At 39.9% G+C, this 230,686-nt stretch carries 188 protein-coding genes, 4 tRNA genes, 1 other RNA gene and 2 riboswitches (2 of these 195 cut by a window edge); of the genes, 93 read left to right on the forward strand and 100 right to left on the reverse strand.

The genetic code is table 11. The features are described from left to right. Positions 1-132: the 3' portion of a lipocalin family protein gene (locus tag JKG61_RS10685; RefSeq protein ID WP_202102970.1), read on the forward strand. 426 nt of this gene lie to the left of the window's left edge; the window shows 132 of its 558 coding nt (coding positions 427-558); the start codon falls outside the window, past its left edge; its stop codon occupies positions 130-132. Here JKG61_RS10685 and JKG61_RS10690 read toward each other — a convergent pair. After that, on the reverse strand, positions 124-426 hold the full coding sequence (locus JKG61_RS10690) for a hypothetical protein (protein WP_202102971.1): 303 nt from the start codon (positions 424-426) through the stop codon (positions 124-126). The genes JKG61_RS10685 and JKG61_RS10690 overlap by 9 nt on opposite strands. Positions 427-542: 116 nt before the next feature. Beyond that, the gene (locus tag JKG61_RS10695) at positions 543-1,820 is read right to left on the reverse strand and encodes an OmpA family protein (RefSeq protein ID WP_202102972.1); all 1,278 of its coding nucleotides are present in this window, start codon (positions 1,818-1,820) and stop codon (positions 543-545) included. A 132-nt stretch (positions 1,821-1,952) separates the two neighbouring features. On the opposite strand from JKG61_RS10695, the gene JKG61_RS10700 reads away from it, so the two are divergent. Continuing rightward, entirely contained in the window at positions 1,953-3,362 is a 1,410-nt protein-coding gene (locus JKG61_RS10700; RefSeq protein ID WP_202102973.1) for an alkaline phosphatase, read from the forward strand. 91 nt (positions 3,363-3,453) lie between these two features. On the opposite strand, the gene JKG61_RS10705 is transcribed toward JKG61_RS10700, so the two are convergent. Beyond that, complete coding sequence (locus JKG61_RS10705; RefSeq protein WP_202102974.1) at positions 3,454-3,834, reverse strand: single-stranded DNA-binding protein; 381 nt, start codon at positions 3,832-3,834, stop codon at positions 3,454-3,456. Positions 3,835-4,013: 179 nt separating this feature from the next. Here JKG61_RS10705 and JKG61_RS10710 point away from each other — a divergent pair, with 179 nt between their 5' ends. Continuing rightward, positions 4,014-4,388, forward strand: coding sequence for a hypothetical protein (locus JKG61_RS10710; protein WP_202102975.1), 375 nt, complete (start codon positions 4,014-4,016; stop codon positions 4,386-4,388). Between the two features lie 35 nt (positions 4,389-4,423). On the opposite strand, the gene JKG61_RS10715 is transcribed toward JKG61_RS10710, so the two are convergent. The 3 genes from JKG61_RS10715 to JKG61_RS10725 all read right to left on the reverse strand — a co-directional run bounded on the left by JKG61_RS10715 (position 4,424) and on the right by JKG61_RS10725 (position 7,735). Beyond that, positions 4,424-6,340, reverse strand: a complete 1,917-nt coding sequence (locus JKG61_RS10715; protein WP_202102976.1) for a sensor histidine kinase — start codon at positions 6,338-6,340, stop codon at positions 4,424-4,426. Continuing rightward, positions 6,337-7,083: a LytR/AlgR family response regulator transcription factor gene (locus tag JKG61_RS10720; protein WP_202102977.1), complete on the reverse strand. Its 747-nt coding sequence runs from the start codon at positions 7,081-7,083 to the stop codon at positions 6,337-6,339. The genes JKG61_RS10715 and JKG61_RS10720 overlap by 4 nt, the downstream gene beginning before the upstream one ends. Before the next feature lie 151 nt (positions 7,084-7,234). Further along, positions 7,235-7,735, reverse strand: a complete 501-nt coding sequence (locus tag JKG61_RS10725; protein WP_202102978.1) for a hypothetical protein — start codon at positions 7,733-7,735, stop codon at positions 7,235-7,237. A gap of 330 nt (positions 7,736-8,065) precedes the next feature. On the opposite strand from JKG61_RS10725, the gene JKG61_RS10730 reads away from it, so the two are divergent. Continuing rightward, the gene (locus JKG61_RS10730; protein ID WP_202102979.1) at positions 8,066-8,863 is read left to right on the forward strand and encodes a hypothetical protein; all 798 of its coding nucleotides are present in this window, start codon (positions 8,066-8,068) and stop codon (positions 8,861-8,863) included. 7 nt (positions 8,864-8,870) lie between these two features. Next, a complete protein-coding gene (locus tag JKG61_RS10735) occupies positions 8,871-10,376 on the forward strand; it encodes a DKNYY domain-containing protein (protein WP_202102980.1) in 1,506 nt (501 codons plus the stop codon). 102 nt (positions 10,377-10,478) lie between these two features. Here the strand turns inward: JKG61_RS10735 and JKG61_RS10740 are convergent. Next, positions 10,479-10,555: transfer RNA gene (locus tag JKG61_RS10740), tRNA-Pro, on the reverse strand. Between the two features lie 341 nt (positions 10,556-10,896). Between JKG61_RS10740 and JKG61_RS10745 the strand changes: the two genes are divergently transcribed. Further along, positions 10,897-11,895: a beta-ketoacyl-ACP synthase III gene (locus JKG61_RS10745; RefSeq protein ID WP_202102981.1), complete on the forward strand. Its 999-nt coding sequence runs from the start codon at positions 10,897-10,899 to the stop codon at positions 11,893-11,895. Between the two features lie 4 nt (positions 11,896-11,899). Here JKG61_RS10745 and JKG61_RS10750 read toward each other — a convergent pair whose 3' ends face one another. Continuing rightward, positions 11,900-13,390 carry a hypothetical protein gene (locus JKG61_RS10750; RefSeq protein ID WP_202102982.1) on the reverse strand — a complete coding sequence of 497 codons (1,491 nt, stop codon included), beginning with the start codon at positions 13,388-13,390 and terminating at the stop codon, positions 11,900-11,902. Positions 13,391-14,063: 673 nt separating this feature from the next. On the opposite strand from JKG61_RS10750, the gene JKG61_RS10755 reads away from it, so the two are divergent. Then, entirely contained in the window at positions 14,064-14,510 is a 447-nt protein-coding gene (locus JKG61_RS10755; protein ID WP_202102983.1) for a MauE/DoxX family redox-associated membrane protein, read from the forward strand. A gap of 406 nt (positions 14,511-14,916) precedes the next feature. Here the strand turns inward: JKG61_RS10755 and JKG61_RS10760 are convergent, their stop codons facing one another. Next, complete coding sequence (locus tag JKG61_RS10760; protein WP_202102984.1) at positions 14,917-16,551, reverse strand: TonB-dependent receptor plug domain-containing protein; 1,635 nt, start codon at positions 16,549-16,551, stop codon at positions 14,917-14,919. Positions 16,552-16,778: 227 nt separating this feature from the next. Continuing rightward, positions 16,779-17,228 carry a hypothetical protein gene (locus tag JKG61_RS10765; RefSeq protein WP_202102985.1) on the reverse strand — a complete coding sequence of 150 codons (450 nt, stop codon included), beginning with the start codon at positions 17,226-17,228 and terminating at the stop codon, positions 16,779-16,781. Positions 17,229-17,872: 644 nt separating this feature from the next. Here JKG61_RS10765 and JKG61_RS10770 point away from each other — a divergent pair. The 5 genes from JKG61_RS10770 to JKG61_RS10790 all read left to right on the forward strand — a co-directional run bounded on the left by JKG61_RS10770 (position 17,873) and on the right by JKG61_RS10790 (position 21,783). After that, positions 17,873-18,415 (forward strand): hypothetical protein, encoded by a 543-nt coding sequence (locus tag JKG61_RS10770; RefSeq protein ID WP_202102986.1) that lies wholly within the window; start codon positions 17,873-17,875, stop codon positions 18,413-18,415. A gap of 42 nt (positions 18,416-18,457) precedes the next feature. Further along, positions 18,458-19,012: an ADP-ribosyltransferase gene (locus tag JKG61_RS10775; RefSeq protein WP_202102987.1), complete on the forward strand. Its 555-nt coding sequence runs from the start codon at positions 18,458-18,460 to the stop codon at positions 19,010-19,012. A 1-nt stretch (position 19,013) separates the two neighbouring features. After that, a complete protein-coding gene (locus tag JKG61_RS10780; protein ID WP_202102988.1) occupies positions 19,014-19,364 on the forward strand; it encodes a hypothetical protein in 351 nt (116 codons plus the stop codon). A 71-nt stretch (positions 19,365-19,435) separates the two neighbouring features. Then, complete coding sequence (locus JKG61_RS10785) at positions 19,436-21,145, forward strand: GNAT family N-acetyltransferase (protein ID WP_202102989.1); 1,710 nt, start codon at positions 19,436-19,438, stop codon at positions 21,143-21,145. A 167-nt stretch (positions 21,146-21,312) separates the two neighbouring features. After that, the gene (locus JKG61_RS10790; protein ID WP_202102990.1) at positions 21,313-21,783 is read left to right on the forward strand and encodes an OsmC family protein; all 471 of its coding nucleotides are present in this window, start codon (positions 21,313-21,315) and stop codon (positions 21,781-21,783) included. 187 nt (positions 21,784-21,970) lie between these two features. Here the strand turns inward: JKG61_RS10790 and JKG61_RS10795 are convergent, their stop codons facing one another. From JKG61_RS10795 to JKG61_RS10825, 7 genes are all read right to left on the reverse strand, one after another. Next, on the reverse strand, positions 21,971-23,539 hold the full coding sequence (locus JKG61_RS10795; protein ID WP_202102991.1) for a beta-N-acetylhexosaminidase: 1,569 nt from the start codon (positions 23,537-23,539) through the stop codon (positions 21,971-21,973). A gap of 105 nt (positions 23,540-23,644) precedes the next feature. Continuing rightward, positions 23,645-24,952, reverse strand: a complete 1,308-nt coding sequence (locus JKG61_RS10800; RefSeq protein WP_202102992.1) for an IPT/TIG domain-containing protein — start codon at positions 24,950-24,952, stop codon at positions 23,645-23,647. Positions 24,953-25,126: 174 nt separating this feature from the next. Beyond that, the gene (locus JKG61_RS10805) at positions 25,127-26,089 is read right to left on the reverse strand and encodes a phosphodiester glycosidase family protein (RefSeq protein WP_202102993.1); all 963 of its coding nucleotides are present in this window, start codon (positions 26,087-26,089) and stop codon (positions 25,127-25,129) included. Between the two features lie 7 nt (positions 26,090-26,096). Next, the gene (locus JKG61_RS10810; RefSeq protein WP_202102994.1) at positions 26,097-27,665 is read right to left on the reverse strand and encodes a RagB/SusD family nutrient uptake outer membrane protein; all 1,569 of its coding nucleotides are present in this window, start codon (positions 27,663-27,665) and stop codon (positions 26,097-26,099) included. 19 nt (positions 27,666-27,684) lie between these two features. After that, positions 27,685-30,993, reverse strand: a complete 3,309-nt coding sequence (locus tag JKG61_RS10815) for a TonB-dependent receptor (RefSeq protein ID WP_237249449.1) — start codon at positions 30,991-30,993, stop codon at positions 27,685-27,687. A gap of 200 nt (positions 30,994-31,193) precedes the next feature. Continuing rightward, positions 31,194-32,342: a FecR family protein gene (locus JKG61_RS10820; RefSeq protein WP_202102995.1), complete on the reverse strand. Its 1,149-nt coding sequence runs from the start codon at positions 32,340-32,342 to the stop codon at positions 31,194-31,196. 79 nt (positions 32,343-32,421) lie between these two features. Then, the gene (locus tag JKG61_RS10825; protein ID WP_202102996.1) at positions 32,422-33,000 is read right to left on the reverse strand and encodes an RNA polymerase sigma factor; all 579 of its coding nucleotides are present in this window, start codon (positions 32,998-33,000) and stop codon (positions 32,422-32,424) included. Positions 33,001-33,491: 491 nt separating this feature from the next. Between JKG61_RS10825 and JKG61_RS23310 the strand changes: the two genes are divergently transcribed. Further along, positions 33,492-34,019: a GtrA family protein gene (locus JKG61_RS23310; protein WP_202102997.1), complete on the forward strand. Its 528-nt coding sequence runs from the start codon at positions 33,492-33,494 to the stop codon at positions 34,017-34,019. A gap of 567 nt (positions 34,020-34,586) precedes the next feature. After that, a complete protein-coding gene (locus JKG61_RS10835) occupies positions 34,587-35,018 on the forward strand; it encodes a hypothetical protein (RefSeq protein WP_202102998.1) in 432 nt (143 codons plus the stop codon). Positions 35,019-35,138: 120 nt separating this feature from the next. Here the strand turns inward: JKG61_RS10835 and JKG61_RS10840 are convergent, their stop codons facing one another. From JKG61_RS10840 to JKG61_RS10870, 7 genes are all read right to left on the reverse strand, one after another. Next, on the reverse strand, positions 35,139-36,593 hold the full coding sequence (locus tag JKG61_RS10840) for a BT_3987 domain-containing protein (RefSeq protein WP_202102999.1): 1,455 nt from the start codon (positions 36,591-36,593) through the stop codon (positions 35,139-35,141). A 15-nt stretch (positions 36,594-36,608) separates the two neighbouring features. Then, positions 36,609-38,453: a RagB/SusD family nutrient uptake outer membrane protein gene (locus JKG61_RS10845; RefSeq protein ID WP_202103000.1), complete on the reverse strand. Its 1,845-nt coding sequence runs from the start codon at positions 38,451-38,453 to the stop codon at positions 36,609-36,611. 23 nt (positions 38,454-38,476) lie between these two features. After that, positions 38,477-41,758, reverse strand: coding sequence for a SusC/RagA family TonB-linked outer membrane protein (locus JKG61_RS10850; protein ID WP_202103001.1), 3,282 nt, complete (start codon positions 41,756-41,758; stop codon positions 38,477-38,479). Between the two features lie 224 nt (positions 41,759-41,982). Continuing rightward, entirely contained in the window at positions 41,983-43,137 is a 1,155-nt protein-coding gene (locus JKG61_RS10855; protein WP_202103002.1) for a FecR family protein, read from the reverse strand. Positions 43,138-43,221: 84 nt separating this feature from the next. Further along, positions 43,222-43,821, reverse strand: a complete 600-nt coding sequence (locus tag JKG61_RS10860; protein WP_202103003.1) for an RNA polymerase sigma factor — start codon at positions 43,819-43,821, stop codon at positions 43,222-43,224. Between the two features lie 142 nt (positions 43,822-43,963). Then, positions 43,964-44,698, reverse strand: coding sequence for a nitroreductase family protein (locus tag JKG61_RS10865; RefSeq protein ID WP_202103004.1), 735 nt, complete (start codon positions 44,696-44,698; stop codon positions 43,964-43,966). 128 nt (positions 44,699-44,826) lie between these two features. Then, entirely contained in the window at positions 44,827-45,768 is a 942-nt protein-coding gene (locus tag JKG61_RS10870) for a hypothetical protein (protein ID WP_202103005.1), read from the reverse strand. A gap of 136 nt (positions 45,769-45,904) precedes the next feature. Between JKG61_RS10870 and ssrA the strand changes: the two genes are divergently transcribed. Then, positions 45,905-46,272, forward strand: a transfer-messenger RNA (tmRNA) gene (gene ssrA / locus JKG61_RS10875). 77 nt (positions 46,273-46,349) lie between these two features. Beyond that, the gene (locus JKG61_RS10880; RefSeq protein ID WP_202103006.1) at positions 46,350-46,916 is read left to right on the forward strand and encodes a dihydrofolate reductase family protein; all 567 of its coding nucleotides are present in this window, start codon (positions 46,350-46,352) and stop codon (positions 46,914-46,916) included. A gap of 47 nt (positions 46,917-46,963) precedes the next feature. Here JKG61_RS10880 and JKG61_RS10885 read toward each other — a convergent pair whose 3' ends face one another. From JKG61_RS10885 to JKG61_RS10895, 3 genes are all read right to left on the reverse strand, one after another. After that, positions 46,964-49,462, reverse strand: coding sequence for a cation-translocating P-type ATPase (locus JKG61_RS10885; protein WP_202103007.1), 2,499 nt, complete (start codon positions 49,460-49,462; stop codon positions 46,964-46,966). Positions 49,463-49,599: 137 nt separating this feature from the next. After that, a complete protein-coding gene (locus JKG61_RS10890) occupies positions 49,600-51,048 on the reverse strand; it encodes an FAD-dependent oxidoreductase (RefSeq protein WP_237249450.1) in 1,449 nt (482 codons plus the stop codon). A gap of 170 nt (positions 51,049-51,218) precedes the next feature. Next, the gene (locus JKG61_RS10895) at positions 51,219-52,337 is read right to left on the reverse strand and encodes an NAD(P)-binding domain-containing protein (RefSeq protein ID WP_202103008.1); all 1,119 of its coding nucleotides are present in this window, start codon (positions 52,335-52,337) and stop codon (positions 51,219-51,221) included. A gap of 139 nt (positions 52,338-52,476) precedes the next feature. Between JKG61_RS10895 and JKG61_RS10900 the strand changes: the two genes are divergently transcribed. Further along, positions 52,477-53,514 (forward strand): hypothetical protein, encoded by a 1,038-nt coding sequence (locus JKG61_RS10900; protein WP_202103009.1) that lies wholly within the window; start codon positions 52,477-52,479, stop codon positions 53,512-53,514. 97 nt (positions 53,515-53,611) lie between these two features. Here JKG61_RS10900 and JKG61_RS10905 read toward each other — a convergent pair. From JKG61_RS10905 to JKG61_RS10915, 3 genes are all read right to left on the reverse strand, one after another. Beyond that, positions 53,612-53,699: transfer RNA gene (locus tag JKG61_RS10905), tRNA-Ser, on the reverse strand. Between the two features lie 172 nt (positions 53,700-53,871). Then, on the reverse strand, positions 53,872-54,063 hold the full coding sequence (rpsU, locus tag JKG61_RS10910) for a 30S ribosomal protein S21 (RefSeq protein WP_202103010.1): 192 nt from the start codon (positions 54,061-54,063) through the stop codon (positions 53,872-53,874). 82 nt (positions 54,064-54,145) lie between these two features. Beyond that, on the reverse strand, positions 54,146-54,778 hold the full coding sequence (locus JKG61_RS10915) for an HAD family hydrolase (protein ID WP_202103011.1): 633 nt from the start codon (positions 54,776-54,778) through the stop codon (positions 54,146-54,148). Positions 54,779-54,864: 86 nt separating this feature from the next. Here JKG61_RS10915 and JKG61_RS10920 point away from each other — a divergent pair. Then, a tRNA-Ile gene (locus JKG61_RS10920) sits at positions 54,865-54,938 on the forward strand. A gap of 147 nt (positions 54,939-55,085) precedes the next feature. On the opposite strand, the gene JKG61_RS10925 is transcribed toward JKG61_RS10920, so the two are convergent. The 12 genes from JKG61_RS10925 to JKG61_RS10980 all read right to left on the reverse strand — a co-directional run bounded on the left by JKG61_RS10925 (position 55,086) and on the right by JKG61_RS10980 (position 74,400). Continuing rightward, positions 55,086-55,973: a tetratricopeptide repeat protein gene (locus JKG61_RS10925; protein ID WP_202103012.1), complete on the reverse strand. Its 888-nt coding sequence runs from the start codon at positions 55,971-55,973 to the stop codon at positions 55,086-55,088. A 267-nt stretch (positions 55,974-56,240) separates the two neighbouring features. Continuing rightward, complete coding sequence (locus JKG61_RS10930; protein ID WP_202103013.1) at positions 56,241-57,317, reverse strand: dihydrodipicolinate synthase family protein; 1,077 nt, start codon at positions 57,315-57,317, stop codon at positions 56,241-56,243. Beyond that, on the reverse strand, positions 57,317-58,339 hold the full coding sequence (locus JKG61_RS10935; protein ID WP_202103014.1) for an NAD-dependent epimerase/dehydratase family protein: 1,023 nt from the start codon (positions 58,337-58,339) through the stop codon (positions 57,317-57,319). Before JKG61_RS10935 ends, JKG61_RS10930 begins: the two co-directional genes overlap by 1 nt. A gap of 1 nt (position 58,340) precedes the next feature. Then, positions 58,341-59,543, reverse strand: a complete 1,203-nt coding sequence (locus tag JKG61_RS10940) for an Nramp family divalent metal transporter (protein ID WP_202103015.1) — start codon at positions 59,541-59,543, stop codon at positions 58,341-58,343. Between the two features lie 9 nt (positions 59,544-59,552). Then, the gene (locus JKG61_RS10945; RefSeq protein WP_202103016.1) at positions 59,553-61,058 is read right to left on the reverse strand and encodes a PQQ-dependent sugar dehydrogenase; all 1,506 of its coding nucleotides are present in this window, start codon (positions 61,056-61,058) and stop codon (positions 59,553-59,555) included. Positions 61,059-61,331: 273 nt separating this feature from the next. Further along, the gene (locus JKG61_RS10950; protein ID WP_202103017.1) at positions 61,332-62,399 is read right to left on the reverse strand and encodes a LacI family DNA-binding transcriptional regulator; all 1,068 of its coding nucleotides are present in this window, start codon (positions 62,397-62,399) and stop codon (positions 61,332-61,334) included. Between the two features lie 76 nt (positions 62,400-62,475). Continuing rightward, positions 62,476-63,732 carry a dicarboxylate/amino acid:cation symporter gene (locus JKG61_RS10955; protein ID WP_317192405.1) on the reverse strand — a complete coding sequence of 419 codons (1,257 nt, stop codon included), beginning with the start codon at positions 63,730-63,732 and terminating at the stop codon, positions 62,476-62,478. 97 nt (positions 63,733-63,829) lie between these two features. Then, complete coding sequence (locus JKG61_RS10960; RefSeq protein ID WP_202103019.1) at positions 63,830-65,872, reverse strand: FAD-dependent oxidoreductase; 2,043 nt, start codon at positions 65,870-65,872, stop codon at positions 63,830-63,832. Positions 65,873-65,885: 13 nt separating this feature from the next. Then, complete coding sequence (locus tag JKG61_RS10965) at positions 65,886-67,568, reverse strand: RagB/SusD family nutrient uptake outer membrane protein (RefSeq protein WP_202103020.1); 1,683 nt, start codon at positions 67,566-67,568, stop codon at positions 65,886-65,888. 9 nt (positions 67,569-67,577) lie between these two features. Then, a complete protein-coding gene (locus JKG61_RS10970) occupies positions 67,578-70,673 on the reverse strand; it encodes a SusC/RagA family TonB-linked outer membrane protein (protein ID WP_202103021.1) in 3,096 nt (1,031 codons plus the stop codon). 27 nt (positions 70,674-70,700) lie between these two features. Next, entirely contained in the window at positions 70,701-72,290 is a 1,590-nt protein-coding gene (locus JKG61_RS10975; protein WP_202103022.1) for a DUF4886 domain-containing protein, read from the reverse strand. Positions 72,291-72,447: 157 nt separating this feature from the next. Further along, positions 72,448-74,400, reverse strand: coding sequence for a ligand-binding sensor domain-containing protein (locus tag JKG61_RS10980; RefSeq protein WP_202103023.1), 1,953 nt, complete (start codon positions 74,398-74,400; stop codon positions 72,448-72,450). 332 nt (positions 74,401-74,732) lie between these two features. Between JKG61_RS10980 and JKG61_RS10985 the strand changes: the two genes are divergently transcribed. From JKG61_RS10985 to JKG61_RS11035, 11 genes are all read left to right on the forward strand, one after another. Further along, positions 74,733-75,803 carry an NADH:flavin oxidoreductase/NADH oxidase gene (locus tag JKG61_RS10985; protein ID WP_202103024.1) on the forward strand — a complete coding sequence of 357 codons (1,071 nt, stop codon included), beginning with the start codon at positions 74,733-74,735 and terminating at the stop codon, positions 75,801-75,803. 100 nt (positions 75,804-75,903) lie between these two features. Further along, complete coding sequence (locus JKG61_RS10990) at positions 75,904-78,690, forward strand: UvrD-helicase domain-containing protein (RefSeq protein ID WP_202103025.1); 2,787 nt, start codon at positions 75,904-75,906, stop codon at positions 78,688-78,690. Positions 78,691-78,793: 103 nt separating this feature from the next. Then, entirely contained in the window at positions 78,794-79,762 is a 969-nt protein-coding gene (locus JKG61_RS10995; protein ID WP_202103026.1) for a Na/Pi cotransporter family protein, read from the forward strand. A 228-nt stretch (positions 79,763-79,990) separates the two neighbouring features. Beyond that, entirely contained in the window at positions 79,991-81,067 is a 1,077-nt protein-coding gene (locus JKG61_RS11000; RefSeq protein WP_202103027.1) for a baeRF3 domain-containing protein, read from the forward strand. A gap of 219 nt (positions 81,068-81,286) precedes the next feature. Beyond that, on the forward strand, positions 81,287-81,859 hold the full coding sequence (locus JKG61_RS11005; RefSeq protein WP_202103028.1) for a TMEM175 family protein: 573 nt from the start codon (positions 81,287-81,289) through the stop codon (positions 81,857-81,859). 503 nt (positions 81,860-82,362) lie between these two features. Then, complete coding sequence (locus JKG61_RS11010) at positions 82,363-83,526, forward strand: aldose epimerase family protein (RefSeq protein ID WP_202103029.1); 1,164 nt, start codon at positions 82,363-82,365, stop codon at positions 83,524-83,526. 83 nt (positions 83,527-83,609) lie between these two features. Continuing rightward, positions 83,610-85,454: a glycoside hydrolase family 2 protein gene (locus tag JKG61_RS11015; RefSeq protein WP_202103030.1), complete on the forward strand. Its 1,845-nt coding sequence runs from the start codon at positions 83,610-83,612 to the stop codon at positions 85,452-85,454. A 52-nt stretch (positions 85,455-85,506) separates the two neighbouring features. Further along, positions 85,507-86,544: a UDP-glucose--hexose-1-phosphate uridylyltransferase gene (locus tag JKG61_RS11020; protein ID WP_202103031.1), complete on the forward strand. Its 1,038-nt coding sequence runs from the start codon at positions 85,507-85,509 to the stop codon at positions 86,542-86,544. Between the two features lie 6 nt (positions 86,545-86,550). Further along, entirely contained in the window at positions 86,551-87,714 is a 1,164-nt protein-coding gene (galK, locus tag JKG61_RS11025; RefSeq protein WP_202103032.1) for a galactokinase, read from the forward strand. 16 nt (positions 87,715-87,730) lie between these two features. After that, entirely contained in the window at positions 87,731-89,407 is a 1,677-nt protein-coding gene (locus tag JKG61_RS11030) for a sodium:solute symporter family transporter (protein WP_202103033.1), read from the forward strand. A gap of 197 nt (positions 89,408-89,604) precedes the next feature. Then, positions 89,605-89,706: riboswitch (SAM riboswitch) on the forward strand. Between the two features lie 212 nt (positions 89,707-89,918). Continuing rightward, positions 89,919-90,443, forward strand: a complete 525-nt coding sequence (locus JKG61_RS11035) for an OsmC family protein (protein ID WP_202103034.1) — start codon at positions 89,919-89,921, stop codon at positions 90,441-90,443. 45 nt (positions 90,444-90,488) lie between these two features. Here the strand turns inward: JKG61_RS11035 and JKG61_RS11040 are convergent, their stop codons facing one another. Both JKG61_RS11040 and JKG61_RS11045 read right to left on the reverse strand, forming a co-directional pair. Then, positions 90,489-91,253 carry a hypothetical protein gene (locus JKG61_RS11040; protein WP_202103035.1) on the reverse strand — a complete coding sequence of 255 codons (765 nt, stop codon included), beginning with the start codon at positions 91,251-91,253 and terminating at the stop codon, positions 90,489-90,491. A gap of 129 nt (positions 91,254-91,382) precedes the next feature. Continuing rightward, a complete protein-coding gene (locus JKG61_RS11045; RefSeq protein WP_202103036.1) occupies positions 91,383-92,369 on the reverse strand; it encodes a helix-turn-helix transcriptional regulator in 987 nt (328 codons plus the stop codon). A 158-nt stretch (positions 92,370-92,527) separates the two neighbouring features. On the opposite strand from JKG61_RS11045, the gene JKG61_RS11050 reads away from it, so the two are divergent. The 5 genes from JKG61_RS11050 (at position 92,528) to JKG61_RS11070 (ending at position 97,586) form a co-directional block, all read left to right on the forward strand. Then, on the forward strand, positions 92,528-93,346 hold the full coding sequence (locus JKG61_RS11050) for a siderophore-interacting protein (protein WP_202103037.1): 819 nt from the start codon (positions 92,528-92,530) through the stop codon (positions 93,344-93,346). Continuing rightward, positions 93,339-94,013, forward strand: coding sequence for a VOC family protein (locus JKG61_RS11055; protein ID WP_202103038.1), 675 nt, complete (start codon positions 93,339-93,341; stop codon positions 94,011-94,013). The genes JKG61_RS11050 and JKG61_RS11055 overlap by 8 nt, the downstream gene beginning before the upstream one ends. Next, complete coding sequence (locus tag JKG61_RS11060; protein ID WP_202103039.1) at positions 94,013-95,365, forward strand: MATE family efflux transporter; 1,353 nt, start codon at positions 94,013-94,015, stop codon at positions 95,363-95,365. The genes JKG61_RS11055 and JKG61_RS11060 overlap by 1 nt, the downstream gene beginning before the upstream one ends. Positions 95,366-95,406: 41 nt before the next feature. Beyond that, positions 95,407-96,159, forward strand: a complete 753-nt coding sequence (locus tag JKG61_RS11065) for a DUF6796 family protein (RefSeq protein ID WP_202103040.1) — start codon at positions 95,407-95,409, stop codon at positions 96,157-96,159. Positions 96,160-97,226: 1,067 nt separating this feature from the next. Further along, positions 97,227-97,586: a hypothetical protein gene (locus JKG61_RS11070; RefSeq protein WP_202103041.1), complete on the forward strand. Its 360-nt coding sequence runs from the start codon at positions 97,227-97,229 to the stop codon at positions 97,584-97,586. A gap of 256 nt (positions 97,587-97,842) precedes the next feature. On the opposite strand, the gene JKG61_RS11075 is transcribed toward JKG61_RS11070, so the two are convergent. Continuing rightward, entirely contained in the window at positions 97,843-98,175 is a 333-nt protein-coding gene (locus tag JKG61_RS11075) for a DMT family transporter (RefSeq protein WP_202103042.1), read from the reverse strand. A 136-nt stretch (positions 98,176-98,311) separates the two neighbouring features. Between JKG61_RS11075 and JKG61_RS11080 the strand changes: the two genes are divergently transcribed. From JKG61_RS11080 to JKG61_RS11095, 4 genes are all read left to right on the forward strand, one after another. Further along, the gene (locus JKG61_RS11080) at positions 98,312-98,752 is read left to right on the forward strand and encodes a DsrE family protein (protein ID WP_202103043.1); all 441 of its coding nucleotides are present in this window, start codon (positions 98,312-98,314) and stop codon (positions 98,750-98,752) included. A 160-nt stretch (positions 98,753-98,912) separates the two neighbouring features. After that, positions 98,913-99,326: an NUDIX hydrolase gene (locus JKG61_RS11085; RefSeq protein ID WP_202103044.1), complete on the forward strand. Its 414-nt coding sequence runs from the start codon at positions 98,913-98,915 to the stop codon at positions 99,324-99,326. Positions 99,327-99,347: 21 nt separating this feature from the next. Beyond that, complete coding sequence (locus JKG61_RS11090) at positions 99,348-99,911, forward strand: Crp/Fnr family transcriptional regulator (protein ID WP_202103045.1); 564 nt, start codon at positions 99,348-99,350, stop codon at positions 99,909-99,911. Between the two features lie 75 nt (positions 99,912-99,986). Further along, a complete protein-coding gene (locus JKG61_RS11095) occupies positions 99,987-101,207 on the forward strand; it encodes an MFS transporter (RefSeq protein WP_202103046.1) in 1,221 nt (406 codons plus the stop codon). Positions 101,208-101,373: 166 nt separating this feature from the next. Here the strand turns inward: JKG61_RS11095 and JKG61_RS11100 are convergent, their stop codons facing one another. Further along, positions 101,374-102,603 carry an acyloxyacyl hydrolase gene (locus tag JKG61_RS11100; protein ID WP_202103047.1) on the reverse strand — a complete coding sequence of 410 codons (1,230 nt, stop codon included), beginning with the start codon at positions 102,601-102,603 and terminating at the stop codon, positions 101,374-101,376. A gap of 108 nt (positions 102,604-102,711) precedes the next feature. On the opposite strand from JKG61_RS11100, the gene JKG61_RS11105 reads away from it, so the two are divergent. The 4 genes from JKG61_RS11105 (at position 102,712) to JKG61_RS11120 (ending at position 106,332) form a co-directional block, all read left to right on the forward strand. After that, a complete protein-coding gene (locus JKG61_RS11105) occupies positions 102,712-103,359 on the forward strand; it encodes an NAD(P)H-binding protein (RefSeq protein WP_202103048.1) in 648 nt (215 codons plus the stop codon). A gap of 85 nt (positions 103,360-103,444) precedes the next feature. Continuing rightward, on the forward strand, positions 103,445-104,716 hold the full coding sequence (locus JKG61_RS11110; RefSeq protein WP_237249451.1) for an adenylosuccinate synthase: 1,272 nt from the start codon (positions 103,445-103,447) through the stop codon (positions 104,714-104,716). Positions 104,717-105,069: 353 nt separating this feature from the next. Then, on the forward strand, positions 105,070-105,642 hold the full coding sequence (locus JKG61_RS11115) for a Crp/Fnr family transcriptional regulator (protein ID WP_202103050.1): 573 nt from the start codon (positions 105,070-105,072) through the stop codon (positions 105,640-105,642). A gap of 129 nt (positions 105,643-105,771) precedes the next feature. Continuing rightward, positions 105,772-106,332 (forward strand): DUF4256 domain-containing protein, encoded by a 561-nt coding sequence (locus JKG61_RS11120; RefSeq protein WP_202103051.1) that lies wholly within the window; start codon positions 105,772-105,774, stop codon positions 106,330-106,332. 69 nt (positions 106,333-106,401) lie between these two features. Here JKG61_RS11120 and JKG61_RS11125 read toward each other — a convergent pair whose 3' ends face one another. Further along, positions 106,402-108,273, reverse strand: a complete 1,872-nt coding sequence (locus JKG61_RS11125) for a TonB-dependent receptor plug domain-containing protein (protein ID WP_202103052.1) — start codon at positions 108,271-108,273, stop codon at positions 106,402-106,404. A gap of 81 nt (positions 108,274-108,354) precedes the next feature. Here JKG61_RS11125 and JKG61_RS11130 point away from each other — a divergent pair, with 81 nt between their 5' ends. Together JKG61_RS11130 and JKG61_RS11135 are read left to right on the forward strand one after the other, a co-directional pair. Next, positions 108,355-109,839: an aminotransferase-like domain-containing protein gene (locus tag JKG61_RS11130; protein WP_202103053.1), complete on the forward strand. Its 1,485-nt coding sequence runs from the start codon at positions 108,355-108,357 to the stop codon at positions 109,837-109,839. 36 nt (positions 109,840-109,875) lie between these two features. Beyond that, positions 109,876-111,612, forward strand: coding sequence for a tetratricopeptide repeat protein (locus tag JKG61_RS11135; protein ID WP_202103054.1), 1,737 nt, complete (start codon positions 109,876-109,878; stop codon positions 111,610-111,612). A gap of 61 nt (positions 111,613-111,673) precedes the next feature. On the opposite strand, the gene JKG61_RS11140 is transcribed toward JKG61_RS11135, so the two are convergent. Both JKG61_RS11140 and JKG61_RS11145 read right to left on the reverse strand, forming a co-directional pair. After that, complete coding sequence (locus tag JKG61_RS11140; RefSeq protein ID WP_202103055.1) at positions 111,674-112,318, reverse strand: hypothetical protein; 645 nt, start codon at positions 112,316-112,318, stop codon at positions 111,674-111,676. 45 nt (positions 112,319-112,363) lie between these two features. After that, positions 112,364-115,279: an FAD-binding and (Fe-S)-binding domain-containing protein gene (locus JKG61_RS11145; RefSeq protein WP_202103056.1), complete on the reverse strand. Its 2,916-nt coding sequence runs from the start codon at positions 115,277-115,279 to the stop codon at positions 112,364-112,366. A 231-nt stretch (positions 115,280-115,510) separates the two neighbouring features. Here JKG61_RS11145 and JKG61_RS11150 point away from each other — a divergent pair, with 231 nt between their 5' ends. Further along, entirely contained in the window at positions 115,511-115,990 is a 480-nt protein-coding gene (locus JKG61_RS11150; RefSeq protein WP_202103057.1) for an Lrp/AsnC family transcriptional regulator, read from the forward strand. A gap of 3 nt (positions 115,991-115,993) precedes the next feature. Continuing rightward, positions 115,994-117,094 (forward strand): EamA family transporter, encoded by a 1,101-nt coding sequence (locus JKG61_RS11155; RefSeq protein WP_202103058.1) that lies wholly within the window; start codon positions 115,994-115,996, stop codon positions 117,092-117,094. Between the two features lie 38 nt (positions 117,095-117,132). Here the strand turns inward: JKG61_RS11155 and JKG61_RS11160 are convergent, their stop codons facing one another. From JKG61_RS11160 to JKG61_RS11175, 4 genes are read right to left on the reverse strand one after another with little or no spacing between them, the layout of a single operon-like run. Beyond that, positions 117,133-118,410, reverse strand: coding sequence for a M16 family metallopeptidase (locus JKG61_RS11160; RefSeq protein ID WP_202103059.1), 1,278 nt, complete (start codon positions 118,408-118,410; stop codon positions 117,133-117,135). Continuing rightward, positions 118,403-119,653 (reverse strand): M16 family metallopeptidase, encoded by a 1,251-nt coding sequence (locus JKG61_RS11165; RefSeq protein ID WP_202103060.1) that lies wholly within the window; start codon positions 119,651-119,653, stop codon positions 118,403-118,405. Before JKG61_RS11165 ends, JKG61_RS11160 begins: the two co-directional genes overlap by 8 nt. A gap of 21 nt (positions 119,654-119,674) precedes the next feature. Beyond that, complete coding sequence (gene hemF / locus JKG61_RS11170; protein ID WP_202103061.1) at positions 119,675-120,571, reverse strand: oxygen-dependent coproporphyrinogen oxidase; 897 nt, start codon at positions 120,569-120,571, stop codon at positions 119,675-119,677. Position 120,572: 1 nt separating this feature from the next. Further along, positions 120,573-121,583: an NAD(P)H-dependent glycerol-3-phosphate dehydrogenase gene (locus tag JKG61_RS11175; RefSeq protein ID WP_394371085.1), complete on the reverse strand. Its 1,011-nt coding sequence runs from the start codon at positions 121,581-121,583 to the stop codon at positions 120,573-120,575. A gap of 101 nt (positions 121,584-121,684) precedes the next feature. On the opposite strand from JKG61_RS11175, the gene JKG61_RS11180 reads away from it, so the two are divergent. From JKG61_RS11180 to JKG61_RS11215, 8 genes are all read left to right on the forward strand, one after another. Beyond that, entirely contained in the window at positions 121,685-122,311 is a 627-nt protein-coding gene (locus tag JKG61_RS11180) for a sugar O-acetyltransferase (protein WP_202103062.1), read from the forward strand. A gap of 210 nt (positions 122,312-122,521) precedes the next feature. After that, positions 122,522-122,616: riboswitch (TPP riboswitch) on the forward strand. A gap of 74 nt (positions 122,617-122,690) precedes the next feature. Next, a complete protein-coding gene (gene thiS / locus JKG61_RS11185; RefSeq protein ID WP_202103063.1) occupies positions 122,691-122,903 on the forward strand; it encodes a sulfur carrier protein ThiS in 213 nt (70 codons plus the stop codon). A gap of 11 nt (positions 122,904-122,914) precedes the next feature. Beyond that, positions 122,915-124,738, forward strand: coding sequence for a phosphomethylpyrimidine synthase ThiC (gene thiC, locus JKG61_RS11190; protein ID WP_021071544.1), 1,824 nt, complete (start codon positions 122,915-122,917; stop codon positions 124,736-124,738). Beyond that, on the forward strand, positions 124,739-125,323 hold the full coding sequence (locus JKG61_RS11195; RefSeq protein ID WP_202103064.1) for a thiamine phosphate synthase: 585 nt from the start codon (positions 124,739-124,741) through the stop codon (positions 125,321-125,323). A gap of 9 nt (positions 125,324-125,332) precedes the next feature. Beyond that, on the forward strand, positions 125,333-125,932 hold the full coding sequence (thiE, locus tag JKG61_RS11200; protein WP_202103065.1) for a thiamine phosphate synthase: 600 nt from the start codon (positions 125,333-125,335) through the stop codon (positions 125,930-125,932). 4 nt (positions 125,933-125,936) lie between these two features. Beyond that, on the forward strand, positions 125,937-126,719 hold the full coding sequence (locus JKG61_RS11205; RefSeq protein WP_202103066.1) for a thiazole synthase: 783 nt from the start codon (positions 125,937-125,939) through the stop codon (positions 126,717-126,719). After that, on the forward strand, positions 126,716-127,828 hold the full coding sequence (gene thiH, locus JKG61_RS11210; protein ID WP_202103067.1) for a 2-iminoacetate synthase ThiH: 1,113 nt from the start codon (positions 126,716-126,718) through the stop codon (positions 127,826-127,828). The genes JKG61_RS11205 and thiH overlap by 4 nt, the downstream gene beginning before the upstream one ends. 11 nt (positions 127,829-127,839) lie before the next feature. Continuing rightward, a complete protein-coding gene (locus JKG61_RS11215; RefSeq protein ID WP_202103068.1) occupies positions 127,840-128,553 on the forward strand; it encodes a HesA/MoeB/ThiF family protein in 714 nt (237 codons plus the stop codon). Between the two features lie 501 nt (positions 128,554-129,054). Here the strand turns inward: JKG61_RS11215 and JKG61_RS11220 are convergent. After that, positions 129,055-129,705, reverse strand: a complete 651-nt coding sequence (locus JKG61_RS11220; protein WP_202103069.1) for a hypothetical protein — start codon at positions 129,703-129,705, stop codon at positions 129,055-129,057. A 98-nt stretch (positions 129,706-129,803) separates the two neighbouring features. Beyond that, positions 129,804-130,412 carry a WbqC family protein gene (locus tag JKG61_RS11225; RefSeq protein WP_202103070.1) on the reverse strand — a complete coding sequence of 203 codons (609 nt, stop codon included), beginning with the start codon at positions 130,410-130,412 and terminating at the stop codon, positions 129,804-129,806. A 217-nt stretch (positions 130,413-130,629) separates the two neighbouring features. On the opposite strand from JKG61_RS11225, the gene JKG61_RS11230 reads away from it, so the two are divergent. From JKG61_RS11230 to JKG61_RS11250, 5 genes are all read left to right on the forward strand, one after another. Then, positions 130,630-131,502, forward strand: a complete 873-nt coding sequence (locus JKG61_RS11230) for a lysophospholipid acyltransferase family protein (protein ID WP_202103071.1) — start codon at positions 130,630-130,632, stop codon at positions 131,500-131,502. Further along, complete coding sequence (locus JKG61_RS11235; RefSeq protein WP_237249453.1) at positions 131,472-132,539, forward strand: glycosyltransferase family 2 protein; 1,068 nt, start codon at positions 131,472-131,474, stop codon at positions 132,537-132,539. The genes JKG61_RS11230 and JKG61_RS11235 overlap by 31 nt, the downstream gene beginning before the upstream one ends. 100 nt (positions 132,540-132,639) lie before the next feature. Next, the gene (gene ligA / locus JKG61_RS11240; RefSeq protein ID WP_202103072.1) at positions 132,640-134,661 is read left to right on the forward strand and encodes an NAD-dependent DNA ligase LigA; all 2,022 of its coding nucleotides are present in this window, start codon (positions 132,640-132,642) and stop codon (positions 134,659-134,661) included. Between the two features lie 32 nt (positions 134,662-134,693). Beyond that, a complete protein-coding gene (gene dapA, locus JKG61_RS11245) occupies positions 134,694-135,572 on the forward strand; it encodes a 4-hydroxy-tetrahydrodipicolinate synthase (protein WP_202103073.1) in 879 nt (292 codons plus the stop codon). A 541-nt stretch (positions 135,573-136,113) separates the two neighbouring features. After that, the gene (locus tag JKG61_RS11250; protein ID WP_202103074.1) at positions 136,114-136,485 is read left to right on the forward strand and encodes a hypothetical protein; all 372 of its coding nucleotides are present in this window, start codon (positions 136,114-136,116) and stop codon (positions 136,483-136,485) included. Between the two features lie 373 nt (positions 136,486-136,858). Here the strand turns inward: JKG61_RS11250 and JKG61_RS11255 are convergent, their stop codons facing one another. Further along, positions 136,859-137,584, reverse strand: a complete 726-nt coding sequence (locus JKG61_RS11255; RefSeq protein WP_202103075.1) for an IclR family transcriptional regulator — start codon at positions 137,582-137,584, stop codon at positions 136,859-136,861. Positions 137,585-138,097: 513 nt separating this feature from the next. On the opposite strand from JKG61_RS11255, the gene JKG61_RS11260 reads away from it, so the two are divergent. From JKG61_RS11260 to JKG61_RS11305, 10 genes are all read left to right on the forward strand, one after another. Further along, complete coding sequence (locus JKG61_RS11260) at positions 138,098-139,063, forward strand: fibronectin type III domain-containing protein (protein WP_202103076.1); 966 nt, start codon at positions 138,098-138,100, stop codon at positions 139,061-139,063. A gap of 33 nt (positions 139,064-139,096) precedes the next feature. Further along, entirely contained in the window at positions 139,097-142,165 is a 3,069-nt protein-coding gene (locus tag JKG61_RS11265) for a SusC/RagA family TonB-linked outer membrane protein (RefSeq protein ID WP_202103077.1), read from the forward strand. A 19-nt stretch (positions 142,166-142,184) separates the two neighbouring features. Beyond that, entirely contained in the window at positions 142,185-143,888 is a 1,704-nt protein-coding gene (locus tag JKG61_RS11270; RefSeq protein ID WP_202103078.1) for a RagB/SusD family nutrient uptake outer membrane protein, read from the forward strand. Positions 143,889-143,902: 14 nt separating this feature from the next. Further along, the gene (locus JKG61_RS11275; RefSeq protein WP_202103079.1) at positions 143,903-145,153 is read left to right on the forward strand and encodes an MFS transporter; all 1,251 of its coding nucleotides are present in this window, start codon (positions 143,903-143,905) and stop codon (positions 145,151-145,153) included. A 10-nt stretch (positions 145,154-145,163) separates the two neighbouring features. After that, on the forward strand, positions 145,164-146,276 hold the full coding sequence (locus JKG61_RS11280; RefSeq protein ID WP_202103080.1) for a metallophosphoesterase: 1,113 nt from the start codon (positions 145,164-145,166) through the stop codon (positions 146,274-146,276). A gap of 29 nt (positions 146,277-146,305) precedes the next feature. Next, positions 146,306-147,682, forward strand: coding sequence for an FAD-dependent oxidoreductase (locus JKG61_RS11285; protein ID WP_202103081.1), 1,377 nt, complete (start codon positions 146,306-146,308; stop codon positions 147,680-147,682). A 171-nt stretch (positions 147,683-147,853) separates the two neighbouring features. Further along, on the forward strand, positions 147,854-149,557 hold the full coding sequence (locus tag JKG61_RS11290) for a calcineurin-like phosphoesterase C-terminal domain-containing protein (protein WP_202103082.1): 1,704 nt from the start codon (positions 147,854-147,856) through the stop codon (positions 149,555-149,557). A 284-nt stretch (positions 149,558-149,841) separates the two neighbouring features. After that, positions 149,842-150,249 carry a hypothetical protein gene (locus tag JKG61_RS11295; RefSeq protein WP_202103083.1) on the forward strand — a complete coding sequence of 136 codons (408 nt, stop codon included), beginning with the start codon at positions 149,842-149,844 and terminating at the stop codon, positions 150,247-150,249. 76 nt (positions 150,250-150,325) lie between these two features. Further along, positions 150,326-151,606, forward strand: a complete 1,281-nt coding sequence (locus JKG61_RS11300) for a type IX secretion system plug protein (protein WP_237249454.1) — start codon at positions 150,326-150,328, stop codon at positions 151,604-151,606. A gap of 8 nt (positions 151,607-151,614) precedes the next feature. Further along, positions 151,615-153,042, forward strand: coding sequence for an amino acid permease (locus JKG61_RS11305; protein WP_317192406.1), 1,428 nt, complete (start codon positions 151,615-151,617; stop codon positions 153,040-153,042). Positions 153,043-153,080: 38 nt separating this feature from the next. Here JKG61_RS11305 and JKG61_RS11310 read toward each other — a convergent pair whose 3' ends face one another. The 6 genes from JKG61_RS11310 to yihA form a co-directional block, all read right to left on the reverse strand. Continuing rightward, positions 153,081-154,643 carry a calcineurin-like phosphoesterase C-terminal domain-containing protein gene (locus JKG61_RS11310; RefSeq protein ID WP_202103085.1) on the reverse strand — a complete coding sequence of 521 codons (1,563 nt, stop codon included), beginning with the start codon at positions 154,641-154,643 and terminating at the stop codon, positions 153,081-153,083. 84 nt (positions 154,644-154,727) lie between these two features. Continuing rightward, a complete protein-coding gene (gene cmk / locus JKG61_RS11315) occupies positions 154,728-155,405 on the reverse strand; it encodes a (d)CMP kinase (RefSeq protein ID WP_202103086.1) in 678 nt (225 codons plus the stop codon). Between the two features lie 3 nt (positions 155,406-155,408). Next, a complete protein-coding gene (locus JKG61_RS11320; protein ID WP_202103087.1) occupies positions 155,409-155,822 on the reverse strand; it encodes a hypothetical protein in 414 nt (137 codons plus the stop codon). A gap of 3 nt (positions 155,823-155,825) precedes the next feature. After that, positions 155,826-158,177 carry a type I DNA topoisomerase gene (gene topA / locus JKG61_RS11325; RefSeq protein ID WP_202103088.1) on the reverse strand — a complete coding sequence of 784 codons (2,352 nt, stop codon included), beginning with the start codon at positions 158,175-158,177 and terminating at the stop codon, positions 155,826-155,828. 81 nt (positions 158,178-158,258) lie between these two features. Beyond that, positions 158,259-159,122: a UbiA-like polyprenyltransferase gene (locus JKG61_RS11330; protein ID WP_202103089.1), complete on the reverse strand. Its 864-nt coding sequence runs from the start codon at positions 159,120-159,122 to the stop codon at positions 158,259-158,261. Between the two features lie 2 nt (positions 159,123-159,124). After that, complete coding sequence (gene yihA / locus JKG61_RS11335) at positions 159,125-159,739, reverse strand: ribosome biogenesis GTP-binding protein YihA/YsxC (RefSeq protein ID WP_202103090.1); 615 nt, start codon at positions 159,737-159,739, stop codon at positions 159,125-159,127. A gap of 100 nt (positions 159,740-159,839) precedes the next feature. Here yihA and JKG61_RS11340 point away from each other — a divergent pair, with 100 nt between their 5' ends. The 4 genes from JKG61_RS11340 (at position 159,840) to JKG61_RS11355 (ending at position 163,756) form a co-directional block, all read left to right on the forward strand. After that, positions 159,840-160,760, forward strand: a complete 921-nt coding sequence (locus JKG61_RS11340) for an ABC transporter ATP-binding protein (RefSeq protein WP_202103091.1) — start codon at positions 159,840-159,842, stop codon at positions 160,758-160,760. Then, a complete protein-coding gene (locus tag JKG61_RS11345; protein ID WP_202103092.1) occupies positions 160,757-162,091 on the forward strand; it encodes an ABC transporter permease in 1,335 nt (444 codons plus the stop codon). Before JKG61_RS11340 ends, JKG61_RS11345 begins: the two co-directional genes overlap by 4 nt. A gap of 35 nt (positions 162,092-162,126) precedes the next feature. Then, positions 162,127-163,305 (forward strand): Na+/H+ antiporter NhaA, encoded by a 1,179-nt coding sequence (gene nhaA / locus JKG61_RS11350; protein ID WP_202103093.1) that lies wholly within the window; start codon positions 162,127-162,129, stop codon positions 163,303-163,305. Between the two features lie 112 nt (positions 163,306-163,417). After that, positions 163,418-163,756, forward strand: coding sequence for a DUF2853 family protein (locus tag JKG61_RS11355; RefSeq protein ID WP_202103094.1), 339 nt, complete (start codon positions 163,418-163,420; stop codon positions 163,754-163,756). A 43-nt stretch (positions 163,757-163,799) separates the two neighbouring features. On the opposite strand, the gene JKG61_RS11360 is transcribed toward JKG61_RS11355, so the two are convergent. After that, entirely contained in the window at positions 163,800-164,309 is a 510-nt protein-coding gene (locus JKG61_RS11360) for a lipocalin-like domain-containing protein (RefSeq protein ID WP_202103095.1), read from the reverse strand. Between the two features lie 116 nt (positions 164,310-164,425). Between JKG61_RS11360 and JKG61_RS11365 the strand changes: the two genes are divergently transcribed. Continuing rightward, positions 164,426-165,304, forward strand: coding sequence for a cupin-like domain-containing protein (locus JKG61_RS11365; RefSeq protein WP_202103096.1), 879 nt, complete (start codon positions 164,426-164,428; stop codon positions 165,302-165,304). Between the two features lie 9 nt (positions 165,305-165,313). Continuing rightward, the gene (locus JKG61_RS11370) at positions 165,314-165,691 is read left to right on the forward strand and encodes a YchJ family protein (RefSeq protein WP_202103097.1); all 378 of its coding nucleotides are present in this window, start codon (positions 165,314-165,316) and stop codon (positions 165,689-165,691) included. A gap of 302 nt (positions 165,692-165,993) precedes the next feature. Here the strand turns inward: JKG61_RS11370 and JKG61_RS11375 are convergent, their stop codons facing one another. Then, positions 165,994-167,904: an amidophosphoribosyltransferase gene (locus tag JKG61_RS11375; RefSeq protein WP_202103098.1), complete on the reverse strand. Its 1,911-nt coding sequence runs from the start codon at positions 167,902-167,904 to the stop codon at positions 165,994-165,996. A 317-nt stretch (positions 167,905-168,221) separates the two neighbouring features. Between JKG61_RS11375 and ygiD the strand changes: the two genes are divergently transcribed. Next, positions 168,222-169,115 carry a 4,5-DOPA-extradiol-dioxygenase gene (gene ygiD, locus JKG61_RS11380; RefSeq protein WP_237249455.1) on the forward strand — a complete coding sequence of 298 codons (894 nt, stop codon included), beginning with the start codon at positions 168,222-168,224 and terminating at the stop codon, positions 169,113-169,115. Between the two features lie 19 nt (positions 169,116-169,134). On the opposite strand, the gene JKG61_RS11385 is transcribed toward ygiD, so the two are convergent. Further along, the gene (locus tag JKG61_RS11385; RefSeq protein ID WP_202103099.1) at positions 169,135-169,473 is read right to left on the reverse strand and encodes a Rieske (2Fe-2S) protein; all 339 of its coding nucleotides are present in this window, start codon (positions 169,471-169,473) and stop codon (positions 169,135-169,137) included. Between the two features lie 125 nt (positions 169,474-169,598). Between JKG61_RS11385 and JKG61_RS23170 the strand changes: the two genes are divergently transcribed. Genes JKG61_RS23170 through JKG61_RS11400 form a run of 3 tightly spaced genes read left to right on the forward strand, consistent with a single transcriptional unit; the run spans position 169,599 to position 172,005 of the window. Beyond that, the gene (locus tag JKG61_RS23170; protein WP_202103100.1) at positions 169,599-170,582 is read left to right on the forward strand and encodes a helix-turn-helix transcriptional regulator; all 984 of its coding nucleotides are present in this window, start codon (positions 169,599-169,601) and stop codon (positions 170,580-170,582) included. Between the two features lie 38 nt (positions 170,583-170,620). Continuing rightward, the gene (locus tag JKG61_RS11395; RefSeq protein WP_202103101.1) at positions 170,621-171,211 is read left to right on the forward strand and encodes a GNAT family N-acetyltransferase; all 591 of its coding nucleotides are present in this window, start codon (positions 170,621-170,623) and stop codon (positions 171,209-171,211) included. Positions 171,212-171,267: 56 nt separating this feature from the next. Beyond that, positions 171,268-172,005 carry a class I SAM-dependent methyltransferase gene (locus JKG61_RS11400; RefSeq protein ID WP_202103102.1) on the forward strand — a complete coding sequence of 246 codons (738 nt, stop codon included), beginning with the start codon at positions 171,268-171,270 and terminating at the stop codon, positions 172,003-172,005. Between the two features lie 9 nt (positions 172,006-172,014). Here the strand turns inward: JKG61_RS11400 and JKG61_RS11405 are convergent, their stop codons facing one another. The 6 genes from JKG61_RS11405 to rpe all read right to left on the reverse strand — a co-directional run bounded on the left by JKG61_RS11405 (position 172,015) and on the right by rpe (position 180,992). Next, positions 172,015-173,190, reverse strand: coding sequence for an MFS transporter (locus JKG61_RS11405; RefSeq protein ID WP_202103103.1), 1,176 nt, complete (start codon positions 173,188-173,190; stop codon positions 172,015-172,017). 110 nt (positions 173,191-173,300) lie between these two features. Further along, complete coding sequence (locus JKG61_RS11410; RefSeq protein WP_202103104.1) at positions 173,301-173,774, reverse strand: DinB family protein; 474 nt, start codon at positions 173,772-173,774, stop codon at positions 173,301-173,303. Between the two features lie 70 nt (positions 173,775-173,844). Continuing rightward, entirely contained in the window at positions 173,845-174,726 is an 882-nt protein-coding gene (locus tag JKG61_RS11415) for a hypothetical protein (RefSeq protein WP_237249456.1), read from the reverse strand. 62 nt (positions 174,727-174,788) lie between these two features. Beyond that, positions 174,789-177,056 carry an aconitate hydratase gene (locus JKG61_RS11420; protein ID WP_202103105.1) on the reverse strand — a complete coding sequence of 756 codons (2,268 nt, stop codon included), beginning with the start codon at positions 177,054-177,056 and terminating at the stop codon, positions 174,789-174,791. Positions 177,057-177,268: 212 nt separating this feature from the next. Beyond that, on the reverse strand, positions 177,269-180,031 hold the full coding sequence (locus JKG61_RS11425; RefSeq protein ID WP_202103106.1) for a bifunctional aconitate hydratase 2/2-methylisocitrate dehydratase: 2,763 nt from the start codon (positions 180,029-180,031) through the stop codon (positions 177,269-177,271). Positions 180,032-180,311: 280 nt separating this feature from the next. After that, the gene (gene rpe, locus JKG61_RS11430; protein WP_202103107.1) at positions 180,312-180,992 is read right to left on the reverse strand and encodes a ribulose-phosphate 3-epimerase; all 681 of its coding nucleotides are present in this window, start codon (positions 180,990-180,992) and stop codon (positions 180,312-180,314) included. Positions 180,993-181,157: 165 nt separating this feature from the next. Here rpe and JKG61_RS11435 point away from each other — a divergent pair, with 165 nt between their 5' ends. Both JKG61_RS11435 and JKG61_RS11440 read left to right on the forward strand, forming a co-directional pair. After that, positions 181,158-183,296, forward strand: coding sequence for an HD family phosphohydrolase (locus JKG61_RS11435; protein WP_202103108.1), 2,139 nt, complete (start codon positions 181,158-181,160; stop codon positions 183,294-183,296). Between the two features lie 109 nt (positions 183,297-183,405). Continuing rightward, positions 183,406-183,492 (forward strand) — tRNA-Ser (locus tag JKG61_RS11440). 149 nt (positions 183,493-183,641) lie between these two features. Here the strand turns inward: JKG61_RS11440 and JKG61_RS11445 are convergent. Continuing rightward, entirely contained in the window at positions 183,642-184,256 is a 615-nt protein-coding gene (locus JKG61_RS11445) for a hypothetical protein (RefSeq protein WP_202103109.1), read from the reverse strand. A gap of 220 nt (positions 184,257-184,476) precedes the next feature. On the opposite strand from JKG61_RS11445, the gene JKG61_RS11450 reads away from it, so the two are divergent. The 3 genes from JKG61_RS11450 (at position 184,477) to JKG61_RS11460 (ending at position 186,879) form a co-directional block, all read left to right on the forward strand. Then, on the forward strand, positions 184,477-184,980 hold the full coding sequence (locus JKG61_RS11450; RefSeq protein ID WP_202103110.1) for an SRPBCC family protein: 504 nt from the start codon (positions 184,477-184,479) through the stop codon (positions 184,978-184,980). 112 nt (positions 184,981-185,092) lie between these two features. Beyond that, entirely contained in the window at positions 185,093-185,626 is a 534-nt protein-coding gene (locus JKG61_RS11455; RefSeq protein ID WP_202103111.1) for a hypothetical protein, read from the forward strand. Positions 185,627-186,096: 470 nt separating this feature from the next. Continuing rightward, complete coding sequence (locus JKG61_RS11460) at positions 186,097-186,879, forward strand: hypothetical protein (RefSeq protein ID WP_202103112.1); 783 nt, start codon at positions 186,097-186,099, stop codon at positions 186,877-186,879. Between the two features lie 235 nt (positions 186,880-187,114). Here JKG61_RS11460 and JKG61_RS11465 read toward each other — a convergent pair whose 3' ends face one another. Genes JKG61_RS11465 through JKG61_RS11485 form a run of 5 tightly spaced genes read right to left on the reverse strand, consistent with a single transcriptional unit; the run spans position 187,115 to position 194,569 of the window. Next, on the reverse strand, positions 187,115-187,861 hold the full coding sequence (locus JKG61_RS11465; RefSeq protein WP_202103113.1) for a 6-phosphogluconolactonase: 747 nt from the start codon (positions 187,859-187,861) through the stop codon (positions 187,115-187,117). A 40-nt stretch (positions 187,862-187,901) separates the two neighbouring features. Further along, on the reverse strand, positions 187,902-188,648 hold the full coding sequence (locus tag JKG61_RS11470) for a glycoside hydrolase family 16 protein (protein WP_237249457.1): 747 nt from the start codon (positions 188,646-188,648) through the stop codon (positions 187,902-187,904). Position 188,649: 1 nt separating this feature from the next. Next, entirely contained in the window at positions 188,650-190,092 is a 1,443-nt protein-coding gene (locus JKG61_RS11475; RefSeq protein WP_237249458.1) for a CBM96 family carbohydrate-binding protein, read from the reverse strand. 4 nt (positions 190,093-190,096) lie between these two features. Further along, positions 190,097-191,464 carry a RagB/SusD family nutrient uptake outer membrane protein gene (locus JKG61_RS11480; protein WP_202103115.1) on the reverse strand — a complete coding sequence of 456 codons (1,368 nt, stop codon included), beginning with the start codon at positions 191,462-191,464 and terminating at the stop codon, positions 190,097-190,099. 9 nt (positions 191,465-191,473) lie between these two features. Beyond that, the gene (locus JKG61_RS11485; RefSeq protein WP_202103116.1) at positions 191,474-194,569 is read right to left on the reverse strand and encodes a SusC/RagA family TonB-linked outer membrane protein; all 3,096 of its coding nucleotides are present in this window, start codon (positions 194,567-194,569) and stop codon (positions 191,474-191,476) included. A 301-nt stretch (positions 194,570-194,870) separates the two neighbouring features. On the opposite strand from JKG61_RS11485, the gene JKG61_RS11490 reads away from it, so the two are divergent. Further along, positions 194,871-195,914, forward strand: coding sequence for a LacI family DNA-binding transcriptional regulator (locus tag JKG61_RS11490; RefSeq protein ID WP_202103117.1), 1,044 nt, complete (start codon positions 194,871-194,873; stop codon positions 195,912-195,914). 31 nt (positions 195,915-195,945) lie between these two features. Here the strand turns inward: JKG61_RS11490 and JKG61_RS11495 are convergent, their stop codons facing one another. The 5 genes from JKG61_RS11495 to JKG61_RS11515 form a co-directional block, all read right to left on the reverse strand. Continuing rightward, entirely contained in the window at positions 195,946-198,501 is a 2,556-nt protein-coding gene (locus JKG61_RS11495; RefSeq protein ID WP_202103118.1) for a family 20 glycosylhydrolase, read from the reverse strand. A 26-nt stretch (positions 198,502-198,527) separates the two neighbouring features. Continuing rightward, complete coding sequence (locus tag JKG61_RS11500; RefSeq protein ID WP_202103119.1) at positions 198,528-200,066, reverse strand: beta-N-acetylhexosaminidase; 1,539 nt, start codon at positions 200,064-200,066, stop codon at positions 198,528-198,530. Between the two features lie 33 nt (positions 200,067-200,099). Further along, positions 200,100-201,296, reverse strand: a complete 1,197-nt coding sequence (gene nagA, locus JKG61_RS11505) for an N-acetylglucosamine-6-phosphate deacetylase (protein ID WP_202103120.1) — start codon at positions 201,294-201,296, stop codon at positions 200,100-200,102. Positions 201,297-201,584: 288 nt separating this feature from the next. Beyond that, positions 201,585-202,817: a TCR/Tet family MFS transporter gene (locus JKG61_RS11510; protein WP_202103121.1), complete on the reverse strand. Its 1,233-nt coding sequence runs from the start codon at positions 202,815-202,817 to the stop codon at positions 201,585-201,587. Positions 202,818-203,181: 364 nt separating this feature from the next. Further along, positions 203,182-204,072, reverse strand: a complete 891-nt coding sequence (locus JKG61_RS11515) for a DMT family transporter (protein ID WP_237249459.1) — start codon at positions 204,070-204,072, stop codon at positions 203,182-203,184. Between the two features lie 402 nt (positions 204,073-204,474). Here JKG61_RS11515 and JKG61_RS11520 point away from each other — a divergent pair, with 402 nt between their 5' ends. Beyond that, positions 204,475-205,881: an aminotransferase-like domain-containing protein gene (locus JKG61_RS11520; protein WP_202103122.1), complete on the forward strand. Its 1,407-nt coding sequence runs from the start codon at positions 204,475-204,477 to the stop codon at positions 205,879-205,881. A 27-nt stretch (positions 205,882-205,908) separates the two neighbouring features. On the opposite strand, the gene JKG61_RS11525 is transcribed toward JKG61_RS11520, so the two are convergent. Next, positions 205,909-207,102: a CynX/NimT family MFS transporter gene (locus JKG61_RS11525; RefSeq protein WP_202103123.1), complete on the reverse strand. Its 1,194-nt coding sequence runs from the start codon at positions 207,100-207,102 to the stop codon at positions 205,909-205,911. A 94-nt stretch (positions 207,103-207,196) separates the two neighbouring features. Between JKG61_RS11525 and JKG61_RS11530 the strand changes: the two genes are divergently transcribed. Continuing rightward, the gene (locus JKG61_RS11530) at positions 207,197-207,997 is read left to right on the forward strand and encodes an AraC family transcriptional regulator (protein WP_202103124.1); all 801 of its coding nucleotides are present in this window, start codon (positions 207,197-207,199) and stop codon (positions 207,995-207,997) included. A gap of 431 nt (positions 207,998-208,428) precedes the next feature. Here JKG61_RS11530 and catA read toward each other — a convergent pair whose 3' ends face one another. Then, positions 208,429-209,070: a type A chloramphenicol O-acetyltransferase gene (gene catA, locus JKG61_RS11535; protein ID WP_202103125.1), complete on the reverse strand. Its 642-nt coding sequence runs from the start codon at positions 209,068-209,070 to the stop codon at positions 208,429-208,431. 11 nt (positions 209,071-209,081) lie between these two features. Beyond that, positions 209,082-209,471 (reverse strand): cytidine deaminase family protein, encoded by a 390-nt coding sequence (locus tag JKG61_RS11540; protein ID WP_202103126.1) that lies wholly within the window; start codon positions 209,469-209,471, stop codon positions 209,082-209,084. Positions 209,472-209,719: 248 nt separating this feature from the next. Here JKG61_RS11540 and JKG61_RS11545 point away from each other — a divergent pair, with 248 nt between their 5' ends. Then, on the forward strand, positions 209,720-209,947 hold the full coding sequence (locus tag JKG61_RS11545) for a DUF6965 family protein (protein ID WP_202103127.1): 228 nt from the start codon (positions 209,720-209,722) through the stop codon (positions 209,945-209,947). 121 nt (positions 209,948-210,068) lie between these two features. Further along, on the forward strand, positions 210,069-210,932 hold the full coding sequence (locus JKG61_RS11550; protein WP_202103128.1) for a transthyretin-like family protein: 864 nt from the start codon (positions 210,069-210,071) through the stop codon (positions 210,930-210,932). A gap of 11 nt (positions 210,933-210,943) precedes the next feature. On the opposite strand, the gene JKG61_RS11555 is transcribed toward JKG61_RS11550, so the two are convergent. The 5 genes from JKG61_RS11555 to JKG61_RS11575 form a co-directional block, all read right to left on the reverse strand. Continuing rightward, positions 210,944-212,125, reverse strand: a complete 1,182-nt coding sequence (locus tag JKG61_RS11555; RefSeq protein ID WP_202103129.1) for a TolC family protein — start codon at positions 212,123-212,125, stop codon at positions 210,944-210,946. Between the two features lie 88 nt (positions 212,126-212,213). Beyond that, positions 212,214-213,347, reverse strand: a complete 1,134-nt coding sequence (locus tag JKG61_RS11560) for an ABC transporter permease (RefSeq protein WP_202103130.1) — start codon at positions 213,345-213,347, stop codon at positions 212,214-212,216. Beyond that, entirely contained in the window at positions 213,347-214,297 is a 951-nt protein-coding gene (locus JKG61_RS11565) for an HlyD family secretion protein (RefSeq protein WP_202103131.1), read from the reverse strand. The genes JKG61_RS11560 and JKG61_RS11565 overlap by 1 nt, the downstream gene beginning before the upstream one ends. After that, positions 214,278-214,979 carry an ABC transporter ATP-binding protein gene (locus JKG61_RS11570; protein WP_202103132.1) on the reverse strand — a complete coding sequence of 234 codons (702 nt, stop codon included), beginning with the start codon at positions 214,977-214,979 and terminating at the stop codon, positions 214,278-214,280. The genes JKG61_RS11565 and JKG61_RS11570 overlap by 20 nt, the downstream gene beginning before the upstream one ends. A gap of 60 nt (positions 214,980-215,039) precedes the next feature. Continuing rightward, positions 215,040-216,308 (reverse strand): hypothetical protein, encoded by a 1,269-nt coding sequence (locus JKG61_RS11575; RefSeq protein WP_202103133.1) that lies wholly within the window; start codon positions 216,306-216,308, stop codon positions 215,040-215,042. A gap of 246 nt (positions 216,309-216,554) precedes the next feature. Here JKG61_RS11575 and JKG61_RS11580 point away from each other — a divergent pair, with 246 nt between their 5' ends. After that, entirely contained in the window at positions 216,555-217,202 is a 648-nt protein-coding gene (locus tag JKG61_RS11580; protein WP_202103134.1) for a hypothetical protein, read from the forward strand. Positions 217,203-217,325: 123 nt separating this feature from the next. Next, complete coding sequence (locus tag JKG61_RS11585) at positions 217,326-218,561, forward strand: tetratricopeptide repeat protein (protein ID WP_202103135.1); 1,236 nt, start codon at positions 217,326-217,328, stop codon at positions 218,559-218,561. Between the two features lie 36 nt (positions 218,562-218,597). Here the strand turns inward: JKG61_RS11585 and aspA are convergent, their stop codons facing one another. Then, entirely contained in the window at positions 218,598-220,007 is a 1,410-nt protein-coding gene (aspA, locus tag JKG61_RS11590) for an aspartate ammonia-lyase (protein WP_202103136.1), read from the reverse strand. A gap of 531 nt (positions 220,008-220,538) precedes the next feature. On the opposite strand from aspA, the gene JKG61_RS11595 reads away from it, so the two are divergent. Then, a complete protein-coding gene (locus tag JKG61_RS11595) occupies positions 220,539-220,964 on the forward strand; it encodes a nuclear transport factor 2 family protein (protein WP_202103137.1) in 426 nt (141 codons plus the stop codon). 173 nt (positions 220,965-221,137) lie between these two features. Further along, positions 221,138-222,004, forward strand: coding sequence for an AraC family transcriptional regulator (locus JKG61_RS11600; protein WP_202103138.1), 867 nt, complete (start codon positions 221,138-221,140; stop codon positions 222,002-222,004). 12 nt (positions 222,005-222,016) lie between these two features. Here the strand turns inward: JKG61_RS11600 and JKG61_RS11605 are convergent, their stop codons facing one another. The 9 genes from JKG61_RS11605 to JKG61_RS11645 all read right to left on the reverse strand — a co-directional run. Further along, entirely contained in the window at positions 222,017-222,799 is a 783-nt protein-coding gene (locus tag JKG61_RS11605; RefSeq protein ID WP_202103139.1) for a 3-hydroxybutyrate dehydrogenase, read from the reverse strand. 6 nt (positions 222,800-222,805) lie between these two features. Further along, a complete protein-coding gene (locus JKG61_RS11610; RefSeq protein ID WP_202103140.1) occupies positions 222,806-223,582 on the reverse strand; it encodes an SDR family oxidoreductase in 777 nt (258 codons plus the stop codon). A 1-nt stretch (position 223,583) separates the two neighbouring features. Beyond that, entirely contained in the window at positions 223,584-224,501 is a 918-nt protein-coding gene (locus JKG61_RS11615) for a Gfo/Idh/MocA family protein (RefSeq protein WP_202103141.1), read from the reverse strand. Then, positions 224,498-225,451, reverse strand: coding sequence for an aldo/keto reductase (locus tag JKG61_RS11620; protein ID WP_202103142.1), 954 nt, complete (start codon positions 225,449-225,451; stop codon positions 224,498-224,500). Before JKG61_RS11620 ends, JKG61_RS11615 begins: the two co-directional genes overlap by 4 nt. Next, positions 225,451-226,257 (reverse strand): HpcH/HpaI aldolase family protein, encoded by an 807-nt coding sequence (locus tag JKG61_RS11625; protein ID WP_202103143.1) that lies wholly within the window; start codon positions 226,255-226,257, stop codon positions 225,451-225,453. The genes JKG61_RS11620 and JKG61_RS11625 overlap by 1 nt, the downstream gene beginning before the upstream one ends. A gap of 24 nt (positions 226,258-226,281) precedes the next feature. Continuing rightward, positions 226,282-227,502 (reverse strand): MFS transporter, encoded by a 1,221-nt coding sequence (locus tag JKG61_RS11630; RefSeq protein ID WP_202103144.1) that lies wholly within the window; start codon positions 227,500-227,502, stop codon positions 226,282-226,284. 103 nt (positions 227,503-227,605) lie between these two features. Next, entirely contained in the window at positions 227,606-228,466 is an 861-nt protein-coding gene (locus tag JKG61_RS11635) for a type 1 periplasmic-binding domain-containing protein (RefSeq protein WP_202103145.1), read from the reverse strand. An 80-nt stretch (positions 228,467-228,546) separates the two neighbouring features. After that, positions 228,547-229,581, reverse strand: coding sequence for a glycoside hydrolase family 43 protein (locus JKG61_RS11640; RefSeq protein ID WP_202103146.1), 1,035 nt, complete (start codon positions 229,579-229,581; stop codon positions 228,547-228,549). 50 nt (positions 229,582-229,631) lie between these two features. Further along, on the reverse strand, positions 229,632-230,686 hold the 3' portion of the coding sequence (locus JKG61_RS11645) for a hypothetical protein (protein WP_202103147.1). 658 nt of this gene lie beyond the right edge of the window; the window shows 1,055 of its 1,713 coding nt (coding positions 659-1,713); its start codon lies beyond the right edge, outside the window; it ends in the stop codon at positions 229,632-229,634.

The following is a 230,686-nucleotide window of genomic DNA, read 5'->3' on the forward strand; positions in this document are numbered from 1 at the left end:
TTATCCCGTACAAAGACGATACCTACAGAAGTAAGGGATAAATACCTCGGCTACGCGGAACTATCAGGATACGCTGTGAAGGATCTGGTCTGGACATTCCACGAACCTACTCTCCCAGAGGGGTTAGAGTAGGCGCTGTGCGACCATAAAGTCTATGGACGAATCATCAGCAATGGTTTTGGAGATTACTTGTAAATGCTCTTCTGTAATACGATTACCTATGCCCTTATTATAAAGGGTGACCAAATAATAAGAAGCCTCGGATTTGTCCGACTGTGACAGTCTGTTATTATTGATGTAATAATTGAGTAACGTAGCGGCAAAGCTTCCGAAGTCTTCTAGGGAAAAGCGTTTGAATTCATTGAAAAAACCAAACATATAGGTCTCAAACTCCTGCTCTAACTGTTTTTTTATAAGTATATCCATTTTTTGAACACGACACAAGGCCTTTGTAAAAGGCGTCATTCAAAAGTAAGGAAACTTTTGATATAGCTGAAAAGGAATAAGCAAGGTGTTCCGATTATGGAACACCTCGTCAAATTTTATTTTCTGACACTGATAGCAACACGTCTATCTTTAGCCCTTTCTTTATCTGGAGCATCCCAAGCTACTTTCGCAAATTCTGAACCGTACCCTTCTGCTCCCACTACCTGCGCACTTAACCCTTCTTTATCTAAGTAGTTTTTTACAGCATCTGCACGTTCTTGTGATACCTTTTTATTGATAGCCTCGTCTCCGGTTCTATCGGTATAGCCTCCTATTTTAATCTTTGCGTCTGGAAATAACTGCAGAATGCGTGCAATATTGACCAGTTGAACCTGGCTGTCCGCTGTAACAGTAGCAGTGCCGGTTTCAAAATTGAGATTATCAAAGTCAAACCATTTTTCTTTCAGTTGTTCGTCAGTCCATGTTTTATAGTCGGATTGCAGGAATTGTATAAGCTGCTCTTCTATGCCCGAAGAAAATGCCTTAAGGCTATCGCCATCGGGAAGTTTGACATCTATCAGAAGGCTACCTACACTCCCGCTGCTATCGGGTTTTATATTTTGATTACTATCCAAAGAGGTATTGGCCGTTTCGGAAGTAACTTGTTTGTCGCTGCCACATCCTCTTCCAAATAAAAACCATAGTGCTGCAATAAGTACTAGAATAAGGAGCCACCATACGCCTGCTCCTTTTTTTTCTTGATCGGTGTCACGTTGGGTATGTACCATAGACGGTGTCGGACTAGGTGAATCTACGTCACTATTGTTGGGACCACCGATCTCTTTAGCGACATCGGCCTTAGCAAATAGGCTACCAAACATTCCAAGTCCCAACCCAGGAGGAATGGCAGAAGCAAACGAAGATCGGTTGGTCTGGAGTAACTGACCGACTTCGGCGACATCCCAATGTCCTCCTTTTTGGGTGATTCCAGAAATAACTGCAGGTACGGAAGCACCAAACAGGCTGCGCACAGATTCGGGACTCATATCAAGGTACTTGCCGATAGATTGGGTAATACCGGTGAATTTGTTTCCAAATATCTCATTCGTGATATTATCACTTTCAAAGTGTGCGCTTTCGCCTCTGTCGTCTTTGGAAAAATATTTCCCGAGGGCGTCGTGCAGATCAAAACTGGCAAACAGATGCTTAGCAGACTGAAAGATGCTCGTGAGCCCCTCCTTCGATTGGTTCTGAAGTCCTAATAAAAGTGAAGGAACCGCGATATTGACGCCTTTCGCTACCTTCTCTTTATCTTCTCCCAAATGGACAGCCAGCTTGTTGATGACCTCTTCTGTGAAGTAAGATTGAATATTTTGCAAGATATTGTTTTCCATAACATTACAATTTTATTGGTTACCATATAGTTAAACAAAGGTGTAACGTTTTTGTTTGAGTCGTTTTATTTGTGTAGTTTAACATTAACTTTATATCCCAATGTTATCTTTGACCAAATTATTTAATTTACTATGCTATTGAAAAGATTTTCTTTACTACTCCTATCTGTTATTTTTAGTGTCCATGTATTTGGACAGCAACCTAAGTATATCTTTTATCTTATCGGTGATGGTATGGGATTGAACCAGGTTAATCTGGCCGAAATCCATCAAGCTGAATTGAAAGGTGTCAATGGTACTGCACCTTTGGTGTTTACACAATTTCCTTATGTGGGTTTTGCATCTACAAACTCGTTATCACATGGTGTGACTGACTCTGGTGCTGGTGGTACGGCGTTGGCGGTCGGCAAAAAGACGAAAAATGGGGTAATCGGAATGGATAGCACAGGGACTATCGCCTATAAGAGTATTGCCTATGCGGCTAAAGCGAAGGGGATGAAGGTGGGTATCACGACAAGTGTGAGCATTGATCACGCTACTCCGGCTTCATTCTACGCCAACCAAGCGCATCGAGATATGTATTACGAGATCGGAAAGGATATTATCAAGTCTAACTTCGATTTCTTTGCAGGTTCTGGATTCTTGAAGCCGAACACCTCGTTTGACAAGAAAGAAATGCCTGCATTGGTTCCTCAATTGGAAAAAGCAGGATATAAAATCGTAAAAGGCAAAGTGGCATTTGAAAAGGAGAAAAATAAAGGGCAACGTATGATATTGATGAATATCGATGGAACGGATGCAAGCTCCCTCAAATTCTCTATAGACCAGGAAGCAGGTGATTTTAAATTGGCAGACATCACGCAAGCGGCTATCACCTCATTGAGCACTAATAATAATAAAGGGTTCTTTTTGATGGTTGAAGGCGGTAAAATCGATTGGTCTGCCCATGCAAATGATGCCGCTACAACTATACAAGAAGTATTGGATTTTAATGAATCCGTAAAGCTTGCTTATGAATTCTACCTAAAATATCCGAAAGAAACACTCATCGTGGTTACGGCTGATCATGAGACGGGTGGTTTGGGAATCGGTAATGGAAGCTCTACATTGAACACGAAAGTATTGGCACATCAAAAGGTATCCCAAGGTGGCCTATCGGCTAAAATAGGTGAACTGAGAAAAAGTAATCCAAATGCGAGCTGGGATGAAGTAAAAAAACTGTTAGGTGATAACCTGGGATTATGGTCAGTATTGAAGGTCTCTGAAAAAGCGGAGGCTCCTATCTATGAAGCTTATAAGAAGAGCTTTATAGACCATCATAATGAAACAGAAAAAAGTTTGTACGCTAGTGACGACAAGATCGCGACATTGAGCATCGAGTTGCTGAATAAGTTGGGAACTATAGCTTGGTCTTCTAAGAATCATTCTGCAGCATATGTGCCCGTGTATGCTATTGGTCAAGGTGCCGAAACATTTCATCAAAAGCTAGATAATACAGATATCCCTAAAAAGATAGCTGAAGTGGCTGGCTTTGATTTTTAATTGATATATTTAGTTCTAACAAAAGCCGGATCCTCTAACAAGGAATTCCGGCTTTTTTCTTTTGCTGCTAATGAAGGATTAACATATTCTTTTAAACTGCTTCTTCTTGTTCTTCCACATCGCTTGGAATACCAGATCTGGAGCTGTCCAAAACTAAGATTTGACTTACTTTGATTTCGGCAACATTTCTTTTGATACCATGCACATCAGTGTATTCATGATATTGTAACGCTCCGGATATCATGAATAAGTTTCCTTTGTGACCGAATCGTTCGACGACTTTGGTAAGATCTCCCCATACCACACAGCTGTGCCATTGTGTAAGCTCTCTCCATTGTCCGTTGTTCATTTTCAGTCTTTCATTCGTGGCAATTCTGAAATTAGAGACTCTAGCTCCTTGACTTGTAGTTTTGATTTCCGCATCGGCACCTAAGCGTCCAATAAGCTGGACTTGATTCATTAAAGCATTCATTTCCGTAAAATTTAAATTATCAAAAAATATAAGTAATTTCGCCTGCGGCAATATCTGTATTGATTGCCAAAGGTTTAACCAAAATTATAACCAACTCAACGAATAGTCGGATGTTAATCGTTTATATCCGTTTATATCCGTTTATAATCGGATACAAACGGATAAATGAAAGTTAAATTATGAAAGAGAAAGAGTGTTTGGAGTGCTTAGCCCCTATTAAAGGACGTTCTGATAAACGTTTCTGTAATGATGCTTGTCGTAGTAGCTATAATAACCGTCGGAATACAGATGAGAGCAATATTGTTCGAAAAATTAATAGACAGCTTTACAAAAACAGAAAAATACTATCGGGATTGCTCAGAGATGAAAAGATGGTACAGGTAAATGAAGACCGGTTGTTGACATTGGGGTTTGACAAGGAATACCATACCCATGATTTACTGACGTCAAAGGGACAGACTTACTATTTCGTTTATGAGTATGGTTTTCTACCGTTGGAAAAACAACGGTATCTTATTGTGAAAAATAAGAACCTTCTTAACGAAACGGAATAAACCTGTCCCTTGTCTTTTCTATGGCATCTGAAGCGTTATGCGTAGACAACAGGGATAAGTAGTACAATTTTAGTACCTCTACCTCCTTCGGTGGTGCCACTTGTGACTTTGGCTTTTTTGCCCAACAACATGATACGCTCTTGGCTGATTGCTCCAGAAAGGGATCGATGTGCATTCACTTTATGCTCCTGTTGCTTGCCGGTGTCCGTTATAGTAACCTCAAGAACGTCTTTATGTATCTCCATGTCAATGACAATCCGTCCTGTGCGGTCGTTAAAATCGACTCCGTGTAAGACTGCATTCTCCACATAAGGTTGAATAAGCATCGGGGGGATCATTATTGCACCAAGATCTTGTTCATCCGGAATATTAAGCTCATAAACAAATGCATCTTCAAAACGCATTTGCTGTAAGCTCATATAGTTTTCTAATGCTTCTATTTCTTCGTCCAATGGGACTTCCTTTTCACGGCTCAACTCTAAACTGCTTCGCAACAATCTACTAAAACGATTGAGGTATTTTATCGCAATCTCCTTACGGTCTAATCGAACAAAACTCTGAACAGCAGCAAGTGTGTTGAAAATAAAATGAGGTTCCATTTGTGTACGCAGCAATTGTTGCTGCAGTAGTATTTTCTCTTTTTCTTGTCTTACTTTCCGTTGTTGGAAGAAATAATACAAGAAGAACATCCCCCCTATCAACAATACTACGGTCAATATGGTAATGGTTAATAAGAGCTTGTTTTTCTGCAACTGTAGCTTATTGATCGCAATATCATCATTCAACGCCCTAATGGACCTTTCTTTCGCTTGTATCTGGTACAAGGCATTCATTTCGGCGATTGCCTGATTGTTTTTGGATTGATAAAAGTCACGTTGAAGTTTATATACACCGTTCATTAATGTAAAAGCCAGCTCACTATTACCTTGAAGCTGATATAGTGAAGCCAGATTACGTTGATATAAGATAAGGTTGTTCGTGTCAATCAGATCTTCATACTCTTTCATAATCTGTCCCGCCTTTTTAAAAGCCTCCCATGCTTGTGCAGGTTGTTTGAGTGATACAGCAGTCGCGGCCATATTCACGTAACTGATAAACATGGTATTGACCGATGCACTATTGATTGCCGAAAATTCAAAGCGCTGCTCGTCAATTTGATTTTTCTTAGCCTGATAGTAATAGAGGGAATCGAACTGTTTTATTCTATCAAAATATTTGGCTTTGCATTCGTAATAGAAACTGATGTCATAAGACATTTGGTTTTCATGATGCAGTTTGTCGAGCTTATCCAAGTAGATCTTCATGGTGTCCGCAGGCGTATTATCTAATGCCATGAGCTGTATAGATTGCACCAATACACGCTGCTTGTAAAGGTGTCCTGCAGGCAGACTGTCTGTAATCGGCATAGCCGCTTCGTGCATCTTTCGTGCTAGATCATACTGGAATAGGTTTCTATTACTCTGCGCTGCAGAAAGCAACATGATTCCTTTTGCATCTAAGGATAAAGGCACAGCGGTATCGCTTAAAACAATACTTGCTGCTTTATTATAATAGTAGCCAGCTTGGTGTTCTTTTGCCTTTTCTGCCCAGATATTACCCATACCATTATAGATAAGCGCTTTTTGCTTCAGATTTCCGCTGGTCGGCTCTATAAGTTCCAATGCCTGCTCGACATAATACTGTGATGAATCACTTTTCTTCATCGCATACAGACGTGCTAAATTGTATTTGATATCTGTGGATTGGACCGTATCTTTCCCTTTGACCGCGCGGTCGTCCAATGCATGCCAGACCGCCATCAAAGAATCCATATTGTCTCGATTGGGCTGTATATCATTTAGCTCCTTGATTTGTGTCGCTAAGGTGCTTTTAGCGACTTCTTCGTTTGGCTTATTTTGACAGCCCTGGAAAAAAAAACAGAGAACTATAAGGTATGGTAAGGAGTGTCTCATTTATTAGCCGATAACAGGTTAACTATATAATTTCTCCTTCGCGAAGATACAGGGATTTCCTCTTGGTTTTTGAGGACAAGAAACTCGGACTTATTGATACCCGACACGTAGTTTTTATTAACTAGATAAGACTGGTGGCTACGTAGAAAATAAGGTGCCGGTAACAGTTCTTCATAGTACTTGAGTGGCTTGGAGACCAGTTCTTTCTTGCCATTATTTAGAAAAAAGAAGGTATAAGGGCCGTCTCCTTTGCAATATAATATATCAGCTACCGCTACAACACGTATATTGTTTAACGAACTCAACGTTATGTGCTCTGGTAATGTATTTGTCGCTGATAGCGATTCCTGAGCGAGATTGAGCTGTTGTGTCCATTGTGGATTTCTATCCCGTTTACCGCGGTAACGGTTTAGGGTTTCTGCCAATTCCTCTTGATCTACCGGTTTTAAAAGATAATCCAGGGCGCCGTACTTTATGGCTTTAATAGCAAATTGATTGTAAGCGGTGATAAATACTATATTTTCGGGAACTGTGTTCAGCTTTTTCAAGACATCAAAGGCTGTGCCATCGCCAAGCTGTATGTCCATCAATAAGAGGTCAGGTTGGGTTTGTTCAATTAAATCAGCAGCAGCATACACGCTATCTGCCCATCCTATTATTTCAATATCTTTTTCGTCGCGCAACAGGTAGATGATTTCATCCCGCACCGCAGGCTCATCTTCAATTATAGCTGTTCGTATCATTAGCAGGTTGTTTTTCAGGGGGCGAATTTACAATTATATATCTTAGTTCTACTAACTAATAATCATGCCGATTTTTAAAAAAAGGCCTTTTTCTAGTGAAATAGTACAGGTTGTTATTTATTAACAGCAAAATGTAAATGTTTTTGCTTAGCTAGCTTCCACATATCATATAATACAATGGAAGAGGTCCGTTATAATCCTGCGCACGTTGGAATCCTTCGAAGAATATATGGTCGCCCAATTCTTTATTACTCAGCTGGTGCTCCATCTGGTACATGATGTCCAATGCAGAAAAGCTACGGCCATTAGCCGCTTGTAGCTTGGCCGAGATCTCCACCTGGAAAAAGCCGCTGTATTCATTGTCTGCGTCAAAGACATCCCCTTCATCTTCGAGCAGCTCTTCATTGGATTTCAGGTCATCTAAATCTTTAATCCATGCTTCATAAGTAATCTCTATTTCAGATTCATTAATAACGACCTCATCTCCATTCCAGTAGGCCTTCGACTTAAGAATGTCTTTTTGATAGCGCTCTATCTCCCTATCAAAGTCAATCTGTGAGTCATAAGGTTTGCGGTTGAAAGCCCATACAATATCTGAAAGTACACTATCCGGATTATCGTTCCTCTTCTTTGCAGGTTCTTCCTTTTTCAATTCTGTTTTTTTAGTCTTAAATAATTCTTTAAAAAATCTAAACATATCAGGTCGCTGTGATTAAAGTGCTGACAAGAACCAAGGGCTGAATAGAGCTCCTGAGATCAATATCATTTTTTTCTGTTTGGAAATCGTACTTTTTGTCGAATTCGATTTGTCTTTCAAAATAATACAATCAATCTGGCACTATTGCTATACGTTTACAATACGCCCTTCCTTCTTTACAATCCGTTTCATATTATAAGCGAAATAGGACGAATTGTAAATGACTTAGCACACTGTTACCTATTAACGCTACTTTTACAGCGGTTCAACCTTATACGATCAACTATGAAACAGTTACTTTCGATATTGCTATACACTTTGTTTTTATCCTGCCAGCAACGCAGCAATACAGCGCGAGCCCCCCTTATAGCAGAAGATACTGTTCAGAAGTCTACCGTAGTTGAAGATCTTTTGTTCAGCAACGACACTATAAGTGTCTATAAAATAGATTCTATATCATTCTTTAAAGCCAGCGGCAAACTATTGCCAAAAACTGATACATTGCCCTATATCAAAGATTTCGAGCGGGCTAAAATTATACTTACAGGGCGAGCAGTGTTCGGCAACGTTGGTTTTAACCATGGGGTGATGGAAGTAGATACGCTGACCCATGGAGATAATTTATGCCTAATCCGCGCGAGCAACGGCCATACAGTCAGCGTTTGGGACAATACAGAATTTGCCTATATCGGTTTCTACCGGTATTATCCGACTGAGGAGATTCTTTTATTTGAAGGCGGTCATTCTTCAGATTTTGCTATCGACTTGCGAACAGGTATAGTCGGCGCTGAGCAGGTTGGAAATCCGGCGTATATCTTATATACACCAAACAAACAATTCCGTTTAAATGGCTATTTCCCTGGTCAAGAGTGCTCTGCTTATTTCATTCAGCGTATGGAGGGAGATCATTATGTTCATTTTGGGGAGATTCCTTTACATCTTACTTCTGAAGGTTTTGATCTCTGTACGTTAGAAAACATCTTTTGGAACGGTGAAACAGAGCTCTATTTTAGAAATACTTACTTTGCAGCAGGTGATGATAAAAGACTGGGTTTCTTCAAATTAAAGATTCATTCCAGATAGCATAGACATGAGCAAAAAAGGTATTAGGGCAGTAAAAATTACAGGGGCTACCTTTCTCATCGTCCTACTATCGGCAACGGTATTGTTATTAATAGGTGAGTTTGGCACGGAGCCTAGCCTAAGTAACCTATACCGTGATGGTAAGGAGATCAATGGCGTATTTACCAATTATAATAATCAGATTTACGCGGTGGTTCCGAGTAGTGGTTATTACTTGATCAAGGAAGCGGATGCCGCTAGCTTTCGTCCCCTAGACGAGCATATTTCCAACCGTCAGTTTGCAGTAGACAAGAATTTTGCCTATTGTGGCAACCAAATTGTGCCCGGCTTTGATCCGGCGACTGCCAGCGCGCTGGGAGAAGGCTATTTTACGGATAATAAAACGACCTGCTATTGCGCTCCCATGAGTGTTCCCAATAAGGATCTATCTGGTGTTGCTTTTGTGCTGAAAAAAATACTATACGGCGCAGGAGTAGCCGATAAGCCCCAAAGGGATATCTATCCGTTCCAATTCCTACAAGAGGGCAACAGTGTGTACACGACCTTGTTAAAAGCACGTGCTGCCACCAACGGTAAGCTCGTTTATTACCAAGGTGAGCTTTTGGACAAAGCGAACCCCTTAACCTTACAACAGCTACCACTAGTATACAATGATGGTGATATTCGTCTCAGCTTCGTTTATCTTGCAGACGACGAGCATGTATACTATAAGAACGAGCTTCTCCCTCTACAGGCAAACAAGGAGCTGCACGCGCTTGCCTTCGATGCTCAGAATCAACAAAATTACCTAGTTGACCCTAAAGAAGGTATGGTTTATGTAAATGCCACACCTTTCGACAAGAGCTACGCTCCCTATAAAGAGCTATCATTGCATGGTGGTCACATTTTTCACAGCTTCTTCTTAAGTAAGTCCGGTGTATTCTATTATGATGCAGTGAAAAAGGAGGTGATGCGTTTAGAAGAAAATCCTTTCAACGAATCTAACTTTATAGAGATCGAACCACTGATTTTTTCAGATAATAAAAGGCTTCTTTATTTAGAGACGAGCGAGTTATGGGGCGGGCGACGCGATCCAGGGCTAAAATCACAGTCCACACATATCTATCAATTGGATGAACCTGTTGACCCAGCGGCATGGCAGAGAGTTGGTCCCGTGAACTACAATTTTGGTGCAGTGTGGAAAAATGGCATAGATTATTTTTACTTTGATCAGCTCGGCAATAACCAAGGTATTCGGAAGACTATATACCGTGTTGCGGACCAAGCTACAGTTAGTAAGCTGCTCGAAAAAGATATCCGCACTGATGCAATACGGGGGCTGATCAGGGATGGTAAAATGACACCCATTAAAGGCAAAGAGGTACTTCGGGCAAGGACCGTACATCGGGAAAACAATTATTGGCTTATCTGGATTATTCTCAGCTTAACATTAGGAGTAAGAGCTGTAATGTGGTTCTTACGCAAAGTCGGAGTTAATCCGCAGTCGTTCACCATAACGCGGAAGAGGGGCTGAAAACAAACAATCTATGGTCAAAATAGGTTGTTCCGTCGTAATTACCTAAGGTGTAGGTTACGAAAAAAAGCTTTCTGTTTAAGACAGAAAGCTTCATGTTGTTGGTCGGGATGGCCGGATTTGAACCGACGACCTCCAGCACCCCATGCTGGCGCGATACCGGGCTACGCTACATCCCGAATAGGAATCCAAAAGTAAATCTTTTATATATGTTTTGCAAGGCCAATTACCAAATGACTGGACGCCTTTTAAAATTCTTAATAAAAGCTATAATTTAAAATTAAATTTGGCATAGAAAAGACCGGCCGATACAATCGTAAACCTTAAATATAGAATCGTTCTAAATAGAGTGTTTTTGGGTAAACTAATTGTCACAATCTGCCCTTATTTTCTTCTACTGCGGAATAAAAGTCTATTTTTACGCCTCTTAATTGGACATATAGATATAAACCATTAAGTGATATAATATAAATATTTTACTTGACTGCTGAAAAGCAAATACTGTGATTACTGAATTTTTATGAGTGCAAGTGTACCGAACAGACTTTATGCGGCGATAACTGGTATTGGAGGATATATTCCAGAGAATACGCGCTCTAACCTCGATTTAGAGAAGATCTGTGAAACTTCGGATGAATGGATTGTGAAGCGTACCGGAATCAAAGAACGTCGGATTCTTGAAGAAAATCTGGCGACTTCGGACATGGCCGTACGTGCTATCGAAGACCTTGCTATTAAATATAACAAAAATATACACGATATCGATGCTTTGCTGGTAGCGACTTCTACGCCAGATATGCCGATGCCCGCTACCGCTAATATTATAGCTGATAAGCTGGGGATAGATAATGTTTGGGCATTCGATATGAATGCAGCGTGCTCAGGTTTTCTTTATGCGCTAGATTTGGGTGCATCATTGATTGAGACCCGCCGTTATAAAAATGTGCTGGTTGTAGGTGCAGACAATATCAGTACCTATGTGGACATCCATGACCGCTCGACAAATATCCTTTTTGGTGACGGTGCGGGAGTTGTCTGGTTAGAACCTTCGACAGAGGGTGGAATTATGGATGCTTATTTAAGAAGCAATGGTTCTGGGCGCTCTTTTTTAAATATTGAAGGCGGAGGCTCTCTTTACCCCTTGGATGCACATGACGCCATAGCCGACAAGCGTTATTTGAAACAGGATGGCAAGACGGTATTTAAGCATGCTGTACAGTCTATGAGCGATGCCTGTTTTCAGGTGTTAGACCGTAATGGACTCACTATAAATGACATCAACTGGCTCGTGCCTCATCAAGCTAATCAACGTATCATTGATGCTGTAGGACGTGCACTGGATATACCAGAAGGCCGGGCACTAAGTAATATCGAATATTTAGGCAACACCATTGCAGCAACGATCCCGTTGTGTATATGGCAGAATCTGAAACAGATCAAAACCGGAGATCTGGTAATGCTGACGGCATTTGGCGCAGGATTTTCCTGGGGTGCCAGCCTCTTTAAATGGATGATATAAAATATTAAGAATCTTCCCTGTACGCTCTACCGGTGTAGATATCCACATAGTAATACGTTAGTTCTCCAGAGGTGCCTATTGCACGCACTAAGCCGTCCGAATGAATAGCGTCATATGCCTTTGATCCGATCTGCTGTTTGGCCTTGTTGTCATACAGTATATAGGTGCCTTCTTTATCCTTTTGCAGGGCGTAGATACCTTTGTCCACATCCAGAACGGAAATATCCTGGTACTCCGGTTTTATTTCCCAGGATTGGGTACGGCTGTTCCATACCCCTTTGGTTCTCACTTCCTGTTGATCTTCGATAGGAATGATATATAGATCCTCCATCCTACTATAAGAAGTGATCTTGCCAAATTTCCACCTTTCTCTATTCATCGCATCTGGGAAAATCATTTTTCTGTCCGGCCATACCAAATTGCCGACCTGGTCCCTTACCTTAAAATGATACGTATGCTCCAAACGATCTACGACATTCCCATTCGTATCGATATATAACCAATCGTATGCCCATACCGCATGATCGTAATTGAAAACCCCGAGCAGAAAGTAAGGGGAATTGTTGATCGAGTATACCAGTCCTGTCTTCTTAATAAAATCGATCTGGACGTTAGTTGCTTTCTTGATTTCTTTGGGAAATACCTTATCGTATTGGGGGAAAGCATACACATCCTCCGACTTGCCATCTATCAATAGTTTAGGGACTTCAGGCTCGTGCCGTTCTTTATTGACTTCTTCCAGCGTTATTATCTCCTCCCCATAGCGTATAGAAAGAGTTTCCGACCCCTTCATGTCGCTGTGGATTGCTTTTTTACTAACCGATCCATACAAGGAAAAGCCTCCATTCGAAGTTTTGATAAAGCGTCCATCTTGCAGCATTTCAACGATGTTATGCTCTACCTTACGGAGGCTGTTCTTTTTGATTTCGTAGAGCGTTCCATTCCAATAGATATGATTATCATCTATAGAAACGAAATTTAAATAGACATGATTTTCCAGATATGGGAGATCTTGTTTCAGTAAGACCTGACCCGATTCCAGTATCCCGATTTCTGTTTTATGATAGGTCTGTTCTTTCTTGACACCACTACCCATGATATTCCAGTCCCATTTCCATAGCGGCATCTTCTTGTCGTACTCCTTTTCTTTTTTATAGAAGGTCAGTCCATTGACACTATTCAAACTGATCTCCTCGTCAGAGAAATCGATCACGCTATCTCCGTTGGCATCTATAACGCTATATTCGTAATTTTCATTGACAACAACCGCAAACCCAGTCGGTGTAAATAAAGATGCCTGGCGGTAATACCGATCCGAGATGGGGTTCAGGTCGGTTCTGTCTACATAGATATACCTTTTTTGCTTCGTTAGGAAAGGAACTGCATCTTTCATCTTTGCATTTGCATATAAGGGCAGCTTGACCTCTTTTTTTTCCTGTGTACAAGCCGTCATAGCTGTTAACAAGAAAAGGATACTGCACATTGCTGTTTTCATATGTGTATAATCTGTTTTTTATCTGTCAGTTGGCGACGTGAGTATTTCATCGCTTTTATTTATACACAATGTTACGGAGAATGATAGAATAAATACATCCCTGTGATTGGCTATATTTTAGAAAATTTTCAGGAATAAGTAGCAATAGGTACGGAACTTTTCGAAAAAGGAATAAATCACGTTAAAAATAGAGACTTTTTTAAAATAAGGGGGTGTACACCCCTTTCAACCCCCTTTCGGGCCTATCAAAACCTCCAAAAACAGCGATTCCGCTAAGCAAACCACGTTTTGCACAAGAAGTCGAAAAGTATAAATAATCACCTTTTCTCCATCCCACCCCTCTTCCACCCCTCTCTATTGGCCAGAAACGGCATTCGCCCCCTCAGATTTCAACCCCTGACTCACCTTCTATTTGGTATATCTTTGATTTTGAAGGCACACGATAGGTAGAAACAGGTGCATCGTTAGGCAGCTATCCCGATTCAGGTTCGGGGTAGCCCCCTAGCTGATAAGGAGACAACTTTGTCGTCATTCCGACCGCAGTGGAGGAATCTACGAAGTATACAGGCTATTAATAACAAGATAACTTAAAAAACAGACTGCTTCATTTTCATTCGCAGTGACGGAGAATAAGCTGGCTTGATAACAGGATAACATACATAACAATAAAAAAATGAAAACACAACGCATACATACCGCAAAGGCGCCACTATCAACCGGTATCGCATACCTATTCTTATTTGTATTTGTCTACACCGCATTTGAAAAGTCGGTAGACTTCCAAACGTTCGTTCAGGGTATGGCGCGGTATGAGGATTTCAAGGAGTATGCGATGCCTCTTGCAGCTACAGTGATAGGTTTTGAAATCCTGGTTGCGGCATTACTGCTATTTGAGAGGACACGATTGATCGGACTCTATGCATCACTGCTTCTTATGATAGCGTTTACAGGCGCACTATATTATATCACGTATGTGCTGCATTCCAGTTACTGCAATTGTGGTGGCTTTATCAATACGCTGTCCGCCACGCAGCATCTCTGGTTCAATGGCCTGCTGATCGCCTTAGCGATTGCAGGCATATACCTCCACCGGTTTAGATATCAACTTTCAATAAATTAATAACAGTAAATTTTAAAATCATGGAAAAAAAACATGTAATCCAAAAAACAATCAATTTTTTAAACAATTTAACAGACAAGATCATGAAAAATCAAGATCAGAACATGGAACAAGTGGAAGCCAGATCCACCAAGAGATTCGCAAGCTTAGGAACAGCTTTAGCGGTCGTATTTTTAGCATTGGTAGTAAGCTCTTTTACCGTATTGAGAAAAGGCGAAGTCAATCTGGCGCAGACCTGTTTTGAGTATACGGGTGCGGATAATCCGACGGATGCTCAAGCAACTAATCCAACAGATTATGCCTCGGCAACCAATAGCATAACCTGTCCGTTACAAAGACAGACTCTATGTGGTATCTGCTTTGAGGAAGGAGATTTTGAAGTTGATGCGGAAGGAATGCCTATTTTCTATTCGGCACCTGAAGAACCTACAGCATTAGGAGAAGTCGTGCTGGCTAACTGGGATAATCCAGTCGTACATAACTCGACAATTACTGCTTCGAACGGTAAGATCGTAAAATTACTATTTAGAGCTAAAAAGGGGCTGTTGGCATTATAACCAAAGGAAAGCGCATAATTCGCGTTGGCCGATCCGCCACTCATCCCCAGGTGGTGCTGCTGCTGTACAGCACTTCGGTAGACATAGCGGTAAATGTCCCTACGGATATCATTACTTTTCAGAGCATCGATCTGCGCATCCGCAGTAGCTTGATCGATCTGTTTCAGTTTTAGACGGTTTAGTAGCTCTACGACAGGAGAAACAACAGGCCGTGTCGTTGTATTATTCAACGCTGCGGTATAGTGTTGTTTATCAAACAAAAAACGTTCGACATCAATGAAATCAGTGATCTCGATACGATCATACGCATACAGATCCGGCTTTTCGGTAATACCGATATTGGAGCTCGCCGAAAAATTAAGCTTTTCATTGTATTTTCCTTTCTTGGTTGTGATAACAATCACTCCATTGCCGGAACGCGCGCCCCAGATCGAAGCCGCAGCATCTTTCAAGACCGAGATGTCCAAGACATCGTTCGGATTGATGCTGTTGATATCAAAACGCTCATCCATCGGGAAATTGTCTACGACTATCAATGGGTTATTAGCTGCGCTATAAAGCGTACTTAGTCCACGGATAGAAGGATCTTTTACTGATTCGTAAGTAAACAGTACCCCGGTTACATTCGCTTTTAATCTTTCAATGATTCCCTTTCCGGCCTGATTATGAAATGCGGTACTGTCCAATTTGGAGGCAGCGCCTACAAAGCGTTCGGGGCTGATATGCTGATACCCCGTCGAGACCACCTCGACTTCGGTTATTTCCCTGCTGCCGACCTGCAGCTGTATACTTAAAAAAGTAGTTGTATTATCATAAGCAACACTTTGCTCTTTATAACCTATATATTTAATTATTAATGCCCCCTGAGGTTTATCTACAGCGATACTAAACATGCCTTTTGCATCGGTACGAACTGTCTTTTTACCACCAGCGACCGTCGCCCCTTCGATGATCTGCCCATCGGCAGCCGAGCGTACTTCCCCAACAAGTACTGATCCCGGCTGCTCCTGAGCGACCGCCTGTGTAACCACAAGCGAACTAAACAACACACAGAATATCATTAAAGCTAATAGCTGATAGCCTCTGGCCAATTGCATACACCACACACTTCGTACGTCACCTCGATTTCCCCTCCCGTCATATCGATTGTATCCGCTAGTTGGCGGAGGAATAGAGATATCTAAAAACTTTGCAAAAGGATTGACTTGTTTTAAAGCGATTTGCCGATCTGTTTTTCTTTTTACACCCAGATACACATCTTTTGCCGTTTGAACCCCACAGCAACCCTTAAAACCACCTAAAACAAAAGGAACCTTCCGTTCTCCCATCACCTCCTCGTCACTGCGATATCGTCCAAGCGAGAAAAGCAGTCTATCCGACAAACCACCTTCCTCTTCGTCATTGGTAGGTGCATGCTCCGGATATCGGAAAGGTACGGCACCGAAGCAATCTCTCTCCCTTCCAGCAGTTCGTTCCTGTGTCAAACATGAACTGATAATCCATCTGTTATGTAGCTATAATGTAGGGTTTATGTAGGTCTTATGTAGGTTTAAGGGATTACATAATGACTGAATAACAAGTGGGGTATCCCTACTATAGCTACGCTTTGTCGTTAGTTCATTCCTAGTTGTTTCTAGGTTCGGCCTTAGTTCATCCTTAGTTGTTTGGTAGTTCATTCCTAGTTCAACCCTAGTTATAGCCTGTGTTAAGGCTAGTTCAACCTTAGTTCGGGCACCCTCCGCTTCGACACTCCTTCGGAAGCTGTTCGACTCGCCTTCGACAACTCTTCGAGTGCTCTTCGACTGTCCTTCGACTCCGCTTCGAGTGAGCTTCGAGTCGCACTCGAACAGCACCCGAACAACACTCGAACAACAGTCGAACAAGTGTGCACCATGGTACGACTCGGTCCCGAAGCCATACCGAACCAACCTGCTACCCCAGCCGAAGCACGTTTAGTGTATCGCCTAAGTATTCCCCAAGTATGCGTTCCCTCCCACTCGTCGTTGCGAACGAAGTGAAGCAACCCCGAAGGGCTCATCGTAGATAATCTGCCTTCATTTGGTTCTATTGGGCTACTAAAAAGGTCTTTGTCATCCGCCAGTAGTCGGACACGGCTCTGGCTAACGGCCATACCTCTTCCATCCCTAAAAAAATGTTTCATTTTTCAAGATTTTAAATTGTTTTTCAATGGACTTGAAGAACTCGCTACGCGAGGTTTCGAGTTCATTAGTGTGACCTAATGAAGGAGGCACCGGAAAAATAGACCGGTCAATATCCTACCGTACCTAATCCTTGATCAGGCCACACGGTTTAATAAAATAATTAACTGAAGATCAGGGATGTGCCAAATTAGAGTTCAAGTAATATAATCGGTTTATAATGCACACCGCAAGAAATAGAAAAGTCATGCTAAATGACTAAGCATCCCAAGCTACTCGGGAGCCGAAATAATGTTTTTTTGTAGTTGTTTTCTCATAACAAGTTTATAGTTATGAGTCTCTGGAAGAAAGAACCATAGCTGGGCTCCTATCAACCGCACAACAGGGTTCCGACGCCCTCCAAAAACGGTTTACGATAGGGCCCATGACGCTATAGCTGTACAAAAATACACAAAAGTCGTCATAGGCATCCTCCCATCGTCTCGTTCTGAATCAAATTGTCGGAATTTGTTGTCGAGACTCTTTTAGTCAAATGCCGTAATCAACGCAATTACGCTAATCACAAAACAAATATAAACAAAGAATTACACTAATACAAATTATTTAATCTACAAAATATAAACAATAAAGAAACGAGATTCCTGCTGTGAAAAAACCAGTATTAATTAATTCTGTTGTACTGCACATCATTAATAAAGTCAAGATTATTAGAACTTCATTAGGCTTAACAACTAGAGAAATTCATAAAATACTTGACCTAAGTGATGACGGTAATATCTTGGGTGTCATTGAAAGTAATTACAAGCCTAATAAATATAATGACAAACATCTCAACAAACTTGCAATTGCCTTTACGGAAAAGTCATTCGAGCTGGGGCATCATATATCCTATACCGTAGCAGACTTCTACCCTCCTGCTGATTTTGAGGAGAAGATGGTGGAAAAGATTGTTGTTAAAATAGAACCCACAGAGCTGGCGCAGACTGGAGTTCTTCATCTATTAGTAGTGGAAGAAAATGATCCATTCTTTGATGATTGGCATACTACTAGACAAATAGCTGAATATTGCGGGACAAAGGCGAATAAACCATGGAGTTCCAGCGATTTTACATCGGTGATTGAATCTGCTGTGCGCAAAGGAATCCTTATCAGAAAAAGTGAGCAGGAGGCCTTATACAAAAGACCTTAACCAAAGATTTAAAGTACGCTACTTTTGCCCAACTAACCTAAGATGAAAGACGAGCTTCAAAAATATGTCACACAGTATCTAGAAAAAGAACTCCGAGAGGTAACCAATTCCCATCGTGCTTCTATGCTCAATGAATTGGACAATTTTGAGAAAGCAATAGTTTACAAATACACCGAAGACGGCTATGAATCTGTAAATGACAACCTAAGAAGCGGAAAGAAAATCCCCGAACTAGGAGTACATCTCGTCAACACTCTAAAGAAACTCCCTGACTACAAACTACTATGCTACCGAACGGTAAAGTTAAACAAATCGGGAATCCAAAAATACCAGGATGCATTAGCTAATGAAACGGTAATAACAGAGAAAAGCTTTCTATCATGCAGTAAATCAAAGGCAATCGCATTAGCCTTCTGCCAAAGTCCATTGTTTATCATTTTATCAAAGCATGGAAAAGATATCGAAAAAATTGCTAAATTTGGGATAGATAGTGGTCAGAACGAAAAGGAAATTCTTTTTAAACCCAATTCAAAATTTAGGGTCTTAGAGATAAAGCAAGAAAAAGATAGAGTCACGATAACATTAGAGGAGGTCTAGCATGGATTTGGTAAAAGATTATAAGGAAAACACGAACTATAAAAGTGTCGAGGACATTTTTAAAAGTCTCTCTAATGTATTCATGATAGGTTCCATCAAATCTGCTTACAAAAGTGAAAAGACCATTAAAAACAAGGAAGAGATTAACGAGCTTACGATACAATTCTTAGAGAATATACTGAACAAAGATCTGGCAAAAACCAAGCAAGAGAAATTAACAATAATTTCCTTGTTGGATGAGATGAACTACAGAAACGAAGTATTGCAGCTTATGGAGAATGAGCAGGAAAAAGCTATTGATAAAGCAGCTAAGAGCATCGGGAAGAAGTTTGTGTCCTCTGTAGAAAAATAGTCGGTGTTACATAACGCGAACTGACTTCGTTAAACTATCTTGTATTACTTTTGGGATTATGCCCCGAAAAAATGGCCAATAAGAAATCTAAATACACTATTACGTTTCCTGCATTTTCGTTTGAGAAGATACTGCTATTGGAACAGTTGAGAAAAAAGCTTGGCCTATCTGCATACGAGGTTTCCTTTATGTTGGGCAAGCATGATTTCTTTATCCGTGATGCTGAAAATCCGCTAAAAACTACACTGATCGACAGCGAAGATAGTTGTCACCTGATGAAGGTGTTTCTAGTACCCATTGAAGATATCACACCTCCAAATATGCCAGTGGATGACTATCAAATGGTAGTGACTAAAGAAAAAGCAGAAAAGAAAAAAGACAGGTTTCAAATTGATATCCAAAATGCCATCTCCTCTTTAAGCACACCCATAGTGTTCGTTGAAGAAGAAAAGCATGTTGAGTTGCCTACCGTCCTAGAAATTTCAGATGAGCAAACGGTGAGAGATTTTATTCACGGATTATATATAAGTGGCTTTTTCAACAATACCAGAACCGCTCTAGAAATATTTGATGTATGTCGGGAAGATGAGAATTTCGGGGAAAACTTTCATCCTCGCTACATGATTCGAGCCATCGATTATTATACGAATAGAAAGTCAGGAAATCCTATTCTAGATAACAGCCGTACTAATTTATTTTCAAGAAGATTATTCTTTAAACCCGTGGACTTTGAAATCTCGGAATTATCAGGTTCTATTTCTAAAGTAGCAATTGATAAAGGTTTTACCTCCTTTAGAAAAGTATCAGAATGGGTTTGCAATCTAGATTATAGGCGTAATATTGATAAAGATAATGCACTATGCCTCTTCAATGAACAATGTGGCACCTGTAGCACAAAGCATGCTTTATTGAAGCGTATAGCGGATGAAAACAGCAATGAAGAACTTCAATTGATGCTTGGTATATTCGCCATGAATGCTAAGAATACACCAGCCATAAAAGATATTCTTAAAAAATATAAACTCAATTACATCCCGGAAGCTCATAATTACCTCCGAGCATATAACTACCTCTTGGACTTTACGGGTATTGGTATTAACGAAACCAAATTTGAGCTGGAGATCTTAGAAGAGATTGAAATACAACCCGAGCAGATCACGGATTACAAAGTTTCTTATCATAGGGATTATCTCGATCGCTGGATCAGAGAAAATGGAATTCCTTACTCCCTTGATGAACTGTGGAAGATTCGGGAGGAATGTATCAAGGCGCTAACGCTGTCACGATTAGAACTACAGACAGAAAGACTATCACTTCGCCCCTTCCGAAAGGAAGATGGTAAGGCCATGTATGAATTGAATGACGATCCAGAAGTGCTACAATATACAGGTGATGTACAGTTTGAAAACGTAGCGGCAGCGGAAGTGTTTTTGGAGGGCTATAATCAATATGTGGAGTATGGTGTGGGACGCATGATCGTAACCTTAAAAGAAACCAGTGAAATATTGGGCTGGTGTGGCCTGAAATATCATCCTGATCCCAATGAATACGATATCGGCTATCGTTTTTACAAAAAGCACTGGGGCAAAGGCTACGCTACCGAAAGTGCTATCGCCGCAATGGAAGATGGCTTTGCTCGACTGGGTATGAAACAAATCTTAGGAAGAGCGCGCACGGAGAATACGGCTTCTATACGAGTTTTTGAGAAACTGAATATGGAGTTTGTGGAAGAGTTCTTCGAAGATGGCGAAAATTGGGTGCTGTATCAGATTAACCGATAAATATGGTAAGGTCTTACGAGCTATCCCCTACATAGACTTCATTAAATATTTTTTATAATAACACGAGTAAATAAAACGGATAATATTCTATAAATACTGGAGGGGATATCTCATGTTTAGATTCTGTATTTTTGCTATAAATAGGTACATCCTCAAAAGACATTGCTGTGAAAGAACATAAATATCAATCAAAAATTGAATGGACAGGAAACATCGGTTCAGGGACGGAAAATTATAGGAGTTACGAGCGAGATCATCGTATCATACTCGAGAACAAACCTGTAATAGAAGGTTCTGCTGACCCTGCTTTTAGAGGTGATGCAACAAAGCACAATCCGGAGGATTTTCTTGTATCCTCACTTTCCTCATGCCATATGTTGTGGTATTTACACTTTTGCGCTGTAAATGGTATTGTTGTCTTGGAGTATAGCGATATCGCAGAGGGAATCATGGTCGAAGAAGAAAACGGAAAAGGGCGATTCATAGAAGTGACGCTAAATCCTCATGTAAAAGTAAAAAGTCAGGACATGACTGCGCTTGCTGCTGAATTACATAAAAAAGCACATGAATACTGCTTTATAGCAAATTCGGTAAATTTCCCTGTCAAACACCGACCGACAGTAAGCGTGAAAGTATAAGCATTTGAATTCTCTATAGGTCGCACAGAATTAATCTTGTGGACTCGGAATACCTATTTATTCTCTTCTGCAGGATATCTTTCCATAGCAAATCTTTCGGCAATTCAGTCGATAATCCAAGGCTGTAGTATTTTTTACTGACTACAAACTCTAGATTGTAGTCAGTAAAAAATAAAGCGTCAACAAATCAATATTCTTCACCACTCGGAAATTTATATCCTTTAGATATCCAATACTTGGTCAGGTTGTTGATATTGTTTCGAAATCTTTCATAATTCTTATGTGATATCGACGTCCACCCTGTCTCTGCGTATGCAGCTATACGTGGGTAGGTCTGATATTCAATTTCGGTAGCCGTAGGTGTCCATTCGCCCCACATCTGAGCCCCCAGACCGATGATCTGCTTTTTCTGTTCATCATTTATTCCTGACGGAACCGGAGTAAAGTTATATGCCTTTTCCAGATCGATCTGCTTATAAGTATAATCAAGATATGTATATCGATGGTCTGAATTGATAATCTCGTGACCTTTGTCAATTCCGAATAACAGATCTTCTGCATTTCCTTTCCAAAACTGTATGATAGCATTCTTGGAAAGAGTTGTGTTGGCATTGCTTTCTTGTGCCCATTCGTGAACATTTCTACCTAATATCTCATTCCATCCGATGACTCTTTTGTGCAGAGAGTTGTCGACAAACCTAGATACTTCATTGGTAAAATATACTTGTAGATCATAATAAGTATCAATGTTGTTGGATTTCATGTATTCCTGTATAGCGGGAGAAGCTTTCCACTGATCGTACTTGACTTCATCTCCTCCGATATGTATAAAGTTTGAGGGAAAAAGTTCGGCGACTTCTTTGAGCACTGTATGTACAAATTCCTTAGCCTGTAGACTGCTAACATCGAGTACTTCGGTCACTACCCCGAAATATGAAGGGATGCTTATTTTTTTCTTTTTTGTTCCTAAAAATGGATAACTAGCTATAGCTGCGGACATGTGCCCAGGCATACTGACCTCTGGGATGATCATGATGTGACGTTCGGATGCGTAAGCAATAATCTCTTTGATGTCTTCTTGCGTATAAAAACCTTGGTGGACTTTATGGTCAGTCCGTGTGCTTTTCCATTTTTTTCCACTATCATTGATCTGTGAACTATCTCTCGTCGATCCGATTTCTGTCAAAAGCGGAAAAGACTTTATTTCTATCCGCCATCCTGCATCATTCGTTAGATGCCAATGAAACCTGTTCATTTTCAATAAGGCCATGTCATCCAATAGCTTCTTGACTGTCTCCTTGCCCTGAAAGTACCTTGCATCGTCTAGCATAAAAGATCTCCATTTGAAAGCTGGGGCGTCCTTGATGGTCAGCAGAGGTAGTTGCTTTGAATGTAACAAAAGCTGCTTTAAACTTTGTATAGCATAGAAAATACCTGTTTCGGTAGACGCTTGAATGTCAATTTGATTCTTTTTGATATCCAATGTATATGCTTCGGGGCTTCCATCTGTATTGGCTGCGATTCGCAATTGTATGGGTACGCCTCTGTCTGTTGGGATTGCAAATTCAGTCTCTAGCATTTTTTTTATATAGGATAGATGATCTGATTTTCCTTTAGGATATAGCCCTCGGCTGACATCGATCTCCCCTATTTTTGTTATGACTTCATTTGGGTAGGGTATTATTTGAACCTGAGCGAAGGTGATACTGCTTATGATAGAAAATGAAAGTATAAAGATATTACGTAATTGTCTCATTAAAATAGATTTAAGTATTTAATTGAACTTCCTTTTTGTTTACCTTATAGAAGTGCTGATAAGATAAGTTTTTATAAAACAGACTTATCAGCACCGAAACATATATTATTTATAAATTATTTTTCGAATCAAATGATTGCTTGCGTCAGCTACATATATATTACCTTTAGAATCCACAGCAACATCATAAGGATTATAAAATGTTGCAGTTGTACCTGATCCATCAGCTTTACCTACTGTCCCTGTTCCCGCAATTGTAATTACATCCGCTTTAGTGTAATCGCCTGCTTCTTTTGGTACAATCATTCTAATTCTTCCATTGGAGGCGTCTGCAAATAAAATATTACCTTTTTTATCGATAGCTATTCCGAATACATCCCCTATCTCTGCTGTTAGGGGATTACCCAATTCGCCATCTGAGTATCCTTTTGTCCCGGTACCAGCGATGTTAGTAATTATACCTGCTTGGCTTATCTTTTTTATTCTATAATTTTTCTGGTCAACCACGATCAGATCACCGTTTTTGTCTAGGGCGATACCTTGAGGTTGATTTAATATTGTAGTATTTCCATCTCCGACAAGCGTACTTACTATACCATTTGGAGTAATTTTTCTTATTTTGTTATTGTTCCTATCTGCGACATAAATAGTTCCTGTAACATCTGCAGTGATGTACATAGGATTATTAAAACTTCCAGGAGTTCCTTCTTTACTTCCTGTTGTTCCATCTCCTGCCACAGTACTGACCACTCCTGCTGGAGTTACTTTTCTAATTTTCCGGCTGTCTTTATCAGCGATCAGCATATTGCCATTAGCGTCAATAGTTACGTCCCATGGAAAATTGAATTGACCAGGTGTACCCTCTGCACTACCTGCCGTACCGTTGCCTGCTACTGTCGTGGCGACACCTTGAGGCGTAATCTTACGGATGGTATGGTTAGTTCTATCGCATACGATAAGATTGTCAAATGCATCTATAGCAATCGAAGTGGGATGCTGAAATTTGGCATTATTGCCCGTACCATTGGCCAATCCTACTGTGCTCCCCGCAAATGTACTGACGATATATTCATAGACTTTCTCCATATAAATAAATTTAGGACCGATGCCTTCATAATTGTTCACGGTCACTGTGACAGGGCCAGAGCCGCTGTTAGGTGGAACTATTACTTTTAGAAGGTTGTCCGCAGCTTCTATTACGGTCGCTGGTACACCATTTATTTTAACGAGATTATTCGATATTGTTCCGCTGAATTTCCGACCGGTAATGGTTACAATTGTCTCGTCTGTCCCTCGGTCTGGTTGAATATTGACAATCACTGGTTCAGGAGGTGACCATAAATTTGGTTCTTTGTTTTCTTTGCAACTTAATAAATTAATTGTGGCCAAGAAAAATATTATAATCCTTTTCATATGTGTATAATCTGTTTTTTATCTGTCATATGGAATACTCATGGGTGTTTGTGCTTCGCTAAACATGAGTATTTCATATATAAATAATTTATCTTTTATCTGTCATATGGAATACCCAGATTATTTTCGTCGATGTTTATGTCTTCTAAACATGGGTATTTCATATTCTTTCGATTATTCGTTGTTGGAGATGACTAACCACGAATTGGCAACTTCTCTCTCGGAACCGTCAGAAGGTTTGTTCTTGACTTCTAGCTTTTTGGAAATAGGATCTTTGACCATGAATGTCGATGAACCTCCCCCATCTAAATTCACAGCGTCCTTTACGTCGAATGCTTTCATTATAATAGAAAGTTCCGCATAGGTAAGTCCATTTGAATATGAGGGGTTCCTCCCATCGGCTACAAGAAAATATACTTTATCATCTTCGGTATAACCTAAAGCTGTACGCGGGTCAACACCTATAAAACTCTGTGTAATGATATTCTTGTTTTTCAAAAATATGATTCCTCCCCCTAGAGCTTCTTTGAGCTCGGCAGCCTTACTGTTATATTCACTTTTATCACCTATAAATGGCTTACCATTGTTCAAAATTCCAAAAAAACTAAGTGCTTGCTGTGGAGCATCCGAGTTATCGCTAAAATTATCTTTTATAATTTTTCCATCTTTGTGTACGATGCCCCGAGGTACTAATGTGGAAATATTATAAAAGTCACCATTGATACCACCCAATACAATATTCCCCGGCTTATCAACCACTTTAGCCATATTCAAGACTGTTTGTTTGGTGAACTCTGTCTTATCAAATGGTGTCGCAACTTTAAGGGTTATATTTTTCTGTTTTAGATCCATCGCTAAAATGAATAGCTGCATAGCTTTTCCTTCTATGTTTGTATAACGGATTTCTGTTGCATCTACACCATTAGATACTTGGAAAGTCGTATCGCCTACAACAGTAGAGATAATCTTTTTGGTGTTTATTAATTTTTGGGTTAATGCCGTATAATTTCCCTCTTCAGGTTTTTCAACCGATGGTTTACGATCTCCTGGATAAAACGGGGTGTCCTTTACGCAACTGACATTCAAAATCAATAATAAAAGCACCAAACAATTAATCTTTAACAATCTCAATTTCATCGTATTTTTATTTTAAATTAGGATTAAGGTCTGTTTGTGTCAAAGGGATCGGCCACCAATAGTCTTTCTTTGCATTAAAAGTTCTATTTATAATAGGCTGCCCTTGACTATTATATATCGTCCCATTCATTACAGTCTCTGCTGTTTTCCAACGTCGAATATCATTATAGTAAGTACCTTCGCACGCGAACTCTACTCTTCTTTCTTTCCGAATGATTTCTCTCATTTGACTTTTTGTTTGGCCAGCACTTATCGGAAGGAGTCCTGCTCTTTGTCTTACTTTGTTGATCGCGCCATATATAGTTAGCGTATTAATGTCAGCGTCTGGGCTTGCCAAAGTTTCATTCATGGATTCAGCATACATCAACAATATATCGGCATAGCGAATAACCATATAATTAATCTCGGATCTATTTTCGTTGATTATATTACTGTTTGCTTCGGTATCATAAATGCTGTATTTTTTCACCCCGTACCCAGTATTCTTAAAAGGAGATGTATGCGTGGTGATAGATCCCATATAAGTGTCTCCAGGAAACACCAATGTCTGATACATCCTCGGATCACGGTTTGCATAAGGTTTTGTCGGATCGAAAGTGAAGCCTGGCCTCATTTCATAAGCATTGATCAGATCCTGTAGTGGCGCATTGTCATTCCACTGACGATTTTCAACATCGAATGAACTTCCCTGTTCTGGCACTTTAAACTGTACGTCAAAAATGCATTCAACACTATTCTCATTTTCTGGCATGAACAGTTTGCGATAGTTCGGAAATAAATCGTATCCTGCTTCGGATGCCCCGTCGATCACTGCCTTAGCAGCATCAGCAGCTGCTTTCCACTTCAAGGCGTCACCTGTCGGGTTTTCTACGTCTCCCGAATTATTGAGTGGACTGGCTTCGAAAAGTAACACACGTGCTTTTAGTGCCAGTGCTGCTCCTCTTGTCGCACGGCCGATATCGTTTGCAGTGTATTTAGCAGGAAGGACGGCAGCCGATTCATCCAAATCTTTTATGATTTGTATTATTACCTCATTTCTGGCTGTCTTAGGTAATTTACCGTGCTTCTCCGTATTCGGCGTTTCTAAGATAAGAGGTACTGAGCCAAAGTAAGTCGTCAACATGGAGTAATAAAATGCCCTAAGAAATTTGGCTTCCGATTTCATTCTTGTTTTGAGACCATCATCCATCGGAATGCCGTCAATATTATCCAATAGTGTATTGCATCGGCCTATTCCACGATAACTATCTACCCACCTTGCATTAAAAATTGCAGCATTTGAGTTGGTATGGGTACCTTGTGCTATTACGCCATACCCCATCCGATTCGTATAATTATATGCATTGGGAGTAGCGGTTTCTTCTAATAAAGCTGTTGCTTGTCCTCCATCGAATAGACCTTGATTCTGTAATACCTTATAGCATCCGCTCAATGCTGCCAAAGCATTTTTTTGGGTTGTCCAAAAATTTTGATCGGTGTACCTATCCTGAGGAATCGTATCGAGATCTTTCGTGGTACAGCTCCACTGTATCACTAAGAGCGTGAATAAATAGATATATATATTAATATTTTTCATCTTTTTGACTTTTAATTGCTTAAAACGTTAAGTTCAAACCGAAACTGTACGTTTTCAACGATGGGTATTCATATAGATTATCATTGCTTATATTCTTTTCAGGATCAAACATTTTAAACTTTGAGAATGTAAAAAGATTATTTGCATTGGCAAATAACGTAAGATTGGATATCGATAAACGTGATAACCAATCATTAGAAAGACGATAATTGATCTGGATATTCTTCAGCCGTAAATATGATGCGTCTTGTAACCAAAATGTCGAATTCTGAAAATTTTCCGTAGCCCCAGTCGCTGTAGTCAATATTGGAAGCCTGGCGTCTTTGTTTTCTGGTGTCCACGACTCTGTTTCCCATTCCTTAGTCACAGAAGCTCCATTGTTAAAAGGGAAAGCAAGATTTGCTGTAGGATAAATATTAATCCCATATACTCCTTGAAAGAAAGTATTCAATCCGATATTTTTATAGTTGATATCAAAGCCGAATGAATAGGTGTATCGGGGTATGGAACTGCCTATAATTACCCGGTCCTCGCCGTCAATTACCTGATCATTATTATGGTCTACATACCTGATATATCCCGGCTTGACGGCTCCACTTATCGTTACGCTATTTCGGATTTCCTCTGTATTTTGATAAATTCCGTCTGCTTCCAGCAAATAGTACGCGTCAATGGGAAACCCTTCTTTGATTATCCTTCTGCCGTTGATTATGGTCTCCCTATTCAAGTCTACAACCTTATTTTTGACATAGCCAATATTGCCGTTCAGGGAATAATCGATAGCTCCGATCTTATTACGGTGGTACAATGTAAGTTCATAGCCTGTATTGTCTACAACACCTACATTCATTATTGGCCCCGCTAGAGCACCGACTTGGGCAGCAAGACCGACGGTTCTTAAAATATCTGTTGTCCTTCTTTTATAAACATCTAAACTCCCCCCCAATTTACCACTGTATATTTCGAAATCAGCTCCTACGTTATAGCTAGTTGTTCGTTCCCATGTAATATTGGGATTCCCCTGTGAAGTGACTGCTGTCCCCGAAGAAATCGTATTATTGAAATTGTAGTCTTGATTTAAAACAACTGTATTCATATATCCGTACAAACTGACAGTCTGTTGATTACCCATCGCTCCAATAGAACCTCTGAATTTTAAGAGGTTGACTTTGTCTGCAAGATTTTTGAAAAAAGATTCTCTATCCAGACGCCAACCAACCGACATAGCGGGAAAGAATCCCCATCTTTTTTCGGGAGCAAATCTCGATGAACCATCATAGCGAAACGTTGCTTCTAAAAAATATCTTTCTTGGTAGTCATAGCCTAATCTACCAAAGTAAGAAGCTAGCACATCTTCTGAACTTCCACCTGAAACTGTGGGGTTAAGTGAACCCGCATTTAGATCTTCTAAAGTATTGTCGAAGTACCCCTCAGTCCTTGCAGTCATTGTTCGCTTATTATATCTTTCATAGCTTTGTCCTAACATCGTCGATATATTATGCCTGTTATCAATTGTTTTAGCCCAATTGAGTGACTGATATATGGTCGGATGTATTAGGTTTTCATTATAACTTTCTGCGCTGGCATTTGGCTGTGCATAACCAGGTGTCCATGTCTGTGGATTATATGCTACTAGAATGGGTTCGAATTTATGGGAATATCCATCTAACTTATCTAAAGCGAAGTTGAGACTGTATTTAATCTTAAATGGAAGTTCGTATTCGGCAAAGACTTTTGCTAACAAGCGTTGAGGAGTATGTACATCGTTGCCCTCTTTTAGATATTGTATTAGGTTTTCTGTTCCTGACCTACTCGGTGTGGGGACTGCTAGATTGGCATACCTTCCATCAGGTAAATAAGTGCCGTATATAGGCAGTGCTCTCATCAATCTGTTGAAATAATAATTAGTCGCATCTGATCCTTGGGCAGGCTCCGTGTACCGACGGTAATTTCCAATGAAACTACCTCCAATTTTTAACTTGCTAGACAGATCTGCTGTTACATTCATATTGATCGAATATCGCTTCGCATTATTAGCATCTATCAATATACCGTCATGATTACTATAGCCTGCGGCTAAATTATATACAACAGCATTACTTCCTCCAGTAAAACTTAGGTTATGCTGCTGTAGCAGTCCGGTTGTTAGGACTTCATCGAACCAATTGACGCTGGGATAAGCTAAAGGATCGTATTGCATGCCTCGCTTGTAATCTTCTATCAAGGCATCACTATAATCTATAGCTGTTTTTCCTTCATTTTTTAATGCCGTGTTTTTTAGCTCCATATATTTAATGGCATCCCACTCAACATCAGGCAATGCGGTAGCTTTTTGAAATCCTTGCGAAAAATTATAATTAATCTTTGTTTTTCCTTTTAATCCCTGTTTTGTAGTTACTATAATGACTCCGTTTGCTGCTCTAGAACCATAAATTGCAGCTGAAGCATCTTTCAGAACTGTAACTGTTTCGATAAACTCGGGGTTAACATCATTCATATTATATTCTATACCGTCAACTAGCACTAAAGGATTGCTGTTATTCAATGTCCCGACGCCTCTTACTTTTATTGTTCCTACATCTTGTCCTGGTTTTCCTCCAGCTTGATTGACCCAAAGACCAGAGACTCCATGCAATGCCTGACTAACATTTGTATGAGGCTGATTTTGCTTATCACTCATATTCAACACGGATAAAGCTCCAGTGACACTAGACTTCTTTTGTGTTCCATATCCTACTACAATAATTTCATCGAGTTCTTCATTTAACTTCTTTAGGGTTATGTTAAGTTGGGGATTGTTTGCAACTATTTCGATTGCATGAAATCCGATAGAACTTAGAAGGAGTGTGCTACCTAATGGGGCTTCAATCGTGAATTTGCCATCAATATCAGAAGTCGTACCCTTGGATTCATTTTTCACTTTGATCGAAACAGCTGAAACTGGAGTTCCAGCTTCATCTGCTATTCTTCCAGATATTACCTGTTGCCTTTCACTTTCCTCTACGACAATAGTACTGTTTCGTTTGGGCTTTATAATTAGTGTATTTTGATCTACTGTAAAAGTTAACCCTGGCTGTTGACTGAATATCTGCGTAAGTGCATCACCAAGTGGCATTTTTTTGGCTTCTATAGTTACAGGAAAACCATGTTGATTCACTAGTTTTGGATTGTACAACAGATCATATCCCGATTGTCTTTTTATTTCTAATAAGACATCAATTAGCGCACTGCTTTTAGTCGTGAGATTGATTTTTTGCGCCTTTAAATTATTGGCTTGCAATTGTAATACCAATGAAAATAATATAATTAGAATAATCTGTATTCTCATAATAATTCGATGGATAGCCATGTTACATGTAGGAGATAAGCAGACACGCCGTCCTATTACATGATGAAAAAAAATCATATATTTGTTTATAAATGGGTTAATAAAATACTTGAAACACAATCGTTTTTGTTTCCCCATAATATTGTCCGGGTTCCGCTGCAATCGGAATCCGGATTTAATTATTTGGGATTTGGCTGTTTTTATTTTTTCACCATAACCCTCCTTTCTGAAATTTCAAAATGAACACTTTCTGTATGCGACATTTTTCTTAAAACATCGCGGATATCATCAAACTTGGATACAGACCCAGAGAATGTTATATTCTTTAGATTTTCTTCCCATACAACTTCAACGTCATACCATCTCGCTATTTTTGTCATTACATCTTTCAGCGGCGTATCATTGAAATTGAATTTCTCATTTGTCCAGTCGATATAGTCTAGCGAATTAACATGTTGCTTTTCTAAAGTGACTCCGCTTACAATAACCTGATCATTAGGTTCTAAACTTGACTTCCTTAAGATCTTATTGTCTTTATCAACAATATTAAGATCTACAGCACCTTCGAGCAATGTGGTAACCGATAGTTTTTCTTTTGGGTAAGCGCTAACATTGAATTTGGTTCCTTTTACAAGGATTTGTTGACCTTGAGATAACACAACAAAAGGTCTATCCAAGTCTCTCTCTACTTCAAAGAAAGCTTCTCCAATAAGGGTTATCTGACGGAGATTGGTCGAGAAAGGAACAGGAAATTCAATACTTGAATTTGCATTGAGCCATACAATAGAATTGTCGGGAAGCTTAATTCGATGTTGTTTTGCACGGGGAGTCGATACGGTATGAAAAGTCTCCGATAATTCATCACGAGTTTGATCTGGAGAAGTAAAGATGATTGTACCGTCTTTACCTTTACTTATTACAGCACCAGTTTCTACAATCTCTGAACCTAACTGCAGATCATCTAGTGTGACTTTATTTGTTCCATTAATTGACAATACCGTCTGGTTATAAAAACTAGGCACAAAATTTTGATTTTCCGCCAAATGTAAACGAGTATTGTTATCCTTTTTATAGTAAAAGTAAATAGGGATGAAAGACAGAATCAGCAACGCTACCGCTGCTGCGATTGCTTTAAAAATTATATTTGATTTTCTAGGATTAATTTCTTTGTCTATCTCTGACCATATATTCGAAAAATGCTTATCAGCCAATTCTGTATCTATAAGAATATCTTTTTTATTGGAAACTTCTTCATAATATTTTTCAACCCACGCGATTTCTTCAGCGCTTGCTTTACCTTCGACATATCGGAGTAAAATTTCTTTGGCAGGTTTTTTTCGATTTTTCAATTCTTTTCTTTTATTGGTTAAGACCTATAAAAGGAAGACAATCGAAAAGCTACTTGGGGGGTAGTAAATTTTAAAAATCTTATAAATAATAGAAAAACAATAGAATATAACTCGAGCCGAGCCTGAAACGCAATATACGGAGAGAATTTTTTATATGAGACCTGACCCCTTGTTCGGAAATCTGTAGTTGCTCGGCAATCTCTTTGTGGGATAATCCTTCTTTTCTACTCAAATTAAAAACGGTTCGCATTCGATCAGGTAAAGCCTGTAGTTCTTTTTCAATCAACTCATTTAACATGTTTGTACGTAAAAGATGATCAGTATCATTCTTGTAATAGAGAAGCTGAGTAGAAAACTCATTAACAAATTCATTGTTCTTACCTTCCTTCAAATGATAGTTAATTACTCGATTACGTACGGACTTAAATAGATACGCCGACAAATTTTTATTTATGGAAATAGAAAACCTATCTTTCCAAAGATTCAGAAAAATATCTTGAACGATATCTCTAGCCACTTCTTGATCTTTTAGAAGCTTACTAGCATGTACATATAGAAGTCCCTTGTACCTATGAAAAATAATTTCAAAAGCTTGCTTACTACCAGATTGTAGATCATTTATCAAAGCCTGTTCATCGGCTATCGGAAAGGTACTCATAATTAATTAGCTGTCCACTATTACTAAAGGTAAAAAACAAAAGGCAATTAAAGCAAATTAAAGTTAATTTATAAATTCATTACTATCCACGTTTCGATGTTAACTTTTTATGAAGAAAATATAACGACTTGACTCGGAAAAGGAATATTATAGCAGTAAGAACAGTGAGTTAAGTGATTAAAAAATCCGAACTCTAGGGTACTGCGTTGATCCGCCAGCTCCTCTTCAGGAAGCTTTTTCTCCGGTAGCGCTTTCCTGGTAGTTGGGATGTACTCAGTACTCACAGTGTATTCTTACAGCTTATTTTGATTACAGTGTCTCCTTACAGTATTGCATAACTATTCTCACAACCTGTTTATTTTGTAAAATTGATACCATTAAAGACTGTAACTTTCAGCTTATAAGAGGATGCCTCTTTATTAAAAGAAGTTTTTACATTTGTCTTTTGAAGAAATCATTCAAGACATATTCTATTAAATAATTAAACAGATTTGGGGATAAACAAAAAGCTAGGTAAACTAACTGCCTTTTTAAATAAATTCATTTCAAAAGAAAGTACTTCAGAGGAGATTATTAAGGATATTATTGGCAGCCAAAAATTAAGATACCTGTTTTTTGGATCATGCAATGTTGTACTGAGTTGGATTATTTACTTTGTCTGTATTCATTTCATTACTTTTAAGGAGAATGTAGTTTTATTCGAAAGAATTACAATTAGCCCACATATTTTTTCTCTTCTAATATCGTTTGTCATTACATTTTTCTCGGGTTTCTTTTTAAACCATTTTTTAGTTTTCAGATCGCCTGACTCACCCGATCTATGGCGTAAATTGGGCAAGTATTTAATAGCTAATATGGGATCGTTAATACTAAATTATGTGTTGCTGAAGTTTTTTGTGGAAGTATTGTTTTTCTATCCGACTCCCTCACAGATTTTGTGTACTTTTTTGGTAACTATATATAGCTTTCTAATGCAGAAAAAATTTACGTTCAAAAATAAGCCCGTATCTAGTGAATGAGGATTACTAGTAATAATAGGGATGTGCCATTAAAATCGGTAGTGTAAAAGAGACAAGGAACTTTCTGCACGTAGAAAATAGGTGTAATGCTATCGCTGACGCTATTCCCAAAATAGTCGGTAAAATGCAGCGTCTTTGGACCATTCTAGGGTTTCGTAGAATGGTCGAAAGTGATATTCTGCCTTGATAGGGATATAGCAAGACAATCCTGAAAATGACCTTATGGGCGTACCTAGAAAATGTGAGGTGTTTAGAACGTTTATAATCGAAATGTTTAACAAACATAATGTCTAAAGAAAAATAAATAGTAAAGAGATTATTAAGAATAGATTAAATATTGTATGACTAGTCGGACAATGGTACAGTTATATGCCAGTCTAAAGTTTAGTTTGTGTATTTTTGAGTTATGAGCGTTTACTCGAAATAAATAAAGGTGGAACAGGATAAGTGTCCTCCAAAAATTGAATGGAGAGGAAACGTTGGTTCGGGAACGGAAAATTATGATACTTATATTTGCGCGCTTTAAATAATGTGATTGTTGAAGTGTAGCGACAACAAATTTGTAAAATGAAGTATAATAAATCTGTATTGTTTCTTTTTATGTCTCTAGTAACCATCGGGTGCCATCAGAGCGAGAGGAGTCAACAGCGTGAAAAATACGTGTATAATAATGGAAGGGATACGATTTCTGTAGTTCTATACCTAACCGACAATGCTTTTCAAGGCTCCTACAAAAAGTGTGGTCCGGGGGGATTTAAGATGACGGGAGACATTAGTGGTGAAGTCCAAGGAGACACCTTGTTGGGCAGTCTATATTACACTCCTTATAAGGGAAGAGACAAAAGGCGGAGAGCAGTTGCTTTATTAAAGCAGAACAGTGATTATATACTTGGAAATGGAAATAGCTCTATCTACATGGGGATTCCTTACTTCGAAATTGAATCGTTAACATTCAACGGTCCGATCCTGAAGGCTGATAAATCTTCCCAAGTAGATTAGCAAAATCTAATAATGGCTGTATCATAATTGAATCATTCCTGTCATTTCGCTGCGTTACAGTCGAAGTGACAATAAATCCAACTTTTGATACAGCCTTTGAACCTCACCTTTTCGTATTCTTTATTTATTCCACAAATGAAATTCTGCTATCGATACTGAATTTGATCGGTTACTTTGCGTAACATAAAGATTGATATATCTGGCACTCACTTGATTGATAAACATATACATCGCACGTTGATCTTTGCCAGTTCCATAGTCTATCGTAGTGATATACTTCCAATTCTGCTTATCGTCAGAGACGTAAATTTCGAACGTACGTAGATCACTAACATAAGTTGCATTTGCCCGTCTCCACAACTCAATACCATTGAAGATCTTAGGTTGGCCGAGGTCAAAAATAGCATTAAATGGTAGTGTAGATTTTGGACCAACAGAACCAGTAGCATCATTATAGCGATTTTCCCATATGCTAGCTGTGTTGCCGTCTAAGATATTAGGATATGAATTTGCATTATAGGAGTCTGGAGAAAATGTCCACCCTATACGTGGAAGGATGGTATATCCAAATTGTGCCAGATACTTACCGAGATAATTCGCATCTGCTCCAACATCAGAAGGGGAAACAAGGCTGCTGGTATTAATGTTGGGAACATTTTGGAGGTTAACAATCATATACTGTTTTCCTTCGACAGCTACATGCTCTCCGAGAATATTAGCTCCGTCTAGCCATACTACGATTGAGCTACATCCTTCTGGTACTTTGGCTGCCTCTATCTGAAGTTTGATGGTCGATGTCGATGTCCCTGGTTGAATAGTGTTTTCGAACTCCACCGAATAAGCCTCGGTCGGGGTAGCTTTTAGTGATGAATAGGCTCTTAAACTTCCTCTATTTAGAAGACTATTGTTTATTAGATCCACGGCTTCATTTCCTTTGACAATAGAGAAGGTTGTCTCCCACTTGTTTTCTATAGAGGTTTTCACTGGAAACTCGAAGGTTAATACCCCTGTTATTTCCGCTTTTGAGACCGTTACCTCACCAGCCTTCGTAGCTACTACGGCTATTTGTTTCATTTTCGGGCGGATCAATAGTTGATTCAGAGTTTTATTAATTTCAATGTCTCCATCTCCGTTAAGCGAAAGCGGTACGACATATTGATCTAGATCGCTATAGTCAGCATTTTGGGATAAAAGCTTTAATTTTTCACAATCAAACTGTATGCTAAACCTGCTGGTATCTCTTTCTGGAGTAACAGTTCCATTAGATAAAGTTATCTGGTAACAATCAGCGGGTAGCTCGATCAGGCTCGCCCCATTCTCCTCATTGTACTTTGTAAGTACTTCAGAATCTTTACGCACGTTCATTGTCGTAGTTCCCTTATTGTACCCAGCATTTACAGCATAGAAACTATAGTTAAATTTTCCTTCGACGTCATAAAAATTAACATCACGTAAGCCCGCCCGGGAAAAATAAACTGTTGATTCAAGTAAATTGTCTTCTAGGTGACTCTGTTCACATGACACAACTAGTGTAAGCAAAAACAGCCAAGGAGCTATAAATTGTTTAATATTCATAATTGTAATGTTAATTTACCAACCATAATTCTGCGTAATATTCACTCTATCCAATTCAGCTTGATGTATCGGCAATAGGTACTTCTTGTTTTGCCAAATTCGAATTCCCGGATAGCCACCTTCAGTCTTAACAATTGTTCTTTTCCAGAATGGACCATCAGCCGTATGGTTGGTGTGATAAATATTCATCCCGTACACAGCGCCATTATCCGCTTGATCTGAAATCATCCATGTACGTGTATCAAAATATCTCAAATTTTCAAAACATAATTCTAATTGACGTTCACGACGGATATATTCCCTTTGCAGTTCTTTATTTCCAACAACATCAGGATAGACATCTTCGATAAGAGGAACGCCGGCTCGTTTTCTAATCTGATTCCAATAGGTCAGAATATCTGAGTTTGTCGGATCATACTCATTTAACGCTTCGATATAATTGAGAAGTACCTCTCCGTAGCGAAACAGTGGATAAGATAGTGTTCCCCATTCTCCATTCACACTATTTTTTGTTGGATCAATAAACTTGATAGCTAAATACCCTGTAGGTGGATAGTTGTTGCTGGTCAATGGCCCCGCATTACCACCCGCGTAAAACTGAATATCTGCTTTTGAAAACGTTCCTCCGACCCAAGTCTGCCCACTCCAAAACACATTGGCATAAAACCTAGGCTCCCTATTCTGGTACATTTTAAATGTATTTACCGTTTTGTTAAATAATGGGTTAGTAAAATTGGAAAACCCCGTTTCGCTGTAATCAGATTGTGGGTCAATTATTGGTGTAGCGCCATCATCTAGGTAGCCTTTTATGGGGTATTTACCATTATCCATCGCAAAAGCATCTATCAGTTTTTGAGTTGGCCCCACACCTCCGTAACTAGTTCCCCCTATATTGGCAGGAGTCGCTGTGACACGAGACTCATATCCACCTGTCTCTCTGCTAAAGATCAACTCTGAATTGTTTCTCAACAAATACACATTACGAATATTAACCAAAGCGGTTTTCGTGGGGTCGTCCACCAAACTGTATTGTTGAAGCTCTATGATTTTTTTAGAGGCTTCCGCAGCTACTTCCCATTTTTTTGCATCCGATGTGGTACTAAAAAGTGATACTCCATTTTTATTATTCATTCCGCTATAGAGCGGGTTTCCATTAAATAACGGTCTTGCAGAATACAATAACAATCGCGCTTTTACTGCCATTGCAGCCCCTCTTGTTGCTCTGCCCCACCATTGTGTACTCAATTGCGCAACTGGTAAATCCGTTGCAGCTGCATCCAACTCACTCGTCACCCAGTTTATACATTCATCCCATGGGCTACGATCTCTATCTGCTAATGTACTACCCGTAAAATCGACAATCTCATCTTCCAACAAGATAACTGGCCCATAATAACGCATCAACATAAAGTAGTAATATGCTCTTAAAAATCGTGCTTCGGCATGCCATATCTTTTTCTCCTCCTCTGACAATTCAGATGAAGGCACTTCTTTGATATGCTGCATAAAGTAGGTGGCTTCTCGAATTCCCTTATACATATCATCATAGGTATACGTCCGATACGGCGCAGTCCCATAGGCCGGCGAAAGCATATTGCGGTTATATGTCCCAAAAAAACGTCCTGAATAAGCAATCGAAACCTCATCTGCGCTACCGGACATCAAGTGTGTCTGCCCAGAAATATCAGATTCATTTGGAATCCAGGAATATACATTGATCAGATATTTTAACGTGGTTTCATATTTAAGGAAAATATTTTCCGCGGTCATCGGATCATCAGGCTGACGATCCAGGTAGGAGTCGCAACTTGAAAAAGATAGCAACAAGGTACTTATAATCAGTAATTTTATTTTCTTCATCTGTACAAAATTTGTAACATCAATTAAAAACCCATAGATAAACCTACATTAAAAACCTTATTCATCGGATACGTAGCAGCTCCAGTCTGCAAATCTGGATCCCAAAGTTTAAACTTGCTAAATGTAAGTACGTTAACCCCCGAGAAATATACTCTGATACCGTTAGATTGTATTTTCTTACTGATTTTGGATGGTAAGGTATAACCTAACTCTACATTTTTTATCCTGAGGTAGGACCCGTCGACCTGCCAAAATGTAGAAGGCACATCATTATTTGCATTGGGCGCTGTGGTGAGGCGTGGATATATAGCTTCTCTATTTTCTGGGGTCCAATAATTTCCATACAAATCAGCAAAAGCATTGGATTCGTTTCTCTTTGTGTTTACAAAGGCTTGTGTCATATTGGAGCGCATCGAGAACTGGACGTTTGCATTTCCTTGGCAAAAAACCGATAGATCAAAGCTTTTCCAAGCTACTGACGCACCAAAACCGTAAACCGTTTCGGGAATATCCGTATAACCGATAGCTTTTTGGTCAAAACTATTAATGACACCATCGCCATTTAGATCTAAATATTTGATATCACCGGGCTGAGCTCCACCAATAGATGACTGGTCTACCCAAGAGTCAACATCTGCCTGATCTTTAAATAAACCTACCGCTACATAACCAAAAGGCTGGTATCGAGCTTGTCCCGTTCTATTCTGATACAGATAAGCCCAATCTGGTTGATCCATATTTAAGATCACATTGCGCGCATGGGTAAAATTACCTCGAGCTGTAATGTCTACTTCACCCACTTTTTGATGATATTCTACAGAAGCGTCCATTCCTTTATTTCGCATCTTCCCAATATTTACCCATGGCTTATTGGTCACACCTACGTACATAGGAATTGCACTCCGCTCTAAAAATATACCATCACGCAATTCTCTAAAATAATCGGCCTGGATTTTTAATTTTCGAAAAAGAGACAATTCAATACCTACATCCATTTTATGTGCTGTCTCCCATCCAACATTCTCATTTGCCCAATCGCCCAATCGAATAGAAGAATAGGTCGTGGCCGATTCACCAAAACGGTAATCTTTACCAGCTTCAACAGTTGCTAAATATATAAAGCGTCTTTTTCCGCCTATCTGATCATTTCCTACCAAACCGTAAGAGCCTCTAAACTTTAATAGATCGATGGTATTTGTTAAAGGTTGAAAAAACTTCTCATTAGATGCGATCCATCCCAGTGCCACCGAGGGGAATAATCCGAAACGATTTCCTCTGGAAAAGTTTTCGGATCCATTATAGCCAAAATTTCCTTCAATAAAATATCGCTGATCAAAGTCGTAGGTCAACCGTCCCGCTATCCCTTGATTACGGTATGGCAATGCATCAATTGAGGCTTCTACGCCAATTTCATTGCGTTGGGATTGTTGGAAAAGAGCCAAAGCAGATACACTGTGAACACCAAATGTACGGGCGTAATTGATAGAACCTTCAAGATAAACCATTCGTCTCCCAGATTTGCCTTCGGAATAACTTAATGATTCTTGTCCTTTAACTAATTGATTGTATACAATTTCACCGTCTGGATTGCGATTTGCGCTCCACTGTTCCGGCGCTTTTGTTCTGTTCAACCGGCTATAATTTAAAGCATCAAAAGAAAACTTTACATTAGCTTTGAGTCCCTTAGTAATATATTCGCTAAAATCCTGCGTAATTCCGAATAGCGACTGTGCATTATTCCATAGTTTTTCAATATATCCGGTTTGCGTCAATAAAGCATAAGGGTTGTTTCCTTGCTGTGTACCCGGTCCTGGTAAATATCCATTCTCATATACCATCGGAAACGCATTCGACGGTGTTTGAAGAGCATACTGCCAAATAGTTCCACCACCTGTGCCTGGTTCATTTTTCTTTTCAAAAGAAGTTGCCAGATTGATATTTACGGTGGTATATTTAGCAATATCTACATCAAGATTTGACCGAAACCTAAATTGCCTATAGTTGATTGCTGTATTATAGGCCTTCATATTATCGGAGACAAAAAGACCGTTTTCTCCATAATACCCTCCAGAAACGTAATATCTAACTGATTTAGTACCTCCCGAAACGTTAGCATTTATCCGTGAGTTGACGGAGCTCTTTTTGTACAATTCATTCACCCAATCTACATTAGGATACAACTCTTTATCGGAGCCAGATTTATACTTATCCATTATTTCAGGTGTATAATAATCAAAGCCAGCAGCATCGTTATACATCTCTGCGTACTGAACAGCATTTAGCATTTTTGGTACACGTGTTGGTGATACCATACCTTGCTCTGCCCTTACTGATATTTTTGGATCTCCAGCTTCCCCCGATCGCGTAGTTACGATCACAACGCCGTTTGCCCCACGAACCCCATAAATAGCCGTAGCAGCAGCATCTTTTAATATAGAAAACTCCTTTATGTCTTCTGGATCCACCAAATCTATAGATCGTTCTATACCATCTACTAAGACTAGAGGGGTGCCGCTACCGCTGAAGGTACTAATACCACGAATCCAGAATGTCGAACCTGTCCCTGGTTCACCCGACCGCTGGACGGCTACTACACCAGCCAGTTGTCCCGCCAATTGAGAGGATATTTTGGCTACTGGTGATTTTAGATTCCGTGGCGATAATGTCGATATAGCCCCAATCACACTACTCTTCTTTTGCGTTCCATAACCTACCACTACCACCTCATCTAGTCCTGATTCCGACATTTGGAGTATAGCATCAAATACCTTTTGTTTTTCAATTTCTATTTCATACGTTTTGTAGCCGACCATCTGAAAGACTAACACACCTGTAAAAAAAGAGCCATTCAAGACAAACCTACCGTCCGAATCTGTAGTAGTACCTTTATTTGAATTTCCTTTAACCAAGACCGTAACGCCAGCTAAAGGTTCGTCTTTATCATTAGTAACCCTGCCACTAATACTCTGTTGTTGACTAGCTTGCTCGCCTATTGGTAAATGTTTGCGTTTAACCCCTCCTACTACGGAGATTAGTTTGCCGCTCACTTCATAGCTAAAAGGTTGATCCCTAAATAAATAGACAATAGCCTTATCGAAATCTACTTTATCCAATGTTAAAGTCACAGGGTTTGCTATCGATAAAAAACGATTACTAATTGAAAAAGAGTAACCGGTCTGGCGCTGAAAAGCGAGTGCGACATCCTGAAAAGAGGCCTTTGAGACATGAAGACTAACTTTTTGTGCCTTCACATTACCTAAACTACAAGTACAGAATACAAGTAGATATAAAGTCAATAGTTTCATAATTATTAGGCAATTGATAAAGCCTGATCTGCGAAAAAAGCGTAACTTCTCCTCAGACGAGCACATACCATTGCTATTAATGGTTATAATCATTATTTTTGATACTGTTGGTTATTAATATTGTTAGAGAATCTTTACTAATTGTCCAACTGTGGCCGTCTGTATGTTACTAGCATAGGACGGCTTTTGGCTTGTTGGAAAAATTAGCAGTTTTTATAAGTCCTTTATCTGACGAACACCTCCTTCCCTTTTATTTCAAAATCAACCTCATAGGTGTTCTTCAATGCAGTCAAGACCGAAGAAAGCATTTCTGTTCTATTTATACTATTTAGTCCTTTTTCTGTATTATTAAAGCCTTTCGGAAAAAAGAATTTAACGTCATACCACCGTTCCAACTCCGTACAAGTCTCCTTCAAGCTTGCATTTCGGTTAAATATTATTCCATCTTTCCAAGCTACATAATCATAGGTGTCAACTTTAGTAACAGTCATCTTTAATCCTATTAATTTGCCTTGGTCTCCGGGAGATAATAAATAAGAATTGCCATCTTTACTATTTGTTAGCGCTACTTTTCCATGCACTAACGTGGTTATGCTTCTGTCTCCGTCTGATTGGACATTGAATGCTGTCCCCAGAACCTCTATGCGCTGATTATTGGAATGTACTAAGAATGGCTTACTAGCATCTGGATTTATTTCGAGATAGATTTCTCCTGTTACTTCGACAGCTCTTTCGTTTCCTGAAAAAGTAGTTGGATATTTTATCGAAGATTGGGCATTCAACCACACTTTGGAACCATCTGGAAGCGTCACGGCATAGGTACAGCCTATAGGTGTGCTGACTGTCGCGTAGTCTACCTCATAAGTGTCCAACTCCTCCCCATTTACGTACTTAAACGTTCCATTTTCAGTAATCAATCCTTCTTTATCTGAATCTAGAGTCAACTGCTTACCGTTTGAAAAAGTAATATATGCATTTTTATCCCGAGGTGAAACATCATTCCCAAACATAGAGACTAAATCGTAAACCTCTGTTTTGTTTGATTTTACACTTTGTAAATATAATGAAATGCCAAGGACAATAAATAAGATGGATACTAGCGCTAAAACTGGTTTCAAAAATCGCCTGATGGGTTTTGATGCTCCTCCTCGTATATTTTCCATCACGCTAGTATGGACATGATGTACGATTATATTAGCTTCCTTTGCATTTACGGAATCAGGAATAACTTGGGCAAATTGATTGCTTATCAACTTTTCTAGTTGATCCTGATTTTCCAAATTGAAAAATTGAAGTAGTTTATCCAATTCTTCTGTTGAACAGCTGCTATTTAGGTATTTATGAAATAGCAACTTTATTTCTGGGGATTGCTCGCTCAATTTTATAAGTTTATATATAGAGCTAATACCCTTAACAGGGAAAAAGTAATGACAAAAAAATAAATATATTTTTTTGTATTAAAATCAACTAAAATATTGATCCAAAAATACGATAAGGAATGGTATGTACTGGCTATTGGTTAGCACTTCCTTTTTAAGGAATTGATTCGCACGGTTAATGTGAGTATTTATAGTACTGTGGGATATTCCCAATTTCGTACTTATTTCAGCATACGAATATCCATCCACCTTGAATAATGTAAATACTTCGCGTTGCTTTGCCGGCATACGATTCAATAGAGTATTAAGTAGCACCTGACTCTCTTTACTATATATATATGATTCAATTGGATAATGCCCTTCTTCGGTAACGGTACACAGATAGGCTCGGTACCGTTTATCACTAGCTGCTTTCCGAAACAGCTTATATGTTTTGTTTGTGGCTATTTTATACAAATATGACTTAAATGACTGTTCAAGATCGATGTTGTCTCTGTACTCCCACACGGCCATAAATGTATCTTGCAGCACTTCCTGAACCAGTTCGGAAGATTTTAAAAGGTAAAGCAAATGCGAGGTAATAGATTGGGCATAGATAAAATAAAGTTTTTCGAAAGCCGACTCATCACCGTCTCGCATCAACACCAAAAGTTCCCTTTCTTTTTTAACATCAAGCGCATTCAAAACATTCGTAATTTATAAACCTAAAATTAAGTTATTGCAGTTTCAATATGAAAAGATAGTTAATTTTTAATTCACCTTCTCATGTGAAAGTAAGGGAAAAATTGCTAACAGATAACATATATTGACTTTTTTTATCAACGTATCAGGAAAACCGCTCTTTATACACCTGATCGAAAGGAACTCTATATCGTTCGCCCCAAATGCCTTCATTACCTTTTCTAATCCCACAAGATATAACCATATTGACCTCCGCTCCTCTAGAGAGCTGTAGTGCCTTTCTTAGCATGCGGCTGTCGAACCCCTCTAACGGACAGGTGTCGTAACCTTCGTTGGCCATAGCTATCATAAAGGTCTGTGCGGCCAGTGCACAGGATTTGTGTACAACAACCCGTACATCGCTTTCGGATACCTGTCGAGTTATGGAGCGGAATACACCTATGGTCTTGGTTATTAGTTGACGGAACAATCCCAATAGTCCAAAAAAACGCGCGTACAATAGTGGCATTATCTTGCCATAGTAGAGCTGTCTGTCTTTGATCCGCTTAGCCTGACGATGCTCCGGGCTATTCCTCTGGATATTGCCGGTTTCAAAGTCTAATACACACTGAGCGCGTTTGCGATGTAGGTCTTGTCGGGTTACGAAAACAACGATTTGATCGGCAGTAGAGGTCGCTGTCTGATCAAGACAAGAACGGGAGATCTCTTTCATCAAAGTCGGATCGGTGATGTGATAGAACTCCCAGAGCTGCATGTTGGAGCTATTGGGAGCCAATGTAGCCAACTCCAGACAATGTCGGACTTTGAGGACATCAAGTGGTTTGTTTTTGTCATATACGCGTACAGAGCGGCGAAAATGCAATATCTCGTCTAAATTCATGTATATTTTTATAGGAAGCAGTATATAATATAGAATTAATATAAGAAATGCAAAATTGCCGCTGGGCAGAGACCAAGCGGCGTTTGTATCTTGTAAAAGTATATCTTATATTTCAAGTCCAGCAGGGACTATTTTTTCTTGGACTTTTTCTTTTGGTCTTTTATGACCTTTTCATAAAAGTTTTTAATTACTGATTTTAATTTGCTCAAAGCTTCTTTCTTCTTCTTATCTTTTTTATTCTCAGACTTTTTAGAAACTTTCTTTGCTTTGACCTTAGCATCAGTTTTCTTGCTCTTCTTCAGATCTTTTGTGGACTTACCATCTTTTGATTTCGATTTTTCAGCTTCCTTTTTCTTGTTGGTTTTTGCTATCTCTGCTTTGGAATCTTTTTTCTTCATATCACTTTTATCTTTAGTCTCTTTCTTCTCCTTATCGTTCTTTTTCTCCTTTTTGACGATATTTTTTTCTGTCTTCTCTTTTTTGCTAGAAACTAATATATCATTAGGAACTTGTGCCGGAGTTGATTTTGGCATTTCAGCATCTGCAGACTTTGTACCGTTTTTCTTCGTTACCGCTGGTTTGCTTATCACAGCTTTTGCTGGTGTAGCCGTTTTAGGCGACGCTGGTGCTGCTTTTGTAGCGGCAGGCTTACTCGCGCTCGTCGCTTTTGCAGGTGCAGCCGCTTTAGGCGACGCTGGTGCTGCTTTTGTGGCAGCAGGCTTACTCGCGCTTATCGCTTTTGCAGGTGCAGCCGCTTTAGGCGACGCTGGTGCTGCTTTTGTGGCAGCAGGCTTACTCGCACTTGGCGCTTTTGCAGGTGTAGCGGCTTTAGGCGACACTGGTACTGCTTTTGTGGCAGCAGGCTTACTCGCACTTGGCGCTTTTGCAGGTGTAGCGGCTTTAGGCGACGCTGGTGCTTTTGCAGGTGTTTTTTTAGCTATACCACCAGTTGATGTAGTTTTTTTAGAAGCAGCAGTTGCCGCTTTCGGTGTTGTTGGAGCTTTCGCAGGCTCCTTCTTTGTTTCCTGTTTGTTGTCGGCAACAGTTTCCGCTTGGCTTTCTACTGACATATGTGTCTAAATTTTAATTGACTAATTAATAAATTGAATAACACAATATAACGAAAAATGTTTTCAATCAAAAAGATTTACAGCTTTTACCGCGGTACATTCGGATAATATATGTAAATTTGCAGGACATAACTATGGGGTCGACCGGAATTGACAGGGTAGCGATGGTTATGTAAGCATGCAGTGCATTGTGAGTCTAGCACTTTAATCTGAACTTTCACACTTTTAACTGGCGAAGAAAACTACGCCTTAGCTGCCTAAGTTAGACTTAGCATAGCTATTTGTCCCGTTAAGTCATGTTCTTCGGCTTAACATTAGGGGCATCGAACTATAGAACTGGCCGTTGTGATTTTGCTAAGCAATGGTGAGAAACAGCAGATAAGGAGAAAGGTATAGGTAAGCGACTCACCTTCCCTCTCCCGACAAATAAAGAGAAGCTAAGCATGTAGAAAGCGTAAATCATACTACGTTTGGACGAGGGTTCGAATCCCTCCGGCTCCACGAAGCGAATAGCCCAACTTATCAGTTGGGCTATTCCTTTTTACTATTATTGAAAAATTTATTTAATAGAAATCACAACAATGAGAAAATTATCTATCTACATCGCTGCTAGTCTGGATGGTTATATCGCAAAACCCAATGATGACCTGAGTTTTCTGCAAATGGTAGAAAAGGAGGGTGAAGATTATGGCTACGCTGATTTTACAGCAACCATAGACACCTTGATCATCGGTAGAAAAACCTATGACTATGTCGTTAGAGAGTTAGGTGCTTCGCATTACGATAACGGTGAAAGAAATGTATACGTAATCACAAAGACGCCTAGGTCGAATACAGGTCGTACAACTTTTTATTCGGGGAGCCTTGTTGAGCTCTTGCAAACCTTGCGATCCCAACCCGGAAAGAATATATATTGTGACGGTGGTGCTGATATAATCGATGCTTTCTTAAAAGAAGAGCTAATCGATGAACTGATTTTATCGATCATACCTGTACTACTGGGGGGAGGCACTAGGTTATTTAAAGATGGTAGACAGGAGTTGCTTTTGGAACTCGTTAATGCTAAAACCTTTGATACAGGGTTGGTACAATTACATTATCGAAAGAAGCTACATAACGATCCGTCCTCAGTTGTTCGGATACCTTAAGCAATAGTATATGGTTCTGTATCGCAGCGGATCCAATCAACAACCAGTTACTTTTTTCTCTTTACAAACTTATACACTTCAAACCATAAAACAGATACCGCTCCTATTCCTAAAGCCAGTGCTAATTCGGACATCGTCAAATCTGTCACTGCGAAAAAATCGGAGAAAGGTTTAAAAAACAAAATAGAAAACAACATGGCTAAGGTGATTATAATTACCCCTGTTAACAAATTATTCCTGTATTTCATCGTTTGGAATATACTGTAGTAGAAGGATCTGTTGACAAGACTCAACAGAATATTAGCAAAAATAAGTGTTGTAAAAACCATAGCCCGGGTCTTCTCTTCTGTCCCCCCATGCTGTACAGTAATCTGGTAAGCCAAAAGTATGCCTATTGTAATCACAATCCCCTGTACGATACTAATTCCTACCTCCTTCCAATTCAGGAACGTATCGGTCATGAGTCGCGGAGGGACTTTCATGGTATTCTTTTCCATAGGCTCATTTTCATAAACGATAGAACAGGTAGGCCCCATCACCAATTCTAGAAATATAACATGTACGGGTGTGAAAATCTGTGGAAATACCCATCCTAAAAACAGTGGTAACGACACGGTCAATATAATAGGTATATGAATTGATATGATGTATTGAATGGCCTTCTTTATATTACTGTATATTCTCCTTCCCGCAGCTATGCCGGTGATCAGCTTCGCCAGATCGTCATTTGTCAACACTAATGATGCAGCAGCTTTAGCAATCTCTGTTCCTTTATCGCCCATCGCTACGCCAATATGAGCAGCCTTGAGTGCCGGTCCATCATTTACACCATCGCCCAGCATAGCGACTACCTCTCCTTTTCTTTTTAAGGCATTGACCACAGCTAGTTTTGCTTCTGGAAACATTCGGGTAAACAATACATTATTTTCTGCTACCTGTTCCATATCCTGATCGGAGTAATCCATAATCTCTTTACCTCCGATCACCTTCTCCGTATGTCGGATCCCTGCCTGACTGGCGATGCTCCGCGTGGTATCCGCGTTGTCTCCCGTGATAACCTTCACCTGTATCCCCGCATCATAGATCTGTTGGAACACTTCGCTGATACCTGCTTTGGGTGGATCATAAAAAACTACTAGTCCCAAGAACTCAAATTCAAAGTCTTGCTGTTTAACTGGGAAATTGTAACCATCGAAGGTAGATTTGGCAACCCCGAGAATACGGTATCCTTGCTTGCCTAGTTCTGCTATTAGAGTACGGACCTTGTCTTTCCCAGCATCGGTAAGCCTCGATACTTGAAGAATGGCCTCCGGAGCACCCTTTGCAGCAATAATCCGTTCTTGATTTTTATTTTCAAAGAGATGCGTCATCATTGGAGGTTTGCCTTCCAAAGGATACTCGTGAAAAAGATTATAAGTCTTTCTGAGGTCCTGTTTTTGTGTATTTTGGTACACTTGGTGTAAGGTTTTTTCCATCGGATCGAACGGAATAGGTTCGCTGCTCCACATCGCATAACTCACGAGCCCATCTATTGATGGACTGTTAAATGAACTGCTGTCATAAGTACGATCAGTCTGGTAGTCATAGAGATATTTGAGCTGCATGCTATTTTCCGTTATCGTACCAGTCTTGTCTGTACATATCACCGTAGTACTCCCCAACGTTTCTACAATAGAACTACGCTTGATAATAATCCCTCGCTGCATCAACTTCCATGAACCTAATGCCATGAAGGTTGTAAACGCTACAGGGATCTCTTCTGGAAGTATCGACATGGCTAATGTTAGGCCATTCAACAAACTGTCTAAGAGGTTTCTGCTCTGATAATAGTTGACAGCACATACCATCACAAATATGGCAATACCAGCTATAGCCATGGTCTTTACAAACTTTGTAATCTGCAGTTGCAATGGAGACGCTTCTTCTTGTATGTTAGCAATGGATGATCCTATCTTGCCCATTCGGGTTTCTTTCCCAATTTTATCAACTTTGAAAACGGCGAGACCGGAAACTGTAACAGTGCAACTATAGACATGATTATCGTCACTGTCCACATTTTTAAATATGGACATACTCTCTCCTGTAAGTGAGGATTCATTCACTGAAAAGTCGTTACTATGGACAATCTTTCCATCGGCATTGATCATCTGACCTTCCTCCGTAACGCATAAATCTCCAACAGCGACCTCGTGTGTAGGAATCTGTATCACTTTCCCGTGTCGAATGACAGTACTGAGTGGCTCATTTAATTTTTCGAGTGCTTCCAGCGCTTTCTTGCTTCTATTGTCCTGATAAAAGGAAATTGCAGAAACCAGAACAATAGCAACCAACATAAAAGTCGCTTCGCCATAATCACCTACAATCAAATAGATTATGGAAATAGCAAACAATAGTATCAACATCGGCTCTTTTAGGATGTCTAACAGCATTTCGAACCAACTGCTCTTATGTAGTCCATCCATTTGATTATAGCCAGAAAGTTCTTGTGAAAGCTTCACTTCCTGCTCTGTAAGCCCTTTAAGATGCTCAGGTATATTATAGCCCATGACTTGTCGATATATTGTTTTTCAGGTATTAGATACCAGCTAAATCTACACAAAATAACGTTCATATTTATCTTCATCCCACCCAAGTCAAAAAACCCTCAAAACTAACGGAGAGAAAGAAATAGCAGCGTTATTATTTATCCTAGGCGACACTTGCCTCTTGGTTGATTGCTTTCGTCTAAAACAATATCGGAGTGCAAGAACTGTGCAGCATCAGCAGACCCTTGGACTTTGGACGCGCTACGTATCAGCATCTCTTTTTCGAAATCTTTTAACACAGTGTCTCGTAGGCCCATTTTTTTCCAATCGACAAACGGACATTCCTGCGCTATAATCCGAGCTAAGGATAGCGCATCTAACAGCGCTTGGTTAGCTCCTTGCCCCTTAAATGGACTCATAGGATGAGCTGCGTCTCCCAATACTGTCATATTTCCAACGGAAGTAAAATCGGACGGAGTTAATTGTCGGCGGTCATACACAGGGTATCCGGATACTTTAGCTACAGGAGTGGCAGCCATAAGCTCTGGGATAGGACTATGCCAATATGTACGTCGGCAAGCTTCTTCTTTTAGGGCATGAGATCCTAACCTGCTAAGTTGCTGAGCCTCGGATTCGGAGATCGGAAAACTAAATTGCCACATGACGGAATCTGCCGTATAAGGCATTACATAAAGCCGCTCCTTACCATTAGCAGTCTGAAATACTGTCTCGGAATCTAACAAAGGACTCTCAAGCTTTTCAAGCTCTACTAAAGGGCAGATGCCCAGTATAACCATACAATCCAAATAACGTAAAGGACTGCTCCCCTCTCCTATAGATAATCGACGTACTGTACTACGGATTCCATCTGCTCCGACCAATAAATCGGCCGACGCTCTTCTAATTGTTCCATTCACAGAAAATGACATTTCTAAACGTTGATCTTCGGTTTCGTGAATATCAATCAACTGGTACCCCCACCGTATAACGTTGTCCTCTCCAAGCTGTTCTAAGATGCTGCTTCGTAAAGACTGTCGTGCTATATGTATGTTGGACCGCCTGACGGAAGTTCCTTCCGCTCTAGGAGCAGGTATCCCCCCTCCCCATTGACCTAATACCCGTCCATCTGTGGCATGTACCAGATGACGTATAGATACAACACCGCTATTACCCAAGAAAACACCTAAACCTTTCATTGCTTTACTCGCTTGTTGCAATGTAAGCCCATAACCCTGGGACCGTGCTTCAAAGTCATTGTCGCGTTCGTAAAGTGTAAACGGAATGCTTCTATGGTAGCAGGCGACAGCTAAAGCCATGCCCCCTATACCTCCACCAATGATGGCTACATGTGGATAATGCTCTGTATCTGCAATCGGAGGGTGATCTGTCTGTTGTAGACCTGAACCATCGCAACTCATACAGATAGATAGATGCCCGCGAGGACGCTCAGGAGCAACACCGCTCCGATCAGAATTTTCGAAGCGCTCTAGTTCATATTGGTAGCGTAGTTTTACTTTCTTAGTTAACTTACGCCGTTTTTTTCCACGTCCGCGACAGTCTTTACAAGCAGTCCAATACGTCTTGATCGGTGTTATTTGTTCTTTCAATTCTTTTCAATTCTGTCAGGATAAACAAGTCTCTGAACCGCTACCCTATGCGGACGTACAAATTTAAAGCAATCTCTCCAAAAAAGCACGCTTTCTTCCTTAAAAAAGGAGTCATTTTGTAACTTATCCTTGAAAACATGTAGGCTTTTCTTTACTCAAGTTAAGAAGTGTTACAATCCCAGATAATCCATAAGTTCGCGCGCAGCGGCTCTACCCGCACGATTGGCTCCGATAGTAGAGGCTGAGGGTCCGTAACCTGTGAGATGAATCCGATGATCATTAGCAACCTGAGTCGCGAGCTGACCTGACATTGTTATGCCCCCCTCTTCGTTCATTAGTTGAAGTGGGATTAAATGATCTAGCGAATGCCGAAAGCCTGTATTCCAAAAAACAATATCTGCATCCAGCGTGGTTCCGTCTTCCCAGCGCACCCCCGTCTCGGTAAATTCTTTAAACATAGGCTTTCGTTCTAATACTCCTCGATCGAGCATCCATTGAATAGCAGGAGTAATGGGGAGCCCTGTAACCGATACTACCGAATTGGGAGGTAACCCCTCACGTACGCGTTGGTCTACCATAGCTACAGCTTCCCGCCCGAGCTCGGGACTGAATTCATAGTTTCTAAAATCAGGAGGCCTGCGGGTTACCCATGTCGTCTTAGCAACCTTTGAAATTTCGCCAAGCAATTGGACGGCTGAAATTCCTCCACCTACTATGATAACTCGCTTCCCAGCAAACTCTTCTGCAGTCTTGTAATTCCCTGTGTGCAATTGTAAGCCTTTAAATAGCTCCCAACCGGGGTATTTCGGACAATAAGGTGTCTTCCATGTTCCTGTTGCGTTAATTATACCTCTGGCATTAAACTGCGTCCCATTGGTATGTACTAAAAAACGCCCGTTGCGCTCGGTGACGCGATTAACTTTTATAGGGCGTATTATTGGTAGATTAAACGCTCGCTCGTACTGCTCGTAGTACTTAGGTAACGCAACATTGGCCTGTAACGCTTTGTCTGCTAGATCCACCGTGTCAGAGAAGCTCATTCCCGGTAAATCATTTATTCCATTTACATTCTGTAAAGTCAATGAGTCCCAACGATGCTGCCAGGCGCCACCAGCCCCAAACTCATCATCTAAGACGACAAAACCATTACCTGATACTAAGCCTGCCTTTTTAAGATAATAGGCTGCTGATAAGCCGGCCTGGCCTGCCCCTATCACCACAATATCTACTTTGTAAAATACAGCTATGTTAGATTCCAAAACCTTTGTTTGATTTGAGTTCTTGTCCATATCTCTTGTTCCTAATTCAACCTTATGCGCAGGTCAGATACTATTTCAAAATACGAATTATAAAGTTTATCAACGAATTGTAAATGTATTAATATAGAACAAGGAATGGTTTTTACTTTTGAGGTATTAAATAATAAAAATGAAAATAAAAGCCCTTGCGTGTACCTTTTTTGTAATCTTGATTAGCAATCTTACCTATAGCCTCTCCTCCTTCCTTCCTATCAAAGTCGTTAGTAAAATAACAGCGGATAGCTCAATGGTGGTTCGGTACCACTTTAAAGAACGTCTGACGTATCATATCTATAGTAATGGCGACACTTCTATTATTTTATATAACCCAGATGGTAGTGCGCCGGTAATGACATCACAGTACAGAGAGGGATTCGGCAAAGATTATCTTTCTTTTTTAAGCATGGAATATAAACATGGTAAAACCATGTTCGAAGTGGAGGGTCGAATGATGAATGGTGGCTATCTTTCTTTTAATAGCTACAAGGAAAAAGATACATCGTTGGATAATCAACCTGATTACTATAAGGTTTCGGAGACCCTATGGGAAGTAGGTGTTTACAATGATTGTAAAATGTACTATCATGAAGAGGAAAACAACACCCAGACACGGGTTTTTGTCTACAACCGGGAAGATGGTGTGGATTATAATCCTGCCTGTAAAGCTTTGCTAAAAACGCATGGTCTTCGCGCATTGCCCCTGGAACCTGGTTGGCTCGTCGTCACAGCTGACTTTTTTATCGATCAGGACACACAATATGAACTCATAGGTCAGTTGATAAATGATACGACGGACTTTAAACAAACTATTGTTATCAACAAACGAGAGCTGGAATTGCTCTTTGACAGCTCTCCTGAAGAGTACAGAGAATTTATCGGCACCACACCGCACCCAAACTACTGTGAAGTCATAGGTTGGTCTCAGATTCTGGATGAAAAAACTTCTGATTATGTTGTGGAATTTTTAGGTGATATGTGTACTTATTTCAATCTCTATGGCCGTTATGGTCTAAAGGAATTTCAAGCTTACTTTTTAAGAGCGGCACTGTATCGGAAAGAGCATTATATAAAACACCAGATGTTGAGCAGAAAACAGGCTGATCTATTTTACAAAGAATTATTAGAACATGAGTCTTCCAATCTGAAGGAAAATCTGATTGATTTTTAAAAACCGATATCATTCCTAAACCTTCTACGAATCGAATCCCGTGGATCTTCATCCCGCTAGAACGAAAAAAAACTCCATCTTTCGATGAAGTTTTTTGCGGAGAGAGTGGGATTCGAACCCACGGTACAGTCATCCCGTACACAGACTTTCCAGGTCTGCTCTTTCAACCACTCAGACATCTCTCCCTAAGCGAGCACGAAGATACAATTTTAAGTCAGTTTTAGAAAAGAAAAATGATTTATTTGGTTAGTTTTATTGTAACAAGGTCAATGATAGAAAATTAACTTTGCTTTATACAAATAGAGCAACAAAAAAACCCAACTAAATATAGTTGGGCTCTTTATGCTGTAACAAGCGTTACGCGTTGTCCTGCTGTAATCCTTGTTTGTAAATCGCTTTTTTAACTTGGATACGACGTGATACAGATTTTTTCTCGAATGCTTGACGAGCACGAAGCTCACGTACTACACCCGTCTTCTCAAATTTCTTTTTGAAGCGTTTCAATGCTCTATCTAAAGATTCTCCCTCTTTAACATTAATAATAATCATAGTTCCTGTATACCTCCTTCCGTTGCAAAAATTCTTGTGGCTGCAAATGTAAATATTATATTTTAAATATGAAATATTTTTTTTACAGTAAATTCCAATCTTTAATAATTTTCTCTAACGGGTTTTCTTTACTGCATAGAGCTGTATTTATACCTAATAAAGAGGCTGTTTCCAAGTGCTGCGGACTATCGTCAACAAACAAAGTTTTTGAAGGATCTAATCTATTTTCGCCCAATACTACACTAAAGATCTCAGCTTCCGGCTTCCGCATGCCCATGAAGTGGGAATAGTATGTCTTCTCGAAAAAGATAGTATTGTCAGTAACTCCATATTTATCTTTGATATGTTGCATACAATAAGTATAATGAATCGCATTGTTATTACTCAAAAGGAACGTTCTAAATTTAGTCTGTAACTCAAGTAACAGCTCATGCTTTCCTGCAGGGACTCCAACCAACAAAGCATTCCATGCGTTATCAATTTCTGAATCTGTTAACCCAGTATTATTGGTTAATGTTCGAATTCCATCTCGAAATTCATCGGGAGTTATATTTCCTTTATCAAAATCATCAAATAATGTAATTTGACCATGATGAGCGAATATTTCTCTTGCATTGGAGATACCCAATTGAGTAAAAGCATCTTGTGACTTAATGAAGTCGATCATAAAGATTACATTGCCGTAATCCAAAATAATATTTTCAATTTTTTGCATAGAAAATTTTGTTTTCTCGTTACAAATATCGATAATTGCATCACCAAAAGGGAACAATGTTACACTTTTGGTAAATAAAAAAAGCTGCGCCTATAGCTCAGTCGGTTAGAGTAGAAGACTCATAATCTTTTGGTCCCTGGTTCGAGCCCAGGTGGGCGCACAGAAAAAACCCAATCTCCTGATTGGGTTTTTTTATTTTCATTTGCATCGGTCAATTCTTTGGGAAAAGCCTTCCCTCTTTTTATTAATAAATTCTTATTTTTCTGGCTTATTGTTTTTTACTACCCCTTAATCTGTATGTATCGATCTATTTCCCGTCCTGAAATTCGATCCCACTCCCGTCAAATACCTGCTTAATTGCATTCTTGTAATTTGTAATGACATAGGGATTGTCCGGTGCTAACTCATAAGCTTTCTTAAAATAATAGATACTAGTATTGTGATCTCCCAAATCAACGGGTAAATGAGTCCGGGCTGCACCAGCATTGAGATACCCTAAGTAGCCATGAGGGTAAAGTGTTATGGCTTGTTCAAAATATACTATAGCTTTTCCATACAACTTTTGATTGTAAAATGATAGGCCCACGTTATTAAGGGCTGCTTCGCGATAGCTTTCATCAACTGTTGCTAAGAAAGAAAATATGGCATTAGCTTGTTTATACTTCTCTTGCCTAAAAAGTGCCTTCGCTCTTTGAAAGAGCTCTTCAAACTCATCACCAGTTATTCTTTTCTTGTCATACAGTTCTAAAAGCTCCATTGCTTCCCGTGTAGTCTCACTATCGAAGAAATCGAAAGCCTGATACTTCATAAAATCTGGATCTAATCTACTACCGTCTTTGAGACAACTCAACCGTTTATAAAACATCTGAAGAAGAAAGCTGTAATGATAGGACACGCCTGTCTTAACGGTTCCGTCTCCCATAATCTGATAGCATGGTGAGGGATATTCTTCTGTTTTTTTCGTAACAGGATAGTAGATAGGCATAGAGTCTATCAGCACATATTTGCTATATAGTCCTGTGTATTTACTAGATTTGTTGGTGGCGTAATTTTGGAAATCCTGATAGTAATTAAAATACACATTGTGTAGGGTATTTTGGTTATTGTCTCGAGAAGTGAAGCCTTGAGCCTTAGTAGATGTTTCGAGAAACATATTCGATATTACAATTAAGATTATAAATCCGTTTTTTTTCATTTTTGATCTATATAAATTCTACTATTAATAATTAAGATAAACGGGTGTATGTCCTGATCTTAAAATTAATCGAATTAACAAATTTTAATTTAAAAAAAGGCTTTCTTTAAGATAAGTTTGTGATGCTTTATAATTCGTAGTCTTTGTCGCAGGAATAGCAAAGGAAAGCAGTTATCGTAGAATAAAAGAAGGCCTCTGTACCGACAATTTTCATCGTTGGTTCAGGAGGCCCACATCAGATTATTCTTAGTCCCGGAGTAGCTCTTATTATACGGTATCTTTTACCTGATGTTCTTTAAGGAACTCAGCAACAAATAAGTCGTCATTTAACGATGGATAATCAAGTTGTATACGTGTCAATTCTTCACTCTGCCCACTGGAAAGTATCTCGTCAGGATTCAAGCACCAGATACCTTTCATAAGCCCCTGTCGACGCAAAACCTCATGTATACCGGGAATACAGCCGTGAAAATCATTTGCTACATCAAATAAGGCAGCGTTGGCATCCGTGGTCTGATTATTTAAGACTTGTAGATGTTGCCATTTGTCGGCTGTTGGATTATTTTTAAAATCCTTAACCCGTTCGAGCAATTCTACCGCCTTACTGGTCCAAACTGCCCAATGTCCTAAGAGCCCTCCTTTGAATTGAACGCTCTGTTGTTGACCGTTTACATTGAATTTGTAGATAGATAAGAGATCGGCAACGATATTGTCATCATTACCTGTATATAGAGCGATCTCCTCCCTACGATGGGAATTAGCGATTGCCCTTACCACATCTAATGTCTGGTATCGGTTAAACGATGCACATTTGATCGCGATAACGTTCTCAATATTTACAAATTTTCTCCAGAAATCGTAGGAAAATATCCGGCCACCTACGGATGGCTGGAGGTAAAAACCAAAAACAGGTATGATCTGGGCTATAGCTTCAGTTCTATTTAATATTTCCTCCTCAGTTAGATCTTGCAACCCTCCCATGCTTAGCAATCCCATATCATAATGATATTTAACTGCTAGTTTAGCTTCAGCTACTGCTTGTTCCGTGTGTCCTACTATCCCGGCAATTTTTATAAAAGGCCTACTAATGTTATATTCATCTATCACCTCTGCAGTAATTCTGAAGACATCTTCTAGAAGATTGTACTCGGGAAGACGTATTTCGAATTGTGTAGAGTGTACACCAACAGCAATGCCGCCAGCCCCACTTTGTATATAATACTGGGTCAGCAATCGCTGATTCTGCTCATCTAACTGTCTCTGTTGATTTAAACAGAGTGGGTGTGCGGGCAATACAGTGCCTGCAAATAACAATTCCTTTTTATCTTGATCTAATTGTTTCATTAAAATTTGCCTTTTCTCTCTTGAAAATGTGTGTCTTTACCAAATTCACTTCCGCCGTTCAATATCCATTGAACAGTAATATCTATGATCTCTAAAATCCCGACTTTGGGAAAACCAAACAACCTATGACAGTGCGACGCGTTATTCAACAAAGCGGTGGCTTCCGGCTCATTCACAAAATGTGCTTGCTTTCCTAAACCTTGTGCAAGTTTTTCGGCTAACCACTTGATCGACAAAATCTCAGGTCCTGTTACGTTCAGCACTTTGGCTGGAGTCTCGGTATACAAAAAGCTACGTATCGCGATCTCATTGGCATCATGTTGCCAGATTACATTCACGTTGTTGCTGGTCAAGTCGATTGGCTGATTATTGTATACTTGCTTAGCTATCTCTCTGACTACTCCATATCTGAAATCGACGGCGTAATTGAGACGATAAAGAAGTGTAGGTGTATTATTTAATTTGCTGAAGTATGTAAAAATACGTTCTCTACCGAGTGTGCTCTGAGCGTATTCTCCGATAGGCTCTGGGCTGACTTCTTCGTCTACGCCAGCCGAAGTCACCGGTACAAAAGGTAAAACGTTGCCCGAGGAAAGCGCAACAATCCTAGATTTCTTGAATTTATCGGCAACCCTTCCTGGTAAATAAGTATTCATGGCCCAAGTGAAATCTTCTTTACCGACGGCACCAAACTTGAATCCGGCCAGATAAATTACATTCTCTACTTCGGGTAGCTGCTGTAGCGCTTCATCATCCAGTAGATCGCAAGCAATTGTTTCTACGCCTATGCTTTCTAAATATTCTCTGCCCATTTTATCTGAAAAACGAGACACGCCATATACTTTTCGTTGTATTCCGAGTTCATTTAACCCATCGATAAGCAACTTAGCCATACTCGGTCCCATTTTCCCGCCAATTCCAAGAAAAATAAAGTCACCATCAATATTTTTCAAATCTGCAAGAAATTCTGCAGAAGGCTTGGTGTATTTTTTTTCTAACTCCTTTAAAATCTGATTTTCCATATTATTTTAAAAACATATCGTAAACATTACTAATCATTAAAATCAATATCACAATTAGCCCAAGAGCCCCCCCGACTTTGTAGAACATATTGTTGACCTGCTCTCCCATAATCTTCTTGTTGTTGGCAATAACATAGATAGAGATACCAATAAATGGCACTAAAAATATGGTAATACTTTGCGCTATAATAATAAGCTCTAAGGGGAGTTTCCCAAATAAAACGGCTACAACAGAACCTAATATCATCACGACTGAAATCAAAAACTTGACCTTTATACTACTTAAGCTACTGCCAAAACCTAAAGCATCCCCCAAAAGAGCTCCGCCAACGGTTGCATTGCCGATTAATGAAGAAAAAGCAGCTCCAAATAAACCTACAAAGAATAACGAACTGGCATATTTTCCAAAAAGCGGTTCTAATGCCTTTCCCATTTCTGCTGCGCTGCCTACGTGTATGCCCTTAGGATATAAAACAGCTGCCGCACAGATCATTACGGACATACTCATAAATCCTAGTATACCGACCCCAACAAAACCTCCCCTTTCGGCTTTTTTGATATTGACTCCTTCTACTGTCATTTTCTTTCTTTCTTGAATCAAATAGCTCTGATAGAATGCACCTACCAATGAGAAGCAAGAAGCTGTAAAAGCAATTATTAATCCCAGAGAGCCTTCCGGTATAGCAGGTACGAACCCTTTCGCAAACTCTCCAAAATCGATATCAGCCAAGAAGAGTGTGGCAATAAAACAGGCAAGCATAAGGAGGACGAGTGTGATCATCAGTTTTTCCATAACCTTGTAAAAGGATGGAAAGAACAGTAGACATATTCCTAAAAGCGTAAATATAACTACCCATATATACGGGGCTGTCCCAGTAGCTTCACCAATAGCTATACCCACGCCAATACTATTCCCCGCCTGAAAAGATGTGGCTACTAGGAATACGCCGATACCAATAAAGATACCAATGGGTTTACTAAAATAGTTCTTGATTAGTGTCAATAGGCTTTTCTCTTGTGAAGCGCCAATACGAGATCCCATTGCGGTGTATATTCCCATAAAAAACAGAGCAATAAAAACAATCCATAGGAGTGAATACGAATAATCGGCCCCCATTTTAGATGTTATAGTCATTTTGCTCGGACCAAATACCAATGCTGCCGTTATGATCCCCGGGCCTAGTATGTTTAATATCTTTTTCATATAATTCAGTTATTCTTGGTTTCGTATATCACCTACCATATTGGCGTCAATTGTCTGAGTACTGTTGATTAATCGGGTTCGTATATAATTGACAATACTCGCTACCTCCTCATCTTTTAGGAAAGAAAATGAGGGCATGGGTAGGTCGTAAACTTGCGTATCATCTCCTTCTGTTGTTTTCAAACCGTTCAACACGATGTGTATAAGCTTTTTACTGTCTTTCATGGCGCTAGACTTCAATAGCGAAGGGAAACTTCCAGGTGTTCCATTGCCGTCTGCTTTATGACAAGAGGCACAATACGATTGATACAAAGCTTTTGCATCCATTTTTTGACCATTGCTGATCTTCTCTTTACTTAAAAAATTTCGCGGAGTGTATTCTATTCGCGATAATTTCAATATTCTATCGTCGGTTTTTAATGGAAAATCTGTTTGTGGCTTCCAATCTCTATTGCTAGTGGCTATATAGACATTCCCTTTCTTATCTACTGTTATTGCTCGGATCCGTCCATATTTATCTTTCAAAAAAATGTCTTCTTCAATAATTTGATTCTGGTTAACATTTAATTTTAATATCCGCAGTGATTGATCTTTCAAGGTACCTAGCAATAATCTATTATTCCATTCAGGTATTTGTGTGAAGCTATAGTATTTTAATGCAGCAGGGGCAATCACCGGTGTCCATGCCTTTATAGGTTCTGTACGGAGACTTTTACTTGCTATCGCCAGTTCCTTTGGTGTATCATGATAACCTTCAATATCTATCCAGCCATAGTTGCTGAGTGGTCTTATCCAATTGATTTCATCTTCAATAGCATCACCATGCTCAGAGGTTAGTAGATTGCCATTTGCAGTAAAAGTCATACCCTGCATGTTGCGAAATCCCCAAGCGTATACATATGAACCTCTGATAGGATTATCATGAGGTATACCACCGTCGTCGTTCATACGTAATATTTTCCCATTCAGTGTCGTCGAATCTTGAGCATGTGTCAATGAATGTATATCTCCTGTCGCCCAATATAATTTATGGCTATTATCAAAAGCAAGTCTAGAGCCATTATGTCCAGTTCCCCCATCAATCTTAAGAAGTAGCTTGCTAGCGATAACTTGACCGTTTTTTAGCTCTAAACGTCTAAGTTCACTAAAGACTGAATCCTGCTCTTTAGTAGTATAGCATATATATAAATAAGGATTAATTGCAAAATTGGGATGAATTGCCAACCCAAGTAAACCCAGGGTTCTTTGATGATAGACATTAGGAACCTCATATATGACTTTTATACTATTGGTTTCTAAATTAAGCTCCGCAACTTTTCCTTTTATCTGTGTAAAAAAAATAGAATTAGTTGATGGGCTATATTGCATATCCCAAGGTACATCGAGATTGCTAGCTACCTCTGTAACGGACAAATACGTTTGATCAGAGACCTTTATAAAATCTATTATTTCTTTGTCTTTATGATTTCGACAGGAACTGATAACTACTACACTAATAAGTGTTAGAACCCTCATTGGTTGAGTAAATGACAATATTATTCTAAAAACCATCTAAAATCAAGATATAATACAAAGATGGCTTGAGATTTTTTTCAAAAACCATAAATCACAATACTTCAGTTTCGTTAACGTTACCGAGTTGCTGGTAAAAAAAAATGACCAATCATCATCAAAACGGGGGGCTATTATAAATATCATCTGTTCTTTTATACTTTAGGTTTCACATTTTTTCAAACTCGGTATCAACCCTTAAATATAGAAAAAGAATAAGTATTCTCCAAGTTCTTTTTAGTTTTCATAAAACAGATAGTTTTCTATCGTTAAGATATCAATAGGCATGGGTTTGAAGTTTTCCTTCTCCTCTTTTAATAAAAAATGTCTATAAAGATAATTCAATGCAAGATATCCTTGTTTATCTGGTCTCTGGCAAATTAAAAAATCGATCATCCCATTGGCAAGAAATTCCACGTTTTCATTGAGGAAATCAAAACCAATTATATGTGGTTTTCTGATATGTCTAAATTCGTTAAAAAACCGTCCTACTACAGAAACACGGGAATTGGTAACAAATATTAGGTCTGGATTGAATTCGCCTACATGTCTTAACAAATCGATGGCTATCTCATCATAATTATTTGATGGGATATCGATATTGACTATTTCAAAGTCTCTGTTCATTGCGTTGAGATAGTCAACATATCCTTCTATTTTTGTGTTCAGGTAGGCATAGTTTTGTAGTCCCCTTGCAATGTTTAAGATGAGCAATTTTGACTTATCCTGAACCAAATAAGATGTCAAGTTGGCAGCGAGTCGCCCTGTACTGCGTAGATCTGGGCCGATGTACCCTAAGGATGAAGATCCTTTAATATCAGAGTTGACAAATATGGTCTCAATCTTCCGCTTTTTACACTCCTCCAAAAATACAGTTGTTTCCGAAATAAAGATAGGAGCGATAACTACTGCATTAAAATTCCGTGTTAGTACATCATCTGACATTTTTGTAAATGTGCGAACATCCTCCTGATCATATAGAAATATATCTATGTTTATACCAAATGTGCTAAACTCTTCTACTCCCTGCTTGATTCCTTTAAGGCATAGATCCCAGTATCCTGTCTGTGAAGATGTTTTTGGGATCAAAACCGCAAAGCTTAGATTATTCTTAACAGAGAGTGCTCTGGCATACAGGTTGGGCTGGTAATTATTTTCTTTAATAATAGCCTGAACCCTGGCTCTCGTTTTTTCTGAAACATCTTTCCTGTTATTGAGAACCCTATCGACTGTCGCTATGGATACGTTCGCTAATTTGGCGATTTCCTTTATTCCTATTTTTTTGTTGTCAGTTTTATGGTTCATTATTTTGTAATGCTAGTGATCTTCAAATATAAGGTGTATAACTAAAACTTACACATTCTCCTAATACAAATTGATCTTAATTATTTAATGTCTCATCCAGTTGTGGTTTGTCCAGTTGATTTTCCCACTTCGCCACTACAATAGTTGCTACGGCATTTCCAACAAAATTGGTCAATGCTCTACATTCCGACATGAATTTATCTACACCGAGTATCAGTGTCATACCTGCAATAGGTACTTCAGGTACCACTGCCAGTGTTGCCGCCAGGGTTATAAAACCTGCACCGGATACCCCTGCAGCTCCTTTTGAACTTAGCATAGCAACTAATAGTAGAACCGCCTGCTGTCCAAAATCTAAGTGAATATCGCAAGCCTGTGCGATAAACAAGGCTGCCAGTGTCATGTATATATTCGTTCCATCTAAATTGAATGAATAACCTGTCGGGACAACTAAGCCTACTACAGACTTAGAACAACCCGCCTTTTCCATTTTTTGCATTAACGATGGTAAAGCTGATTCGGAGGAACTGGTTGCTAATACTAAGAGTAACTCGTCCTTAAGATATTTTAATAATTTAAAAATAGAGAACCCATTGTACTGTGCTACTGCCCCTAAAATAAGGCATACAAAAAGTGCAGAAGTAAAATAGAAGGTTAAAACCAATACAATAAGATTACTCATAGACGCTATCCCATACATACCGATCGTAAATGCCATCGCACCCAATGCGCCTAAGGGAGCAAGTTTCATTAACATACTGACTACTTTAAAAACCGGATGAGCCAATGCTTGTAGAAAATCTAAAACGGGTTTACTTTTGTCCAATGTTTGTGATAGTGCGACGCCAAATAGCACCGCTGTAAATAACACTTGTAATATATTGGTTCCGGTCAACGGACTGACGAGGGTATTGGGAATAATGTCAAGCACAAAGTTTAAAAGACTAGGGTGCTTAGCGTCCTTTACATACTCAGATACTGCGCTGTAATCTAAAGTAGCAGGGTCGATATGCAGCCCGTTACCCGGTTGAATGATGTTACTGACCAACAATCCGACTATAAGAGCAAGAGTTGAAAATGTAAGAAAATAGACAAAGGACTTTCCAGCGACCCTCCCCACTTTCTTCATATCAGTCATAGAGGCTATACCTGTGGAGACAGTAATGAAGATAACCGGCGCTATAATCATCTTTATCAATTGAATAAAGCCATCCCCCAAAGGCTTCATCATAACTCCTATCTTTGGATAGTAGTGACCTAATAATACCCCTGCAACGATCGCAAACAAGACCTGTACATACAGCAAGTTGTAGATTTTAGGTTTTCTCCTCAAACTAGGAGTATTTAAGTTTTTCTCTTCAATAAACATAATTGGTCAAAAAGGCTGTCCCCATTAAATATAATACCAGGACAGCCTAAATATAGAAAAATTAATTGACTTTTTTAAATAAAATAGCATCAGCAACCACATGTTTCCCTTCGGTAGCACTGATTTGTACATAAGGCGATTCATTTCCTATTAGCGTGTATGTCCCCAAACTTACCCATTCGCCTGAAGAGTCCCCTAATCGGATGATTTCCTTGGGTTGTATCTGCCGAGAATGCATCTTAGCTCCATCAAAAACGGTGTAATGCAGGGTGTCCGCTAGTTGATCGTCATTAGCTATATAGGTAAATATCTCAAATCCCTGTTTTCTCTTACCGATGTTTGGTCTGAACTTGACACTCGCAGAAACATTTTGTCTGCCCGATATTAAACGATCTTTACCATATCCATAATTCGCGCTTGTCCAATCACCTATAATGTCAACAGGAGAAAGGTCTGCATTATCAATAAGAAGTTCCGGTAAAGCTCCGTCAGCTAGAGGGTTTTTGTTAAGTTCCAGCTGTAGCTTACTTACATCTATTTCCTGGACACTTTTCATAGCGTCGATAGCGTGTACCGCAGCAACTGCTGCCGATTGTGATAGTACCATAAATACGGGTTCCATACGTATAGAACCAAAAGCAATATGGGACGCCGACAAACAAACGGGAACTAATAAATTTTCGCATTCTTGCTTTTTTGGTGTAATGGCAGCATATGATATGGGATACGGCTGTCCAACTTCCACCTGTACATCTCCTTCATTTTTGACCATACCATTTACTACAATGCGCTGACAGTTATGAGAATCCATCTGGTAGGCAGCCATGCCGATACCATCTTGGACGACAGACTCCCCTTCACAATGCTTTTGCGTCATTACTGTCCGACCTACCATCCTTCTTGCTTCTCGTATGTATAACTGGTCAGAAAATCCTGAAGTCTTTAAAAATTCATCTTTACAGAATCCCCATTCTCCCATCTCCTTCCGTAAATGTTCTGGCACCCTAGGTTCGTGGGATAAAAAATACAAAAGCCCTTTGGTATAATTCTCATGCTTTTTGTATATCTCTCTACGTTTTTCATAATCAGCTTCGGGGTAATCGTAGTTCGCCCCTATCATATCTGTTGAAAAAGCTCCAAAATTATTAAAGTCGGTTTTCCCGTTAGGCATATTTTTTATCAAAAAACCTCCAGTATGGTACCGCACTAGGCTACCATCAGCTAGTTTTTCTGTCCGAAGCTTGCTGTGAATAGATGGCCATTTCTCATTTTCAATCACGCGTAATAACAATTCAAATTGATTTGGGTCATAATTATCCGGTTTAGTAAACCCAATTTTATTGTTCTTGTCTTTGGTCAAAGTCAATCTGAAATTGTAGGCTTGCACTTTGTTGTCAGCACTACCATTTACCTGTACAGACTCTTGAGAAATTCCCCACAGTAAGCCACTTTCCGGCTTTCCCCGTTTCACATAGGGGTCTATACCATCGGCAAATTGATGTATATCCAAAAGCTGCACGCCATTATACGTCTCGCCGTATGTTGCATTGCTTTCTCTTCCGACAGTATAGGAAACTCCTGATTTAGCCATTAAGTCGCCTTCGTAAGAACAGTCAATAAATACCTTAGCCTTGACCGTCAACTTATCTGAACTAGCCGGACTCTGTAAAACAATCTGTTTGATCCGTCCTTTTTCAGTCAAAACCTTGGACAATTGCTTTTCTGTCCTAATATCCAACTGTACTTCGTCTATATACTGTTGAAATACCTTCATGGCTACATGAGGCTCAAAGGTCCACTGTTCTAATTTGCTATAGTGTGCTCCAATCCTTCTGTAAAAATTTCGGGCGAGTCCAGTAATAGCATATTTATTGCCAATGTCGGTAGCCCCCAACCCTCCGGTGGTCAAGCCTCCCAAAGTGCTTCCACTCTCGACAACAATAACGGACTTTCCGTATTTTGCAGCGGTATATCCTGCAATGATACCTGCAGAAGTGCCACCATAAATACAAATATCGACTTCGACTTCATTCTCTCCTTTTGCATGTAGAAGAGTGGAAGACAATAGAAGCGAAGCGATCAATAAACAAAATGATTTTTTCATATCTGATAACCAATTAATACAGATCATTTTGATCCAAAACTTTATTTACCTCTGTTTCAATTCTTGGTATTGGCCAAACATAGTCACGCTTGGGGTTGAAAACGCGAACTTCTATAACACGCATCTGATCACCATTAACCACACTATTATAACTTGGTGTACCGTTTTCATCAATAATTGGCGCGTTTGATAACCATGCCTTAGGGATCCTGCCCAAAAGCTTACCTGCCATCACTTTCTCTGCGATCCCCCATCTTCTAATATCGAAAAGTCTCAGCCCTTCACCAGCAAGCTCATATTTACGCTCTTTGCGGACTGCCGACCTCATTTCGCTCTGAGTTTTCCCTGTTGCAATCGCGGGCATGTTTACAGAAGGTCTTTGTCTAACAGCATTTATAGCGTCATAAACGCTCTTATCGATTTCTCCCAGCTCGGCTTTTGCTTCCACATAGTTCAACAGCACCTCTGCATAACGGAATAAGATAGGCTTTAACTCCGAGTTAGTACGATCGGGCTTATCCATATCATCCGCATACTTGCGCCACAGGTATCCTGAGAAAGTGGCAAAAGCATTTGTCGCATCAATATTTGCTATGCGCTTTGGGGTTGGACCTGTAAAGTCCCAGGTCATTGTACTATCTGGATGAGTTTCAAACATAGCTCCTAGAAACACGGTTTGTGGCAATACGATAGATTGTGTCAATCTTGGATCACGATTCTTAAAGGGATTCTTGGGGTCATAAACTGTTGACTTATCAATAGATAACCCGTCTGTACATTCATAAGAATCAACTAACGACTGAACGGGTATTTTGTTAGAAAACCCTTGCATCAAACGGGAATAGAACTGTGATGAGATGCTATGCGTTTTAAGCCCTTTCTTATATTGGACGTTCCATATAATTTCTTTCGAATCCTCCCCCGCATATTTGAATAGCTGCTCAAAATTTGTGTGCAGCTCATATTTATTCATATCTATAACCTTCTGTGCGGCTTCGGCGGCCTCTTTCCACTGCTTATTAAATAAAGCGTTTCTAGAAAGCAAGGCTAAAGCAGCCCCTTTGGTTGCTCTCCCTTTGTTCTCTCCAACGTATTCTTTTGGGAGAATTTCGCTTATTTCTTTTAACTCTGCAATGATGAAATTACTAACCTCACTTTTCGTCTTTTTAGGAATCTGTGCTTCAGAAAGTTGGTATACCTTTGTTAATAAGGGGACTCCTCCATATAATTCATTTAAGTAGAAATAAAAATAAGCTCTCATAAATCTTACTTCTGCAAGTCTTGTCTTTAACTTCTCTTCAGCCACTACGCCCTCTAGAGCAGGAGCTTTGGTTAATATTTCATTGCATCTTCCTATTCCAATGTATAGCATTTCCCATACATCAAATGTGAATTCATTATTAGCATCAGCCAATCCCATTCCTAGTTGCTGTAATGCATTTGTATTTCTCTCCCAGCCAATATCCGAGGCATAGTCCAAAGTCAGTGCAAAAGGCATCGGAGTCGCTCTAGGAGTTGAATATAATGCATTATAAGCCCCGGTTACTGCCATTTCTAGCTGTTCCTCATTTTTAAGAAATGTCTCACTAGATGGGCTATCTAATGGCAACTTCTCCAAATAGTTCTTATTGCACGAACCTAAGGTAAATGCTAATCCGCCTATCAATATATATGTTTTAATTTTTGTAATCATCATGAAATATGTTTAAAATCTAACACCTAAACCGAAACTATAAACCCGCATCTGAGGATACCATCCACCTGTACTCACGGGACCTTCAGGGTCGTAACCTTTCCAGAAATTTGTTTGTGTAAATAGGTTTTGGCCTGAAGCGAATACGCGAACAGAACTGACTCTATACTTAACTTGATCTAGTTTGAAGGAATAACCAATGGAAACATTCTTTAACCGTAAGTAGGATGCACTCTTTAGCCAAAAAGTAGAGTTTTGGATATTGTTGGTTTGATTAAAAGCGTATCTAGGAAATGCAGCGTTCGTATTGTCTGGAGTCCAACGGTCTTTGTGCTGCTCTTGTACAGTTCCGCCTTGATAAAAAGGCATTATACCCTGTCCATATAAATAGCCGTCCGCCTTGCCCACTCCTTGAAAGAACAATGAAAAATCAAAGCCTTTGTACGCTCCACCTAGGTTGGCACTATAAGTGTATCTAGGAATAGGACTTCCGATTATCATTTTGTCTTCTTCGTTTATTTTACCATCTCCATTTACATCTTCGTATTTTATATCTCCAGGGGCTACGGTACCAAACTGAGTAGCATGTGCTGTTACATCATCATTGTCCTTGTAGTAACCGATAGCGTTCAGCCCCCATATAGCGCCAATAGGATGTCCTTCTAGGTTAGAAGTAAGTGCTGTCTTAGATATACCTTTCATATCTAAGATCTTGTTCTTAACGTCCGAAAGGTTGACAGCTACATTATATTCAAAATTGCCGATACTATTTTTATAGGCGACTGTTAGATCCCAACCTTTGTTCTCTACTACACCTGCATTCTGGAAGGGCGATTTAAGGCCTAATACTTTAGGTATGTCTAGTTGTAGTAATATATCATGGGTTTTTCTATAGTAATAATCTGCTGTTATGCTCAAGTTTTTCCACAGTACAATATCCAGCCCTAAGTTGGTCATTTCAGTAGTCTCCCATTTTATCTCTGAATTGGCCATATTATTGAGCGCGGCACCTGTAGCGATAGCAGAGCCATACGTATAATTGTTAGCCCCTATTGTCATAAATGCGGAGAACGGATACAGGCCAATTTCTTGATTACCTAACTGACCCCAAGATGCTCTCAGCTTAGCATCACTGATGATTGGTTTCAGCGGCTGCATAAACTCCTCTTCACTCATTCTCCACCCCGCCGAAAAAGAGGGGAAAAATGAATATTTTTTTCCAGTTGCAAAACGAGAGGATCCATCGTATCTACCGTTGACTTCAAAAAGATACTTACCTTTAAAACTATAGTTTAATCTCCCGAAAAATGATCTTAACGACCATTGAGAAGCATTTCCTTCTGTACTTTGATTTTCTGTTCCACCGGAATTTATTTCCTGAAATTCTGGAAACTGGAAGTTTTCACGGTAACCGAGTAGCCAGTTATCATCTTGATCTTCCTGTTGATAGCCGCCCATCGCCGCGATGTTGTGTCCATTACCGATTTCCTTCTCATAATTCAAAACAGCTCTAAAATTATTGTACCAATACTGTCCGTAACGCTCCGTAAGAGAATTTTTCTGCGGTACCATATAGGCTTTGCTTCCGTCCGCATAGTAGGTTTGTATTGTATTTTTGAAAGTCTTTTCGTGCTTTATCTCGTACTTCGGAGAGTATGCCAATAGTGCTGTAAATCCCTCAAAAGGTTGATACTTCAGATCGACGTTGAAGGCCATATTTAGTGGATCTATTAGTTTTAGTCCGCCATCTTTCGCTTTTGCAATAGGATTGTCTCCATTCCATCCTTCGCCATATTGACCGTTGGAAAACAAACCTGCTTGATTGGCGGGAATGCGACGCATCCAATGAAAAATATTACCTGTACCGTCCGCCGGTTCTGTAATAGCTGATTTTACGAAAGCTAAATCCATGGCAGTAGACAGTTTTTCTGAAATACGGACATCACTGTTTACGCGGAAATTATATTTTCTAAAGTTGGTATTAGGAATGATTCCATCTTGATTTAAATATCCAAAAGATCCCAATACACGCGCATTTTCATTGCCTGCATTGACGGATAAATAATGGTTTTGCATGAATGCATTTTCCTTCATGGTTAGCTTCTGCCAATCAGTATCTGGGAATTTATCCGAATCCACAGAGCGCCCTGCCGTATATTCGTCTATGGTCTTCTGTGTATAAAGAGGACTCATACCAGCATTGACATATGCCTCGTTAAGCAGCAGCATATGATCTAATCCGTTGACCATTTTTGGGCTTTTTGTTGGTGTCTGGGTTCCTATATAATTATTATAGTCAACCTGCACTTTTCCTTCTTCGGCTCGCTTTGTTGTTATTAATATTACACCATTTGCAGCACGAGACCCATAAATAGACGCCGATGAAGCATCCTTCAATACAGAGATCGATGCGATATCATTGGCATTTACGTTATTTATATTTCCTTCGACGCCATCGATGATCACCAACGGATTTGAGTCACCTAAAGTACCTATCCCACGTATACGTAAGTTACCTTCGTCTCTACCGGGCTGTCCAGAAGCCTGCTTCACAGTCAATCCCGGAGCGGCACCTTGTAATGCTGAGGAAGTCTGCCCCACAGGTTGCTTTACAAGGTCGTCCCCCTTTATAATGTCAACAGCCCCTGTTAGATTAATCTTCTTTTGCTTTCCATATCCTACTACTACAACAGTTTCCAGATCCGTATCCCCACTTTTCAATGTAACATCGTAACTTTGAATTTGGTCTAATACAGTTATTGTGCTATTAAGATACCCGACACTTGATATTCTAATCTTTGCTCCTGACTGTACACCGTTTAAGACAAACCTTCCTTTCTCGTCCGTTGTGGTCTGCCTCCCCGTGCTAAGATCAAGGACCGTAACACCTGGTAATGCTTCCCCTTGTTCATTTGTCACGCTTCCTTTGATTGATTTCTGCAGCTGACTAATAGACCGATGCGGCTTGTTGCCAAATGATCCGAATTCATTGGCCATAACCGGAAGAGTCACCGAGGCTAAACTCAATATAACTCCTAATCTTACACAAGACCTTTGGAAGCTTTTTCCTCGTTTTTCTCGACACAATAATTCTACTTTTTTTACCATAATTTATTTATTGAATTGATTAGTACTCTATATCTCCTCTATCACTAAACTGTTTATAGAAGCTATACTACTTTGCTTGCCAGAAGGTAATTCGAAAAAAATCTCCAGCTTTCCATCTTGGTTGGGGGAGATTGATTCAACTATCATTTCTTTATCCATATTGAAGGATGGGTCGACAGAAACCACCTTAGTCTGCTTTCCTAAAATCCGAATAACAGTGATCGATGTTGGTTCTTGAACAGCAGAAATAATCCTCAATCTATAGGCTTTATTATTATCCAAATTTTCTACTATTAGAAACGGTTTCTGAATAGACTGTTTGTCCAATTCTGCTGTAAAGTAATACTTGCTTACTCCCGAAGGAATACCTGTATGGTACGAGGTTCTCTCAGGCCCATCGGCCTTTCGACCGGTAAAATCTTGTGTTACCTGAATATTTACATTCGTTGGGTAGTTATTTTCATCCATTAATCTGTATCTCGCTGAACCTTTACGTTCATATAGGAGTGCTAACCATCCCGGAATCAATAGATCGTTACCAAAGTTGATTTTAATACGACTAAATGAGTTATTACTTAACTCTTGCATTTTGTTTTCAATCAATTCGGTTACTTCAAAAGGCTTTTTCACCGCAAATGATGCAGCCATTTTCGCAATATTGGCTTCGGTCTCCGCGAGGTTTGCTGGTCTAAACGTCGACTTACCCACATCGCCAAATAAAACTTCGAACCATGTTGCCGCAGCAGTATATCTTCCAATAACCAAGTCTAAATGATAGCCCTCTCTAGTAAAATTGTCGCCAATAAAGCTGGTTCGTCCATTTTGAATTGCCGTTCCACTTGGTATCAGTGAATGTAGAGGTATTATATTCTTGATCTCTCGACTTACTTCCACAATCTTCTCAAACATAAATTTTTGATTACTGTTATACTTTTTAAAGTTAGGCGTGACAGCATTCTGTGCATACGCCCACGTCTGGTGGTACAAAAATTTAACAGAATTTATGGGGTATTCTTTTTTGATATAGGCGTACAGATCCGGAAGTGATGCCTTAACAGATTCGACATCTCCTGAGCTTACACTCGCCTGCTGAAAGCAGATATAATCCCAGTTTTCGTCCTTCAAAGCATTTGATATACTGGTTTTATCTGTATTCGTTTTTATGCCGTCTACTGTTGTTTTTCGATAGCTATAGATCTTGTTGTCTTCTCGAGCGTTCTTTAGGTGAAAATCTAATGGAGCTCCTCCGCGAAAGAGATTACCAATGACCAAAGGTTTTCCAAGGGCCCGCGCCATCTCGTGTAGATAGTATTCTACACCATCGTCCGAAAAACTGTTGCCGATGAGCAATACCTTAGTAACCCCATCATTAAGTGGGTCTAATAAAACTTTGTTTCCTTGCTGGACCGGCAGGTAGCCTACGCCTTTGACTACATATGCATCTTGCATCGTGGATAGTCTTTCTATAAGAGTTTTCTCCTCTGTAGAAAAGGCCTTGTATTCATCCTTATGGATGTGAATAGTATCGCCCAAGAAAATAGCAGATCCCCTTTCCTGTGCGTTTAGAGTCAACAAGGAAAGAAGGTAAAGAAATAATGTTATACAATTTCTTTTCATATGTATATAATTTGTTTTTTAATGGCCATATGGAATATCCCAACTATATTATGCACGATTAGTAGCAATTGGTGCGCATGCTGCTTCGCGGTCATCGGTGTTTTTGCACCCTATGCTATATGAATATTTCCTACTAATCGTTTTCATCATATCAGGATTAGTAATTTTCAGGGGTATAGCTCCACAGATCTGTTCCCTGTTTAAAATAAATCTTATTGTTCTTGCCGATAATCATTAATGTTGCGTTATCACGCAGCTTGGTTAACCTTTTACTCTTGGTATCATAACTATAAAAAGTATCGTTCAATGTAAAGTAGATTAAACCGTTGCTATGTGATACAGCTTGTCCATTTCTCCAGATGTGACTGGGCATAGTCGTATATTTATATATTTCTATACACTCGGTAACACTTCTCTTGTTCAAATCATACTTTACTAGGGTGCCGTCAGCAAAGCCCCACAGGCCGCCATCTGGACCTTTAAACAATCCCGTTATTGACCAAAAGTTATCTATAGAGTCTTTCCATAAGATCTGTTTTGATTTTGGATTCCATTCAAAGAGGACACCCCTCTTTGCTTTTGGCTTGCCTCCCAAACCACCAAAAATAGAGGTCCCACCGATGATTCTACCATCAATTTCGATTAGAGACAGGATAGATTGATCCTCCACTATATTAGGAAAGATTTCCATTTCCTCTGTACTCACGTTCAATTGAACCATTGCTCCTCCCAACTGTCCGTAAGCCGGTACTGTACCGAACAACATCATGTTATTGCTTTTCGAAGGGATAACCGCGAAGGGTCGATCTTGGTCTTTTACCGCACCAATGAATTTGGGATTGCTTGTATTTGCCGACCACGGCTTTGTAACGTCGTATGAATATATTAGTGCCTTGGTGTAAATACCGAAATAGAGTGTGTCACCGAAATTATTCATTCCTTCTGTTTGATGTAACCCAGGGAAATCTTCATGCTGATTTGTTTGCGGGTCGAATGTTCCATGCTGTCCCGCGAGGTAACCGGCACTCCACACTCTATTATCCGGTCCCCAAAAAATAGTCTGAATACTGATAGGAGACTTAGGAATAGCTAGCATGGTGTCTTCTAAAATATTTCCATTATCAGGGTCTATCGTGTACAAATGGTGTGTTGAAGTCAAGAGCTTATAATTTCCTTTATGATCGATATAGCCGGCTCTACCTCGACCATGAATCTCTGCGATTGCAATTGGAGCTATGATTTTATCTTTAAAACTTAGGCGGTATACTTTTCCTTCTGAAGCATACAATACCTGCTCCTTACCGGTTCGTCTTGTAAGGGATTTGATTTCGATCGAAGATAGTCGGGCTTCATATTTTTTTGCTTTAACATTGTAGATAAAAGACTCCAAGTGATTAGCACTATTTATCCATCCGAACAATCGGTCCCCTCCTTTCACACCTTCTACAAACTCCATATCGTAAACAAATTCATGTTGCATATCTTGCTGTGTTAAGATTTGAGTTTTGCTTCCTGATTTTAGATCGAGCGCTATAAGCCCTGCGTGAGATCCCACTCCACCATACAGTATATTGTTCTTTTCATCCAGCGCCAGACTCCTGACGTAGTTTTCCTTTTCTTGCAGAGCACCGTTAGATATTTCTCTAAATCCTGTAACGGGATCATATTCAAAGACTAGACAGTCTGGATATGTTCCTCCGTAAATCTTTCCATTCTTACCAGCGACCAAATCCCATATAACTTTTTGGCCAGAAAGAGCCTCACCTAGGGAGATGATTTTGTCAGCTCCTAACTCATATCTATACATCTGTCCATTTCCTGATATATAAATCTTATTGTCCGAGGAGACCTCCATATCCCAAGCTCCATCGGTTCCATGCAGCTTTCCTTCGAAAACCATTTGCTTGTTTGTTAATTCAAATCCCACTAGCGTGGCAGGCATACCTCGGACCACAGTAAAGACGTATTCTTTCCCCTCCGCATCTTTAATAAATTTGCTACCTTGGATTGCTGCTGCAAATACCTGAGGGCCATGGTTAACAAACTGTGCATGAGAAGAACAGCAAAGAATAATAAATAGTGTTGTTGTTAAAAATTTAGAAAAACGCATATTAGTATTTTGTTTAGATCTGGATTATCATTCGTAAATATATTTCCCGTTAACGTTTCCGTAAATAACACAATTGTTAGCTTTGTAGCTTTCTTTATTCATTTCACTCGTGGTTAAGCTTAAACTGTTAACGTTACCGAAAATGATAAAAAACATTATCTGAAGCAATTAAGACAAAAGATAAAATCACTGATTTAAAAACTTATCAAGTAAAAGTTTAGGCGTACCAGACTTCTTTTACGTTTGATAACTGGTTATTTAACTAGAGCAAAGCAAATAAATATTAATTTCAAAACCAAATTAATTTCACAAAATAGCTTACTTTTATCTCTATGAGCTTATTATTCTCACCTTTAGCGTTAAAAAACCAAACGCTATCCAATAGACTGGTGGTATCACCTATGTGTCAATACTCGGCAGTTGATGGATTCGCTAATCATTGGCACCTCGTGCATCTTGGTCAATTTGCTGCCGGCAAAGCGGCTTTAGTTATTCAAGAAGCTACTGCTGTAAGTCCCGAAGGGCGGATATCTCACGGAGATCTGGGGTTATGGAAAGACGAACAAATGCTCTCTTTCCGTGATATTGTTAACTTTGTACATGACCAAGGAAGTCTGATAGGTATCCAATTAGCCCATGCTGGCCGAAAAGCATCAACTGATAAGCCATGGATTAGCCGTGCTCAAATTGCTCCTGACCAAAAAAATGGATGGCAAACGGTCGCTCCCTCTCCTATTCCTTACCATCCACAGGAGACACAACCACGTATGTTGAGCAAATCTCAAATTCAAGAGTTGGTACATGCGTTTCGGTCCGCTGCGGTTCGCGCTGTCGAAATAGGCTACGATGTAATCGAGTTGCATGCCGCTCATGGTTATCTCATCCATCAGTTTCTATCACCTTTAACCAATCAACGAACCGACGAGTATGGCGGTTCTTTTGAGAATAGAACCCGTTTTTTACTTGAAATTATAAGTGCGGTACTACCTGTCGTAGAAAATCGTTCGCTATGGATCCGTATCTCTGCTACCGACTGGGCGGATGGAGGTTGGGATGTACTGGAGTCCATAAAACTTGTTGAAGTTGTTAAAACCATGGGGGTTGAAGTAGTGGATGTCTCTTCGGGAGGAGCTGTTAGGCATCAGCAAATTATGGTTAAAGAGAATTATCAGGTGCCTTTCGCACAACGGATCAAAGAAGAAACAGGACTATTAACAGGAACTGTAGGTTTAATAAAAAGCGCTGAAGTAGCAGACCGTATTATCGAACAAAAGAAAGCAGATATTATTCTTATTGGAAGAGGCTTTTTACAGAATCCTCACCTTGTACTCCAATTTGCACACGATCTGCATGTTGATATTCCTTGGCTACCTCAGTATGTACGAGGGAGAGAAACGTTTTAATTAATATGTAATGTAACTTATATTTTAGTTTTCCACAGTTGAATGTAAACCGGCACTAAAGTTTATCGAAACTTGTATCTTCGGTGAACACATCGTTTTCATGATCACATTTTCAGGAATTCTAATAGTAATTTTTATTTTTCTTGCCACTTTAGTAATACGGGATAATTACTTAACGAATAGACAGAAACATAACCTGGCGACGCGATATGCTGTGGAGTATAATGACTTCCTTAATCAATATAAGGAACAGATCAATAACATCATGGAGACCGTGGTTCCATTTGCGAACGATTACTGTTCATTTTCGGACTTGCACGGCAAATTGCAATTTATCAAGAAGTCTCTACCTAGTCAAGTGATTCCGGAAGGCTATGTTTCAACATGTAATCTGCACCGAGCCTATGATGATATTATTTATTTTTGCAATAATGCGGATTATCTTCGTAAAGCGCACAATAAAACATATATATATCAACAAAAGCTAAGACTTCAGCAATATTTTGCTACTTGTCTGTCACACCCTCTAGATCAGCAACAGGTTGATTCTATTCTTTGTGATGATGATAATACACTGGTCATTGCAGGAGCTGGCTGTGGTAAGACAACGACGGTACAAGGCAAAATACGCTATCTCTTGGATAAAAAACGGGCTACTCCAAAAGAAATATTATTGCTCTCTTTTGCCAAGAAGAACGTTGACGATCTCAAAGAGCGGGTCGGTCACTTGGGCATAGCATGTAAAACATTTCATAGCTTGGCTTACCACATCCTGAAAAGTAGTGGGAAAGAACCGCAAATGATTCTGCCCCGAGATGCAGAAAATCTAGCAATAGACATTCACCGACGTCTAACGAAAGATCAAAGTTACCTAGCTTCATTTAATGATTTTATTCTACATGGCTTGCATCCTATTAAAAGCCAGAATGACTTTAAAACCTATGCCGACTATATTCACTTTTTAAAAGACAGTGACTTTGAGTCGATCAAGGATCAGCTGGACAAGCGCAAATACCTTGCAAGTGGCAGATCGACAAATAATAGGACTAATCTGATCAAAAATGGTGAGCATTGCTATATTGCCAACTTCTTGTTTATACACGGCATTCCCTATTCTTATGAGCTACCTTATCCCTATCTAGGAGAAGCACGGAAAGATGAGCGTTACAATAAACATAAGAAAAGATATAAGCCTACCTTTACGATATATTTAAATGGATATGATGAAAACAGTATAAGCACATCCAGCAATCCCAAGGATCATACTCTTTTTCTTGATCACAGTCCTATATCACATATTGAAGGCACCCCCAGTTTCTTTGACAGTGCTGGTGATAATAGCCAAACTGAAGTTTATCAGGATTTAGTGCGTTGGAGGCGAGAGTTACATGACTGGGCGGATACGAAATACATGGAGTCCTATAGTTTCGAATTTATCGAACGGACAATCGAGGAGAATTTAATTGTCAATCTTCAATCGCATGGCGTCCGTATGGCCCGAAAATCTAATGTTGAAGTTTATAAGATATTAGAAGAAGCTTATGGTAAAGAAATTGATACCGTTCTTCAGCTAGCGATCACTTGTATAAACCTATTTAAATCCAATGATAGAAACGTAGAAGAGATTGTTGCCAAAAATAGACTGCTCTTCGAGCAAGCGCCAGAACTAATTGATAGAAACAATGCTTTCTTAGCGATTATTTCTAAGGTTTACAAAGGTTATCAAGAAGAATTGACTGTGTCAAGCAGAATGGATTTCAATGATCTAATCAATCAAGCCAGCTCGATTATGACCACGGGAACATATCAACATTGCTATCGCTATATTATTGTTGACGAATTCCAAGATATTTCAATAAGCAGATGCAAACTGTTGCAAATGTTAAAAAGGCAACAGTACTGCAAGATCTTCGCTGTTGGAGATGATTGGCAATCCATAAATCGTTTTTCGGGAAGCGATCTGACTCTACTTAAGCAGTTTCCGGATTTTTTCGGTCATACTGTTGTTAGAAAGATAGAAACCACCTATCGTTTCGCAGATCCGTTGCTCTGTATTTCTTCCAGTTTTATCCTAAAGAATCCTAATCAGGAAAAAAAAACACTTAGAAATCCACATCAATACAAAACAAAGCTCCTGATTGACTATAGTAAAAAAAACAAGCGAAGTATTAACCAGAACCTCTTAGGTATATTGCAGAAACTATACGCAGAATACGGGAGCGCCTTAGCTAATAAGTCAATTCTTCTTTTAGGCCGGTATCAACATGATATAAACAAAATTACGGATACGTCAGATTTTCTTGTAAAACGAACAGAATCCTCCGTCCAGGTAAACACTATACTGCGTAACATAGTCGTTGACAATAATGGGCACACCACACACAGCAATCAATTTCACTTAAAAAAGGAACTTCCTTTTTACACCGTACATAAATCCAAGGGGCTGGAGTGTGACATTGCTATTTTGATCAATTGCGAAAGTGGGAAGTACGGATTTCCTGCAGAATTAAAGGACGACCCCTTATTGAGCTTACTTTTGACGGGAGACGATGATTATCCAAATGGCGAAGAACGTCGTGCTTTTTATGTAGCGATGACACGCGCTAGGGAGAAATGTTACTTTCTTGCGGATAAGGACAAACAGTCTAAGTTTATAAGGGAATTGTACACCGATTATATCAACGTTACCCCTGAGGGCCACAAATGCCCGCATTGTGGTGGAGAACTTCAATATATCAAAAATGTAAAGGGCAAAAACGGATTGGCCCAAATGTTTGGTTGCAGTAACTTTAGATATGGTTGCGATTATTTAGACTTTAGACGAGTCCCCTCTACGGTTCTATCAAACAAGACGATGAATCTAAAAAATAATGACGTCTCTTACTAGAAGCATCGCTGATTGCTTTTATTAAGATATTTGTAGATATTCGCGGTTTAAGCTCTTTACGAGAGCGTCACTTAGACATCCGTATGTCAACAAAGGATTAAAAATGTACGAGAATTTTCAGACGATCATTATTATTATTGCTGCTATAGCATTATTTGTCTTTGCCTTACAAAGTTTTAGCAAAGAGATTGATAATCTTGGTACCGAACGTCTCGCCAAATGGATGAGTAAGATCACTAATCTTCCACTCGGTGGATTCTTAACGGGTGGGATCTTCACAGCAATAGTACAATCCAGCACGCTTGTTTCTACACTTACGGTGTCCTTGGTCAATGCAGGTATCATTACTTTTAGAGACAGTATAATGATTTTGTTAGGGACCAATATCGGAACCACATCGACAGCATGGATCGTTTCTATAAACTCAGATTTTATCGGTCCGTTTTTTATAGTATTAGGTTCTTTGATGAGCATGTTCCCTTCTCGGATAGCGATTGCAGGTAAATCAGTTTTTTTCTTTGGATTTATATTTTTCTCGTTAGCTTTTATAGGTGATGCTATGGAGCCTATAAAAAACAATGCCTATCTTATAGAAGTACTATCCAAGGCCGCTAACCCTTTGTTGGGTATTATATACGGTATTATTATTACGGTGATCATTCAATCTAGTTCTGTAGTGATTGGGTTAGTAATCGTGCTATTGGCACAAGGAACTATTAGCATTGAGGCCTCTATCCCCATTGTAGTAGGTGCCAATATAGGTACGACATCGACGGCATTGTTAGTTAGCCTCAAGTATTCTTCAATAGCTAAACTTGTAGCTTGGGCAGCTTCCGCTTTTAATATTATTGGTGTACTTATTATGTTCCCTTTCTTTGGAACATTACAAAATATTGCGGTTTCCTTCAGTGCTGTTCCCTCACTCCAGGTAGCAATGGCTTATACCCTAAGCAACACCTTTACCTCCATATTTTTTTTGCTGTTGATCGAACCTACTTTAAAATGGCTACAGAGTCACCGATGGTATAAGCCCGATTTTACAGAAGACGTAAAAAAAGTGGAGCCTCACTAGAGGTCCGATATATCACATAAAACCGTTATGTCTATGTTGTTTTAGTTATTACTAAGTTCAATATCAGGGAACACTTTCGTGCTCTAGCCCGGATTAAAAAATCTAATATTACCTAAAAATTAGACTAGAAATTCTATATACCGAGCCTTTCTTAACACTGCAAGACAAAACATTTTTTACTTTCTGCTGTTGTTTTCATATACTATTATGTAATAAAATTTGATATTTATGGCATTACAACGACAGCTCCAAGAGCTTGCTGAAAAACAATCTATGATTTCTGTTACTTTATCGCTCAATACACATCGGACCCACCCCGATAGCGCACAGGATTCCATTATGTTAAAAAACCTTATCAACGAAGCGAAACAGACAATTCTACAGCAATTTGATAAACGCACTGCACATGCTGTTTTAAACAAACTTGATGAACTTCCAGATCGCGTAGATGTACGCAATAATTTAGATAGTCTACATCTGTTTGTCAGTACCGACACATTGTCCATTATCCGTTCTCCTTGGTCCATTGAAAAAAACAGTGTTACCGTGGGCAATAGATTTGCTATTGCTCCCCTATTGAAAATGGCCAATCGAAGTTACGCGTATTATATACTGTTACTATCACAAAACGATACCCGAGTTTTTGAAGTAGCGGAAGACAACGTCACCCAGGAAATCAAGAATGAGGATTTTCCATTTGAAAATCCCTTATTTATCCGGGAACCTATACGTCGTAGCGATGCACGTACAGTGGACAATCACGTGCGCGAATATTTCAATCATGTCGATAAAGGAGCAGTTAAGCTCTACAATCAAACAAGCATGCCCTTTCTGGTCATCAGTCTAGACGAAAACTATACAGTCCTACAACAGGTAGCTGATAAAAAAGACATTTATATTGGACACAGTCCTGTTAACTATAACAAAACCACGTCATATGATCTTGCCAAGCAGGCTTGGAATACGGTAATAGAACTGCAGCATCAGGAAAGGACTCGTGCGATCGACACTCTGCGGGCTGGTGTTTCTCAAGGGCGGGTTCTGACCGATTTACAAGAGATATACTGGGCAGCACTAGATGGCAATGCTGCCCTCCTGATCGTACACGGAGACTTCCAACAAGCCGTAAACAAAGTTGGAGAAAGGGACATCGAGCTTATCGACGAAAAGGAAAGCTCTCCTCTTGATTACGATATTGTGAGTGCCATTGCGTGGAACGTACGTTCGAAAAATGGCCGTGTTGTATTCACTCAACAAGATCAGCTAAAAGAGCTTGGTGATATTGCACTGTTAACACGGTATTAGACCTTATAACTTATCCGTTGCATTCTCAAAAAACCGGAGAAGACAACGGATAAGTTTCTGTTTAACAGTATTATTGATTGTATACTATTTTTATTATTTTTACTTAAAAGTTTGGGGCTAAACATTTATATATGCGCTTCCAACATTTATTTTAGCTAGCAGCTATAATTTCTGTACCATCCCAAACCAATAGATATATCACCTTAGTTTATTTAAATCATGACAACAAATCGACTGGAAGCTTTCAGTGACGGCGTTCTTGCAATCATTATCACAATAATGGTATTAGGTTTAGAAATCCCCAAAGGAAGTGATTTAAATTCTTTATCTCCATTAGTACCAAAACTTCTTAACTATCTATTGAGTTTTATCTATGTGGGTATTTACTGGACCAATCATCACCACCTCTTTCAGGTCATTCAAAAGGTCAATGGTACGGTCCTATGGCTTAATCTGTTGCTTTTATTCTTTCTTTCTCTATTGCCAATTTCGACCAACTGGCTTAGTGAAAATAATCATGCAGCGTGGCCTGTCATAGTCTACGGCGTAGTATTGTTTTTAAGTAGTGTCGCTTTTGCTCTGATCGAAAAGTACGCGTTGCGACTCGACAGCCACAATGTAGCACTCCATCAATCCTTTAAAAACCGTAAGAAGGAAATAGTATCTACCTTACTGTATGCACTAGCTATTGCACTGGCATTTAGATTCCCTTATTTCAGTATATTCATTTACGCTTTTGTTGCTTGTCTTTGGATTGTTCCAGATCGTAGAATAGAAAAAATTTTGAAGTAATAAGGAAAAGTGGAAAGATTATTCCTTTTTTAAAAAAACCTTTGGATACCTGCCTAAATGACAAACGGACTAGTGAGCATTTCATCAGGATAAGAAATCCTATTGTACAACAATGATGAAACAAATCGACTACTCATAAAACAGAAACACGAGCAAAAAAAAGACCCTAAATCACCCTGATTATTAACACAGTAAGATTTAGGGGTCGAAATACTTTTGTTTATAAATACTTCAAAAAAAATAACTAATTTTAGAATTAGATTCTTAAACTTTATAATCAAAGTAAAATATATGAATTGCATACTGGATTTATTTATCCATCGTTAGCCTTTAAATTGACTTTACCAATCATAAACAGAAAAGATGCTAACAATGGATGTTTATAACTTTTTCAACGTGTTTTGACGACAAAAACTACTGATTAATAAGGCTAAGTAATATTTGAGTAAGTAACGATATAAAATAACCAATACTCACATATAAAAGTGATAGATAAATAGCTTATGAAAAACAAATCTAGTTTTATTGGAATATTAGTTTTCATTAACCTCCTAGCAGCCTGTCAGCATTCACGAACAAAAAAAGACGTTTATAGTATTTCTACAGAAGCAAGAATGGACAGTACGTCTTTCGCAGGAAAAGTGAATGGAAAAGCTGTACAATTATACGAGTTAGAAAACAAAAATGGTATACAAGCCTACTTTACAAATTTCGGCGCTCGGATTGTGAGTCTTTACGTACCAGATAGAGATAACAACTTTCGTGATATCATACTTGGATTTTCTAAAGCAACTGACTATAACAATCCGAAAGAACCTTATTTTGGCGCTATAGTCGGTCCATTTGCCAACCGGATAGCAAAAGGGACTTTCGTCTTGGACGGAAATACTTATAACCTCCCAATAAACAACGGGATCAATACATTACACGGAGGTTTTAAGGGCGTTCATTTTGCAAACTGGCAAGTACAAACGGTAAATGATTCTTCCATAACCTTTGCTTACACACTACCCGACCGAGCTGAAGGATTTCCTGGTAATATTTCTATGCAAGTAACCTACTTGTTAAATGATCAAAATGAGTTAACAATATCATATAAGGCACAATCGGATAAAACAACCGTTATCAATTTGACCAACCATGCTTATTTCAACCTAAATGGTGAAGGTAGCGGAACTATTTTAAATCATCAATTACAACTATTTGCAGATAAGTTTACACCTGTAGACAGCACTTTGATCCCCACTGGAGAGCAGAAACCTGTACATGGAACGGCGTTCGATTTTACTGCCTTGAAGGCTATTGGTAGAGATATTAACGCAAGCGATCAACAACTGCATTACGGAAAGGGATACGACCATAATTTTGTATTAAAAAAACAAACCGAAGATAAATGGTATAAAGCTGCTCATATAGTAGGCGATCAATCAGGCATAGTTATGGATATATTCACTCAGGAGCCAGGTATGCAGTTTTACAGTGGAAATTTCATGAACGAACAGGTACGATTGAAAAACGGAGCGAAGGATTCTTTCCGAACCGGATTTTGTTTAGAACCTCAGCATTTTCCGGATTCCCCCAACCAGCCAAATTTCCCATCTACGGAGTTACCCGTAGAAAAAATCTATCAAAGTAAATCTCTTTACAGGTTTTCTGTTAAGTTTTAAACAACAGCCCAACAGTATCCACACATCTATGCACTGTAAATAGCAAAATCTATTAACCAATAAATCTTATACTTTTTATGAAGATGATGAAATTCTTACTCTTTAGCGTTTTAATGATAGTGGTATCATTAAGAAGTCTCGCGCAAGACTGGAAACCGATCGACAGTCATATTTTAACATCATGGGGAGAAAATTTGAGTTCTGACAAACCTCACCCCGAATACCCTAGGCCTCAATTAATCCGAACTAATAATTGGCAAAATCTAAATGGGTTATGGAAATATGCGATCAGGAGTGTTAAAAGTGTCGAAATTCCGAGTCAATGGGACGGTAATATTTTAGTTCCCTTTGCGATCGAGTCGGCCTTGTCAGGAGTTGGACTAGAAGTCGGTAAAGACAACGTGCTTTGGTACAACAATTCTATTTTGTTAAATAAGCTGGTCAACAAGAACAAGGTACTCCTTCACTTTGGAGCTGTAGATTGGCAGTGTGATGTATTTATCAACAACAAACTAGTTGGAAGACACGAAGGTGGTTTTGACCCTTTCTCAATGGATATTTCGGCTTTCTTAAACAAAGGGAATAAACAAGATATAACCATACGCGTATGGGATCCAACAGATGATGGCCCTCAGCCCAGAGGCAAACAGGTTAAAAATCCACATGGTATTTGGTATACACCTGTAACAGGGATATGGCAGACTGTATGGGTCGAAAGTGTACCGGAGACCTACATCGCAAATACAAAACAAACTCCCCATTTGGACAAGGGCAGCTTATCCTTTCAAGCGCGTGTTGAGAGCTCTCAGCCCGATGATCGAATTAAAGTCATAGTTCTCGATGGTGAAACAATTATACTAGAGCAGTCCGGCGAGCCCAATACTGAATTTGAACTTTTAGTTCCTGGGCTGCAACCGTGGTCTCCAACAAATCCCAAATTGTATGATTTGAAAATTCAACTGATAAGAAAGGGAAAGGTCATCGATAATACGAAAAGCTATTTCGCAATGCGTAAGATTTCCATGAAAAAAGATCAACAGGGTATCCAACGCTTATTATTAAACAACGAATTTTGCTTTCAGTATGGCCCTCTAGATCAAGGATGGTGGCCCGATGGACTCCATACAGCACCGTCCGATGATGCATTAAAATATGATATTATCAAGACTAAAGAAATGGGGTTCAATATGATTCGTAAACACATAAAAATAGAACCTGCGCGTTGGTATCGTCATTGTGATAGCATTGGCATGTTGGTTTGGCAGGATATGCCAAGTGGAGACCTTGGTGGCAACCATTGGGATATGCAGCCTGGGAAAATATCAGCAGGTAATCGTGACAAAGAGCGATCTTCTGTATCCGAGGCATACTATAGAAAGGAATGGAAAGCCATAATGGAGTGCTTACACAACTTTCCAAGTATTGTGATGTGGGTACCATTCAATGAAGCATGGGGACAGTTTAAGACGAAGGAAATTACGGAATGGACTATCGCCTATGATCCTTCACGGCTTGTAAACAGCGCCAGTGGAGGTAACTTTATGGCAACGGGAGATATCTTGGACATTCACAACTATCCCGACGCAGCGATGCCTGATCCTTCTTTGTTTGGAGCCCAGCAAGCTTTAGTTCTTGGAGAATTCGGAGGGCTAGGGCTTCCTATTGAAGGGCATACTTGGCAACAAAAAAACAATTGGGGATATCAAAGTTTCAAAAACAAGTCAGAATTATTAGACCGTTACAAGGGACTCATACATGACCTGAGTAAATTAATATCAATGGGATTATCCGCCGCAGTATATACCCAAACTACCGATGTTGAAATCGAAACAAATGGTTTGATGACCTATGATCGTAAGGTCACCAAAATCCCTGAAAATGATCTAAATACTCTGCACCAAACGCTATATAAAGTGTCGGTGAAATAAGGTTTAGGTTTTCTAAACTTATTAAAGTAACATTAGATACAAGTTTTATCTCATGATAGATTTTGAACAACCACACCTAAGGACAAATATTTTAACAGGCGAAAAAGTATTGGTATCGCCACATCGTTATAAAAGACCGTGGCAGGGCCAAATAGAGGACGATACGGAACATGATTTACCACATTATGATGCCTCATGTTATTTATGTCCAGGTAATAAGCGTGCTAGCGATATTGTCAATCCAATATATCGCGGCCAGTATGTTTTTAAGAATGATTTTTCAGCGTTATTACCGGATAAGGTTGAAAAATCATTCGACATAGCAAATATCCTACGGGCCGATGCAGAGAGAGGGCTTTGTAAAGTCATCATTTTTTCCCCAAAGCATAATTTAACCCTACCAGAATTGTGCAGGGAAGAGTTATTAGGAGTCGTAAATACTTGGCAACAAGAGTTTAAATCATTACAACGTAACAAATGGGTAAAATACATACAAATCTTTGAAAATAAAGGAGCTATCATGGGGTGTAGTAATCCTCACCCACATGGCCAAATCTGGGCCCAGCAATCTATACCCACAGAAATAGTAAAGGAATCTAGTCAATTTAAGGAACATTTTGAAAGAACGGGTAAGTCAATTTTGATTGATTATCTAAAAATCGAAATGGAAGAAAATAAACGGGTAATTATTGACAACGCACATTTTTTAGTCGTCGTACCTTTTTGGGCTTCTTGGCCCTATGAGACGCTTATAATCAGCAAAAGACAAGTTCAATATATCACTCAATTTACCGAAGAAGAAAAAATAACGCTCGCTGATACACTCAAAGAACTCACAACGAGATATGATAATATCTTTAAAACATCATTTCCTTACTCTGCCGGCATGCACCAAGCGCCTATAAACGACGGCAAACACCCAGAATGGCATTGGCACATGCATTTTTATCCCCCACTTCTACGTTCCGCGACCGTCAAAAAATTTATGGTAGGATATGAAATGTTAGCTAATCCGCAACGAGATATTACTCCTGAGCACGCAGCGCAGATCTTGTTAGACCAACCTATCCAACATTATAAAACACTTTGATAAGCAATGATACAGATACATCAATTAAAAGGCCTATATCTTGAACAATTTGGAAGTAATCCAGCTATATTGGCTAAGTCTCCGGGACGTATCAATATTATCGGTGAGCATACAGATTATAACCTGGGTTTAGTTCTACCTGCAGCAATTAATAAATATATTTACATAGCCGTTGGAAAACGAAGTGATTTTAAAATCCATCTGTATTCCGCGGATTATACAGAGACATATAGAGCACCCTTGGCTGATGATCCAGAAGCAGCTCCAATATGGGCAAAATATGTAATTGGTATAGCCCAAATCCTAAAAAGAGAACACATAAAACTTGAAGGGTTCAATGCTTATATTATTGGAGATGTGCCTCTAGGTGCAGGCCTTTCCTCTTCAGCAGCGTTGACTTGTGTAACGGGCTTTGCATTGAATCACTTATATAATCTCAACTTATCACGACTTGAAATAGCAAAATTCGGACAGCAAACCGAACACGAAAATATCGGTGTAAAATGTGGTTTAATGGATCAATTTGCCAGTTGTATGGGAAAAAAAAACAACCTCATAAAACTTGACTGCCAAGACCTGTCCTTCAAATACATTCCTGCTGACTGGTCAAACTATGAAATACTATTACTGAATACCAACGTGCATCATAGTCTTGCATCTTCAGCTTACAACGATCGACGTGCCGCTTGTGAACAAGGTGTTGCTTGGGTAAAGGAACATCACTCAAGTATACAATCCCTTCGAGATATAAGTATAGAACAATTGGAACGATATGTAAAACCACGATCTGTAGAAATATATACGAAATGTAAATTTATAATACAGGAAAATCAACGGCTTCAGGATGCCTGCATATCTCTAACAATGGGCGATTTTAAAAAATTAGGTGAATTAATGTTCAAAGCACACTGGGCATTAAGTAAAGAATATGAAGTCAGTTGCGATGAGCTAGACTTTCTTATCGAGTCGGCCGAAAATAACCATGAAGTAATAGGTGCGCGTATGATGGGAGGTGGTTTTGGCGGCTGCACAATAAATATCATACAAAAAGGTCGTAGCCAACCATTCATTCAAGAAGTAGCCCCAAAATTCAAAGCTCGCTTTGGTTTTGAATTAACCCCTATCCATGTAGCAATAGCCGATGGAGCAAGTTTGATACAAGAATATTAACAACAAAACTTAAGCCATGAATACGAAAGATTATATTGTCTTTTTAATTTATTTTACCGTAATAGCAGCATATGGTCTATATATCTACTACAAGAAAAAGTCTGCCGTACAGGATTCTAAAGATTATTTTCTTGCAGAGGGCTCTTTAACCTGGTGGGCTATAGGAGCGTCATTAATAGCATCAAATATCTCTGCTGAACAGTTTATCGGCATGAGTGGTTCAGGATTCAAGATGGGGCTAGCGATAGCTGCCTACGAATGGATGGCCGCTGTAACATTAATTGTCGTAGCCATATTCTTCATACCCGTATATCTTAAAAACAAGATATTCACTATGCCACAATTTCTCCAACAACGGTATAATAAGACTGTAGCTATGATTATGGCTGTTTTTTGGTTGTTATTATATGTTGTAGTCAATTTGATGTCCATCCTATACCTAGGAGCAGTGGCTATAAGTGGAATATCCGGTATTGATATTGGCACCTGTATAGTACTTCTTTCTCTATTTGCTATTTTCATCACATTAGGTGGAATGAAAGTAATCGGCTATACCGATGTTATTCAAGTGTTAGTTCTTGTTATCGGAGGTATGGTAGCCATGTATATTGCACTAGATATAATAGCTGAGGGTAAAGGTATATTTACAGGTTTTAATAATTTACACAAAGGAGCTTCCGAACATTTTGATATGATCTTTAACAAAGAGGACCCCAATTATATGGATCTTCCGGGCTTAAGCGTTTTGTTTGGTGGTCTATGGATTGCGAATCTAAGCTATTGGGGGTGTAATCAATACATTACGCAGCGCGCTTTAGGAGCTTCGCTACCCACGGCGAGAAATGGCTTGCTATTTGCAGCATTTCTCAAATTATTAATGCCTCTTATCGTGGTGATTCCTGGAATTGCTGTTTATTATATTATTAAGAATGACTTAGGCGTAATTAGTGCCGACAGCCTGACGACGAGTTTAGGGATACAAGATCCCAATAAAGCATATCCCGTCTTATTATCCCTGTTGCCTACTGGATTTAAAGGCTTATCATTTGCTGCCCTAACAGCGGCGATAGTTGCTTCTCTAGCGGGTAAAGCAAACAGCATCGCAACAATCTTTACATTAGACATATATAAGCAAGCTTTTAATAAAGACGCTAGCGAAAAAAAGCTTGTTAATGTGGGAAAAATAACGGTTATCATATCATTGTTATTAGGCATGTTACTTGCCCTCGTTGTTGGTGAATTACTAATGGGTGAAGGAAAACAAGGGTTCCAATATATTCAAGAATATACTGGATTTGTATCGCCTGGCATATTTGCCATGTTCATTTTTGGCTTCTTTTGGAAAAAAACAACTTCTAATGCGGCTCTATTCGCTACGATAGGAGGATTCATATTTTCTATAATCTTAAAGTTTTCAGGACATTTGATGGATCTAAAATTCTTATCTGCCATAAACTTCGCTATTCCGAATGCACAGGGTATTTACGAAATTCCATTTCTTGACAGAATGTCTATCGTTTTCCTCGCATGTGCTCTAGGTATGATAGTTATTAGTTTATACGAAAATAAAAAAGGTATTAAAAGTAAGGGGTTAGAAATTGATCCTAAAATGTTTAAAACGTCCACCACTTTTGCTGTTGTCTCATTATTGATTGTGGGCTTAACGGCAGCACTCTATATCATGTTTTGGTAAAACTATTTATAAAGAGATTACACAACTCGGTAAAATACTTGTGATTATGATTCGTGGCGATGGACTAGCAAACAAATAGGGATCAATGGTATTTGTAAAGTATAATTTTTAAATATAAAACAGAGATAGTGTATTTTTACAAAAAAAACACTATAATTGTACTTAAATAAGAGAAAGACCTCCTTAAAAAGAGTCTTGATTTATAAAGAAGTGGTGAGAGACAGGCTCTGCGACCCACTGGCAACCATCAAGCGATTGAACGGTGCTAAGTCCTGCCCCAATGAAGGGAAATATAAATAGAAGACATTATGAAAATTACACATACCTTATCCTTTACAGGAATAGACTGTACATTTACTAGAATTGGTATCCCTTATTGCCTCTGTATTTGTATAATATCCTGTTAAATTCCATTTATTAGCGAAAAAACAGATTCTGTATTGTATGCAGGACTATTGTCTATTAATGGTAATACCTAGAACTATTTTTCAATTTATTATATTTATTTAACATGTCAGAATTCGTAAAACAATCATTAGGTACGCTTATCCAAGAGTTAAAGACCGACACAGAGAAAGCAAAAGTTAGTTTTGAAGCAACTTCGGTTTTAGAGGAAGGCGTACGAGTAAATAGTAACGTAAGACAATTTGAATTTAAATTCGATGAGCCACAATTACTAGGAGGGCAAGATGATGCTCCCAATCCTGTAGAGTATGTATTAGCTTCGCTAGGAGCTTGTCAAGCCATTGTGTATAGAGCTCTGGCTTCTTTGAAAGGTATACAACTTGAAAATGTAACGGTCAAAACTAAGGGAGATCTAAATCTACAAGGGTTCTTAGGGATTGACAGTAATGTTCGTCCGGGATATGAGAAAATCACTTTTGAAACGATCATTGTGTCGGATGAGGATCCCGAGAAGCTGCAAAGACTAGCGGAACAGGTGGATGCTATATGTCCCGTATTGGATATTGTATCTAGACCCGTAAAAGTCGAAGGAAAATTGACGATTCAGCGTACACCTGAAGTGGTCGGTTAGTAAATATGTTAATTCGGCTTCTCCGGTGGAGAAGCCGAATTAATTCTAAATTTTACCGAGCAGCACACCAAAGCCAATACCTAAGAATACACCACGACCAATACCTTTACTCCTAAAATCAAATCGCGAGGTCTCTACCCCATCCGTAGTTTCGATCAAGTGGGCGGTGGCGGCTTGTAATGGATGATGGTATCTAGCATTCAGTGCTAGATATGTTTTACGACTCAACTGATAATTCGTAGATAAGCCGATATGCGTTGTCAAAAAAGAAGAGTTTCTTTCATAAGTGAGTTCTTCTTTAGGGGCATTCCCTGTTTTTTTCCATTTATAACTATCTTTATCAGCAAGGTAAGTATCATAACCGATACCTAAACTGGGATATATACTCCAGTTCCCATATTCTATCCGATATAAAGCACCTATTTCCACAGAAGGCTTTACATAGGAAATCGGCCCCAAGAAAGCATTTCCAAAATCTTCAAAAAAAGACTCTATAATACTCTGTTTGTAGCCAGTTGGCTTTATTTCTTTATAATAATTAACGTTAATACCCGCGTACCATCCAAACCGAGATGAAAATAGATGGGTAGCACGAACGCCTAAAAAAGGGGACACAGCGGGTCTGCTTCCGAAGATAGCTGGATTCTTAGTATCAGTCCTAGAAGTGAAATCGAAGTTGGGTCCCACTGTAAAATCCAGTTTAAAACGAGATTTAAATGTTGGTTTAGAATCCAGGTTCTGTGCTTTAGCACTAGAAAACACCAATGTAGAAGCAAAAATAAGAAGTTTTGAATAATGTAAAGGTTTCATATAATAGGGTATAATTTAACAATATTAATATCTTGTATTTAATCTCTCAAGTATAACGAAGTCTTAAAGAAATAGCTACAAGAGGACCTATGAAAAATAATCTAAACCTTGTTGAATACGAAATCCATATCAACAACTTTTTACTTGGCTTGGTAAAGTGTTGTACTTTCTTTTGAAAGCAGATGTAAAATGTTGTGGGTTCTTGTATCCTACTGCATTGGAAACTTCAGCAATGGTCATTTCGTTTTGTTGGAGCATTCTCCGGGCCTCATCCATTCTAACGTTATTCCAATAGCCAAATACTGTTGTGCCAAACAATTCTTTGAAGTTCTTTTTGAGTGTAAATTCATTGGTGCCTACTTGATGCGCAAGTTCTGTCAAGGTGCATGTTACAGACAGGTTAGTCTGCATGAAATCGCGCACCGCGTACATTTTTTCGATATCACCCCTTTTTATTAATTGCCCCATATGCTGCTGATTATACAGTTGTTCCAATTGTAGTAATAAGAGCTCAACAACCTTAGTTTCTAAAAATATTCTTTTAAATAAGCCTTTACGCTTACATTGTATAATCTCCTTTATCACCTCAAACATCGCTATACTGATCGATTGATGCTGATCTGCAATAAGAGTGGACGAGCCAAGCTGCATCTGTTTTCTAAATTGATCGAAAAGATCACACCCATCATTAGGCAGGAATCTTTCGAAAAAAGAAGGCGCCATATTGACCTCAAAAATGCGTAGTTGTTTCTCTCTCCACTCCATCTTTCCACGAAAACTATTAGCATATATGATATTGTGTTGGTTTGCCACAAAGTTTATTTGTTTCTCAAAGTTTTGCGAGGAGGCAAATGTATTACCATCTAAAGCAAAGTGCATCTCCACACTTTCATAATCACTGTCAAAATGAAGATGGGTATGTTTAGCCAAAGCCACATCACCGTAGCTGATACGTAGATCCTTTGTATGGATCTCGTGGTAAAAACCACTAGCCATTGGATTATCCAAAACAATTTTATGTTCACGATATTCTTCACTAGCATCTAATTGATCCTGTGGATGTTCTCTTGAAAAACTGAGTTCAGGTATATCTGTAGCGTATAGATTCAATCCCATCCTATTTGCATTTCTCTGTTAATTCCTGTATAGTGTATCATAATAATCCCTTATACGGCTTTCTTGCTCCCTAATGCGTTAGCGTTTTATACAATCATATCGATACCTTCGCAAAGGTAATTATTATTTAGAACTATTCTTAATAACTAAACAGAAATATGAGTAAAGTAAATTTTAAATCCATTGAAGCGACACTGACGGTAAGTCGAAAGGAATACATGACGCCACATTATATCCGAATATATCTGACAGGCGACCAGATTCCGAGATTCGCTAATACCACTATCGGCGTAAACAACAAAATCTTGATCGCCCCCAAAGGCGTAGAACAAATACACTTTCCAGAATTCGATTACGAAAAAATGCAATGGAAACCAATGCCCGAAGAAGTACGTCCCAGTATAAGAACCTACACCCATCGCGGGATAGACTTGGCATCAAATGAGATTTGGATTGATTTCGTAGCACATGGCGATGAAGGTCCCGCATCGGCGTGGGCCAATAATGCAAAAAAAGGGGATCTTCTTGGCGTATTAATGAAAGATGGCAAAACCGAACTTTACGCCAAAGCAGACAACTATTTTTTAGTGGCGGATGCAACAGGAATTCCCATTATAGCAGCCATCCTCGAAGATCTTCCCGCTGAAGCTCAAGGCACCTGTATTATTGAAGTGCATGGCACAGAAGATAAACAAGAATTACGCACAAAAGCCAATATCGAGTTTATTTGGTTATATAATGAGCATCCACAACAGGGAAGTGAGCTCGCCGAAGTTGTAAGACAGCAAGCATTACCGGAGACTTCTCGTTCAGGGTACGTAGCAGCCGAATTCTCTTCTGTAAAAGCTATTCGTCAATATTTAAGAAAAGAAATGGGATGGAAGCAGCAAGAACTTTATGCCTATTCCTATTGGAAGTCTGGTGTAGCCGAAGACAAGTCAATAGCGGACAGGCAAAAAGAAAAAGACAGTGAATAGTGCCGATAATCTACAGCTCAGTCACGTACTGTACCGCGTACAAGATCTTCACAAATCCGTCCAGAAACTGCAAGACGCCGGCTTTATGGTCGAATATGGAACCACTCCCAAAAAAGCCTACAATGCACTGATCTGGTTTGAAACAGGTGTATTTATAGAAATCCACAAAAGTTCGGGACTTTCCTCCCCTATAAAGTGGTTGATGAAGACATTGGGCTATCAATCGGTTTTAAACCGTATGCACAAGTGGGATGACATCGAAAATGGGTGGTGCGAATGGTCCTTAGAATCAACAAATGTAGATCTCGCCTCCCAACGCACCTTTTTTAAGGAGCTGCAAATACCATTCAAATTCCATAAGGCCAAACGAAAGGACGATAATAGACGTACCTTGCGTTGGGAGCTAATGATGCCCGGTGCTATAGACTTTCCTTTTATCATGTCAGCATATCGGTCCAATCCAAGACCCCAGTCAATCAGGCACCCTAATGGCATCCAAGGCGTATCCAACATCATTGTAGGAAGAGAAAATCTGGACACAGTATTGTTGGAAAAATTGATGCCCCAGCAAAGCGGACTGGAACTAGTGGATGGAAAAAAAGGACTACAAACTGTTGAATTCATAAATAGCAAACTGACAATAGAAAAAATTCTCCAATCAAAGTAATGGAACAACAACGCACATTAATACTCAACAAACCTTTGCCCAAGGTTATGTGGCAATTGGCATGGCCCGCAGTGGTAGCGATGGTCCTGTATGGTATGAACAATTTTCTAGATGGTATATTCGTTGGGCATTTGATTAGCAACAATGCGCTAGCAGCAGTAGGTGTAGCCTACCCCCTAGCGCAATTTGCACAAGGATTAGGTACCCTTATCGGCACAGGAATGGGGGCTGCAATCAGCATTTGGATCGGAGCAAATAACCAAGAAAAATTAGAAAAATCTTTTGGCACAGTCAATTATCTAACCATTCTGTTTTCTATATTCGTTACCGTTCCCTGTTACTTCTTCGCCGAACAATTGGTGTACATGATGGGAGGAAGAGGAGAAATACTTGATCTGGGTACCCAGTATTTTCAAGCGACTATCTTAGGAAGCTTCTTCTGGATATATGGTCTGGCCATGAACATGATTATCCGAGCAGAAGGAAGAATGAAGACTGCTGCATGGATGATCGCTGTGGGATTGCTGGTCGATGTTGCTTTAAAACCGATATTCATAGACACCTTTGGTTGGGGAGTAGCCGGTGCAGCTTGGGCAACCAATATTTCCATGATCATCTACTCCCTATTAGGAGTTTGGTACTACGCCAGTGGAAGGACCTCATTCAAAACCCAGTTCTGGTCTGTAAAGAAAGACAGCGCCATTATGAAAGAAACACTTTCCTTAGGCATGCCAGGCTTTATTATGATGGTCATGATCGTGGTGCAAAACATTGTCGTATTCAATGCCCTGGCAAAATACGGCAACTCCGCTGACATCACATTCTTCACCGCCGTCAATCGTTTTTACATCCTTTTGAATACCCCTCTATGGGGGTTGATGCGAGCGTTGCAACCCGTGGCAGGGATGAATTACGGATCCAAACAATATGATCGCAGTATTCGATCCTATCGCCTGTTTTCCATCACTGGTCTTCTTATTTTACTGCCCTTTTGGCTATTCGCGATGTTCAGTCCGGCAGAATTGTTGGCCATAATGATCCCTCATATGGCATTTTCAACCGCGCAATTGATAGACTTTCGAATATACATGAGTGTCTTGTTAGCATTGCCCTTTGTATTTATGGCCATGGTATGGTTCCCTTCTGTTGAAAATGCTAAACCTGCGACTGTTATTACGATACTACGTCAACTGGTATTCTATATTCCAATATTACTTATCGTGCCACCGCTGTACGGAATCAGAAGCATCTACTTAGCATCCGCTGCTATTGATTGGATTGTCTTCGGAATGACAATCTATGCTGTAACACGAAGTGCAAAAAAAATCAGAGCTTCAGTGCTGCATGTTTAAAGTTGCAACACAACAACTAGTAATCTTAAAAACTCAAAAAAATGAATTATAACAACAAAGTAAAATGGGCTTTTATCTGTGGAATAATCGGAGCCATCTGCTGGATCATTGGCGACATATATGTAGCAGGATTTGAAGTAAATCCCCAAGACTATCCCCTATTCTCGGAAACCTATGCCCACAAAGTCGATGTGGGACTAGCGACACTTATGCTCGAGGGATCTACAGCCCGATTGATGTTTGGAGCATTAATTGCAGCGATGACCGCTACCTTGTTTTTGCCCAGCGTATGGATCGTCTATCAGTATTTTAAAGAAAAAAATGCTTGGTACGCACGGGGTACCTATTACCTATTGATCATTAGCGTTATGTTGATGCCTTTAGGACATGCAGTCTTTTATTTCACTGGCGAAATCTATAAGGCCATCTATCATACAGATCCCATTGCACACCCGTATCTCCTAGAGACCGCGGCTGGATTTCAGACAGCAATGTATATTACCTGGGGGACTGCTATCATCGTAATGCTTGTCGCTTATCTGATCTTCTCTATCCTAGTTTTCCTGGGAAAAACCACACTCCCTAGATGGGTTGGATTTATTAGCCCTTTATTTTTAACGATCTACCAACTACCACTGAAAATAATACTTCCTCCTTCTGAAATAAAAGGTTGGTTAGGTGGCGCAGCTTTTAATATATCGTATTTGATCTTTCTAGTACTTATATGCTCTCTCTTCAGAAAACGTCTCTTAAAAGAAAAACCTGTAAAAAGTCTGAAGATCTCAATAGCATAACATAGATTCATCCATTATCCCTTAAATATTTTTTTCCTATAAAGATTAAATGTACTGCAAGAAATTTTTTGCAGTACATTTAATCTTTATTTCTGTTCCTGCATAAAGAAATAGTATTTATTTTCTTTTTTCTAAAGTTGTACGTAATGCTACACCGATCCCCACCAATATAATCAAAACACTAGTCAAAACCGTTCCAATATACTCTACAATCCAAGCAAAAAGTATAGCCACAATATGTATTTTTCCACTCTCTGGATAGAACATTTTTCCCGTAAAAAGAAATATAGCGAATAAACATATAGCGAAATAAACAAAAACAACCAGCCAAATAGTTTGATATGACCATTTATTCGAAAACTGGGTAAACGCCATATTAGGAGCTTTCTTAATTCAAGTCCCCGCCCCTACTTCCACCTACAATACATCCAATGGTTCCGTAGCTTCCTTTCAAAATATTGGCAGTGCCATCTTTAGCGCCGATTCGATTGACGGTGATTGGATCCATCTCAACAATCAGATATATCTGGCAGAAGAAGATAAAGTTATTGAAACATGGGTAAAATGGATAGAAAACGATAGTATTAAAATTTTCTTAACCTTAAATGGAGGTTATGAGTAAAAGTTACGGCAAAGGACGATAGTAGCATTATCCTAGAAAGAAACATTCAAAAATGTCTTCTCCTAGATCGCTTTAGTCTTTATCCTCTTACCACACAAAAACATAGGTTCATGATAAGACTTGAAGAATATAGCGTAAAATACAGATACAAAAAAATTAATCGGCACAAAAAAAAATACACAAATAGAATTTTTTTTATTATCTTTAAACTTCACATAACAAATGTGAGCCTATGAAGAACTTTTTATTTTTTTACCTGAGGGTGATAAAACTTGTTCCTATCGGTATTTCCATACCAACGATAGATTCTACTACCTTGTACCCTTAATTATTCATAAAATACAAATCAAAGGGAAAAGGCTAAAAATAAATGGTATTCTATTTACAGAAAATGAATGGTTGATCACAAATTATAGTTACAGACTTTAACAAAATTTCAAGAATCATGAATAGATACGGACTTAAAATAAAAATCAATGGAAAAGTAGTATCAAATGCTGGATTTGATAAAGACAATTATGTGTTGACAGGAGGAACCACTTTTGTAAAAAGAGCCAATTGTTGTGAAGATTATTATTTCAATATAGGAGGACTGGACTCAGATGAGGACGAACATGTTGATTGGTACCGTACAGTAGTAAAAGTAGGCGATATCATCACTATGGAAGTAATAGACGGCCCATTTGATCCACCCAACCACCGTTATAAGAATGATCTCACCCCTGAAGAAATAATCCGAAACAAAATAGATTTTTACCACAAACTAAAAGAGGAGTTAAAAGGACATATTGATATAGCCGTTTAATACATTCCTACTCCTATCTGCAAAAGCGTACACCTCCTTTTGTCGAAGATAAGGTGTACGCATTTGCGTTTACTTTAGCATTCCGTTTTTAGAATCGACCTAGCTTCTAATAAGGTTCTGCGTAACAGTTGATATTGTATGCTAAAAAACACAATAAATCTCGTTTTTTAAGACATCTCGCTATAACTGCAGATTAGCTTCGACATTCTGCCGGAGTACTACATACAGACAATAATCAATTCTCTTAGAAAAGGGGTTAATGTGCACTCGACTTGGAAAACAAATTGATAATAACTACGCCCAGTATAATAAATCCTATTCCTAGTATCGCGGGCAAATCCAGCGACTCCTTATAAACAAAATAACCTACTGCCGAGATAATCACAATCCCAAAAGCAGACCATATCGCATAGGCTATACCCATAGGTACCCCACGTAATGCGTAGGAAAGTAGATAAAAGGATAATCCCAGTGAACAGACAAAGAGTATGGAGGGAATAGGTTTCGTAAACTGTTCGGTTTTTTTCAGGAAAGACGAACCAATCACTTCAAATAAAATTGCCGCAGCTAAAAATAAATAATGCTTCATATACGCTCAAACAGTTATACAGTTCCGACAAAGGTAGGATTTTCAATGTATCCTTTGTTACACAAAGACGATACATATATCCTTATCTTCGGGTAATTCAAAAAGAAGAGATACATAATCTTAAACATTGGAACACATGAGAAAACAAATTTTAGCAGTTGCATTATTACTATTTGGAATCACCTTCACTAGTTCGCTATCCGCCCAGCAAGTAGCAGTAGAATCCGTAGAGAAGGCCGTCAAAGAAGACGGGAAATACGCAATTTTGGTTCAGAACCCAATGCATTTGATGGCTTCGGTAATGACTGGCGCCGAATATAAATCAAAAGACAAAGCCGTTCAATTTGAAATCGTAATTATCGGACAGGCCGTCAAAGACCTGGCAGAAAATAAAGAATTGGAGAGCACCATCCAAAGTGCCCAAAAATCGGGTATCAGGTTAGTGGTTTGCGAATTTGCGATGAACAAGCTTGGAGTGAAGAAATCACAGTATCATCCGTCTATCTATACTACGCCGAATGGGTTTACCTATCTATTTGGTCTTCAGGAATTAGGTTTCAAGACGATTACATTGTAGCACACACACAAACAATAGAGCATGAGAATGCTCATTCAAACCGTCCGTTATAGTTCTTTACCTACTATAGATGCGACGGTTTGAATTATTTCGTATAAAGCGCTTATCAAATTTTAGTAGCTGATGATTTTCCTTATCTTAGAAGCCAGAAACAAAGGAAATGGAAAAGATAGCACTACCTACAGCCGGCCTTGTTGTAGTCGATGACAATAAACTACTACTGGGCTATAGCCGTAATAAAAAAGCCTGGTACCTGCTGGGCGGAAAGGTGGATCAAGGGGAGAATTCCCTCGAAGCCTTACTTCGCGAGATAGCAGAAGAGACCAACCTTCGATTAGGCCCCGATTCACTCCAGTTTTACTGTCATATATCTGCCCCAGCCTATGGAGAAAGCCCACATATCGTTATGGAGCAAGATTGCTTTTTCTGTAAGCTAGAAGAGGAAATTCAAGCCAGTAGTGAAATAGATGAAATCCGCTTTTTTGATTTCGATACCTATCAAAAAGAACCGATACAAGTCCCAGGTGTAGTCCTCTTATACCAACGCTTGATCGCGGATGGATATCTCCATTAATTGCAACAGTATCTTCAGACCATGGAAGCACTCATTCCTATATTATGCAAAAAATATGGTGTCAGTCCTGAGTTGATAACTCTACTCCTTTCCCGTATGGAAAAGAAATCCTATCGTTACCATGATATCGTTATTGGTCTACAGGAGCGTAAGCAATACTACTATATTATTAATGAGGGTATCTGGCGGGCATACCGACTATTTGATGGAGAAGAAAGAACTCTTTGGTTTGAGCGCTATGGAGATATCTTATACTCCGAAGCATCCGAAGACTACATCATTGAGTCCATTTCCGACAGTTCAGCTTACGTCATCTCAAAAACCGACCTAGATGCTTTTTGCGAAGAATCCCATGAGATTTCTAACCTGGTCCGTACGGTACTAGAACAATACTACTTTCAGATTACCGAATGGCTGGTCATGCTATGCCAGCCTACCGCCCGTGCGCGCTACCTCACTGTACTCAAGAAAGACCCCGAGGTCTTCCAGCTGGTCCCGCAGAAATACATTGCCTCCTGCCTATGTATGACGCCACAGTCGCTCAGCCGTATTCGAAGGCAGTTGGTAAAACAAAACATTAGTTAACAAATGTTCACGTCTCCCCGTTTTTAAGCATTTATTTTTGCCATCTGCTTCAAAAAAGAATTAGAACAGATGGAAATGAAAAAGGAACTGCACAACTGGAAAAAGAAATTCGCTATCATATGGTCGGGACAACTGTTCTCTATACTGAGCAGTGCAACCGCCCAATTTGCTATCGTTCTTTGGATTGGTATGGAAACCAACTCTGCGGAAGCTTTGGCTCATGCAACTATCGCAGGGCTATTGCCACAGATCGTGCTAGGACCTTTTGCCGGCGTATTTGTAGACCGTTGGAATCGCAAGCGTACCATGATTGGTGCAGATCTATTCGTCGCATTCTGTTCTGCTTTAATTGCCTTATTCTTTTATCTGGACATCGTCGAGCTATGGGCTATTTATATACTCCTTACCTTACGCTCGATAGGTGGAGCTTTCCACGCACCTGCGATGAAATCGGCTGTTCCTCTCCTTGCGCCACAATCTGCTCTGGTACGTATCGCCGGAGTAAACGAGGTTATTCAATCCATTTCCATTATATGTGGTCCTATTCTAGGTGCAATAGGGTTATTGCACTTTGGCGTGAGCGCGATCATGCTATTGGATGTACTCGGTGCGGTCATTGCCTGTACCGCACTTGCCTTCGTGCATATCCCCCAAGTGACGCAGACGGTGCAATCGGCCAAGTCTATCTTGCGGGATATGACTTCAGGGGCAAGCATAATCTGGAAAAACAAAGGAATATCCTGGTTGATGGGCTGTGAGATAGTTATCAATTTCTTTGTTATGCCTATCATTGCCGTGATGCCTTTGATGACCCTCCGGTATTTTAAGGGTAGTCCGTATCAGGTTAGTTTAATAGAAGGTCTATACGGTCTAGGATTACTTTTGGGAGGTTTGACCCTCAGTTTATGGAACCCCAAGATAAAAAAGATCGTATTGATCGTCTTTGGCTTTTCTGCTGTAGGCATCGCATTAGCAACCTGTGGCCTGTTACCACCAACTTACTTTACCGTCTATGCCGTAATGACCATCGTACAGGGGTTGGCAGTTCCTTTCTTCACTGGGCCGTACACTGTATTGGTGCAAACACAATTCGAACCTAAATACCTAGGTCGTGTCTTTTCCATCTCCGGTAGTATTGTACAGTTACCCGCTATGCTTGGATTGCTTTTTGCTGGGATACTGGCAGATGATATTGGTGTAGAGAAGGTCTTTTTTATTGGGGGTATTATCGTCACAGTGACTGCCATATTTTTGGGCTCGACACCAGCCGTGCGTAGTTTGGAAAAGGAGTATTAGCAACGCGGTTTTCTTATACACGGATGTTACCTTGAATGCAGTAGAATACCACTTCAGGTTCTTCTCGGCTAGACGATTAAAACACCCATTCTTCTACAACGTTAAGCACCGCAGAATTAATCCGCCTGCGTTCTGCATCCAATCTCTGAGGAGATGCTGTATTTACTTAGTGACCAAGAAAAGACGGTGTCTTATTATGGAATCGATAGCCTAAGCCCAACATGAGGTAATTGGGTTCGTGAAAGTCTTTTAGATTATAGCCGATATGCAGGAAGGAACTTCTGCTGGTACCTATCTTCAAGGCAAAACTCTGGTAGCTGCCATTAAAATCGGCTCCCCGATACAAAACATTTTTTCCCAACCCCACACCTATGGTGAATATAGGCATGATATACTCCGCACGTGCGGATACACCCAAGGCAACTTGCTGGTTCCAATTGGGCTTGAAGAATTGTTGTTGTGTGCCTACGATATAATCTTCGGTATATACATTTGCGCTACCATCATATATCCCATCTATAGACAGTCCTGTCCGGAATCGATAGCTCACATTATACATCGACGCAAAATAAGCCCCTACTACCGGATATTTGTGAGGTGAGGCGACCTGACTGCCGAAAGAATAAACTCCTTTTCTCCGCCAAGAGCCAAAAACGACTACATCATAACTGATATGCTTCGGAAAGGCATGGGCCTGCACAGTATTAGTCGCTTTCAAGTAGGCTACTGCTAACTTAGAAACATTATACTGTAGTCCGATCTTTCCCCCCAACATGTTCACACCAGCATTGGGATACACCGTATTGCCATTGGAGAAATGGGTGATATCCGCGCCTCCTGTCACCGACAGCCTATCCATTAGCCGCCATTTTAGGAACATACCTAGATTGATATAGGCATTCTCGCGCGAACCGACAATCAGATTCTCCGGATTGGTCTGTGGATTATAAGGTTTCCATCCGGTCGAGAGACCGAAGTTCCATTCATAGCCTAGTGATAGTCTTTTGCCTAGATTGGCTATCTCCGCATTCTGAAACAAGTAAGTAGCAACTGGACTACCAAATTCCTGCCCTCCACGAAAACCAAAGTATGCAATACCGACCCCTTGTTCTGTATTTCGAAATACTTCTTTTCCAAGGCTACCGGTGGGTAATCCAAAGGAGTACTTAAGATGTCCCGAAAAAGCACTTCGGATGCGTTGCTCCTGTCCGTTATGTTCTTTATAAAATGGAGAAGATGCCAAGACAGAGGCGGGTCTGAACTCGACCGCTATATGATGGCTATACCCTCCTTTTTCACGGTTTGTAGTATCGGTTTTGGTAAGCAAATTTTGGCCAAACGCCTTTGAAAACGAAAAAGCTACAAACATCAGCAGAAAGCATATACGGTTATTCATCAATAATTTGGAGACTATACTATAATTGAATACGATTGTAAAATAACAAAAAAAACTGAACCGTATACTTTTTTGTACTTTTGATTTGGTAACAAAACTTATATCCATATGAAAGCTCTATTAATTGGTGCAACAGGTGCTACCGGAAAGGATTTACTTCACCTATTGTTGGCAGACGACACCTTTAGCAGTGTTGATGTATTTGTACGCAGACCGTTGCGTGTGCACCATGAAAAGCTACATGTACACGTTATCAATTTTGATGCAGTAGAGCAATGGTATGAGCTCGTCACTGGCGATGTACTGTTCTGCTCTTTAGGTACAACACTAAAAGTAGCTGGCAGCAAAGACGCTCAGTGGAAAATCGATTATGACTATCAGTATAACTTTGCTAAAGCAGCGCGAGCCAACAACGTCTCCAAGCTGGTATTGGTGTCGGCCGCATTGGCTTCTACAAGCTCTATTTTCTTCTACAACAAAATGAAAGGACAACTGGAAGAAGCTATACAGGCATTGGATTTCCCTCGCCTAAGTATATTTAATCCTCCGGCCTTGATTCGAAAAGATAGCGATAGACTGGGAGAAGCAGTTGCCATAAAAATCACGAAATGGTTCAACAATTTAGGTTTGCTGACCAAGCAACGTCCCCTTCCGACCGAAATACTGGCTCAGGCACTCCTTCATGCCAGTCTGCATCAAAATGAGGGGTTTCATCGTTATGCCGGTGAAGAAATTTGGAAATACGCAGGAAAGTAGTCTCTTTTTGCCAAATGACAATTGGGCTTAGTTCAGCGCGCCCTACTTTTGTGTTATAAATCAAAGCACGTAAGAAATGGCTAAAATGGATATTCTTGTAGGTCTCCAGTGGGGAGATGAAGGAAAAGGTAAGTTTATTGACAGAATATGTTCCAACTATCAGGTTGTTACCCGATACAATGGAGGTGCCAACGCAGGACATACCATATTCTGGAATGGTCACAAGATTACCCTCAAACTACTGCCCTCGGGCGTTTTCTATTCCCACATTACCAATGTTATCGGCAGCGGTGTCGTAATCAACCCCATACAGCTTAATCACGAGATAGCCCAGTTGGTGGAGATATATCCTGAGCTCAACATACAGCAACGCCTGCTTATCTCGCGGAAGGCACATCTGGTATTACCTACGGACCAGTACAGCGATATCTATATGGAGGGATCGGACCTATTCCGCACGATAGGCACTACCAAAAATGGAATAGGTAATGCCTATGCCAACAAAATGCTAAGACAAGGCTTTAGAGTTGGTGATATTTTTACTTCCGACTTCGCTTCTCATGTAGAGCAGGTCATGTGTCGCGAATACCAATATTTGACCCGACTAGGGCAGACCCTACCCGACTTTAATGAAACTCTAGATGTATTCCTAGCGAATATCGAAAACCTAAAAGAGCTGACGATAACCGATACGGAGACCTTTATCAACAAAGTGCTAAAAGAAGGAAAGCCCGTGTTGGCCGAGGGTGCTCAAGCAACTATGCTGGATATAGACCACGGTACCTATCCTTATGTAACCTCCTCCAATACGGTTGCTTCAGCTGCATGTGTAGGTCTAGGGGTTTCTCCCCGTCAGGTTGGTGAAATATTTGGTGTATTGAAAGCTTATAACACCCGTGTTGGGGAAGGACCGTTCCCTAGTGAAATAATAGGCAAGCTGGGTGACGAACTCCGTATCAAAGGAAATGAGTTCGGGTCCAACACCAAACGCCCCAGACGTATTGGCTGGCTGGATTTACCCGCACTCCGATACGCCATCATGCTCAATGGTATCACCCAACTGATAATCACCAAATCGGATGTACTTAATGGGATGGATATTGTCAATATCTGTACACATTATGAACTGGATGGAAAACTTGAATACAATTTCCCTACGGCTGGACATATAAGTCATTTAACACCACATTGGAAAGCTTTCTCTGGGTGGAATGCTGATTTCTCGAAAATAAAATCTGCGCAAGAACTTCCCTATGAACTGACCCAATATCTTCGTTATTTGGAAGCTGAATTGGAGACGCCTATCACGCACCTTTCTATTGGTCCTGAGCGGGATGCTATTATCAATATAAAATAAAACTTTCATGATTCCTTCGGGTCACCAAGACACATAAACTGAACCCAATTATAGCGGGTGATCTCTTGAATGCTTTCAAAAAAGAATAATGTCATGAAAAAAGTTCTTGATATCCATTAAACCGATCGAAGAGAGCTCATTGATACCTCGAAATATAATGTCGAATCATTAAAATAGACACTTTCAGAAAAAACAATGAACATAATCGCCTGTTTACAAAAATTAACAAGGGATTATTTGTAAATTTCATCCTGAAATCAAATGCATAACGTGAAATACTCCTATTTAGCAATAGCAAAAAAAACATAGTCCGCCAGCTGGCAGATGACAGATAAAAAACAGATTATACACATATGAAAGAACTTATTGCTTTTGTTGAAAAGTTTGGAACACTCAATGAACAGGAGAAAGATATCATTGGTAATCTATTCAAACATATCCAGGTTACAAAAGGAGAATACTTTGTAGAGTGTGGCAACATCAGCAAACGGATTGCTTTCGTAGAGGACGGAGTATTCCGTTCGGTATACTATAATAAAAAAGGAGACGATTTTACCCGTTATTTTATTTATGAAGGCCGCTTCATTGGGGATCTTCATAATTTTCAACAGCAGGCTCCGTCCGACGACTGTATCGAAGCAGTCACCGACGCCAGCATCTGGTACATCGATTGGGAGAATTTTGCCGCGTTAGAGAACCAGGTTAGTATTTGGCCCTTATTGATTAGTAAGCTTTATGCGTTTGTAGCAGAAAGCAAACTAAAGATGGCAAGCACAATGAAAAACCTTGATGCCAGAGAGCGCTACGAGCTTTTCTTAAGGCACTACCCTGGTCTGGCCAACAGGGTGCCCCTCAGCATGCTGGCCTCTTATCTCGGTATTACAGCCTCCTCGCTCAGCCGGATACGCCGGTCTATAGAAAATTAGTGTTTTGTCACAAAGCACAAAATAGTGTATTTCCCCTACGAAATTTGTCTCATTTTCAGACCGAATTATATCGTGTGTAAAAACGAATTTATGTAGGTTTGTAATAGAATCCAACTATAAATCACTAAAATGAAAAATAGCCCACTATCAAATGAACAAATCACTGCACTAGGCGTGACTTTAAAAGAGCGTTTCGAAAAGAACAAGAGTCGCCACCCGACATTGAACTGGGAAGAGGTCTGGAAGAGAGTTAGTTCTGCTCCTGATAAAATAGTGTCTTTATACCATATGGAACTAACAGAAGGACAGCCTGATGTGATTGGCTACGACGAGAAGAAATCGGAATACCTCTTCTGCGACTGTGCTCCAGAAAGCCCAAAAGGTCGACGCTCTATTTGCTATGACCAACAAGCTCTAGACTCCAGAAAAGAGCACAAACCCAAACATAGCGCCGTCGCTATGGCGACAGAAATGGGAATAGAATTATTAACTGAGAGTGAATATCAGCAGTTGCAACTACTAGGTGACTTTGACCTCAAAACCTCCAGCTGGTTGCATACTCCGGACGAGGTGCGTAGTCTAGGGGGAGCAATCTTTGGAGACAAGCGTTACAAACGTACATTCATATACCACAATGGCGCAGAGTCCTACTACGCAGCCAGAGCATTTAGAGGTATACTTCGGGTGTGACCTAAAATATAATTCCTCCCTGTTCTTACTTGAGCACCGGGAGGAATCAATAATACGTCGGGTATTAAATTACTTATATTTCCATTGATAACGCAGACCGGCAGTATACCATCGCCCTGGCATAGCTACTGCAGCTGTTTCTTTATACTGCTGATTTAATAAATTTGTTCCTTCTACATACAAGCTCCATTGGTTCATACCGTATCCTACCCTCAGATCGGAAATAAAATAGGGATTATTACGTTCTCTTTTTATCCACCTATTACCTAAACTAAAGTCCAACCTATCAATCTGATACAGAACACGCAACAAAGTCTGATGTTTTAAACTCTCAACAATAAACATCGATGTTACATTTTCTGCATAAGTCATTTCTTTAGGTTGCAGATAACTATAGCTCAGATCGTACTTCAACTTTTGTTTATCAGATATAGAGATAACTTGCCCAAAACCAAAATTCACACCAAACATCTTATTGTCTCCAAAATTAAAAGGCTTATAGGGATCCTTCACATTATCACGGATACGGTCTATAAAATTAGAAATATTCCGATAAAAAGCGCCCCCCTGTAGGTATATAGCCGACTTTTCGTAACGAAGCCCCAACTCATACTGCCAAGCATTTTCAGACTTTAGTTCTGCATTCCCGATATTGCCGGTTTGTACAAGATAAAGGTCTGTATATGTAGGAATCCGTTGACTAGAGCCCACACTGAATGAGGCTTTCCAGTTATTGGTGATACTATAGCCTATATCTATCCCTGGAAACACCTGCCAACCATACTGCGTATTATAATTAAGATAACTTCCGATATTCAACAGTACACGATCGATAGCTTCTGTTTTATACTCCGCGTACACACCATGATTATAACGATTTCGATCACCGAGACTCGTACTTTCAATCTCCTCAAAGCGACTTTCCAAGCCAAAGCCAAAATCACCAATAGTAGTGTGTAGAATGCTGTTCAATTCGGCACTGTACACATTTGTTTCGTGTTGAAACCTCGACTTTGATAGATCGTCTCTAAAAAAACGATAATCATCTTTATTTCCTCTGTAACTCAGTCTTGGTTTTAAAAAGAAATTGTCACTCAACTGATGCGTACTTCCTAAGGAAAACATACGTGTTTTGACAATTTCATATGATTCTTTATCGTGCGGTGCTGCATAGTAGCCGTTAGTCCCAAAAGCGCTATGGATATACCCTGCCATAAGGCTTACCTCGTCCCTTGCCCCTAATGCATATTTGCCTTGGAAGAAAGCTTTAAGATTTTCTGTCGCCGTATTATATCGCTGTCCATTGGATTTCGCTCCACCCACAGATATCAGATTTTGCATCTGCGCATTACCCATGTTCGCCACAGCTTGTACATCGCCTCCACCATATATACCTGTTCCGTCTCCCTCCTCTTTCCCAGAGAAAGAGGAGCTGCCCTGAACACGTACAGAGACGTCAGTTCCTATCTGTGGCTTAGTTATAATATTGATCGCTCCTGTTAAGGCATTGATGCCGTAAACACGGGCAGCAGGTCCCTTCAATACCTCAATACGCTCGACAGCGTCTAGGCTGATCGGAATATTCATAGAATGATGCCCTGTCTGGACATCGGACACTTTTACACCATTAACTAATATAAGAGTTTGTTCGAACGACCCACCGTCTATATTGACATCTGCTTGCGTTCCAAAAGGTCCGCGTTGCCTTACATCTACACCTGGAATATAACTCAGTACCTCATTAATGGATCTTACCGGCATCTTTGCGATGTCTTCTTTTTGAATAATTTGGATGTTGCGGTTTCTCTTGTTAAAAGGAATCTGCAATCGATTCTCAGATATAACAACTTCATGGAGAGATGTAGTATCTGAAGCTCCTATCTGCGCTTTGATAGATACTGAAAGTGCCACTAATGGCAGAATTAAAAATAGTCTTTTCATTAGAGTATCAAAATGTATTTGTTTTATTGAGCGCAAAAGTCATATCTTTCCGGAACATTTAAATAGTCCGCTTTTAACAATATGAGTAGTCCGGTTTTGTTATCCTTGTCCAGTTTTATCAAATTAGACCGAAGTGTGTCAACTCCACTATTTATACAATTAGCGCAACAGATCATAAACGGAATCCAAAGAGGATTTCTCGCTACGGGAGCCAAACTGCCCGGCACTCGTCTGGTTAGCAATCAGCTCAACCTACACCGAAAAACTGTGGTCGCTGCATATAATGAACTGGAAGCTCAGGGATGGATTGATATTATTCCTAATAAGGGGACTTTCGTACTTCAGCAAAGCAAAACGAAACAGGCCATTCCGTATACCACACCTCCGCTTTCCAGTAGCCAATATCCGGATAAAACGGGATACCCTATCAATAACTCTAACATATTAGATAATCCTTTCGAAGTGAATATAGCCGATTATTCCTTCTCCGACGGTACAACCGATATCCGCCTTACGCAGATAAGAAGTCTTTCTTTGCAGTATAGTTCGTCGATGAATCGCAAGGGAAACTTAAAAAGAATGTCTCAATATCATGAAAATGGCAGTTTGTACTTCAAAGAACAATTGAGCAATTACCTCAATTTATCTAGGGGGCTCCATATTTCAAAATATAATCTTCTGATAACAAGAAGTTCGGAAATGAGTCTCTACTTAATCGCCAAAGTAGTCCTTAAACCTCTGGATAAAGTAATTGTAGCCGAGTTAAGTAATTTTGCTGTAAACATGACTCTTCTGCAAGCGGGAGCAGTACTAGAGACCATTCCTTTGGACAAAGATGGAATCTCCATAGAAGCGTTACGTGAAAAATTAATGAAGACCCCTATACGGATGTTGTATATCACCCCGCATCATCATTATCCCACAACAGTCAGCTTAAGTGCTGAACGGCGTCTGGAGCTTTTGCAGCTTGCAAATGAACATGGTTTCGTGATTGTGGAAGACGATTACGATTATGACTTCCATTACGAAAAAGCAGCTGTACTGCCTTTAGCCAGTGCCGACACCAATGGCATGGTGATATATACAGGAACCTTTGGAAAATCTCTAGCTCCTGCCTTTCGTCTCGGTTTTGTCGTCGCTCCACAGAATCTAGTCCATGAGATGAACAAATATCTGGGCATTATTGATAGGCAGGGAGATATCATTATGGAACACACTTTAGGTGAAATGATTGAAGAAGGCGAAATCCATCGCCATTTAAAAAAGTCGATCAAGGTATATCGGGAACGGAGAGACAATATGTCTGCGCTATTGAATGAACTTTTAAAAAACTATATATCATTTGAAACACCTCATGGAGGGCTTGCGACATGGGTAGAGTTTTACCGTACCCAATCGCTCATGAATATAAAAGACAAATGTCTAAAACAAGGACTATTGATACCACGGCATATCCTCTATCAGAACAAACAAATCTCCGCTATGCGTATTGGATTTGGACATATGGACACGCTGGAGTTGGAACAAAGCATTCTCATTCTTAAAAAGGCTTTGGAGTCCTTTTGAGTTTTGACTAAAAAAAAGCTAAATTGCAGGCTATCTATGCACATTACCAAATACTTTATATCGGTCCTTATAATTAGCTTATTTTCAAAACTGAAAGCTAGTCCACCTGACTTACCTATACAGCTCAAAACCCTAAACGAAGAAAAGAGACAAATAGAATATTGTCTAAAATTGGATACCCGAAAGGATGGTCTTATCGACTCCAACTACTTAAAAGAATACTTACATCCCCTGCTTAACCATAAAAATGCTGGGCTTAAGCTCACCTATTATCTACTATTGGCTGATGCTACCTCTATCCTATTTGATCAAGTTAATCCAGTCACAGATGCTTATTTCAACCGTGCTATGGAGATTGCGGACCAAAGCGGTGTGCTAGAGTACCGTTTATTATCGCTGATACGGCGAGGGTATTATTATTTTACCTATCGGGAGATATCTACTGCTCTACCCTATTTTCTATCAGCCTCCAATCTAATCAAAGACTTAAATTTAGACAAAGTTCCCCTCAGTGCAGCCCATTTACAATATTCGGCCAATTTTTATGGTTACATTGGTAACTCTGCAAAAGCACTTGAATATTATAAGAAGGCAACCAACTATGCTCCCAAAGATACAAGACAGACCATCGATATCCTTAATTCTATAGGAGTCTATTACTATAGGGATAGTGTTTATGATAGTGCGGAACGCTATTACAAAGAAGGACTGAAAGTTGCGGAGAGGACCAAGGATACCGTGTGGATAGGAATACTGCAAGGCAATATTAGCAGCATTTTACTCGCAAAAGGAGATACAAGCCAAGCCATTGTGCTAGCCGAAATGAATGTAAAGACATCTCTAAAATACGATGAATTTAAAGATGCGATGCGTACATTATTGCGATTGGCAGAGATTGCAGTCGCTCAAAAAAGATGGAGCCAAGCTAGAGAATACTTGGACCAGGCAGAGGTTTACTTTGAGTCCAAGCCCTTCTTTTTGATGTATAAAACAGCAGCTTACGAATTGAAGGCCAAAATTGCACAGGCAGAAGGAAACCAAAAAGCAGCAATTCACTATTTGAATCAATTTATAACGTACAATGATTCAACTCAGCAACAAAAAGATATGGAACGCCTTCAGCAAGCGACATGGAACTGGGAAACGGAACGTTTTAATCTAGCTATAACGGAGAACGAAAACAAAAGAAAACAACTCCGCTTTCGTGATCTGAGTATAAGCCTCGTCTTGATTCTAACGCTCTTGTCCATCACATTGCTCATACATCGCTCGCGACAACGCATAAAGATAAAGTCCATAAAACTAGAAAAAGACCAGCTGGCCTTACTTCTGGAAAAAGAGCTTTTAGACAAGGAACTTGTAAAGTCCAAAACGGAAATGAAGGATTTCCTCCTACGGATTAAAGAAAACGAGAAGATCATACAAGAATTAGAAAAAAAACTATCCCGAGCCCAGGTAAACCAACTGAAAGATAATATTATAGATATACAGAACAGCCTTAACCAAATGCTGGAATCACACATCATGACCGACGAGCGTTGGTATAAATTCAAATCACTATTTGAAACGACACATCCGGGATTCTTTGACGAGTTGATCTTAAGATATCCGAATATGTCCGAAAATAACCTCAGATTATTCACTTTTAGCAAGCTTAATCTAAGTAATCAAAGTATTGCCCACCTATTAGGAATATCTCTTGACGGTGTAAAAAAAGCAAAACAACGACTCCGAAAAAAGATAGATCTACCTGTAGACAACGAAACAATATAAAAATAAAGAGGATGTTTCAGAATTAGCAGGCACCCCCTTTATCTATCATATAACTTATGCTCTATTTCCCCTCAAATGCGGCTATAAATTGCTTACGGAAAGTGGAATCTTTCTCCGAAAATTCGAACGCCTTACGATAGGTGTCCACTACTCCAAAAATCTCAGCAGGCTCTCCAGCACTATTTTCAAAAAACAGCTTAAAACTATACGTGGAGGGTTTAGTTAAATCAACGACTGTCTTATTCGAAGAAAACACGGTTGGCAAGATAACATCATCAGTCATTTTATCAGCAGTAGGTAATTTGAACATGCTTCCTAATGCTTGAACAAAAGTATCAGATGAAGCTCCTAATGAAGAGAACTTTATCGATCCCTTTACAAAACCAGCTTTTTCATCCACCTTTCCATCACTTGTAAGTCCAGGCTTAATGTCCTTCAATACCTCTATCTTTAAACCGACGGTATCCTTATCAAACAATGATTTGGCAATGTAGATCATGGAAGAATCCGTAATGCTCTCTTCAGTAAAACGTAAAAACAATTGTTGCTTAGCAGCTTCGGTATTGTTGGTCAACTGCTCCACAGTCGGCATGTTCTTTGTAGAATCAGCACTGTTGACTTTATTCTCTTGCCCCGTATTATTACAAGAAGACATTAGTAGAGCAGCGGCAACTCCTAATCCTAAAAACGAATTGATTGATTTCATAAAATTTCTATTTTATTGTAAAACAATTAAGATACGACATTGTTTTTATTTAATCAGCGCTTTATATAAGATTTCAACCGGATGATAAGACTTTCTGCCGACACCATCCTTAATCTGGTGACGACATGAGGTGCCTGACGCTGCAATCAAGGTCTCTGTTCCTGTATTTCTTACAGCGGGGAGTAATACCAATTCAGCAACTTTCATCGATATTTCATAATGCTCTTTCTCGTAACCAAACGAACCCGCCATCCCACAGCATCCTGACGGAATTACCTCAACGGTGTAATTGATAGGTAAGGATAAAAGTTTTTCCGTAATACCTACCAAATGGAAAGCTTTTTGATAACAGTGCCCATGCAGTTTAACAGATTGCTTCTCTGAAGTAAATTGCTCAGGATGAATATTTCCCTTTTCCACTTCACGGAGTAAAAACTCGTCAATAGTCAAGGCATTTCTTGCGATTCTGGATGCTGCCTCTTGCTGATCTTGATCTACTAGGGAAAGATACTCGTCCCTAAACGTCAAGATGGCTGAAGGCTCAATACCCAACAAAGGTGTGCTATCATTGATCAATTGACTAAGCAGTGAGATATTTTTATTCGCCAATGCTTTCGCTTCCTTTACAAAACCTTTTGACAGATAAGTCCGTCCACTTTCTTTATGTGGCGGCACCAAAACCTGATATCCTAATGCTGTCAATAGCTTATAAGCAATAATACCTATTTCAGTATCGTTATAGTCGGTAAATTCGTCACAAAATAAGTAAACGCGTCTTTGTCTGATAGGAGAATCCTGCTTTTTTATCCATTGTTTAAGTGTAGTACCCGAAACACTTGGCAACGAACGCTCTGGAGCAAAACCGACCAACTTTTTTATAACCTTAGACAATACATCATTTTGTGCAAAAAAATTATAAACTGGTGCGACTATAGCACCCAACTGTTGGCTCTTGGTAAAATTTGCAATCAGCTTAGAACGAAAAGGCGCACCATGTACATCATAATATTGCTGTAAGAACTCTGCTTTCATCTTGGCCACATCGACACTGGATGGACATTCTGTCTTACATCCTTTACAACTGAGACACAGATCCATGACCTCTTTAATTTCCTCGTGATCGAAACGGTTCTTTTTTGTCGAGTTTGTCAAAAACTGACGCAACATATTAGCCCGTGCCCTCGTCGTGTCTTTTTCATTACGTGTCGCCATAAATGAAGGACACATCGTTCCTCCGGTAATCTCTGTCTTCCGACAGTCGCCCGAGCCTGAACATTTCTCTGCTAATCGCAAGATACTTTCTTCCTTGGTAAAATCAAAATAGGTCTTGATCGCCTGTCCGTCAACTGGTTTATCATACCGCAATGAGCTATCCATTGGTGGCGCATCAACTATTTTATTTACATTGAATATACCTTTGGGATCAAAAATGCCCTTAACCTGCCGCAACAGCTGATACACATCCTCGCCCAATACCTTAGCAATGAATTCTCCCCGTAGTCGGCCATCGCCATGCTCACCACTGAGTGAACCATTATATTTCAACACCAAATCAGCGGTCTTGTCCAAGATTGTACGGAATTGTTGCTTTCCTTCCGCAGATTTTAGATTGATAAAAGGCTCAATATGTAACTCTCCTGCTCCCGCATGCGCATAGTATGAGGCGTGAATACCTTGGTCCAGTAACAATTTCTGCACATCTGCAACATACGCAGGTAAATCCTCCGGTGAAACGGCACAATCCTCTATTAGATTGACCGGTTGGCTATCCCCTGGAAGGTTACGAATCAATCCCAATCCCGCCTTACGCACATCCCATACCAGATTAGTCTCTTTCGCGTCCGTAATCAATGGATAAGCATAACCATATCCAGCACCAATTAACTCCTCCTTTAAGCGATATGCTTTATCTTCAATCTCGTCTTTGGTGTCCGCCCGAAATTCTATGATCAAAAGTGCCTGCGGGTCACCTTCTATAAAGAAACGATTATACTGATAAGTGGGATGACCTACAGTAAAATCTAAAATATACTTATCGACTAATTCGGAAGCTTCTGGATTATGTTTAAGGGCGATCACATTGGCTCGCATACACTCAATCATATCGTCAAAATGCACACATAATAACCCGACTTCCTTCGGCGGTAATGGACGTAAATTCAATACGGCTTCTGTCACGATGCCAAGTGTACCTTCAGAGCCGGCCAATAAATCACACAGATTGAAAGGCTTATCCCTATCCACAAGATAATCCAATGCATATCCGGTGTTACGTCTGGTTATTGTTTTCTTTGGAAACCCCCGCTCTATGGCTTCAACATTCTCGGTCTTTGTCAACAGATCATTCAGTGCACGGTAGACATCACCTTCTCTACCTTTCATCGATAGTTTTCCGAAATAAGCCTTAGGCTCTAGTTTTTCAAAAACAACTTCGCTTCCATCATTTAGTACGACATGAGCACTGATTAGGTTTTCCCGGGTATCTCCCCATACGATAGAATGCAGTCCGGATGAGTTATTACCAATCATTCCTCCTACCATCGCTCTGCTCGCCGTAGATGTTTCAGGGCCAAACATCAAACCATATGGTTTTAGATAGGCATTTAAGTCATCACGAATCACCCCTGGTTCTACCCTGACCCATCGCTCATCAACATTCAATTCCAAAATTTTATTGAAGTACTTGGAAATATCTACCACTATACCACTTCCAACCACCTGTCCGGCTAATGATGTTCCTGCGGTACGTGGAATTAAGGTGACTTGATTTTCATCAGCAAACTGTACTAACCTCAAGATATCACTCTTAGTATAAGGGATTACAACGGCAAGAGGTGTTTCTTGATACACCGATGCATCCGTAGCATAAGCTAATCGAATAGCTTGGTGTTTAGAGTCAGATGGATTATAATATAACTCTCCGTCCAACTGATAGCGTAGTTTATCTAGCGTTGACAACATGAAATTCTTTTTTAAATCTTTTAGATAAACAAATCTAATCAATCTTACATTATTTTTATGTATATTAGAAAGAACGAATGTTATTTCATGCAATAAAACAGATGAAATGCGCAAAATAACGCAAGTTGAATTCTTCAAAAGTCAAAACCCACCTTTCTGATATAGAATATAATTCATTTTAAGATAAAAAAATATGAATTATATTCTAAAAAAAATTAAATTTGCAGAATTATGTCAAAAATAGAAGTATCATTAGACCATATTGACTATCAAATCCTCCGCATCATGCAAAATAATGCTCGGACAAACAACGCAGATATAGCGCGTGAACTTGGCATGGCACCGTCGGCCATATTGGAGCGAGTCAAGAAGTTAGAACAAAAAGAGGTTATAGTACAATACAATGCTAAGATTAATCCTTCTGCGCTAGACCAAAACTTATTGTCGTTCATATTCATTAAGACATCAGATATCATAGGAGAGCAAGGAGTCGCCTACCTCTTGGCTGAAATACCGGAAGTTCAAGAAGTGCACGATATTGCGGGTGATGATGGATATCTTATTAAAGTCCGTACTAATGACGCAGCGGGTCTGGTTGACCTGATGCGTAATACATTAGGAAAAATAGAAGGCATCTTATCTACCCGCACTACGATTGTTCTACAAACGGTTAAGGAAGAGCAAAAATTGGTAATTCCCTCAAAAGACTAAATAATGAACGAAAAGAATCCTTCAGTAGCGCGCATAGTCTTCGCTTATCTTGTGGTCTATATCGTATGGGGATCTACATTTTTTTTTATAGAAAAAGCACTCCGTTCTTTTTCCCCTTTCGTATTAGGCTCCATTCGCTTTATCATAGCAGGAACACTTCTAATGGGATATTGCGGGCTAAAAGGCTATAAAATTTTCAACAGAGCAGATGTTAAGCAAGCTGTATTTGTTGGTTTTCTACTTCTATTTGTGGATATGGCGGCTATTATATGGTCCGAGCAATATATATCCAGCGGGATTGTATCTATTCTTTCGGCCGCTACTGCGATCTGGTTCATTATCTTCGACAAACCCAAGTGGAAAGAAAACTTTTCTAGCCTACCCATTATACTCGGTTTGGTTTTGGGCTTTACTGGAGTTATCATGTTATTTGCTGAACAAATTTTTGGACAGACAGATGATGGAGAAAAGTCGCAGAATCTTATTGCAATGGGAGTTCTCATCATGGGAACAATTGGCTGGACCATAGGCTCCTTAACCTCTAAGTACAGCCAAAAGGAAAAAACAGAAAAGAGAAAAGAACAACCTTTAAACGTTATTGTAAAGACAGCGTGGCAAATGGTTACTGCGGGGGTTGCATTTACAACAGTCGCCCTATTAAACGGAGAGTATAAGGCTTTTGACTACAAAGCAGTTTATCCAGCAGATTGGGGAGCCATAATCTATCTAGTTACCTTTGGGTCTATACTGGCCTTTAGTTCGTACATATGGCTTCTACAGGTGAGGCCCGCGACCGAAGTTAGTACCTATGCCTATGTCAACCCGATTGTAGCACTCCTGCTGGTTCATTTCTTTACCGACCACCAAGTGACGCCATTACAGATAATAGGTCTTATTATCGTCTTATTCTCTGTTCTACTAATGAATTGGAACTTGTACAAAAACAACAGAACCATACGTGCGCTACGCTATAGAAAGAAATTAAAACGTGTTAAAAACATGGCGCCCAAAAGTAGTATCCCTAGAATTATAGAGGTTGCAGAGTTTAACGCGAAAGAGAAGAAAAAGCAAGTTGCTAAAGAAGCAAAGAAAGAGAATAGTTAGAAAGCATTTTTGTTCGAAGAAATAAAAAAGGGAAGTATTTAATACTTCCCTACAATTACTTTAGTCAACTTATCAAAGTCGAAATATCGTACCGCAATCTCCTGAACTCGCTCTGGAGTCATCGTACGGAGCACTTCATGATAATAGTGATAGTAAGATAGATCAAGACCGCTAAAATAAACCGCCTTAAACTTATCTACATGCGAAAAGATACTCTCCAGACTACCTAGGAGATTCCCCTGCATATAGTTACGCACTAAATCCACTTCTTCTATAGTCGTTAGTTCTTCACGCAAGCGCTTAAATTCTTTCTCTATTTCTACTAAGGTTGCATTAGTGACGTCTGCTCCTGCCTCGGATCCTAACGTCATAAAAGCGGTATGCTTCAAACTAACAACAGCCGAACCGATACCATAGGTGTAGCCTTTGTCTTCGCGGATATTGCGCATCAGCCGCGATCCAAAAAAGCCTCCCAGCAATGTATTTACAAACTGTAGAGCCGGAAAATCCGGATGTGCACGACCTTCAGTAATCCCACCCATGCGAATAGCAGACTGCAAAGCTTCCTCTTTAGGCTCTACTACCAGCTGTCCATCGCTACGTAACGGAAGGTCGATTGCATTACCAACTGCTGTTTTGCTTTCTGCCCACTCTTGGCCAAACAAACTATCCACTAAATCCTGAAGCTCTTGGTCTACCCTGCCCGCAATCATTAACGTACAGTTATTGGAGCGAATCTGTTGCTCAAATAGCGAATAGAGTTTCGCTCTGCTGAGGGTATCGTAGTCTTCGAGATCCGCTACGGCACCGTATTGGTTGGTGCCAAACAGATTTTTATAAAACAAGCGACGGGCAACTACGTCATTCTTTTGCAATGCTATCTGTAGGCTCTGCTTATTATTCCGGATATAGGTTTCTAATTCCTCTTCAGGGAAAGTAGAATTCATCAAAACATCAGCTATAATAGGCAGTACTTTATCCACATGCTTCCTCGTGGTGTACAAGGACAGGGCGGTATAGTCAAAGCTATACTCGGGCATAAGATAAGCCCCATAGAAATCGATTTCTTCAGCTATCTCCGCGCTATTTCTCGTGGTTGTCCCCTCTTTTAACATCGAGGATAACGCAACGTTCAAAATCGGCAATTCTGACTTCTCGTAGTGGTTCTCGAATATAAACTCAAACTTCATCAGCTCCAACTCCTCGCTGTGAAACAAGAAGGTACGCAGTCCATTACTGTGGTTTACAGCGTCGGGCTGTACCAACTCCAGGTCGCCTATGGCTTGATAAGGTGGCGCTTCCAGTCTATTAGGCATTTATACCTCCTTTTGATTGGTACCACAATGTCGATGAGTTCTCCATTCTAAATATTTCTGTAGCTACACGCTGTACGTCTTCAGCAGACACCTTTAAATACTTTTCGTTTTCGTCGTTATATTCCTGGGCATCGCCCAGCGCTTCATAATAAGCTAGGTTCATCGCTTTATCCAGAATGGATAGCTCTGAAAATAACAGCGTTGATTCTATTTTGTTCTTGACCTTTTGTAGTTCAGCGTCAACTACCGGACTGGTCTTTACTTTGTTTAACTCTTCCCAAATCATCGATTCCGCTTCTTCTAGACTGATACCTGCCAGTGGTTTCCCCTCGACAACAAATAGATTGCTATCCATACTACCTGTTACATAAGCGTTGATTTCGGAAAAGGCCTGTCTTTCTTTGACTAAAGAGCGATACAATCGTGAAGAAGCACCTCTTGATAGAATATCCGACAATAAATCCATCGTCTGATAGTCCTTTGACAGCCTATCGCAGCCGTGAAAAGCTATATATATGCTATCTACATGTACATCGGCTTCCACCACCTCTCGTCTAGCGGCTTCTTGCTTCGGTTCCTGTGGCAGGTTACGATGATAAGACTGTCCCATAGGAATATCGTCAAACCATTTCTCCGTCAGCTCCTTTACGTCTTCCAGTTTAACATCCCCTGCAACTACTAATATCGCATTCTGAGGCGTATAGAACTTGGAGAAGAAACTTTTTACATCTTCCATAGTTGCATCTTCAATATGCTTCAGCTCCTTACCTATAGTCGCCCATCGGTAAGGATGCACCTTGTAGGCCATAGGTCGCAAACGCAACCATACATCACCATAGGGCTGATTCAGGTAGCGCTGTTTAAACTCTTCGCAGACGACCTGACGTTGCACCTCTAAGCTCTGCTCACTAAAAGCTAAGCTCAACATCCGGTCGCTCTCTAACCAGAATGCAGTTTCCAGATTAGAGGCAGGCAACGTGATGTAGTAATTGGTAATATCATTGCTCGTAAAAGCATTGTTCTCACCTCCCACTTGCTGTAGCGGACCGTCATAATTTGGAATATTGACGGATCCTCCGAACATCAAATGCTCAAATAAGTGGGCAAACCCCGTCTGCTCCGGAGACTCGTCACGAGCACCTACATTGTATAAAATATTAACAACAGCCATGGGCGTAGTATGGTCTTCATGTACCAGTACTTTCAATCCATTGCTTAAAGTAAACCTTTCAAAATTTATCATAAAAGATGTTAAAACAGAATCTTAAACCCAATTGATTCCTTTTCGTAATGAAGCAATTGTTTTAGCTTCCTCAGAATCTGCTATCGGTGTGAAATTATAAAACCAATTGGCCTGAGCAGGCAAGCTCATAAGGATGGATTCGATACGTCCATTGGTCTCTAAGCCAAAACGGGTACCCGAATCGTACACCAGATTAAACTCCACATAGCGACCACGACGCAGCAATTGCCAGTCCTTTTCTTCCGTTGTATAGTTCTTATCACGGTGTCGGTTTACTAGCTCGGTATATAACGGAGCGAATGCACGACCTAAATCACAAGAAAAAGCAAATATTTCGTCATAGCTCAATCCCGTCTTCTCCGGAGTCAGCTTATCGTAAAATACGCCGCCTATCCCCCGTGTTTCATTCCTATGTTTGATAAAGAAGTAATTGTCCGCCCAGGTTTTAAACTCTTCGTAGAAGCTATCCTTATGTCGATCGCACACTTCCTTCAATGTCTGATGGAAATAACGAGCATCGTCTTCCTGCACATAGTGTGGTGTCAAGTCGATGCCACCGCCAAACCAACGAATCTCGTCATTCAACTCAAAATAGCGAATATTCATGTGGATAATAGGCACATGCGGATTATTGGGGTGTATCACGATAGACACTCCGGTAGCGAAAAAGTCTTCGGAATCAACACCAAAGGCTTTCTTTATCGTTTCAGGCAACTTGCCGTGTACGGCAGAAAAGTTAACCCCTCCTTTTTCCAAGATATTGCCATTCTGAATAATTCGGGTTCTTCCACCACCACCACCTTCCCGCTCCCAGAGTTCTTCTTCAAACTTAGCACCTCCATCAAGTAACTCGAGTGCCTGACAGATCTCGTCCTGAATACGCTGATAGGTCTCAGCAATCTCTTCTTTCAATATCATCTTATGTAAAGTATTTTGCCAGCTTAGTCACCTCGGCACTTGCTGACTGGTGATTGTACAATACCTGAAATACCATATTACATATCGGCATACGAAGCTCAAACCGCTGTATCACGCTTTGGATACAAGCGGAAGCGTAATACCCTTCAGCCACCATATTCATCTCCAGCTGAGCGGACTGCACGGTATATCCTTTACCAATCATATTACCAAAAGTACGGTTACGACTGAATTGGGAATAGGCCGTCACCAACAAGTCACCCAGGTAGGCAGAAGTTTTGATATCCCTGTGCTGAGGCGCTAGCGCTTCCACAAAATAATCCATCTCGCGGATCGCATTTGAAATCAAAACTGCCTGAAAATTATCTCCATAGCCCAGACCGTGACATATTCCCCCGGCCAAAGCATAAATATTCTTTAGAACAGCGCCATACTCGATTCCGATAATATCATCGGAGATAATCGTATTGATATAACGCGATGCATATAAGGTAGCTACCGCTTTCGCTTCCTCCGCTGTACTGCTGGCAAAGGTCAAATAAGACAATTTCTCCTGCGCCACTTCTTCAGCATGACAAGGACCACCGATTACGACAATGCGCTCCAGCGGAATACCGTAATGTGTGCGTAGGTACTCTCCTACAATCTGATTCTCATCAGGAATAATTCCCTTGATAGCGGAGACAATAGTCTTGTCCTTAAAGTCCGCGGCAGTAAGTCCCTCCAATGCAGACTTCAAATAAGCAGCTGGAGTGTTTAATACGATAATATCACAGGGTGATACCACAGATTTGACATCAGAACTGATATTTTCGGGCTGTACCTTTACCTCTACAGCGCTTAAGTAGCTCGGATTGTGCTTATATTCTCTAATAAACGTTACATCCTCCGGTTTACGAACCCACCAAAATACTTCTTTGGAAAGCGCGCTATCGGTCAACATCTTAATCATCGCTGTCGCCCAGCTCCCACTCCCAATTATTGCAATCTTTGATTTTGAATTATCCATCATTCCAGGCAAAGATAATTAATAATAAATTAACAGCCCTTTTAGGGCTAGATTAATTATATAAAAGTGACTTTTAGTATATTCACCCTTTCAATCCAATATCTATGCAAAGTACGCTATCAGAACAAGAGAAAATGATTTCAGGCGAACCCTATTATGCCAGTAGCAAGCAATTAACCAATCTTCGGCTTGAAGCACAACGTTTATGCTTCAGGTATAATCATATAGACCCTAAAAACTATAGAGAGCGTAAGGCACTTATTAGGCGGTTATTCGGTAAGACGGAAGGTCTATTCTGTATCGAGCAGCCTTTTTATTGCGACTACGGTTTTAATATTGAAATTGGTGAGTCCTTCTTTTCGAATTACCACCTAACGATTCTGGATTGTGCTCCCGTAAAAATAGGCAATAACGTTATGTTGGGGCCCTCCGTCTCCATTTATACCGCTGGCCACCCTATACATCACGAGTTACGTAATACTGGACTAGAGTACGCCCTACCGGTAACCATAGGTGACAATGTCTGGATCGGTGGCAATGTGGTCATTAATCCCAATGTAACCATCGGCAACAATACGGTTATCGGCTCGGGAAGTGTCGTAACCAAAGATATCCCTGATAATGTTATCGCCGTAGGAAATCCCTGTAAAGTGCTTAGAGCTATCACCGAAGAAGATAGGAAGTTCTACTTTCAAGATCGCCCGATAGAACTTGATGCAGACTCACTTTAATAAAAAAAACCTGAAGCTGGGAACTTCAGGTTTTTACCAAACCAATTATTAACCTAAATATGAAATTATGAAATTTTTACTTTCTTTTATTACCAAAACGCCCCTCTTTCCCACTTAGTATAAAACGCGCTTGGTATTAACATTTTTTAACAAAAAGAAACAAATACTTGAAAAATTTTTATTTCACAACAATATCTCTTATCCTTGTACCAAATACTTTAGGGGTGTCTGCAAGGCAGGCTGAGATTTTACCCTTGGAACCTGATCTAGTTCATACTAGCGTAGGGAAAAGTAAGTGTACCTTTCACTTAATGGCTATCCATCGATAGCTGTGCTTTCGCTGCATTCCTAAAGTATTAATAATAAACTTTTTAATACGATGCAGATAAAAATCAACAATCAATCCCATCAACTTCAGGACGACTTACCGCATTCGCTGGCCGATACGCTGTCGACCTTGATTCCGGATTTAAAAAGCAATGGTATTGCTGTAGCACTCAACAACCAAGTCGTACCTCGTCAGGACTGGCCGGCTACCCCTATCTCCAACCACGACGAAATCCTCATCATTACCGCCACACAGGGCGGATAAACCCAATAACCATGAAAAATCAAGAAAACACAACGATTACGACACAGCCCTTTCCGAATGCCAGAAAAGTCTATATTCCGGGCACACTATTCCCTATTCAGGTGGCGATGCGCGAAATCAGCCTGTCTCCAACACGCTTGAGCACGGGCGGTATCGAGGAAAATCCCCCCATCACCGTGTATGACACCTCGGGACCGTATACAGACTCGAGCAAAGTGATCGATATCAAAAAAGGCATCGACCGTCTTCGCGAATCCTGGATACTGGAGAGAAATGACGTCGAAATTTTGGACAAGATCAGTTCTGAATATGGAAACGAGCGAGCCAATGATCCCAAATTGGAACATCTTCGCTTTGACTACCAACATAAACCCAAGCAGGCGAAAGCAGCGCATAATGTAACGCAGCTGCACTATGCACGCAAAGGTATTATTACGGCAGAGATGGAGTATGTCGCCATTCGGGAAAACCAACGTATCGAGCAATTGGAAAGCGCACAAGCGGCGATGACACAGCAACATAAGGGCTATAGCTTTGGAGCCAGGACGCCGACCAAGCGGATCACGCCAGAGTTTGTTCGTGATGAGATAGCTGCCGGACGAGCAATAATACCCAATAATATCAACCATCCGGAGAGCGAACCTATGATTATAGGCCGCAATTTCTTGGTCAAGATCAATGCAAACATCGGAAATAGTGCCGTAACATCGAGTATCGAGGAGGAAGTTGAAAAAGCCGTATGGGCCTGTCGATGGGGAGCTGATACCATCATGGACCTATCAACCGGAAAAAACATACACGAGACCCGAGAATGGATTATCAGAAACTCCCCAGTGCCTATCGGAACAGTGCCTATCTATCAAGCGCTCGAAAAGGTCAATGGTGTAGCCGAAGACCTCACCTGGGAGATCTTTAGGGATACCCTCATCGAACAAGCTGAGCAGGGTGTTTCCTATTTTACGATCCATGCCGGAGTACTGCTCCGTTACATCCACCTCACCGCCGCACGGGTGACCGGAATTGTATCCCGTGGAGGTTCCATCATGGCCAAGTGGTGCCTGTTTCACCATAAAGAGAGTTTCCTCTACACACACTTTGAAGAAATATGCGAGATTATGAAAAAGTACGATATCGCATTCTCTCTGGGGGATGGCTTACGTCCTGGTTCTATAGCAGATGCTAACGATGAAGCTCAATTTGCGGAATTGGAGACCCTTGGCGAGTTGACCAAGATAGCCTGGAAACACGATGTACAGGTGATGATCGAGGGGCCAGGTCATGTACCGATGCACCTGATCAAAGAAAATATGGAAAAACAATTAGAATGCTGCGACGAAGCTCCTTTCTACACCTTAGGCCCCCTGACGACAGACATCGCACCTGGTTACGACCATATCACTTCGGCCATAGGAGCTGCCATGATCGGGTGGTATGGCTGCGCCATGTTATGTTACGTAACCCCTAAGGAGCACCTGGGGCTTCCCAATAAAAAGGATGTCAAAGACGGGGTTATCACCTACAAAATCGCAGCCCATGCTGCAGATCTGGCAAAAGGCCATCCTGGCGCTCAATACCGAGACAATGTCCTCAGCAAAGCCCGTTTTGAATTCCGCTGGGAAGATCAGTTCAACCTGGCTCTGGATCCTGAAACAGCTCGGGAGTACCATGATGAAACCTTACCTGCCGACGGAGCCAAAGTAGCTCATTTTTGCTCCATGTGTGGCCCTAAATTCTGCTCGATGAAAATCACACAGGAAATCAGAGACAGTGTCGCTGAGGGAATGCTGCAAAAATCAACAGAGTACATTGAATCAGGCAAAGAAATATACCTGTAGATGCGGATCATAACACTACCAGGCCCCACGCCTCATGAAAGCAGATTGATACGGATGTTTGTAAGCTATACCGATGTCATCGTTCATATACGGAAACCCACGATGTCCATACCGGAGATGGACGAGTTTTTAGCAGGGTTTACTCCGGAGGAACGAAAGAAACTGGTACTGCACAGCTATCCGGATCTAAGTCGTACCTGGGGCTTGGAGCGTTTACACTATCCAGCTTCATTACGTCCGCCATCTTTGCAGGCTGATGGACATACGGGCTATCGCATCAGTACCTCGGTGCATAGCTGGGCGGAGTTCAATAGTCTCTCGTCCAGCTATCAGGATGCCTTTATCAGTCCCGTATTTTCAAGTATTTCGAAGAAAGGGTACCGGCCGAATGAAGATCTACACTGTACGGAAAAACGGGAGAACTTCTCGACGAACCTCATCGCTCTAGGCGGTATCGCAACGCATAACATCGAATTGCTAAAGCAAAACGTTGAGGACGTCGCACTCTGCGGAAGTGTATGGCTGTCCGATGATCCTTTTGCACAGTTCAAGACCTGTTACAACCTATGGTACAATCAACTATAAAAAACAAAAATGTATAGCAAAATTCAGTATATATCCTCTGGAACAACAGCAGAAGAGCAACTAGAAAATATTACAGCGGTATTGAAGAAGGGAATAGACTGGATCCAGCTCCGCTTTAAAACCGAAGAATCCCAGTCCATTCGGCAACTCGCACAACAAGTGAAGCAGCTCCAGACAAGCTACAGCTTCACTTATATCATCAACGACCATATCGATATAGCACAGGCTGTCGGAGCTGATGGTGTCCATCTGGGTCTTCAAGACGACAGTATCGAAGTAGCTCGGGCGGCGCTCGGAAACAAAAAAATCATAGGCGGAACCGCCAACACCCTAGACGATGTACTGCAGCGAATCAGCGAGGGCTGTGATTACATCGGAGTAGGTCCTCTGCGATTTACAGCAACAAAACAGAATCTGAGTCCCACTCTTGGATTCGAGGGTTACCAGCAGCTTGTCGACCGACTGAAGGAGATTCCGACCCCGCCCCTATTTGCCATTGGAGGAGTACGCCTAGCTGACATCGACCCCTTAGCTGACATAGGCATATACGGTGTCGCCATGTCCAAAGAATTGAATAACCTCAACCCTGAATTAAAACTTAAAAAATAGCATTATGAACCAATTGACAATCGCAGATCGCACCTTTCAGTCCAGATTCTTTATGGGAACAGGCAAATTTGGGTCTCCACAACTGATGAGGGATGCTCTTGTCGCCTCCGGAAGCGAGCTCGTGACGGTAGCGCTAAAACGCATTGGCCTCCATATAGAAGACGACGACATCCTATCCTATATCAATCTGGATCAAATGCAATTACTGCCAAATACATCTGGAGCCCGAACTGCAAAAGAAGCTGTTCTGGCTGCACAGCTCGCCCGAGAAGCTATGCAGACGAATTGGATCAAGCTGGAAATACATCCCGATCCCAAATACTTGATGCCTGATCCCATCGAGACACTCCTGGCCTGTGAGGAATTGGCCAAGCAGGGATTCGTGGTTCTCCCCTATATACATGCAGATCCGGTTCTGTGCAAGCGCTTGGAAGAGGTAGGCACAGCTGCCGTAATGCCTTTGGGATCGCCTATAGGCAGCAATCAAGGCTTAAAGACTCTAGAATTCTTATCTATTATCATCGAACAGAGTCAGGTTCCGGTGATCGTGGACGCCGGTATAGGAAGCCCTTCTGATGCCTGTAAAGCCATGGAAATCGGTGCAGATGCGGTATTGATCAATACGGCTGTAGCCGTTTCCAATGATCCTGTAGCAATCGCACAAGCATTTGCCAAGGCTATAGAATCGGGTCGCCTCGCTTACGAAACCGGCATAAATAACTCCGAAGCCAAAGCCATAGGCAGCAGCCCCCTGACCGAATTTCTAACCCAGTCCTACTCCTCATGAATTCGACTTTTACCCCGGTTTTCGAAGCCTACTCTTGGGAGGAGACGGCTCAGAAAATATACAGCACGACACCACAACAGGTTCAACAATCGCTTCATAAGAGCGATCGTAATATAGATGATTTTCTGCGTCTCCTATCGCCAGCCGCCAAACCAATGCTGGAGGGGATGGCACAGCTATCGCACCAGATTACGACCCGACGGTTTGGTAAAAACATACAGCTGTACGCTCCGCTGTATCTCAGTAACGAATGTCAGAATATCTGCACCTACTGTGGTTTTAGCATGGACAACAAATTACCGAGGCGTACATTGACATCGAGCGAGATACAAATAGAAGCACAAGCGCTCCAGGCTATGGGGTTTCAGCACGTTCTTCTCGTGACGGGCGAGTCTAACCATACCGTGGGTACGCCATATTTCCTACAGGCTGTAGAGCAGCTCCGCTCGCTATTTGCCCAAATAGCAATAGAAGTACAGCCACTCGACCGTGAGGACTACAGCGCTTTGCACGAAGCTAAGGTTAATGGGGTGATGGTGTACCAAGAGACCTATCACCGAGAGGTATACAAAACCTATCACCCTAAAGGAAAGAAGTCTAACTTTCGATACAGACTGGAGACACCCGACCGAATAGGCCAAGCTGGCATGCACAAAATCGGACTTGGCGTACTGCTCGGGCTGGAGGACTGGCGGGTCGACAGTTTTTTTACCGCATTGCATATCGATTACCTCCAAAAAAAATACTGGCAGACAAAGTATAGTGTCTCTTTTCCCAGATTACGTCCGGCAACAGGAATCGTTGAACCTAACTTTGTGATGCGTGACGATGATCTCTTGCAGTTGATATGTGCGTATCGGATATGGAATCCAGATCTCGAAATTTCGCTGTCGACCCGAGAGCACCCTGTATTTAGAGACCATATCATCCCACTGGGGGTTACCGCCATGAGTGCCGGCTCAAAAACCAATCCAGGTGGCTATGTAATCGCACCGGAATCGCTGGAACAATTTGAAATCAGTGACGAACGGTCGCCGGCAGCGATAGCAGCGTTGATTGCAAAAAAAGGCTATCAACCAGTATGGAAAGATTGGCAAATTGAATACTAGACCCGAAAAAGATGAAACTGACGAAAGAACAGATCCTGAGGTATAAAAAACAAATCTCCTTCCCTCCCATAGGTATTGATGGACAAGCAAAGATCTGCCAGAGTCGTGTCCTTGTAATCGGCGCAGGCGGATTGGGAGCCCCAATTCTATTATATCTTGCTGCCGCAGGTATAGGTACGATCGCATGTATTGACTTTGACCTTGTCGAAATCCACAACTTACATCGACAGGTCATACACCAGCAAACGAACCTGACAGTACCTAAAGTCCTATCCGCCCAGCAGGCCATCAAGGCACTCAATCCAGACGTATGTTTTGAACCCATCATAGCGAAAATAACCGATGAAAACGTAGACGCCTACGTATCTGCTTATGATATCGTACTTGACGGTACAGATAATTTTACCAGTCGATACATTATTAATGATGCCTGTGTAAGGTTATACAAGCCGTTGGTATATGGTTCGATACTTAACTTCGAAATCCAGCTTGCTGTTTTCAATTACCAGGGTTCCAAAAATCTTCGTGATATATTCCCCACTCCCCCCGCAGCTGAAGACGTACCGAACTGCGATCTTAATGGGGTCATGAATACCGTACCCGGCATACTGGGGCTGATGATGGTACAAGAGACCCTAAGAATAATAACCGAGACATCTGATTTCAGAAACCAACTCCTTATTTTAAATACAAGAACCTGGGATATCAATAAAATCAAGATGTAGCCCGTTTATAAAAAAATCCTGAAGCGGGGAGCTCCAGGATTTACCAAACCAATTATTAACCTAAATATGAAATTATGAATTTTATATTCATTACAACTAATGCAAATGAGGTACCAAACTAATAGTTGAACGGATATTTAACAGTATTTTAACATAAAAATATTACGTCTCAATAAATAAAATTTCGCACTCAATGATTACTCCAACTTTGTGCCCTATCCGATATCTCTTTTACTGACAATATCACAGGCACTGCTCAATGGATATTCACAAATTGAACCACCTATATCCCCCTACATGTACCTAATAGAAAAATCCTGAAGCGGGGAGCTTCAGGATTTACCAAACCAATTATTAACCTAAATTATGAAATTATGAATGTTATATTCACCCTTATAACGCTATCTCTTGTGGTTTAATTGTATCGGCAACCAATAGTTAACATTTTTTAACAAATCTTTTTGATTGTTGCCCGCATGTCCCCATAGACCCCCATATGGATTAGTGCGGAGCTAATATTTCGACAACTTTATCACTCAGCCGGGTGATATCTGATTTGAGCCCAACCATTAAGGTTAGCGCATGAAAAGGCTGTCTTTGTACCCGATTCACGTTATACATGTACCCCACTTCGGTACCAATAAAAAAGCCATTAAATCGATAGTCGGCGCCTATTCCTAATTTCGTACCGAAGGCAATAGATTTCAGATACTCGATATGGACCACATTATCGACAAGATTAGATCGCGGTTCGTGTACCAAACCAATAGTTGGTCCTAAATAAACATAGGTATTGAGCCGTTCAAATTGCCTTCGCGTTCCCGCTGCCATACTCAACATATAGAAATTGGAGAGCCCATTTTTCAGGATAGTATTAAATTCGGGATCTGGAGCTTTCTGGTCGTACTTGAATGCCAACATATACAGCGCTGGATACAGGTAGTATTTGGGATTGTTCAATGCGATATCCAACCCCATGCTTCCCACAAAAAGCTTTGGAGAAAGTACATCTCTGGCTTTCCCCAATGGAATCCCCAAGCCGGTACCGGCAAAATAATACACCTTTTTATAATGAATGGTATCTACCCCCTGTTGTGCAAACAGTATAATGGACGGCAGCATCATTACAAACACTAATAAAGCTCGATTCATCGTTATATATTATAAGGTACGTAATAGGGTTACGTCCACATATAACAATGATCTCCTTTTATGGTTTTATAAAAGGTATAGATTTTGGCCTACTAAATCTACAGGTACATTTTACTCTGAGGACCTTGATTGAATAGTAAGTCGATGATGCTGACATTAGACTGAAAGCCTGTCTTCTCTTCGAAAACCTGATAATAAACTTTGGGATTGGCATATAACGAAGCCTTTTTCGGATGAATCGATGTCCTGAAGTCCAAACCTTCATAGTTCTTTACGTAACGATCCGTACACTGTATCTCTCGCTGTATCTTCAACAATCGTAGCATCAATTCAAGTTGCTCGCGATTAAAATCGAAAAGAAACTCGAACTGTCGCTCATAAAATGGGGCAAACTCATCTTCATAGTACTCAAAATAAGCCGAACTGCGGTAGGCTGTCTGTATACTTGCCCAATGTAAGCGCTGCCAGTCGTGATCATAACTGATCTTGACTTCCTTCATCGCTACATGCTCCTTCCGTCCGTGCTGTATGGGGATCATCAAATCCAATATTCCGTTGGCTGTTGCAATATGGGTTCTGCTTCTATAGGTCTGCTTCGGAAAATGCTCGTGTTGATCCAGGAGTATTGTGCCCGTATTTTGAGCAATAGCATGGAAATAGGAAACTGGGGGAAGATAATTTGCAGATAATAGGACAGGATTTGACATACTTTAAAACTAACTTTGAATTTGGCCACAAAAATAACGTTATTAAAGGATATTTCCGATACAAGCTGTAAATGTTTAATTTCCTATTCTTTTTCTGGCAGGTATTCGCGAATGCTACGCTTTTTATCTAAGTTTGCGTAACGAGAAAGTCACGGTCTCCGCAAAGGCAATATTCATGGAATATTCCATCAGGCCATTACAAAGACAATGTTCACGAATGAAAAAAAGTATACTACATTTTCTATTACAAGTAATGTCCAGAATGCCATTTTGGATGCTGTATGGGATCTCGGATGTATTGTATATATTAATCTATCATGTACTGGGTTACCGAAAGAAAGTAGTTTTTAAAAATCTTCGAAATTCATTCCCTGAGAAAACGGAAGCAGAGATAAAGGAGATCGCCAAAAAATTCTATCGCTACTTCCCCGATATTATTGTCGAGGTCATAAAAATGTTCAGCATTAAACCCGAAGAAGTAATAAAGCGCATCGAACTTAGCAATCCGGAAGAAGTATACCGGCATTTCAATGCGGGAAAAGCTGTCATAGGTGTGACAGCACATTACGGGAATTGGGAGTTGGGAATACATCGGCTGTCTCTGATGACCGACTTCGACCGTCTGGTCATATACAAACCCCTAAACAACAACGATATCAATCAAATTTACAATGGAGTCCGAACCCGATTTGGAGCCACCATGGTACCCATGAAGCAGATTTTGAGACATATTGTACGTTTGAAAAACACACCGCATATCAGCATGTTTGTGGCCGATCAGACTCCGGTATATCAGGACTCGGACTATTATATGACCTTCTTGAACCAAGAAACCCTGGTATATACAGGCACTGAGCGCATTGCTAAAATGACAGGCAATCCGGTAGTTTTCTGTCATATCGGAAGAAAACCAAAAAGAGGTTATTATTTTTGTAAATTTACAACTTTAGTAGAGCAACCATCCGAATATGGTGATCATGAAATAACGCATATACACAATGAGTTTACGGAGCAGATCATCCGTGAGCAGCCGCAATACTGGCTATGGTCTCATAATCGATGGAAAAGACAGAGAAAAAACAAAGCATGACACAATACCCTAAGGTCGCCGTTGTAATATTGAACTGGAATGGCAAATATTTCTTAGAAAAGTTTTTGCCCTCGATATACAACAGTACATACCCCAATATAGAATTCATCATTGGAGATAACGCTTCAACGGATGACTCGATCTCTTTTGTAAAAGAGAATTTTCCACAAATCCGAATTATCCAAAACAAAGAGAACTTGGGCTTTGCAGGAGGTTATAATCAAGTCCTGGAACAGGTAGATGCACCTTACTACGTCCTACTCAACTCGGATGTTGAAGTCAGCCCGTCATGGATAGAGCCCGTCATCGACATGATGATCAGAGAAGACTATGTAGCGGCACAACCTAAAATCCGCTCCTTTCACAAAAAAGAAAGCTTTGAGCATGCTGGAGCTGCCGGAGGCTATATGGATAGCTACGGTTACCCTTTCTGTAGAGGGCGTGTGCTGCATTCAGTCGAACTGGACAACGGCCAATACAATGACGAGAAAGAAGTCTTTTGGGCCACAGGAGCTGCTTTATTTATCCAATCGGACGCTTGGAGACAGGTGCAGGGGTTTGATGCAGACTTCTTTGCCCACATGGAAGAAATCGATCTTTGCTGGCGCCTTAAGAAACTGGGGTATCGAATTGGTTACTGCCCCAAAAGTATTATCTACCATGTAGGCGGAGGGACATTAAACACAAGTAATCCTCAAAAGACTTACTTGAATTTTAGAAACAGTCTCGTAATGCTACAGAAGAACCTTTCGTTCTGGATGGCGGTCTGGGCTATTTTTGCACGCCTTTGGTTAGACTTGGTCGCACTGCTTCATTTTCTTCTGAAAGGAAAACCAAGAGACGCATGGGCGGTAAGCAGAGCGCATCAGTATTTTTTTCTCAACTTCTTTAGAAATGCGGCCAAAAGAAAAAAAATTCTCAAGACTTACAACAAATATGGACTTTATAAAAAATGCATCATTTGGGACTATTACATGAACAAAATGCAGTATTTCTCAGACTTACCTACGAATAATTTTTATTTAAAGAATAAATAACGAACAGCCCCAATATAATATGCTTTCTTTGGAATAATCCAGATTAAAATATTGCTCCAAAATTATATTAGACCTTCAATTTTTCTTAATTTCGTTGTATATGTCGCAGGATATCCAAACGAAAATAGAACAATTGACAGCGGAGTTAAATGCCTACAATTACCAATATTATGTATTGGCCAACTCAGCAATATCAGATTATGACTTTGACCAGAAACTAAAAGAACTGGAAGCTTTAGAGTCATCCTATCCCCAATATCGGGACCCCAATTCACCGACTTTGAAAGTCGGAGGGGATATTACCTCCAAATTTAATACAGTACGCCACAAGTGGCCCATGTTGTCGCTCAGCAATACGTATAGTGAACAAGAGCTTATAGAATTTGATGAGCGTATACAAAAGGCCATCGGCCATAAGGTACAGTATGTCTGCGAACTCAAGTTTGATGGGCTTTCGATTTCGTTAACCTATGAGAATGGCAAGTTGACCCAAGCCGTGACGCGTGGTGACGGTATACAGGGCGACGATGTAACGAACAATGTACGTACTATCCGTAGCATTCCACATCAGCTCAGACCCGACCGCCAATATCCAGAACTATTTGAGATCAGGGGAGAGATTTTTATGCATAAGTCGGCTTTTTTGAGACTTAATAAAGAACGGGAAGAGAATGGTGATCCAACTTATGCTAATCCAAGAAACTTTGCTTCTGGAACTTTGAAGCTACAGGATTCCGCTGAAGTAGCTAGACGTCCATTGGACTGCTTTCTCTACTTTCTGTATATGGACAACAGGAACAGAGCCTATCAGTCACATTGGGAAAGTCTTTCAGCTGTTCACGATTGGGGGTTCCCGGTTTCCGATCATAGCAAGCTATGCAATTCGATCGAGGAGGTATTGGATTTTGTCCATTATTGGGACAGTGCCCGCCATCAGTTGACCTACGACATTGATGGAATTGTAATAAAAGTAAACGATTACGCCTATCAGGAGGAACTCGGATTCACGGCGAAATCTCCCCGTTGGGCCACTTCCTATAAATTCAAAGCGGAGCAGGCAGAGACCATACTCGAGGCTGTCACGTATCAGATTGGGCGTACAGGAGCTGTGACACCGATTGCCAACCTTGCTCCTGTGGTACTGGCCGGCACTACCGTAAAAAGAGCTTCCCTTCATAATGCAAATGAAATCGAACGATTGGGATTACACCAAGGCGACACGGTATACGTAGAGAAAGGCGGTGAGATAATCCCTAAAGTAGTAGGCGTTAATATCGAGAAAAGAATGCCAGAAGCATCACCTATCAAGTATCCGGAATATTGTCCGGAATGTGGGACAGCTTTGGTACGTGAAGAAGGTGAAGCGGTCCATTACTGTCCTAACGAAGACGGCTGTGAACCCCAGATAATCGGCAAGCTCCAGCATTTCATAGGCCGAAAAATGATGGATATACAAGGTTTGGGGGCTGAAACCATCGTTACTTTCCACAAGCTTCACCTACTCCGTCATATTTCGGATATCTATTCCCTGGCCGGAAAACGGGGCGATCTGGTTACCATCGAACGATTTGGACAAAAGTCCATTGACAATATGATCGCAGGAATAGAGCTTTCAAAAAGCAAGCCTTTTGAAAAAGTCCTCTTCGCACTCGGTATACGGCATGTTGGCGAGACAGTTGCCAGAAAACTCGCATTGCACTTTAAATCGCTGGACCAGCTTATGCTAGCTTCTATAGAAGAGATTGCATCGGTACAGGACATCGGCATACGGATTGCTGAAAGTGTTCATCAATACTTTTTACAGCCCGAACATCAGGCTGAGCTGGATAAACTAAAAGCAGCCGGGTTGCAATTTGAAATCGAAGAAAAAACAATGTTATTAGCAGGTGATAGTCTTGCGGGCAAGACCTTTTTGATATCCGGTGTCTTTGCGACTTATAGTAGAGAAGAGCTAACTGCATTGATTGAATCCCACGGCGGAAAAATGTTAAGCAGTATATCTTCCAAACTCAATTTCTTGGTTGCGGGAGACAAAATGGGACCTTCCAAGTTAATGAAAGCCGAGAAGCTAAAAGTACCGATCATATCTGATGAGGAACTATTGAACATGATTAATCCATAAAAAATAATATATTAAAAATCAGACTTAAAACAATGAATGAGATTCAGGGCGCAGGAGTAGCCTTAGTTACCCCTTTTAATGCAGATGGAACAATTGATTTTGAAACACTGGGTCGACTGATCGAGTTTCAGATCGAAGAAGGAATGAATTACCTGGTATCACTAGGTACAACTGGAGAGACAGCGACATTAAGCACTGAAGAACGAAAGCAGGTCTGGAAATTTACAGCAGATAAGGTCAAGGGACGTGTTCCACTTGTTGCGGGCATCGGTGGCAATAATACGATGGAGATTGTACAGCAGATACAGGATTTCGATGTCAAAGGGTATTGCGCTATCCTCTCCGTATCACCGTACTATAACAAACCTACGCAGGAAGGTATATACCAACACTATAAGGCGATAGCTAAAATTTCTAAACTACCTATCATCCTTTACAATGTACCGGGTAGAACAGGCAGCAACATGACCGCCGCCACTACCCTACGCCTCGCTAAAGACTTTTCAAATATCGTAGCTATCAAAGAAGCATCAGGCAGCTTCAGTCAATTCTCTGAAATACTGAGAGACAAACCTAAGGACTTTGTGTTGATATCAGGCGACGATCCTGTGACCCTACCGATGATGGCTCTAGGTGCTGTCGGTGTGATTTCGGTTATCGGAAATGCTTACCCAAAATTGGTATCTACGTTGGCCAGATTATGCTCAGAAGGCAAGTACCAAGAAGCAAGGAGCATACACAGCCAGCTCTTGACGATTACCGACCTGTGCTTCGTGGAGGGGAATCCAGGGGGCGTAAAACACATCCTTAATCAAATAGGTATCGGCAATGACCATGTCCGACTACCTCTGGTTCCTATTGGGACTGTCACCCAAACGGCAATCGTGAAAGAGATGGGACAGCTACACTGATTTTAATTAGGATAGGTCAGCTTTACTGACCTATCCTAATTAAAATTCTTTATCGCTTACTTTGCAAGATCAAATCGGCTCGTTTCTTATTTAACATAATTAATTTTATTTGCAACAGCTATTTGGTCAACGCTATTATTGTGATTGCTGCGAGAAATATTGCTATTATTAAACCGAAAAATATCATTCCAATGTAGATGTGCGTTTATTTCAGGTACTAGACTATATACAGGAGCACATACACCGGCCGGAACTTTTCAGAATTGCTGTAATTGCCTAAAGTTTTGGATTATCTCCAACCTATTCAGCCAGAAATGGAGGAATTACTTGCAATTAGGGACAGACGCAAAAAAATTATAACCGTATAGGAAACCGTAACCTAAAACCGGAATCGCAATATAGGTTTGGCCTCGAATATACAAGATCCGAGAGCTTGAAAAACAGCTGGCAAAGATTACTGCTCAACTATACTCACTGTAACTGACAGACTATACTTGGTCGAATGCCTGAAAAGAACCTGATTAAAAGACCTAGTAGTACTATGAAGCCTGATCCTCAGCTAAGTCAGAAGAGCCTTAACGTAGTGATGGTGTCATATCTATTATCCGGAGATTATGCTATCACCCACAGTAATCCCGGCTTAAAAAAGGATACAGTTACCTTCTCGCTGGATTCCCGAGTATCGGGGCTGGATTCCCTATCCAGATGGGAATTTGGTCATTTGTTAGGTGTTAAAAAACCGTATAGAAAGGGGCTTGGCGGAGTGCTTCAATTCACCGGGTTGGCAAACAAAAATTATTACGCCATCTATACAGGTACGGGTTGGGAATTCTATACTTATGAAAGAGACAAGATGAGCGTGTATCATTTAAGCGAAGAGCCGGATATTATATTACAAGATCTTTCTTTTTAAGAACGACTCCATAATCCGGACAAAACATTTACCATTTCGGCTATAGGAATGCAAAAAAGTCTTAAAATTAAGAATAAATAAACGAGTGAGGAGTACAATAAAAATTATCTAATTCATGTAGTAAAGACATCCACACAGTTAAGGGGAGTATTTAAGAAATTATATCACAGGTGAATTCGTTTTGTGTTACCTTTCTAGAAGGCCGTTCAGCTTATGTCTCTCTTTATTTCATTTTAACAAAAACGGTAACAATGGTTAAATCTACCGAGTTCTTTCAGGACGAGAAACTAACAATTTTTCTACCCATAAGCTTTTTATGGGTAAGCGTTACTTTACAAAAAGTGCCATTAACAAAATTATGGTAATGAGTTATCTAGTAAATAATTCTACTACTTATAATCTGTGCTGTTTCATTTAGCGTACCTATAAGCGCGTCTTTAATTAATTTAACATATCGATTTTCAGGAAGGTATACACCTAGACTGGCTACAACTCCTTTTTTACCAATTACAGGTACCGCTACCCCCACAATATTTGAATCATCACAATGCAATACGTAGCAATTTTTTTTTATTTGCTGAAGTTCACTGATTAAATGCTTCTCATTACTAATTTCCTTCCACATGGCACCAGGCAATCCGTATGTATGAATAAATGCATTACGATCTGTCGGTTCCATATAAGCGAGTAATAATCTACCCGTTGCTGTATTGTATACATGCTTTTCATCTAATGCATTGACCTGTAGTTCTTGTGCGAATGTTTCTTTATGAAGAGTTATGCGTGAATTGTTCTTTATAATCGCAATAATACTACACTCACGTAATGTACTACTAAGTTTTTTCATGGGATTAACTGCCCATTTAATTATTTCGGACTCATTGGTAAAATTGTTGGTAAGGTAGTATAATTGCTTTCCTAATGTATACCCTTTGTTCTTTTCAATATAACCTCTAATAATCATAGTCTTAATAATATTAGCACATGTGCCATGATTTAGTTCCAGAGGGTCCGCAATTTCACTGAGCGTAAGCTCTTTGTCCATATTGCGGGAAAGTAACTCCAAAATGTCTAATGCTCTATTTAATACCTGAATCATACGCTTTACTGTTTAATATTCAGCCAAAACTAGACATTTTTAATTTTATAATATAAAACAATAGCATTTTATTTTTTAACATAAAACTAATTAATAGTTTAATATTAAGTAATTGCAGACCTATAAACACCTGAAAACAAAGACCTTCAGCTGCTATAATTACTGTCCATGTATAAATACAGCAACACCGTTTTAAAAAAGCCAACTTTTTAAAACTTAGTATAAACCAAAATGAAAACAAATATTTATTCAAAAGTGTCAGCCTCTCGATGTTGACGCTAGGCCTATTCTTTGCTGCTTGTCGGAAAAACTTAAACGTGGATAATCTTAATGAGATAATGGATAATTGAAATGCAAATTCTGTTAAGATCAGAAGTTACTTAGCGACATTTCTTTGTTTTACTATATAAAATTTTCAAACTTTATTTTATATGGTAAAATAAAGTTTACATATTTGAATAATAGCAATTACGGTTAAACACCAACCAATATATAATATAAACTTAAAATGATATGAAAAACTTATTTCTATCCTGTTCCTTTTTATTGTCCATTATAATTAATCTGACAACGATGTCCTGCAAAGAAGAGACCGTTATAGTTAGGGGAACCACTGATATATTACCGGTTAACGTACGCATGTTAGCTTATACCAATTCTAGTATCACTGTGGGGTGGGATCATGTTGAAGGTGCTACTTCGTATACGATTCAACTACTGGATTCAAAAGATAGCGATAAGCCGTTAGACCGCTACATCGTTATAACTGAAGATTTTTACAAATTCAGTAGTCTGGAAGAGCTAAAAGGGTATTATGTCCGCGTAAGAGCGAATGTCAATTATGATACTGGAGACTGGAAATATATCATGAACAATAATCTGCCGGCTCGAATTATGCCCAAATATGGTTTTGTTGCTGATGATTTTAAAGAGCCTGACGTAGTTCCTAGCACTGAGCTTTATCCAAATTTTCCGGAAGGTTGGGAAATACATACAGCACCAGGAGGTAGAAAACCTTCTTTTACAGCAGTTGGACCTACCGGTGCAAACTCCGATATATTTCCCTCAGGCGAATGGTTAATGGAGGATATATATAGCATTTCTACGGCAAGTATGGTTAAGAATAGAGTTGGTGATTATGCTGTAATGTTCAGAGGTGGTGGCACTTATACTCCAAAACTAGCGATGAACTTTGATTTGACTAATGGAGCGTCCAAATTTTCCTTTATTTATGGTGCTGCTACTCAAAACGCAACGGATGCTGGGGGTGTACCTATTTATGTAAAAGTAGAATACTCACAAGACGCAGGAAAAACCTGGACTCAACTCGAAGATATATTAGAAGTTGCATCGGCAGAGATCCAATACTATAAAGAATATGAATTGAATATAAAAGGTCCAGTTCGGTTCAGAATTGGCAAGACGAATACGACAGCAGCCAGACTATTAGTTGACGAAATTGCAGTATACAAGAATTAAATCTACTTATTAAACAAATCAAACTTAAATAGCATGAGAAAATCAGTTTTAAAATTACTCGGTATTTATTCCTTGCTTTTGATTTCCATATCGCTATCTGCACAACATGCACGACAAGAGATATCAGGAAAAGTGACCGATGAACGTGGTGAATATCTATCGGGCGTTAGTATAAGCGTGATGAATGAAGATTTAAATACAACGACTAACGACAAAGGGGAATACCGTATTTCAGTTCCGATAAATAGGTCATCTTTTCTCCTCTTTAGTTACGTTGGGATGAAGTCACAGAAAATATCGGTACAGTCAACATCCAATACTTTAAACCTAGTTATGCTTGCTGAAGCCTTTAGTCTTGACGAGGTCGTTGCAATTGGCTATGGGACAGCAAAAAAAAAGGACATCACTGGATCGGTGGCTAGTGTAGAGGGGGGGCTCATAGCAAAGCGCAATATGTCACAACTATCACAGGCACTACAGGGGACAGTTCCAGGCTTGATGGTTACCAGGACCAATAGTCAACCGGGGGCCGGGGCAACGATCCGCGTAAGGGGTATAACAACCATTGGAGACTCAAATCCATTGGTTATAGTCGACGGGGTACCTGTTAATAGTATCAATGATGTAAATCCACAAGATATCCAAGATATTTCAGTATTGAAAGATGCAGCTTCAGCTTCAATCTATGGCGCTAGAGCGGCTGCAGGTGTAATTTTGATTACGACCAAAAGGGCGAATATTGGGCAAACAAATCTGGACTACAACGGAACTTACGGGGTTGAATCCGCTACACGCTTTCCTGAAATGGTGGGCGCGCAACGTTATTTAGACATGATTAATGAGTTTACCTGGAACGATGCTGGCAACAAGCCTGGTGAAGAATACGGATTGTATTCAAAAGATATCGTTGACAATTGGATAGAGCGTAATAAAACGGATCCCGATAGATTTCCAATAACAGCTTGGATTGACCTCATGATTAAAGATTATGCTCCTCGGCATAATCATCACTTGGGTGTTACTACAGGAGGAGATCGCCTCAGAACTCGGGCAAGTGTCAACTATGAAAAATCGAATGGCCTTTACGATTACAACTCTTTTGAAAGGGTGTCCACTCGGGTAAACAATCGTATTAAGGTAAATGACTTTATTGCAGTCGATGTAGACATGTCTTACAACTCACAACTTCGTAAATTGCCATCGATAAATCCCATTGAAAGTGCACAACGCTATGCTCCTATCTATGCTGCCACTTGGGCTGATGGTCGGATAGCAGGAGGTAAAAATGGAGCTAATATTTATGCAAGACTTCACCATGGCGGTTCAAGAGATGAATCTAGAAACATATTCTCAGGACGTGCTGCGTTAGAAATCAAACCAATACAGAATTTAACGCTCACAGGCGTATTTGCACCTCAGATTTATAACAGCAAGAGCAAGGATTTCAACAAGCAAATACCATATTATGATGCTGATGATCCGGCTTTATTTATCGCTTATATCGAAGGACATGAATCCACTTCGCTTACTGAAGGAAGAACGGAAGGAAAGGTCCTTACTACGCAGTTTTTAGCAAACTATAAAAAGCAATTTGCAGAGCATAGTTTAGATGGCATGTTGGGATACGAAGATTCCTATAATTTTGTTGAAGGTATGTCTGGAGCTGGTGAAAACTTTGAGCTTTCTGAGTTTCCCTATCTGGACTTAGCTCCATTGGATTTTCAAAAAGTAACGGGTAATGCCTATGAGACTTCTTATCGTTCTTTCTTTGGACGGATCATGTATGATTTTAAAGAGAGATACCTTCTTCAAGCGAATATCCGCTATGACGGTTCATCACGCTTTCATCCAGACCATAGATGGGGAGCATTTCCTTCTGTTTCGGCTGGATGGGTACTGACTAAAGAAAATTTTATACCCACCTCCCCTATTTTATCCTATTTGAAACTTCGTGCTTCTTGGGGACAATTGGGTAATGAACGCATTGGTAATTACCCTTATCAATCTTCATTAAATTATACTAATGCGTTATTTTACCGCGGAAACAATATTGTCTCGGCAACTACAGCTGCTCAAGTAAGTTATGCCATAAAAAATATCACCTGGGAAGTTACCGAATCGAAAAACATTGGAATTGACGCTTATTTCCTGAATAACAGGTTGGGGTTGACGGCTGATTATTACCATAAGACAACCAATAGGATGCTCTTAAAACTGGAAATCCCGGATTTTATGGGTTACGGAAAACCTAGTCAAAATGCGGGTACAATGAACACAAAGGGATGGGATACCCAACTGACCTGGCGTGATAAAAAAGACAAATTCCATTATTCGATCTCCTTAAACGTATCAGACTCAAAGTCGGTAATGGGCAATTTGAGTGGATTAGTCTTAGGCACTTCACAGATAACAAGGGAGGGCAGCGAATACAACGAATGGTATGGCTACCTATCAGACGGTCTATATCAAACAGCTGATGAGGTAGCAAACCAACCAAAACTGTACCCCTCCGTTAAGCCTGGTGACATCAAATACAAGGATATCAGTGGCCCTGATGGTGTTCCTGATGGAAAAATATCACCCGATTATGATATGGTACTACTTGGCGGTTCCTTGCCTCGGTATATTTTTGGAGGGCAACTTGAAGCTGGTTATGCAGGTATTGACTTCGCCATGGCTATTCAAGGAGTTGGTAAGCAAAATAATATGATGCCAGATGTCATGGTACGTCCTTTTATAAGTGCATGGACTACCCCACCATCGATTATAGATGGAAATTATTGGAGTATGTACAATACGGAGGAAAAAAATCTAGAGGCAAGTTATCCACGACTTTCCGTGACATCGGCCAATGGTAATAATTATATGTCTTCGGACTTCTGGCGGATTAGCGGGGCTTACTTCCGTGTTAAAAATATAACTCTCGGTTATACACTCCCAGAAAAAATTAATAAACACCTAAAGGTAAGCAACTTACGCATCTATGGATCAGCGACAGACTTGCTCTCTTTCGACAAATATCCTACTGGTTGGGATCCGGAAGCTGTGAGCAACTCTTATATAACAAAATCATTTCTTTTTGGCTTATCCTTAAAGTTTTAACCGTTTAAATTATATAGATATGAAATATATAACGCTTTTTATATGCCTAACCATGCTCTGCTTCTCCTGTGCAAAACTGGATTTGAATCCTCTCGCAGAAGGAGCTTCTGATAATTGGAACGAAAATGAAACTCAGATAAATATTTCGTTAAACGATCTCTACCGGATATATCTATGGGAGAATGAAACGAACTTTGGTCTGGAGCGAATGACGGATAACTGGAACCAAAGAGACCAGATCAATGCCTTTGCTGCCGGCTCTATTACGGGTCAATGGTCTATTGCTGAAAACACTTGGATAAATAGCTACAAAGGAATTGCAAGAGCCAACACTATATTAGAAAAAACAGAAGCTATCGATGGCGGGATTCCAGCTGCAACAATAAATCGATTTCGTGGTGAAGCTCGATTTATGCGAGCAGCGCTTTATGCTAATCTAATCTTTCATTATGGTGATGTGCCTTTTTATAAAACGTACATCACTATAGAAGAAGCCTTCGCTATGGGTAGAACGGATAAAAGTGTCATCCTTAAAGAAATATATGAAGATTTTGACTATGCAATAGCTACGCTGCCTGCAACTTATAATGCAGGTGAATTGAAAAGAGCAACCAAAGGCGCTGCAATGGCTTTCAAAGCTAGAGCGGCTCTATTAATGGGTGACTTTACTACAGCAAGAGACGCGGCTAAAGCTTGTATGGACCTAAAGGTATATACCTTGCATCCTGATTTCGGAGAATATTTCTTGCCTACGACTAAAAACTCAAATGAAACCATATTTGCTTTACCTAGATCGGTTGAACTGGGTGTATCTTGGACTACAACCAATTTTATAACGAGAAACGCTGGTGGGGCTTCTGTCGCTCAACCATCATGGGAGCTAATGTGCGCATTCTCCTGTGATGACGGTCTGCCAATTGATGAGTCTCCAAGGTACAATCCTCGAAACCCTTTTCTTAATCGTGATCCAAGATGTAAAGCAACTATAGTAGAATTTGGCACGGAGCATGTCGGTTTTATCTACGATCCTAATCCTTATGCCACTACGGTATTGAATGTTGCTACAGGAGCGATGATCCCCAACAAAGATTCGCGGGCTGTAGATCAATATGCGTCGTATAATGGGCTTACCTTAAAAAAATGGGTAGATAACAGCTGGACAGGTAATTTGAAAACTGACTACGATGTTATCCTCATGCGTTATGCGGATGTATTGCTAATGTACGCTGAAGCAAAAATTGAACTAAATGAAATCGATGATTCCGTATTGGCTGCAATAAATCAAGTAAGAGCAAGGGCTTATAAAAAGAATGTAACAGATGTCACGAAATACCCAGCGCTTAGCAATACGCATGTAGGTCAAAGCTATTTACGCAAGCAGATTCGTAATGAACGTCGAGTGGAACTGGCTTGGGAAAACAGACGATTTTATGATATCATAAGATGGCGCATAGCCGAAAAAGTACTCGTAAAACCTCATTATGGTATTTTAGATCAAAATGATCTGAAATCAAAAGTAGTAGATAAGGGTTTATGGTTTTTTCCTGGAATACCGGAAATTGATGAAGATTGGCTTCCTGATTTCACTGCGATGTATAATGCAGGATTGATTAAGGTTCTTGTACAAAGAGCTTTTGATAAGGAAAGGCAATACCTGTGGCCAATACCTACGAAGGAAATCTTAATTAATGAAAATTTAAAACCTCAAAATCCGGGATATTAGTAACATCATTGCATATGAGAAAAATACTATCAAAACCAGAAAACAGAAGATGGCTTATTGTTGCCGTTGCCTTCATTACCATTGTTATCAATTATATTGATAGACAGATTGTTTCTATACTTAAACCAATATTAAAGGTAGAGTTTAATCTTGATGATTCTGGTTATGCGATAATAGTTAATATTTTCACCATATGCTATGCGACGATGTATCCGGTCACGGGTTGGTTAGTAGATAAGTTTGGACCTAAGAAGATCATGTTCTGGGGAATAATTACCTGGTCTATGGCTTCTATTGGTGGTGGGATAGCTAGAACAGTTGGACAGTTTGGCTTTTTCAGAGGTTTATTGGGTCTGGCCGAGCCGACCAACTTTCCATCTACAGTAAAAATTACGACGATTTGGTTTCCTGGTAAGCTAAGAGCAACAGCCAATAGTTTATGTCAAGCGGGTGGGTCAATCGGAGCAATTATTGCGCCTCCCATCATCGCTTGGCTAACCATTCAATATGGTTGGCAGAGCGCATTCATAGTTATGGGAGTATTAGGTATACTGATCGCCTTCGCTTGGTTTTTTATTTACAAGGAGCCGCCAATGCATATTTTGGAAGAGAGCGTCCCGGTTGCTAAAAATGAAAATGCTATCCAATTTTCCTGGTTACAATTGTGGAAAACGAGAAGCCTCTGGGGGATATTATTGATCCGGTTTATAAGCGACCCTGTTTGGTATTTCTGCCTATTTTGGCTACCTGGTTACCTTCAGGAAGATTCGGGACTTAGCCTCGCACAGGTGGGAATGTTTGGCTGGATCCCTTTTTTACTGGCTGATTTTGGAGCCATTGGTTCATCTGCTTACTCCGATAGCTTGGTACGTAAAGGTTATTCGCCCTTATTAGCAAGAAAAAGGATGCTTAGCATCATCACTTGCCTTATGCCCCTTTGTATATTAACACCATTTATGACAAATGCTGCGGGAACTTTAATTGTATTCAGCATTATAGCAATGTCTTGCTTTAGTTGGCTTTTAACCATGAATGTGGTGGTAGCAGAAGCTTTCCCTATCCAAAATGTAGCTAGCGTTATCGGTATAGCCGGTGGCTTTGGGGCTTTAGGTGCTGTTGTTTTCAACACGTTTGTCGGGTCACTTATCGGTACTGTAGGTGCCGATAAGATATTCTTCGCTATGGCAGCTTTGCACCCTATAGCTTTGCTCCTGTTGTGGACTTTCGTAAGAAAGGAAAGTGTAAAATCTATAAACCATAATTAAATAAAATGTTATGACAAAAAAAATATTTCTGTTTCTATTTCTCTTTCTCAGTATAAGAAGCAATGCTCAATCGAACTTTCAAAAACCGCATTTAGAAAATAAGTCTTCCTGGTCTGTCATCTTGCTTCCAGACGTACAGAATTATTCAAAATGGAATCGTAATCAACCTATTTTGGATCTTATGATGGCTTGGATAGAAGATAATATCGATACTTTAAATATAAAAATGGTATTGTGCACAGGAGATCTTGTGGAACAAAATGATCTCATAATGCCTGCTAATAATGGTGATCAATCGGCCGAGAAGCAATGGAATTTTATATCGAAATCTTTCTCCAGACTGAATGGTAAAACGCCTTACATAGCCGCTGTCGGTAATCATGATTTTAGCATAGACAGCACCCTTAAACGAACTACTCGTTATGATGATTTCTTCAAAATCGATGATAATTGGCTGAATAAAAAAGCGTTAGTGCAAAACGGCACAAATGAATCAGCACAGCAATCTTTACAGAACGCGGTGTATGAGGTGAAATCAATAAATGGCGGTAAAGATTACTTATTTATGACTATCGAATACGCACCTCGTGATACCGTATTAGGTTGGGCAAGCAAAATAACTAGGTTAGAGCAGTACAAAAATCACCGTATTGTTTTACTAACGCATGTATATCTAAGTCCAGAAGACAAACAGTGGGACGGTCAAAATCGATGGATCATCTACCAACCTTATGTTATTGATAATAAAACTTTGAAATCAGAGCGATATCTACTCCCTTTTTCCAATAATGGTAAACAGATATGGGAAAAACTTGTGAAACCAGCAGATAATATAGAAATGGTACTAAGTGGGCATATATTAGGAGAAGGCTACAGAATGGATAAAAACCATATAGGAAAGCCAGTACATCAGATGTTGTTCGACATGCAGGGTGAAGGTGGTGGTCATATTGAAGGCAATGGTGGGGACGGCTGGCTACGAATACTAGAGTTCTTTCCAGATAACAAAACCGTAAAAGTTAAGACGTATTCCCCTTTATTCGGTTCTTCGCCATCCACTCGAAATCTAGCTTGGAGGAAAGATGGAAGAAATGAATATACTATGCAATTCCAAGAGAAATAATAACAATTAATTTAAATACATAAAAAAAAATGAAAAAGTACGTTGAAAAGCAAAGAGAGATTCCAGTAATTGACGAAGTCGATGTGCTCGTTGTAGGTGGTGGTCCTTCTGGAGTTGGGGCAGCGATAGGTGCTGCAAAAGCGGGTGCGAAGACCATGGTTATTGAAAACTTAGGCTCATTTGGAGGAATGTGGACCAACGGAATGGTGATCACACTGGCAGGCTTCAACAATTGGCTACGTCCCTACGAAAGGTATGTAGATGGTGTAATGGGCGAATGGTTAGTTCGTGCCGAAAAACGAAATGGTGCAGCAAACAATAAAAGCTGGGTTTTGCATTCTGACCCTGAGATTATGAAGTCAGTGGCTGATGACATGATGGAAGAATATGGGGTGAAATGTTTACTACATACTTGGGCTGCAGATGTCATACTTGAAGATAATACACTCAAAGGCATTATCGTGGAAAACGTGGATGGTCGACAGGCAATAATGGCAAAAAATATAATAGACTGTACGGGGAATGGTGTTGTTTTTGAAAAAGCTGGAGCAGCGTTTACAATGCCAAAGGAAATGCAGCCTATGACTATTGGTTTTTTTCTTGCTGAAGTGGAACCCAATACTTTTATCGACTACGAAGAGAATATTTTAATTCCGATAGGACCTGAACCTGGATACTTAGAAGGTGATGTGCTAACGGCATATCAATCGGCGCGAAGAGATGTTGATGTTGATCGCTTTAAATTAAAACAGGCACGTAAAAGTGGTGAGTTTCCAGAATATGGGGGACCTTGGTTTGGCGGACTACGGGAAAATTTCCCTTGGGTGAATACAACGCGGGTATATGCAAATGGTGTTGTAGCCGCTGAGGTGACTAGGGCCGAAATGGAAGGAAGACGCAATGCTCATAAAATTGCGGATTTCTATAGAAAAGAAATGAAAGGTTTTGAAAAAAGCTGGCTTATGTCCAGTGCATCAACTATAGGCATAAGAGAGACTCGACAATTGGATGGAGAGTATAGGTTGACAGGGAAAGACGTTATGGATAACAAAAGCTTTGATGATACCATAGCTATGTGTGCTTGGGCTATCGACATACACCCGCAGGCTGGGTTCTCTGGTCAACATAGGCTATATGTCCCATTGCCTTTTGAAATACCCTATCGTATTATGGTTCCACAGGTCATTAATAATCTCTTAGTGTCTGGGCGCTGTGTCTCCGTAGATCGAGAGGCAATGGCAGCACTGAGAGTAGGTGCTACTTGCGGTGCTATGGGGCATGCAGCAGGTGTAGCGGCAGCGTTGTCCTCGCTTAACGACATTTCTGTTAGGAACATTGATGTTAAAAAAGTACAGAATGAACTATTACGTCAAAATGCGATAATTGCTCCAATTACGCAGAAGTAAGCTAGTATTTTAATAAATTGATAAAAAATATTATGGTATAATCTTACGGGTGTACTAGTAAGATTATACCTCCATCTTAGCGATTATAAACAGCCTTGGCCAAGTATAATTAAATAGTAACGAACCATACCATTTCCCTTATTTTAATAGACTTTTTAAAAATTTGCACTGATGAAGAAAAGCAACTTTAGTAATATTTCAAGAAGATTATTTATAGGAAGCCTTCTTCCAATAATAGGCTTTGCTAGCTGCTCAAAGAATAATGATAGTGAAACTAAAACAGGTACTCCTGATGGAGGTAAAAATATTCCGGACAAGGACGGTATGACCGTAAAAGGAGTGGTACTTTCTAACAATACCGGGGTCGCAAATGTGGTTGTTTCCGATGGAATTGTAGTTACAAAAACCGATGTGAATGGCATTTACTACCTCCCATCTACAAAATTGAATCCGTATGTGTTTATTTCTATTCCTGGCAATTACGAAGCAGCTCCCGAACGTGGCATACCAAAGTTTTTTCAATCCTTAAATCTAGCTGCCAATGTCGTAGAAACGAAAAACTTTGAACTCATTGCAGTAGACAACACAAACCATGTAGTATTGGCTATGGCAGATTTACATTTGGCAAACCGAAATAATGATATCTCACAGTTCGAATCGGGATTTATTAACGATGTTAATGAGGTTATTAAAACATATAAAGATAGTGGAACTAAGATTTATGGACTAACATTGGGTGATTTAACCTGGGACAGCTATTGGTATGCTAACAATTATTTTTTAGATGATTATCGTGCCGCAATGATTAAAATTAACACTTCTATTTTTAATATTATGGGAAATCATGACAATGATCCATATTATACCGATGACCATAAAGCAGCACATGCTTTTCGAACATCAATTGGCCCCTCCTATTACTCTTTTAATTTAGGTAAGGTGCATTATGTAGTTCTCGATAATGTAGAATACGTAAATACGGGGGGAACCATAGGAACTATTGGCGACCGATCATATAACGCTAAAATAGTAAGTACACAAATGGATTGGCTCAAGAAAGATCTGTCCATGATTGACAAATCAACTCCTATAGTAGTCGCTATGCATATACAACTCAACAATAGACCGGTATTAAATTCTTCTGGAAAGCTATCATCTACCGTCCGGTTAAGTAATGGAGATGAACTCTTAGCTATCCTTAACGACTTTAATAAAGTTCATATCCTTACAGGCCACACTCATATCAACTATGTCTGGGAAAATTCGGCTTCGGTAACGGAACACAATACGGCTGCCGTATGTGCTACATGGTGGTGGACAGGAAGAGACGGCTACGCTGGAAATCACATTTGTAAAGATGGTAGTCCTGGTGGATACAGTATTTGGGAAGTAAACGGTAAAGATCTAAAATGGCAGTATAAAGGAATAGGTCAACCTAAAGACTATCAATTTAGAGCTTATGACCTTAATAAATGTCATATTACGGCGGCTAAATTTGCACCAAAGACAACAGATCAATTGTTAAAATCTTATGCAGGTGAGTATGCTAATCCAAATCTTAAAAATGAGGTTCTGATTAATGTATGGGGATTTGACGAAAAATGGAAAATAGAAGTTACAGAAAATGGAAATCTACTTCCTGTGACTCGAGTGGAAGTAAAAGATCCTCTTCATATTATTTCTTATGAAGCATTTCGTCTAAACGAGAATGCTACGCCAACTAGTGACTTTACTTCATCAAATGCAAATCATATGTTTAAAGTTACTGCTTCAAATGCTACAAATACGCTAATAATCAAAGTTACAGATAGATTCAATCGGCAATATACGGAAACCATGATCAGACCAAAAGAATTGACGTACAGTATGAAGTAACATTTTTTTAAAACTAATATCCCTTTCTCTACTATTAAGTCCGAGTGACGTCTCAGGACAGTTAGAAGGAGGTTTTTTGTCTGTTTACTCCGCTCCTCTTGTTATCACTTATCTATTTAAAGCACGACAACCACACTAGCTATAAATAACGATACAATAAATACAAAATGAGCAGCCCCTGGATTAGACTTTATGCAATGAAGAAGTAGATATTTTTAAAATCATTTGCTCATTATATAAACATATCTAGTATCTTTAATCTATCAAGTAATGGTATAACTCATATGACAGAAGCAAATACTCCCCCAAAGAAGAGAAGAGCAAAGCTAAAAAGCTTTTTAGGCTGGGCATTTTTAGTTATTATGTTAGCTTTTGCTGGTATTCTCTATTTTCAATACTATTTTGTATTCGGAGAAGGCGTAAAATCAGGCTATCTCAATTATGCAGTAAAAAAAGGAAATCTTTTTAAAACCTATGAAGGCAAATTGATCCAGGAAGGGTTCGGAGCAGGGCGAGCTGGAAGCTTGACAAGTAACGAATTTGTCTTTTCTGTTGAAAATGATTCTATATTTAGAGAGTTGGAAACCAATAGTGGCAAATTTTTCGATCTGCATTACAAAGAGTACCATGGAGTCGTTCCTTGGCGGGGCAATACCAAATATATTGTCGACCGTATCGTACAAATGAAATAATGTTAGTATAAATCTCCCATTTTGGGAATACCTTTCTATGTTAAGAATAACACCTCTCACGATAGTTTTTATTCTTATGCAATTGTCCTTTCAAGCACATGCGCAAAAGAAGAAAAAAAAGCGAATTGCCATGGAGCAGTCTCCAAAACAAGAACTTATCTATGACAATATCAATTATCTGAATGCTATAAAGACTGTTCAATTATCGCCTACAGGCAAAGAAAATCAACTCCCTATATATACATTAGGTGATGCAGACCTCTTGGTTCTATCTTTCGATGATCTACGGGCAGATGTACGCGATTATTATTACAGTATCGAACACTGTAATGCCGATTGGACTCCGAGCCGGTTATCGGCATTAGATTATGCAGAGGGATACAACGAGGATCGTATTGTAGATTTCAAACAATCACAAGGTAGTATGATCCCTTATACCCATTATAAGACCATATTTCCGAACGAGTATGTCAAGCCTAAGGTCGCTGGAAACTTTCTACTGAAGATATACGAAGATGCCGATAAGGAGCGATTGATCCTATCCCGAAAATTCTATGTATTAAAACCTTTGGTCGTCGTAGAAAATCAAATCCTATCTTCTAGCTTTACCGACAAACGGCTTTCTAACCAAAAACTAAATATCACCCTTAAAACAGGGCTGACAATCTCCAATCCACACCAGGATATACAACTGCATGTGATGCAAAATCAACGTTCTGATAACATGATGATCCTGAGGACTCCCATGTTTATAGGTACCGGTGAGATTAAGTATAACAATAGTGAAACACTGGACTTCGCTGCCAATAATGAGTTTAGATATGTTGACTTGCGCTCTTTCAAGGGCGGTTCTGCACAGATAAGACAAATAGATATAGACAGCTTGGTAAACATAGAGCTATTTACGGACCAGGATAACCGCGATAACACATATGCTACAACATATGATGAGAATGGAAAATTCTATGTGCGCAATCTAGATTATGATAATGCAGATATAGGTGGCGATTATGCAAATGTTGACTTCTCGTTACTTACCACACAAAAAGTAACAGGGGACATATATGTTGTAGGTGGTTATAATAATTATCAGCGTACCCCAAACAACAAGCTAGAATATGATGCTGCCACAGAAAAATGGATCGTACGCCAACGTCTAAAACAGGGACTTTACGACTACGAATATGTCTTGGAGACAGAAGATGGTAAAGTAATTACCGATGCGTTCTCAGGCAGTCATTTCCAAACAGGGAATGACTATCAGATTCTCGTCTACTACCGCCGTACCGGAACTTATTGGGATGAGCTTCTAGGATTCGGGCAAATTTCTATCAATAACAAAGAAAACAAAAACTAACCAAGATCGTGAACGATAATAAAGACCAAAAATTAAAACGGGGATTAACAAACAGACATATACAGCTCATAGCTCTAGGCGGAGCGATAGGTACAGGCTTATTTCTAGGGATAGGTAAAGCAGCTGTATTAGCAGGCCCCTCCGTACTACTCGGCTATGCCATCGCAGGGATAATTGCTTTCTTCATTATGCGCCAATTGGGCGAGATGGTAGTCGAAGAACCCGTGTCAGGAAGTTTTTCTTATTTTGCAAACAAGTATTGGGGTGGATTTGCGGGGTATGCCTCAGGATGGAACTATTGGGTTCTTTATATACTGGTAAGTATGGCTGAACTCACGGCGATCGGAGTATATGTACAGTTTTGGTGGCCTGAAATTCCGTTGTGGGTTTCCAGTCTATTCTTTTTTATCGTGGTAAATGCGCTTAATCTTTCCTCTGTTAAAGTTTACGGCGAAACCGAGTTCTGGTTTTCTATTATTAAAGTTATAGCTATCGTCGCTATGATTATTTTCGGGAGTTATCTCCTCCTATCCGGTTCAGGAGGAGAAGGAGCTACTGTACAAAACCTATATAATGATGGCGGCTTCTTTCCAAAAGGATGGCTAAGCGTAGCTGAAGATGGTAGTTATCACGGTCTACTCGCCGCATTGGTGATGATCATGTTCTCATTTGGTGGCCTTGAATTGGTAGGTATCACTGCAGCCGAAGCGGAAAATCCGGAGAAAAATATTCCTCGGGCGACGAATCAGGTTCTAATCCGAATCTTGATTTTCTACGTCGGAGCATTATTCATACTCTTTTCCTTAATGCCATGGCGAAGTATAACGGCGGACACAAGTCCATTCGTAGAAGTATTCAATAGTTTGAATTCTTTTCAGTTTACATTATTTAATAAAACTTATTATTTCACAACCATTATTGCGAATGTGCTGAATGTTATTGTGCTTACAGCAGCCCTATCTGTCTACAACAGTTCGGTATATAGCAATTCGAGAATGTTGTACGGTTTAGCGGAGCAGGGAAACGCACCTAAATTCCTCAATAAATTAAATAAAAACCATGCTCCTATTGCTGCCATACTAGTATCCGCAGCCTTAGTTGCGATCTGTATTGTGGTCAATAAACTGATCCCAGATAGAGCTTTAGAGATCTTGATGTCGCTCGTTGTCTCCTCTCTAATCATTAATTGGATTATGATTAGCTGGACACATTTTCACTTCAAGAAAAGTAAAATAAAACAAGGTAAGACGACAAAGTTTCCAAGCTTATTTTATCCTTTCAGCAATGTAATATGTTTATTGTTCTTACTTGCGGTTTTGATTATGATGTGGTTTACAGGATTGAAAATCTCCGTAGAGCTGATCCCTATATGGCTTATACTCCTGTATATTAGTTACGTTATCGTAAATTCAAAAAAGAAAAAGAAGGAAGTTTAACCTCAATAAGATAATAAAGGAGGCTGAAGCCCCCTTTATTACTTTATAACTTCTAGCTCTTTCATCGCGTCATGCTGTTTTCCGTACATATCCTTAGTGCGGATTTTAATCTGATAGTTTCCAGGTTTAAGACCTGGCAATTTAAATTCCCATAGATGAGAGGAATTTACAGCATCGGATGGTCTTCTACCTTCTAAAAGACCGGTCGCATTATCAAACTTCAAAACTTCATAAACATAGCTTGGATCCGGTTTTTGTACGTAATTCATCTTCTTCCATTCGTTGCCATCCAAACTATACTCTACTACATCCTCCGATCTTCCCATGAAGAAATTTGCATACACTTTGTACCGCTTGGCGTGCTTTGCTTCTATAGCATTAGGTGCGATAACCTTAATCTGATATGCCGGTGTCTCTCCTGCTACTTTATAGTCAAAACTATACATATTGTCATTAACATTCAAAATAGCATATCCTTTTGGCGTACCATCACGCATGGTCGAGACAGGTACCCCCTGCTTATTTAAAACTCCAGAATACCAATCGCCAGAAGTCGTACCTACATTGTACTCGTGATGTGGCTTGTCTTGAGACCATCCATCCTTTCTACCGTAAAAGTTTTGTTGTTGATAATGTGTATGCGCAGATAAGGATACAGTATTAGGATAATCTTTCAATATATCGAAAAGACGCTGTCTGTCCTCATTACGGAATACATTAGAGTTCTCATGATAGAGTGGTATATGAAATGCCAAAACGATAAGTTTATCTTTGGATACAAACTTCAGATCATTCTCTACAAAGTCGAGCTGATCTTTACGAAATCCTCCCAAGTACCCCTTTCCCGTACGCGGGTTAGGATAGATGATATTATCCAATACGATAAAGTGGGCATTGCCATAATTAAAAGAGTAATTATTGGGGCCAAAGGCCATTTCAAAACTCTCGTCAGACAATGAATCTGCGCTGACATCGTAATTCATATCATGGTTCCCCATTACATTATGCCAAGGTACACCAATGCTTCCTACTGTCTGCTTATAAGGTATATGGAGGCTTAAGTCATCTCCTACGAGGTCACCAAGACTTATTCCGAACTGAATGCTCTCCTTATTAGAAATATCGTCGATCACTCCACGTTTAAAGAAGCCAAGTTCTTCTTTTGTATAGGCTTGTGGATCGCCAAAGATCAATGCTTTAAATGTTTTAGATTCCGTTTGATAGTATACCGGAAAATCTAATGACTTGGGGAGAGTGCCTGTTGCTGAACTCGCAGGATACTTTAGGTTTGGTGATCCTAAGGGTTTATGTATATAATAAAAAACGGGATGATTATACTCGTCAACGGGAAAAGAAAAGCCTTCAGGTTTTATGACAAAAATAATATTGTCGTTTTGTACCGGGAGCACGTAGTTACCGGATTTATCAGTCTGTACAACCTCCCTGCCATTACTAACACTAACACCCGAAACGCCTTTTTCATTTCTCTCTCGGGTGCCATTTCTATTGGCGTCGATAAAAACAGTCCCCTTCACCAACTCCTGAGCCTGGACAGTACCGAGCCCCAACAGTGCACTTGTTACTAAAATTCTAATATTCATAATAATTTGTTTCCCAAAAGTACATTTAAGATACAAACTAATATTTAATATAGTGTTAAGTAACTATTAAGAATAGAAAAAGGACTATTTCTTCCGTTTTACATACTCTTCGACTACGAAAGCCAATTGCTGCTCTTGGTTCAAATCCGAGTTATCTAAAATTATAGCGTCATCAGCTTGTCGCAAAGGACTTTCAGCACGTGTGCTATCAATCCTGTCCCGATGTTCGAGATTAGCTTTCACCTCTTCCATAGTGACTTCTTCTCCCTTTGCCGTCAGCTCAGCATAACGTCTCTCAGCACGGACCTCAGAATTGGCCGTCATAAAAATCTTCAAATCCGCATCAGGGAATACTGTTGTACCGATATCACGGCCATCCATTACAATATTACGCTTTTGTCCCAGTTTTTGTTGCTGGGCTACCATAGCGATGCGTACTTCTTTAATGGCACTCACTTCACTCACATAATTTGAAATCTCCATCCTACGGATCTCTAAAGATACGTCCTCGTCATTCAAAAAAATCTGTGTCTGCTCGGTATTCGGAATAAAATCGATATGAATTTGCTTCAACGCATCTGATACAGATTCCTGATCTCTTAAATTAATACTATGCCGTAAAAAAAATAAGGTTACCGCTCTATACATCGCTCCACTATCGACAAAAACGAAATTAAGCTTTTTCGCCAAGGCTTTTGCTACTGTACTCTTACCGCAAGATGAGAAGCCGTCTATTGCTATAATAAAATTACTCCTTGCCATTTTTTAACTATTACCTCCGATTAATACACCAGGTTTATTAACCAATGGTACCTTAGATAAATTTTCGTCCACTATACTCTCCGGTAAGAAAATATATTTCTTATCATAAATCGTACCCTCTATATAGTAGCTCAACCAATATTCATTAGTAAGACCAAATACCTGTTGATCAATAGCTTCTATACGAATAGAACTAGTAGCCGCTATATCACCGAGAAAATGGCGCAAAGTTGTAGTCTTCACTTCTCTTTCCTCCTGCATCCCATACCCTTTGGATGTGACGAAAACATTCCTTAACGGGATATCTTTTTCATTAACCAGATATACATTCCATGATTTTTGAACAGGAGATTCACTCTCCAACACTACCGCTATAGAAATATTCTCTACAACATTAACCGGCAAGTCTTTCTTCATCTGCTACTTTTTTTTTGTAGTCGCTCTCTTTGTTGTTTTTTTTGTGGACTTTCCTCCTTTTGTATCCTCTTCTGCCCACTTCAAAACGTCGGCATATGTTATAGCCTGGATATCCGTTCCTTTAGGAATTTTCAAATTCTGTTTACCAAAACGAACAAAAGGCCCCCATCTCCCGTTTTCTATCTGCGCGTCCGGATTCTCATCAAATACACGGATTACTTTTTCAATATCCTTCTGTCTTTTTTCTTTGATTATCTCGATAGCCTGCTCCTGACTTACATCTAAAGGGTCTAATCCTTTTGGCAAGGAGTAAAAGGCTGAATTATGCCTGATATAAGGACCAAATCGCCCAATAGCAACAGTCATTTCTTTTTCTTCAAACTCTCCCACTTTTTTAGGTAGTTTGAATAATTCCATAGCTTCCTCAAAAGTGATAGTTTCAATCATCTGTCCTTTACGTAAGGAAGCAAAGCGAGGCTTTTCTTCATCATCAGCCGAACCGATCTGAACCAATGGTCCAAATCGCCCTACACGAACGCTCACAGGCTTTCCTGTAGCAGGATCTACCCCTAATTCACGCTCATGGGTGGCTCGATCAGCATTTTCAAGCGTATCTTGTACCTCGTGGTGAAAAGGGCGGTAGAAGTTCTCCAACATATCAGTCCATTCCTTACTTCCATGCGCGATCTCATCAAACTCTTTTTCGACACTGGCGGTAAAGTTAAAATCGACAATATCTTTAAAATGTTCGACTAAAAAATCATTGACCAATACCCCGATGTCTGTCGGAAACATCTTGTTCCGTTCGACTCCGGTCATCTCTGTCTTGATATTCTCGTTTACTACTCCATTATCAAGGGTCAATACACGATAATCACGGGGTTTTCCATCGCGATCCTCTTTAACAACATATCCTCGATTCTGAATAGTCGAGATAGTCGGCGCGTATGTAGAAGGTCTTCCGATCCCCAACTCTTCTAGTTTCTTTACCAATGAAGCTTCTGTATACCGTGCTGGAGGTCTTGAGAAGCGCTCTGTAGCCGACATTTGATTCAATATCAAAGCCTGCCCAGCTTCTAATGGGGGTAACAAAGCATTGTCCGATTCTGTATCCCCTGTAACATCTCCCTCGTCATCGGTAGATTCCATATAAACCTTCAAAAAACCATCGAAACGCATAATCTCCCCTGTTGCGGTCAATTCCTCCTTACGGGTAGATATACTGATTTTTGCTACAGTCTTTTCAAACTCTGCTTCACTCATCTGCGAAGCGATAGCACGCTTCCAAATCAGTTCATACAACCGTCTTTCAGAGGCATCCCCATCAATGCTGTGCTCAGAAAAGTAAGTAGGCCGTATAGCTTCGTGAGCTTCCTGTGCACCAGCGGACTTTGTTTTATATTTTCTTAACTTATGGTACTTCTCGCCATAAGCTTTGACAATTTCATTCTCTGCCGCTTTAATCGCTGTATCGGACAAGTTAACAGAATCGGTACGCATATAGGTGATCCGACCTGCTTCGTACAAACGCTGTGCAACCTGCATTGTCCTGGCAACAGAAAATCCCAGTTTACGGCTTGCCTCCTGTTGTAAAGTCGACGTGGTAAACGGCGCTGCAGGATTTCTTTTAGCTGGTTTTTTCTCTAACGTAGAGACAGCAAAACTAGCATTTATGCTATCATTCAAAAATGCTTTAGCTTCTTCTTTCGTATCAAAACGATGAGGTAGCTCTGCTTTAAATAGCTCCTTCCCCTTTCCGGTATGAAAAACAGCTACGATCTTGAAAGCAGCATCAGCATGGAAACGATTTATCTCTCGCTCTCTTTCGACAATCAAACGTACTGCAACCGATTGAACACGCCCCGCCGAAAGCGATGGTTTTACTTTTCTCCATAATACAGGAGAAAGTTCAAAACCTACCAATCTGTCCAAAACACGTCTGGCTTGCTGTGCGTTCACCAAGTTGTAATCAATCTTACGTGGATTTTCAATAGCTTTTAAAATCGCAGGTTTAGTGATTTCGTGAAAAACGATACGTTTAGTAGCATCTTCTTTCAGCCCCAACGTTTCAAATAAATGCCAGGAAATCGCTTCTCCCTCCCGGTCCTCATCAGATGCTAGCCATACGGTTTCCGCAACTTTGGCCAACTTCTTTAATTCGCTGACTACTGCCTTCTTATCAGCAGGAACCTCGTATTTTTGTTTAAATTTATTATCGGTATCAATAGCGTCATCAGTCTTCACTAGATCACGGATATGTCCATAACTCGACTTCACAAGAAAATCACTACCCAAGTATCCTTCTATCGTCTTTGCCTTTGCCGGCGACTCTACTATCAACAAATTTTTAGCCATTAACTTTATAAGATTTCTGCAAATATTACTATTTCAAAATGGAATGACAATTATTTTTACTAATAATATTGTAAAACTTATCTACAACTTCCAGTGATCAACCAAAACATCCAACAGGTAGAAGCAAGCGAAAACAACAGAAGCTATACCATTTGTTGTCATAAAAGCTCTGTCTACACGGCTCAGATCCGTAGGACTTACAATACGATGTTGGTAAATCAATAAACCGCCATACAACACTACACCTAGGTAGTATAACACACCAACTTCGATAGAAAAGGCCGGAAGCAGCACAAAAAGAAATGAAAAGATATGCAATACTTCTGAAATACGTAAGGCCTTCGCCCCTCCAAAATTAGCAGGAATAGATTTTAAATTATGAGCTCTATCAAAATCCTCATCCTGAAGCGCATATATAATATCAAAACCACTCACCCAAGTCAATACCGCTAATCCATACCATATCGGAACAATATCAAACTGACCAGTCACTGCTAGATAGGCACCTACAGGGGCTAGCCCTAATCCCAAACCCAAGACCAAATGGCAAAGGGGGGATATCCGCTTCATATACGAATAGAATAATATCACAAACAAGGCTGCAGGTGACAATAGCAAGCACATCGGGTTGATGAAGTAGGTAGCAATCGTAAAAACAATACAGTTTAAAATAGTAAATGTAAGCGCTGCATGAGGACTGATCCGTCCTGCTGGAATATCACGAACCGCAGTCCGCGGATTAAGCGCGTCTACATCTCTATCTAAGTATCTGTTAAACGCCATGGCTGCATTACGGGCCGTAACCATACAGAGAAGCATCAATCCAAATAGTTTCCATTCGAATTGATAACTTGTCGTTGATATCGCTAAAAAAAAACCAATAATAGCAAAAGGGAGTGCAAATACGCTATGCGCAAATAACACTAATGACATGTATTTCTTCATAGTTACGAAACAGGAGGTACCATAAAATCCAGATTTATAGCATCAATTTTTTCCAATATAGGATCCAAGCCCACCTTCTCCTCAGAAGAGGTTAAAAAACGTGTAGGCACCTCTTCAAACCATTTGAGTAAAGCCCGTTTGAACTTTGCCATATTTTGATCAGACTTAACTATGGATTGTTTATCTGCTTTGGTAAAGATCAACATAAAAGGTAATCCTTTTTCTCCAAGCCAGCAGCAAAAATCCAAATCTATCTTCTGTGGTTCTAAGCGACTGTCAATAAGAACAAAAATACACTGTAGGTTTTCTCTACTTAAAAGATACTTTCGAATGAATTTTTCCCACTCGGATCTATTTTTCTTAGACGTCTGCGCATACCCGTAACCAGGTAAATCGACCAAATACCAAGTATCATTAATTATAAAATGATTTATGAGTTGTGTCTTTCCTGGCTTTTGAGAAGTTTTTGCGAGACCTTTTTTATTAGTCAATGCATTGATCAATGAAGACTTACCAACATTGGAACGACCTATAAAGGCATACTCAGGCAATGTAGGATCTGGCAATTTATCGACGTGTGTATTACTACATACAAATTCTGCGGATTTGATAAGCATAGACAAAGGTAAAATTTAAATTAAGAAATTAAAAAAGGCTTTAGGATCCCTTCAAAAAGCTATAATAATTTTAGTATTTTAGTCGCTTACAAAAACCGATATGCTAGAAATCAAAAATATCGTCAAACAATATGCCAACCACCGTGCATTAGATGACGTATCTTTATCTATACCCGAAAGCAAAATTTTTGGATTACTGGGACCAAATGGAGCTGGGAAAACGTCATTAATACGAATAATCAATCAGATTACTGCCCCCGACTCTGGTGAAATACTATTTGACCACCAACCGCTATCTGGCCAGCATATCGCACAGATAGGCTACTTACCTGAAGAAAGAGGACTATACAAAAAAATGAAAGTCGGCGAACAGATGATTTATCTGGCGCAGCTCAAAGGACTTTGTAAAAGTGATGCTCGGAAAAGGCTAAATTATTGGTTTGAAAAGTTAGATATTGGAAGTTGGTGGGATAAACGTATTGAAGACCTGAGTAAGGGTATGCAACAGAAGGTTCAGTTCATAGCGACCGTATTACATGAACCAAGGCTTATCATTTTAGATGAACCTTTTTCCGGATTCGACCCCGTTAACGCACAAGTAATCCAAGATGAAATACTTGAACTTAATAAAAAAGGTGCGACTATAATTTATTCTACCCATAGAATGGAAACCGTAGAGGAGCTTTGTGACAATATCGCCCTCATAAATAAGTCGAAGAAAGTCCTCGATGGCTCTGTAAGGGATATTAAGAAGAAATACAACAACCAAACCTACTTAATAAACTATCTACCCAGTACCTTATCCGTAGATGAATTATCGAATGAAGGTCTATTTGATATACACGCTCACATACCCAATCAAGATGATGATCAATTGAGAATCAGACTACATGCAGATAGTACATTAAATGACACTATCCGCCACTTTTTGGATAAAATTCAAATCACACAAATCAAGGAAATAGTACCTTCTATCCATGATATTTTCATCCAAACTGTATCCAAAACTCCTAGCATATGAATAAGATACTTTTAATCCTACAGCGTGAATACATGACCCGCGTCAGAAAGCGCAGTTTTCTATTGACCACTTTTCTAGTTCCTCTGTTTTTTATAGGGATGTATGTCGGGATTATATTCCTTACCAAAAAGAGTTTCGAGGAAACTCACACGACTGTATATATCGTTGATCAACATGGAGAAATTGGGCCTTTATTAAAGTCAGCAAAGAATATAACTTACATATCTAGTAATAAAGATTTACAGGAACAATTATCCAGCCTTAACAACGAAGATAAGAATACCAGTATTTTAGTTATACCAAAAGATTTCACTAACCATCCAAACGTAGAGTTCTTGGCTTCTAATAAACCGAACGTAAGTACTCAAAATGATATTAAATCCAACCTGAGCGATATTTTAAGGGATTTTAAATACCAAAGTCTGGGTATCAATACAGACAGTCTTAAAAATATAAATACCACTGTGAGCATAAACGCCAAAGAAATCACGTCTGATGGCACAACTAAAGATAGTAATACAGAAATCGCTATGGGAATAGCACTAGCTTTATCTATACTTGTTTACATTTCCTTATTCCTATATGGCTCACAGGTCATGCGGGGCATCATCGAAGAAAAGAGCAATAGAATCATCGAAGTTATTATTTCGTCCGTAAAGCCCTTTCAACTCATGATGGGAAAAATAATTGGTATTGGGCTCGTTGGGCTTACACAATTTGTCTTATGGATTCTCTTGTCTTTCGTCCTTGCGGGTATAGCATCTACTTTTTTTGTTTCCAAGAGTGAATTGAGTGAACAGGTTATGGGCGCTCAACTGCAAGATAATGGTAGCGAAGCAATAGCAAAATCGGGCAATGCCATGAACAGCATATCTCCAGAGGCATGGGCCATGTTACAATCGGTTAATTTTACGGAAATCATCGTTTGTTTTTTTATATTTTTCTTGGGTGGATATTTAATATATAGCGCCCTATTTGCAGCGGTCGGTTCAGCAGTCGATAGCGAGACCGAAGCCTCACAGTTTACTATGCCTATTACCATGCCCTTACTTCTCACTTACGCCCTCTCTTTTGGCGTTTTGATGAATGACCCACACGGCGCAGTCGCGACATGGCTGAGTTTCATTCCATTTACTTCTCCTATTGCTATGTTGGTTAGAGTCCCCTTCGGTGTCCCGCTTTGGCAGATTATAGTTTCTGCATTGCTGCTTATTATCGGATTCTTACTCACGACATGGGTTGCCGCACGTATTTATAGGGTCGGCATTCTCATGTACGGAAAAAAAGCTAGCTATAAAGAGATTGTAAAATGGTTTCGATATAAAAGTTAATTACCTTTGTGCCTCAAATTAAATTTTAGCACCTCATGTCTAAACTTATCAATCTACGATCATTTAAAAACTTCTTTGAATCAAGCTCCGGTGGTGGTATTCTACTATTTGTATGTGTATTACTTGCATTGGTCATTGCTAACTCCTATTACAGTGATGCTTTAACCGGTATCTTGAACACATCATTTGGTTATGAAAATGACACTATTCATCTTAAGTATTCCCTCAAACAATGGATTGATGATGGATTGATGGCTATTTTTTTTCTTTTGGTCGGATTAGAAATAAAAAGAGAGTTGGTCGAAGGTGAACTAGCCTCTCCCAAAAAGGCTGCCTTACCTATTTTTGCGGCCATAGGAGGAGCCTTACTTCCGGCAGGCATATATGCTATACTCAATCACGGGCAACCTACTGCGCATGGCTGGGGGATTCCAATGGCTACCGATATTGCATTTGCTCTCGCAGTCATTTCTCTATTGGGTAACCGGGTCCCCGCCAGTCTTAAAATTTTCCTGGCAGCCTTGGCCATAGTAGACGATTTATTAGCCATACTAGTTATTGCTATTTTTTACTCGAGCGCCTTACATTATACTTATCTGTTAATCGCTTTAGGATTGTTTTTATTGCAGCTACTCTTTAATAAAATCGGCATCAAAAATCTGATTTTCTATGTCGTTCCCGGAATCTTTATGTGGTATTTTATACACCATTCGGGTATACATGCCACTATAGCAGGCGTTTTAACAGCGATGACTATACCGACCACGCCTGACGATAAAGAATCTCCACTCGAGCGTTTAGAACACCTTTTATCGAAACCCGTCAACTTTATTATTATTCCGCTATTTGCTTTTGCAAATACAGCTATTATACTGCATCACGAAATGATTCAAGGTCTGACTTCATCGATGGGATTAGGTATTATCCTAGGTTTACTAGTGGGCAAGTCTATAGGAATACTATCCACCTGCTGGCTCTGTGTCAAACTGGGTATCTCTTCTCTTCCAGAAGGGGCCAGCTGGAAACACATGTTTGGTGTCGGTCTCTTAGGAGGTATAGGGTTTACAATGTCCATCTTTGTAGCGATGTTATCATTCGACGATGCCCTACACATTGAAGAGGCTAAATTGGCTGTTCTTTTGACATCTTGTGCAGCTGGTCTACTAGGCTATTTCTATCTTGCATTGCTAGGCAAACAAAATAAACAGCTATAGAATTAGCACTACAATCTAAATTTATATTCTAAGTATGTTTGTTATTATAAGATATTATTGATTAATTTTAAGGTAGTATTAATCATTAGTGTTTAAATAAACTGGAATAGCAATGAGTAAATTAGATGAAAAAGTTGCAGCATACGTTGCAGAAGCAAAAAAATTAAAACTTGATCTTGACGAAAATCTTATCGCCTCGGTAACTAAGGGGTTGGGTCCGTCTATTTACAAAGCTGATGCGGAGACAGTAGCAGCTTCGGACAAAGCTGAAATCGACCGTTTAAAACAAAATTTCTTAGTTAAAAAATTAGGTTTAAAAGATGACGTGAAATTAGACGTTGCAATTGACGAAGTGATAGAAGCTGTAGGCAAATCCAACAAAAACAAATATAGAGCTCTTATATATGCCCTATTAGTGAAAAAATTCAAAAAAGAATCTGTTTATAAATAGTTATAGCGAAAACGGCGAAAGAATTTCTTTCGCCGTTTTGCTTTTAATTATCAGCTACAAAAAAGTTCATTAGCGCATCTTCTTCTATTACGGACATATCAAAGTCTTTTCCAATGCGTTTCCAGGTCATGTGTGCATGTATCATCCTTCCACCCGAGTTGATGGGTTCCAGAGATTTCTGAAATAAGACATCACCATCGAAGTCTAGCTTACGTACATGTCGGGTACCCTCCCAGTTGGGAAAGAAGGAACTCTCAATATCGTAGATCACATGAGCGTTTCTATTATCTATGGTGTATCGACCGCTAAAAGCCAAGTAGCCCTTTATTCGTTGTTCCGCTTCTTCGACAGTGACATTCATACGGTCGTCCGAAACACAATTTAGCTGCTCTCGGCTAGAAATCTGCACAGCCATATAGCCATCCGGACCGTAAAGCAACAATCCTTTGGGTGTTTTTCCATAGGGGAAAGAAGAATCCACACCATCTAAGGGAACTTCTATATAAGAAAGCAGCTCCCATGTGCCTATTATTTCATTTTTTATTGATGTCATTTTTGAGGTTGTTTAGTTAACAACGCTTAAAGTTCCAAAATAGTTTAGATGTAAAGTTGTATTTTTGTCATAAAAACTCAAATATTTATTACTTTTATATCCAAGCATGTAAGTATATGATTTTATCGCAGGTCGACACGGTTCAAGATATATCCAAAGAAGTTTTTTTGAAGACGTATTTCATTCCGCAGAAACCGGTTTTGATTAAGGGGTATGCAAAGCAGTGGCGCGACTTCGACAAATGGAACCTAGACTATATATACGAAAAAGTAGGCGAACAAGAAGTGGGTCTTTATGATAATAAGCCTGCCGATCCCAATAGAGCAACTGATGAACCTATAACCCACATGCGATTCCGGGATTACATCAAACTCATAAAGCGCCAGCCTTCCGATTTTAGAATATTTTTCTATATCATCACAGATCATCTGCCAGAATTGCTCAAAAACTTTACCTATCCCGATTTAGGCTTTAAGTATTTCAAGCGAATACCTACCCTCTTTTTCGGAGGAAGCGAAGCCCGTGTTCTTATGCATTATGACGTGGACTTGGGAGATTTGTTACATTTTCAATTCGAGGGAAAAAAGCGGGTGCTCCTATTCGCTCCAGATCAATCTGCATTTCTATATAAGGTTCCCTTATCCGTTCATACCGTTTATAATATCGATTACGAGCATCCCGATTACAAGCAGTTTCCGGCATTGAAATATGCACAGGGATATGAGATTTTCATGGAGCACGGAGACGCCTTGTTTATGCCTAGTGGATACTGGCATTTCAATCGTTATCTGGAAGCAGGTTTTTCCATCACATTACGTTCCTTTCCTACTGGACCGCGGCGTTTGCTAAAAATGCTGAACGAAGTATTTATCATCCGCTATACCGATAAGTTAATGCGGAAAGTATTCAAGAAGAAATGGGTTGATCGTAAGCAAGAAAAAGCTTATGAGAATAGTCAACAAGCATTAAACAATTATTTAAAGAAAAAGAACTAATAGTTTTATATGACAGTCTGTTATTGTGGAAGCGCCAAAGATTTTGAAAACTGTTGCTCACTAATACATAGCGCCTCCCTCTCCGCATCTTCGGCCGAGATATTAATGCGAGCCAGATATAGTGCATTTGTCGTTGGGGATGTCTCTTTTTTATACAACACCTTTCACCCCTCCACGCGCCGGTACCAGAGCAAACAAGATATTAAAAACTGGTCTACGCAAAATAAATGGCTCAAGTTAGAGATCATAAATAGCACACAAAATACGGTGGAATTTCGCGCGTCTTATAAAGACCAAGCCAACGTACAGCATGTACATCATGAAAAGTCTAACTTCAAAGAGTTACAAGGACAGTGGTACTATATTGACGGTCGATTAATTCAATAGCGGTTAACACAAACTTAACACAGTGTTAATTCATCAATAACAAATACAGCCTATATTTGTCATAACAAAAGTAAATGTTATGATTAAAGATTTAGAAATCACAAATTTAGAACACATCATCGATAGTGCAGAATGGCTTTACGACGGTGATGATTTCGCAATTCTAGAAGACTAGAAATGCGATATGTACTTAAACAGCTATGTTTAAGTATACTATTATTAGCGCCTCATTCAGTAATTCATTTATATAGCAAAAGGTTGAAAAACCAAAAATCCCCGATTTTATCGGGGATTTTCTTTTCTTATCTGCTAAAATAAGCTCTGACATTCTTTCCTTCTACCCAATTCATAAAGGCCTTATTGACCACTTTATTTCCTCCGGGAGTAGGATAGTCTCCCGAGAAATACCAGTCTCCCCGATGATTAGGACAAGCCTTATGCAAATTATCCAATGTCTGAAAAATAACAACCAGCTCTGCATTCAAATCGTGCGGTCTTACAATCCTTGCGATTTCAGCAGAAATCTCCTCATCAGTAAAAGGTTCATAGATTGCTTTTACGTAATTCTCGATTTCATTTTTCGGTTTCACAATAGAAGCGATACATTTCTGATAAACTTCATCAATAACATGGGACATTCCTTTTCGTTTCAGCAGATTGATTGCTGCCTCAAAAGCGACAAACTCTCCCATTCTCGACATATCAATACCATAACAATCCGGATAACGGATCTGTGGAGCCGATGATACGATTACGATCTTCTTAGGATGTAGACGATCCAAAATAGTTAATATAGACTGCTTCAATGTCGTCCCCCTTACGATAGAATCATCAATAGCGACAATCGTATCTTCATGATCACGTACGATACCATAAGTTGTATCATAGACATGCTGAACCATATCCTGTCTATCTGCATCTTGCGTAATAAAGGTACGTAGCTTTGCATCTTTTACATTCAACTTCTCAAAGCGAGCATGTATACTCAGGATATCGTCCAATTCCTGATCTGATATTTTCTCGTTTCTATTTAATAGGATGTTTTTCTGATAATCCCTTACATACTTACTCATTCCTTCCATCATACCATAGTAGGATACCTCCGCAGTATTAGGTATAAAAGAAAATACCGTATTTTTGATATCGTTGTCAATCGCAGTCAACACTTGGTCACACAACAATTTACCCAACGATTTACGCTCTTGGTAAATATCTGCATCCGAACCTCTAGAGAAATAAATACGTTCGAAAGAACATGATTTTTGCTCAACAGGCTGTCTAAACATCTCTTGCGAAATTGAACCATCCTTCTTGGCAATCAGTGCGTGTCCGGGTTTGATTTCTTGTACCGCGTCCAATGGAATATTAAAAGCCGTCTGGATCACAGGCCTTTCTGAAGCCACAACCAATACCTCGTCATCCTGATAGAAGAATGCTGGACGGATACCGGCAGGATCACGCATTACAAACGCATCGCCATGCCCTAGAATACCAGCTATGGTGTAGCCTCCATCCCATGTTTTAGCTGAACGAGTCAATATCTTAGCGACATCAAGATTCTTTCCGATCTGGGCAGAGATCTCTATATTGGAGTAGCCTTCTTTTTTGAACTGATCGAACAGCTCTTGATTCTCATCATCCAAAAAGTGACCAATCTTCTCCAGCACAGTGACTGTATCTGCCTGCTCTTTAGGATGTTGACCTAAATCATAAAGTTGTTGCAATAACTCGTCAACATTAGTCATGTTGAAGTTACCTGCAACCACAAGGTTACGTGTCATCCAGTTATTTTGTCTCAAAAATGGATGGCAACTCTCAATACTATTTTTACCATGCGTACCATAGCGCAAATGCCCCAACAATACTTCACCTGTAAAACTAACATTGTCTTTTAACCATTGGGTATCCTTAGATTCCTTTGGATACGCCTTACTTACTGCGGCAAATTTCTTTTGAACATACTCAAAAATATCTGCCACTGCACTTGATCCCATAGCCCTATAGCGGCTTATGTATCGATTCCCTGGCTTGACATCAAATTTAATTGTAGCAATACCAGCCCCGTCCTGTCCGCGGTTATGTTGCTTCTCCATAAGAAGATACAACTTATTAATACCGTAGTAAGGAGTTCCATATTTTTCCTGATAATATGAGAGGGGTTTTAATAGTCGGATAAGTGCAATACCACACTCGTGTTTTATAGCGTCACTCATAGCTTGAATTGATGATGCAAAGGTACAAAAAATCGACCTCTTACTAAAACGTGCTTGCTTTTTTTTGCGTAAAAAACTTTCATCTGACATAATCACTTTCTTATCTTTAGGCTATGGATCTATTATTCAAGTTCTATAAAGTGGATAAAAAGTAAGTTAAGCCTGATTTCGAAGAATTGATAATCGGCATTAACGGGCAATTATCCCATTTTACCGATTACAAAAAACAACGATTGGAAGCGCCCTTTATCACTTTTGTTACAAAGGGAAAAGAATACCGTATACAGTAAATATATACACACAAAACGTCAGAAAGAATGGAAAGTAGGAATAGAACACAATTTCTTGTTGCTTTATCAGCGCTTCCTTTAGCAGGAGCCGTTGTCAAGCCAAGTGCATTACGCGTCTTTGCCGACAAATTAGATAGTGCAGACAAAATGCCTGTGCTCTTTCTCGGGCATGGCAGCCCCATGAATGCTATCGAGGACAACGAGTTCGTTCGGGGATTTAAAAAAATCAGCAAAGAAATAGAAAAACCGCGCGCTATTTTGGTAATCTCCGCCCATTGGGAAACCCGTGGCACTTACGTTACAGCAATGGAAAACCCCACGACAATCCACGACTTCGGCGGCTTTCCACAAGCGCTTTTTGATGTACAATACCCCTCTCCTGGTTCGCCCGAGCTCGCTTCACTGACCAAAGATATTGTTAAATCCACGGAAGTTCATCTGGATGAGAAATGGGGACTTGATCACGGCTCTTGGTCTGTCATAAAGCACCTCTATCCCCATGCCGATGTACCCGTTATTCAGATGAGCATAGACTATACACAGCCAGCTAGCTATCACTATGCCCTAGCCAAAGAATTAGCTCAGCTGCGTCGAAAGGGCGTGCTTATTGTTGGTAGCGGAAATATGGTCCACAATCTACGCATGGTTTCCTGGTCACATATAGATACAGCAGGCTATGCCTTCGATTGGGCAAAACAAGCCGATGATAGGATGAAAGAATATATAATGGATGGAAATCATCAGGCCTTAATCGACTACAAAAAACAGGGGCAAGAGTTTGTATTGGCTATTCCGACTCCTGAGCATTACCTACCGATGTTGTACAGTTTGGCACTTCAGGATAAAAACGAAGACATACATATATTTAATGATCAAGCAGTGGCTGGCTCTCTCACCATGACCTCGCTCAAGATAGGCTAATCGTACTAGAATAGTCAAGTCATATCCAGGAGAAAACCCGTTTCAGCAAGCTTTTCCGAACATCTATATACCATTTACCCTCTAAACATTTTAGAGGGTAAATGGTGATAAAATTACCTTGTCCTTCAAGACCTCTCCCCGTTCTCAAATCAAACTGCTGTCTATGGTATGGACAGGTTACATAGCCATCCCGACACCACCCCTGATCTAAAGGAGCTCCCGCATGTGGACATTTCCTAGAAAAAGCTATCCAACTTCCTTCGTTAAATACCAAGCAGAAAATCAAGCCAGGAACCATTGCCTGCCTTATCCGGCCATCAGTCTGCAAATATTCTGGAGAAATTTCAATCCAAGCCATGGTGTAAATTTACAAAATATCAACGCAGTAAAGAAAGAGTAAACTATGGGCATATATTTTTAAGCTTCTATGCCGTAAATACAAAGCATTTTTTCTAAGTTTAACTGCATTAAAAATGATTAAGTGTGTCCATTGATTTAAAAAAGAGATTTGACCGGATTGTAGAGATACTCATTCAATTACAGTCGAAAAAGGTGATTAAGGCGCAAGAGCTTGCCGAACGCTTCGAAGTAAGCTTACGAACGATATATCGCGATATTAAAAGTCTAGAACAAGCAGGGGTTCCTATTATAGGAGAAGCAGGTACAGGATACTCGCTTATTGATGGATACCGGCTCCCCCCTGTTGTCTTCACCAAAGAAGAAGCCATGAGTTTTATAGGGGCTGAAAAGCTAATGGAAAAATTTACCGATAAAAAACTGATGTCGGATTATAAATCCGCTATGTATAAAATAAGGGCTGTATTAAAACACAATGAACGCGATTCGCTAAGTGCTATCGAGAATCATATAATCATGGGAAAATCAAGCTACGACACCTTCAATCAATCGGTGCCTCATGCATTACAGACCCTCTTTGAAAGCTTAGCCCACAAACGGCAGATAGCCTTATCCTATAAGGGTGCAAATGATCAGAATCCGCAAACCCGAACCATAGAGCCGATTGGCTTATTCCACGAAAACAATTTTTGGTATATCGGAGCTTATTGCTTGAAGCGTGATGATTACCGTCAGTTTAGAGCAGATCGGATTTTCACCATAGAAATATTGTCGAACACCTTCACAAAAAAACATATTACATTAGCTGAACTGCTAGAAAATCGAAACAGCCAAATCGTAGCAACTCCGGTACATATCCGTGTCGGCCTCGCGACAGCTCCACATTTAGATTGGCAAAAAAAGTATTTTGGCTTCACTCATGAGAAGAAAACAGAGGACTATGTCGATCTTTTCTTTGACCTAAAGAGTTCTCTTGAATATTTTGCACGATGGTTTATGATGTTTGCCGACGACGCTACCATTCTAGAACCCCCAATCCTCAAACAGATGGTAGCAACGATACTAAACGAGAGTATCACCCGTTTTAAAAATCCAATAAAGGCATTATAATTGCTGTATAGCTACGTAATTAGAGCCTACATAATACCATGCAGCACAAAACTCCAAACCAACCAGTCGAAACGATCAGTCTTTGCGAAGATATATGCCTTGTACCAAGCTGTGAGGAGCATGCGACCGCTCTTTTTGATGCTATTGATACGAATAGAGCATTTCTGAGCCGTTTCCTTCCTTGGGTCGATCACACACAGGCGCTGTCTGATACCGTATCTTATCTTCAATATGCCATAGCGAACAATGCAAAAGGCAATGAACTTACGTATAATATTTTTAGAAACAACACACTTATCGGAAGGATAGGCATCCATCAGATCGATAGGACTAATGACAACGCGTCTATCGGATATTGGCTTGTTGAAAAGGAGCAAGGAAATGGCATTATAACCAAAGCCACTGAAATGATTCTGAAAATAGCATTTAAAGACCTTGGTTTTCAACGAATCGAAATACTTACGGCTACTAAAAATAAAAGGAGTTCAGCTATTCCGCTACGGCTGGGCTTCGTACATGAAGGTGTGTTAAGGCAAATGGAAAAACATGGAAACACATATTTTGATTTAAACATCTTTTCCCTGTTAAAACAGGAGTGGAAAAAACAGAAAAGGAATATAATGGGTTAAAATTAATTTAACTTCATCCTATTTTTTTCCTAATTTTATAGAAAAGATATCGTGCCATGAAGGATAACTTTTCTAATATATCGGACAAATACGCAAAGTTTAGGCCTACCTATCCGCAAACCATCTATGACTTCATATATCCATTATTGAGTCAGCGGGATATCGCCTGGGATTGCGGTACCGGTACAGGCCAGGTGGCTCTCGAGTTAGCGAAAGATTTTAACAAGGTCTATGCGACAGATATAAGCGCACAGCAACTCGAGCATGCGCCGCATGCAGATAATATCATATACACAGTCCAAAGGGCAGAGCAGACTGTATTTCCAGCGAACAGCTTTGATTTAATAACCGTTGCCCAGGCCGTACATTGGTTTGACTTTGACAAGTTCAATGAAGAGGTAAAGCGTGTCGGTAGACCAAATAGTATTATTGCATTATTCGGCTATGAACTGATCAATATTACTCCGGAAATAGATGCGATCATAAAAAACCTATACACGCATATTGTTGGTTCTTATTGGGATCCCGAACGTAAGCATATCGAACAACAGTATCAGACTATACCTTTTCCGTATCGGGAGTTGGAAACACCAGAAATCACCAATATCAAGCTATGGAATATCGATGCCCTATTAGGGTATCTCCAAACTTGGTCGGCCGTTCAACATTATGAAAAAGATAAAGGAAGCAGCCCGGTAAAAGCTATAGAGCATGAACTGAGAAAAGTATGGGGGACATTAGAAGTTCGAAAAGTCAGTTTTCCTATCATCTTCAGAGTAGGACGGATCAAATAGCCGTCAACATCAATTATAGACCTTTTTTGCGAAAATCACATGGGCCAATAACGCCAGAAGGTTAAACCCAAAACCTATAGCACAGACTCCGGCCCACTGCGCTTGCTCCCATGCCCATGATGCGGTTAATGTCCCCAACGAACCACCAATAAAGTAAGAAACCATATATACCGTATTTAACCGATTGGTTGCTTTTGGATCAATTGCAAAGAAATCGGTTTGATTCATGATATGTGATGCCTGTAGACCCAAATCAAGTAAGATTACACCTATAACTAAACCCCAATAGGTCTCCCCTGCTCCAAATGTAAACGTCCAGCTTGTCAACAGGATAAGCAGTGCAGCTAACACAATTCTATAGTTAGACCATTTGCGTGTAAACCGGCCAACCGACGCAGCCGCCAGAGCTCCTACAGCGCCAACAAGTCCAAAACTGCCAACGACAGTCGCACCTACATAAAACGGAGGACCTTCTAAATGAAATACCAAACTTGTAAAGACCGCCGACATACCAGCAAAAGCCATCGCTCCCCGAAAGGAAGCTAAGCGCAATAGAGGGTATCTCCTGGCCATATCGACAACAGAACGAAGCAAAGAGCTATAACTACCTTTAAAATTGGGAGTCGGATCCGGCAATAGCTTGTATATCCCTGTCCATGTAAACAACATCAAACCTACAGCAATCAGGTACATCATCCGCCAGCCCCACAAGTCTCCGACAATGCCGCTAAACATGCGCGATAGTAATATGCCTAACAGCAGTCCGGACATAACCATGCCGATATTTGAAGAACGCTTTTCTAAAGACGAAAACTCTGCAGCCATGGGTACAAAAAGCTGTGGAACTACAGAAGCACCGCCAAGAATAAAATTGGCCACGTATAGCATCCACAGATCTTTAGAAAAATAAATCCAGATTAAACATATTATCACAGCTACGAGATCCAACAGCACCAATTTTCGACGCCACACCTTATCTCCTAAGGGTACAATAAACAGCAAGCCACAAGCATATCCCATCTGGGTCATTACAGGAATCTTGCTCACAGCCATCTCTCCGACCTCAAAATCTTCCGCAATTAGGGACAATAAAGGCTGATTATAATAGATATTTGCTACAACTAAGCCCGATGTAATAGTCATCAACCAAAGTGTTGCATTTTTTAACGTTACCGTTTGCTTCATGTTTGTTTTTTTGTATGCGAACTTACAAAATCATCTACAAAACGTATAGATAAAATAGAAAAGCGACCATCTTTTTACAGAGGTCGCTTATTTCTTATCCCATCTACTTTTTAATATCTTTCCCAGAAAAAAGGAGGCTCGATTCCTAGCGCCCGTAGATACACATAGCCTTGTGCGCGGTGATGGATCTCGTTATCAATAAAGTATTGAATATTTTCGACTATTGGAAACTCATATTCACCAAAGATTTTAAAACTCTCCTTAAACCTATCTACAGCAATCTCACTGAATAGTGCGTCTATCTTGGGTGTATCTGCATCCCAGTGTTCCAATAGTTCCTGTTTAGTCGTTAATGGTAAGTTGTGATCGTACTTCTCAATTTGATTTGACACGATGCTTTCCAACCCAGGTACAGCTATAGACAACATCTCTTTTACCATCTCGGCAAAGGGACGCATTCCACCAATCGAAAACTCAAATAATTCTTTTTCTGGGAACTTCTCAATGACACGTCTAGCCAATGCCCGATGTCCTTGCCAGCTTTTTAAAAGCTCTTCCTTTGAAATAATACCTTGTGTATTCATATATCTTTATATTTTAGTTAAAGTCAAAATTACAAGGGGTCGTGACAAGGGTGTGTCAGTAGTAGAAAAATTAAAACCTGAAGCCTAATACCCAATAGTTTTCAAAAAACCAGATGATCTGTGAAGCTTTATCAAGATCGTTCCTGCCTGTTGTTCTAATCTTACTCAAGTCAGTAAACCCCGTTTTAAAACTCCCCTGAAGATACATCCACTTTAGAAAATGGTATTGTACGCCTGCTTTAGCAGCAAATCCATATCCCGCTACATTCCAATAGTGATTCTCTCCCAGTCCAAACAAACGAACGTCCGACCGTGGTACTAAGAGACCTCCTTCCAAGCCAACTTCGGTATTTACAGATTGCTTCCGGGACTCCGATACCCAAATATCATCATATCGCTCTACTCCTACCGCTGCAAAGTTATACCCATCGGTATGTTCAAAATACAAGTCCCCCTCATTCAGTGTCAGGTACTCTCCATCATTAGCATCACCGAAAATACCAGAAGGAACCCCAGGTTCAGAAACTATTTTATCAGCATGCCCTACGAATCTGACTGTTTGCGGTATATCGACAACATATTTCATGTGATCCCAGCCTAGAGAGATACTATAATTGTCTTTAATAAAATAACCAAAATGAAAATTAAATTGTGGAATCGTTATTCTCCCTGGGTCTATATATGTCCATCCAAACTTTGTGGGTCTATCCGAAGCTTTAACATTTTTTAGGGTGAAGTCATAGCCTGGCCCCTGAAATCGGATATCACTTTTTGCATAACTAGAAAAATTATATCCCCAGTGGCCAAAAAACCTACCTTTATTACTTTTTAATCTATTGTACTTTGGGTTAAATATACTTTTTGCTACACCTGCTCCAGTTGCTTCTTGAGCTATAGTGGGCATGCTCATAGCCATTGCTCCCAAAAGGAGCATCGATATTTGTTTAAACATTACTATTAGAAAAGAGAATCCCGACAACATTTATCGGGATCCCATATTATTGTTAATAAAAATTATTTTGCTTGATTGGCACGGATGATATTCAGAGCTCCCCCTGCTTTAAACCACTCAATCTGCTGTGCATTATAGGTATGATTTACGGAAATGCGGTCCTCGGAACCATCTACGTGATGTAACACCAGTGTTAACGGTTTGTTTGGCTCAAACTCTGTCAGTCCTAAGATATCGATAGTATCATTTTCCTTTATCTTGTCGTAATCCTCCTTATCTGCAAAGGTAAGTCCCAACATACCTTGCTTCTTAAGATTAGTTTCGTGAATACGTGCAAATGATTTCACTAATACCGCGCGAACACCCAAATGGCGAGGTTCCATGGCAGCGTGCTCACGAGAAGAGCCTTCGCCATAATTTTCATCTCCGACCACAATAGAACCTATTCCGGCTGCTTTGTAGGAACGTTGAGTTGCTGGCACAGCACCATATTCACCCGTTAGTTGATTCTGTACATTATCTGTCTTATCGTTAAAATAGTTTACTGCCCCAATTAAAAGATTATTAGAAATATTATCCAGGTGGCCACGGTATTTCAACCATGGGCCTGCCATCGAGATGTGATCCGTTGTACACTTACCTTTGGCTTTAATCAACAATTTCAATCCTTTCAGATCGGTACCTTCCCAAGGAGCAAATGGTTCCAGTAATTGAAGCCGGTCTGAAGTAGGTGATACTTCAACTACTACTGAAGAACCGTCTGCAGCAGGTGCTTGATAACCTGGATCTTCCACGTCAAACCCTTTAGACGGCAATTCATCGCCACTAGGTGGGTCTAATTTTACTTGTTCTCCATTCTTATTAGTCAATGTATCCGTAACCGGATTGAACCCCAAATCACCTGATATAGCAATAGCGGCTACCATTTCTGGAGAGGTTACAAATGCATAGGTATTGGGATTACCGTCGGCGCGCTTCGCGAAGTTACGATTGAAGGAATGCACGATAGTATTCTTTTCTTGCTTATCCGCACCTGCGCGATCCCACATTCCGATACATGGCCCACAGGCATTGGTAAATATCGTAGCGTTCAAATCTTCAAATGTCTTTAACAAACCATCTCTGTCCGCTGTATAGCGTACCTGCTCTGACCCAGGATTGATACCAAATTCGGCTTTCGTTACTAATCCCTTCTCCACCGCTTGACGTGCAATAGAAGCAGCACGTGCTAAATCCTCGTACGATGAGTTAGTACACGAACCTATCAATCCCCATTCTACCTGTGTAGGCCATCCATTTTTTTGGGCTTCTTCACGCATGCGTGAAGCCGGTGTGTATAAGTCAGGCGTGAAAGGACCATTTAATGAAGGCTCTAATTCCGAAAGATTGATTTCAATCAATTGATCAAAATACGTTTCCGGATCCGCATATACTTCTGGATCAGCTGTCAAATGTCCTTTTATAGCGTTAGCCGCATCAGCTACATCCGCTCGTCCAGTTGCTCTCAGGTAGCGTTCCATTGACGCATCATAACCAAAGGTAGAAGTTGTAGCTCCGATCTCCGCTCCCATATTACAGATGGTACCTTTACCGGTGCAGGATAACGACTCTGCTCCCTCACCAAAATACTCTACAATTGCACCAGTGCCGCCTTTCACAGTTAAAATACCAGCGACTTTAAGAATCACGTCTTTGGGTGCTGCCCATCCAGAAAGCTTACCTGTCAACTTAACACCGATCAACTTAGGAAACTTCAGTTCCCATGGCAAACCTGCCATCACATCACAGGCATCAGCGCCACCTACACCTATCGCTACCATACCTAGACCGCCAGCATTAACCGTATGCGAGTCCGTACCGATCATCAATCCACCTGGGAACGCGTAGTTTTCTAAAACAACTTGATGGATAATACCAGCTCCAGGTTTCCAGAATCCTATACCGTACTTATTAGAAACCGAACTTAAGAAATTGAACACTTCAGAACTTTCACTTTTAGCACGAGCCAAATCTTTATCTGCACCTTCCTTAGCTTGGATCAAGTGATCACAGTGTACCGTTGAGGGCACTGCCGCTTTGGCACGACCAGCTTGCATAAACTGCAAAAGAGCCATTTGAGCTGTAGCGTCCTGCATCGCTACGCGATCCGGTGCAAAATCCACATACGATCTACCTCGCTCATAAGCCTCTGTGGCATTTCCGCTCCAAAGGTGCGTGTATAAAATTTTTTCAGAAAGTGTCAATGGTTTATTAACAATCTGACGAGCTGCTTTAATACGCTCATCATACTGCGAATAAACTTTCTTAATCATTTCAATATCAAAAGCCATAATATATTATTTCGTTCTTACTTAAATCAATTTTATACAATTTACTAATTATTTTTAGAATTGATTTTCAAAATATTGTCAACTAATCTATTTAAAATCATTCTAACTAAATCTATATACCTTTTGCCTAACCAAAAGAGACCACTTTTAGGTGGTCTCTTTTGGTTTTTATCAGTAATTTGGAATATCCAAATCACATATATAGGGGTTGATTACTTCACCGACATTGGCGTAAACTTGGTCAAATTAATTCCCTCTACTGCAGCTTTGTACTCTTCTATGTTCGGGATACGTCCCAAAATAGCAGACAATACAACTACAGGCGTAGATGCCAATAAAGACTCCCCTTTTTTACCGTCCCTATCTTCTACCACACGACCTTGGAACAATCGCGTTGACGTAGCCATTACCGTATCGCCCTTGGCAGCCTTCTCCTGGTTACCCATGCATAGGTTGCAACCTGGGCGTTCTAAATACATAATATTCTCATATTCTGTACGTGCAGTAGATTTTGGTAGCGCATCGCTAAATTCAAAACCCGAATATTTTTGCAAGTACTCCCAATCGCCCTCTTCTTTCAGCTCATCAATGATATTATAGGTAGGTGCTGCAACAACCAATGGAGCATTGAATTGCACTAACCCTTTTTGCTTCTCTACATTACGCAACATTTGAGAAACAATCTTTAAATCGTCCTTATGAACCATGCACGACCCTACGAAACCTAGATCGACTTTCTTTTCGCCACCATAGAATGTTAAATCGCGGATAGTATCGTGCGTATAACGCTTAGAAACATCCGCATTATTTACATCTGGGTCTGCAATCATCGGCTCTTCAATAATATCTAAGTCGATTACAACCTCTGCATAGTATTTTGCATTGTCATCAGGCTGCAAAGCTGGCTTAACGCCGGACTTAATCTCTCCGATACGCTTATTAGCTTTGTCAATCAAACCTTGTAATACCTGATTTTTATTGTCCATACCCTTGTCAATCATGATCTGGATACGAGACTTCGCAATTTCTAAAGATTGAATCAAGGTATCATCCTGAGAAATACAAATAGATGCTTTGGCTTTCATTTCTGCCGTCCAATCCGTAAATGTAAAGGCTTGATCCGCTAACAACGTACCGATATGAACTTCAATAATACGACCTTGGAATACGTTTTCACCGTCAAATTGCTTCAACATCTGGGATTGCGTAGCATGAACTACATCACGGAAATCCATGTGCTCTTTCATCGTACCCTTGAAGGTTACTTTCACAGATTCCGGAATCGGCATAGATGCTTCACCTGTCGCCAAAGCTAAAGCGACCGTACCTGAATCGGCACCGAAAGCTACACCTTTAGACATACGTGTGTGCGAATCACCTCCGATAATAATAGCCCATTCATCAACAGTAATATCATTTAATACCTTATGGATAACATCCGTCATCGAATGATAAGATCCTTTAGGGTCACGCGCCGTAATTACCCCAAAATCGTTCATAAATTTCATCAGCTTAGGAATGTTAGCCTGTGCTTTCTTGTCCCAAACTGATGCTGTGTGACACCCAGATTGGTATGCTCCATCTACGGTAGGCGCAATAACTGTAGCAGCCATCGCTTCCAACTCCTGAGAAGTCATTAATCCTGTTGTATCCTGAGATCCTACAATATTTACTTTGACCCGAACATCAGATCCTGCGTGTAATATCTTCCCCGGAGTAGAACCAACAGCATTATTATTAAAAATTTTCTCAACTGCTGTCAATCCGTAACCATCATTCGAAATTTCCTTTGAAGGTGCAAAAACCACAGGAGCTGTAATACCTAGTGTCCGTGCAGCAAATGTTTGGATTTTTTTACCAAAAACGATCGCATAAGAACCTCCTGCTTTGATAAACTCCATTTTTTGAGGAGTTAAAGATCTAGAGATATCAATTAATTCTTGTTCGCCGTTGTAGAGTTTCTGAGTCTTGGTATTTATGGTGAGCACCGTGCCTGTCGCTACTGAATAAACTTCTTCCAAAACAGGATCTCCATTTTCGTTACGTACGATATCACCATTGGTATCAACTTGCTTTTTCCAGTTTTTTAAGTCAATCCCGATACCGCCAGTTACATCAACAGTAGTCAAGAATATAGGAGAGATACCATTTGTTCCACCCACGATCGGAGCAATATTTACAAATGGAATATAAGGTGACGCCTGTCTACCTGTCCATAAAGCCACGTTATTGACACCTGACATACGCGAAGACCCAACCCCCATCGTGCCTTTTTCAGCAATCAACATCACGCTGGCATCCGGGTATTGAGCTTGCAAAGTACGAATCTCTTGTTGAGCCTCAGGCGTAATCATACATTTACCGTGCAATTCACGATCCGAACGCGAGTGTGCCTGATTACCTGGAGATAATAGGTCCGTAGAGATATCCCCTTCAGCAGCGATATAGGTTACTACCTTTATTTCTTCTGCAACAGCAGGCAGTTCCGTAAAGAATTCCGCTTTTGCATAGCTTTCTAAAATATCTTTCGCAGTAGCATTGCCATTGTCATAAGCTTCTTTTAAACGAGCTGTATCGGCATCGTATAAAAACACTTGTGTTTTAAGAACGGTAGCAGCTTGCTTCGCTATAATTTCTTCATTCCCTAGAGCTAAATCCAAGAGAACTTCAATAGAAGGTCCCCCTTTCATATGAGACAACAGTTCAAAAGCATATGTTGTCGTAATCTCAGGAACTGTGGCTTCTCCTAAAATAATCTGTTTTAAAAACTTTGCCTTTACACCCGCCGCAGGAGTTGTGCCTGGCAGTGTATTATAGATAAATAATCTTAACGATTCAGCTCTATCTGTATGGTTAGGATCTTTGATCTGTGCAATAACCTCACCTGTCAACTCTGCACTGTCAATTGGTTTTGGATGTAATCCTATATTTTTTCTTTCTTCAGTTTCTGATATGTAATCGTTGTAAATACTCATTTTTAGTTTTCTATGTTTTGAGGCTATTTAGATACAATTTTAAATCCTACTGCCTTTCATTAACTATTTAGCAATAATTTTTATTTTTTTCGAGGCAAAAGTAACAAAAATCAGCCTTTAAATATAATTTAGGCAATTGATTAAGTAATTTGGAACAATTCTAAACACGCAACCCGGTTTAGTATAAAATATGGCCAAATAGAATAAATTTATCCGCTACAAAAAAAGCAATCCTGTAACAGAATTGCTTTTAACGGCCTTCCATTATTCCCAATTCCAATTATACCCTTCGCAGTGTTACATCTATGTTTTTCAATCTATGGATAGCATCAATAGGGTTTTCGGCATTAAACACAAATGATCCTGCCACCAGTACGTCTGCCCCAGCCTCTACCAACTGGACAGCATTGGTTAAACCAACCCCACCATCGACTTCAATAAGCAGGTTGTCATTAATACCAGCAGCTATATGTCTAAGTTCTTTGATTTTCGTGTAGGTATTTGCGATAAACGTCTGTCCTCCAAATCCCGGATTGACAGACATAATACAGACCATATCGATATCAGCAATAACCTCCTTTAAAAGTTGTACAGATGTATGCGGATTAATAGCAACACCAGCTTGACATCCGAGCTCTTTAATCGCGGACAATGTACGGTGTAAATGTGCACACGCCTCGTAATGAACTGTAATAATAGATGCCCCACTATCTTTACAAGCTTGAAGATAACGATCGGGATCAATAATCATCAAATGTACATCCAATGGTTTTTTCGCGTGTTTAGCAACTGCTTGCATAACAGGGAAACCGAACGAAATATTTGGAACAAACACACCATCCATAATATCAATATGAAACCAATCAGCTTCGCTACTGTTGACCATCGAAATATCTTTTTCAAGATTACCAAAGTCTGCAGCAAGTATGGACGGAGCTATCATGTGGATATTTTTTGACATCGTATATTCTATAAGTAAATCCTTATACAAACCTAACTAAAAAGCTTTGCTTTCGCCAATATAAAATCACTTGTGTATACCATAGCACAAACCATACTTAATTCTAAAGCGAAAATGACGAATATTAGTTACTTTTGTTCTAGTACTTCAACAAAACTCAAGACGGTGGCAAAACTCAAAATTAATTACATAAACGCTAAGCTAAACAGTAATTCTCTCATTTTTAGGTATGGAATGGTCGTTTTTACGGTACTATTGATATGTTTTTTCTTACCCAAACAACCAAGATTTGAATACGAGTTTCAAAAAGGGAAGCCATGGAATCACGATAATTTAGTCTCTCCCTATAATTTTGCAGTACTAAAAACCAAAGAGGAACTAGATAAGGATAGACAACAGATACTCAAAACTGTTCAACCGATCTACAATCTCAATACCGCAATCAACAAGGAGCAGATTGATCAGTTCACAACCGATCTAGCAGAAAAATGGCAAAGCAGTCAAATGGATACTGTACCTTCCCTTAAGATAGATGACTACCGAAAAAAAGGAGTTGAATTACTAAGCACCATCTACAATCGGGGCGTACTTTCGCTAAATAACCGCTACCAGACCAAAGGGACCGAAACCGAAAAACTAAATGAAACTGACGCAAACTACAACTTTACTCTACTCAACAATAATATTGCCTCACAGAAAAATACAGTCGACTGCTTCACGATCGAAAGTGCTTACGAATTTATTAAGTTAAACCTGAATAGAGACAAAGATATCAGCAGAAAAAAATGGTTCGTTGAAGTCCTTAAAAATTATATTACTGTAAATCTGATCTACGATGAATCCCTAACCGACAAAGTAGAACAAACAGCATTAAGCAATATCTCAAGCACGCGGGGGATGGTTCAAAAAGGAGAACTGATCGCAGAGAGGGACAAAATTGTAAATAATGACACCTACCAAAAATTAGAATCTTTACGCAAAGTATTTGAGGATGAAGCCAAGATAACGGGTAATAAAAACTATGTTGCTCTCGGCCAGTTTTTACTCGTCGGATTGGCCATGACATTACTTATGGTATTCCTGTACTATTTTAGACGGCAGATTTATGACAACAACAGACTCTTAGTCATTATATTTATCGTCATACTCGCCATGCTCGGTGTACTTTCCTGGGCAATAAACATGCGTATATCGAGTCTTTATTTCATTCCTTATTGCGGTGTGCCGATTATTTTCAGAATCCTATTTGACACACGCGTAGCTCTTAACATACATCTGTTGATGGTCTTGATTGCAGCGCTTTTTGTCCCCAATAGCTATGATTTTGTATTTCTGCAATTCATGTCCGGTCTGGTCGCTATATATAGCATACGCACAATGGTCAAACGCGAGCAATTTCTTATTTCAAGTCTACTGATATTGGCGACTTATATTATCGGCTACATAGGGCTCGTGTTAACACGAAATGGATCCCTCGGCAATATTTACTGGACTGATATTACACCCTTTATTGTCAGTGTAGGTCTTACACTTCTTGCCTACCCCCTGATCTATGCCTTTGAAAAATTATTTGGCATCGTATCTGATCTTACTCTCATGGAGCTAACAAACAGTAATTCAAAACTACTGAGAGAACTGTCGTTAAAAGCCCCAGGTACCTTTCAGCACTCTTTACAGGTTGCAAATCTTGCAGAAGCCGCTGTATACAAAATTGGGGGAAACCCTTTATTGATCAGAGCGGGAGCATTGTATCATGATATTGGAAAGATGATCAACCCTCTTTACTTTATCGAAAACCAAAAAAATGGAGTTAATCCACATGAAGAATTAACCTCTGAGCAAAGTGCACAGATTATCATCTCCCATGTTATCAAAGGGATAGAAATAGCCAAACGAAATCTTTTGCCCGAGGTTATAATAGATTTTATCAAAACTCACCACGGTACCACGCGCGTAGACTATTTCTACAATGAATTTCTTCGGGACAACCCTGACAAACTCGTAGACGAAACCATCTTCCATTACCCTGGGCCTGTTCCGTTCTCCAAAGAGACAGCCGTTCTGATGATGGCAGATTCGGTAGAAGCAGCTGCCAGAGCACTAAAAGATCCAACAAAAGACTCTATCAGCAATCTGGTCGACAAGATTATAGAGCACAAACTAATGCAAAAACAGTTCGAAAATGCAAACATAACGATGAAGGATATTAGCGACGTCGCTCATATCTTCAAAAACATGTTGATGAGCATTTATCATGTACGTATAGACTACGATCTAAGCAAGAAAAAAGATGTTTTACAATAAATAAATGAACCTCAATAGGTTAATATTTAAAGGCTAAAAAATATCAAAAAAACAGCATTTAAAATTTGTATAATGGTTTTTTTGCCTTATGTTTGCAGTGTCGAAACAGGGAGAGATGCCTGAGTGGCCGAAAGGAACAGTTTGCTAAACTGTCGTACTGGAAACGGTACCGTGGGTTCGAATCCCACTCTCTCCGCTAAGACCAAAAAAGTTCAACGAAAGTTGGACTTTTTTTCGTTTATACCACAATCCTCTAATACAGCTCTTATTATCCTTATTGCAAGAACACGGGATGAGAATCCACAGCTAATCTCCCCCTTCTACATGAAGAATTTAAAAATAATTTCACAAAGATTTAAACCTCCCTGTCTCCAGCATTAAAAATACGGTTTCTTCATGTGTAGGCACTTCACTCATATAATTCCAGCTTTGGATACAGATCCGGTCTTTCTCAAGTCGGCCGATCTTGCAAAACGCTGATTCGGCAACTTCATCATAAGCAATGTCAAGCTGATCAATAATATGTCCACTTCTATCCAGTGTGACCAAGGTGGTAATAAGCTCGTGCTCGCCGTCCCTATAGGTAATAACGATGGCATTGAAATTGTCGGAAAAAAGCACCCTATATCTTATTCTAAATTGTTCGGCAGTGGTATTGGATGTTTGGAACTTTATCCGCTTGATAAAAGCATTGTCTACTACACCTTCTGTCCGATAATTATCAAAATTGGTTGAATCAATGATAACAAATTTTTTCACAGGAAGATCCTTAATGATTTCGTCCTCGTTGATTTTATGGTACTCACTTACAGTCGGGGCCTGAAACACTTCGGTAGTATCGGTTCTACCTGTCTTTTTAATCGCCTCTTTTGTAGCTGCAGCCTGTTGCTTTTCGTTACTGTTGCAGGATAAAGTAACTACGCCGCCTATTATAGTCAATAGTACTAATATTATTTTCATACTTAAATTGTCATTCATATATTTTCTGTTGCGAATTATACCCCCTACCGCTTCCCTACTTTCGGTGATCTATAGTACAATTCTTATACCAAGGTACCAGATAGATGTTTATCCTGCTACGACCTTTAGTCTTGTCCTAAGACAAGTAATTCTCTCCAATTTGCAAAAGCTGATCGGGGCGCTTAACTTTAATATAGCTAATGGAAAAGTAATAAAAAATATGAAAAGTAACTTACTATTTGACTACACCGTCAATAAAGAGGATAAGACAATCCACATGATACGTGAATTTGCTGCTGGTCTTCAGCAGGTATGGGACGCATGGACCGAAGCTGAATTATTGGACCAATGGTGGGGTCCACACCCGTGGCGTGCAGAAACGAAAATAATGGATTTTCGCACAGGCGGCTATTGGCTTTATGCTATGGTAAGCCCCGAAGGTGAAAGGCACTGGAGCAAAGCGAACTTCATCTCGATCGAAAACAATAAATCATTTACGATGAAAGGTGGCTTTTCGGACGAAAACGGTATACTGAACCCAGACTTCCCCCAAAATGAATGGAAGAATACTTTTGTCCTGAAAGAAGATAGGGTAAGCGTAGAAATCCTACTCACCTATAATTCGGCTGAAGACCTGGAAACAGAAATCAAAATGGGCTTTTTAGAAGGCATGACCGTAGACTTTGAACAGTTGGATACTTTACTGTCGAATCTAAAAATTTAGCACACCTAAAATGCAGACATGACCCCATGTACATTCTTCTATGATTTGAGAGGATTAATGTGTCTTTTTTGGAACACAGTTTGCTAAATTGAATAACGCAAAAATCTTGTTCATGAAAAGAAAGTCACTGACATTATTGCAAAAGGCATTGTTAACTCTGATCACAGGTATGCTCCTGATCATGTTCGGTGACTTGTTATTGCGTTATTTCTTTGATATCAGTCTAGCGATTGAACTTTTGACGCTCCCCTTTGCAGCAATAGGCCTTCTTGGTCTGTTTGTACTATTCCCTCAAAAAAAACTCTTTGTTGGAATACTGCTCGCATTGGTCGGTGGCGCTGTACTGATTTTCTACAATGTGACAAAAGATGGTCTTTCTAGAGCTACTTTGATGAGTAACAGTGAATATATCATTCGGATCACGCCACATAATTACTGGATAGTCAAACACTACGCTTTCGCGGAGAAAGTAATCGCAAGAAAGAGAACAGATATATTTTTTGATCCGAATTCAAAGATGGGATTTGATCGGGGCTACCAGACAAGATTGCTCAGAGAAACCTCCGACAGCCTCTATATGGAAATAAATTCCAAAATATACCGGCTTGACACGTTGAAGAAGATAGGCTTGTGGGAGAAAATCTAGACATCGAAAATCATTTTTCTATCACAACAGGCATTCCATCCCTACATTCTACTGGTCTGCTTGAAAATACACTATTAAACGAAATTCTATCCCAAGCTAGCTTATCCAAAACTATTCTCCACACCTTCATTAAATTATAAATATCTATTTTCTCAAGTGTTTCCTCGCGACAATCAGTTTTATGGACTAGAACAGGAAATAGAAACTACTAGCATACGCAATATGTCTTTTCGAACCTTCTGTGGTCTTGGATAACGAGCACGCGAATCGGAGTCCAACTAAATTGCTATTGTAATAATATATGTGGGTATTATGTAAGGTTTATGTAGGTATTATGTAGGTATTATGTAGCTCTGTTAACTTAGCTATCACCCAGATAACCTATAGGTAACAAATACATAACTAGTACATATTATTCTTTATTACAATACTTTATCACTATCTTTAGTTCATAACCAATAAAAAATGAGATGGCTTTTCAAAAAGGTAATATCAGATTAGAGGGTAATATCGGCGATTTGAATTTCTACAAGAGCGGTGATCATTATAGGGTAAGGCAAAAATCTGCCAAGAAGACAAAAAATGAAATTTCCAACCTCGCCCCTCGGTCAAAAGAAAATTCTCAAGAATTCGGTTGTACGAGCTCTTTTTCCAAAAATCTACGCGATGCTTTTAAGAATGCTATTGGTCAACACTATCAACTGTTTCAGGAATCGTCAAACCTTAATCGTATTGTTAAACGAATCAATTTGATAGTGAAAGCAGACGAGATAAGTGAAAGAGGACATAGAAAAGTTTTACCGCATAATCTAATGCTGCTGCAAAATTTTAGCTTCAATAGTAATTCTTCGCTAAAAGACACCATACTTATACCTATAGACGTTAGATATATTAGAGATACACAGAAAATCAACCTTTCTATCTCTAATTTACGACCAGAAGCTCATCTAGATATCCCTAAAGGTATAGACTCATTTATGATACATCTTACACTCTTCTGTATAAATCATCAGGATATGAATATATCAACCGAGTATACGTACAGCGAACTCCTTTCCTATCACCATTCGTTACATTCGGTACAACTAAGCAGTGCTAAAGAATACGACATCACCGACGCTGAGACCTTAATTGTGGCTGTAGGACTTTCATTGTACAAAGATACAGCTGGGTATCCCGTACCGCAGATTAGCCCCAATCTAAACTGTTTTGACATTATTAAACTCTATCCTCCTTCAAAATCAACCCAATAAAAAATTCATCCCCCTGACACCATCAACAGATATCACCCCAGCTTAATAGTGTCGGGTGAGCTTTTAAATATCAAATAGCTAAAACAACGTCGTAAAAAAATCCTTGATGTCGATTAAATCGCTCCAAGTAAGCTCATTGACTTTATAAAGAATTAACAGTGTTGATTCTTTCAGAAAAAATGCACAGTTCCGAAGAACTGTGCATTTAATGTAAAAATAGATTTAAACTGGGAACTTATACATTAGGACAGGCCGATTCGTCAAAAAAGAATTGACAATCAACATGTTTTCTCAGTATCGTAGACGGCCAAAGTGTACTGATTTCGGAAGACAAGGTATGTTTTACCGCTTCGGCCTTATGCTCCCCGACTACTACACAGTAAAGACTGGAGGCCTTCATAATCGTAGGGATAGTCAGCGTCAAGGCATGGGTCGGCACCTCTTTGATGTCAACAAAACAGCCATCAATAACCTGCTGCATACGGCACACCTGATCAAGCTCAACTTCTTTGATAACCTGCTGATCGTCAAAGTCTGCTACGGGTGGATCATTGAAAGCAATATGTCCATTCTGACCGATACCCAGACATACTACATCAATAGGCTTCTCAGTTATAAGTGCCGTAACACGTACTAACTCCTCATCAACTGTACCAGAAGGGTTAATAAAGTACTTAGCCTTAGGTGTCACAAATTTAAAAAGGGTATCTTCTAAATAATTAGAAAACGCCTGCTTAGCACCATTGGGCAGACCGATATATTCATCCATATTAAAGGCCACAATTTTAGACCAATCGATCTCTTTTGACTGAATCAGATACCCCAACATGTAATCCTGCGAAGGGGCTGCCGCAAAAATAACGCGTATCTCGTCCTGCATGGCTTGCAATTCTAATAACTTAGCTTCGACGGCTCTTCCTGCCTTCTCACCTGCCTCACGAGCTGTGTCCGAAATATCAACTCTCAAATTTTCTAAAAGCATATTTATACCTATTTTTTAAAGAATAACAAAAATACAACACCTAAACAGCTGTAAAACGTACACTATCAATCACAATTTCCTGTTCCTTTAGATCAGAAGGCATCTGCCCCTTAAAAAGCCATAAGTTTAACTTCAGCTTCTCATTGTTCTTTTTCGGAACATGATTTCCTTCATAGATCCACTTATAGATACTTTTTTCCTGACCATTATCACCTGTGCAACTACTTGAAAAAGCAATCTCTTCTTCCCTCCAATCAAAGGAATGTACCGTCGGCCCCAAGTTAGGAAGGATATCAAAGCGTTGCTTATTGCCGGTTACTGTCGAAGGTTGTGACACGAATTGCGCATTGGGATTACCGTCAATCGACCATTTTGAAAACTCGATATCGATTTCATGATCATCATCTAAGTATGTAAAAAGCCCTGCGACTACATTCTTATCTAATATTGCGATGTCCGAATTGACATAGAACGTGTACTTGCCATAACCAAGAGAGCGTCTAGCTGTTACTCCTGAACAATACCAATAGCCCGCTTCCTCTCTTATCTTGAGATGTAAGCGCCCTTCGCTATCCACCCACACATTTTTATCAGAGGCCGAAAACAAATTCGGCCCCGGTCCTTCCTTTTTATCTTTGGTAGCACGTACAACCCAATCTATACCAGAGAATTGAATAACCCGATCTGTAACAACGGGAGATACCTCTACTTCGGGAATAGAATTACTGCAATTCGCAAAAAACAGTCCTCCAATAACTACACACACGAGCCAATACTTATTTACCATATTATCTCACTGAAACGTTAAGCTTAATATTCTCTAATACAGCACCAGCCTTATCTCTTGCGGTTAAAACTAAAACACCTGCACCTGGCGTCTCCCCATCATGGATAAAGACTATATTCTTAAGATCTAAGTCTAATTGGCTAAAACGACTGCCTTTCTTTAATACCTCGGCTCCTTTTATCAACCAGCCAAAGGTTGGCAACTCTTCAACCGTGTAGATGATATCTCCAGCCGAAGCGCCACTCAGGAGAAGATTATCATTCGACAGTACATACATTCCCCCGTTCTCTACATCAAAATCTTTCTTATTCTCTAACACAAGTTCCGAATCGCCGCTTGCCAGGGTTGCAATAATCATCGGGCGAGCGAGTGTAGGGTGCTCTTTGGATGCGATATCGTCAGTTTCATCAGATTTTGCCTGTCCATCCAACATAAAAGACTTTAGACCGTTAGGACTTTTCTCCTTATAATAATCGGTTAAATCAAACTTAAAATTAGTTACTTTACTCGTTTTGATAGAAGCGATACGCGGTGTCGTCGGAAACACAGCATTGCTAAAGTTAATTGAGGTTTCGTTCCAACTGGTGCTGGGTGTTTCAAACAAATCCAAATCAACACCTTTGGCTGCAGTAAAAGATACGGCCAGTTGCATCTTAATTTCGGTAATCACGCCTTCTTTCTTAAAATCATCAAAATCGAACATTAAAAAAGCCTTGCGGTCATAATCACCATTCCCTGCTACATTTTTGATTCTCAACAGCGGATCAGTCCCGAAATTCTTCGTCGACTCTGCCCCACCATTGACATAAGCATCCTGCTTCACAAATATTGTATCCTGCACCAAATTAGGGTTTTCAGCATTAGCATCCCCCGTGGGCGCAGAATAGAAAACCACAAAATTCACCACATGCATCACTCCATTCGTCGGTACTAAATTTGAGGTTCTGATCTGCCATTGCCTATTGGTACCTTCATTAATCAATCCTACATAGGTGCTCGTATGAGACAAGTACATCATCTGTCCATTTTCTGTCTCATAGGCGATTGGCCTATTACTCGGTGCGAGAGCCGGATCGTTAAAATTCACCTCGCCTTTGACGGTATGGTAGCGCAGTATGTTCTTTAAAATCGGGAGAGGAATCTCCGCAATAGAGGAATATTTATTTTCCTTTAGGTAGGCGCGGAATGCCTCATTATTAGGAGCAATAAAGGTCAGACCTATTTTGTCGGCATACATCTCCTGGAATTGCGCGCGCTCTATAGCTTCATTAAGCATTGAAAGTGAATCATTACTCTTAATATATGCCAGAGCTGACATATTCAGCTTCTTATTATCTGGAGCTGGGTCATAATTAAAACTTTCTTGTATCTCGCAGCTAAAGAGCAAGACTAGTATACTAATCCCCATTAGGAGATGAGTAATTATATTTTTTACCTCTCTCATAATCTTACTTATAAAATTCATTTTGCTTCATGTTCGTATTCCTCAAGGTTGCACTTTCATGTAACGGCCACAATAGATTACCTTCTTTCGATAATCCATTGATAGGCTGCATGGTCGAAATCGCAGTACCGGTACGCACCAGGTCGAACCAGCGGTGACCTTCAAAGCAAAGCTCTACCGAACGCTCGTGCAGTATCGCATCTACGACGCTTTTGTATTCACTATTTGCAGCTGCCTCATCCATGACGTTAAGACCAGCACGTTTGCGTATACGATTCAATAATTCCAACGCTTCCGTAGGTTGATTAAGATTTGCATGAGCTTCTGCTTTCAGCAAGATAATATCCGCGAGCCTAGTTAAAACAATATTGTTGGACGATGGCTCTGGACTTTCATCTTTAAATCCTTGTCCAAAGAATTTCCAGATCTTACGAGGCTGAACTTCTGTCACATCATAGATACGTGGTTGGCGTAGGTCTCCTTTCTCCAAAGAGGCAATAAATTTGGCACTAGGGACATAATCACTATCTGACCCAAGTGCATAAAGGATACGCAATGCATTGGTCTGCACCTCATTATATCCTATTTCGAAGATACTCTCCGTACTTACACCTTTTACGAATATATCGTTCCAGTCACTCATAGCGACTAGGGTATACTGAGTATCACCTATAACCTTTTCTGCGGCAGCTATCGCTTTATCATATTTCTTCTGCCACATATACAGTTGTGTTAGAAAAGCATATGCTGCTCCCCGTGTAAAGATCACACGGTTCTTCGCTCCTGAGTAGCTAACGGAACAGTTATCTGCGGCAAACAATAGATCGTCTTCGACCTGTGCCAATACTTCGTCCATGCTATTTCTCTTTACAAAAACATCCTGCTCTACGCTTTCGTACGGTTCTGTTATTAAAGGGACACCTCCCCATATACGGGTCAGATAGAAATAGGCAACCCCCCTTAACCCACGTGACTGCCCCAATAACTGATCCCTCAACACACTCTCTCCGTCTCCAAATACCTGAGGCGTGTATTTTATAGCATAGTTGGCTCGGGATATAAGGGTATAAAAACCATCCCATTTAGCAGAATTAATGATTGGCGTCAAATCATTGCTCTGAAGTGCCCTTGGGTCTCCGGCATGTTTGGTCGTCACATTGTCTGCACGTCCCTCTCCCCAATACGCAAAATTCAAACGAAAAACCGACTGCATGCTATTGTATATCCCTGTAACACCAGCTTGTGCATCACTAGGTTTCTTATAAAATCCTTGTCCAGAAAAATTACTGATCGGCTCTTTATCCAAATCCGAACAGGAGACGATAAGCAGCATCAAAGCACTGCCTAATATATATTTAAATGATCTTTTCATGGCTATTAATTAAAGTCCGAATGTTAAACCAAACATGAATGTACGACTCTGCGGATATGACCCTTCATCCAAACCTACACGAAGCCCAGAATAAGAATTTACGTCAGGATCAAATCCTGTATATTTGGTCCAGGTAATAAGATTCGTAGCAGTAACAAAAGCATCAAGCTTACGCAAACCTATGCGTTTAATCCAATCGGGATTCAGCGAGTACCTGAGGTTAACATTCTTTAATTTTATATATGAACCATCCTCTACCCACCTACTCTGCACGCGGCTATCCGATTGCTTCGGGTCGTCACGGATCAATCGAGGAAAGTTTGTCACATCCCCTTGTTCACGCCATCTCGTCAAAGCATCAGTAGACAAATTGTTATAACGAACGATCGAATTGCGTTGATGATTTAATTCACTATAAATCTCCCCTCCTACGGAGTATTGGAAAAACACATTTAAATTGAAATTCTTATAGCTGAAATCATTGGAAATACCACCAAAATACTTAGGCTCCGCGTAACCGATAATCTGCCTATCGTCTTCATTAATGATACCATCTCCATTCAAATCACGCCAAATAGGATCACCACCTACGAAAGCAGGGCCATTGGCACCATTCGTAACTCCTTTTACATTGTCTTCGTCACGGGCATATACACCATCAAACTGCCATCCGTAGAAAACACCAATAGGCAGTCCTACTTGAAGGATATGGAACGCGCCGTTTTGGATATATCCATTAGTCAATACATTCTCTGGTAAGGAGGTTACCTTGTTGCGATTCAAACTGAGGTTGATATTGGTATTCCAACCGAAAGCTCCCTGTAAGTTTCGCGTTTGCAAACTAAACTCCAGCCCTTTGTTTTCTATCGAACCTATATTACGCGTAACATACTCAAATCCCGTAGTACTCGGTAATGGCACATTGTACAGCAAGTCCTTTGTCTTTTTTAGATAGGCATCTGTAGAGAATAAAATCCGGTTATTCGCAAACCCTAACTCTAAACCGAGATTGTACTGATGTGTGGTTTCCCAAGTCAGACTTGCATTAGGCATCACTGTGGGTGCAGCACCAGAGAAATCCAGATAATTCGTACCTAGGGTAAACTCTCCCTGAGAAGTATAATCTCCTATTGCCTCGTTACCTGTGCTCCCCAGGCTAAAGCGAAGCTTGCCGTCGCTCAACCAGTTAAGATTGCTCAACGCCTCTTCTTCTACGAAACGCCAACCTGCAGAAGCCGAAGGAAAGAAACCGAAGCGCTTATCCCGTCCAAACCTTGAGGATCCGTCTGCACGCATGTTGAACTCCAAAAGGTATTTGCCTAAATAATCATAGGTAAGACGGCCGAAATACGAGCGCATAGCATGTTCTGAAGCTACGTTTACATCTTGACCAGAGATAACAGAAGCCCCATTTAAGGTGCGGATGTCATCGCTAGCAAAATAAGAACCATTCAGACCGGTACGGTCATACCGCCATTTTTGAAAACTAATCCCCGCAACGGCACCTATATTATGCGTATTGCTGATACTTTTATTATAGGTAAAATAGCTTTCATTACCCCAAGTTAGATTTCCAGATGAACGAACGGCTCCTGTATTATAACCTTCACGGTAGTCTAGTATAGAAGGCATAAATTCATCTTCCTTCATCGCGATATAGTCCAAGTTAAAGTTGCTTCTGAACTTTAAGTCTTTAAGAATATCTATCTCTAAATACTGGCTTCCTATAATTCTATTACTTTTATTGAGATTGGTCGCATAAAGCGCCATTCCTACAGGATTACGCTGTCCGATCATGTAGCCATTGAGTGATCCGTCCGGAAGGTACATAGACATATTGGGCGGTCTGACCAAGAGACTGCGTATTATACTAAGATTGCCCGATCCAGCGGCATTTGTGCGGTTATTGACCGCATTGGTATAGGATACGTTCTGTCCTATCCGTACGCGTTCAGAAATATTAAAGTCAACGTTTAGCCGAGAAGTAAAACGCTTATAGTTCGAATTCAAAATCACCCCATCCTGATCTAAATAAGACGAACTCCATGCATATTTCGTCCCTTGATTGCCCCCTCGTACCGAAAGATCGATTTTATATTGCGGAGCGACTCGCATCAGTTCATCCTGCCAATCGACGTCGCCGTTATTCATCGGGTTTAGCGAGTCAATAATCGTATAATAAGGTTCTTCTGGATTAGACAATGCATAGTAAGAATCCAATACGGCTTCTCTATACTGACGCGAGTTCAAGACGCTAAGCTTCCTAGTCAACGAACTAACACCAGTAGTAGCATTCAGTAAAACCTCAGTCTTTCCTTCAGCTCCTCGTTTTGTGGTAATCATCACCACCCCATTGGCTGCACGAGATCCGTAAATAGCTGTCGAAGCAGCGTCCTTTAAGATCTCCATAGATGCAATATCATTGGGATTTATATCTGCTAATGGATTTAACCCCGAACTCTCGGTGCCATTCAAAGAAGATATGGAATTGGATTCGACCGGAATACCGTCTACAACAAACAACGGATTGTTACCCGAATTTAAAGAAGAATTACCGCGGACACGAATAGTCATTTCACCTCCCGGAGCACCTGAATTGGAGGAAACCTGAACACCAGCTGCTCTTCCCTGCAGGATTGAAATAGGGTCTTGTTGGGTAGTTTTTTCAATGTCAGCCGAACCTACAGAAACGACAGAACCTGTTAGATTCCGCTTTTTCTGACGTCCATAGCCGACGACAACAGTTTCTTCGATTTCGGTTGCCAGATTAGAAAGCTCGACTACGTAATTAGAACGTGAGTCAATCTTAATGGTCTGACTGGTGTATCCTAAAAAAGAAAACACGATAGACTCTCCTTCAGTCAGATCACTAAACACAAATGCACCTTGAGCATCTGTACTTACTCCTAGATTCTGACCAAGGAGCTTAACACTGACTCCTGCCAGTGGTTGTTTGGTACCCGCGTCCATTACTTTTCCAGATACACGTTTTTGCTGTGCAAATACGTTGAGCGGCACTACCGCCAACGCAGACAGCAACATAGCTGTAAGAAAAAAAGCTAACGCGCCCCATTTTTGTTTACGATGGTTTGCAGTAAATATCATAATGCAGATTTAAAGTTTATATCATCTGTTATTTATCACAGCCAAGGTAAATAAAAATAAAAATCAATGCAAACATTTGCACAATAAAAATAGAAAACAAAACCAAATGAAGGTTTTAACCAGTTTTAACAATGCAAACATTTGCATTAAATATTGAAAAAAGTTTATTTGAATTAAGGAATATTTGAATTAACTTCGACTGTCCGAACCTGTGGTTGCGAAGCAGTAAATACAAACGAATAAACAAACCAAACTTTAAATACGTTCCCAAGATGGGACAGCATATAAATAACGAAAAAAAATGAAAAAAAAGGAAGCCGCAAGGATTACTATAAAAGACATCGCTAAAGCACTCAATCTATCTACAGCGACCATATCCCGTGTGCTCTCCAACCATCCAGCTATCAGCGAAAACACAAAAAAAATTGTTAATGAAAAGGTAAAAGAGATGGGGTTTTCATTAGATCCCATAGCCTCGAGTTTCCGAAGTAAAAAAACAAAATCCATCGGCGTTGTATGTCCTCGTATTGATATCGACTTTCACTCCAAAGTAATCAGCGGTATCGAAGAATATGCTTACAAAAGAGGATACCAGATCACAATATTCCAATCTAATGACTCTTATGCAAAAGAAAAGGAAATCGTACAAATGTTAGAAACTTCATTAGCAGCGGGAGTTATCATCTGTCCGGGGCTTGAAACCAAGAAATATGACCACCTCAAAAAATTAGATAAATCCAATATTCCCCTTGTCGTGTATGACCGGACCAGCGAACAGTTAAAAGCGAGTAAAGTTCTTATCAATGATTTTGAAGCATCCTATAATGCTACAATACACTTAATAGAGCAGGGCTGTAGCAATATCGCACATATTGCCGGAAATCAAAATGTAGATATTTTTAAATCCCGTTTAGCAGGTTTCAAACGTGCCCTGGAAGAACACGGACTGCCTTATCAGGAAGCGCTGATAAAAGAAACAAAAAACTTAAGTTATGATGAAGGCAAAAAGGCTGCTCAAGAACTCGTTTCAATCACCCCTCGTCCCGACGGGGTTTTCTGTGCAAATGACTACACCGCTGCTGCTGTTTTAAAGGTTTTTCGGCACAACGGCATCCCTATTCCAAAAGAAACCGCTATCGTAGGATTTAGTAATTATCCAATATCGACCATACTTGAGCCCCAGATATCCTCGGTCGATGATAGCGCATACGACATGGGATTAGTCGCGGCAAAAATTCTCATCCAGCAAATTGAAGATAAAGAGATGCAGATTCTCGATTACCAAGAAGTAACGATCAAAACCAAGTTAATCATACGAGAATCTTCCAATAGGAAACAGATCTAAATAAAGAAAGGCTTCCAGAGGAAGCCTTTCTTTATTTAGAATCTAATCTTACAGCAAGACTAGAATCACCCTGTCTATTAAATGCTTTAAATACCAAACCTCTTTTATACGGAATCGGCCCTTTATATATAGCACTATTTATTGTTGGATTTTCTCCATTCTCAGCATACCGGACATCAAAACCGGGAAGCTCCATATTTACATAAATCTTACCTTCCATATCTTTTATGCCTGGTGTCGGGATACGGTAGGAAACACCTCCATGTATAAAAGGTAACCGCTGTAACTCCTGCTGTCCCACCACGGCAAAAAATTGCTTCAGGGCTTTATGATAGGCTTCTCCTCCTATATCCTTACCCTCTTCCCACTCCCCCGGCTTGGCCCATGCACGCTCACTGAAAGCAAGCAGTTTAGGAAACAACATACGTTCCATCTCTTTTTCAGATTTTATGGTTTCTGCCCAAAGCAAGGCTTGCAGTCCCACAATATTCCGCTTCCCTTTTTCAGTCAGTTTTTCAGCTCCAGTCAACACCCGATCTGGCAGTGTACGCCCCAGCCAGTCTTGTTTTTGGTTGAGTAGGTAATCATAAGGTATAAAGCTGAACGGTCTCTCCATATCAATAAATCCACCCCAATAAAATCCTTGTTCACGGAATTGCTTATAATAGGCCATGTCCATGTAAAAGTTACTAACAAACGAAAGTTTTACTTTGTAACCCGCATTTGCAAGCCGATAAGCTAGATCCTCATTTCCTCCAAGATTATTCCAGACATTTAAATACACGCCGCTATCCTGAAGCCCCTTAAACGGAATCCATTTCTTCTTTCCGTCCTCTACAACCTTTTCCATTCCCACCTCTTCCCATCCGGTAAGATGAAGACCTCGCTCATTCAACATATCATAGAGTAATCTGAAATGTCTAATCCATAGATCATTTGTTTCTTTGATACTCGCATCCTGCTGTTTAAATTTAGTAAAAGCCGGTGAATGCTCCCATACACCATTTGGGACTTCATCACCTCCAAAGTGTATAGTTTCCAAAGACACTCCGGCTTCCCGATACATAGCGATAATATCATCCGTTACCTGTTCTAGGAAGGTGTAGACAGAAGGTAAAGAAACATCCATCACATTATCATTCCATTTCTGAACAGATCTATATATGGATGAATCATTTTGCGATTGCAACAAATATTTATTTGCGGCTACCATATCACCTTTTTCCGCTAATCGACGGTACCTCACATTCATCGCTTGTATTGCCGCTCGTGCATGCCCTGGTGTTTCCACTTCGGGTATAACCTGGATATGCCTGCGTTGTGCATACTGCAGGATCTCTATAAAATCACTCTTACTATAAAATCCGCTAGCACGGGCATTATCTAGAAATGGCCCTGAGCCGTAAGACGGCGGCAACCATTCCTTCCATTTTCCATCGTCCCAGTGTCCTCTACGACTCCCAACCTCAGTTAACTCTGGAAGTGACGGAATCTCTAAGCGCCATCCCTCGTCATCATTTAAGTGAAAGTGTAATGTATTTAACTTATACAATGACATCACATCCAACATCTTTATAATCTGCTCTTTGGATTGAAAATTCCGCGCAACATCCAACATCAGCCCCCGGCTGCCAAACCGTGGCTCATCAGACACAACAGTAGACTGCAGCGTAATATCCTTCCGGTTCTTTGGGGCATAATATATCGGATCAACCGATAATTTTAAAGACTGTATCGCATAAAACATCCCCGCACCTGTAGCCGCAGACAGCTTTATTCCCTTGGGTGTAATTTCAAGCTTATAGGCCTCTCCTTTTAACGAAGTGTCTTCAACGAGCTGGATTCCAGCACGATTTTTAGCCGAACCAAACACAGCTTTGCAAGACAGTGCGAACAACTCATCCAGATTCTCCATCAAAAGCTTTCCTTCGGTTTCAAACAAGGGATTATAGCTAACCTCTACCCCTTTCCGAAGTGTATATTTGCCCTTGCCGATCGCGCTCGACACGGGCGTTGGTATAATATGTCCCGCTCCAATACCTTTATTGTTCTGATACCTTAAGTTCTTTTCGTATATCTTTCGGGCATCCATCTCTGCATCCGCACCTACCCTATAAAAAGGTTTCTCATCAGGAGGCAGAAGCGTACGCACAGCTCCCAATGGCTGCAAATGATTATTACCCCAATCCAGGTAGAACCCTTGTGGCGCATCATTAAAGTTTACGACCCATGATTTAGATATCATCGTATACCTGACCGAATCCCCAGGCATCAGACTCTTTCCCCGGCTATTGGGCTCAAAATAGAAGTAGTCACCGTTAATATGACGGACATCCAAAAGCTGTAGCGAATCCACCGGCTCAGCCAGTCTGATGAAATTAAAATATAACTTCCACCCCTCCCACGGAAATGGCTTATCCCCTTTATTTTTTATAATAAGCTCAGAAAGCGCCTGCTCTTTTCCATCATAATTATTTAATATCGGCTGCCAACTAACAACCAACGGAGACTGTGCATCCGACTGTGCTTTGCCGACATCAAACTTCCCTATAACACAAGCAATTACTAAAAACAGCCTTATCTTCATCTTTTTTTTATTTACTCTGATCTAATTTACAACTTACCCAAACGTGCCAAACGAGCCTCTAACAGCATAATCTTACTATTTCGAAGCTCATTTTCCTGTTGCAGTTCAACATCGTACATCCACTCTCGATTTAACTGTTTAAATTTCTTATCTAAATTTTCACGTTTTAACTCATTAAGGGCTCTTTTCATTCCCCCCAACTCGCTAACCCTAAAGTTAGGGCTATTCAGACGCAACTCTATTTCCATATATTTCAGATACCTTAGTCTAATCTGTGACATCAGCACATAATGCAAATACTCTTGCTTGTTCGTCTTTGGTTTTAAAGCCTCGAACTCCTTCAAAACCCACTCTGCACTATCTTTCATGGTCGTTACCGAAATAGATTTCGTACTTACCGCCCCCTGATTAATTTCGTGAGGATTAGCCCGTAATGCCTCCCAGAAGCGACTAGACTCCCCCAATCCAAAACCGTACTTTTTTTGTGCATACGCCATCACAAATTGCTTTACATCTAACGCTTTGTCTGACCTTAAAGATTCAAAATATGCTTCGATCAACATATTAAAACCTGATAGCGGATACACGCGCCTTATCGGATATAATTCGACAATATCCTTAGGGCTCTCCCATGTCGTGCCGTACAGGCCCGATGTAGACCATGAGGTCATTATAATTCCTTTGTAACCAAATTGTCGTGCCTGTGGAATAAAATCATGGATATTGTTAAAATGTTTTTCCCACTGCGTCAGAAAGTAATTATCCGGATGGCTTCTTAAGGAAGGAGCCCCCCATATCTCAAAACCGGAGTTCAGCAGATTACTATGTTTACCAAACATATCCACATCCCAGCCATAATTCCAATCGATAAAAACAGCTTCTTTAGGTAGCCCCTCCAGTGCGTCAGGATACTTCATGGCTATATCTGCCCATAGAACAGGCTTCTTACCTAAGCCAACAACAATATCACACAGCAATTTAATATAGTCTCCATAAAGGCGGCCTTTACCGACTGCCGCAACCTTCGCCTGTGATTCTTTGGAATGCCCCAATAAATAAGTTTCGTCACCACCGATATGAACATAGTCAGACTGATGGGTACTGATCATATCCTTATACAGATCTGTAAAAAGTGCTTTGGCCTGCTCTTCACGTAGTGGATTAATCTGTGAATAGTCCTTTTGGTCTTCTCTCAAATCTTTGTATCGATAGTGTCTTAAAATGTATTCTACATGTCCAAAACTCTGTTGAAGCGGTATAACATCTATCCCGAGATCTTCACAGTACCGAACGAACTCTTTGACCTCATTCTTTGTGTAAGCGAACTGATTCGGGATCAACGGATGATTTTCAAAAGGATAGGTAGCTTCCCATTCCATAATCAACGTATTGATTCCGCCTTCATGCAATTGCTTAGCAAACTTCTTCAAAGCAGGCATTTTCATAACCTGTATCCTTAGATCCAGATGAAACCCACGGACAGCAAAATCTTGTGCAATTCCAACCTTCAACGAGAATAACTGAATAAACACAAGCATAACTGTGGCTACTATACACTTCTTCATATCTACAGTTCTTTATATTTAGTATATTATTATTTATAATTCTTTCTCAGATGCGTACCTGATATCTCCCTCTACAATAGTTAGGTATATCTCCAAATCCGTATCAAATACAACTACATCTGCGTCTTTATGCTGCTGCAGACTTCCTTTTGTACTATCCACTCCTAAAATCCGGGCGGGAACTTCGGTCATCATACGTACTGTATCTGTTAACGACACATCTGCTAGTCTCATATAATTCCGGACCAATCTATTTGCGGTAGCTACGCTTCCTGCAAAAGCTGACCTATCAGGCAACTTGGCTACACCTTCTTCAACCACAACCGCCAAACCATCAGAAAGCCTTCCCAACACACTGGATCCTTCGGGCATTGCTGCAGCGCGCATAGCGTCAGTCACCAATGCAATATGATCCGGACCTTTAATTTTATGGATCAGTTTCAATAATGGAGCTGGCACATGAATACCATCAGCGATAATTTCCACATCCATATCATCGAGGTAGTATCCAGCTTCAATAGCCCCCGCATAACGCTTTGCATCTTTGCGTATTATAGTAGACATAGCGGAATAAAAGTGCGTTGCTAATCGATAACCGGCATTATAACCCGCTACGACCTCTTCAAACAAAGCATCTGTATGTGCCAGTGAAGGAATGATACCTTTCTCTCTCAGATAAACACCAAAGTCCAATGCTCCTGGCAACTCTGGAGCAGCACTCCAACGAACGATATGGTCAGAATAGGATATAATATTGCGGTACTCTTCAACGTCTGGATTCCGTATATATCTTGGGTCCTGAGCACCGCACTGTTTCAAAGCGAGATAGGGCCCCTCAAGGTGCATCCCCAACCAAGTTGAACCTTTTTTATTCAGAGGTAAAGCTTCCTTATACACATCCAATACAGTGTAAATATGTTCCCTCTCAGCAGTAAGGGTTGTTGGGCATAATGCCGTTGTGCCAAATCTAACATGTGTCTCTGATACGCCTAGAAACGCTTCTATAGTACCGTCCATGAAATCAAATCCACCACCACCGTGCACATGCATATCGATAAAACCAGGCGAAATATATTTCCCCTTTACATCGATTCGAATCACATCCTCTCCTACTTTCAGTGTTCCCTGACCGATATTCACGATTTTCTTACCCTCTATATAAAGGTATCCGTCCTCGAGAATCCGACTTGCAAAAACGAGGGTACCATTCTCTAATAATAGCTTATTCATTTGGGCAAAATTTAGCTTTAATCAAAACGTTTACGTACACAATGATATAAAAAACATTTTCAAACTCAAAACCATTCGCTCATTTCTATCTTCTTTTTAATCCAAAAACTGAAGAATAGACATCGCTTGTCCATTCGAAAAAGTAATCAAAAGTTATAGCCGCTGCCTTTTATAGAATACCTTCTACATTTTGTATCAATAATGCTACATACACGTTATCTCTTTTAAAAGTGCACAAAAAAAGCCCAGTTATCCGGGCTTTCTATCTATTCATTTTTTTATCTTCTATCAAGACTTTACCTCGCTATTATTCTTTCGTTGGAATGCTACATAAACGATCACCACACTGATAGCCATTAACACAAAACCTAAAAAGAATGGTGCTCCTGAAAATTCAAAAGGTGCATCTTCATGGGTAAAATAGTAAAACAAATTGGTCATCACGGGTGGTCCTACTATGGAAGTTGCACTAATCAAACTCGTTAATGCCCCCTGCAATGCTCCTTGCTCATTAGACGGCACGCTTTTAGAAATCACCGATTGCAGCGCTGGGCCGCAGATACCTCCCAAACAATAGGGGACCAAAAACACAAACATCATCCAACCCTGACTCGCAAAAGCAAACAACAGCAAACCAAGCGCATAAAAGGTTAATCCATAATAAATATTTCTCTCTTCTCCGAATTTAGGAGTCGTCCATCGTATTAAACCACCTTGTACTAATCCCACCACTAGACCTAATACACCGAGCGATATTCCTACCATCCGCTCTGTCCACTCAAACTTATACATAGTAAAAAAACTCCAATTACTCTGTACAGCATGAGCACCGATATTAACTAAGATCAATGCGATAATCAGTCCCGAAATCTCTGGATGTTTGCTCAGAAATTTGAGTGAACCAATTGGATTCGCTCGTTTCCAATCAAATTCCCTTCTTTTATCTTTATCCAAACTCTCTGGTAGAATAAAATATCCATAGATAAAATTAAGCATACATAATACTGCTGCGGCATAAAAAGGGACTCTTGCACCATATTCGCCAAGAACGCCTCCAATAACGGGACCAATAATAAACCCCAAACCGAAAGCAGCCCCTATCATTCCAAAATTTTTAGCTCTGTCTTCATCGGTGGATATATCGGCAATGTAAGCGCTTGCGGTAGAAATGCTCGCGCCCGTCAATCCAGCGATAATCCGCCCCACGAACAACCAGGAAATAGAAGGCGCTAATGCTAGAAATATATAGTCCACAGCAAACGCAAACAACGAAATCAAAATAATAGGCCTCCGTCCATACTTATCGCTCAGGTTACCGACTACTGGTGAAAACACAAACTGCGTAGAGGCGTAGGCAAATCCCAACCACCCTCCATATTTGGCAGCCTCACTGATATCTCCGTGAATTAATTCTTCAATAAGTTTAGGCACAACAGGGATTATAATTCCCCAGCCTGTTATATCTATCAGCAGCGTAATGAATATAAACCCAATAGCAGCTTTTTTTGATGATTTTTTCATTGTTTAAAAATAGTTCTAATAAGCTTACTTCAAACGATCTGTACCTTATTTTTTTTCAGGCAACAAAAATAGAAATATTCGGGGTACTTCTCTCTACTTTTTTAGTATAAAAAAGCTGTCGACCATAGGGTCGACAGCTCGAAAAGAGGAATTGTAAAACTGATTATCAAGATTCCCTGAAAATGATAATCATAAATTATAGACAACACTAAAGTACAACGACATTACTATTAGAAGCGGCACATTTTCAAGTAAAACAGGGATTAATCAAAGCTTATAGTGCAGCGTAATAGCTTAACTCCTTCCTAAAAACTGGCTTGCTTTGTATACCTTAATAATGCAATTTTTATCTATCTTTTTAATACTATTTAGCAAACCGCTTAGTTCCTGCAACACATAGAATAACACCTATGATGACAACCAGCATACCAGCACTCACCTTCTCCTGTAATAACCATGCTGCCAATCCGAGTCCAAAAAATGGTTGCAATAATTGCAACTGCCCTATCGTTGCAATCCCACCTTGTGCCAATCCTTTATACCAAAAGATAAAAGCAATGAACATACTAAATAACGATACATACACCAGACTTCCCCAAGCCTTTCCGCTTATATCCACAAAGGAATCAGGCCAATATACTATAACCAACGGTAACATGACAGGCAATGAGATTACCAATGCCCAAGATATCACTTGCCATCCTCCCAATAACCTTGTAAGTTTTGCACCCTCTGCATATCCTAAGCCACAGATCACCACCGCGCCAAACATCAGCAGATCCCCTACTGGAGATACCGACACGCCCTGTGCTACGGCATACCCCATAACCAAGAAGTTCCCGATCAACGAAAACACCCAAAAAGCGCGTTTAGGGCGCTCGCCTCCCCTGACAATTCCAAATACAGCAGTCGATACTGGCAATATACCCAAAAAGACAATAGAGTGTGCCGAAGTTATGTATTGCAAGGACAAAGCACTCAACAATGGAAATCCGACAATCACCCCGAGAGCAACAAGCAATAGCGAAATCAATTGCTCTTTTTTTGGTATTTTCTGCCGAAAGACTAACAATACAATAAGCGCAAGTATACCTGCGAAGGAAGCACGTGTAATCGTTACGAATACCGGATCAAACTCTAGGACAGCAAGCCGTGTAGCCGGTAATGAACCACTAAACAAAATCACGCCAATAAAACCATTTAACCAACCTTTTGTTGAATTATCGGCTAACTTGTTAATACTCGTTTTAGTCATAAGAATCAATTTGTCGCAAAGTTCTGTAAACTTCACTAACAAGCACAGTCACAGTTTTTGATATTTTAATGGACACACTTATCTTTGAGTAAAAAATATAATTCATCAATTTCCAGACGTTCTAATACGATGAGCAGGGCAAATAATCCGTATATCCATCCCGATAAACCAACGTAAGGACTACGTCGAAGACAGTCGGGGCAATGTAGTACAGGCTAACACGAATGACCACGGAACAACGTGCACACCAACAGTAATAAAGTCGTGCATAATATAGTCTGGATATTCCCTATGACCATTAAAGAACAAACCGATCCGCCAACTAGCGGATCATGAAATAAATGCGAAGCATTCATGAGTTCTATCAAGAAAACAATTAAATGCGCGAATAATTATACACATATGAAAAAAGAGTTCTTATATAACGGTATTGCCGACAACATCGCTTCCAAGATACATTCGGGCGTTCTAAAGTCGGGCGAACGTCTACCTTCCGTCAGAAACCTGAGCGGTCTTCATGGTATCAGCATAAATACGGCCAAACGTGTGTTCCTGGAACTCGAGTCCCGTTCACTCATACAGGCTAAGCCCCAGTCAGGATATTTTGTAAGTTCTGTACCCCAACTTCCTCTTCCCACTACCAGTCAACCTGTTCCATTTATTATCAACAGAGAACCCGAAAAACTTATGAACGATATATATGCGACTATGGGACGTCAGGATCTCACGATGCTGTCTATCGGTATCCCTTCCGGAAACCTGCTTCCGCTGGCTAAACTCAAGAAAGAAATTGTGACAGCTACTCGTACTCTACAATGCGGTGGTACCGAGTATGAGCCCCTACAAGGTAACCTCAAACTACGACGAATGGTAGCTGCTCGCTCCTTGACCTGGGCGGGCAACCTTAAAGAAGATGACATTATAACCACCAATGGTTGCATGCATGCACTAGCCCTATGTCTGATGGCATTGACAAAACCAGGTAATACTCTTGCCTTGGAAAGCCCTTGTTATCCAGGCATACTTCAACTTGCCGTAAGTCTCGGCCTACACGTTATCGAAGTCGCTACGCATCCAATATATGGTATTGATATGGATGCATTAACAGCATTATTACCACGGATCGATGTGTGTCTTTTGGTTCCCAATTTCAATACACCATTAGGTTACTGCATGCCTGAAACTCACAAAGAAACGATCACCAAACTCTTAGCACAGCATAATATCCCTTTGATTGAAGACGATACTTATGGAGATCTCCATTTTGGATCCGAGCGTCCCAAATGTTGCAAATCTTTTGATACGGAAGGCAATGTACTCTGGTGCGGTTCGGTATCCAAGACATTGGCACCGGGATATCGTGTCGGCTGGGTAGCTGCGGGAAAATATCACGAACAGCTTCTGAAACTGAAACTGGTGCATTCGCTATCTTCTGCAGCAATTATTAACGAGGCAGTCGGAAACTTTCTGATGACAGGAAGATATGAAAACCATCTACGTCGATTACGTAAAACCTTAGAAATAAACTATCAGAACTATATCACCATCATCGCGAGCGACTTTCCTAAAGGCACTAAAGTAAGCCGTCCTCAGGGAGGATTGGCAATATGGATAGAACTACCTGGGAATATCGACACCCAAGTACTATATAACTATGCTTTAAAGAAAGGAATAAGTATATCTCCAGGCCGTATTTTCACATTGCAGGACCAATTCCATAACTGCATACGGCTATCGATCGGATTACCTTGGACAGACCAACTTAAATTAGACCTAAAGCAGATCGGGAAGTTAGCCAAAACTTTATAGCTTTGCAGGATATTTAAAGAACAATCATTAGTAATCTTCTATAAAGCGATTTCTTGCTGCTTTTCGGCCAAATATGGTCATGATGATGATCATCAGTAGTAAAAAATAAAACGAGCTTTTCCAGGAGACATCCCAATCATGTAATATGCCGAACACAGGCGGCCCAAAGGCTGCTATGAGATAACCTACAGACTGTGCCTTTCCTGAGATCTTAATTGTTCCGTTCATCGTCTTACTCTTAAGCGAGAAAAACAAAATCGACAAACTAAATGCCCAGCCACTGGCTATTCCAATAAATACCGCAGTCAGATAAATATATTGTACTTTTAAAACTAAAAGCATACTTATACCAGTAAACATCAATATACCGACACTATAAATCATCCATTTTTGATCCTTTACTTGGCTTGCTATTACTGGGCTGATAAACAATACAGGCAACATAGCGAGTTGAATTACCAAAAGCACTATTCCTGTCTGCTCTTTGGCCATTCCGTAGTCAATCAGAACAATCGGCAACAATGCGACCAGACAATAGTATACCAAAGACTGAATCCCCATAAAGATGCTTATATACCAAGCTTGTTTCGACCTAAATACATTGAAGCTTCTTACTGCTACCGCCTTTACTATAGTCCTTGCTTCCGTCTTTTTCTTACCCAGAAAAGCTTCTAAAGCGACAGCAAATAGCGCCAATAAAGCCCATACTACCCAAATTCCTAAAGATCCCTTCCATCCCATCTCTGTCCATTTACCAATAGAAATACTCATCCCCGACGCTAAAGCAGCAGTTAGGTTCATCGCCACGGAAAATACTCCCGTCATCATGCCAATATTTTCGGGGAATAGGTTCTTGATATAGGCCGGAGTTGTTACGTTGCCGATACAGATTCCTAGTCCTATAAAAAAAGAACCCACAAAAAGCATTGTAGTCGTTCCATATATTCTTAGATACAGTCCAATAACCAAGAAAATCAAAGCATAAATCAAGCTATAATGAATATTTGCTTTAACAGCCATTTTACTTACTAACACTGAACAGGTGGCAAATACCATCAAGGGAATTGACGTCAGTAGACTTCCCTGTAAATTATTAAGCTGTAGTGACTCTATTATTTCGTTCAACACAGGGCTTACCGCTGTAATTGGGGCTCTCAGACCACCTCCTATTAAAATGATTACTATTATATTGAGCAATAGTAAACTTCCTTTATTTTTCATCTTTTTCTATTTCTATAAATCTATTTTCTTCCGACATACCGACCACAGATACAAAAGTACAATTGGCATTTTTATTAACTTTGCCAAAAAGTATATGCTAAACGACAAAAAAAATCAACAACTATTAGAGAACTGGAAGGAAAAAGGAGTTGACGCCATACCTTCTGAATCTTATATCTGGTATGAAGACAATTGGGCTCATGACAAGTACGAGCACAGCCACCAGCGATATCAACTAACCTATGTAGAAGATGGTTACCAATACTTTCATATCAATAAGCAGATCTTTCTAGTGCCTCAAAATCATGTTATCTGGATTCCCTCCAATCTTAGCCATCGCACTACTTCGCAAGCTAAAACTGTTAATCTGATGATCATCCTGTTTAAGACTACACCAGACCAAACATTCTATAAAGACATCCACGTATTCCCAGCTCCCGCTGTATTAAAGGAAATGCTCTTATACGCTGCCAAATGGAACCAACAATTATTCGATGAAGAAGAACATACGGTTTTCCTAAGGGCTATCTTACAAAGTCTTCCCTATTTTTGCGAAGAAAATCAGTTTTTAAAGATACCTGTACCTATCGATCAACGTTTGACTCCTGTCTGCAATTATATAAATGTAAACTACAGGTACACTTCTGATACCGATACCCTAGCCCATCTGGCCAACATGTCGGTACGCAGCTTACAGCGAATATTCAAGCAACAAACAGGGATTACTATCCAAAAATATACACAATTGATCCGTATATTGAAAAGCATAGAACTTATCGACACCGGGCAATATACCCTCACCCAAATCGCTACCATGATCGGCTACAAGAGCCTGTCAGCGTTCACGTCTTCCTATCAATCGATAATGTTAAGTAGGCCGAATGTAAAAAAGTAGCTGGGACATTCCCAAATTCAATTTTATATGAACAACCAGTCTAAAATGACAGAAGCCGCGATCTGTTCGAAAGCGACTTCTATACCTCCCCAAGTTGAGTTTTAGAATAGCACACCTATTCTGGTAGTTTATTCCATTTACTATTTTGACACCATTGTATACTACCGCAATGCACTTTGGCATTAAAGCTCACTCCTAAAAAATAATTTCTCAGTATAATAGTAGTATCTAGTTATCTCTCATAAATAGAGTAACTACAATAACACAACACCTATTAAAAGAAATTGTTTTCTCTTTTTGTATTTATTTTTAACTAGTATTTATTTTAAGACGCTTTGCTTATACCCTCTAAAAATTAGTGCAATTTGTGGGTTACAAAAAATTGCACACTGTCCTGCGTGCAACTTATCATTGCATTCAGTATTAAACCTCTACATACTATATACATTATCACAATAATCTTGTAATGATTCAATAAATCTTGCCACATGAATCCCATCGCAAACCGCATGATGAACCTGTATAGCTAAGGGTAACACTACTTCAGCACCTACCTTTTTATATTTACCAACAGTAAAACTTGGGGCAAAATAGTCCGTAAAATCAGCAATATTTAAATTGAAACTATCAAAATCTATCCAAGGTAAGGCTGATATATTAAAATGGTTCTCTGGAACAACCTCTGGAAAGAATCGCAGATCGCTGTTATACTTTTGGACATTTTGTTCATAATCTGAGACGAATTCTCTAAAATCCATGGTATACTTTGTATATAAGGCCGAAAAAGTCTCCGTTTCTGGCTTTAGTACTGTATATATCGGATGGACTTCATCCCAAACAACTAATTCACCATCCTTCATCCTCATCCTAAATTCAGCATGATTATTTACAGCCTTCGTCAATAAATAAATCATTGTAGGATAGAATTTATACCCCTTCTCTTTAACAAAGGAGATTACACGGTTTATTTCAACTTTGACAGTTAGACTGAATCCACATCGTACGGATGTACTGTAAACTTTAAAATGCTCTTTACGCTTCCAGTCTTCAATATTTATTTTTTTATAACTCATTTTCCTCTCTTTTACCAGGTTCTACCATTACTAATTTTCCAATCATAAGGCACTAATTCTTCCAAAGTCCTAACTTCTCCATTTGCCACTTCGATCAAAGTCTTTCTATTATCTGACGACAATTGTCCGATCAGTTCACGGCACCTACCACATGGAGGTACTACATCACCTTTACAGTCCACAGCTACAATAGTTTTTATCCGGAATTCCTTATTTTTAAGCATCTCTGCTATAGCACCATGCTCTGCACAATGCCCTAAAGAACACGCAGTATCTATACTTATACCTGTATATATATTGCCATCTATTGTTTCTAAAGCTGCGCCGACTGCCCCATACTCGATATAACTATTATGTACGACCGGATTGGCCAAACTTGCTGCGATTTTCTTTATATCCATTGTCCGATTCTAATTTTGCTTTCGATAAGTGACACAGTTTTCAACGGATACCTCCATCCAACGATATTTGTCTCAATCCCAAAATTACTAAACTACATCATTTATTTATACACCTATCTCTATTCGTCGTATGCATTTTACAACATCAATGTCCACTATCCATTTTGATATAGAGAAAGATAGACTATAATGCGTGATGAATACATCGATACCTTTTTCTATTCAAAAATGAAATAATATCTTTGAGCATGACTATAGATGAATTAAAAGCAGCATTATTAAATAGAGACTATCCAGAACGTGTAAAGATCAGCAGCGATCAGGTTGTAGTTGATGTTCCAAAATTTTTAGAGATTCAGTTTCTTGAATGTGAATTATGGAAGAAAAAAGACATCACCAAATGTCCAGGCCATCTTAGATTGGTGAAATTTTATGAAGCCACTAATCCCTCAACTCAAATCACTACTGCGGAGTAATCCCATATTCTTTTATAAAGTACCCTTGAACAAACTCAGGGTGCTTTATAGACACCTTTTCCTACTTGTTAGCAAGAGGCATAATATTTGTCTGAACCTTCCAAAATACATAATCAAAATTATGGTGATCAAGAAAGTCCTTTTGTTAGTATGTCTTATTACGAGCAGTGGTATCTTAATATCCTGCCTATCGCGACTTTCCCGTCCTGCTATAACGGGTTACATCTTTGATTACAACAACACACCTCTTTCTGGTTGTAAAGTCAGCGAAACAAAGACCGATGCACAAGGTAGATTCTATTTAAAAGAGCGTCGCGTTAATCGTTTTATTCTCACTGAAATGTTTACTATGGAGGCTCCGCCGGTATTCTTTACTATTGACATAGAAAAAGACGGATATCAACCTTATCATAGTGATTTTTTCCAACGACATGGTGGAGGTCGCCAGAAGGGGGCATTTGATAATATTGATACAATTTATATTAAACGCATTGGTCAACAAATAAACATCAAAGACTATATATACGATGATTGGATATTTTCGACTGACAGAAATCTTGATACACTCTATGGTATTAATAAAAACTATAGATTCAACAATCCAGTTACAAACAACACCGAATTTCAAGACAAGTACAATTGGGGATTAGTCTACAAATACAAAAGTACTACTCCTCCGGATGGTAGTTGGAATCCCGAATCATATGATCTATTAACCAGTTGTAAAATCACCTTACAACAAAATGGAAGCTATCAGGGAATAAAAACATGCAAATATATTAATCCTTGGCGTCATCGAAAAGAATACGACAGAATCTACCGCGAGGCCTATAAAATCCCATCAGACAGTAGTCATAGTAGCGGCCACTTTACACTAAAAGATAACCTCATACACTTTGACAATTCCTTTATGGGAGCAGATGCTATCTACAAAATTGATTCTATTGACCGGGATATCCTTATATTGTCCCGAAAAAAATATTAAGATTATACCTTCTACTCCAATATCGCCTGAATCAAGTCATACTCAGCCTGCCACACCTCTCGTTTTGTTTGATTTAACTGATGAATCGATTCGTTAAGATCCACGACTAATAGTCTCCCTTCTTTATAGATTCGCTCTTGATTTTCTTTTGCCTGTCGGGCTAAGTCTGCAATAGTTTCTAACCGCTTTAACTTCACTCTCGCTGCCGCTATTTTGCCCTCGCGTTGCTTTTCATTGATATCTTCATTAAAGCGTTCACTGTCTATCTTCAAAGAGACTAAATCGAATTCCGTATGTAGGCGTTTATATGTCGACCGGTAAGTAAAAAAAGTAGATATCGGAACCTTTACCGCTGCGTTGACATAACTACTGCCGTACCATTCCTTTCCCTTATCCAAATGCAACACATTACTATAATATTGTTCTCCCAAATAAGCATTTAGCTTAAAAGTCGGCAGCAACTGTCTTTTCACGCCCTCTTTCTGCAGTTCATACGTTCTTCTTTCAATCCTCAAAGATTCTTCAGTAATATTATTTTTCCGATATTTTTCAATAAAGGTAAGAATATCATTAATATCACTATCCAAGGTCTTAATAGTCTCCAAATCTGTAAATCGACACAATTCTAAATCAGCATCTCTTAAAACCGTCCATGATTCATACAATTGTATACGTTTTCTCTCAAATTCCTGCTGTGCAGCAAGGTAGTTTGTGAGCTGTTCCCTACCTTCTTTATACCGTATTTCTAAAACCTTAAGAATTTCATCATAATGTATAGAATCCTGGAGTGCTAACCTATATTGCTTGCTTGCCAGCACTACTCCAGCATAAGCCAAGGTCGCATCCCGTTTCCATTCCTGCTCCTGCTTGGCTTGATCTAACGCCGCACTTTCAATTTCCAATATCTTTTGTTTCTTTTCTACTCTATATTTTGGATCGAATAGTTGCCATTCCATCTGTAAACCAGTTTTAGCACTCCACTTGGTTGCAAACTTCAAAGGGATGACTGCTCCATCCAATGCATTCGGATCAAATGCTACTGCCGGTACCGGCGTGATGGGTACCACAAGATTACGCTGTATATTAGCATCAATATAAAATACGGGAATACGGCTATTCTTAAACTCCTTTAGTTCTTCTTTTTTAACTTCTATCGATAAATTACTTTGGCGATTTAACGAAGTGCTGGGCATATTTTCCCATAACCCTTCAATGCTAAGTACCTGACCCTTACAAAAAAAAGGAGTTAGAAAATACAGAATGTAGATAAAAAACCTCATATCAAAACACAGAAGCAGGTTCTAACTTGCTGATCTTATGCACCGCAAACAACGAGCCTCCTACAGCAATAAGAAGCGTAATACCAAACAAAAATAAAGAAAAAACTAAAGAGATATCAATGATAAGTCCTGAATTCCGAACCCCAAATTTGAATCCGAGCAAAAGCAACATAGCGAACATATAACCTATGACAGCGTAAAGAAATGCCTGCACTATGATAAGACGGTTCACATAACCGTTACTTGCTCCGATTGCTTTCAGTGTACCATAGTCCTTAATACGATCTAAGGCCGATGAATATAAAGTAAGCCCTATAATGAAAAATCCACTTATCATTGCAAAAAGCACTAAAGTTCCAAAACTCATTCCCATATTAGAAGTGATCAAAATTTCTTTTACAGTAGACTTTTGCAATTCCTTAGCATCCCAAGCCTGCAGCTCAGGAAACAATCGTGGTATATCACTCAAGATCGTTTCTTTACTTATACCCGGCTCAAGTCTGGCAATAATAAGGCTGATAGCCGAGGGGGGCAAATTAGTCATAGAGCGGGCGTTTTCCAACGTCGTATACATAAGACTTGCACCGAAAGCCTGAGCTCCTTTAGTCAACACACTAATTTTAGCAGCCTTTCCATTGATCTCTATCGGCTTATCAAGAACCAAATTCGTATTCCAACTTTTCTCACTATATATTTCAGCAGAAACAGTGTGCGGATCGATTAAAGAACGGATATTTCCCTGCGCTATCTTTTCTCTACCCGGTCCCATCACAAAATGAGGTGCTTCTGCACCCACCAAGGTTACTGAAGCAGTTTTTCCATCTAAAAAAGTAGCTTGTGCAGGTGCTAAAACGACAGGATATGCGGCATCTATTCCTCTTAAACTTCCAATCTGTTGTACCAGCCTCTCATCCAATTGATTTACCGCATTGATGTTTTTACTCTGTTTCTCTATGATCCAAAGTTCATTATCTCCAACAGGGGCATTCCCTACAAGGTTTCCCATTAATCCCATCAAAAAAAACAATAGACTTAATTGCTGCCCTATTAAAAAGGTACTGATAACTACGGCTGTTATTACCCCAATGCTTTTCGCTTTGTCATATTTAATGAATTTAAAAGCTACCTTTAACATTATTTGATCTTTATCTCGCAGTCCACCTTAGTGTTAATTACAAATCCACTCTCCTCTTCCAACTTAATTTTCACCCGGCGTACCCTGCGATCCTGAGCTTCATTGGCCGTATCGTAGAAGATTGATTTATTAGATAATATAGGGCTTACATATACCAACTCGCCTCGTATCGATTTATCTCCACTTGTCACTGCATAAACAGACACCTTCTGCCCGACTTTCACTTCATTAGCAAATAACTCATCCACTTCTGCTTCTACAATCGGATTACTCGTTGTTATAATACGCCCAAGCTCCTGACCGGGTTCAATATACTGCCCAAGACGCACATTCAAATCATTAATAATACCGTCACCAACAGCTTCAATGTGTAGGTTGGCGTATAGCTTACCTACTTTCTTAATATTTACATTCTGTTCTTCCAGAACTAATCTTTGCGCTTCAAGTTGGCTTTGCAAGCCCCTCAAGGTTGCCTTCTGTTGTCTCCAACTCGACCGATCTCCCTCCAATACTTCTTTCGTTTCCGCATTTAGTTCGACCAGACGCCTGGAAGTTTGATATTTCTGGCTGCGTTCTTCCAATATAGTGGTCGCCTTAGCAATTTCCTCTTCTGTCGTCTTTATATCTACTTTTAATCGACTCATTTCTAACTGAGCGCGTTGCAAATCCAGATAAGCGTCCTCCGACTCCAATTGAGCAATTACTTGTCCTATACCTACAGAATCTCCGTCTTTAACAAATATTTCTTTCACTCTTCCTACCACTGAACTTGAAATAATAACATCCGCAGTTGATGGGGTAAGCTTTCCAATAGCCCGAACGTCGCTGATTTCGTCCAATATCTCTTTACGGCCTCTATCAACTTCCGTCTCTCCACCGGATGAACAGCTATAACACCATAGTGTACAGAGTATTCCAAGAAACGCTGTTTTATTTATAATACTGTTCATTCTTTATCTTCATAGATACCACACCTTCTTCAACATAGATTGTCTTATCTGCAAATTTACGCAAACGTAAGTCATGAGTTACGACTATCACAGCCTTACCTACACTAGCCAGTCCATTCAATTCAACCATAATAGCTTCCGCACTATATGCATCCAAAGATGCCGTCGGCTCATCACAGAGTATCATAGCGGGATCTGCGACCAGAGCGCGTGCTATTGCTACCCGTTGTTTCTGTCCACCACTAAGTTTTTTTGGTAAGCTAAATATTCTATCTGCTAATCCTACTTTTTCCAGTGCCCGCCTGGCTCTACTTCGAGCAACCGAACTTGATGCTCCTTGTAGAATTAGTGGATGCATTACATTCTCTAAAGCATTCAGAGGTTCAAGTAGATTGAACTGCTGAAACACAAAACCGACTTCATGCAGACGCAAGTCTGCCAAGTCGCGTTCATTCAGCCCTGTCACCTCTCGCCCTTTGTAAAATACCTTCCCCGACGTAGGATATATAATACAGCCCAATATCGATAACAACGTTGTTTTCCCACTACCTGATGGTCCCATAATCAAGGTCAGCTTGCCCGACTCAAAACTCATATCGGTCGTCGATAATGCTGTTATACTACTATCCCCAGTTTTATAAACTTTACAGACTTGTTCTAATGTGACGATATTTTGCTCCATTTTCTTGAAGATCAATTTCGATAAAAAAAATGGAACAAAGAAGGCAAATAAAAAAGTAGGCTATTTTAGAATATTTCCATCTTCTCTAAAAAGTACCTCTCCTTCCATAGTCCACAGCATCACTCCACTTTCCGCATTTCTATTGTAAACACCACCGCCATTAAAAGAAGCACCAAAAGGTGTAGCCTTATTCCCATTTACTTTGTTATCATGCCAGCCCATATTGCCGGTATTACGATTAAATATTCCTCCACCATAGGATAATCGGGCGACAGAATCAGCATTATTATACCCAATGATATTATCACTCCACAACATCATTCCTGCGTTTACATTATAAACGCCCCCCCCATAAGCCAAGGATGTGGATATAGCTATATTATGCTCGATAACATTTTCAGTCCATATCATGGTCCCCCTCGCCGAATTACTATTATACACCCCTCCACCAAAAGCGGCTGCCGCACCAGACGAACAAGATACGGTGTTGTTTTTGATGGAATTATTGATCCACTTTATTATACCGTCTCCTTTATTCTCGTTGTATACAGCACCTCCATAAGCATACGATGAAGATGAAGAGGCCATATTATGCACAATCTCTAAATTCCGAAAAGTCAGACTACCTTTTGTCAACACGACGTATATTCCACCTCCACATGCTCTGCAAAACGACTCTCTATTCACCCGGATAAAAGTACCAGCATTGTCGCTACCTCCACCGGTAATGGTAAAACCGTCCAAAACAGCTTCTTCTCCCATATCTCCTGCCGATACGACCACATGAAATGCATTTTCACCCCTATTAGTCAACTTTAGATACCTCCCTTGTCCCAAACACCCATCATCCCGATTATAATCTCCACTTAATATACTTTCACTTCCGCCTTTGTCTTTTAAAATCCGATCTTTCATTCCAGGACTTCCCGAAGAGGGAAAGCCTCCAAACAATTGTACGTCTTTAACCAATAGAAAAGTTCTATCTCTGAGAACTACGGCTTTATCATTCCCTCCGTTTCCGTAATCGGGCATATACAATGGGGTATACACACCTTCAGCGACCCAGATCTGTAAGGGATTGTTTTTGTTCCAAAGACCTTTATCCTTATTTTCATGAGCCCACCTCAATGCATCGCTCAGCTCTGTAATTGCATTAGCCCAATCGGCTCCACTTCCATTTCCTCCTTTGACACTTTTGTTGACATGAAGTATATTATTGGTTGGTATACGGTGTAATACACTGCCTACTGCCTGAAATTCATAGGCACCAATATTGACAACCTCTTTGAGCTCTCGCCGGTCGTCAGTCCAATCCTGATTTATTTTCAAATCTATTATCCTATAACGGTATGCTTCGGAAAGCTAGCAAATTATTCGCTAATAACCTAATTCTTTCCAAAACCCTGTCAATTTAAATCTCAAAATATATTTGAACACCCCCTAAATGCTCCCAGTTTTACGAATAATAAATACAATGTAACGTTTTGTAAATGCATACTCATTTGTCTCGCTCCAATATTTACTTTTGATTCAATTCATTGAAAACATCATATTCATTAAAAACATAAAATAAAAATGACTACAAAAACGGAGGCAAATAACGTCGCTAAAAAAGTTCAATCTTTAGCCATGGGACTCATCGGAGCCATGTTCATAGCTCTCGGATTCAGCTATTTTACTGAACAGGCATCCTATCGCATCCCTCGAATACTACTTCCTGTGTATGAATTAATGGGCAATATAGGATTGGCCATTGGGCTACTAATCCTAGGTCTGTCCCTTCTTTATACAGCTTACTCCAAATTTAAAAACAGCGGGGGGAACCCATCCTTTATGTGGATAATTTTACCAATATTCGTTGCTTCTGCATTTGTCATCACCCATATATTCGAAAAGAAAAACACAGAGCCACACACACGGGTCGGAGGAACTATTCAGAATAAATCAGAAAGTGATCTCCATACAAACATCATCCGTCCAAAACTAGAACATACTGAAGCCAATGCTTACTTGGATCGAGTGGAAACAATAGTCCAAGAAATGACTACAGCCAGGGAAGAAAAAAATGATAAAAATTTCGGTGAATTAGAAATTGAGTATTTTGAATTAACAAAACAATTAGCTGACATCATCCCTCCACTGAGTAAGACCGATAAATATGCAGATTTTGCGAAGTACAATGCTCAATTGGCCAATAAAATCAACAAAATGCGGGGAATATAAGCTCCGCATTTTTACTTTACAAATATCTCTCTTTTACAAGATCAAAATACAGCACATAAATTGTACTTTTGCAAACCATAAATAGGTACTCATATTTATTCCAACAATTATTAGGTAAATTATATGCTGAAAAGAACAAAACAGGTGCTTACTTTAATTTACATAGTTTTCTGTTCATCGATAGCTTATAGCCAACATATCGATGTAGACGAACTTTATGAGCATGTTTCCAAGCTCAATGATAATAACCAAAATGAACAGTCTATCCTATTATTGGAGAAAATCATTAACGACCCAAAATCCACGGCAATAGACCTGACCCACGCCTACCTCGCAAAGTCTCTAACCTACAAACAACTCTACAATTATACCGGGGCCTTAAAAAACCTAGAATTAGCCTATCAGGAGAGTCAAAAAACAAACAAGAAAGAAAAACTTACAACGCAGATTATTATCGAGCGTATACTCATACATTTCGATCTGAAAAATGAACGGGAGTATCTTGAATTATTAAAACAGTTGAAGCCTGGGGATCTTCAATATGTAAAAAAAGAAACTCAGGCGTATTACCAATGTATCCTCGGGCACCTCGAACTGAGAAAAGGAAACTACAAAGAAGCTGATTCACATTTTGAACAAGCCATCGCGCTCTTCCAAGCAGAAACACCAAAACACCTGCCTCTCATTTACAAAGCAAAAGTTGAACTGTACAATATTATGGGGCTTCATGATAAAGCTATTGAAGCGTTTGAGAAAGGCCTTCTCTCTGCAAATGAGCATCATATTGATATCTATAAGATAATGATGTACGAAACTATGATATATTATTACACTTCCAACAAGGAATATGAGAAAGCCTATCACGCGCAAAAGACAGTCAGCGAAGCCCGTCGCCAGTATGATGCTGCAAACCGAAGTGGAAAATTAACTCTCTTAGAGAAGGAGCTACTACAGCAACGCACTAACATCGAAATTATCAACAAAAGAAATATGACATGGATGCTTTACTGTATCACTTTCTTATTATTCGCCTTAGTTTTTGTACTTTTTAGGCTTTACCAATCTAACAAACAACGTCGAATATTGATGGAAAAAGAGATAGAGCAGATGAGAATAAGTCTCCAGCGCTACATCAATCCAGCTTCAAATACAAACCTATCTCCACTAGACCTGCAACAAGATAGTCCGCAGATGACAGCGAGGCAACTTCAGATTGTCGAATTAGTCAAACAAGGTAAGACCAATAAAGAAATCGGAGCAGCACTATTTATTTCGGAAAATACTGTCAAATATCATTTAAAAACGATCTACGAACTACTCGATGTCAGCAATCGGTTAGCACTAATGCACAAAAACTAAAGCGTTCTCCATAATTTGATCAAGCAACAGGTTACATCATTGCGCAATAAATTTAGGATGAATCAGATTTTCGACAGAATATATCTCTTCCCATTTGATCTGACTGATCAGTTTACGTTCTATAACCACTATTTCATAGATCGATTTACCTGTTACCAGCGCCTCTTTAGCAATAGATGAACATTCTTCATAACCCAATATTGGATTTAGTTGTGTGACTATACCAATACTCTGCATGACCATATTTCTACTGTGGTCGGCATTTGCTGTGATTCCTACGACACACTTGTCTTTAAGCGTATCACATGCTTTTGTTAAATATTGCAGCGAAGTGAACAGCGCCATGCCCATTACAGGCTCCATGACGTTGAGTTGCAATTGTCCTGCCTCGGCAGCCATAGTGACCGTCACATCCGCTCCCATTACATAAAAACAGGTCTGGTTCATCAACTCCGGAATAACGGGGTTTACTTTACCAGGCATGATCGACGAGCCCGGCTGCATCGCTGGTAGATTGATCTCGCTAAGGCCGCAACGTGGGCCACTGCTCAAAAGCCGTAAATCATTACATATTTTACTCAGCTTTATAGCACTCTGTTTCAAAGCACCGCTCAATTGCACCAATGCACCAGTATCGTAGGTTGCCTCAATTAGATCCGAAGCCAAAGTCACAGGCACCGCGCTAATGTCCGCTAAATATTTAACACATAGCGCAGCATACCCTTCAGGAGCATTTACCCCAGTACCTATGGCGGTAGCCCCCATATTTACCGCTGTTAACATCCGGACAGCCATTTTAATGTGTTCAACATCCTTACCCAAAGCAGTAGCAAACGCATTAAACTCTTGACCCAATGTCATTGGTACTGCATCCTGCAGCTGCGTACGTCCCATCTTCAATACCCCATCAAACTCTTTCCCTTTGTTATAAAATGCAAGTTGAAGTTCTTCTAAAGCAGTTATAAAAGATGCAGCTTTCAGATATAATGCTATACGGAAAGCTGATGGATAAGCATCATTTGTACTTTGTGATAGATTAACATCATTGTTCGGATGAAGATATTCATATTCACCTTTTTTATGTCCAAGATACTCTAGCCCTACATTGGCAATCACTTCATTAGCATTCATATTCGTAGACGTCCCTGCTCCCCCTTGGATAAGATCACTTACGAACTGATCGGTAAACTCACCCGCAATCAGACGGTCACAGGCGTAGGCAATAGCTTCGGCCTTTTTCAAGTCTAGTACCCCTAAGTCTCTATTAGCTAACGCTGCAGCTTTCTTCACGTGACCGAAAGCCTTTATAAATAGGGGCTCACTGCCTATCGATATACCTGTAATATCAAAGTTCTCTTTGGCGCGCATGGTCTGCACGCCATAGTAGCAGTCGTTACTGATTTCCTTTTCTCCCAAAAAATCATGCTCGGTTCTAAAATCTGTCATTTCTATTTATGTTTATGTTTATGTTGATCACCTTATTAACTTAACATTATAAACCCAAATCATAGGCTCTTTACTTCTCCATCCATACAATCTTTTTCCAACTAGAAAAAACACCTATGACATACAATCTCGATACTCGAAAATTACTATTTTCCGAGTTTCCGGTACAGCAAGCAAATAATCCTTAGACAGGCTTTTAGTATTAAGAATCAATACCGGCCAAATTTAACAAAACTTACTTCATAAAGAAGCCTTATTTTTCTTTTCCTATGCCACGATTCTCTTTTTCGCTTATCTCCACCTATTCTAAAAAAAACAGGCCACAATTACTTAAACGAAGAAAACTTAACTCATACCAGTATCTCCTACCGGACACTGGTCACTTCAGAATACTGACCGAAACATTCTCTGGTCTCACCGAAAAATCAGATGAATTGGTCGAAAGTCCCTTTTCAAATCATGTATCTGTCGCTACTTTTGAATCAACAATTAAGGCAGTATTTTATTAACAACAACTAAAAAGACATAATAATGAAAACAACAATCACTACTATCGCAGCGCTATGTGTATTAATATTTGGATTTAATGCAACGGCAAAAGAAAACGCTAACCCACTAAAAAGATTAAATAGCAGAGCTATCGCTCTTACCTATCTGCAGACCATATCAACCGGTAATATCCAGTACAACAAACATTTGTACACCATCGACTTTGAGTATCGTAATAGTTCGAATGACCAAGTATCCAATAAAAGTCAATATCTACGCTTCCTAAAAGAAAACAAAGGATTACAATACGACTGTGATACCACTTACGAAATACTGGACGAGACAGGAAACACAGCTGTAGGTAAAGCAACTATGAAATTTAAGAATTTCACCCGTATCGATTACATTACGATGCTACAAACATCGGATGGTTGGAAAGTTAGCAAAATAGTAACTACTTACCCTTAACCGAAAATTGACTTTTACTGTAGTTTATTTTATTTAGGCCCGCGGGAGTGCGGGCTTTTTTAATCTTCATAAATATTCCATAATTCTGATCGTATTTTTCATTCTTAAAGCTTATACTTGGGATTTAACCAATAAAAACGTAATTTCCGATTATAACCAAAAACATAAACTACATGAAGGCCGTCGAATTTAGATTACCAAAAGAATTTGATAAATCATTTACTGTATTCAACGAGAGGGGTACCCATTTCCCTTGTCCTTGGCACTATCACCCCGAGTTTGAACTTGTTCTAGTCAACAAAAGCTCCGGAAAACGAATGGTTGGGGACCACATAGGCTATTATAATGATGGGGATCTTGTACTTATGGGGCCCAACCTTCCACATGTATGGGTTAGCGACAGTAAGTTTTTAGAGATGAAGGAGCCATCTGCTTCCGATGCTACCGTTATTCACTTTACACCAGATTTTATTGGACAAGACATTTTCAATATACCTGAATTCTCAACTTTCAGTGATATACTCAATCTTTCCTCTAGAGGCATACATATCCGCGGAGCTGCCTCCGAACAGATTGCACAAGTTATGAATAATATGGTTTTTGAAAGTGGTTTGAAACGGCTCAGTTCGATTTTTGAAATCTTTGACATCATAAGCTCTATGAATGACTACCAAACACTAGCCAGCCCCAACTTTCTATTTAACAGCAATAAAGAAACTAACCGTCATAGCCGGATTAACGATTACATACTCCGGAACTTCCATAAGCAGATTACCTTAAAAGAAGTGGCGGACGAGGCCAATATGGCCACCACCACCTTTTGCAACTTCTTCAAGGAACAATATCGAATGACCTTTATTGAGTATGTAAACCAAATTAGGATCGGACATTTCTGCAAATTGATTTCAGAAAAAGACAAATCCATCCTAGAGGCCGCCTACACCTGTGGATTCAATAGCGTAGCTAACTTCAATAGACAGTTCAAAAAACTAAAAGGAATGTCGCCATCCGAATTCAAGCGGGTAGTAATGATAAATTAATCACTATATCAATTATTGTGTAGTATATCCACCATCAATAACGACAGCCTGGCCAGTTACACCACTCGCTTTAGGAGAAGCTATAAACTTAACGTACGAAACAATTTCTTTTACCTGAAGTAACCGGCGCTGTGGAACTAAGGGGTAAATAACCGATTCTAAAACAGACTGTACTTCTATGTTACGTTGTCTAGCCAGTTGTTCCAACTGATTGCGGACTAATGCTGTATCCACATAACCTGGGCATATCGCATTTACGGTAATACCTTCTGCTGCTGTTTCCAAAGCAGCTACTTTCGTTAAACCGATTAAGCCATGCTTGGCACTATTATACGCTGCCTTGCCAGCAAATCCGATCAGCCCGTTGACGGATGCCATATTAATAATACGACCATACTTATTAGATCTCATAATCGGTATTACCTGCTTCATGATAAAAAATGGACTTGTCAGCATCAATTTCAACATGGACTCAAATTCTTCCGTAGGAAAATCCTGAACGAGTGAGATATACTGTCTGCCTGCGTTGTTAATCAAGACATCAATGCGACCATACACAGTTACTATCTTTTCAATACACGATTTAACCCTTATTTCATCTGTAATATCAATGGGTATCGTTTCAAATAATAATTTCCTTTCCTGGAAATAGGCAGCAGCACATTCTAACTTTTCTTTATCCCGATCTAAAAGGTAAACAGTGGCGCCCTCCTCTGCCAAACCCTTGCTAATTCCTAAACCTATACCAGAAGCTGCTCCCGTAACAATCGCTATTTGACCGGATAATTCTTTCATCTACTTTTAAGCATTTAGCCCACCGTCCATTAAAATATTCTCTCCGTTGATATAGGCACCAGCCGCCGAAGCTAACAACACAATTAGTCCTTTTATATCATCCTTATTCGCTAATCTTCCTAATGGAACCTTTGCACAATAATTGTCCAAAAATCTTTCATCTTGATTATTCCATAATCCACCGGGGCTAATACAATTGAAACGAATATTCTTACCCACATACTTCTTTGCCATAAAGCGATTCAGGTTTATAAGCCCTGCATTATGAAAAAAGTAATCAGGAGGTAAATCCCCCATCGATGTACCTATGTAGTTGGAATAATCCGGCCCCTTCATGCCCATCATAGATGCGATATTAATTACGGAACCACTTCCCATCCTACCCATATGTTCGGCAACCAGTCGTAATAGATAAAACATACCGGTAGCATTTACCTCCATGGATTGTTGAAAATGAGCAATATCATCCGCATAACTTCTCATGGGTCTAGACACTGCGTTGTTTACAAAAATATCTATTTTTGGAAAGAAACTTAATATATCGTGCATACCACGTTCCAAAGAAGTTAAATCTTCCTGATCCATTTCTACAACACACCAAGTACGATACGTTGAAAAGTATCTATTAAGCTCTGCTTCAGCTTTTGACGCATTTCGAGAACTCACGACCACCTGTGCCCCTGCTTCTAATAGGGCTTCGACAATACATTTACCATAATTGCCTGCCCCACCCGTTACCAGCGCATACTTACCTTCTAAACTAAATAGTTCCTTAATGTGCATACTAAAAATATATTTTCTGATTATTCATTTCCTTACTCTGCAAAGCTTTCGCAATAACCTCCATGACATTTACAGTTTTACTAAAATCAAGCGTTGGCTTTCCCAGCTGGATTGACTTGATGAATTCCAATATATTTTCTTTAAACATGGCATAAGAATTACGGATATCTACTGTTGTCCATTCCTTTTCTCCAAACACAGAAAGTTGAAACGTGGGAACAATTGCTGCAATTAGATGAATACTCGCATAACAGTTCGGACTGATTTCTAACTGTACAATATCGTAGTTCGGTTTACCTAGATATTGAACAGCTATTGGTCGAGGATCATCCAATAAGCTCATTACAGCTTCAACCATATGCACACCATATTTCTTCCAATCCTTCTTGCCCACCACGGTAAGCAGATGAATCGGCCCCAGTTTACTTAAACTTGCCTTTGCTGTCATTATCTCATTAGCATAACGCATGGAGGAACAAGACATCAGGAATCTACCTTGATCAACATAAGCCTTGTATTGGTCCAGTTCATCCAAATTAATCGTCAAGGGCTTATCTACAAAGATCGGAATTCCCTCTTCCAAAAAAGGTTCAGCCATCTCCCAGTGCCGATCAGGATCATCTCTAGCGAGAATAACCGCATCAACCTCTCCGATCATATCGGTAAGCTTATCCAATACAAACTCAATACGTCCAGATTTGGCTATAGATTCAGCCTGTCCGCTGTCCTCACACCAGATATGCGTAACTCTCGCTCCTATTATACCTAGTGTAGCTTCATTAGCCTTTAGGTAGTCGGACACAGCTGGAAAACCCGCCTTATCAATTTCCACAACGTCATATACACCATTTATTATTGCTGTCCATGAATAAGGGTGTGCGTTCCCCTCACTCATCCCAATCATTCCTATTTTTATCATAACCAACCGTTTTTGTCCCATTGTGCCAAGTTCAGAAACGCTTGGTTTGGGTAAGATAGCTCCTTAGCCATTTCTAGCTCTGACCTAGATAAATACTCTCCTTTAAAATACGCTATTGCTTCATCCAGATATACCTGCTTATCAATACCGATTAAAACGGAAGAAACGGCTTGGTGTGAGGACACAAACTGCATGGCTAGCGCTGGTAAATTATTCCTTTCGTTTGTAAGTAATGCTTTAAACAAATGAATATGATCTTGTACTTCTTTTAATGCAGGGTGCAATCGAAAAGACCTATCCGTTAATAATCCGCGCATGAGTACCGATCTAACGACAAGACCTACCCCCTGCTCCTCTGCCTTCTCAAAATATGCCGACTGCCGCTGATCCATTAGATTAAAAGGTAGCTGTATAACCTTCCAAAAACCTTTGGTCAATGCTAATGCAGTCTCCTCGGGTTCATAAACGGATATCCCTGGGACACGGATTATTCCGGCTTGCATTAACTCCTCAAAAACCTCATATAGCTCACCAATCTCCAGGATTTCCAAATCCGCGTAGTGTAACATGAATATATCGATATAATCTGTTCTTAATGCTTTGAGAGACTCCTGAATAGATTTCTTTACCAATTCCTTTAACACTTTAGATGACGGGAGTGTTCCGTCAGACAACCTAAAATGCCGACACTTGGATGCCAATACCACTTCGTCACGTATCCCTTCAAAAGCTTTTCCCATAATCTCTTCACTTCGGCCATACAAGCGTGCCGTGTCGTAGAAATTAATTCCCTTGTCCAATGCCTTATGCAACAATCTTACCGCATCTTCCTCATGCATAGGAGCATGTGCCTCTTTCATACTCAGGCCATAAGCCATGCCGATCTCTACTCCACCAAATGCAATCTCTGATACTTGAACTCCTGAACGTCCTAATTGCTTGTATCTCATCAGTTCTTTTCTAAATACCCCTTTACATTTTTCATAGGTTCCTTCGAACCAAAGGCCTGAGCAATTGAAAGGCAATAATTTTTAATACCGATCACATCCGCACCAGCACTTACAAAATGGTATCCCATAGCATACAACTCCTCAAGGTTATCCGGCGAACCGACTGTAGCAGCATATTTGCCGTGCTTATTTGCCAACTCAGCTACCCGCTTTCGTGTTTCTACCAACAATGGATTGTCCCATTCACCTGGCGCTCCAATACCTTGACTAAAATCACCAGGGCCAAAAAACAGCATATCATAACCAGGCAATGCTGCTATCTCTTCCAATTCATCTAATGGCTCAGGATCTTCAATCTGCAGAATCACAAACCGCTCTCGATTTGCTGTAACTATATATTCATTAAAATCAATTATAGTATACCCGCCATCCGAATTCCCCCCATCTATAGGCCTACGTCCCACAGGATGAAACCTAGTCATATGCACCACCTCCTTCGCATCCTGTAGACTCATGATATGTGGAACCAATATTCCAGTAGCATCCATTTCTAAGGCTCTAATGTAATCGCTGTAAGACCCTCTTGGTATGCGGACCATTAAATCGACATCCTGACTTTTGGTCGCCCAGACATGTGCCTGCAGCGTTGCCCAGTCTTGTCCGATATGTTCCTGGTCCACCCATATACAATCGAACCCACACATAGCAGCCAATTCAGCTACCTGTGCATCTTTCAGATTCACTTTAAAACAACTCGGCTTTTCGCCATCGCGCAACATATGTAATACTTTACTTCTCCTCATCATCGTTTATTTTGATCAATTTATATTCTATCGGGAATGGGTTTTCAAACGGAACAGCAATACAGCACAGATCACCATTGTTAATGCCGCAACCTGAAACACCAGTGTAAGCTTAACCTGTTCATCACGCAGTATCCCAGCCACATATATACCTACCCCCCCTATAATACAGCTAAACAAATTCAAGATTCCATAACCTGTTGCCAAGTAACGCTTGTCAGCAATCATTCCCAGGATAGGCATCATATTAGCATCAATAAAAGGCCTTGTCACGGCATAGATTAAAAATCCAGCCACGGTAGCCCATAATATGGTCGTATAACTGGCAATAAATATTCCCGGTACGGCAATTAAGAATCCTATCGCGGGTACCCACATGCGCGCTTTAGACTGCGTTTTCGACCAGTGATCGGCCAGAGCCCCACCGAGTATTACTCCAAATAATACCGCAGGAAAGAAGTATGCCGTAGAATACAAGCCCGCTTCGGTTTGTGACAGATTAAACTCCTCTTTATAATACGTTGGCAACCAACCGTTAACCATCCAACTAACTGCCCCAGCCAAGCCCCATATGGCCACCACAAGTAGAAAAGCCTTGTTGCTAAACAAACTTCGTAAGGCTTCCAAAAAATTGACTTCCTTACTTTTATCACATGAATATACACTTTCAGTATCTAACAATAAACCCCTGTCTTTAAGGAAGAAAAGCAAAACAAAAGCATAACATACACCTATTAGACCAAAAATAGCAAACGCATAATGCCAGGAATGTGACTCAGCAATCCAAGCCCCCAAAAAGCCAAGGCTTTGTCCCACGGTAACACCCGCTACATGTATCCCGACCGCAGTAGATTTGGTGCGCTCGCTATGCCAATCCATAATTAAAGCCATGGCAGCAGGAATGTAGAACGCCTCACTTATTCCCATAAGTGCTCTTGCTGCTAGTAACTGTTCAAAGTTGGTCGCTTTAGAAGTCAACCAAGTGACAAGTGACCAAATAAAAAGGCTAGCTATAATTACTTTACTACGATTAAAACGATCCGCAATATAACCAGCTACCGGGCTAGTAAAACCATACACCCATAAAAACACAGAAGTCAACAATCCAAACTGGGCATCAGACATAGGGATCTCGTCGACAATGCTGCTACGCATCGTAACAATCATCATACGGTCCAGATAATTAAGACAACCAACAATGCAAAGCATTGCTACTAATAGCCAAGGATAGAGTTTTCGATTAGTCATAAGATAACAGGCTTTAGGCTCCCTAACAAAGATAAAATAAACGCGGATATTGTAACTATCCGATTTGACGAATTAGTAGTATTATATTTCGACGAAGAAATGTCTATTCAAGGTTCAAGCGATTAGCCACTCTTAGCATCATATAGGCCGCAGAAGCATGAATGTCGCTATGGTATGTGGGGCTACTTTTATCCTTACATAAACTATATAGAGCGAGGACATTCTCCCATTCCCTATCTCCTGCTCTTTGCGCAAAAGCCAATAATATATTGTTAAGACTTCCCTCTTGCTCTTTAAAATCAAAAAGCATTTGATTAATCTCAACTTGCTTATTGTCACTTACATTTTCAGGAGATAAAACCACAAGTGTAGCCCATAAATTACTTGCTACTGATGGTAAAAATTGTCTATTTCGAACCCATGCCTCAAGAGCACTGTACTCCTTCGTAGTAAATGGCGATAAGTACCTTAACACAAAGGAGCTTACGATAAGCTCCAAATCAGTTAGCTTCTTATTAAACAAGTCCTCTAGTATCCTCTTCTTTACGACTTTTCGATTAGCATCACCCCCCAATGCATAGTTCCAAAGACTATACAAGCGCATTGATCCCTCCAAACTGGAATCTACTTGCGCCACAACAGGCACCCTCAGCTTCGCTAACGTCTCTATAGCATGCAAGCGATCTTCGGCCTTAGGATCTTCATAAGCCGCTTTGATTTTCCGTTCCCACATTACACGTTCTTCAGGAGTTAAGGCACTTTGCGCAAGAACACGCCATATTCCAATACGATATTTAGGCGTATGGCTATACAGTTGTTCTTCTTTTACAAACTCCTGTTTCACCTCATCTCTACAACATCCTTCCCATAGCAAGAATTCAGCAACATGCACCTTTACCCATGCCTTCTCTGATAGCAATAAATGCTTTAAATCGGCCAGTGCCTTTTCTTTCGTTTGCCCCATTATGGTAAAAGGTAAAAAAGTGAGAATAAGAAGTGTATATCTTGTATATCTGATATGCTGCATGTCTACTACGCTACGTTCTATTTAAATAATTGCGTCTTTAGGGTTAAGGTATTTCCCACATCCTCTATTTCAAAAATTAACATGCGTTCACTTCCACCCGGACTATTAGGGCCATGGAAGGTAAGCATCAACTGCCCTTCAAAAGTTTTAAATAGCATACCATGCCCTCCATTTTCGCTAAACAGTAAGTCTTTCTGTTGAATCCAAGGACCTGAAACTTTTCCAGTAGTAGACTCGGCCAAACCAATAGCGTAACTGCCGTCTTTAAAACTAGACCACATCATCAGTAACTTTCCCGTTGTGGTCGTGTATAAAAAGCAGCCATCTGTCACATACGAACTCGGGCCGTTCACACGGTGTGTGCCAGTTGACCATGGCGCTACAGAAGCGTTAAAAAGTGTTTGAGAAGCACCAATCGTTTTGGATAAATCAGGAGCTAATTGAACCAACTCCATTGCACCATCTTCTATCTGTACCCATTCGTGACAATAAATCATATATGGAATACCATTTTCTTCCCAAAGCGTACCATCAAGAGCCATCCTGTCCATCGGTGTATGGGGCATTTTCTCGTCAAAAGCCAAGAAAGGCCCTAATGGACTATCGGCATAAAAGATCTGTGTCCCCCTAAAGGTATATGCAGGCCAGTTATCCGCTTTCTTCTTCCACTCTATTTCTGAGTTTAGGGTCGCAAACAAATAGTATTTACCCTTATATTGATGAACCTCTGGAGCCCATACTACGCCTTTAACCCAATTATCAGCAGGAATAGCAAAAACATGGTATGGACCTTTCCATTTTCTTAAATCTTTACTCTTATAAGCCACGACTCCATTTACTTCCGTACCATCTTTACCCTTGACCCTCCCTGCTTTATATAGATAGTAATTCTTGGTTGCAGGATCTGCGACAATAAATGGGTCTCGTACATAAAGATCTTTAATGTCGATAATCTCGTTCAGTGGCTTGTTTTGTGCAAAATTATGCGAGTTACCAAAAATCAAGAGGGCCAATGGAATCAAGAATGCTTTTAATAATTTAAATTCTCTCATTATGTTTTATTTTAAATCTAATTTAAATCATTTTCTATCAGGATCACATCTTAATCTTTCAACGTGAAAGTTGTTATATTTGCTATAGATACAATTGTTTCATTATCCTTATCAAGATTACTAATTCCTACGGCCTTTCGGTTGTCTTGGATCCACGTTATAATCCGGGTTTGTTGCTTTGCTTCTAAAACTACTCCAGTCTTTTGATCTACCCACTGTTCACGCTTAAACAATATTTTCCCTCCGCGATCATGTAAAAATCGAAAATTAATACCACCAATATCGTTCACTACTTCTTCAGGTAAAATATTCGCTAAAGAAATTCCCCAATCAGACAGCCATGCTTCTTCCATAGAAATCAAATACCGACTAGGCTTCCCTTTGTATACGATATCTTGTGCATACAAAATATTTAGATTTTGAGTACTGACAGAGGGTAAATCGGTAGCTCGCAATGCAGGTATCCTAATACTTTCCATCGACTGCCATGAATCCCCAGACTGAACGCTATTCGCTGGCAAAAGGGCAGATATCAAGGCGATATCAGGCGCCAACCATTGCGCATTAACCCCTTTAGAATCAATCTGAACAACCTTTCCTTGCTTACCAATTATTAAGGAAATAACATTTTCTTGCTGCTCTAAGTCTTCATTCTTATCAAACCATTTAAAGTTTCGAACCGAAACATTTGCCTGGGCACCTCCAAGAATATTGGGCACTGTATTTATCTCAACTTCAGCAGAAGCCTCAAAATAAGGCATTTGCGTTGTAGGCCTAGGATTAAACATTTCATATTTCGGATGTACAATTTCAGAAAGCGTATTTGCGCTAGGAATTGCCTGCAACCCCGCTACATTAACTTCGTAAACCAATTTACGAGCCTTTGACAAATCCATGGCAATCACATCATTGTCCGGTTTCATATAACGAAACAATTGTGTTAAAACCTTTCCATTATCTGCCCAGGGTCTTGAAATATTTCCAGTCCAAGATCCTGCATCACCTACCAAGATTACCTTTCCTTTACCATATCTTACGCTAACTATCCCAGAGCCTTTCACCTTCCTATCTTTATATGTGCTATCAGAATAAACGCTCAACAAAA

Origin of the sequence: Sphingobacterium faecale (genome assembly GCF_016746095.1) — a bacterium.
In the GTDB taxonomy this organism is placed as follows: domain Bacteria; phylum Bacteroidota; class Bacteroidia; order Sphingobacteriales; family Sphingobacteriaceae; genus Sphingobacterium; species Sphingobacterium faecale.

What these genes read in the sequence shown, in the direction of transcription:
- JKG61_RS11145 (WP_202103056.1), bottom strand. Translation starts at nt 115,279, where the DNA reads ATGTTGTCAACGCTAGATAAACTACGCTATCAGTTGGACGGAGAGTTA.
- JKG61_RS10825 (WP_202102996.1), bottom strand. Translation starts at nt 33,000, where the DNA reads ATGAGTACCTTTCCGATAGCCGATGAACAGGCTTTGATAAATGATCTA.
- JKG61_RS11320 (WP_202103087.1), bottom strand. Translation starts at nt 155,822, where the DNA reads ATGAAGAAAGACTTGCCGGTTAATGTTGTAGAGAATATTTCTATAGCG.
- JKG61_RS11220 (WP_202103069.1), bottom strand. Translation starts at nt 129,705, where the DNA reads ATGAATCGAGCTTTATTAGTGTTTGTAATGATGCTGCCGTCCATTATA.
- nagA (WP_202103120.1), bottom strand. Translation starts at nt 201,296, where the DNA reads ATGAATAAGCTATTATTAGAGAATGGTACCCTCGTTTTTGCAAGTCGG.
- JKG61_RS11205 (WP_202103066.1), top strand. Translation starts at nt 125,937, where the DNA reads ATGAACCAATTGACAATCGCAGATCGCACCTTTCAGTCCAGATTCTTT.
- JKG61_RS10845 (WP_202103000.1), bottom strand. Translation starts at nt 38,453, where the DNA reads ATGAAGAAAATAAAATTACTGATTATAAGTACCTTGTTGCTATCTTTT.
- JKG61_RS10930 (WP_202103013.1), bottom strand. Translation starts at nt 57,317, where the DNA reads ATGAAACAATTAGATCAAGATAAAAAGGAATTGTTATTTGCAGGCACT.
- JKG61_RS10755 (WP_202102983.1), top strand. Translation starts at nt 14,064, where the DNA reads ATGAAAACACAACGCATACATACCGCAAAGGCGCCACTATCAACCGGT.
- aspA (WP_202103136.1), bottom strand. Translation starts at nt 220,007, where the DNA reads ATGACAGATTTTAGAACCGAGCATGATTTTTTGGGAGAAAAGGAAATC.
- JKG61_RS10695 (WP_202102972.1), bottom strand. Translation starts at nt 1,820, where the DNA reads ATGGAAAACAATATCTTGCAAAATATTCAATCTTACTTCACAGAAGAG.
- JKG61_RS10990 (WP_202103025.1), top strand. Translation starts at nt 75,904, where the DNA reads ATGATCACATTTTCAGGAATTCTAATAGTAATTTTTATTTTTCTTGCC.
- JKG61_RS11560 (WP_202103130.1), bottom strand. Translation starts at nt 213,347, where the DNA reads ATGTTAAAGGTAGCTTTTAAATTCATTAAATATGACAAAGCGAAAAGC.
- JKG61_RS11640 (WP_202103146.1), bottom strand. Translation starts at nt 229,581, where the DNA reads ATGAGAGAATTTAAATTATTAAAAGCATTCTTGATTCCATTGGCCCTC.
- hemF (WP_202103061.1), bottom strand. Translation starts at nt 120,571, where the DNA reads ATGATATTGAAAGAAGAGATTGCTGAGACCTATCAGCGTATTCAGGAC.
- JKG61_RS11495 (WP_202103118.1), bottom strand. Translation starts at nt 198,501, where the DNA reads ATGAAGATAAGGCTGTTTTTAGTAATTGCTTGTGTTATAGGGAAGTTT.
- JKG61_RS11255 (WP_202103075.1), bottom strand. Translation starts at nt 137,584, where the DNA reads ATGATTCAGGTATTAAATAGAGCATTAGACATTTTGGAGTTACTTTCC.
- JKG61_RS11630 (WP_202103144.1), bottom strand. Translation starts at nt 227,502, where the DNA reads ATGACTAATCGAAAACTCTATCCTTGGCTATTAGTAGCAATGCTTTGC.
- JKG61_RS11275 (WP_202103079.1), top strand. Translation starts at nt 143,903, where the DNA reads ATGAGAAAAATACTATCAAAACCAGAAAACAGAAGATGGCTTATTGTT.
- JKG61_RS11355 (WP_202103094.1), top strand. Translation starts at nt 163,418, where the DNA reads ATGAGTAAATTAGATGAAAAAGTTGCAGCATACGTTGCAGAAGCAAAA.
- JKG61_RS11135 (WP_202103054.1), top strand. Translation starts at nt 109,876, where the DNA reads ATGCACATTACCAAATACTTTATATCGGTCCTTATAATTAGCTTATTT.
- JKG61_RS11550 (WP_202103128.1), top strand. Translation starts at nt 210,069, where the DNA reads ATGGTGATCAAGAAAGTCCTTTTGTTAGTATGTCTTATTACGAGCAGT.
- JKG61_RS10750 (WP_202102982.1), bottom strand. Translation starts at nt 13,390, where the DNA reads ATGAAAACAGCAATGTGCAGTATCCTTTTCTTGTTAACAGCTATGACG.
- JKG61_RS11615 (WP_202103141.1), bottom strand. Translation starts at nt 224,501, where the DNA reads ATGATAAAAATAGGAATGATTGGGATGAGTGAGGGGAACGCACACCCT.
- JKG61_RS11180 (WP_202103062.1), top strand. Translation starts at nt 121,685, where the DNA reads ATGCAAAGTACGCTATCAGAACAAGAGAAAATGATTTCAGGCGAACCC.
- JKG61_RS10745 (WP_202102981.1), top strand. Translation starts at nt 10,897, where the DNA reads ATGAGTGCAAGTGTACCGAACAGACTTTATGCGGCGATAACTGGTATT.
- nhaA (WP_202103093.1), top strand. Translation starts at nt 162,127, where the DNA reads ATGTCTAAACTTATCAATCTACGATCATTTAAAAACTTCTTTGAATCA.
- JKG61_RS10785 (WP_202102989.1), top strand. Translation starts at nt 19,436, where the DNA reads ATGGCCAATAAGAAATCTAAATACACTATTACGTTTCCTGCATTTTCG.
- JKG61_RS11580 (WP_202103134.1), top strand. Translation starts at nt 216,555, where the DNA reads ATGACTACAAAAACGGAGGCAAATAACGTCGCTAAAAAAGTTCAATCT.
- JKG61_RS11265 (WP_202103077.1), top strand. Translation starts at nt 139,097, where the DNA reads ATGAGAAAATCAGTTTTAAAATTACTCGGTATTTATTCCTTGCTTTTG.
- topA (WP_202103088.1), bottom strand. Translation starts at nt 158,177, where the DNA reads ATGGCTAAAAATTTGTTGATAGTAGAGTCGCCGGCAAAGGCAAAGACG.
- JKG61_RS10870 (WP_202103005.1), bottom strand. Translation starts at nt 45,768, where the DNA reads ATGTCAGTAGAAAGCCAAGCGGAAACTGTTGCCGACAACAAACAGGAA.
- thiS (WP_202103063.1), top strand. Translation starts at nt 122,691, where the DNA reads ATGCAGATAAAAATCAACAATCAATCCCATCAACTTCAGGACGACTTA.
- JKG61_RS11290 (WP_202103082.1), top strand. Translation starts at nt 147,854, where the DNA reads ATGAAGAAAAGCAACTTTAGTAATATTTCAAGAAGATTATTTATAGGA.
- JKG61_RS11515 (WP_237249459.1), bottom strand. Translation starts at nt 204,072, where the DNA reads ATGACTAAAACGAGTATTAACAAGTTAGCCGATAATTCAACAAAAGGT.
- JKG61_RS11525 (WP_202103123.1), bottom strand. Translation starts at nt 207,102, where the DNA reads ATGAAAAATAAAGGAAGTTTACTATTGCTCAATATAATAGTAATCATT.
- JKG61_RS11215 (WP_202103068.1), top strand. Translation starts at nt 127,840, where the DNA reads ATGAAACTGACGAAAGAACAGATCCTGAGGTATAAAAAACAAATCTCC.
- JKG61_RS11420 (WP_202103105.1), bottom strand. Translation starts at nt 177,056, where the DNA reads ATGGCTTTTGATATTGAAATGATTAAGAAAGTTTATTCGCAGTATGAT.
- JKG61_RS11595 (WP_202103137.1), top strand. Translation starts at nt 220,539, where the DNA reads ATGAAAACAACAATCACTACTATCGCAGCGCTATGTGTATTAATATTT.
- JKG61_RS11415 (WP_237249456.1), bottom strand. Translation starts at nt 174,726, where the DNA reads ATGTTTAAACAAATATCGATGCTCCTTTTGGGAGCAATGGCTATGAGC.
- JKG61_RS10835 (WP_202102998.1), top strand. Translation starts at nt 34,587, where the DNA reads ATGAAGTATAATAAATCTGTATTGTTTCTTTTTATGTCTCTAGTAACC.
- JKG61_RS11095 (WP_202103046.1), top strand. Translation starts at nt 99,987, where the DNA reads ATGAAAAAGGAACTGCACAACTGGAAAAAGAAATTCGCTATCATATGG.
- JKG61_RS10720 (WP_202102977.1), bottom strand. Translation starts at nt 7,083, where the DNA reads ATGATACGAACAGCTATAATTGAAGATGAGCCTGCGGTGCGGGATGAA.
- JKG61_RS11005 (WP_202103028.1), top strand. Translation starts at nt 81,287, where the DNA reads ATGACAACAAATCGACTGGAAGCTTTCAGTGACGGCGTTCTTGCAATC.
- JKG61_RS11340 (WP_202103091.1), top strand. Translation starts at nt 159,840, where the DNA reads ATGCTAGAAATCAAAAATATCGTCAAACAATATGCCAACCACCGTGCA.
- galK (WP_202103032.1), top strand. Translation starts at nt 86,551, where the DNA reads ATGATACAGATACATCAATTAAAAGGCCTATATCTTGAACAATTTGGA.
- JKG61_RS11085 (WP_202103044.1), top strand. Translation starts at nt 98,913, where the DNA reads ATGGAAAAGATAGCACTACCTACAGCCGGCCTTGTTGTAGTCGATGAC.
- JKG61_RS10715 (WP_202102976.1), bottom strand. Translation starts at nt 6,340, where the DNA reads ATGAGACACTCCTTACCATACCTTATAGTTCTCTGTTTTTTTTTCCAG.
- JKG61_RS10965 (WP_202103020.1), bottom strand. Translation starts at nt 67,568, where the DNA reads ATGATGATTACAAAAATTAAAACATATATATTGATAGGCGGATTAGCA.
- JKG61_RS10975 (WP_202103022.1), bottom strand. Translation starts at nt 72,290, where the DNA reads ATGAAAAGAAATTGTATAACATTATTTCTTTACCTTCTTTCCTTGTTG.
- yihA (WP_202103090.1), bottom strand. Translation starts at nt 159,739, where the DNA reads ATGCTTATCAAATCCGCAGAATTTGTATGTAGTAATACACACGTCGAT.
- JKG61_RS10995 (WP_202103026.1), top strand. Translation starts at nt 78,794, where the DNA reads ATGTACGAGAATTTTCAGACGATCATTATTATTATTGCTGCTATAGCA.
- JKG61_RS10980 (WP_202103023.1), bottom strand. Translation starts at nt 74,400, where the DNA reads ATGCGTTTTTCTAAATTTTTAACAACAACACTATTTATTATTCTTTGC.
- JKG61_RS11015 (WP_202103030.1), top strand. Translation starts at nt 83,610, where the DNA reads ATGATGAAATTCTTACTCTTTAGCGTTTTAATGATAGTGGTATCATTA.
- JKG61_RS10985 (WP_202103024.1), top strand. Translation starts at nt 74,733, where the DNA reads ATGAGCTTATTATTCTCACCTTTAGCGTTAAAAAACCAAACGCTATCC.
- JKG61_RS11360 (WP_202103095.1), bottom strand. Translation starts at nt 164,309, where the DNA reads ATGACATCAATAAAAAATGAAATAATAGGCACATGGGAGCTGCTTTCT.
- JKG61_RS11280 (WP_202103080.1), top strand. Translation starts at nt 145,164, where the DNA reads ATGACAAAAAAAATATTTCTGTTTCTATTTCTCTTTCTCAGTATAAGA.
- JKG61_RS11165 (WP_202103060.1), bottom strand. Translation starts at nt 119,653, where the DNA reads ATGATAAATTTTGAAAGGTTTACTTTAAGCAATGGATTGAAAGTACTG.
- JKG61_RS11155 (WP_202103058.1), top strand. Translation starts at nt 115,994, where the DNA reads ATGAACGAAAAGAATCCTTCAGTAGCGCGCATAGTCTTCGCTTATCTT.
- JKG61_RS10690 (WP_202102971.1), bottom strand. Translation starts at nt 426, where the DNA reads ATGGATATACTTATAAAAAAACAGTTAGAGCAGGAGTTTGAGACCTAT.
- JKG61_RS11250 (WP_202103074.1), top strand. Translation starts at nt 136,114, where the DNA reads ATGAAGCCTGATCCTCAGCTAAGTCAGAAGAGCCTTAACGTAGTGATG.
- JKG61_RS11520 (WP_202103122.1), top strand. Translation starts at nt 204,475, where the DNA reads ATGAAAAAAGAGTTCTTATATAACGGTATTGCCGACAACATCGCTTCC.
- JKG61_RS11330 (WP_202103089.1), bottom strand. Translation starts at nt 159,122, where the DNA reads ATGAAGAAATACATGTCATTAGTGTTATTTGCGCATAGCGTATTTGCA.
- JKG61_RS11370 (WP_202103097.1), top strand. Translation starts at nt 165,314, where the DNA reads ATGACAGTCTGTTATTGTGGAAGCGCCAAAGATTTTGAAAACTGTTGC.
- JKG61_RS11120 (WP_202103051.1), top strand. Translation starts at nt 105,772, where the DNA reads ATGAAAAATAGCCCACTATCAAATGAACAAATCACTGCACTAGGCGTG.
- JKG61_RS11090 (WP_202103045.1), top strand. Translation starts at nt 99,348, where the DNA reads ATGGAAGCACTCATTCCTATATTATGCAAAAAATATGGTGTCAGTCCT.
- JKG61_RS11385 (WP_202103099.1), bottom strand. Translation starts at nt 169,473, where the DNA reads ATGGCTTGGATTGAAATTTCTCCAGAATATTTGCAGACTGATGGCCGG.
- JKG61_RS10960 (WP_202103019.1), bottom strand. Translation starts at nt 65,872, where the DNA reads ATGAAAAAATCATTTTGTTTATTGATCGCTTCGCTTCTATTGTCTTCC.
- JKG61_RS11460 (WP_202103112.1), top strand. Translation starts at nt 186,097, where the DNA reads ATGGCTTTTCAAAAAGGTAATATCAGATTAGAGGGTAATATCGGCGAT.
- JKG61_RS11530 (WP_202103124.1), top strand. Translation starts at nt 207,197, where the DNA reads ATGCTAAACGACAAAAAAAATCAACAACTATTAGAGAACTGGAAGGAA.
- JKG61_RS10865 (WP_202103004.1), bottom strand. Translation starts at nt 44,698, where the DNA reads ATGAATTTAGACGAGATATTGCATTTTCGCCGCTCTGTACGCGTATAT.
- JKG61_RS11410 (WP_202103104.1), bottom strand. Translation starts at nt 173,774, where the DNA reads ATGAATACACAAGGTATTATTTCAAAGGAAGAGCTTTTAAAAAGCTGG.
- JKG61_RS10950 (WP_202103017.1), bottom strand. Translation starts at nt 62,399, where the DNA reads ATGAACCATAAAACTGACAACAAAAAAATAGGAATAAAGGAAATCGCC.
- JKG61_RS10815 (WP_237249449.1), bottom strand. Translation starts at nt 30,993, where the DNA reads ATGAGAATACAGATTATTCTAATTATATTATTTTCATTGGTATTACAA.
- JKG61_RS11020 (WP_202103031.1), top strand. Translation starts at nt 85,507, where the DNA reads ATGATAGATTTTGAACAACCACACCTAAGGACAAATATTTTAACAGGC.
- JKG61_RS11365 (WP_202103096.1), top strand. Translation starts at nt 164,426, where the DNA reads ATGATTTTATCGCAGGTCGACACGGTTCAAGATATATCCAAAGAAGTT.
- JKG61_RS11065 (WP_202103040.1), top strand. Translation starts at nt 95,407, where the DNA reads ATGAATTATAACAACAAAGTAAAATGGGCTTTTATCTGTGGAATAATC.
- JKG61_RS10900 (WP_202103009.1), top strand. Translation starts at nt 52,477, where the DNA reads ATGAAAATAAAAGCCCTTGCGTGTACCTTTTTTGTAATCTTGATTAGC.
- JKG61_RS11625 (WP_202103143.1), bottom strand. Translation starts at nt 226,257, where the DNA reads ATGATGAGGAGAAGTAAAGTATTACATATGTTGCGCGATGGCGAAAAG.
- JKG61_RS11605 (WP_202103139.1), bottom strand. Translation starts at nt 222,799, where the DNA reads ATGAAAGAATTATCCGGTCAAATAGCGATTGTTACGGGAGCAGCTTCT.
- JKG61_RS10940 (WP_202103015.1), bottom strand. Translation starts at nt 59,543, where the DNA reads ATGAAAAAGATATTAAACATACTAGGCCCGGGGATCATAACGGCAGCA.
- JKG61_RS10895 (WP_202103008.1), bottom strand. Translation starts at nt 52,337, where the DNA reads ATGGACAAGAACTCAAATCAAACAAAGGTTTTGGAATCTAACATAGCT.
- JKG61_RS11570 (WP_202103132.1), bottom strand. Translation starts at nt 214,979, where the DNA reads ATGGAGCAAAATATCGTCACATTAGAACAAGTCTGTAAAGTTTATAAA.
- JKG61_RS11270 (WP_202103078.1), top strand. Translation starts at nt 142,185, where the DNA reads ATGAAATATATAACGCTTTTTATATGCCTAACCATGCTCTGCTTCTCC.
- JKG61_RS11400 (WP_202103102.1), top strand. Translation starts at nt 171,268, where the DNA reads ATGAAGGATAACTTTTCTAATATATCGGACAAATACGCAAAGTTTAGG.
- JKG61_RS11110 (WP_237249451.1), top strand. Translation starts at nt 103,445, where the DNA reads ATGGATATTCTTGTAGGTCTCCAGTGGGGAGATGAAGGAAAAGGTAAG.
- JKG61_RS10880 (WP_202103006.1), top strand. Translation starts at nt 46,350, where the DNA reads ATGAGAAAATTATCTATCTACATCGCTGCTAGTCTGGATGGTTATATC.
- JKG61_RS11000 (WP_202103027.1), top strand. Translation starts at nt 79,991, where the DNA reads ATGGCATTACAACGACAGCTCCAAGAGCTTGCTGAAAAACAATCTATG.
- JKG61_RS10840 (WP_202102999.1), bottom strand. Translation starts at nt 36,593, where the DNA reads ATGAATATTAAACAATTTATAGCTCCTTGGCTGTTTTTGCTTACACTA.
- JKG61_RS11160 (WP_202103059.1), bottom strand. Translation starts at nt 118,410, where the DNA reads ATGCCTAATAGACTGGAAGCGCCACCTTATCAAGCCATAGGCGACCTG.
- JKG61_RS10735 (WP_202102980.1), top strand. Translation starts at nt 8,871, where the DNA reads ATGAGCAAAAAAGGTATTAGGGCAGTAAAAATTACAGGGGCTACCTTT.
- JKG61_RS11080 (WP_202103043.1), top strand. Translation starts at nt 98,312, where the DNA reads ATGAGAAAACAAATTTTAGCAGTTGCATTATTACTATTTGGAATCACC.
- JKG61_RS11480 (WP_202103115.1), bottom strand. Translation starts at nt 191,464, where the DNA reads ATGAAAAGATCATTTAAATATATATTAGGCAGTGCTTTGATGCTGCTT.
- JKG61_RS11050 (WP_202103037.1), top strand. Translation starts at nt 92,528, where the DNA reads ATGAGTAAAGTAAATTTTAAATCCATTGAAGCGACACTGACGGTAAGT.
- JKG61_RS11105 (WP_202103048.1), top strand. Translation starts at nt 102,712, where the DNA reads ATGAAAGCTCTATTAATTGGTGCAACAGGTGCTACCGGAAAGGATTTA.
- rpe (WP_202103107.1), bottom strand. Translation starts at nt 180,992, where the DNA reads ATGTCAAAAAATATCCACATGATAGCTCCGTCCATACTTGCTGCAGAC.
- JKG61_RS11030 (WP_202103033.1), top strand. Translation starts at nt 87,731, where the DNA reads ATGAATACGAAAGATTATATTGTCTTTTTAATTTATTTTACCGTAATA.
- JKG61_RS11485 (WP_202103116.1), bottom strand. Translation starts at nt 194,569, where the DNA reads ATGATATTTACTGCAAACCATCGTAAACAAAAATGGGGCGCGTTAGCT.
- JKG61_RS11585 (WP_202103135.1), top strand. Translation starts at nt 217,326, where the DNA reads ATGCTGAAAAGAACAAAACAGGTGCTTACTTTAATTTACATAGTTTTC.
- JKG61_RS11100 (WP_202103047.1), bottom strand. Translation starts at nt 102,603, where the DNA reads ATGAATAACCGTATATGCTTTCTGCTGATGTTTGTAGCTTTTTCGTTT.
- JKG61_RS11125 (WP_202103052.1), bottom strand. Translation starts at nt 108,273, where the DNA reads ATGAAAAGACTATTTTTAATTCTGCCATTAGTGGCACTTTCAGTATCT.
- JKG61_RS10810 (WP_202102994.1), bottom strand. Translation starts at nt 27,665, where the DNA reads ATGAAAAATATTAATATATATATCTATTTATTCACGCTCTTAGTGATA.
- JKG61_RS10850 (WP_202103001.1), bottom strand. Translation starts at nt 41,758, where the DNA reads ATGAAACTATTGACTTTATATCTACTTGTATTCTGTACTTGTAGTTTA.
- JKG61_RS11115 (WP_202103050.1), top strand. Translation starts at nt 105,070, where the DNA reads ATGAAAGAACTTATTGCTTTTGTTGAAAAGTTTGGAACACTCAATGAA.
- JKG61_RS11260 (WP_202103076.1), top strand. Translation starts at nt 138,098, where the DNA reads ATGAAAAACTTATTTCTATCCTGTTCCTTTTTATTGTCCATTATAATT.
- catA (WP_202103125.1), bottom strand. Translation starts at nt 209,070, where the DNA reads ATGAGTTATAAAAAAATAAATATTGAAGACTGGAAGCGTAAAGAGCAT.
- JKG61_RS11475 (WP_237249458.1), bottom strand. Translation starts at nt 190,092, where the DNA reads ATGAGAGAGGTAAAAAATATAATTACTCATCTCCTAATGGGGATTAGT.
- JKG61_RS11470 (WP_237249457.1), bottom strand. Translation starts at nt 188,648, where the DNA reads ATGGTAAATAAGTATTGGCTCGTGTGTGTAGTTATTGGAGGACTGTTT.
- JKG61_RS10765 (WP_202102985.1), bottom strand. Translation starts at nt 17,228, where the DNA reads ATGAAACATTTTTTTAGGGATGGAAGAGGTATGGCCGTTAGCCAGAGC.
- JKG61_RS11600 (WP_202103138.1), top strand. Translation starts at nt 221,138, where the DNA reads ATGAAGGCCGTCGAATTTAGATTACCAAAAGAATTTGATAAATCATTT.
- JKG61_RS11375 (WP_202103098.1), bottom strand. Translation starts at nt 167,904, where the DNA reads ATGAGTGACGCTATAAAACACGAGTGTGGTATTGCACTTATCCGACTA.
- JKG61_RS10885 (WP_202103007.1), bottom strand. Translation starts at nt 49,462, where the DNA reads ATGGGCTATAATATACCTGAGCATCTTAAAGGGCTTACAGAGCAGGAA.
- JKG61_RS11035 (WP_202103034.1), top strand. Translation starts at nt 89,919, where the DNA reads ATGTCAGAATTCGTAAAACAATCATTAGGTACGCTTATCCAAGAGTTA.
- JKG61_RS11310 (WP_202103085.1), bottom strand. Translation starts at nt 154,643, where the DNA reads ATGAATATTAGAATTTTAGTAACAAGTGCACTGTTGGGGCTCGGTACT.
- JKG61_RS11610 (WP_202103140.1), bottom strand. Translation starts at nt 223,582, where the DNA reads ATGCACATTAAGGAACTATTTAGTTTAGAAGGTAAGTATGCGCTGGTA.
- ligA (WP_202103072.1), top strand. Translation starts at nt 132,640, where the DNA reads ATGTCGCAGGATATCCAAACGAAAATAGAACAATTGACAGCGGAGTTA.
- JKG61_RS11545 (WP_202103127.1), top strand. Translation starts at nt 209,720, where the DNA reads ATGACTATAGATGAATTAAAAGCAGCATTATTAAATAGAGACTATCCA.
- JKG61_RS10795 (WP_202102991.1), bottom strand. Translation starts at nt 23,539, where the DNA reads ATGAGACAATTACGTAATATCTTTATACTTTCATTTTCTATCATAAGC.
- JKG61_RS11465 (WP_202103113.1), bottom strand. Translation starts at nt 187,861, where the DNA reads ATGCTTTTAGAAAATTTGAGAGTTGATATTTCGGACACAGCTCGTGAG.
- JKG61_RS10700 (WP_202102973.1), top strand. Translation starts at nt 1,953, where the DNA reads ATGCTATTGAAAAGATTTTCTTTACTACTCCTATCTGTTATTTTTAGT.
- JKG61_RS11345 (WP_202103092.1), top strand. Translation starts at nt 160,757, where the DNA reads ATGAATAAGATACTTTTAATCCTACAGCGTGAATACATGACCCGCGTC.
- JKG61_RS10775 (WP_202102987.1), top strand. Translation starts at nt 18,458, where the DNA reads ATGAAAGACGAGCTTCAAAAATATGTCACACAGTATCTAGAAAAAGAA.
- JKG61_RS11075 (WP_202103042.1), bottom strand. Translation starts at nt 98,175, where the DNA reads ATGAAGCATTATTTATTTTTAGCTGCGGCAATTTTATTTGAAGTGATT.
- cmk (WP_202103086.1), bottom strand. Translation starts at nt 155,405, where the DNA reads ATGGCAAGGAGTAATTTTATTATAGCAATAGACGGCTTCTCATCTTGC.
- JKG61_RS11150 (WP_202103057.1), top strand. Translation starts at nt 115,511, where the DNA reads ATGTCAAAAATAGAAGTATCATTAGACCATATTGACTATCAAATCCTC.
- JKG61_RS11225 (WP_202103070.1), bottom strand. Translation starts at nt 130,412, where the DNA reads ATGTCAAATCCTGTCCTATTATCTGCAAATTATCTTCCCCCAGTTTCC.
- dapA (WP_202103073.1), top strand. Translation starts at nt 134,694, where the DNA reads ATGAATGAGATTCAGGGCGCAGGAGTAGCCTTAGTTACCCCTTTTAAT.
- JKG61_RS11295 (WP_202103083.1), top strand. Translation starts at nt 149,842, where the DNA reads ATGACAGAAGCAAATACTCCCCCAAAGAAGAGAAGAGCAAAGCTAAAA.
- JKG61_RS10915 (WP_202103011.1), bottom strand. Translation starts at nt 54,778, where the DNA reads ATGCAAAAAATTGAAAATATTATTTTGGATTACGGCAATGTAATCTTT.
- JKG61_RS11540 (WP_202103126.1), bottom strand. Translation starts at nt 209,471, where the DNA reads ATGGATATAAAGAAAATCGCAGCAAGTTTGGCCAATCCGGTCGTACAT.
- JKG61_RS11175 (WP_394371085.1), bottom strand. Translation starts at nt 121,583, where the DNA reads ATGATGGATAATTCAAAATCAAAGATTGCAATAATTGGGAGTGGGAGC.
- JKG61_RS10970 (WP_202103021.1), bottom strand. Translation starts at nt 70,673, where the DNA reads ATGGTAAAAAAAGTAGAATTATTGTGTCGAGAAAAACGAGGAAAAAGC.
- JKG61_RS11230 (WP_202103071.1), top strand. Translation starts at nt 130,630, where the DNA reads ATGAAAAAAAGTATACTACATTTTCTATTACAAGTAATGTCCAGAATG.
- JKG61_RS11510 (WP_202103121.1), bottom strand. Translation starts at nt 202,817, where the DNA reads ATGAAAAAATCATCAAAAAAAGCTGCTATTGGGTTTATATTCATTACG.
- JKG61_RS11045 (WP_202103036.1), bottom strand. Translation starts at nt 92,369, where the DNA reads ATGGGATTGAATCTATACGCTACAGATATACCTGAACTCAGTTTTTCA.
- thiE (WP_202103065.1), top strand. Translation starts at nt 125,333, where the DNA reads ATGTATAGCAAAATTCAGTATATATCCTCTGGAACAACAGCAGAAGAG.
- JKG61_RS11070 (WP_202103041.1), top strand. Translation starts at nt 97,227, where the DNA reads ATGAATAGATACGGACTTAAAATAAAAATCAATGGAAAAGTAGTATCA.
- JKG61_RS11195 (WP_202103064.1), top strand. Translation starts at nt 124,739, where the DNA reads ATGCGGATCATAACACTACCAGGCCCCACGCCTCATGAAAGCAGATTG.
- JKG61_RS10945 (WP_202103016.1), bottom strand. Translation starts at nt 61,058, where the DNA reads ATGAGGGTTCTAACACTTATTAGTGTAGTAGTTATCAGTTCCTGTCGA.
- rpsU (WP_202103010.1), bottom strand. Translation starts at nt 54,063, where the DNA reads ATGATTATTATTAATGTTAAAGAGGGAGAATCTTTAGATAGAGCATTG.
- JKG61_RS11445 (WP_202103109.1), bottom strand. Translation starts at nt 184,256, where the DNA reads ATGAAAATAATATTAGTACTATTGACTATAATAGGCGGCGTAGTTACT.
- JKG61_RS11425 (WP_202103106.1), bottom strand. Translation starts at nt 180,031, where the DNA reads ATGAGTATTTACAACGATTACATATCAGAAACTGAAGAAAGAAAAAAT.
- JKG61_RS11235 (WP_237249453.1), top strand. Translation starts at nt 131,472, where the DNA reads ATGGAAAAGACAGAGAAAAAACAAAGCATGACACAATACCCTAAGGTC.
- JKG61_RS10780 (WP_202102988.1), top strand. Translation starts at nt 19,014, where the DNA reads ATGGATTTGGTAAAAGATTATAAGGAAAACACGAACTATAAAAGTGTC.
- ygiD (WP_237249455.1), top strand. Translation starts at nt 168,222, where the DNA reads ATGGAAAGTAGGAATAGAACACAATTTCTTGTTGCTTTATCAGCGCTT.
- JKG61_RS10805 (WP_202102993.1), bottom strand. Translation starts at nt 26,089, where the DNA reads ATGAAATTGAGATTGTTAAAGATTAATTGTTTGGTGCTTTTATTATTG.
- JKG61_RS11500 (WP_202103119.1), bottom strand. Translation starts at nt 200,066, where the DNA reads ATGAAGAAGTGTATAGTAGCCACAGTTATGCTTGTGTTTATTCAGTTA.
- JKG61_RS11010 (WP_202103029.1), top strand. Translation starts at nt 82,363, where the DNA reads ATGAAAAACAAATCTAGTTTTATTGGAATATTAGTTTTCATTAACCTC.
- JKG61_RS11490 (WP_202103117.1), top strand. Translation starts at nt 194,871, where the DNA reads ATGAAAAAAAAGGAAGCCGCAAGGATTACTATAAAAGACATCGCTAAA.
- JKG61_RS10730 (WP_202102979.1), top strand. Translation starts at nt 8,066, where the DNA reads ATGAAACAGTTACTTTCGATATTGCTATACACTTTGTTTTTATCCTGC.
- JKG61_RS11450 (WP_202103110.1), top strand. Translation starts at nt 184,477, where the DNA reads ATGAAAAGTAACTTACTATTTGACTACACCGTCAATAAAGAGGATAAG.
- JKG61_RS11555 (WP_202103129.1), bottom strand. Translation starts at nt 212,125, where the DNA reads ATGCCCAGCACTTCGTTAAATCGCCAAAGTAATTTATCGATAGAAGTT.
- JKG61_RS11285 (WP_202103081.1), top strand. Translation starts at nt 146,306, where the DNA reads ATGAAAAAGTACGTTGAAAAGCAAAGAGAGATTCCAGTAATTGACGAA.
- JKG61_RS11130 (WP_202103053.1), top strand. Translation starts at nt 108,355, where the DNA reads ATGAGTAGTCCGGTTTTGTTATCCTTGTCCAGTTTTATCAAATTAGAC.
- JKG61_RS11300 (WP_237249454.1), top strand. Translation starts at nt 150,326, where the DNA reads ATGCAATTGTCCTTTCAAGCACATGCGCAAAAGAAGAAAAAAAAGCGA.
- JKG61_RS11405 (WP_202103103.1), bottom strand. Translation starts at nt 173,190, where the DNA reads ATGAAGCAAACGGTAACGTTAAAAAATGCAACACTTTGGTTGATGACT.
- JKG61_RS10800 (WP_202102992.1), bottom strand. Translation starts at nt 24,952, where the DNA reads ATGAAAAGGATTATAATATTTTTCTTGGCCACAATTAATTTATTAAGT.
- JKG61_RS11455 (WP_202103111.1), top strand. Translation starts at nt 185,093, where the DNA reads ATGAAAAGAAAGTCACTGACATTATTGCAAAAGGCATTGTTAACTCTG.
- JKG61_RS10705 (WP_202102974.1), bottom strand. Translation starts at nt 3,834, where the DNA reads ATGAATGCTTTAATGAATCAAGTCCAGCTTATTGGACGCTTAGGTGCC.
- JKG61_RS11140 (WP_202103055.1), bottom strand. Translation starts at nt 112,318, where the DNA reads ATGAAATCAATCAATTCGTTTTTAGGATTAGGAGTTGCCGCTGCTCTA.
- JKG61_RS11565 (WP_202103131.1), bottom strand. Translation starts at nt 214,297, where the DNA reads ATGAACAGTATTATAAATAAAACAGCGTTTCTTGGAATACTCTGTACA.
- JKG61_RS11395 (WP_202103101.1), top strand. Translation starts at nt 170,621, where the DNA reads ATGCAGCACAAAACTCCAAACCAACCAGTCGAAACGATCAGTCTTTGC.
- thiC (WP_021071544.1), top strand. Translation starts at nt 122,915, where the DNA reads ATGAAAAATCAAGAAAACACAACGATTACGACACAGCCCTTTCCGAAT.
- thiH (WP_202103067.1), top strand. Translation starts at nt 126,716, where the DNA reads ATGAATTCGACTTTTACCCCGGTTTTCGAAGCCTACTCTTGGGAGGAG.
- JKG61_RS10925 (WP_202103012.1), bottom strand. Translation starts at nt 55,973, where the DNA reads ATGAAAAAAAACGGATTTATAATCTTAATTGTAATATCGAATATGTTT.
- JKG61_RS11635 (WP_202103145.1), bottom strand. Translation starts at nt 228,466, where the DNA reads ATGGGGCAAACGAAAGAAAAGGCACTGGCCGATTTAAAGCATTTATTG.
- JKG61_RS11620 (WP_202103142.1), bottom strand. Translation starts at nt 225,451, where the DNA reads ATGAGATACAAGCAATTAGGACGTTCAGGAGTTCAAGTATCAGAGATT.
- JKG61_RS11040 (WP_202103035.1), bottom strand. Translation starts at nt 91,253, where the DNA reads ATGAAACCTTTACATTATTCAAAACTTCTTATTTTTGCTTCTACATTG.
- JKG61_RS10710 (WP_202102975.1), top strand. Translation starts at nt 4,014, where the DNA reads ATGAAAGAGAAAGAGTGTTTGGAGTGCTTAGCCCCTATTAAAGGACGT.
- JKG61_RS10935 (WP_202103014.1), bottom strand. Translation starts at nt 58,339, where the DNA reads ATGGAAAATCAGATTTTAAAGGAGTTAGAAAAAAAATACACCAAGCCT.
- JKG61_RS11060 (WP_202103039.1), top strand. Translation starts at nt 94,013, where the DNA reads ATGGAACAACAACGCACATTAATACTCAACAAACCTTTGCCCAAGGTT.